The 229,062-nt window shown below is 71.3% G+C and carries 190 protein-coding genes and 1 pseudogene (2 of these 191 running past the window's edge); 83 read left to right on the forward strand and 108 right to left on the reverse strand.

Going from position 1 to position 229,062, the window contains the following annotated elements:
- The 3 genes from ACESMR_RS04865 to ACESMR_RS04875 form a co-directional block, all read right to left on the reverse strand.
- Positions 1–3,755: the 5' portion of a GAF domain-containing protein gene (locus ACESMR_RS04865; RefSeq protein ID WP_373045553.1), read on the reverse strand. It extends 1,792 nt beyond the left edge of the window; 3,755 of the gene's 5,547 nt are visible here — the first part of the coding sequence; its start codon is at positions 3,753–3,755; its stop codon lies off the left edge, out of view.
- A 4-nt stretch (positions 3,756–3,759) separates the two neighbouring features.
- Complete coding sequence (locus tag ACESMR_RS04870) at positions 3,760–4,038, reverse strand: hypothetical protein (protein ID WP_373045554.1); 279 nt, start codon at positions 4,036–4,038, stop codon at positions 3,760–3,762.
- A 141-nt stretch (positions 4,039–4,179) separates the two neighbouring features.
- Positions 4,180–4,869: an outer membrane protein gene (locus ACESMR_RS04875; protein WP_373045555.1), complete on the reverse strand. Its 690-nt coding sequence runs from the start codon at positions 4,867–4,869 to the stop codon at positions 4,180–4,182.
- A gap of 180 nt (positions 4,870–5,049) precedes the next feature.
- Between ACESMR_RS04875 and ACESMR_RS04880 the strand changes: the two genes are divergently transcribed.
- Positions 5,050–6,714, forward strand: coding sequence for a sigma 54-interacting transcriptional regulator (locus tag ACESMR_RS04880; RefSeq protein WP_373045557.1), 1,665 nt, complete (start codon positions 5,050–5,052; stop codon positions 6,712–6,714).
- Positions 6,715–6,727: 13 nt separating this feature from the next.
- Here the strand turns inward: ACESMR_RS04880 and ACESMR_RS04885 are convergent, their stop codons facing one another.
- The 4 genes and pseudogenes from ACESMR_RS04885 to ACESMR_RS04900 form a co-directional block, all read right to left on the reverse strand.
- Entirely contained in the window at positions 6,728–7,327 is a 600-nt protein-coding gene (locus tag ACESMR_RS04885; RefSeq protein WP_373045558.1) for a hypothetical protein, read from the reverse strand.
- 204 nt (positions 7,328–7,531) lie between these two features.
- Positions 7,532–9,271: a proline--tRNA ligase gene (locus ACESMR_RS04890; RefSeq protein ID WP_373045560.1), complete on the reverse strand. Its 1,740-nt coding sequence runs from the start codon at positions 9,269–9,271 to the stop codon at positions 7,532–7,534.
- 217 nt (positions 9,272–9,488) lie between these two features.
- A pseudogene (ispG, locus tag ACESMR_RS04895) lies at positions 9,489–10,586 on the reverse strand (flavodoxin-dependent (E)-4-hydroxy-3-methylbut-2-enyl-diphosphate synthase); the annotation flags it as partial.
- A gap of 121 nt (positions 10,587–10,707) precedes the next feature.
- A complete protein-coding gene (locus ACESMR_RS04900) occupies positions 10,708–11,811 on the reverse strand; it encodes a thioredoxin domain-containing protein (protein ID WP_373045561.1) in 1,104 nt (367 codons plus the stop codon).
- Between the two features lie 207 nt (positions 11,812–12,018).
- Between ACESMR_RS04900 and ACESMR_RS04905 the strand changes: the two genes are divergently transcribed.
- From ACESMR_RS04905 to ACESMR_RS04915, 3 genes are read left to right on the forward strand one after another with little or no spacing between them, the layout of a single operon-like run.
- The gene (locus tag ACESMR_RS04905) at positions 12,019–13,233 is read left to right on the forward strand and encodes an anthranilate synthase component I family protein (protein WP_373045562.1); all 1,215 of its coding nucleotides are present in this window, start codon (positions 12,019–12,021) and stop codon (positions 13,231–13,233) included.
- 29 nt (positions 13,234–13,262) lie between these two features.
- Positions 13,263–14,261 (forward strand): tryptophan--tRNA ligase, encoded by a 999-nt coding sequence (gene trpS, locus ACESMR_RS04910; RefSeq protein ID WP_373045564.1) that lies wholly within the window; start codon positions 13,263–13,265, stop codon positions 14,259–14,261.
- A 16-nt stretch (positions 14,262–14,277) separates the two neighbouring features.
- Complete coding sequence (locus ACESMR_RS04915) at positions 14,278–14,847, forward strand: anthranilate synthase component II (protein ID WP_373045565.1); 570 nt, start codon at positions 14,278–14,280, stop codon at positions 14,845–14,847.
- 66 nt (positions 14,848–14,913) lie between these two features.
- Here ACESMR_RS04915 and ACESMR_RS04920 read toward each other — a convergent pair whose 3' ends face one another.
- The 3 genes from ACESMR_RS04920 to lpxC form a co-directional block, all read right to left on the reverse strand.
- Positions 14,914–16,230: a hypothetical protein gene (locus ACESMR_RS04920; RefSeq protein ID WP_373045567.1), complete on the reverse strand. Its 1,317-nt coding sequence runs from the start codon at positions 16,228–16,230 to the stop codon at positions 14,914–14,916.
- Positions 16,231–16,473: 243 nt separating this feature from the next.
- Entirely contained in the window at positions 16,474–17,310 is an 837-nt protein-coding gene (locus ACESMR_RS04925; protein ID WP_373045568.1) for a GNAT family N-acetyltransferase, read from the reverse strand.
- 71 nt (positions 17,311–17,381) lie between these two features.
- Positions 17,382–18,311 carry a UDP-3-O-acyl-N-acetylglucosamine deacetylase gene (gene lpxC / locus ACESMR_RS04930; RefSeq protein WP_373045569.1) on the reverse strand — a complete coding sequence of 310 codons (930 nt, stop codon included), beginning with the start codon at positions 18,309–18,311 and terminating at the stop codon, positions 17,382–17,384.
- A 430-nt stretch (positions 18,312–18,741) separates the two neighbouring features.
- Here lpxC and ACESMR_RS04935 point away from each other — a divergent pair, with 430 nt between their 5' ends.
- Entirely contained in the window at positions 18,742–19,482 is a 741-nt protein-coding gene (locus ACESMR_RS04935) for a rhomboid family intramembrane serine protease (protein ID WP_373045571.1), read from the forward strand.
- Positions 19,483–19,555: 73 nt separating this feature from the next.
- Here the strand turns inward: ACESMR_RS04935 and ruvB are convergent, their stop codons facing one another.
- The 13 genes from ruvB to ACESMR_RS05000 all read right to left on the reverse strand — a co-directional run bounded on the left by ruvB (position 19,556) and on the right by ACESMR_RS05000 (position 32,017).
- On the reverse strand, positions 19,556–20,581 hold the full coding sequence (gene ruvB / locus ACESMR_RS04940) for a Holliday junction branch migration DNA helicase RuvB (protein ID WP_373045572.1): 1,026 nt from the start codon (positions 20,579–20,581) through the stop codon (positions 19,556–19,558).
- A 24-nt stretch (positions 20,582–20,605) separates the two neighbouring features.
- Positions 20,606–21,205 (reverse strand): Holliday junction branch migration protein RuvA, encoded by a 600-nt coding sequence (gene ruvA, locus ACESMR_RS04945; RefSeq protein ID WP_373045573.1) that lies wholly within the window; start codon positions 21,203–21,205, stop codon positions 20,606–20,608.
- On the reverse strand, positions 21,202–21,834 hold the full coding sequence (gene ruvC / locus ACESMR_RS04950; RefSeq protein ID WP_373045576.1) for a crossover junction endodeoxyribonuclease RuvC: 633 nt from the start codon (positions 21,832–21,834) through the stop codon (positions 21,202–21,204). The genes ruvA and ruvC overlap by 4 nt, the downstream gene beginning before the upstream one ends.
- A 285-nt stretch (positions 21,835–22,119) precedes the next feature.
- Positions 22,120–23,079 carry a quinolinate synthase NadA gene (gene nadA, locus ACESMR_RS04955; RefSeq protein ID WP_373045577.1) on the reverse strand — a complete coding sequence of 320 codons (960 nt, stop codon included), beginning with the start codon at positions 23,077–23,079 and terminating at the stop codon, positions 22,120–22,122.
- Positions 23,080–23,234: 155 nt separating this feature from the next.
- Positions 23,235–23,936 (reverse strand): MXAN_2562 family outer membrane beta-barrel protein, encoded by a 702-nt coding sequence (locus ACESMR_RS04960; RefSeq protein ID WP_373045579.1) that lies wholly within the window; start codon positions 23,934–23,936, stop codon positions 23,235–23,237.
- Between the two features lie 6 nt (positions 23,937–23,942).
- Positions 23,943–24,980, reverse strand: coding sequence for a fibronectin type III domain-containing protein (locus ACESMR_RS04965; protein ID WP_373045580.1), 1,038 nt, complete (start codon positions 24,978–24,980; stop codon positions 23,943–23,945).
- 188 nt (positions 24,981–25,168) lie between these two features.
- Positions 25,169–26,182 (reverse strand): Asd/ArgC dimerization domain-containing protein, encoded by a 1,014-nt coding sequence (locus tag ACESMR_RS04970; RefSeq protein ID WP_373045581.1) that lies wholly within the window; start codon positions 26,180–26,182, stop codon positions 25,169–25,171.
- Positions 26,183–26,324: 142 nt separating this feature from the next.
- The gene (locus ACESMR_RS04975) at positions 26,325–26,504 is read right to left on the reverse strand and encodes a YdcH family protein (protein WP_373045582.1); all 180 of its coding nucleotides are present in this window, start codon (positions 26,502–26,504) and stop codon (positions 26,325–26,327) included.
- Positions 26,505–26,703: 199 nt separating this feature from the next.
- The gene (tsaB, locus tag ACESMR_RS04980) at positions 26,704–27,456 is read right to left on the reverse strand and encodes a tRNA (adenosine(37)-N6)-threonylcarbamoyltransferase complex dimerization subunit type 1 TsaB (RefSeq protein WP_373045584.1); all 753 of its coding nucleotides are present in this window, start codon (positions 27,454–27,456) and stop codon (positions 26,704–26,706) included.
- 45 nt (positions 27,457–27,501) lie between these two features.
- The gene (gene rseP, locus ACESMR_RS04985) at positions 27,502–29,142 is read right to left on the reverse strand and encodes an RIP metalloprotease RseP (RefSeq protein ID WP_373045585.1); all 1,641 of its coding nucleotides are present in this window, start codon (positions 29,140–29,142) and stop codon (positions 27,502–27,504) included.
- Positions 29,143–29,233: 91 nt separating this feature from the next.
- Positions 29,234–30,409, reverse strand: coding sequence for a 1-deoxy-D-xylulose-5-phosphate reductoisomerase (locus tag ACESMR_RS04990; RefSeq protein ID WP_373045586.1), 1,176 nt, complete (start codon positions 30,407–30,409; stop codon positions 29,234–29,236).
- Position 30,410: 1 nt separating this feature from the next.
- Positions 30,411–31,250 carry a phosphatidate cytidylyltransferase gene (locus ACESMR_RS04995; RefSeq protein ID WP_373045588.1) on the reverse strand — a complete coding sequence of 280 codons (840 nt, stop codon included), beginning with the start codon at positions 31,248–31,250 and terminating at the stop codon, positions 30,411–30,413.
- The gene (locus tag ACESMR_RS05000) at positions 31,247–32,017 is read right to left on the reverse strand and encodes an isoprenyl transferase (protein ID WP_373045589.1); all 771 of its coding nucleotides are present in this window, start codon (positions 32,015–32,017) and stop codon (positions 31,247–31,249) included. The genes ACESMR_RS04995 and ACESMR_RS05000 overlap by 4 nt, the downstream gene beginning before the upstream one ends.
- A 143-nt stretch (positions 32,018–32,160) precedes the next feature.
- On the opposite strand from ACESMR_RS05000, the gene ACESMR_RS05005 reads away from it, so the two are divergent.
- Positions 32,161–33,339 (forward strand): serine/threonine-protein kinase, encoded by a 1,179-nt coding sequence (locus tag ACESMR_RS05005; RefSeq protein WP_373045591.1) that lies wholly within the window; start codon positions 32,161–32,163, stop codon positions 33,337–33,339.
- Here ACESMR_RS05005 and ACESMR_RS05010 read toward each other — a convergent pair whose 3' ends face one another.
- A complete protein-coding gene (locus tag ACESMR_RS05010) occupies positions 33,340–33,633 on the reverse strand; it encodes a hypothetical protein (protein ID WP_373045592.1) in 294 nt (97 codons plus the stop codon). It abuts the gene before it with no gap.
- Between the two features lie 429 nt (positions 33,634–34,062).
- Here ACESMR_RS05010 and ACESMR_RS05015 point away from each other — a divergent pair, with 429 nt between their 5' ends.
- The 3 genes from ACESMR_RS05015 to ACESMR_RS05025 are packed head-to-tail and all read left to right on the forward strand — an operon-like array spanning position 34,063 to position 38,040.
- Complete coding sequence (locus ACESMR_RS05015) at positions 34,063–34,731, forward strand: hypothetical protein (RefSeq protein ID WP_373045594.1); 669 nt, start codon at positions 34,063–34,065, stop codon at positions 34,729–34,731.
- Positions 34,728–35,666 carry an ATP-binding protein gene (locus ACESMR_RS05020; protein ID WP_373045595.1) on the forward strand — a complete coding sequence of 313 codons (939 nt, stop codon included), beginning with the start codon at positions 34,728–34,730 and terminating at the stop codon, positions 35,664–35,666. The genes ACESMR_RS05015 and ACESMR_RS05020 overlap by 4 nt, the downstream gene beginning before the upstream one ends.
- A 34-nt stretch (positions 35,667–35,700) precedes the next feature.
- Positions 35,701–38,040: a CHASE domain-containing protein gene (locus ACESMR_RS05025; protein ID WP_373045596.1), complete on the forward strand. Its 2,340-nt coding sequence runs from the start codon at positions 35,701–35,703 to the stop codon at positions 38,038–38,040.
- On the opposite strand, the gene ACESMR_RS05030 is transcribed toward ACESMR_RS05025, so the two are convergent.
- Complete coding sequence (locus ACESMR_RS05030; protein WP_373045598.1) at positions 38,037–39,239, reverse strand: aspartate kinase; 1,203 nt, start codon at positions 39,237–39,239, stop codon at positions 38,037–38,039. The genes ACESMR_RS05025 and ACESMR_RS05030 overlap by 4 nt on opposite strands.
- Positions 39,240–39,508: 269 nt before the next feature.
- Here ACESMR_RS05030 and ACESMR_RS05035 point away from each other — a divergent pair, with 269 nt between their 5' ends.
- From ACESMR_RS05035 to ACESMR_RS05060, 6 genes are all read left to right on the forward strand, one after another.
- A complete protein-coding gene (locus ACESMR_RS05035) occupies positions 39,509–40,273 on the forward strand; it encodes an ABC transporter ATP-binding protein (protein ID WP_373045599.1) in 765 nt (254 codons plus the stop codon).
- 13 nt (positions 40,274–40,286) lie between these two features.
- Positions 40,287–41,081 carry an ABC transporter permease subunit gene (locus tag ACESMR_RS05040; RefSeq protein ID WP_373045600.1) on the forward strand — a complete coding sequence of 265 codons (795 nt, stop codon included), beginning with the start codon at positions 40,287–40,289 and terminating at the stop codon, positions 41,079–41,081.
- A 19-nt stretch (positions 41,082–41,100) separates the two neighbouring features.
- Positions 41,101–42,609, forward strand: coding sequence for a GldG family protein (locus tag ACESMR_RS05045; protein ID WP_373045602.1), 1,509 nt, complete (start codon positions 41,101–41,103; stop codon positions 42,607–42,609).
- A 2-nt stretch (positions 42,610–42,611) separates the two neighbouring features.
- Positions 42,612–43,961, forward strand: coding sequence for a DUF4340 domain-containing protein (locus ACESMR_RS05050; protein ID WP_373045603.1), 1,350 nt, complete (start codon positions 42,612–42,614; stop codon positions 43,959–43,961).
- 55 nt (positions 43,962–44,016) lie between these two features.
- Positions 44,017–44,298, forward strand: a complete 282-nt coding sequence (gene rpoZ, locus ACESMR_RS05055) for a DNA-directed RNA polymerase subunit omega (protein ID WP_373045605.1) — start codon at positions 44,017–44,019, stop codon at positions 44,296–44,298.
- 149 nt (positions 44,299–44,447) lie between these two features.
- Positions 44,448–45,323: a hypothetical protein gene (locus ACESMR_RS05060; protein WP_373045606.1), complete on the forward strand. Its 876-nt coding sequence runs from the start codon at positions 44,448–44,450 to the stop codon at positions 45,321–45,323.
- A 4-nt stretch (positions 45,324–45,327) separates the two neighbouring features.
- Here ACESMR_RS05060 and ACESMR_RS05065 read toward each other — a convergent pair whose 3' ends face one another.
- The 3 genes from ACESMR_RS05065 to ACESMR_RS05075 all read right to left on the reverse strand — a co-directional run bounded on the left by ACESMR_RS05065 (position 45,328) and on the right by ACESMR_RS05075 (position 47,107).
- Complete coding sequence (locus ACESMR_RS05065) at positions 45,328–45,738, reverse strand: thioesterase family protein (protein ID WP_373045608.1); 411 nt, start codon at positions 45,736–45,738, stop codon at positions 45,328–45,330.
- Between the two features lie 86 nt (positions 45,739–45,824).
- Positions 45,825–46,499 carry a hypothetical protein gene (locus tag ACESMR_RS05070; protein WP_373045609.1) on the reverse strand — a complete coding sequence of 225 codons (675 nt, stop codon included), beginning with the start codon at positions 46,497–46,499 and terminating at the stop codon, positions 45,825–45,827.
- The gene (locus ACESMR_RS05075) at positions 46,496–47,107 is read right to left on the reverse strand and encodes a hypothetical protein (RefSeq protein WP_373045611.1); all 612 of its coding nucleotides are present in this window, start codon (positions 47,105–47,107) and stop codon (positions 46,496–46,498) included. Before ACESMR_RS05075 ends, ACESMR_RS05070 begins: the two co-directional genes overlap by 4 nt.
- 361 nt (positions 47,108–47,468) lie before the next feature.
- Between ACESMR_RS05075 and groES the strand changes: the two genes are divergently transcribed.
- From groES to grxC, 3 genes are all read left to right on the forward strand, one after another.
- Complete coding sequence (groES, locus tag ACESMR_RS05080; protein WP_373045614.1) at positions 47,469–47,759, forward strand: co-chaperone GroES; 291 nt, start codon at positions 47,469–47,471, stop codon at positions 47,757–47,759.
- Between the two features lie 62 nt (positions 47,760–47,821).
- Positions 47,822–49,453 (forward strand): chaperonin GroEL, encoded by a 1,632-nt coding sequence (gene groL, locus ACESMR_RS05085; protein WP_373045615.1) that lies wholly within the window; start codon positions 47,822–47,824, stop codon positions 49,451–49,453.
- 203 nt (positions 49,454–49,656) lie between these two features.
- Positions 49,657–49,914, forward strand: coding sequence for a glutaredoxin 3 (grxC, locus tag ACESMR_RS05090; protein WP_373045617.1), 258 nt, complete (start codon positions 49,657–49,659; stop codon positions 49,912–49,914).
- Between the two features lie 34 nt (positions 49,915–49,948).
- On the opposite strand, the gene ACESMR_RS05095 is transcribed toward grxC, so the two are convergent.
- From ACESMR_RS05095 to ACESMR_RS05125, 7 genes are all read right to left on the reverse strand, one after another.
- Positions 49,949–51,349, reverse strand: coding sequence for a hypothetical protein (locus tag ACESMR_RS05095; protein WP_373045619.1), 1,401 nt, complete (start codon positions 51,347–51,349; stop codon positions 49,949–49,951).
- An 83-nt stretch (positions 51,350–51,432) separates the two neighbouring features.
- Entirely contained in the window at positions 51,433–51,834 is a 402-nt protein-coding gene (locus tag ACESMR_RS05100; RefSeq protein ID WP_373045621.1) for a hypothetical protein, read from the reverse strand.
- Between the two features lie 172 nt (positions 51,835–52,006).
- Positions 52,007–53,428 carry a hypothetical protein gene (locus ACESMR_RS05105; RefSeq protein WP_373045623.1) on the reverse strand — a complete coding sequence of 474 codons (1,422 nt, stop codon included), beginning with the start codon at positions 53,426–53,428 and terminating at the stop codon, positions 52,007–52,009.
- Positions 53,429–53,618: 190 nt separating this feature from the next.
- Complete coding sequence (locus ACESMR_RS05110; protein ID WP_373045625.1) at positions 53,619–54,878, reverse strand: hypothetical protein; 1,260 nt, start codon at positions 54,876–54,878, stop codon at positions 53,619–53,621.
- Between the two features lie 342 nt (positions 54,879–55,220).
- Positions 55,221–58,838, reverse strand: a complete 3,618-nt coding sequence (smc, locus tag ACESMR_RS05115; RefSeq protein ID WP_373045626.1) for a chromosome segregation protein SMC — start codon at positions 58,836–58,838, stop codon at positions 55,221–55,223.
- A gap of 301 nt (positions 58,839–59,139) precedes the next feature.
- The gene (locus ACESMR_RS05120) at positions 59,140–59,964 is read right to left on the reverse strand and encodes a tetratricopeptide repeat protein (protein WP_373045628.1); all 825 of its coding nucleotides are present in this window, start codon (positions 59,962–59,964) and stop codon (positions 59,140–59,142) included.
- A gap of 235 nt (positions 59,965–60,199) precedes the next feature.
- Positions 60,200–60,517, reverse strand: a complete 318-nt coding sequence (locus ACESMR_RS05125) for a hypothetical protein (protein WP_373045630.1) — start codon at positions 60,515–60,517, stop codon at positions 60,200–60,202.
- Positions 60,518–60,860: 343 nt separating this feature from the next.
- On the opposite strand from ACESMR_RS05125, the gene ACESMR_RS05130 reads away from it, so the two are divergent.
- The 3 genes from ACESMR_RS05130 to ACESMR_RS05140 all read left to right on the forward strand — a co-directional run bounded on the left by ACESMR_RS05130 (position 60,861) and on the right by ACESMR_RS05140 (position 63,645).
- Positions 60,861–61,115 (forward strand): hypothetical protein, encoded by a 255-nt coding sequence (locus ACESMR_RS05130; protein WP_373045632.1) that lies wholly within the window; start codon positions 60,861–60,863, stop codon positions 61,113–61,115.
- 110 nt (positions 61,116–61,225) lie between these two features.
- Positions 61,226–62,224 carry a sensor histidine kinase gene (locus ACESMR_RS05135; protein ID WP_373045634.1) on the forward strand — a complete coding sequence of 333 codons (999 nt, stop codon included), beginning with the start codon at positions 61,226–61,228 and terminating at the stop codon, positions 62,222–62,224.
- The gene (locus tag ACESMR_RS05140) at positions 62,224–63,645 is read left to right on the forward strand and encodes a sigma-54-dependent transcriptional regulator (RefSeq protein ID WP_373045636.1); all 1,422 of its coding nucleotides are present in this window, start codon (positions 62,224–62,226) and stop codon (positions 63,643–63,645) included. The genes ACESMR_RS05135 and ACESMR_RS05140 overlap by 1 nt, the downstream gene beginning before the upstream one ends.
- Before the next feature lie 154 nt (positions 63,646–63,799).
- On the opposite strand, the gene ACESMR_RS05145 is transcribed toward ACESMR_RS05140, so the two are convergent.
- From ACESMR_RS05145 to rho, 4 genes are all read right to left on the reverse strand, one after another.
- On the reverse strand, positions 63,800–64,531 hold the full coding sequence (locus tag ACESMR_RS05145; RefSeq protein WP_373045638.1) for a Crp/Fnr family transcriptional regulator: 732 nt from the start codon (positions 64,529–64,531) through the stop codon (positions 63,800–63,802).
- Between the two features lie 344 nt (positions 64,532–64,875).
- Positions 64,876–65,910, reverse strand: coding sequence for a DUF1385 domain-containing protein (locus tag ACESMR_RS05150; RefSeq protein WP_373045640.1), 1,035 nt, complete (start codon positions 65,908–65,910; stop codon positions 64,876–64,878).
- Between the two features lie 92 nt (positions 65,911–66,002).
- A complete protein-coding gene (rpmE, locus tag ACESMR_RS05155; protein WP_373045641.1) occupies positions 66,003–66,206 on the reverse strand; it encodes a 50S ribosomal protein L31 in 204 nt (67 codons plus the stop codon).
- A 153-nt stretch (positions 66,207–66,359) separates the two neighbouring features.
- The gene (rho, locus tag ACESMR_RS05160; RefSeq protein WP_373045643.1) at positions 66,360–68,267 is read right to left on the reverse strand and encodes a transcription termination factor Rho; all 1,908 of its coding nucleotides are present in this window, start codon (positions 68,265–68,267) and stop codon (positions 66,360–66,362) included.
- 297 nt (positions 68,268–68,564) lie between these two features.
- Here rho and ligA point away from each other — a divergent pair, with 297 nt between their 5' ends.
- Complete coding sequence (gene ligA / locus ACESMR_RS05165) at positions 68,565–70,640, forward strand: NAD-dependent DNA ligase LigA (protein ID WP_373045645.1); 2,076 nt, start codon at positions 68,565–68,567, stop codon at positions 70,638–70,640.
- A gap of 1 nt (position 70,641) precedes the next feature.
- Complete coding sequence (locus ACESMR_RS05170) at positions 70,642–70,914, forward strand: acylphosphatase (protein WP_373045647.1); 273 nt, start codon at positions 70,642–70,644, stop codon at positions 70,912–70,914.
- Positions 70,915–71,266: 352 nt separating this feature from the next.
- Here the strand turns inward: ACESMR_RS05170 and ACESMR_RS05175 are convergent, their stop codons facing one another.
- Positions 71,267–73,372 carry an ATP-binding protein gene (locus ACESMR_RS05175; protein ID WP_373045649.1) on the reverse strand — a complete coding sequence of 702 codons (2,106 nt, stop codon included), beginning with the start codon at positions 73,370–73,372 and terminating at the stop codon, positions 71,267–71,269.
- A gap of 131 nt (positions 73,373–73,503) precedes the next feature.
- On the opposite strand from ACESMR_RS05175, the gene ACESMR_RS05180 reads away from it, so the two are divergent.
- Both ACESMR_RS05180 and ACESMR_RS05185 read left to right on the forward strand, forming a co-directional pair.
- On the forward strand, positions 73,504–76,320 hold the full coding sequence (locus ACESMR_RS05180) for a TIGR03960 family B12-binding radical SAM protein (RefSeq protein ID WP_373045651.1): 2,817 nt from the start codon (positions 73,504–73,506) through the stop codon (positions 76,318–76,320).
- Between the two features lie 49 nt (positions 76,321–76,369).
- The gene (locus ACESMR_RS05185) at positions 76,370–78,316 is read left to right on the forward strand and encodes a PQQ-binding-like beta-propeller repeat protein (RefSeq protein ID WP_373045653.1); all 1,947 of its coding nucleotides are present in this window, start codon (positions 76,370–76,372) and stop codon (positions 78,314–78,316) included.
- 49 nt (positions 78,317–78,365) lie between these two features.
- On the opposite strand, the gene ACESMR_RS05190 is transcribed toward ACESMR_RS05185, so the two are convergent.
- Together ACESMR_RS05190 and ACESMR_RS05195 are read right to left on the reverse strand one after the other, a co-directional pair.
- A complete protein-coding gene (locus ACESMR_RS05190; protein WP_373045655.1) occupies positions 78,366–78,830 on the reverse strand; it encodes a redoxin domain-containing protein in 465 nt (154 codons plus the stop codon).
- 115 nt (positions 78,831–78,945) lie between these two features.
- Complete coding sequence (locus ACESMR_RS05195) at positions 78,946–79,233, reverse strand: hypothetical protein (RefSeq protein ID WP_373045657.1); 288 nt, start codon at positions 79,231–79,233, stop codon at positions 78,946–78,948.
- Positions 79,234–79,421: 188 nt separating this feature from the next.
- On the opposite strand from ACESMR_RS05195, the gene lnt reads away from it, so the two are divergent.
- Positions 79,422–80,996, forward strand: coding sequence for an apolipoprotein N-acyltransferase (gene lnt, locus ACESMR_RS05200; protein ID WP_373045658.1), 1,575 nt, complete (start codon positions 79,422–79,424; stop codon positions 80,994–80,996).
- A gap of 48 nt (positions 80,997–81,044) precedes the next feature.
- Positions 81,045–83,393 carry an ATP-binding protein gene (locus ACESMR_RS05205; protein ID WP_373045660.1) on the forward strand — a complete coding sequence of 783 codons (2,349 nt, stop codon included), beginning with the start codon at positions 81,045–81,047 and terminating at the stop codon, positions 83,391–83,393.
- Between the two features lie 6 nt (positions 83,394–83,399).
- Here ACESMR_RS05205 and ACESMR_RS05210 read toward each other — a convergent pair whose 3' ends face one another.
- Complete coding sequence (locus ACESMR_RS05210; protein ID WP_373045662.1) at positions 83,400–85,013, reverse strand: S1 RNA-binding domain-containing protein; 1,614 nt, start codon at positions 85,011–85,013, stop codon at positions 83,400–83,402.
- Positions 85,014–85,189: 176 nt separating this feature from the next.
- Here ACESMR_RS05210 and ACESMR_RS05215 point away from each other — a divergent pair, with 176 nt between their 5' ends.
- Positions 85,190–85,711 (forward strand): hypothetical protein, encoded by a 522-nt coding sequence (locus ACESMR_RS05215; RefSeq protein WP_373045664.1) that lies wholly within the window; start codon positions 85,190–85,192, stop codon positions 85,709–85,711.
- Between the two features lie 56 nt (positions 85,712–85,767).
- Here the strand turns inward: ACESMR_RS05215 and ACESMR_RS05220 are convergent, their stop codons facing one another.
- The gene (locus ACESMR_RS05220) at positions 85,768–86,358 is read right to left on the reverse strand and encodes a TetR/AcrR family transcriptional regulator (RefSeq protein ID WP_373045666.1); all 591 of its coding nucleotides are present in this window, start codon (positions 86,356–86,358) and stop codon (positions 85,768–85,770) included.
- A gap of 147 nt (positions 86,359–86,505) precedes the next feature.
- On the opposite strand from ACESMR_RS05220, the gene ACESMR_RS05225 reads away from it, so the two are divergent.
- Positions 86,506–87,057 (forward strand): NAD(P)H-dependent oxidoreductase, encoded by a 552-nt coding sequence (locus ACESMR_RS05225; protein ID WP_373045668.1) that lies wholly within the window; start codon positions 86,506–86,508, stop codon positions 87,055–87,057.
- A 112-nt stretch (positions 87,058–87,169) separates the two neighbouring features.
- On the opposite strand, the gene ACESMR_RS05230 is transcribed toward ACESMR_RS05225, so the two are convergent.
- Positions 87,170–88,210, reverse strand: coding sequence for an OmpA family protein (locus ACESMR_RS05230; RefSeq protein ID WP_373045669.1), 1,041 nt, complete (start codon positions 88,208–88,210; stop codon positions 87,170–87,172).
- A 154-nt stretch (positions 88,211–88,364) separates the two neighbouring features.
- Here ACESMR_RS05230 and ACESMR_RS05235 point away from each other — a divergent pair, with 154 nt between their 5' ends.
- Complete coding sequence (locus tag ACESMR_RS05235) at positions 88,365–89,486, forward strand: M23 family metallopeptidase (protein ID WP_373045671.1); 1,122 nt, start codon at positions 88,365–88,367, stop codon at positions 89,484–89,486.
- Positions 89,487–89,622: 136 nt separating this feature from the next.
- On the opposite strand, the gene ACESMR_RS05240 is transcribed toward ACESMR_RS05235, so the two are convergent.
- From ACESMR_RS05240 to ACESMR_RS05255, 4 genes are all read right to left on the reverse strand, one after another.
- Positions 89,623–90,357 carry an RNA recognition motif domain-containing protein gene (locus ACESMR_RS05240; RefSeq protein WP_373045673.1) on the reverse strand — a complete coding sequence of 245 codons (735 nt, stop codon included), beginning with the start codon at positions 90,355–90,357 and terminating at the stop codon, positions 89,623–89,625.
- Between the two features lie 222 nt (positions 90,358–90,579).
- The gene (locus ACESMR_RS05245) at positions 90,580–91,032 is read right to left on the reverse strand and encodes a hypothetical protein (RefSeq protein ID WP_373046414.1); all 453 of its coding nucleotides are present in this window, start codon (positions 91,030–91,032) and stop codon (positions 90,580–90,582) included.
- Positions 91,033–91,133: 101 nt separating this feature from the next.
- A complete protein-coding gene (speA, locus tag ACESMR_RS05250) occupies positions 91,134–93,053 on the reverse strand; it encodes a biosynthetic arginine decarboxylase (RefSeq protein WP_373045676.1) in 1,920 nt (639 codons plus the stop codon).
- A gap of 154 nt (positions 93,054–93,207) precedes the next feature.
- A complete protein-coding gene (locus tag ACESMR_RS05255) occupies positions 93,208–94,971 on the reverse strand; it encodes a monovalent cation:proton antiporter-2 (CPA2) family protein (RefSeq protein WP_373045678.1) in 1,764 nt (587 codons plus the stop codon).
- A gap of 145 nt (positions 94,972–95,116) precedes the next feature.
- Between ACESMR_RS05255 and ACESMR_RS05260 the strand changes: the two genes are divergently transcribed.
- Complete coding sequence (locus tag ACESMR_RS05260) at positions 95,117–96,271, forward strand: ATP-binding protein (RefSeq protein ID WP_373045681.1); 1,155 nt, start codon at positions 95,117–95,119, stop codon at positions 96,269–96,271.
- 26 nt (positions 96,272–96,297) lie between these two features.
- Here ACESMR_RS05260 and ACESMR_RS05265 read toward each other — a convergent pair whose 3' ends face one another.
- The 3 genes from ACESMR_RS05265 to ACESMR_RS05275 all read right to left on the reverse strand — a co-directional run bounded on the left by ACESMR_RS05265 (position 96,298) and on the right by ACESMR_RS05275 (position 99,960).
- Positions 96,298–97,866 carry a DUF4215 domain-containing protein gene (locus tag ACESMR_RS05265; protein ID WP_373045683.1) on the reverse strand — a complete coding sequence of 523 codons (1,569 nt, stop codon included), beginning with the start codon at positions 97,864–97,866 and terminating at the stop codon, positions 96,298–96,300.
- 532 nt (positions 97,867–98,398) lie between these two features.
- Positions 98,399–99,091, reverse strand: a complete 693-nt coding sequence (locus ACESMR_RS05270; RefSeq protein WP_373045685.1) for a hypothetical protein — start codon at positions 99,089–99,091, stop codon at positions 98,399–98,401.
- Positions 99,092–99,237: 146 nt separating this feature from the next.
- On the reverse strand, positions 99,238–99,960 hold the full coding sequence (locus ACESMR_RS05275) for a transposase (protein ID WP_373045686.1): 723 nt from the start codon (positions 99,958–99,960) through the stop codon (positions 99,238–99,240).
- A 189-nt stretch (positions 99,961–100,149) separates the two neighbouring features.
- Here ACESMR_RS05275 and ACESMR_RS05280 point away from each other — a divergent pair, with 189 nt between their 5' ends.
- Entirely contained in the window at positions 100,150–100,347 is a 198-nt protein-coding gene (locus ACESMR_RS05280) for a helix-turn-helix domain-containing protein (RefSeq protein WP_373045688.1), read from the forward strand.
- 51 nt (positions 100,348–100,398) lie between these two features.
- Here ACESMR_RS05280 and ACESMR_RS05285 read toward each other — a convergent pair whose 3' ends face one another.
- On the reverse strand, positions 100,399–103,158 hold the full coding sequence (locus tag ACESMR_RS05285; protein ID WP_373045690.1) for an Hsp70 family protein: 2,760 nt from the start codon (positions 103,156–103,158) through the stop codon (positions 100,399–100,401).
- A 150-nt stretch (positions 103,159–103,308) separates the two neighbouring features.
- Here ACESMR_RS05285 and ACESMR_RS05290 point away from each other — a divergent pair, with 150 nt between their 5' ends.
- The 4 genes from ACESMR_RS05290 (at position 103,309) to ACESMR_RS05305 (ending at position 109,253) form a co-directional block, all read left to right on the forward strand.
- Positions 103,309–104,079, forward strand: a complete 771-nt coding sequence (locus ACESMR_RS05290) for a metallophosphoesterase family protein (protein WP_373045692.1) — start codon at positions 103,309–103,311, stop codon at positions 104,077–104,079.
- A gap of 101 nt (positions 104,080–104,180) precedes the next feature.
- Positions 104,181–104,705 (forward strand): hypothetical protein, encoded by a 525-nt coding sequence (locus ACESMR_RS05295; RefSeq protein ID WP_373045694.1) that lies wholly within the window; start codon positions 104,181–104,183, stop codon positions 104,703–104,705.
- A gap of 38 nt (positions 104,706–104,743) precedes the next feature.
- Entirely contained in the window at positions 104,744–106,951 is a 2,208-nt protein-coding gene (locus ACESMR_RS05300; RefSeq protein ID WP_373045696.1) for a PQQ-dependent sugar dehydrogenase, read from the forward strand.
- A gap of 70 nt (positions 106,952–107,021) precedes the next feature.
- A complete protein-coding gene (locus ACESMR_RS05305; protein WP_373045698.1) occupies positions 107,022–109,253 on the forward strand; it encodes a PQQ-dependent sugar dehydrogenase in 2,232 nt (743 codons plus the stop codon).
- Here the strand turns inward: ACESMR_RS05305 and ACESMR_RS05310 are convergent.
- From ACESMR_RS05310 to ACESMR_RS05325, 4 genes are all read right to left on the reverse strand, one after another.
- Positions 109,250–109,537 carry a UBP-type zinc finger domain-containing protein gene (locus tag ACESMR_RS05310; protein ID WP_373045700.1) on the reverse strand — a complete coding sequence of 96 codons (288 nt, stop codon included), beginning with the start codon at positions 109,535–109,537 and terminating at the stop codon, positions 109,250–109,252. The two genes, ACESMR_RS05305 and ACESMR_RS05310, sit on opposite strands and share 4 nt — an antisense overlap.
- Before the next feature lie 45 nt (positions 109,538–109,582).
- Positions 109,583–111,385: an Hsp70 family protein gene (locus ACESMR_RS05315; RefSeq protein WP_373045702.1), complete on the reverse strand. Its 1,803-nt coding sequence runs from the start codon at positions 111,383–111,385 to the stop codon at positions 109,583–109,585.
- 3 nt (positions 111,386–111,388) lie between these two features.
- A complete protein-coding gene (locus ACESMR_RS05320) occupies positions 111,389–111,964 on the reverse strand; it encodes a DUF2760 domain-containing protein (RefSeq protein WP_373045704.1) in 576 nt (191 codons plus the stop codon).
- Positions 111,965–112,185: 221 nt separating this feature from the next.
- Complete coding sequence (locus ACESMR_RS05325) at positions 112,186–112,677, reverse strand: hypothetical protein (RefSeq protein ID WP_373045705.1); 492 nt, start codon at positions 112,675–112,677, stop codon at positions 112,186–112,188.
- A 159-nt stretch (positions 112,678–112,836) separates the two neighbouring features.
- Between ACESMR_RS05325 and ACESMR_RS05330 the strand changes: the two genes are divergently transcribed.
- The 3 genes from ACESMR_RS05330 (at position 112,837) to ACESMR_RS05340 (ending at position 118,014) form a co-directional block, all read left to right on the forward strand.
- Entirely contained in the window at positions 112,837–114,609 is a 1,773-nt protein-coding gene (locus ACESMR_RS05330; protein ID WP_373045707.1) for a calcium-binding EGF-like domain-containing protein, read from the forward strand.
- A gap of 65 nt (positions 114,610–114,674) precedes the next feature.
- Positions 114,675–116,861, forward strand: a complete 2,187-nt coding sequence (locus ACESMR_RS05335; RefSeq protein WP_373045709.1) for a hypothetical protein — start codon at positions 114,675–114,677, stop codon at positions 116,859–116,861.
- Positions 116,862–117,021: 160 nt separating this feature from the next.
- A complete protein-coding gene (locus tag ACESMR_RS05340) occupies positions 117,022–118,014 on the forward strand; it encodes an SDR family oxidoreductase (protein ID WP_373045711.1) in 993 nt (330 codons plus the stop codon).
- Here the strand turns inward: ACESMR_RS05340 and ACESMR_RS05345 are convergent.
- Complete coding sequence (locus tag ACESMR_RS05345) at positions 118,011–120,083, reverse strand: heavy metal translocating P-type ATPase (RefSeq protein ID WP_373045713.1); 2,073 nt, start codon at positions 120,081–120,083, stop codon at positions 118,011–118,013. The genes ACESMR_RS05340 and ACESMR_RS05345 overlap by 4 nt on opposite strands.
- A 170-nt stretch (positions 120,084–120,253) precedes the next feature.
- On the opposite strand from ACESMR_RS05345, the gene ACESMR_RS05350 reads away from it, so the two are divergent.
- From ACESMR_RS05350 to ACESMR_RS05360, 3 genes are read left to right on the forward strand one after another with little or no spacing between them, the layout of a single operon-like run.
- Positions 120,254–120,568: a hypothetical protein gene (locus ACESMR_RS05350; protein WP_373045715.1), complete on the forward strand. Its 315-nt coding sequence runs from the start codon at positions 120,254–120,256 to the stop codon at positions 120,566–120,568.
- Positions 120,565–122,019 (forward strand): TolC family protein, encoded by a 1,455-nt coding sequence (locus ACESMR_RS05355; protein ID WP_373045718.1) that lies wholly within the window; start codon positions 120,565–120,567, stop codon positions 122,017–122,019. The genes ACESMR_RS05350 and ACESMR_RS05355 overlap by 4 nt, the downstream gene beginning before the upstream one ends.
- Positions 122,016–123,461 carry a multicopper oxidase family protein gene (locus ACESMR_RS05360; RefSeq protein ID WP_373045720.1) on the forward strand — a complete coding sequence of 482 codons (1,446 nt, stop codon included), beginning with the start codon at positions 122,016–122,018 and terminating at the stop codon, positions 123,459–123,461. Before ACESMR_RS05355 ends, ACESMR_RS05360 begins: the two co-directional genes overlap by 4 nt.
- 10 nt (positions 123,462–123,471) lie before the next feature.
- Here the strand turns inward: ACESMR_RS05360 and ACESMR_RS05365 are convergent, their stop codons facing one another.
- From ACESMR_RS05365 to ACESMR_RS05390, 6 genes are read right to left on the reverse strand one after another with little or no spacing between them, the layout of a single operon-like run.
- A complete protein-coding gene (locus tag ACESMR_RS05365; RefSeq protein ID WP_373045722.1) occupies positions 123,472–124,548 on the reverse strand; it encodes a DMT family transporter in 1,077 nt (358 codons plus the stop codon).
- Positions 124,549–124,555: 7 nt separating this feature from the next.
- Positions 124,556–127,708 (reverse strand): efflux RND transporter permease subunit, encoded by a 3,153-nt coding sequence (locus tag ACESMR_RS05370; protein ID WP_373045723.1) that lies wholly within the window; start codon positions 127,706–127,708, stop codon positions 124,556–124,558.
- 13 nt (positions 127,709–127,721) lie between these two features.
- Positions 127,722–129,323 (reverse strand): efflux RND transporter periplasmic adaptor subunit, encoded by a 1,602-nt coding sequence (locus tag ACESMR_RS05375; RefSeq protein ID WP_373045725.1) that lies wholly within the window; start codon positions 129,321–129,323, stop codon positions 127,722–127,724.
- A complete protein-coding gene (locus tag ACESMR_RS05380) occupies positions 129,323–130,600 on the reverse strand; it encodes a TolC family protein (protein WP_373045727.1) in 1,278 nt (425 codons plus the stop codon). The genes ACESMR_RS05375 and ACESMR_RS05380 overlap by 1 nt, the downstream gene beginning before the upstream one ends.
- Before the next feature lie 8 nt (positions 130,601–130,608).
- Positions 130,609–131,586, reverse strand: coding sequence for a M56 family metallopeptidase (locus ACESMR_RS05385; RefSeq protein ID WP_373045729.1), 978 nt, complete (start codon positions 131,584–131,586; stop codon positions 130,609–130,611).
- Positions 131,583–131,978 (reverse strand): BlaI/MecI/CopY family transcriptional regulator, encoded by a 396-nt coding sequence (locus ACESMR_RS05390; RefSeq protein ID WP_373045731.1) that lies wholly within the window; start codon positions 131,976–131,978, stop codon positions 131,583–131,585. The genes ACESMR_RS05385 and ACESMR_RS05390 overlap by 4 nt, the downstream gene beginning before the upstream one ends.
- Before the next feature lie 72 nt (positions 131,979–132,050).
- Between ACESMR_RS05390 and ACESMR_RS05395 the strand changes: the two genes are divergently transcribed.
- Both ACESMR_RS05395 and ACESMR_RS05400 read left to right on the forward strand, forming a co-directional pair.
- Positions 132,051–133,529, forward strand: a complete 1,479-nt coding sequence (locus ACESMR_RS05395; protein WP_373045733.1) for a vitamin K epoxide reductase family protein — start codon at positions 132,051–132,053, stop codon at positions 133,527–133,529.
- A gap of 29 nt (positions 133,530–133,558) precedes the next feature.
- Entirely contained in the window at positions 133,559–135,847 is a 2,289-nt protein-coding gene (locus ACESMR_RS05400) for a di-heme oxidoredictase family protein (RefSeq protein ID WP_373045735.1), read from the forward strand.
- A 90-nt stretch (positions 135,848–135,937) separates the two neighbouring features.
- Here the strand turns inward: ACESMR_RS05400 and ACESMR_RS05405 are convergent, their stop codons facing one another.
- Positions 135,938–136,210, reverse strand: a complete 273-nt coding sequence (locus ACESMR_RS05405; RefSeq protein ID WP_373045737.1) for an SHOCT domain-containing protein — start codon at positions 136,208–136,210, stop codon at positions 135,938–135,940.
- 114 nt (positions 136,211–136,324) lie between these two features.
- The gene (locus tag ACESMR_RS05410; protein WP_373045739.1) at positions 136,325–136,783 is read right to left on the reverse strand and encodes a hypothetical protein; all 459 of its coding nucleotides are present in this window, start codon (positions 136,781–136,783) and stop codon (positions 136,325–136,327) included.
- Positions 136,784–136,991: 208 nt separating this feature from the next.
- Here ACESMR_RS05410 and ACESMR_RS05415 point away from each other — a divergent pair, with 208 nt between their 5' ends.
- Positions 136,992–138,431, forward strand: a complete 1,440-nt coding sequence (locus ACESMR_RS05415; protein WP_373045741.1) for a multicopper oxidase family protein — start codon at positions 136,992–136,994, stop codon at positions 138,429–138,431.
- A gap of 70 nt (positions 138,432–138,501) precedes the next feature.
- On the opposite strand, the gene ACESMR_RS05420 is transcribed toward ACESMR_RS05415, so the two are convergent.
- From ACESMR_RS05420 to ACESMR_RS05440, 5 genes are all read right to left on the reverse strand, one after another.
- Positions 138,502–138,894 carry a cupredoxin domain-containing protein gene (locus ACESMR_RS05420; protein ID WP_373045743.1) on the reverse strand — a complete coding sequence of 131 codons (393 nt, stop codon included), beginning with the start codon at positions 138,892–138,894 and terminating at the stop codon, positions 138,502–138,504.
- A 14-nt stretch (positions 138,895–138,908) separates the two neighbouring features.
- Positions 138,909–142,442, reverse strand: coding sequence for an efflux RND transporter permease subunit (locus ACESMR_RS05425; protein ID WP_373045745.1), 3,534 nt, complete (start codon positions 142,440–142,442; stop codon positions 138,909–138,911).
- 4 nt (positions 142,443–142,446) lie between these two features.
- Entirely contained in the window at positions 142,447–144,123 is a 1,677-nt protein-coding gene (locus ACESMR_RS05430) for an efflux RND transporter periplasmic adaptor subunit (protein WP_373045747.1), read from the reverse strand.
- The gene (locus ACESMR_RS05435; RefSeq protein ID WP_373045749.1) at positions 144,116–145,432 is read right to left on the reverse strand and encodes a TolC family protein; all 1,317 of its coding nucleotides are present in this window, start codon (positions 145,430–145,432) and stop codon (positions 144,116–144,118) included. The genes ACESMR_RS05430 and ACESMR_RS05435 overlap by 8 nt, the downstream gene beginning before the upstream one ends.
- A 110-nt stretch (positions 145,433–145,542) precedes the next feature.
- Entirely contained in the window at positions 145,543–145,914 is a 372-nt protein-coding gene (locus tag ACESMR_RS05440; RefSeq protein WP_373045750.1) for a hypothetical protein, read from the reverse strand.
- Between the two features lie 139 nt (positions 145,915–146,053).
- Here ACESMR_RS05440 and ACESMR_RS05445 point away from each other — a divergent pair, with 139 nt between their 5' ends.
- Both ACESMR_RS05445 and ACESMR_RS05450 read left to right on the forward strand, forming a co-directional pair.
- Complete coding sequence (locus ACESMR_RS05445; RefSeq protein ID WP_373045752.1) at positions 146,054–146,257, forward strand: hypothetical protein; 204 nt, start codon at positions 146,054–146,056, stop codon at positions 146,255–146,257.
- Positions 146,258–146,320: 63 nt separating this feature from the next.
- A complete protein-coding gene (locus ACESMR_RS05450; RefSeq protein ID WP_373045754.1) occupies positions 146,321–146,734 on the forward strand; it encodes a cupredoxin domain-containing protein in 414 nt (137 codons plus the stop codon).
- 13 nt (positions 146,735–146,747) lie between these two features.
- On the opposite strand, the gene ACESMR_RS05455 is transcribed toward ACESMR_RS05450, so the two are convergent.
- Positions 146,748–147,647 carry a hypothetical protein gene (locus ACESMR_RS05455; RefSeq protein WP_373045756.1) on the reverse strand — a complete coding sequence of 300 codons (900 nt, stop codon included), beginning with the start codon at positions 147,645–147,647 and terminating at the stop codon, positions 146,748–146,750.
- 42 nt (positions 147,648–147,689) lie between these two features.
- A complete protein-coding gene (locus ACESMR_RS05460) occupies positions 147,690–150,233 on the reverse strand; it encodes a heavy metal translocating P-type ATPase (protein ID WP_373045758.1) in 2,544 nt (847 codons plus the stop codon).
- A gap of 274 nt (positions 150,234–150,507) precedes the next feature.
- Between ACESMR_RS05460 and ACESMR_RS05465 the strand changes: the two genes are divergently transcribed.
- The 4 genes from ACESMR_RS05465 to ACESMR_RS05480 all read left to right on the forward strand — a co-directional run bounded on the left by ACESMR_RS05465 (position 150,508) and on the right by ACESMR_RS05480 (position 156,292).
- A complete protein-coding gene (locus ACESMR_RS05465; protein ID WP_373045760.1) occupies positions 150,508–151,476 on the forward strand; it encodes an acyl-CoA desaturase in 969 nt (322 codons plus the stop codon).
- 403 nt (positions 151,477–151,879) lie between these two features.
- On the forward strand, positions 151,880–153,334 hold the full coding sequence (locus ACESMR_RS05470; protein WP_373045762.1) for a hypothetical protein: 1,455 nt from the start codon (positions 151,880–151,882) through the stop codon (positions 153,332–153,334).
- 62 nt (positions 153,335–153,396) lie between these two features.
- Positions 153,397–154,305 (forward strand): TIGR01777 family oxidoreductase, encoded by a 909-nt coding sequence (locus ACESMR_RS05475; RefSeq protein ID WP_373045765.1) that lies wholly within the window; start codon positions 153,397–153,399, stop codon positions 154,303–154,305.
- A 40-nt stretch (positions 154,306–154,345) separates the two neighbouring features.
- The gene (locus tag ACESMR_RS05480) at positions 154,346–156,292 is read left to right on the forward strand and encodes a hypothetical protein (RefSeq protein ID WP_373045768.1); all 1,947 of its coding nucleotides are present in this window, start codon (positions 154,346–154,348) and stop codon (positions 156,290–156,292) included.
- Between the two features lies 1 nt (position 156,293).
- On the opposite strand, the gene ACESMR_RS05485 is transcribed toward ACESMR_RS05480, so the two are convergent.
- Together ACESMR_RS05485 and ACESMR_RS05490 are read right to left on the reverse strand one after the other, a co-directional pair.
- On the reverse strand, positions 156,294–156,932 hold the full coding sequence (locus ACESMR_RS05485; RefSeq protein ID WP_373045770.1) for an O-methyltransferase: 639 nt from the start codon (positions 156,930–156,932) through the stop codon (positions 156,294–156,296).
- Positions 156,932–158,338, reverse strand: coding sequence for a M20/M25/M40 family metallo-hydrolase (locus ACESMR_RS05490; RefSeq protein ID WP_373045772.1), 1,407 nt, complete (start codon positions 158,336–158,338; stop codon positions 156,932–156,934). The genes ACESMR_RS05485 and ACESMR_RS05490 overlap by 1 nt, the downstream gene beginning before the upstream one ends.
- Before the next feature lie 351 nt (positions 158,339–158,689).
- Here ACESMR_RS05490 and ACESMR_RS05495 point away from each other — a divergent pair, with 351 nt between their 5' ends.
- Complete coding sequence (locus ACESMR_RS05495; RefSeq protein ID WP_373045774.1) at positions 158,690–159,061, forward strand: HU family DNA-binding protein; 372 nt, start codon at positions 158,690–158,692, stop codon at positions 159,059–159,061.
- Positions 159,062–159,157: 96 nt separating this feature from the next.
- Here the strand turns inward: ACESMR_RS05495 and ACESMR_RS05500 are convergent, their stop codons facing one another.
- A complete protein-coding gene (locus ACESMR_RS05500; protein ID WP_373045775.1) occupies positions 159,158–159,814 on the reverse strand; it encodes a potassium channel family protein in 657 nt (218 codons plus the stop codon).
- A gap of 17 nt (positions 159,815–159,831) precedes the next feature.
- Positions 159,832–161,241, reverse strand: coding sequence for a TrkH family potassium uptake protein (locus ACESMR_RS05505; RefSeq protein WP_373045777.1), 1,410 nt, complete (start codon positions 161,239–161,241; stop codon positions 159,832–159,834).
- Positions 161,242–161,382: 141 nt separating this feature from the next.
- Between ACESMR_RS05505 and treY the strand changes: the two genes are divergently transcribed.
- The 6 genes from treY (at position 161,383) to ACESMR_RS05535 (ending at position 169,334) form a co-directional block, all read left to right on the forward strand.
- Positions 161,383–164,418, forward strand: a complete 3,036-nt coding sequence (gene treY / locus ACESMR_RS05510) for a malto-oligosyltrehalose synthase (protein ID WP_373045778.1) — start codon at positions 161,383–161,385, stop codon at positions 164,416–164,418.
- A gap of 83 nt (positions 164,419–164,501) precedes the next feature.
- Positions 164,502–165,281, forward strand: coding sequence for a GGDEF domain-containing protein (locus tag ACESMR_RS05515; protein WP_373045779.1), 780 nt, complete (start codon positions 164,502–164,504; stop codon positions 165,279–165,281).
- A 128-nt stretch (positions 165,282–165,409) separates the two neighbouring features.
- Positions 165,410–166,972, forward strand: a complete 1,563-nt coding sequence (locus ACESMR_RS05520) for a 4-alpha-glucanotransferase (RefSeq protein ID WP_373045780.1) — start codon at positions 165,410–165,412, stop codon at positions 166,970–166,972.
- A 68-nt stretch (positions 166,973–167,040) separates the two neighbouring features.
- Positions 167,041–167,469 carry a hypothetical protein gene (locus ACESMR_RS05525; RefSeq protein ID WP_373045781.1) on the forward strand — a complete coding sequence of 143 codons (429 nt, stop codon included), beginning with the start codon at positions 167,041–167,043 and terminating at the stop codon, positions 167,467–167,469.
- 60 nt (positions 167,470–167,529) lie between these two features.
- On the forward strand, positions 167,530–168,945 hold the full coding sequence (locus tag ACESMR_RS05530; RefSeq protein WP_373045783.1) for an MATE family efflux transporter: 1,416 nt from the start codon (positions 167,530–167,532) through the stop codon (positions 168,943–168,945).
- A 113-nt stretch (positions 168,946–169,058) separates the two neighbouring features.
- The gene (locus tag ACESMR_RS05535) at positions 169,059–169,334 is read left to right on the forward strand and encodes a hypothetical protein (RefSeq protein ID WP_373045784.1); all 276 of its coding nucleotides are present in this window, start codon (positions 169,059–169,061) and stop codon (positions 169,332–169,334) included.
- 44 nt (positions 169,335–169,378) lie between these two features.
- On the opposite strand, the gene acnA is transcribed toward ACESMR_RS05535, so the two are convergent.
- The gene (gene acnA / locus ACESMR_RS05540) at positions 169,379–172,036 is read right to left on the reverse strand and encodes an aconitate hydratase AcnA (RefSeq protein WP_373045786.1); all 2,658 of its coding nucleotides are present in this window, start codon (positions 172,034–172,036) and stop codon (positions 169,379–169,381) included.
- Between the two features lie 205 nt (positions 172,037–172,241).
- Here acnA and ACESMR_RS05545 point away from each other — a divergent pair, with 205 nt between their 5' ends.
- The 3 genes from ACESMR_RS05545 to ACESMR_RS05555 all read left to right on the forward strand — a co-directional run bounded on the left by ACESMR_RS05545 (position 172,242) and on the right by ACESMR_RS05555 (position 175,958).
- The gene (locus tag ACESMR_RS05545; RefSeq protein WP_373045787.1) at positions 172,242–173,012 is read left to right on the forward strand and encodes a hypothetical protein; all 771 of its coding nucleotides are present in this window, start codon (positions 172,242–172,244) and stop codon (positions 173,010–173,012) included.
- Positions 173,013–173,268: 256 nt separating this feature from the next.
- Complete coding sequence (locus tag ACESMR_RS05550; RefSeq protein WP_373045788.1) at positions 173,269–174,600, forward strand: hypothetical protein; 1,332 nt, start codon at positions 173,269–173,271, stop codon at positions 174,598–174,600.
- Positions 174,597–175,958, forward strand: coding sequence for a cation:proton antiporter (locus tag ACESMR_RS05555; protein ID WP_373045790.1), 1,362 nt, complete (start codon positions 174,597–174,599; stop codon positions 175,956–175,958). The genes ACESMR_RS05550 and ACESMR_RS05555 overlap by 4 nt, the downstream gene beginning before the upstream one ends.
- Here ACESMR_RS05555 and ACESMR_RS05560 read toward each other — a convergent pair.
- Entirely contained in the window at positions 175,882–176,418 is a 537-nt protein-coding gene (locus ACESMR_RS05560) for a hypothetical protein (RefSeq protein ID WP_373045791.1), read from the reverse strand. The genes ACESMR_RS05555 and ACESMR_RS05560 overlap by 77 nt on opposite strands.
- 1,383 nt (positions 176,419–177,801) lie before the next feature.
- On the opposite strand from ACESMR_RS05560, the gene ACESMR_RS05565 reads away from it, so the two are divergent.
- Positions 177,802–178,377 carry a TetR/AcrR family transcriptional regulator gene (locus ACESMR_RS05565; protein WP_373045793.1) on the forward strand — a complete coding sequence of 192 codons (576 nt, stop codon included), beginning with the start codon at positions 177,802–177,804 and terminating at the stop codon, positions 178,375–178,377.
- Here the strand turns inward: ACESMR_RS05565 and ACESMR_RS05570 are convergent, their stop codons facing one another.
- Together ACESMR_RS05570 and ACESMR_RS05575 are read right to left on the reverse strand one after the other, a co-directional pair.
- Positions 178,378–178,869, reverse strand: a complete 492-nt coding sequence (locus ACESMR_RS05570) for a dihydrofolate reductase (RefSeq protein ID WP_373045794.1) — start codon at positions 178,867–178,869, stop codon at positions 178,378–178,380.
- On the reverse strand, positions 178,866–179,660 hold the full coding sequence (locus tag ACESMR_RS05575; RefSeq protein ID WP_373045796.1) for a thymidylate synthase: 795 nt from the start codon (positions 179,658–179,660) through the stop codon (positions 178,866–178,868). Before ACESMR_RS05575 ends, ACESMR_RS05570 begins: the two co-directional genes overlap by 4 nt.
- Before the next feature lie 121 nt (positions 179,661–179,781).
- Between ACESMR_RS05575 and rnk the strand changes: the two genes are divergently transcribed.
- A complete protein-coding gene (gene rnk, locus ACESMR_RS05580) occupies positions 179,782–180,192 on the forward strand; it encodes a nucleoside diphosphate kinase regulator (RefSeq protein ID WP_373045797.1) in 411 nt (136 codons plus the stop codon).
- Here the strand turns inward: rnk and ACESMR_RS05585 are convergent, their stop codons facing one another.
- The 7 genes from ACESMR_RS05585 to ACESMR_RS05615 form a co-directional block, all read right to left on the reverse strand.
- Positions 180,193–180,402, reverse strand: coding sequence for a hypothetical protein (locus ACESMR_RS05585; protein ID WP_373045798.1), 210 nt, complete (start codon positions 180,400–180,402; stop codon positions 180,193–180,195).
- Between the two features lie 76 nt (positions 180,403–180,478).
- Positions 180,479–182,725: an aconitate hydratase gene (locus tag ACESMR_RS05590; RefSeq protein ID WP_373045800.1), complete on the reverse strand. Its 2,247-nt coding sequence runs from the start codon at positions 182,723–182,725 to the stop codon at positions 180,479–180,481.
- A 44-nt stretch (positions 182,726–182,769) separates the two neighbouring features.
- Positions 182,770–184,281, reverse strand: coding sequence for an MBL fold metallo-hydrolase (locus ACESMR_RS05595; RefSeq protein WP_373045801.1), 1,512 nt, complete (start codon positions 184,279–184,281; stop codon positions 182,770–182,772).
- A 40-nt stretch (positions 184,282–184,321) separates the two neighbouring features.
- Positions 184,322–184,678, reverse strand: a complete 357-nt coding sequence (locus ACESMR_RS05600; RefSeq protein ID WP_373045803.1) for a hypothetical protein — start codon at positions 184,676–184,678, stop codon at positions 184,322–184,324.
- A gap of 45 nt (positions 184,679–184,723) precedes the next feature.
- Complete coding sequence (locus ACESMR_RS05605; protein WP_373045804.1) at positions 184,724–185,107, reverse strand: GNAT family N-acetyltransferase; 384 nt, start codon at positions 185,105–185,107, stop codon at positions 184,724–184,726.
- On the reverse strand, positions 185,070–186,203 hold the full coding sequence (locus ACESMR_RS05610) for an ATP-grasp domain-containing protein (RefSeq protein ID WP_373045806.1): 1,134 nt from the start codon (positions 186,201–186,203) through the stop codon (positions 185,070–185,072). Before ACESMR_RS05610 ends, ACESMR_RS05605 begins: the two co-directional genes overlap by 38 nt.
- A gap of 59 nt (positions 186,204–186,262) precedes the next feature.
- Complete coding sequence (locus tag ACESMR_RS05615; protein ID WP_373045807.1) at positions 186,263–187,090, reverse strand: NAD-dependent epimerase/dehydratase family protein; 828 nt, start codon at positions 187,088–187,090, stop codon at positions 186,263–186,265.
- A gap of 52 nt (positions 187,091–187,142) precedes the next feature.
- Here ACESMR_RS05615 and ACESMR_RS05620 point away from each other — a divergent pair, with 52 nt between their 5' ends.
- From ACESMR_RS05620 to ACESMR_RS05630, 3 genes are all read left to right on the forward strand, one after another.
- Positions 187,143–188,432 (forward strand): HD domain-containing protein, encoded by a 1,290-nt coding sequence (locus tag ACESMR_RS05620; RefSeq protein ID WP_373045808.1) that lies wholly within the window; start codon positions 187,143–187,145, stop codon positions 188,430–188,432.
- Between the two features lie 66 nt (positions 188,433–188,498).
- The gene (locus tag ACESMR_RS05625; RefSeq protein ID WP_373045809.1) at positions 188,499–189,260 is read left to right on the forward strand and encodes an alpha/beta fold hydrolase; all 762 of its coding nucleotides are present in this window, start codon (positions 188,499–188,501) and stop codon (positions 189,258–189,260) included.
- Between the two features lie 16 nt (positions 189,261–189,276).
- A complete protein-coding gene (locus ACESMR_RS05630) occupies positions 189,277–190,011 on the forward strand; it encodes an alpha/beta fold hydrolase (protein ID WP_373045811.1) in 735 nt (244 codons plus the stop codon).
- Here ACESMR_RS05630 and nhaA read toward each other — a convergent pair.
- Positions 190,008–191,366: a Na+/H+ antiporter NhaA gene (gene nhaA, locus ACESMR_RS05635; RefSeq protein WP_373045812.1), complete on the reverse strand. Its 1,359-nt coding sequence runs from the start codon at positions 191,364–191,366 to the stop codon at positions 190,008–190,010. The genes ACESMR_RS05630 and nhaA overlap by 4 nt on opposite strands.
- A gap of 48 nt (positions 191,367–191,414) precedes the next feature.
- Positions 191,415–192,554 (reverse strand): cysteine desulfurase family protein, encoded by a 1,140-nt coding sequence (locus tag ACESMR_RS05640; RefSeq protein ID WP_373045813.1) that lies wholly within the window; start codon positions 192,552–192,554, stop codon positions 191,415–191,417.
- A gap of 101 nt (positions 192,555–192,655) precedes the next feature.
- On the opposite strand from ACESMR_RS05640, the gene ACESMR_RS05645 reads away from it, so the two are divergent.
- From ACESMR_RS05645 to ACESMR_RS05695, 11 genes are all read left to right on the forward strand, one after another.
- A complete protein-coding gene (locus ACESMR_RS05645) occupies positions 192,656–193,048 on the forward strand; it encodes a c-type cytochrome (RefSeq protein WP_373045815.1) in 393 nt (130 codons plus the stop codon).
- 238 nt (positions 193,049–193,286) lie between these two features.
- The gene (locus ACESMR_RS05650) at positions 193,287–194,159 is read left to right on the forward strand and encodes a DNA-methyltransferase (RefSeq protein WP_373045816.1); all 873 of its coding nucleotides are present in this window, start codon (positions 193,287–193,289) and stop codon (positions 194,157–194,159) included.
- A 73-nt stretch (positions 194,160–194,232) separates the two neighbouring features.
- Positions 194,233–194,805, forward strand: a complete 573-nt coding sequence (locus ACESMR_RS05655) for a cob(I)yrinic acid a,c-diamide adenosyltransferase (protein WP_373045817.1) — start codon at positions 194,233–194,235, stop codon at positions 194,803–194,805.
- A 25-nt stretch (positions 194,806–194,830) separates the two neighbouring features.
- Positions 194,831–195,916 carry a tRNA epoxyqueuosine(34) reductase QueG gene (queG, locus tag ACESMR_RS05660; protein ID WP_373045819.1) on the forward strand — a complete coding sequence of 362 codons (1,086 nt, stop codon included), beginning with the start codon at positions 194,831–194,833 and terminating at the stop codon, positions 195,914–195,916.
- A 181-nt stretch (positions 195,917–196,097) separates the two neighbouring features.
- Complete coding sequence (locus tag ACESMR_RS05665) at positions 196,098–196,664, forward strand: hypothetical protein (RefSeq protein WP_373045820.1); 567 nt, start codon at positions 196,098–196,100, stop codon at positions 196,662–196,664.
- A 142-nt stretch (positions 196,665–196,806) separates the two neighbouring features.
- Positions 196,807–197,241, forward strand: a complete 435-nt coding sequence (locus ACESMR_RS05670; protein WP_373045821.1) for a hypothetical protein — start codon at positions 196,807–196,809, stop codon at positions 197,239–197,241.
- A 70-nt stretch (positions 197,242–197,311) separates the two neighbouring features.
- The gene (gene plsX / locus ACESMR_RS05675; RefSeq protein ID WP_373045823.1) at positions 197,312–198,355 is read left to right on the forward strand and encodes a phosphate acyltransferase PlsX; all 1,044 of its coding nucleotides are present in this window, start codon (positions 197,312–197,314) and stop codon (positions 198,353–198,355) included.
- Positions 198,356–198,358: 3 nt separating this feature from the next.
- Complete coding sequence (locus ACESMR_RS05680) at positions 198,359–199,408, forward strand: hypothetical protein (protein ID WP_373045824.1); 1,050 nt, start codon at positions 198,359–198,361, stop codon at positions 199,406–199,408.
- A gap of 136 nt (positions 199,409–199,544) precedes the next feature.
- Positions 199,545–200,336: a hypothetical protein gene (locus tag ACESMR_RS05685; RefSeq protein WP_373045826.1), complete on the forward strand. Its 792-nt coding sequence runs from the start codon at positions 199,545–199,547 to the stop codon at positions 200,334–200,336.
- A 119-nt stretch (positions 200,337–200,455) separates the two neighbouring features.
- Positions 200,456–202,351, forward strand: a complete 1,896-nt coding sequence (locus ACESMR_RS05690; protein WP_373045827.1) for an ABC-F family ATP-binding cassette domain-containing protein — start codon at positions 200,456–200,458, stop codon at positions 202,349–202,351.
- An 87-nt stretch (positions 202,352–202,438) separates the two neighbouring features.
- Entirely contained in the window at positions 202,439–203,344 is a 906-nt protein-coding gene (locus ACESMR_RS05695) for a DMT family transporter (RefSeq protein ID WP_373045829.1), read from the forward strand.
- Here the strand turns inward: ACESMR_RS05695 and ACESMR_RS05700 are convergent.
- Positions 203,341–206,436 carry a transglutaminaseTgpA domain-containing protein gene (locus tag ACESMR_RS05700; RefSeq protein ID WP_373045830.1) on the reverse strand — a complete coding sequence of 1,032 codons (3,096 nt, stop codon included), beginning with the start codon at positions 206,434–206,436 and terminating at the stop codon, positions 203,341–203,343. The genes ACESMR_RS05695 and ACESMR_RS05700 overlap by 4 nt on opposite strands.
- 3 nt (positions 206,437–206,439) lie before the next feature.
- Positions 206,440–207,429, reverse strand: coding sequence for an AAA family ATPase (locus ACESMR_RS05705; protein WP_373045832.1), 990 nt, complete (start codon positions 207,427–207,429; stop codon positions 206,440–206,442).
- A gap of 130 nt (positions 207,430–207,559) precedes the next feature.
- On the opposite strand from ACESMR_RS05705, the gene ACESMR_RS05710 reads away from it, so the two are divergent.
- The gene (locus tag ACESMR_RS05710) at positions 207,560–208,510 is read left to right on the forward strand and encodes a magnesium transporter CorA family protein (RefSeq protein ID WP_373045834.1); all 951 of its coding nucleotides are present in this window, start codon (positions 207,560–207,562) and stop codon (positions 208,508–208,510) included.
- Between the two features lie 75 nt (positions 208,511–208,585).
- Here ACESMR_RS05710 and ACESMR_RS05715 read toward each other — a convergent pair whose 3' ends face one another.
- The 3 genes from ACESMR_RS05715 to ACESMR_RS05725 all read right to left on the reverse strand — a co-directional run bounded on the left by ACESMR_RS05715 (position 208,586) and on the right by ACESMR_RS05725 (position 213,609).
- Positions 208,586–211,633, reverse strand: coding sequence for a choice-of-anchor D domain-containing protein (locus ACESMR_RS05715; protein WP_373045836.1), 3,048 nt, complete (start codon positions 211,631–211,633; stop codon positions 208,586–208,588).
- A 134-nt stretch (positions 211,634–211,767) separates the two neighbouring features.
- Positions 211,768–212,667, reverse strand: coding sequence for a DMT family transporter (locus ACESMR_RS05720; protein ID WP_373045838.1), 900 nt, complete (start codon positions 212,665–212,667; stop codon positions 211,768–211,770).
- Between the two features lie 66 nt (positions 212,668–212,733).
- On the reverse strand, positions 212,734–213,609 hold the full coding sequence (locus ACESMR_RS05725; RefSeq protein ID WP_373045840.1) for a polyprenyl synthetase family protein: 876 nt from the start codon (positions 213,607–213,609) through the stop codon (positions 212,734–212,736).
- A 152-nt stretch (positions 213,610–213,761) separates the two neighbouring features.
- Between ACESMR_RS05725 and crtD the strand changes: the two genes are divergently transcribed.
- From crtD to ACESMR_RS05740, 3 genes are read left to right on the forward strand one after another with little or no spacing between them, the layout of a single operon-like run.
- Positions 213,762–215,267 (forward strand): 1-hydroxycarotenoid 3,4-desaturase CrtD, encoded by a 1,506-nt coding sequence (crtD, locus tag ACESMR_RS05730; protein ID WP_373045842.1) that lies wholly within the window; start codon positions 213,762–213,764, stop codon positions 215,265–215,267.
- Complete coding sequence (locus ACESMR_RS05735; protein WP_373045844.1) at positions 215,264–216,118, forward strand: hypothetical protein; 855 nt, start codon at positions 215,264–215,266, stop codon at positions 216,116–216,118. Before crtD ends, ACESMR_RS05735 begins: the two co-directional genes overlap by 4 nt.
- The gene (locus tag ACESMR_RS05740; RefSeq protein WP_373045846.1) at positions 216,115–217,239 is read left to right on the forward strand and encodes a glycosyltransferase; all 1,125 of its coding nucleotides are present in this window, start codon (positions 216,115–216,117) and stop codon (positions 217,237–217,239) included. The genes ACESMR_RS05735 and ACESMR_RS05740 overlap by 4 nt, the downstream gene beginning before the upstream one ends.
- Here ACESMR_RS05740 and ACESMR_RS05745 read toward each other — a convergent pair.
- From ACESMR_RS05745 to ACESMR_RS05785, 9 genes are all read right to left on the reverse strand, one after another.
- Positions 217,214–217,951 (reverse strand): lysophospholipid acyltransferase family protein, encoded by a 738-nt coding sequence (locus ACESMR_RS05745; RefSeq protein ID WP_373045848.1) that lies wholly within the window; start codon positions 217,949–217,951, stop codon positions 217,214–217,216. The genes ACESMR_RS05740 and ACESMR_RS05745 overlap by 26 nt on opposite strands.
- A complete protein-coding gene (locus ACESMR_RS05750; RefSeq protein WP_373045850.1) occupies positions 217,948–219,402 on the reverse strand; it encodes an NAD(P)/FAD-dependent oxidoreductase in 1,455 nt (484 codons plus the stop codon). The genes ACESMR_RS05745 and ACESMR_RS05750 overlap by 4 nt, the downstream gene beginning before the upstream one ends.
- A 58-nt stretch (positions 219,403–219,460) precedes the next feature.
- Entirely contained in the window at positions 219,461–220,195 is a 735-nt protein-coding gene (locus ACESMR_RS05755; protein WP_373045852.1) for an SIMPL domain-containing protein, read from the reverse strand.
- A gap of 105 nt (positions 220,196–220,300) precedes the next feature.
- Positions 220,301–220,744, reverse strand: coding sequence for an ester cyclase (locus ACESMR_RS05760; protein WP_373045854.1), 444 nt, complete (start codon positions 220,742–220,744; stop codon positions 220,301–220,303).
- 77 nt (positions 220,745–220,821) lie between these two features.
- Entirely contained in the window at positions 220,822–221,424 is a 603-nt protein-coding gene (locus ACESMR_RS05765) for a DUF3365 domain-containing protein (RefSeq protein ID WP_373045856.1), read from the reverse strand.
- A gap of 72 nt (positions 221,425–221,496) precedes the next feature.
- A complete protein-coding gene (locus ACESMR_RS05770) occupies positions 221,497–221,697 on the reverse strand; it encodes a cold-shock protein (RefSeq protein ID WP_373045857.1) in 201 nt (66 codons plus the stop codon).
- 100 nt (positions 221,698–221,797) lie between these two features.
- A complete protein-coding gene (locus ACESMR_RS05775) occupies positions 221,798–221,920 on the reverse strand; it encodes a hypothetical protein (RefSeq protein WP_373045859.1) in 123 nt (40 codons plus the stop codon).
- Positions 221,921–221,996: 76 nt separating this feature from the next.
- On the reverse strand, positions 221,997–222,935 hold the full coding sequence (locus ACESMR_RS05780; RefSeq protein WP_373045861.1) for a phytoene/squalene synthase family protein: 939 nt from the start codon (positions 222,933–222,935) through the stop codon (positions 221,997–221,999).
- Entirely contained in the window at positions 222,925–224,427 is a 1,503-nt protein-coding gene (locus ACESMR_RS05785; RefSeq protein ID WP_373045863.1) for a phytoene desaturase, read from the reverse strand. Before ACESMR_RS05785 ends, ACESMR_RS05780 begins: the two co-directional genes overlap by 11 nt.
- Before the next feature lie 72 nt (positions 224,428–224,499).
- Here ACESMR_RS05785 and ACESMR_RS05790 point away from each other — a divergent pair, with 72 nt between their 5' ends.
- Together ACESMR_RS05790 and ACESMR_RS05795 are read left to right on the forward strand one after the other, a co-directional pair.
- Complete coding sequence (locus ACESMR_RS05790; protein ID WP_373045865.1) at positions 224,500–225,420, forward strand: MerR family transcriptional regulator; 921 nt, start codon at positions 224,500–224,502, stop codon at positions 225,418–225,420.
- A complete protein-coding gene (locus tag ACESMR_RS05795) occupies positions 225,417–226,184 on the forward strand; it encodes a hypothetical protein (protein ID WP_373045867.1) in 768 nt (255 codons plus the stop codon). Before ACESMR_RS05790 ends, ACESMR_RS05795 begins: the two co-directional genes overlap by 4 nt.
- A gap of 12 nt (positions 226,185–226,196) precedes the next feature.
- Here the strand turns inward: ACESMR_RS05795 and ACESMR_RS05800 are convergent, their stop codons facing one another.
- From ACESMR_RS05800 to ACESMR_RS05815, 4 genes are all read right to left on the reverse strand, one after another.
- The gene (locus tag ACESMR_RS05800) at positions 226,197–226,625 is read right to left on the reverse strand and encodes a hypothetical protein (RefSeq protein ID WP_373045869.1); all 429 of its coding nucleotides are present in this window, start codon (positions 226,623–226,625) and stop codon (positions 226,197–226,199) included.
- 106 nt (positions 226,626–226,731) lie between these two features.
- On the reverse strand, positions 226,732–227,199 hold the full coding sequence (locus ACESMR_RS05805; RefSeq protein ID WP_373045871.1) for a DUF962 domain-containing protein: 468 nt from the start codon (positions 227,197–227,199) through the stop codon (positions 226,732–226,734).
- Between the two features lie 55 nt (positions 227,200–227,254).
- Positions 227,255–228,421: a deoxyhypusine synthase family protein gene (locus tag ACESMR_RS05810; RefSeq protein WP_373045873.1), complete on the reverse strand. Its 1,167-nt coding sequence runs from the start codon at positions 228,419–228,421 to the stop codon at positions 227,255–227,257.
- A 118-nt stretch (positions 228,422–228,539) separates the two neighbouring features.
- Positions 228,540–229,062, reverse strand: the 3' portion of a protein-coding gene (locus ACESMR_RS05815) for a Uma2 family endonuclease (RefSeq protein ID WP_373045874.1). 47 nt of this gene lie beyond the right edge of the window; the window shows 523 of its 570 coding nt (coding positions 48–570); its start codon lies off the right edge, out of view — the gene reads right to left on this strand; it ends in the stop codon at positions 228,540–228,542.

Here is a 229,062-nt window from a genome sequence, read left to right on the forward strand (position 1 = left end):
GGCGCCAGCCCGAACTCCTTCTCCAGCGCCCTCACCTTGCCCGTGGCACCCCACCGCCCCCAGCTCTCGCGGGCCTCGGCGAGATAGGGCGCGGCGAGGCGCCGTCTCCCCATCGTGAAGTAGTGCCGCCCGGCCCATTCGCTCGCCAGCGCCGCATCCTGCACCAGCCCGGCGGCACGCGCCGCGTCGATCGCCTCGTCGTAGCACGCGGCCGCGTCGTCGTTGCGCCCCTCGACACGAGCGATCTCCGCATCGAGCAGCAGCCGGCGCGGCCGGTAATTGTCCGGCGCGCCCTCCTCCCATTCCCGCATCCGCTCCCGCGCGGCGCTCGCCTGCGGCGGAACCGCGCCCCGTGCATCCGCGAGCTCGGTGAGCGCGTCCATGAACGTCCCCTCGGAGTAGGGGCCGATCGCCTGCAGCAGCGGAAGCATGCGCCGCATCGGTGCCAGCAGGCGTTTCGCCTCCTCGTGGTTGCGGAAGACCACTGCGCCCCAGAGCCGAAGCACGAGGGCGTGCGCCTCGATCGAGGGCCCCAGCGCCGCCACCGCCGCCGCCTCCGCTGCCTCTTCGTCGCCGCTGCTCCCCGGCTCGCGGGCGAGCCCCTGCAGTTCGCGGATCAGCCAGCGGTAGTGGAGCTGGAAGGTCGCGATCCCGGGGAAGCCGAGGCGGTTGCAGAACGAGACGCCCTCGTCGATCTCCGCGAGGATCCGCTCGAGCTCCATGCCGCTGAGGAAGTTGTACATCGACGACGCCATCCAGGTGAGCGTCGCTTCGCGCAGGTCGCCGCACTCGATGGCGAGCCGCCGCACCTGGCGCAGGCTGGAGAGGGTCACGGCGTAGGGCGCCTCCCAGGGGAGCAGGTCGGCGCACTCGAGGTAGCGGGCCGCCACCTCCGGCACGCGGTTGCTGGACCGCTCGCCGATCCGGACCGCCAGCCGCGCGAAGCCGCCCATCGCCGCCGCGTCGACGCCGAAGAGATAGAAGGGGTAGCACGCGATCCCGACCACAGCGGAGGGGGAGAATCCGCGCTCCAGGCATTGCTCGACGGTGACGGCGGAGAGGTAGCAGAGCAGGTCGTGGTCGAAGAACCACGCCGGCGCGAACATCTCCGACATCATGTCGAGGAAGGCCTGATCCCTGGGGTCCTCCACGAACGGTTCCGAGGCCAGCGACTCCGGCTGGCGGCCGGCGAGCAGGCGGTCGATGCGCTGGCGCGCGGCGTCCGTCGCGGCCCGCAGGTCGGCGGGGATCTCCAGCCCGAAGAGATGCGAGAGGGCGTTCCTGCCGATGGCGAGGGACTCGGCGTGGCGCCCCGCGGCGAAGGTCGCCCGGATGCGCAGCGCGTGGAGCCCGGCGCGCTCCTCCACCGCCGTGGCGTACTGCAGGCCCTCGTCGACCAGCGCGAGGCAGCGTTCCAGATTCCCGCTCAGGAACGCGGCGTCGGCGGCGTCGCGGCGCAGCGCGAATTGGAAGACCTGCGGTGCCGAGGGGCCGATCAGCTCCAGGGCGGTCTGCAGGTAGGCGAAGGCAGCGCCGTAGGCAGTCGCCGCCCGGGCGCGCGCGCCTGCGCGCTGGTTGAGCAGGGCCCGTTCGAACCGCGCCTCCCGGCTCTCCGTCGGCTCGGCGCCGAGGTTCAGCTGATCCACCGCCCGGAAGAAGGCCTCCTCTCCGCCGGTCTCGAGGAGCAGCCGCCCGATGAGCCGGTGGATCCGCCGGCGCTCCGCCTCGGACATCGACTCGTAGGCCGCCTGCTCGATCCGGTCGTGGGCGAAGACCACGTTCTCGGCGCCTTCGCGGAGCAGGAGGCCCTCCCCCACCAGCTCGTGCAGCCGCTCGTCCACCTGCATGGGTGAGAGCGCCAGGGATCGCTCGAGCACGAAGCGGGGCGTCCGCGTGCCGGCACAGGCGGCGACCCGCAGCACCTCGCGGGTGGGCACGGGCAGGTCGCGGATCGCGCCAGCCATGAGCGCCGCCACGTTCTGGGTGATCCCCACGCCCTCGATCCGCCGCAGGTCCCACGTCCACCGGGCAGCGCCCTCGTTCCAGACGAGGAGGCCCTCCTTCTGGAGGGAGCGGAGGAGCTGGCGGAGGAAGAAGGGATTGCCGCTGGTCTTCGCGGTGAGAAGCCGCGCCAGGCCCCGCACGCGCTCCCGATCGCTGTGCAGCGCGTCGGCGAGGAGCGAGACCACCGACCCCTCCTCGAGGGGGAAGAGCTCGCACCGTTGGATCGAGACGCCGAGGTTCCCGACCGCAGCCAGCATCCGCTCGAGCGCCGGGCTCGCCTCCCGGGGCCGGAGCCCGCCGACGAGCAGGACATGCTTGATCCCGGGCTCGGTCGCCAGGGTCTGGAGGGCGAGGAGCGAGGCGTCGTCCGCCCATTGGAGATCGTCGAGGAAGAGGACGAGCGGGTGTTCTTCCGACACGGAGCTGCGCACGAGGATGGAGATCTCCCGGTGCAGCAGGAACTGGGCCTCGACCGGTCCGAGATCCACACGCTTCGGCTCGATGCCGAGCTCCGCCAGCTCGGGCACCAGCTCCACCAGCAGCGCATCCGTCTCCCGCAGGGCGGCGACGACCCGCTCCCGCTCCGCATCGCTCGCAGCCGAGAGGGATCGCACCAGGTCGCGCAGCGCCTTGGCCACCGAGGCGTGGGGCGCCGTCGACGCGCGCAGCAGCGCCTTTCCGGAAACGAAGCGCCCGCCGCGGCGGAGGACCACGTCGGCGAGGGAGTCGACGAGGCTGGTCTTGCCCACACCCGGCTCGCCCTCCACCAGCACGAAGCGGCTGCCGTCCCTGGTCGCCTCGTCGAAGGCCCGCTCCAGGAAGGCACGCTCTGCCTCGCGTCCGTAGAGTAGGTGCGGCAGGGGAAGCCTGTAGGCGAGATCACCGCGTCCCAGCTCGAAGGGCTCGACCGTGCCGGTGGCCGTCCAGCGCTGTGCCGCCTCCCGAAGATCCTGCAGCAGCGCCTCCGCGCTCTGGTAGCGCTGCTCCGGCGCCTTCTCGAGCAGCTTCTGGACGATGGCAGCGAGACCCGGCGGAACGTTCGGGTTGGCCACCGACGCGAGGGCGGGAACCTGCGCGAGGTGCGCGTGCGCGAGCTCCAGGGGGTCTGCCGAGCGGAAGGGCGGCGAGCCGGTGAGCATGGCGTAGAACGTCGCCCCCAGCGCGTAGAGGTCGGTGCGGCCGTCGAGCGGACGGTGCATGTGGCCGGTCTGCTCGGGGGCGGCCCAGGTGAGATCGAGCTCCGCGCTCGCGGAGGGCAGCTCCCCGAAGCGCGAGGCATCCGAGAAATGGACGAGCGTGGGACGCAGCTCGGGGCCGAGCCGGATCCGCCCGGGCGTGATCGCCCCGTGGACGATCCGCCGGGCGTGGATGCGCGCGGCGGTCTCGGCGAGGGCGGAGGCGAGGGCGAGAAAATCCCCGGTCTGCAGCGGGCCCGCATCGATCCGCTGCTGCAGGCTCTCCGGTCCCGCATCTTCGAGGATCAGGCTGGTCGCCCCGGCCGCCTCTTCCGTGCCGAGGAGGCGCACGACGCCCGGTACGTCGAGAAGCCGGAGCATCTCCTCCTCTCGACCGAGGAGCGCCTGGCCTTCTGCATCGATGGGGCGCTTCACGACCACACGGGTGCCATTGCGCACGGTGGACCGCACGACGAAGCGCCTGCAGCGATGCAGTTCGGCGAATTCGGAAGGAGCCCCCATCTGTGCAGCCAACATGCGCACGCCGGTGGGGACCTCGCCAGGCCGCGTCGGCATCGCTTCAAACCCGCCAGGGGTCGACCACCTCCACCAGCGGCGGGTGCTCCGCGAAGGCGATGCCGCATTCCACGTCGCCGGTGTCGGCCTCGACGCCTGCGGCGGCAGCGTCGCGGAGGGCCTCGTCGATGGCGATGCGGTCTTCTCGAGCGCTCGGTCGGTAGAAGCAGGCGAGCAGGTCCGAGGAGCGCTGCCATTCGCGGCGCTGCAGCTCCTCGTAGAAGCGATCCGCCAACGGCTCGGGGACGTCGCCAAGGGCGACGTGAAGCAGCACGTAGCGCATGTCGTTCTCCCGGGCGCCTCAAGTGGCGCCGCCCACCGGGCCGGTGCCGTGCGCGGGAGCTCTGGTGCAGCCGGTGGTGGGTCCAGCCTCCACCTGCATCAGTTTCCGATCAACGCTGCCCACCCGAGCAGCCCCGTTCAGTCAGAAGCCCCGGATCCGGAGCCCGGCGAAGATCGGGAGCCAGGCGGTGTCGGTGTCGCGCTCGCGCCCTTGCGCGTCGCGGACGGTGTCGCCGAAGGCGTAGCGGTAGCGCGCCTCGGCGAAGATCTCGATCGCCGGATCGAGGCGGAAGCGGGCGCCGCCGCCGACGTTGAAGCCGAAGTTCCAGTCGCTCGCCGAGGCGACCTCCTCGGTGGCGGGAGCCGCCTGCGGCACGCAGAGCAGGAAGGTCGGTTGGCAGAAGGGCAGGAGCGTCACCTGCCCGGTGGTCTCCGAGAGCGTGGCCCGGCGGTAGACCAGGCTCGGCCCGCCGATCGCGTAGAGGCCGAAGAGCTGCTCCCGGAAGAAGTCGTAGCTGGCGTCGAGATCGAGGGTATGGGCCGAGTAGAGCCCGTCGATCCCCTCCACGCCGATCTCCTCCTCGCCGATCGACCAGCCGCTGTACTGGTACTCGAGGCGGGCCGCGAACGCCGGCGACAGGTACCAGCCGAAGCCGAGCTGGAGGCCGCCGCCGAGCGGGAGCACGTCCGCCGCGTCGCCGAGGGGCACGGAGATGCCACCGCCGAGGACGGTGACGAAGGGGCCCGGCTCCCGCTCGAGCTGCGCTGCTGCAGGCGCCGGCGCAAAGGCAGCCAGCGTGAGGATCGCCACCAGGAGGCTCTTGGTTCGCATCGTCTCCCCCGGGCACCAAGGTGGCCGCTGCCGCAGCGCCCGGCGCCGCTCGCTTTCCCGCCCGGGGCGACCCGACCGTTCAGCGCCGTGCACTCGCCAGGTTCCAGGAGGCTGCCCCGGTTGAGCAGCTCTCACGGGGCGTTCTACCCTCCTCCACACCAACGGCATCCGGGGGACCTCATGGCCGAGCTGGTCTTCTTCCGCAGGGGCGAGGAGCTGATGCGCGTGCTCCTCGATCGCGACGTCACCGTGCTGGGGCGCGGCGGCGGCGCCGACGTGGTGGTGCCCCACCCCGAGGTCTCCCGCAGACAGGCGCAGGTGGAGCGCCGCGGCGCAGGCTTCTTCGTCCGCGATCTCTCCGGCCGCGGCACCGCGGTCGGCGGCACGCTCTGCACGGAGGCGGAGCTCCACGAGGGCGAGGAGATCGGCTTCGGCGAGTTCCGCGCGGTCTTCGTCGCCGCCGACGGGGAGCGCGGCGAGTGGGAGACGCGGGCGCAGCGGGAGTTCACCGAGCGGGCGCCCGCGCTGCCGAGGGAGAACGTGGCGCTCACCCTGCGGGTGCGTTCCGGTGGCCAGGAGGCGGTGCTGCCCCTCGAGCCGGAGATGACCGTGGGCAAGGCGCCGGGCTGCTCGATCGTCCTTCCCGACGCCTTCGCCTCCGGCGTGCACTGCCGGATCCTCCGCCGCGGTGCGGGCGTGCTCGTCACCGATCTCGACTCGACCAACGGCACCTGGGTGAACGGGCTGCGGGTCGGCTCCGCGGAGGTAGGTCCCGGCGCGTGGGTGCGGATCGGCGAATCGGAGATCGGCCTCGAGCTCGCGCGGGAGGACGGCGCCCGCGCCTTCCAGGGGATCCTCTCCCACGCGAGCTGCATGCGGGAGGTCTTCGACCTGATCGAGCGGGTCGCGCCCTCGCTGGCGCCGGTGGCGATCTTCGGCGAGACCGGGACCGGCAAGGAGCTCGTCGCCCGCGCCATCCACGAGCAGAGCGAGCGGAGCCGCGGCCCCTTCATCCCGGTCAACTGCGCGGCGATCTCGCGCGAGCTGGTGGAGAGCGAGCTCTTCGGCCACGAGAAGGGCGCCTTCACCGGCGCCACCGCCGCACGCAAGGGCGCCTTCGAGGAGGCCTCCGGCGGCACCATCTTCCTCGACGAGATCGGCGAGCTCTCCGCGGATCTGCAGGCGAAGCTGCTGCGCACCCTGGAGCTCGGGGAGATCAAGCGGGTCGGCTCCTCCAAGCCCTTCCGCGTCGACACCCGGGTGGTCTGCGCCACCCACCGCGACCTGCGCGCGATGGTGAAGAAGGGCACCTTCCGCGAGGACCTCTACTACCGCCTCTGCGTGATCCGGATCGAGCTGCCCCCCTTGCGCAGCCGCAGGGGCGACGTGCGGCTGCTGGCCGAGCACTTCGCGAAGAGCCACGCGCCCCGGGGCTTCCGCCCGCAGTTCGCCGGCGACGCATGGACGCGCCTCGACGCCCACGCCTGGCCGGGCAACGTCCGCGAGCTCAAGAACGTGATCGCCCGGGCGATGCTGCTCCGCCGCGGCCCCACCCTCACCGCCCGCGACTTCGTCTTCGACACCGGCGGCGAGTCGGTGGTCCGCGAGGAGATGGGCCCGCGGGGCGGCGGGGAGGACGACGCCGTGCTGCTGCCCGGCAAGACGTTGCAGCAGATCGAGATGGAGGTGACCTACAAGGCGCTGCGCCGAAACGGCGGCAACCGCCGTGCGGCGGCCCGCGAGCTCGGCCTCGCCCGCTCGACGATGCAGAAGCGTGCCGCCGAGCTCGGCTTCCCCCCGCCCTCGACCGGCGACGAGTCCTCCGACGACGAAGCGACGCCCTGATCCACCGCGCCGGTCAGCGGACCAGCTGCGCCGCGCCCATCGCGTAGGGGCGGAGCGAGTTCATGATCGACTCGACGTCGCCGACCACGCTCTCCGGCGCGCTCGAGGGCCAGGTGGCGAGGAGCACGAAGAGCCGCCCGTCGCTGGCGTCGAGGATCCCCACCTTGCCGAAGACCTCCTCGCCGAGGGCGAAGGAGAAGCCCGAGGAGCTGCCGTCGCCGGAGAGGGCGGGCACGGTGGTGGTGAAGCCGGGCTTGCTGCGCAGCCCCACCGCGAGGCGCTCGGCGAATTCCTGGGGCGGCGCAACGTTGGGCGTCACCTGCACCACCACCTGCGAGCCGGTCGCCGGGTGGAGGACGACCACCGGAACGAGGATCCCCTCCGGGGCCTCGTGGCCCGGGGCGAATTGCCACGCGTTGCCGCCGGGCCTCGCGATCTCGAAGCCCGACTGCGCGTCGACGAAGCGCTCCAGCGCACCGGAGGTACGGGCCTCGCCGCCCTCCTCCAGCGCGGCGCGCCCGGAAGCCAGGTCGGCGGGCCCTTCCGCCCGCTGGCTGACGCAACCCGCCAGGAGGACCGCTGCTGCCACCACCACCGTCCGCACCACGCCCATTCGCCGCCTCCCCGGGCAACCGCCCGCTCCCGGGAAAGCTCTGCACGGAAGCGGCCGCCCCGCAATCAGGCGCAGCGGCCCGCACGGGCCGGTGGGAAGCGGGCCCACCAACAGCGGAAGGGCTTTTCCCAGCGCAGGAACGGCGAACGCCGCGCGCCCGTGGGGGCTGGCGGCGTCCGCGCAAGGGCCAGGGCCCCGGGTCGATCAGCTGCGGGGCTCGACCGCCACCGGCATCAGCTCACGGATGGTCGCCTCGAGCTTCGCCATCACCTCGTCGAGGCCGACCAGCTCCACCTCGCCGCCCTTGCGGAGCTTCCACTCCACCTTGCCCTCGGCGAGGCCCTTCTTGCCTACCGCGATGCGGATGGGCAGTCCGATGAGGTCGGCGTCCTTGAACTTCACGCCGGGCCGCTCGTCGCGATCGTCGTAGAGGACCTCGATCCCGGCGGCGAGGCATTTGGCGTAGATCTCCTCGCAGGCCTTCTGCACCTCGTGATCGCCCATCTGGAGGCCGACCAGCTCCAGCTGGTAGGGCGCGATCGACATCGGCCAGACGATGCCGTTGTCGTCGTGGTGGAGCTCGATCGCCGCCGCCATCACGCGCTCGACGCCGATGCCGTAGGATCCCATCACGATCGGCACCTGCTTGCCCTCGGCGTTGAGCACCGTGGCGCCCATCGACTCCGAGTATTTGGTGCCGAGCTTGAAGATGTGGCCCACCTCGAGCCCCTTCCAGACCGCGAGGTCCGCCTCGCACTGCGGGCAGCCCTCGCCGCTCTGCACCGTGCGCAGGTCGACGATCGCGGCGTGGGCGAGGTCGCGCTTCACGTCGACGCCGCGGAGATGGAAGCCGTCCTCGTTGGCGCCGGTCACCATGTCGCGGCGCTCCGCCAGCGCGCGGTCGACGAAGACCGGCGCCTTGTCCTTCGTGCCCACCCCGCCCAGCGAGCCCGGCCGCGCGCCGAGGAGCGCCACGATCTCCTCGGGATGGGCGGGACGGACCTCCTGCGCCCGGGTCGCGGTCTGGAGCTTCGCCTCGTTGAGCTCGTCGTCGCCGCGGACGATGGCGATCACCGGCTTGTCGTCGGCGACGTAGACCAGCGTCTTGAGCTGGCGCTTCGCCTCCACGTGGTAGGGCGGCTGCTCGAGATCCTCGATCGTCTTCACCCCGGGGGTGGCGAACTTCTCGGCCTGGGGCAGTCCCTCGCCGTCGGCCAGCACCGCCACCCGGCTCTCCGCCTTCTCCACGTTGGCGGCGTACTCGCAGCTGCGGCAGTAGGCGATGTTGTCCTCGCCGGCATCCGTCTGGACCATGAACTCGGTCGACTTGCTGCCGCCCATCGCGCCGGAGTGCGCGTCCACCGCGGCGAACGCGAGGCCGCAGCGCGAGTAGATCCGGTAGTAGGCCCGGCGCTGGTTCTCGAAGGCGACGTCGAGGCCCGCCTCGTCCACGTCGAAGGAGTAGGCGTCCTTCATCGTGAACTGGCGCACCCGGAGGAGGCCGCTCTTGGGGCGGGGCTCGTCGCGGAATTTGGTCTGGATCTGGTACCAGACCTGGGGCAGCTCGCGGTACGAGCGGATCTCCGACCGCGCGATCACGGTGAAGATCTCCTCGTGGGTCATGCCGAGGCAGTAGTCGCCGCCCTTGCGATCCTTGAGCCGGAACATGTTCTGGCCCATCACCTCCCAGCGCCCCGACTCCTCCCAGATCTCGCGGGGGTGGAGCGCCGGCAGGAAGAACTCCTGCGCGCCGACCCCGTCCATCTCCTCGCGCACGATCCGCTCGACCTTCTTGAGCGAGCGCTGCGCCATCGGCAGGTAGGAGTAGATGCCCGCGCCCAGCTGCCGGACGAGACCGGCGCGGAGGAGCAGCTTGTGCGACGCGACCTGCGCGTCGGCGGGAACTTCCTTCAGGGTGGGGATGAAGGCTTTGGAATAGCGCATCGCTTGGAGCTCGTCCGGCGCCGCTGGCCGCCGGATCAAAAGCGGGCGTTGACCCGCTGTGTTTCGAAGAAAAGAATCAGGCGCGGGGATCGAAACCGGCCTTGCCGGGCAGCACCCACGACGGTCGGCTCTCGGGAAGCTTCGGCGGCGGCGGGTTCACCCGGAATTGCAGCGTGGGCTTCGCCTGCGTCTCGGCGATCACGGGCAGCTTCCCGCCCCGCTCCGCCACGAAGCTCCGCACCTCGTCGACGAGAGCGGCCTCGAGCTGATCGGCGGCGAAGCGCTTCACGATCTTGCCCTTCTTGAAGAGCAGGCCGACGTTGTTGTGCCCGTAGGCCACACCGATGTCCGCCTCGCGGGCCTCGCCGGGACCGTTCACCTCGCAGCCCATCACCGCCACGTGCACCTCTTCCTGCACGCCGGCCAGCGCCTTCTCGATCCGGTTGGTGGCCGAGATCATGTCAACCGAGCAGCGGCCGCAGGTTGGGCAGGAGACCAGCGTCATCCCGCCCTGCCGCAGGCCCAGCCCCTTGAGCAGGTGGATGCCGACCTTCACCTCTTCCACCGGATCGGCGGTGAGGGAGACGCGCAGGGTGTCGCCGATCCCCTCGGCGAGCAGGATGCCGATGCCCGCGGAGCTCTTCACCGCGCCCTGGAGCAGCGTGCCCGCCTCGGTGACGCCGAGGTGGAGCGGGTAGTCGAAGGTCTGCGCGGCGAGGCGGTAGGCCCGCACCATCGTCGGCACGTCGGAGGCCTTGAGCGACACCTTGATGTCGAAGAAGTCCTCCTCCTCGAGCATGCGGATGTGGCTCACCGCGGAGGCCACCATCGCCTCCGGCGTGGGGGCGCCGAACTTCGCGAGGAGCTCCTTCTCGAGGGAGCCGCCGTTGACGCCGATGCGGATCGGGACGTTCGCCGCCCTCGCCGCCCGTGCCACCTCGCGCACCCGCTTCTGGCCGCCGATGTTGCCGGGGTTCAGGCGGATGCCCGCCATGCCGGCGTCGATGGCCTTCAGCGCCAGGTGATAGTTGAAATGGATGTCCGCGATGAGCGGGATGGTGACGCCCTCGACGATGGTCGCGAGGTTGTCCGCCGCCTCGTCGTCGGGGACCGCGAGCCGGACGATGTCGACCCCTGCCGCCTGCAGCTCCCGGCACTGGGCGATGGTCGCCTCCGCGTCCCGGGTGTCGGTGGTGGCCATCGACTGCACGGAGATCGGCGCATCGCCGCCGACGTGGAGGTTGCCCAGCCGGATCTTCCGGCTCTGCCGCCGTGCAGAGAGGGGCTTGCTGCTTTCGCTGCCCACACCGCTCATCGCTCTCGCTCCTCCAGCCCGCGGCGCTGCTGCCCCAAAGCTGGCCGATCGAAAAAGGGGCCGGCGCGTGGAAGGCGCCGGCCCCGTGTTTCTAGCGCATGCGGTCAGCGCATGCAGGCAATTACTTGCTGGCGGTGGCGCCCAGGCCCAGCTCGCTGTCGATCACCTTCTTGAACTCCTCGAAGGGGAGCGCACCCGAAAGCGGGGTGCCGTTCACGAAGAAGGCGGGGGTGCCCTGGACACCGGCCTCCTCGCCGGCCTCCATGTTCTTCTTCACCGTCTCGGCGTGCTTGTCCGAGTCGAGGCAGGCGTCGAACTTCGCCTGGTCGATGCCGGCGATGGTGCCCGCGTGCTTCTTGAGGTCGGTGACCTCGAGGGCCTTCTGGTTGGCGAAGAGCACGTCGTGCATCTCCCAGAACTTGCCCTGCTCCTCGGCGCAGTGCGCAGCCTCGGAGGCCTTCGGCGCCTTGGCGTGGAAGGGCAGCGGGTAGTCGCGGAAGACGAACTTCACCTTGCCGTCGTACTCCTTCATCACCTGCTCGATGGTGGGGTTCACCCGCGAGCAGAAGGGGCACTCGAAGTCGGAGAAGGCGACGATCGTGACGGGGGCGTTCTCAGGGCCCTTGCTGGGACCGGTGGCGGCGACCTCGACCTTCGGCTGGACGGGCTCGGGGAGGTTGATCTCCACCTTCGCCGCAGCCTTGAGCTGGTCGAAGTAGGCGATCATCACCTTCCGCTGCTGATCGCCGGTGAGGTACTGCGCGATGCGGTCCTTCACCTGCTCGTAGGGAGGCAGCGGCTGGCCGCTGGCGCTCTGCTGGTCGTAGAAGGCCTTGATCTCCGCCTCGGTCGGCGGGGTGATCTTGCTCTCGACCTCGGCCTTGAGCAGCTCCTCCTCGGTGACGCCCTTCTTCTTCGCCTCGGCCTCGACCAGCTTCTTGGCGACCATGGCCTCGAGGCCCGCCTGCCGCATCTTGTGCTTCTGGTCGCGCATCTCCTGCTCCATCGAGCGGAGCTTGCCGGTCATCGGCTTGTCGAGGTCGGCGAGGGTGATCTTCTCGCCGTTGACCGTGGCCACGACCGTGGAGGGATCCTCGGCGCCTGCGGTCGCGCTCTTGGCGACGGCGGCGGCGTTGGTGGCGGGCGCCGCAGCATTGTTGCTGCAGGCGGCGGTGGAAACGGCCGCAACCACCAGCGCGGCGAGGGTCGTGAACTTGCGAGTCATCTCTTCTCCAAGCGGGCGAGGGAGCGCCCGAAGTCGGTGCATCGTGCGGTTGGAACCACAGTGCGTCAAGGGAAATGCCGGTAGCTCGAGCGTCGGATCTCCAAGGGATTTTTCCCATTCCAGGAGGGCGGCGAGACGCTTTTCGAGCCGTGTCGAGACATCGGCGAAACAAGGGAGAGAGCAGTTGGGGTAGGGTCGGAAATTCCCATGGAGACCGCGCTTCGCCTTCTCACCGCCCTCCCCCGCAAGCCAGGCCGCTTCCTCCTCGCCCCGGCGCTCGCCGGCGGCAGCTGGCTGGTCGGGCACGGCACGCCGCTCGCGCTGGAACCCGGCGCGGGGCTCGAGGCGCTCCCGCACCTGCTCGAGCCGGGGCCGAAGGGCACGGTGGTCCTTCTCGGCTACGAACTGGGTCGCTCGCTCCTCCGGCGCCCCGGCAGGGCCCGGGAGGATCGCGGGCTTCCCCGGGCGGTGGCGATCCGGGTGGAGGAGGCGGTGGCGATCGACCCGGCCACCGGTCGGATCGAGGGCGACGCCGCTCTCGCCGGGCTGCGGGGCCCCCTGCCGACCCACCCAGCGCAGCGCTGCAGCGTCGAGGTCTCGCTCGATCGCAGGGCCCACGCCGCTGCGGTGGGACGGGTCCACGAGCTCATCCGCGCCGGCGAGACCTACCAGACCAACCTCACGGTGCGCTTCTCCGCCCCGTGGTCCACGGGCCCGGAGGCGCTGCTGCCGGCGCTGCTCACCACGGGGCCGCAGGCGTGCACCGCCTACCTCGATCTGCCGGGCGGGGCTTCGGTGGTGAGCGCCTCGCCGGAGCTGCTTCTGCGCTACGACGCCGCAACGAGGCTGGCGAGCAGCGAGCCGATCAAGGGGACGAGGCCCCGGGGCGAAGGTGCCGAAGCGGACGAGGCCCTCGCAGCGGCGCTCGCAGCCGATCCGAAGGAACGGGCGGAGCACGTGATGATCGTGGACCTGGTCCGCAACGATCTCGGCCGGGTCGCCGAGGTGGGCAGCGTGCACGTCCCCGCCCTCTTCCGGGTCGACCGCCTCCCCACCGTGCACCACCTGGTGAGCGAGATCGCCGCGCGCCTTGCGCCGGCCCGCACCCTGCCGGAGCTGGTGGCCAGCCTCTTTCCCGCAGGCTCGATCACCGGGGCGCCGAAGCTGCGCACCATGGAGATCATCGACGAGCTCGAGCCGGTGGCCCGCGGGCCCTATTGCGGATCGATCGGGCTCGTCCGCCCCGACGGCAGCTGCGCCCTCTCGGTGGCGATTCGCACCGCCGTACTCCAGGACGGCAGGGTCGACTACGGCGCCGGCGGCGGGATCACCATCGACGCAGCCGCCACCCGCGAATGGGACGAGCTGGTGCTGAAGGCCCGGCCCTTCCTTTCCGCGGTGGGCGCCGCCGCGCCGTGTTAGAAGGGCAGACCGACCTGCCGAGGAAGACCATGGAGAAGAAAGAGACCCTGGCGAAGACCCGCGTACTCTCGGGCATCCAGCCCTCGGGCAAGCTGCACATCGGCAACTACTTCGGTGCGATCCAGCAGCACATCGCGCTGCAGCACGAGTTCCCGGGTGAAGCCTTCTACTTCATCGCCAACTACCACGCGCTGACCACGCTGCAGGGTGTGCCGGACGAGGTGCGGGCCCACACGCTCGACGCGGCGCTGGATTACCTGGCGCTGGGCCTCGATCCGAAGAAGGCCACCTTCTACCGGCAGAGCGACGTTCCCGAGGTGACCGAGCTCACCTGGTTCCTCGCCACGGTGACGCCGGTCTCGCTGCTGGAGAAGGGCGTCTCCTACAAGGACAAAATCGCCAAGGGGATCGCGGCGAACGCGGGCCTGCTCACCTACCCCGTGCTCATGGCGGCGGACATCCTCATCGCCCACGCCACCCTGGTGCCGGTGGGCGAGGACCAGATCCAGCACATCGAGTTCACCCGGGACATGGCCGGCTTCTTCAACAACACCTACGGCGCCGGCATCCTCACCCTGCCCGCTGCGCGCTTCGCGCAGGGCCGCAAGGTGCCTGGCACCGACGGCCAGAAGATGTCGAAGAGCTACGGCAACACCATCGGCATCTTCGAGGAGGGCGCGTCCCTCAAGAAGAAGGTGATGGGGATCAAGACGAGCTCGGTGCCCATGGGTGAGCCGCTCGATCCGGAGACGGACACGGTCTTCGCGCTCTACAAGCTGGTCGCCTCGCCAGGGGAGATCGCCGACATGGAGCAGAAGTACCGCACGGGCGCCGTCGGCTTCGGCCACGCAAAGAAGGAGCTCCTCGGCAAGCTCGAGGAGCACTTCGCCCCGGCCCGGGCGCGGCGCAAGGAACTCGAGCAGAACCTCGACCAGGTGGAGGCGATCCTCCGCGAGGGCGCGGAGCGCACCCGCGCCGAGGCCCGCAAGACCCTCGACACCTGCCGCCGCGCGGTGGGGATGGCCTGATCCCCCCGGGAGTCGTGTGCTGCTGCTCCTCGACAACCGCGACTCCTTCACCTTCAACCTGGCGCAGTATTTCGCGCAGCTCGGCGCCGCCGTGCAGGTGGTGCCGAGCGACGCGATCACGGTGGCGGAGATCGCGGCGCTCCGTCCCGCGCGGCTCGTGATCGCGCCGGGGCCCGGTGCGCCCGCCGGCGCCGGCATCTCCCTCGAGGCGATCGCCGCCTTCTCCGGCAGGCTGCCGCTGCTCGGCGTCTGCCTCGGCCACCAGGCGATCGCCGAGGCGTTCGGCGGCGCGGTGGTGCGCGGGGCGGAGCCGGTGCACGGCAAGCCGGCGGTGATCGAGCACGAGGGCACCGGGCTCTTCGAGGGCCTGGCAGCGCGGACGGTCGTGGGGCGCTACCACTCGCTGGTGGTGGAGGAGCGCACCCTGCCTGGCTGCCTGCGGATCACGGCACGTGCGACGGACGATCGCTCGGTGCAGGCGATCGCCCACGTGGCGCACCCGACCTGCGGCGTGCAATTCCACCCGGAGTCGGTGCTCACCGCCGAGGGGATGGCGCTGCTGCGGAACTTCCTCGCCCTCCGTTGAAATGGGCGGGAGGCGCCGCCCCCCGGCAGCGCCTCCCGCTCGTCTACCGCTCGGTCGCCGAAGGGATCAGCCGCTGGCGGCGGAGACGGCGTTGATCAACGTGATGTCCGAGTTGCCCACGCCGACCGTCACGCCGATGCCATCCGGGTAGATGCAGGTCGTTCCCGACGGGAGATCGCTGCAGTCCTCGACCACCGTGTAATCGCCCGGCGGGAGGTTGAAGTTCTGGGGGCTGCCCTCCATGAGCTCGAAGGGCCCCTCCACCACCATGTCGTTCTCGTCGAGGATCCGCACGCTCACCGGGGTCGAGTTGGTGACGGCGTTGCAGCTGGCGGGATCGTAGCCACCGCCGGTGGTCGCCGCGCAGTACTCCTTGCGCACGGTGAGGGTGCCGTACTCCACGATGTTGATCAGGGTGAAGTCGGTGTTCGCACCGGCTGCCACCGTGAGCTCGATCGGCTGTGGGTAGAAGCAGCTGACTCCAGCGGGCAACCCGGCGCACTCCTCCTCGACCGTGTAGTCACCTGCGGCGAGCGGCAGCTCGAGCGGCGTTCCCTCGACCACGTCGCTTTGGTGGACGATGACGCCGCCCGCGTCGCGCACGATCACCTCGACCGGCTCGCTGCTGGAGATGGCGGCGCAGTCGTAGGGCGGGGTCTCACCCGGTGCCGGCAGGCAATACTCCTTGCGCAGCGTGAGCAGGCCCAGCTCCACCGGCGCGGTCTCGATCAGGTTGCGGATGGTGACGTAGGTCTTCTCGCCCTCCTCCACCACGGCCTCGATCGGGAACTCGTCGAGGCAGCTCACGCCGGGCGGAAGCGCCTCACAATCCTCCCAGATGAGGAAGTCGCCGGCGGGCACACACTCGGCGAAGGGGTCGCCTTCGCTGATGAAGCCGTCGAAGATGTCGCGCTTCTTCGGCGCGATCTTCTTGATGACGATGTGCACCTCCTCCTCGCTGTCGATCGCCTCGCAATCGTAGGGAGGCGTCTGCCCCGGCGCCGGGACGCAGAACTCCTTCTTCACGATCAGCGCGCCCTTGCCCTCCGGACAGATCTCGCAGTTCTTCTCCTTGTCGTGTCCGCCGGTTCCCCCGGTACCGCCATTGCCGGCCATGCCGCCGGCAAAGCCTCCGTTTCCGGCGATGCCGCCGGTGCCACCGTAGCCGCCCTTGCCGCCCGTGCCGCCGTTTCCGGCCATGCCGCCGGCGAAGCCGCCGTTGCCGGCGATGCCGCCCGTGCCGCCGGTGCCGCCGTGCCCGGCCCAGCCGCCTTCCTTCAGCGGTTCGCTCTCGACGTCGGCCTCCGGGCCACCGCAGGCGGTCCCGGTGCCGACCAGCAGCAGCGCCGCGAGCGCCACCAACCCCGCATTCCTCTTCAACATGCAGATCCCTCCCATGCGACGGCACCGGTCCCCCCGAGCACCGACACCGGGGGGAGAGAGCAAGCGGCGGGCCCGTGGTCGCGTTGCCGGCGGGCAGGCGCCAGCGCTCGTCTGCGCCGGCGCGCGCCCTCTCGGGAGGTATGCGGCTCGTTCACACGTGGGCAGGAATCGTTCGGTTCGTGCACATCGCGAGCATCACCCGGCACCGGGTCACCCGAAACGCCGCAGCGAAGCGGGCCAGGCCTACGCCGTCGTCGTCGCCAGGAAGGCCAGCTTCCAGTCGACGTCCGCCCGGAAGCCCATCGCCTCGTAGAGCCGGATCGCCGGGGTGTTCTCCCTGCCGGTGAAGAGCGCGGCGCCGTCGCTCGCCCTCCCCTCGCGGCGCGCCCGCTCGAGCACCGCCGAGACGCAGGCGCCGGCGAGACCACGCCGCCGCGCTTCGGGCACGCAATAGGTGGCGCCCACGTGGAGGTAGCGGCCGGTGGCCGCAGCCTCGGTGCTCATCGCGAGGATCCGCCCGCCCTCCTGCACCGTCTGCACGCTACCGGCCGCGACCTGCCGCTCCGCCGTGGCGCGGATCGTCGGCTCGTCGGTGGGCATCCCGGCTTCGCGGTGGAGCGCCCCGATGAGCGCGGCGACGTCCGCCTCCTGGCCCGGGCGCGCAGGCGCCGCATGGACGGCGTTCCGCCCCCGGTGGTCGCCCCAACGCAGCACGAAGAGCCGCTCCTCGACGATGTGCCGCAGCTGCGCGGCGACGAAAGGCAGGGCGCGATCGACGGCCTCCGCTGGTCCCAGCACCACCCGCGGCAGCACGGGCCCCTCGAGGAGCGCTGGGAGGATGGCTGCCTCGTTTCCGCCGCAAGCCGGTAGCAAAGCGCCGGGCCCGCGGAAGGAAGCGGCGAGCCCCACGAGCCGTCCGCCCTCGAAGGCACCGACCCAGCCGCCCTGCATCGGCCCGCCGCGATCGTCGATGCCGTGCTGCAGCGCATTGCCCACGAGGAAGAGCGCCCGTGGCTCGATGGGCGCCAGGTAGCGATCGATCGCCGGACGATCGGCATCGTTCAGCCTGCGGATCTCCATTTCGTCCCCCTTTAACGGCGAAAGGCCCGCTTTGCGCGGGCCCTCGCATCAACCACCTGCGCTTCTCGCGATCAGGCGACCTGCTCGAGCCCGCCATAGGCCGGGATGCGGATGTCGAGGCGCTCGAGCTCCTTCTTCTCACCCACCTCCACGATCTCGTGGCAGGTCGGATCGGAGAGCACCTTCGTCACCAGCTTGTGGTTGAGGTTGTGCCCCGACTTGTGAGCCACGAGGTGGCCGATCACCGGCATGCCGAAGAGCGAGACGTCGCCGATCGAGTCGAGGATCTTGTGGCGCACGAACTCGTCCGGGAAGCGGAGGCCGTCGGGGTTCAAGATCGAGAAGTCGTCGACCACCACCGCGTTCTCCAGCGAGCCGCCACGGGCGAGGCCCATCTTCTTCAGCATCTCCACCTCCCGGTAGAAGCCGAAGGTGCGGGCCCTGCAGATCTCCCGGAGGAAGAAACGATCGCTGAAGTCCATCCGGTACTGCTGCTTCGAGATCAGCGGGTGGTCGAAGTCGATGGTGAAGCTCACCGAGAACTGCGGCGCCGGCAGGAACTTCGCTTCCTTGCCGTCCTCGACGATGGAGACCGGCTTGCGGATCACGAGGAAGCGCTTGTGCTCGCGCTGCACCGCGATGCCCGCCTCCTGGATCAGGTAGACGAAGGGCGCCGCCGAGCCGTCCATGATCGGGACCTCGGGACCGTCGACCTCGACGCGGCAGTTGTCGATGCCGAGGCCGGCCAGCGCCGCCATCAGGTGCTCAATGGTGCCGATCTTGACGTTGCCCCTGCCGATGGTCGTGGCCAGCGTGGTGTCGGTCACGAAGTCGTGCCGCGCGGGGATCTCGACCGGATGCTCGAGGTCGGTGCGCACGAAGACGATGCCGGAGTTGGCAGGTGCCGGGCAGAGCGACAGCGTGATCCGGGCGCCGGAGTGGACGCCCACGCCGGTGCAGCTCACCTTCGACTGGAGCGTGCGCTGGTTCAGCTGGTTCATCGAGAAGTCTCCGAGGAAGGCGGCTGCTGCCTCTTCCAGCCCCGGGGGGCTTTGGCGCTGCGAGCGAAGGCAATTTTCATGCCCCCTTTCGCACGCCCCGCCCAGCCGGGCTGCAAAGGGCTGTTTTCGTTGAGAATCGACCATGCGTCCCTGGCCCAGCCCTGCCCCGTTGCGCGCCGACTTGCCGCATCGCGGCGCAAAAACCGGGACATCGCTGTCAGGGTGCGAACGTCGATTCCGCAGCCGCTCCTTCGTGCCACCGCGGCGGAAGAAGGGTTCCGCGACCGCTCCGGCCTCACAAGCCGGAGGAAAAGGTTGAAATCCGGGGCGAAAACGGTCGATGTGATCCGCCGAATCCGCATTTGACGCGGCGGGTTATAGCATACGAACGTCGACTGGCAAGCTGCCGGCCGGCCCGGGCGAGGCGACCGTGTTCCCTTTGAAGGACGACATCCCCACCCACCACAAGCCGGTGATCACCACCCTGCTGATCGCGGCGAACGTGCTGGTCTATCTCTTCCAGCACGCCGGCTTCCCCTCGTTCGAGGCGTCGGTCTTCTCCCTCGGCGTCACGCCCCGGGAGGTGACCACCGGCGTCGACAGCTGGCCGCCCAGCCTGGCGCCGCCGCTGGCGACCATCTTCACCAGCATGTTCGCCCACGGCGGCCTCTTCCACATCGGCGGCAACATGCTGTTTTTGTGGATCTTCGGGAACAACGTCGAGGACGACATGGGCCCGGTGAAGTTTTTGGCCTTCTATCTGCTCTGCGGCGTTGCCGCCGCCGGCGCGCAGATCGTGCTCGAACCCGCCTCGCAGATCCCGATGGTCGGAGCGTCCGGCGCCATTGCCGGGGTCCTCGGCGCGTACCTGCTCCTCTACCCCCACGCCCGGGTGCTGGCGCTGGTGCCGATCTTCTTCTTCATCCAGCTGATCTGGGTGCCGGCGGTGATCTTCCTGGTGCTCTGGTTCGTCTTCCAGCTCTTCGGCGGCTTCATGGCGGCGGGCAGCGAGGGAGGCGGCGTGGCGTTCTGGGCCCACGTCGGCGGCTTCGTGATGGGGCTGCTGCTGGTACGGCCCTTCGCCGGCAGGATCTGGCGCACCGACGAGGAGGGCGCCTGGCGCGGGCTCAATCCCCGCTCGCGGGCCCCCTGGCGGCGGCAGCGCCGTTAGCGCCGAAGCCCTCGCGCGCGATCGAAAACCCCGACACCGGTGTCATGGGGGCCGGCAAGCCCCGAATGGCCGGTCAGAAGAGCCCGCCCTGCGAGCCTGCCGGGGCGGTGCGGCCGAAGTGCTCCCAGGCCTTGCGGCTGGCGACGCGGCCCCTGGGCGTGCGCATCAGGAAGCCCTCCTGGAGGAGGAAGGGCTCGTAGACGTCCTCGATGGTGTCCGACTCCTCGCCCACCGAGGCGGCGAGGGTCTCGAGGCCCACCGGGCCGCCGCCGAAGCGATCCATGATCGCGAGGAGCAGTCGGCGATCCATCGCGTCGAAGCCCGCCTCGTCGATCTCGAGGCGGCGCAGGGCGCGGTCCGCGCCGGCCTTGTCGATGGTGCGCTTGCCCGCCTCCTGCACGAAGTCGCGGACCCGGCGCAGGAGCCGGTTGGCGATGCGCGGGGTGCCGCGGGAGCGGCGGGCGATCTCGCCTGCGCCCTCGTCGTCGATGGGCACGCCGAGGATCCCTGCGGCGCGGGCGACGATCGCGGCGAGCTCTTCCTGCGGGTAGAAGTCGAGGCGCTCGAGGATCGGGAAGCGATCCCGCAGCGGGCTGGCGAGGAGCCCGGTGCGCGTGGTCGCGCCCACCAGGGTGAAGCGCGGCAGATCGATCCGCAGCGCCCTGGCGGCGGGCCCCGAGTCGATCACGATGTCGAAGCGGAAATCCTCCATCGCCGGGTAGAGGCTCTCCTCCACGGCCGGGTTGAGCCGGTGGATCTCGTCGATGAAGAGCACGTCGTTGGGCTGGAGGTTGGTGAGGATGCCGGCGAGATCGCCCTTCTTCTGCAGCGCGGGCCCGTTGGTGTAGTGCATCTGGACGCCCAGCTCCTGGGCGATCACGTGGGCGAGCGAGGTCTTGCCGAGGCCGGGAGGACCGGAGAAGAGGCAGTGGTCGAGGGCCTCGCCGCGGCGCCGCGCCGCCGAGACGTAGATCTCGAGCTTGTCGACCACGCGGCGCTGCCCCACGTACTCGGCGAAGTTCCTCGGGCGGAGCGAGGTCTCTGCGTCGACCTCGGGCTCGTCGGCGATGGGATCCAGCTCGGCGTTGCGACGGCTCATGGGCTCTCTCTACCACGCGTGCCGCTAGCGGGCTCGCAGCGCTTCCTTCACCAGATCCTCGAGGCTGCCGTCGGGGGCGCGGTCGCGGGCGAGGGCGGCGAGGCGCTCGGCCTCGCCCGGCTTGTAGCCCAGGGCGGCCAGGGCCTGGAGGAGCTCGTCGGTGGGCTGGAGCGGCGCCTTCGCGGCGCTCTTCGGCAGCTCCGCCACCGGCGCTGCGCCCGCGTAGGGAGCGAGCCTGTCGCGCAGATCGACGACGAGCCGCTCGGCGGTCTTCTTGCCGACGCCGGGGAGCTTCTTGAGTCGCGCCATGTCGCCGCGGACGATGGCGCCGGCGATCTCCTCGGGCAGGCCGCCGGAGAGGATGTTCATCGCCAGCCGCGGCCCCACGCCGGGCACGCGGTTGAGCTCGTGGAAGAGCGTCTCCTCCAGCTCCGAGGCGAAGCCGAAGAGCTCGAGGGCGTCCTCGCGGACGTTGGTGTGGATGCGGAGCACGACCCTCGTGCCGACCGGCAGGTGCGCGGCGGTGGCCTCGGAGCAATGCACGAGGTAGCCCACGCCGTTCACGTCGAGGATGACGCTCTCGAGGCTCTTCCTGTCGACCGTGCCCTTCAGCTGCGCAATCACCGCCGCCCTCCGCTCCGACCCGCCACTGCGGGCGCGATCTTCACGCCCGCGGGGAAGCCCCCAGCCGCCACCTTGCGACCGCGAACCCGGTTGCCCGGCGCCGCCACCACCGCCGGCAGCGCCTCGATCCGCTTCGCCGTACCCGCAGCAGCAGCAGGCGTCCTTCCCCGGTTGATGTGGCAGATGGCCGCAGCGATCGCGTCGCACGCGTGCTCGTCGCCCGGCACCTCGCCTGCGCCGAGCAGCATCGCCACCATCCGCGCCACCTGCTCCTTCTGCGCCCTGCCGCTGCCGGTCACCGCCCGCTTGATCTCGCTGGCGGCGTATTCGTGGACCTCGACCGACGCAGCGGCAGCCGCCACCAGCGCCGCCCCCCGCGCCTGCCCGAGCACCAGCGCCGAGCGCGCGTTGACCGCGTGGTAGACCTCTTCCACCGAGCAGGCCAGCGGCGCCGTCCGCAGGATCACCCGCCCCAGCTCCGCATGGATCGCCGCGAGCCGCGCCGCCAGCGGCAACCCGTCCCCCGGCGAGACCGTCCCGCACACCACGAGCCGCAGCCGGGTGCCGGACGCCTCCACCACACCGTACCCGGTGTGCCTGCTGCCAGGATCGATGCCGAGGACACGCACGGCCGGCAAGCTACACCAGGCGCCCGCCTGCCCGCCAACTACCCCACCCCAACCACTGAGGAATTCCCCGAGCCCACCACGACCTGCTCTGCCACCAGCCGCCACGACGTTGGTGTCCAGCCGCCACGTAGCGGGCGAGCCGATCGAGGCGCCGCGCCGCCGGTGCGCGCGATCCGCGGGAAGTCGGGGGGGACCCGTCCCGCAGGGACGGGGGGCCTGTTTCCCGCGGGAGCGCGACGCCGGCGAAATGCGCGGCGCCGTCCCGGCCACCCCGTCCCGAGCGGCTTACGCCGCCCGAGGCTTCGACAGCTCCAGCATCCGCAGCATCGGCTTCAGCGCCGCCACCCGCAGCTCCTCCGGCACGTCGACCTGCGGCGCGAGATCCCGCAGCGCGTTCCGCACCTTCTCGAGCGTGTTGCGCTTCATGTGCGGGCACTCGTTGCAGGCGCCGGTGGTCGGGCAGGAGCCGTGGATCGGCGCCTCGAGGAGCTGCTTCTCCGGCGCCGCCTTCTGCATCTCGTGGAAGATCCCCGGCTCCGTGGCGACGATGAAGCGCTGCCGCTCCGACTCCTTCACCCGCTTGAGCAGCGCGGCCGTCGAGCCGACGTAGTCCGCGTGGCGGAGCACCGACTCCTCGCACTCGGGATGGGCGAGCACCTCGGCGTCCGACTCGAGCACCTTGAGGTGCACCAGCTTCCGCTCCGAGAACTGCTCGTGGACGATGCACGAGCCGTCCCAGAGGATCATCTTCCGGCCGAGCTTCTCGTTGAGGTATCGGCCGAGGTTCCGGTCGGGGGCGAAGATGATCTCCTCGTCCGGCCCGAACGAACCGACGATCTTCTCCGCGTTGGACGAGGTGACGATCACGTCGGAGAGCGCCTTCATCCCGGCGGTGCAGTTGATGTAGGTGACCACCTTGGCGTTCGGGTGGAACTTCGCCTTCCACGCGGCGAATTGGTCGGGCGGACAGGCGTCGGCGAGGGAGCAGCCCGCCTCGAGGTCCGGCACCACCACCGTCTTGGAGGGGTTCAGGATCTTGGCGGTCTCCGCCATGAAGTGCACGCCGGCGAAGAGGATGACGTCGGCGGTGGTCCCCTGTGCGGCCTGCGCCAGCTGCAGCGAATCGCCGGTGAAGTCGGCGACGTCCTGGATGTCGGACTCCTGGTAGTAGTGCGCCAGGATCACCGCGTTCCGCTCCTTCTTGAGCTGGGCGATCTCTTCGAACAGGTCGGGGCCGAGAGCCATCTTCTTCCCTCCTGGAGTGGGCTCGCAGGGGTGTAACACCCGGGAGCGCGAACCGCATGCGCAGAAAATCCCGCCTGCCCCGCTGCTCGAACGACGAGCGCCGGGCCGCCACGAAGGCAGACCCGGCGCCGGCAGAGCGAGCGAGCTCGCCCGGTTCAGAAATCGAGGGCGAGGCCGCCGGAGAACATGCCGTCGTCGGAGAGATCGAAGCCGTCGCTGCCGAAGCCGTCGGCCTGCCAGGCGGTCCAATCGACGAAGAGGTAGCTGTTGTTGACGCCGACGTTGCGATCGAAGTCGCGGGCGAGGCGCCTGTCGAAGTAGTCGAGGAGGATCTGCAGGCCGCCGCCATAGGAGAAGCCGGGTCGCGCGCCGCTCTCCCCACCCGTCCACCAGAACCAGGAGCCGACGCCTGCCTTCGCGTAGGGAACGAGGGGCACCGCCCAGTCGAGGGCGAGCTTGTCGAAGCGGTAGGCGGCGTAGGCCTGGAGCGGCACCACGGTGAAGGAGGTGTCGTCCTCGGAGCGCTGCCCCGCCTGCGGCCCCTCGGCGAAGAAGCCCTCGCCGTAGAACTGCACGAAGCCCACGCTCACGCCGATTCCCAGCGTGCCGAAATCCTTGAACGCGTAGCGCTCGAGGCCGAGCTGGGTGAGCAGGCGCTGGCTGTCGTCGAAGACCTGGGCGAAGGGCTCCGCGGCGAGGCCCGCCTCGTCGTCGATCGACGGGTAATAGCCGCCGAACTGGAGGTGGAGCATCCAGTCGCGCGGGCTCTCGGGGCCGCGGTCGCTCTGGGCCGCGGCGCCTGCTGCAGGCGCGAGGAGCGCGAGGAGGGCTGCGAGTCGGAAGAAGTTGGCGTTCATGGAGAGCTACCGCCTGCCGATCCGGCGCCGGGCCAGGAAGTATCCGGAGAGGAGAAGACCGAGTGCAGCGGGCCCCGCGGCGCTGCTGCAGCCGCCGTCCTCGGCGCCGCCTGCGTTCTTGTAGAGGTCGAAGAAATCGTCCACCGCCTGCGGCGTGCCGGTGAGGACGTTGGAGGTCTCCGACGGGTTGCCGCTGTCGTCGACCGCCCGCACCGCCACCTCGTAGGTAACGCCGTTGCGCAGGCCTTCGAGGGAGTAGCTGCGCCGTGCGCCGGAGATGTCGCTCCGGATCGAGGTGTCGGAGGCCGCGCAGAGATCGAAGCTGCCGCCGGTGCCACCCGTGCCTCCGGTACCACCTGTGCCACCGGCTCCACCTGCGCCGCCCGCACCACCTGCGCCACCTGCACCACCTGCACCACCTGCACCACCTGCGCCGCCGGCACCACCGGCTCCACCTGCGCCGCCGGGCGCCACCTGGCCCTGCTCGAGCGCACCGGTGCCGGCGTCCGTAGCCACCCGGTAGCAGATGTCCCAGCTGTCGGGCGAGTCGTCGTCATCCGCCGGATCGAAGTCGAGGTGCAGCCGCTTGTCGCCGGGCGTGACCTCCTCCAACCGCGGCGCGTCCGGCCCGGTGGTGTCGAGATCGAAGCGCGCGCTGTCTTCCACGTCGTCCCGCGACTCGTTGTCCCAGACCGCGCAGACGAAGACCCGCTGATCGGTGGTGAGGCTCTCGCAGGTGCCGCTGGTACCCCCCTCGAGAATGTCCCCGGCGCTCACCGTCACCTGGTAGGTCCCAGCGGTCGCCGACGTCCGGAGGTCTGCGCCGAGCTCCTCGATGTCGCTGCAGCCGGAGTCGGCGGCAACGCCCACCGTCCAGCGGCTGCTGTTCTCGAGACCGGTCACCGGCCGGCCGTTGCTGGTGGCCGCCACCGAGATCCGGACGTTGGCGTCGCAGCGATCGAGGCCGACGCTGGAAGGGCTGAGCGTGACCTCGAGGCTGGTCACGACCGGGGTGAGCTGGGCGCCGGCGAGGCCAGGCGCCACCAGCGTTGCAAGAGCTAGAAACGAGCGAGAAAACCGCATGGGGCGGGACCCTAGCAAGTTTCGGGCCCGGTCGAAAGAATCGAAACAGGCCGTTTTTCCCGGCCAACGGCCGCATCCCGTGACAACCGGGGCAGCAGGGATCGGGCGCCTCGTGCCAATTTGTCAGCGAGCACTGCCGACCGGCCGCCTCAGATCCGGTCCGCCTCCCGGAGCAGCTCCACCACCCGGACCATGGGCACGACCGTGCCCCAGCGGAGGTTGTCGGCGACGCTGAGGAGGGAGAGCCCTGCAGGGGTCTCCCGGATCCGGCCCACGTGCAGCGCCTCGTCCCCCACCGCCAGCGTCGGCATCGGGTAGATGCCCTCCCCCGGCTCGTCGAGGAGCTTCACCGACTCGCTTCCCGCGAGCGCCTCGCGGGCAGCGGCAGCAGCGAGGGGGCGCTCGGTGGCGATGGTCACGAACTGGCTGGTGCCGTAGAAGACCGGCACCAGCGCGCACGTGAGCGAGAGCGGCGGCACCTCGCGGCCGAGGAGCTTGCCCAGCTCCAGGGCGATGCGGCGCTCGCGCGTGGTCTCGCCGCCCGACTCGAAGCCGCCGAGCTGCGGGATGAGGTTGAAGGCGACGCGCTGCGGAAAGATCGCGCGCTCCGGCTCCCTGCCGCTGAGAAGCGAGACGGTCTGCATGGAGAGCTCCTCCATGCCCGGGACGCCGAAGTTGGAGACGGCCTCGAGGGAAACGACCTCGAGGCGCTGGACGCCGGCCTTCGCCTCGAGGGGGAGCAGGACCGCTGCGAGCTGCGCAGCGGAGGCGGAAGCGAGGGCGATCACCGCCCCCTTGATCGCCTCGATCTCCTCCAGCTCCTCGTCGTTGATCCCGGGAAAGATCACCCTCGCGTCGCCGCTGCGACCCGAGGCGTCGATGCGCACCGCGCCCGCCTTCGACGCAGCCTCGAGCATCTCGGCGGGCACCTCGACGTTGGGCGGCACGAAGACCACGTCGACGCCGGCGAAGCTCTCGCGCTTGAGCTCCTCCACCTGGAGGCTCTCGTCCTCGTACTCCACCGTCTCGCCGACCTCCTCCTCCAGTCCGAGGAGACGGATCGAGGCGATCGGCAGCGACCGCTCGTGCAGCACCGGGACGAGTTCCCGGCCCACGATCGTGGTCGGTCCGAGGATGGCGACGGTGAGGGGACGAGCGGACATGGGGACCTCCGGTGCGCGCCGGGGCAGCGCGAAAAGGGCGCGGAACCTAGCAACCGCCGTGCGCGCCGTCGACCGAAACGAATCCGCCCCCTGGCCGTTGGCGCAGGGGGCGGTGGTTGACAAGCTGATCTGTCGTGTCGGCTCAGGCCTGGGCCATCTCCGAGAACTTTCGCAGCTCGTCCTTGGTCTTCAGCTTGGAGAGCTTCAGCCGTTTGACTTCGGCCGCCTCCGCTGGTGTGAGGTAGTGCCTCTTCTCGTAGGAGCGCAGCTGGTTCTCGAAATCTGCGTGTCGCTGCAGCAGAGCGCTGATCTTCGCGCTCACGTCGACGACTCGAGACGGCCTCTGCATGGCACCTCCGTTGTCGACCGGCGGCAAAATCCCGTTGGGGGGAGAGGGGACCCGGGGCAGCTCCGCCGGCGACCGTTTAGCTCGTCTGCCCAAAAGCAATCGTACGGCGGTCGGGTGAGGTGCTGTCAAACCGTGGACGTGCCCCCCAGCGGGCATGCCCCTGGAGGGTGGGTCAGACCCGCTTCTTGGGCTGGGTGAGGCCGAGCTCCGCCTCGCTCGGGCGCAGGTAGTGGGGCTCGAGGGCGAAGACCGCCTCCTTCGCGTAGGGGGCGAGACGGGGCGCTGCGAGCTCCCCCACCTCCGGCGCCGGCGGGGTCTCGGGGAGCCCCGCCACCGGCGGGTGCCGGTTGGCGGCGGTCGCCTCGTCGAAGAGGGTCCGGTAGGCGAAGTAGCCTTCGCCGAGGAGGACCACCGGCCCCTCGAGGGCACGCAGCCGCTCGGCCACCGCAGCAGGCGGCGCCACCACCTCGGCGGGGCCGTCGCCCCCGGGCTCCACGCCCCCGGCAGCAGGCCGGTAGAAGCCCGCGTAGACCTCCTGCTTGCGGGCGTCGAGGAGCGGCACCACCGCCTTCGCGCCGGGCACGAGGCGCGCTGCAGCCAGCGCCATCGCCTCGAGCGAGGAGGCGCCTGCGAGCGGAACGGAGGCGGCCCAGGCCAGCCCCTTCGCGGTGGCCAGCGCGATCCGCAGGCCGGTGAAGGCGCCGGGGCCGAGGCCGACGCAGATCCCGTCGAGGTCGGCGAGCTCGGAGCCCGCCTCGCGGAGCGCGTCGTCCACCAGGATCGGCAGCAGCTTCGAGTGGTTGATCCCCGGCGGCTCCTCCCTGCGGGCGAGGACCTGCGCGGGACCTGCGCCGTCCAGGCGGATCACCGCCAGCGAGAGGGTGAGCGTCGAGGTGTCGAGAGCGAGCAGCGTGCGATCCGCCAAGGCCATTTCCTCGCCGGGAGAGCGACGGCCCCGGCGAGGCGGACCTTAACCCGAGAAGAAGTAGCGGACCACGTCGTTCTTCAAGGCGAAGACCATCAGCGTGAGCAGCATCGCGAGGCCCACGGCGTTGGTGATCTCGCGGGCGCGCAGCGAGAGCGGCTTGCGGCGGACCGCTTCGACGCCGGCCTGCACGATGTGGCCGCCGTCGAGCACCGGCACCGGGAAGAGGTTCACCAGACCGAGGTTGATCGAGATCATCGCCATGGTGTGGAGGAAGACCTCCCAGCCCTGCTCCGCCGCCTGCGTGGTGATGTCGTAGATCTGCAGCGGGCCGCCGACGTTCTTGAAGGCGATCTCGCCGGTCACGATCATCCCGATGCCGAGCGTGATCTTGCGGGCCACCTCCCACGACGACTCGAAGGCCATGGCGAAGGCCTGCAGCGGCCGGAAGGGAACCTCGACCAGCGGCGCCGGCAGCGCGGGCAGGCCGCCGTAGGCACCGAAGGTGTAGACGGTGATCGGCCGATCCCGGAGCTCGTCGTTCTCGGTGCGGGCCTGCTGCGCCACCGTGGCGGTGCGCTTCTCGCCGCCGCTGGTGAAGGCCAGGGTGAAGGGCTGGTCGTTCTTCTCCCGCTGCACCTTCTCCACGTCGTCCCAGCTCACCAGCTTGCTGCCGTCGATGGCCAGGAGCCTGTCGCCCCGGCGCAGCCCCGCCTGCGCCGCAGGGGTGCCAGGGGCGATGCGGGTCACGTAGAGCTCCGCCGACTCGACGCCGAGGGGCTCGCCGGCAGCGGGTTCGACGGTGACGCGGAGCGTCTCGGGGACGGAGAAGTCGATGGGGCCGAAGGGAACGGCGCCATCGCGGAGCGCCACCACCTCGAAGGGCGCGCCTTCCGCAGCCTGCGCCTCGAAGGCGGCGAGCGCCTCCTCCACCGAGCCGACGCTCGCGCCGTCGACGGAGACGATCCGGTCGAGGGAGCGGAGGCCCGCCTCGAAGAGCGCGCCGCCATCCCGCTGCAGGCCGATCACCGGCGCCGCCGGGTTGGGCGCCACGCCGATCTTGCCTACCGTCACCGTCTCGATCGGATCGGACTCGGTGTAGGGGGCCGGGGTGATCGCGAGGCTCTGCCGCTGCCCCGCCCGCTCGATCACCAGCTGGAGCTCGCGCCCCGCTGCGGGATCGACGTGGCGGCGCAGGTCGGTGAAGGCGTAGATCCGCTCCCCCTCCACCTCGACGATGCGATCGCCCGGGCGCAGCCCCGCCTCGGCGGCGGGCATCCCCGGCACCACCTGGCCGACGTGGGGCGCGATCGACTCGCTCTGCAGGGCGAAGACGGCGAAATAGGCGGCGAGCGGGAAGACGAGGTTCATCGCCGGGCCGGCAAAGGCGATCGCCGCCCGCTTCCAGGGCTTCTGCTCGAGGAAGCCGCGGCCCCGGTCCTCGGCGGAGAGATCCTCCGAGGGATCGTCCCCCGCCATCTTCACGTAGCCGCCGAGCGGCAGGAGCGAGAGGCGGTACTCGGTCTCGCCCCGACGGAAGCCGAGGATCTTCGGGCCGAAGCCGAGCGAGAATTTGAGGACCTTGACCCCGAAGAATTTGGCCGTGAGGAAGTGGCCGAGCTCGTGGATGAAGATCAGGCCCCCGAGCAGGACGACGACGGCGAGGATCTGGACGGGAAGGCTCATGCGACCTCCGAGCGGTGGCGGGGGCTACGCATGGACGGCCCGCAGGTGGGATTCGATGCGCCGACGGCTTCGCTCATACCTGTAGAAAACCCTAACGACCGATTCCCTTCCCGGCCAGCCACCGCTCGGCGAGTCGCTTGCCCTCGTCGGACGCGTCGACCGCGTCCTCGACCGAGGAGACCTGCCGAACCTCGTGTTTTTCCAGCGCCTCGGCGATGGCTGCGGCGATCTGCGGGAAGGTGCAGCGGCCGGCGAGAAAAGCGGCCACCGCCGCCTCGTCGGCGCCGGAGGCGACCGCGGGCGCGGTGCCGCCGGCACGGAGCGCCGCGTAGCAGAGCTCGAAGGCCGGGAAGCGCACCGGGTCGGGATCCTCGAAGCGCAGGTTCGCGCGGGCGGAGAGGTCGAGCCGCGGGAGCTCGAGGGGCAGCCGGGCGCCGGGCCAGGAGAGGGCGAAGGCGATGGGGCCGCGCATGTCGGGGGTTCCGAGCTGCGCCACCACCGAGCCGTCGACGTACTCGACCATGGAGTGCACCACCGACTCGGGGTGGACCACGATGGCGATCCGCTCCGGGGGCAGATCGAAGAGCCAGCGGGCCTCGATCACCTCCAGGCCCTTGTTCACCAGGGTGGCGGAGTCGATGGTGATCTTGTCCCCCATCGACCAGTTGGGATGCTTGAGCGCCTGCGCCGGCGTGCAGCTGGCGATCTGCTCCGCGCTCCAGGTCCGGAAGGGCCCGCCGCTCGCGGTGAGCACGAGGCGGTGGACGTCGTCGCGGTGGTGGCCGACGAGGCACTGGAAGATCGCCGAGTGCTCGCTGTCCACCGGGAGGATCGGCGCGCCGGTCTGCCGGGCCTTGCCCATCAGGTATTCGCCGGCGAGGACCATCGACTCCTTGTTGGCGAGGCCCACGGTCTTGCCTGCGTCCACCGCCGCTGCGGTGGGGCGCATCCCGGCGCTGCCGGCGATCGCTGCGAGGACGTAGTCGATCTCGGAGAGCGAAGCGACCGCGCAGCAGCCCGCCTCGCCCACCAGGATCTCGGGGCAGTCGGCCCCGAGGGCGTCGGCGACCGCACGGGCGGTGGCGTCGTCGGCGACGGCGACCACCCGCGGGCGGAAGGCGCGGATCTGCTCCACCAGCAGCCCCGCCTGCCTGCCCGCTGCGAGCGCGACCACCTCGAAGCGCTCGGGGAAACGCCCGATCACGTCGAGGGCGCTGGTGCCGATGGAACCGGTGGAACCGAGGAGGGTCAGCTTGCGGCGGCTCATCTCACACCAGTCCGTGGACCATGAAGGCGTAGGCGTAGACCCAGGGCGCGTTGAAGAGCAGCGCGTCGACGCGGTCGTAGAGGCCACCGTGCCCCGGCATGATCTTCCCCGAATCCTTCACGCCGTGGGCGCGCTTGAGCATCGACTCCGACAGATCGCCCACCGGGCCGAGAAGGCCGGCAACGCCGCCGAGGACGAGGCAGTCCACCGGCGTGAACGCCGGCCACAACAACCAGCGGATGGCGAAACAGCCCAGGATCGACGCAGCCATCCCGCCGGCGAATCCCTCCCACGTCTTGGCCGGGGAGACCATCGGGTAGAGCTTGTGCCTGCCGAGGAAGCGGCCGGCGAAGTAGGCGCCCGTATCGTTGCCCCAGGTGACCACCAGCGCCACGAGGATCCAGGCGAGAGCGGCGGTGCCGGGGAAGGAGCGCATCGCCACGATGGCGGCGAGGCAGAGGCCGGCGTAGGTCGGCGCCATCGCCGCGAAGGCGGCGAGGGGTGCGGCCTTCTTGAGGTCGCGCTCCGGCGGCAGCAGGGTGAGGAGCGCCAGGGTGAGGAGCGGCGCGAGCGCCACCACCCCGAGCGCCCCGGGCCAGCGGCTCTGCAGATCGCCCGCGAACCAAGCGAACGAGGCGGCAGCTGCCATGGAGACGAGGGCGGCGGGGTGGCCGAGGCGCAGGCCGGCGATGCCGAGGATCTCGCTCGCCACGATGGCGGAGGCGATGGCCACCAGAGCGATGGTGGCGACGCCGCCCAGCCAGAGGAGCCAGAGCACCAGCGGCAGCAGCACCACCGCGGAGGCGATCCGCAGGAAGAGGTTGCGGTTCTTGTCGTTCATCGGCGGCCCTTCCCGCGCAGTTGGGCGGAGGTCTTGCCGAAGCGACGCTCCCTGCCGCGGTACTCGAGGAGCGCCTCGAGGAAGGCCTCTTCGCGGAAATCGGGCCAGAGATGGTCGCTGACGACGATCTCGGCGTAGGCGATTTGCCAGAGGAGGAAGTTGGAGACGCGCATCTCGCCGCTGGTGCGGATGCAGAGGTCGAGTTCGGGCAGGCCCGCGGTCCAGAGCCGGGAGGCCACCGCCTTCTCGTCGATCTTGTCGGGCTTGATCCGCCCTGCCACCGCGTCGGCGGCGAGCTCCTTTGCGGCGCGGACGATCTCCTCGCGGCCGCCGTAGCTCAAGGCCAGGGAGAGCACCATCCCGTCGCAGCGGGCGGTGGCGGACTTCGCCTCCTCGATGGCGTCGCGCACCGGCCCTGGAAGCCGCTGGATCTCGCCGATGGTGCTGAAGCGGATCCCGTTCTCCACCATGGTCCGCCGCTCGGAGACCAGGTATTCGCGCAGCAGCTCCATCAGCCCGGTCACCTCCGAGGGCGGACGAAGCCAGTTCTGGGAGGAGAAGGCGTAGAGCGTCAGCGCCTGCACGCCGACTTCGCGGGCGAGGGTCGTCACCGCGCGGACCGAGGCAGAGCCCTCGCGGTGCCCCTCGAGGCGAGGCTTTCCACGCAGCTCGGCCCAGCGGCCGTTGCCGTCCATGATGATGCCCACGTGGGCGGGCACCGGGCCGGAAGCCACGAGGCCGCGAAGCTCTTCTTCTCTTTCGGTCACGCGGCGCGGCAAGCTAGCGAGCAGCCCCCGCCCGGTCAACCGCGCTCTGCCGCGGCCGGGTCGTTCACCCGCTGCGACCGTTTCGCTCACTTCTGAACGCTCTCTTTGACGCCCCACACGCAGCGCGCGTAGACTTCCCTACCGTGCCTCCCCACGTCGTCGGTCCCTACCGCATCGAAAACACGCTAGGCAGAGGCGGCATCGGCACGGTCTTCCGGGCGCGCGACGTGCGCACCAACGAGGACGTGGCCCTCAAGCTCCTCTCCTCCGGTCCCGCCCTCGATCCAATCGCCGCCCGCCGGATGGTGCGCGAGTTCGAGGCGCTGGCGGAGCTCGCCCATCCCAACGTGGTCCGGGTCTTCGACGCCGGCGTCTTCCAGGGCTACCCCTATCTCGTGATGGAGCTGGTCGAGGGGCTCGATCTCCGCAGCTACCTCTCGATCGATCTCCGGGAGCCGCGGCCCTCGCTCTTCACCCGCGACGACCCCTCGGCGGTGGCCTGGGATCAGCAGATCGACGAGCCCGCGCCAAGGCCGTCCGGCGGCAAGCTCTTCACCCTCGACGAGATGCTCGGCGAGCCGGATACCGGCACCTTCGCCCTCGAATACCCCCGGGGCAAACAGGCGCTGGAGACCTGGGCCCGCGAGAAGGAGGAGCCGGATACCGACGACTCCTGGAGCGAGAGCCGCAGCTGGAGCGGCGACGAGCGGGGCGGCCAGGCCGACTGGGTCCTCGAGGGGATCCCGGTCTTCGAGGACGTCGAGGAGCCGGCGCGGCAGCTCGACCAGGCGACGCCGCTCACCCGTGCCCTCAACCGGCCCGAGCGCGTGGCGCGGCTCAAGGATGCGGTGGTGCAGATCTGCGAGGCGTTGGGCTACATCCACAGCCACGGCCTCGTGCACCGCGATCTCAAGCCCGGCAACATCCTCGTCGACGACGATCGGCGGGTGCGGCTGATGGACTTCGGCCTCGCCAAATTCCTCGCCGAGGACAACACCGTCACCGCCACCGGCAAGGTGGTGGGCACCTACCGCTACATGGCGCCGGAGCAGGCGCTGGGCGAGCCGGTGGACGGCAGGAGCGATCTCTACGCGCTGGGCGTGGTGATCTACGAGCTCCTGGCTGGCAGGCCGCCCTTCGACGGCCGCACGCCGCTCGAGCTCTGGCAGCAGCTCCTCGATCGGGAGCCGGCCTCGCTCTTCGCGATCAACCCGCACGTCGACGAGGATCTCGCGCGGCTCGCCCACAAGCTGCTGCGCAAGGATCCCGACGAGCGCTACCAGACCGCGGAGGAGATCGTCGATCTCCTCCTTGCCGGCTGATCAGAAGGCGCCGCCGAGGGAGAAGCGCGCGGTGGGCAGCACGCCGCTGTAGCCGCGGAGCTTCGTCTTCTCCACGCCCGCCTCCTCCCACTCGAAGGTGAGCTCGCGCTTGTTGTAGTCGGCGCCGGCGCCGATGGAGATCTGGAAGACGTCGCCGATGATCGCGGTGTAGCCGAGCTGCCCACCCACCGCCCAACCCGGCGACTCGGCGACGATTCCCTGGAAGGTGCCGCGGATCTGGTGCCACTCGAAGCCTGGCGAGATCCAGAAGCCCTCGGGCGCCGCGCCGGCCATGAAGAGGCGTGCGCCGGCGCCGGCGCCGAGCGAACGGAGTTCACGCCCTCCCAGCCGAGCAACTCGCCGAAGAAGCCGAGGTCGGCGAAGTTGTAGGACCAGTAGGTCGGCGCGACGAAGAGGGAGATGCCGTCGCCGAAGGCCCGCTCGTATTCGAGGCGCCAGATCCCGAGCGCGAGCGCCGAGGCGCTCAAGGAGATCGTGTTGCGCGGCGGCTCCGCAGGCGTTGTAGCCGTTGCAGGCGCCTGGGCGGCGGCGGTGCCTGCTGTGGCAGAAAGGACGAGGACGGCGACGAGGCGGCGCAGGTGCATGGTGTCTCCCCCGGGTTGCGCGTGGCGCGCAGCATGCCCGATGACGGCGCCGGCCCGCCAGCCATTCACCGCCGCGATGGGATTCCGACCGGGCCGCCGAAGTGTTAGTGGGAGGGCCGTGAGCTCCGCAGCCGACAACGCCCGCTACATCGAGACGGTGCAGTCCCTCTACCTGCAGCTGCGGGGCGGCGGGCTGGTCCTCGCGCCGATCGATACCGACCGGATCCGGTCCTGGCGCGACGGCGGCGTCCCCCTCGACCTGGCCCTGCAGGGCGTCCGCGCCGCCCACAAGGCCTGGGCCAGCGGTGGCAGCAGGATGCGCCCCTTCGCGCTGCGCAGCGCCGAGCGCTACGTGGCGGAGCTCGCCGCGGGCTGGGAGCGGAAGGGCGGCGCCCACGCCGCTGCGCCGCAGCAGGCAGCGCCGCCGCGGGCGCGGGCGGCAGGCGGTCCCCTGCCCCGCTGCATCGCCGGCATCGAGGCCCGCCTGCACGGCGGCGGCCCCGCAGCACGGGCAGCCTACGCCGCCGCACTCGCCATCCTCGCGCCGCGGGCCGCTGCGACCGCGGGCCTCGATGCCGTCCTCCACGCAGCCGACGAGGCGCAGGCGCTCGCCTATCTGCACGCCCTCCCGCGCCCCGCGCAGCGCGCCGTCGCCACCGCCTGCCGCGCCGAGGCGGGAGCGAGAGCGGGCGTGCCTCGGCGCAGCTATCGTGCGATGCTCCGCGCCCTTCTCTGCGACGCCGCCCGCGCACACGGCAACCTCCTTCGTCCCTCCGACCTGACATGAGCGAGAGCAACGACTTCAAGAACATGAAGGCGCCGATCGGCGACCTGATCCGCCAGGTCGAGCAGCAGCTTGCCTCCCGGGGTGGACCGGTGCCGGAGCGCTCCCGCGAGGGTGGCTGCAGCCGCTGCGGCGGCAGGGGCTTCGTCCTCGGACGAGAGGGCAGCGCCGCCGTGGCGCAGCTCTGCGGCTGCGACGTGCGCTGCGCCGCCTGCGGCGGCAAGGGCTTCCTCCTCGAGATGCGGGGGGGCTACCAATTCCACAGCCGGTGCGAGTGCCAGACCCTCGCCCAGCGGGTCGCCGCCTACAACGCCGCGCAGATCCCCGCCCGTTTCTCCGACAAGGGCTTCGAGCGCTACTACGTCGAGGGGAGCTCCGGCGAGCCGGTGCGCGAGCTGATGAAGGCCAAGCGGGATCTGATGCAATTTGCCGATACCGCCAGGCCCGGCCACACCACGCTGGGGATCGGTCTCCTCGGGGGACCCGGCAGGGGAAAGACCCACCTCCTCGCAGCGACCCTCTCCCGGCTCACCCTCGGCCGGGGGGTTCAGTGCCGCTACATCGAGATCTCCTTTCTCTTCGCCGACCTCAAGGCAGCGATCTCCGACCCCCGGGCCCGGGCCACCGTGGACAAGATCGAGGAGCTGGCAGCGGTGGACGTCCTCGCCATCGACGAGCTTGGGAAGGGTCGGGGCAGTACCTTCGAGGAGGAGGTTCTCGACGAGCTGATCGGCCGGCGGTACAACAACGGCAGGCTCACCCTCTTCGCGACCAACTACCCCCGCGAGGAGCAGGAGCCCACCCGGGACGGAAAGCAGGAGCTCTGGCACCAATCGCTCCGCACCCGCGTCGGGGAGCGGGTCTACTCCCGCCTCCACGAGATGGTGGCCTTCATCGAGTTCTCGCGCGCGACGCCGGACCGCCGGATCCCAGGCTGAGTCGAGCGCCGGTACGAACCGGGGTTTCGAGGGAATGCGGCACGTGGCGGAGCAGCGCAGCAGCGGCACCGGTGGTCGACGGGGAAGATGGCTGGCGGCAGCCGTGCTCGTGGTGGGGCTCCTGCTCAGCGCCGTGGCCACGCGCTACGTGCAGCGCAACGTCGAGCAGGCGGCGCAGGTCCGGCTCACCTACCAGGCGGACGAGGCGGTGCAGCTCCTCGCCAAGCGGATGGAGGCCTACGTGGCGACCATCCGCAGCGCCGCGGCGCTCTTCGCCGCGAGCGAGACGGTGACCCGCGGCGAGTTCCGGCACTTCGTCGATGCCCTCGACCTCCGCACCACCTATCCCGGCATCCAGGGGCTCGGCTTCACCCGCGTGGTGAGAGGGCCGCGGGGCGCCGATCCGCGGCTCGAGGGCTATCTCGTCCACGAGCCGCCCAGCCACTCCGCGATCGTGATGATCGAGCCCATCGGCCCGCGGAACCTGCAGGCCCTGGGCTACGACATGTTCGCCGAGCCGACGCGGCGCGCGGCGATGGAGCGCGCCCGGGACAGTGGCCAGCCCGCGGCGAGCGGCAGGGTCGAGCTGGTGCAGGAGATCACGCCGGAGCGGCAGGCGGGCTTCCTGATCTACGTGCCCGTCTACGAGACCCGGCAGCTTCCGCCCACGGTGGAAGGCAGGCGGGCGGCGCTGATCGGTTGGGTCTACAGCCCCTTCCGTACCGGCGACCTCCTCCGCGGCGTCTACGGTCCCTCCCTCGACTTCGAGATCTCCATCTACGGGGGGAGCGACGTCGACGACGGCAGGCTCCTCTACGCTTCCGCCGACGCTGCGCTGCTCGAGACGGACGCGGTGGCGGTGCGGCAGCTGCAGGTCGCGGGCGAGACCTGGACCATCGTGCTCGGCAGGGCCGGCGGGCTGGTGCGCGGCAGCGAGGCGCTCCTGCCGCCCCTCGTCCTCGTGGCGTCGGCGCTGGTGACCCTCCTCCTCTTCGGGATCACCTGGAGCCTCGTCCAGGGACGGGAGGCGGCGGAGGAAGCCTCGGCGCGGCTCCTCGCCAGCGAAGCGGAGCGAAGCCGCCTCCTCGATGCGGAGCGGGTCGCCCGCGTGGAGACGGAGCAGGCCCGCCAGCGGGCCGCCTTCCTGGCGGACGCCAGCGCGCTCCTCGCCTCGAGCCTCTCCGCGCCCGACATGCTCGAGAAGCTCGCCCGGCGGGCGGTCCCCTTCCTCGGCGACGGCTGCGCCATCGACCTCGAGAACGAGCAAGGCGAGCTGACACGCGAGGTGGTGGTCTACCGGGATCCCGCCCTCGAGGAGTGGATCCGCGAGGCCTACCGGGGGGAGGCGCTGACGGCGACCTTCGCGCCGATCATCCACGGGGTCGCGGCGACCGGCAAGCCGGCCATTCTCGCCGAGGTACCCGACACCGTCCCGGCACGGTTGCCGCCGCAGTTGCGGGAGATGGGCAGGAAGCTCCTCGGCTCCTTCGTGGTCGTGCCCCTCACCTCGCGCGAGGGGATCCTCGGCACCATCTCCTTCTCCGCGGAGCAGCCGGGCCGCTTCGGTCCTGCCGAGCAGGAGCTCGCGATCGATCTGGGCAGGCGCGTGGCGCTCGCCATCGACAACACCCGTCTCTTCGCCAACGCGCAGGAGGCGATCCGCGTCCGCGACGACTTCCTCTCGATCGCCTCCCACGAGCTCCGCACGCCGCTCACCGCGCTGCAGGCGCATCTGCAGGGCCTGCTGCGCTCGCTGCAGCGCGAGCTGCCGCCGCCCGCCACTGTCGAGACGAAGATCGAGACGGCACTGCGACAGACCCGGCGTCTCGGCAAGCTGGTGAACGAGCTGCTCGACGTCTCCCGGATCACCGCGGGCAAGCTCCACCTCGAGCGCGAACCCTTCGATCTGGCGGAGCTGGCGACCGAGCTCGCGGAGCGGTTCCGCGAGGAGGCGCAGCGCGCGGGCTCGGAGCTGGTGGTGCGGGCGGAGCACGGCGCCACCGGCAGGTGGGATCGGAACCGGATCGAGCAGGTGCTCACCAACCTGCTCTCCAACGCGATCAAATACGGGGCCGGTGAACCGGTGGAGCTCGACGTGAAGAACACCGGTGCCACGGTCTGCGTCAGCGTCTACGACCGCGGCATCGGCATCTCGCCCGAGGCGCAGCTGCGGATCTTCGGCCGCTTCGAGCGGGCCTCGTCCGAGCGCCACTACGGTGGGCTCGGCCTCGGCCTCTACATCACCCGGGAGATCGTGGCGGCCCACGGCGGCCAGATCCTGGTCAAGAGCGCGCCCGGCGAGGGCGCCCGCTTCCTCGTGGTCCTGCCCCGGGAGGCGCCCGATCGGCACGACGCCGAGGCGTCGCCTGCTTAGACCGTGATCAGCTCCGCGTGGAGGCGGCGGACCGCCTCCGCGAGGTGCCGCTCCTCGACGAGCACGCTGATCCGGAAGCTCGAGGTCGAGAGGGCGAGGACCTCGATCTGCGCAGCGGCGAGGGCCGCCAGGGCACGCCGGACGTTTGCGAACGTGGCGTTGATCCCCGAGCCGATCGCCGAGACCGCGCCGATCCCCTCGCGCACCTGCACCTCGCCGCCGAAACGCACGGCCAGGTCCTGCTTCAACGCGCCGAAGTCGTGGAGGTTCTCGAGAGAGAGGAGCAGCGAGGTGGCGCCGGTCCCGGCGCTGGAGGCCCGCTCGAAGAGGAGCTGCTTGCCCCCTGCAGCCCTGGCGTCGAGGTGCTCGAGCAGCTCGGCGAGGGCGGTGCTGCTCTCCGGCTTCGCGTCGAGGAGCGCCAGCTCCTTCTCGGAGGTGACGCCGACCACGCGGCCCGGCGCCCCCGGGGCGAGCTTGCGGACCACCGTCTCGCCGCTGCCCCCGAAGGTGGAGCGGGCGAAGATGGCGATCCCCTTGTCCTTGGCGAATTCCACCGCCTGCGCGTTCAGGACCTTCGCGCCGGCCTCCGCCAGCTCCTGCATCTCCTCGTAGGAGACCTCCGAGAGCCGCCTGCTCTCCGGGACCACCCGCGGGTCGGCGCTGTAGACGCCCTCCACGTCGCTGTAGATCTCGCAGGCCTCGGCGCCGAGCGCCGCAGCGAGGGCCACCGCGGTGGTGTCGGAGCCCCCGCGTCCCAGGGTGGTGACCTCCTTCTTGTAGGAGACGCCCTGGTAGCCGGCGACGATCACCACCTTGCCGCGCTCGAGCTCGTCCTGCACGCGGTAGGGGCGCACCTCGACGATCCGGGCGTTGGCGTGGCTGTCGTTGGTGATGATCCCCGACTGGGATCCGGTGAAGCTCACCGCCGGGACGTTGCGGGCGTTCAGGGCCATCGAGAGGAGGGCCATCGAGATCCGCTCGCCTGCGGTGAGGAGCATGTCGAGCTCGCGCCGCGCGGGGCTCTCGCAGACCTGCCGCGCCAGGGCCAACAGCTCGTCGGTGGTGTCGCCCATCGCCGAGACCACCACCACCACCTGCTTGCCGGCGGCCTGGGTGGCGGCGACGCGATCGGCCACCTTCCGGATCTTCTCGACGTCGGCGACCGACGAACCGCCGTATTTCTGCACCACGATGGACAAGGCGAACCTCCGCTTCCCACCCTCCTTCCTACGGAAGGTCGAGGCAAAGCAACAAGAGCGGTGAGGCCGGGCCCTGCCCTTCCCCTGCCGGGCGGGCTAGCCGTTGACAGCTTCCGCTCCTGCCTTAGGTTGCCCGCCCCCGCCGGCGCTTTCCGCGCAAAACCCAGTGTTTTGGGCGTTTCTCCGGTGGGAATGGCCCGACGGGCGCTCGTGTTGCGAAGCCCGTCGATGCCCGGGGTGCGCCCCGGGCGACCTACAGGAGAACGCCCATGATCGAGGTTTCGCATTTGTCGAAGCGCTATCGCGATCTGGTGGCCATCGAGGACCTCTCCTTCACCGTGGAGAAGGGCGAGATCCTCGGCTTCCTCGGCCCGAACGGCGCGGGGAAGAGCACCACGATGCGCATTCTCACCGGCTTCCAGCCGGCGACCTCCGGCACGGCCCGGGTGGCAGGGTACGACGTCTTCGAGCAGCCGCTCGAGGTGAAGCGGCGGGTCGGCTACCTCCCCGAGATCCCCCCGGTCTACGGCGACATGACCGTCGCCGCCTACCTGAAGTTCGTCGCCGAGCTCAAGGGTGTGCCCCGCAAGGCCCGGGCCGCCGAGGTGGAGCGGGTGGCCGACGCGGCGCGGGTGGCCCACGTGATGGACCGCCTCATCGACAACGTCTCCAAGGGCTACAAGCAGCGGGTCGGGATCGCGCAGGCCCTCCTCGGATCCCCGGACGTGCTCGTCCTCGACGAGCCGACGGTCGGCCTCGACCCCTCGCAGATCCTGGAGGTCCGCGATCTGATCCGCGGCCTCGCCGGACGGCACACGGTGATCCTCTCGACGCACATCCTCCAGGAGGTGGTGGCCACCTGCGACAGGGTGCTGATCATCGCCAGGGGCAAGCGCGTCGCCCACGAGCGCCTCGCCGATCTGCAGGCGAAGCACCCGGGCAAGAGCCTCGACGAGATCTTCCTCGACCTCACCTCCGACACGCGGATCGCTCCGCCTGCTGCAGTCCCTGCAGCCGGTGAGCGCGCGGCCTGAAGGAGAACGAACGATGCGCAGCACGATCGCGATCGCTCGCAAGGAGCTCCACATCTACTTCACCACGCCGATCGCCTACGTCGTCTTCTTCGCGACGTCCTTCATCGGCGCCTTCTTCTTCCTCTCCCTCACCGCCGAGTACCAGCGGCGCTCGATGCAGTTCATGCAGTTCCAGGCGCCGCAGATGCTGGAGCGGATGAACCTCACCGACATGGTGGCCTCCCCCCTCGTCCTCAACATGGGCGTGATCCTCATCTTCGTGGTGCCCTTCCTCACCATGCGGCTCCTCGCCGAGGAGCGGCGCCAGAAGACGATGGAGCTGCTGATGACCGCGCCGATCCGCTCCGGCGAGATCGTCCTCGGCAAATACCTCGCGGCGCTCTGCGTGCTCCTCGTCGTGGTGGCGATCACCGCCGTCTTCCCGGCGCTCCTCGCCAGTTGGGGCACGGGCAGCGGCGGCGGCAGCGCGGTGGAATGGCAGACGGTGGGGGCGGCGCTCGCAGGGCTCTTCCTCTGCGGCGCCGGCTTCGTCGCCGTCGGCCTCTTCGTCTCGGCCCTCACCGAGTCGCAGGTGGTTGCGGCCCTGATCACCTTCCTCGTCCTCCTGCTCACCTGGGTGGTGGGCTGGAAGGCGGCGGAGGCGGAAGGCGTGTGGCAGGAGATGATCGCGCACCTCTCCTCGGTGCAGCACCTCGTCTCCTTCGCCCGCGGGGTCGTCGCCGTGGAGGACCTCGTCTACTTCCTGTCCCTCGCCGTGATCGGCCTCTACCTCACCCACCGCGCCGTCGAGGCGCGCCGCTGGGCCTGAAGCCGCGGGGAGATCGAACATGAAGAATCTGCGTTTCCTCTCTCGATTGGCACTCGGTTTCGGTATCGCCCTGCTCGTCTCGGCGCTGGCGAGCACGATCCTCGTCGGCGGCGGCGCAGCCTCGGTGCAGGGGGCCCTCGGCCTCGCGGGCCTCGCCTTCTACTTCGCCACCAACAAGGGCGCCTTCGGACGCACCTTCGCCGGCAGGGCCACCTTCTACTACGCCACCACCTCCGTGACCGCGCTCCTGCTCGTGGGCGCGGTGGTCGCAGCCAACTACGTGGCGGTGAAGAAGGAGGTCCGCTGGGATCTCACCAGGGGCGGCATCTTCACCCTGGCGGAGGACACGGTAAGGACCCTGGAGGGCCTGCGCGAGGAGGTGCAGGTCACCGCCTTCTTCGGCCCAGCGGATCCCGCCCACGCCGAGGTGAAGGAGCTGCTCGATCGCTACCAGGCGAAGAGCAGCAAGCTGGTGGTGGACTACGTCGATCCCTATGCGTCGCCGGAGCGCGTGCAGGAGAAGGGGATCCGCGAGGGCGGGCCGCGGGTGATCTTCGCCAGCGGCGGGAACGAAGCCCGCGCCGGCGAGATCAGCGAGGGGTCCTTCACCAACGCGCTCGTCAAGGTGCTGCGCCGGGGCGAGAAGAAGCTCTACGTCACCACCGGGCACGGCGAGCGCGATACCGCCGACCAGGGGCAGCGGGGCTACGGGCGGGTCGCCTCCGCGCTCGCCGACGAGGGGCTGCGGATCGAGAAGCTGCAGCTCACCACCGGCGAGGTGCCGGAGGATGCGGCGGCGGTGCTGATCCTCGGCCCGGAGAAGCGCTTCTTCGAGCCCGAGGTGGAGTCGCTGCGCCGCTACCTGGAGACGGGCGGCCGGCTCCTCGTTGCGCTGGAGCCAGGCTTCTCCGATCCGGCCCTCGAGAAGCTCCTCGGCGACCACGGCTTCGTCTTCGACCAGGGGCTGGTGGTGGATCCCCTCTCCCGGCTGATGGGCGGCGGCGCCGCGATCCCGGTGGTGCAGACCTACGCCGACCACGAGGTGATCCGCGAGTTTGCCCTGGCGACCCTCTTCCCCACCGCCCGCTCGATCGCAGCCAGCGGCGATGCCGCGCCCCGCCCCACGGTGATCGCGCTCTCCAATCCCTCCGCCTGGGCCGAGAGCAACCTCGACGATCCCCAGGCCCGCTACGACGAGGGGGAGAAGCGCGGGCAGCTAGGCCTCGCTGCTGCGGTGTCGAGGCCCGCCGGCGAGACGGAGGCCAGGATCTTCGCTGTCGGCGACGTGGACTTCGCCTCCAACCAATACGAGGGCGGCGGCGGCAACAGCGACTTCTTCCTCAACGCCGTCAACTGGCTCGCCTCCCGGGAGGCGCGGATCACCATCCGCCCGAAGAGCCGCGAAGCATCGCGGCTGGTGCTCACCGAGGCCGACGCCCGCTTCTTGAACCTCTTCTCCCTCAACGTGTTGCCGATGCTGATCCTCGGAGCGGGGCTCTCGGTCTGGCTGGTGCGGAGGTCGAAGTAGCCATGACGCAGAAGACGAGGATGCTCGCCACGATGGCGGCTGCGGTCGCGGTCGCAGCAGGCGCCGGCGCCTTCGCCTTTTTCGGCGTCTTCGAGGCCGGGCAGGCGGAGGCCGCGCGCAAGGAGGCGGACGAGAAGCTGCTCGGCTTCGAGGAGGCGCAGATCCGCAGGCTCGAACTCCGGGCGAAGGGCGAGACCACCGTGCTCGAGAAGCGCGACGGCTCGTGGCGCCTCGTGCAGCCGGTCGACGCAGCGGCGGATGGCGACGCGGTGGAGTCGCTGCTCCGCCAGCTCGCCGCGGCGCGCCGGTCGAAGACGGTGGACGGCACCGATCCGGCGCGCTTCGGCCTCGCCGATCCAGCGGTGGTGGTGAGGGCGTTCGGCGCTGGCGAGGCGAAGGCGGAGGTGGCCCTGGGCGCAACCAACACCTTCGACGGATCGCTCTTCGTGCGCGACGCCGCCGGCAGGATCGCCACCACCGCCGCCACGCTGCGGGGCGCGCTCGAGAAGGTCGCCTTCGATCTGCGGGAGAAGCGGCTCGCCCGCTTCGGGACGGAGGCGGTGGACGAGATCCGGGCGGAGGGTGAGCGGGACTTCGTCCTCGCCCGCAGCGACGAAGGCTGGCGCCTCCTGGCGCCGGTGCAGGAGGCGGCGGACCGCGAGACGACCGAGGGGATCCTGCGGGCGCTGCAGGATCTCCGGGCCACCGCCTTCGCCGCGGAAAAGCCCGAGGCACTGGGACCCTGGGGCCTCGAGACGCCGGCGCTCACGGTGCGGCTCCAGCGGGGAAGCGAGCCCCCGGTCGTGGTCGCCTTCGGCCGCGTCGAGGGCAAGGTCTACGCTCGCGCCGGCGCGGGCCCCGTCGCCGAGGTGGCTGCGTCCATTCTCGACCGGGTGGGCAAGACGGTGGAGGAGCTCCGCGACAAGCGCGTCCTCGCCTTCGAGACGGAGCGGGTGCGGCGGGTCCGCCTCGAAGGCGAGGGCGGCGCGGCCGAGGTGGAGAGGCGTGGCGAGGATTGGTTCCTCGTGGCGCCGAAGGAGGCGAAGGCGAGGGGCTGGAAGATGAGCTCGATCGTCTCGTCGCTCTGGGGCCTGCGGGCCGAGGCCTTCGTCCCCGGCAGCGAGGCGGCGGAGCGGGGCCTGGAGAAGCCCCGCCGGCAGGTCACGCTGCTCGACGAGCAGGGGAAGGAGCTCGCCTCCCTCCATGTTGGCAGGGAGGAAGGCGCCTTCCTCTGGGTTCGGGCCTCGGGCCAGGAGCGGATCGCGAAGGTGAAGGGGCCCCGGCTCTCGAGCCTGCCTGCCTCCTCCGCCGAGCTGGAGGAAGCGGCGCCGGAAACGGCGAAAGCCCAATGAAGCATTGACGGGCGCTGGGCTCTTGCGTAGATCCCACCGATTCGGAGGAGATGGAATGGCTCGCGTTACCATCGAAGATTGTCTGCCCCTGGTGGAAAACCGCTTTGCGCTGGTGATCCTGGCGACCAAGCGGACGCGCCAGCTCATGGCCGGCGCCAGGCCGCTCCTCGAGCAGGGCAAGAACAAGCCCGCGGTGCTCTCGCTCCGCGAGGTGGCCACCGGCAAGGTGAAGTTCGACCGCGAGGTCCGGGACGCGCTGCTCGGCAAGTTCGACGAGGAGGTCGGTCCCACGATCCTCCGCGCGATCCCCGCGCCGTCGGCCACCGGCCGCCCGTAGTCGCTCCCGCTTCTGCCGGGATTCGAGAGGCGCCCTTCCCGCACGGGATGGCGCCTCTCGTCGTTCCTGCGTCCTGCAGCGGACGGGAGCCCGTGCGCCGGGCTTGGCAGGAGGGGCGCCCCTGCTTAGTGGGGTGGGAGGAGGTGGCTTTGGTCCCGTTCGAACTCTTGCCCGGTGGTGCGGAACGCTGCTCCGTCGGTGGCTGCACCTACGTCGTCACCCGGCTTCGTCCCGGCGCCCTGCTCGTCTCCGTCCATGGCGACGATCGCGGGGCTGCGGGGGACTGGATCTTCGAGCGGCTCGGAGCGGAGGCGCGCCGCTTCGCGCGGCCGCTCCGCCTCTTCGTCGATCTGCGGGAGGCCCGTGGTGCCGCGCCGCTGGTGCAGGAGAGCTGGACGGCGTTCTTCCGGGAGAGGCGGTCGCTCCTCGAGCGCGTGACGCTCCTCACGGCAGAGCCGTGGACGAAGCTGGTGGTGGCGATCGCGCGGCACCTCGCCGGCGCGGAGGGCTGGATCGATTCCAGCAACGACCCCGCCGCGTTCTCGGAGGCGATCGGGGGCCGGCAGCCGGCCCTGCAGCTGGAGGCGAAGGCGTTGCCCCTCTCGCTCGAGCGCGCCGCTGGCGCCGTGGAGATCGCCGGCGCCGGCGCCTCCTTCCGGATCGAGCGCCTCGCGCCCGGCGTCCTCGGCGTGCGCGTCGCCGGCGCCGATGCCGGCGAGCTGCCCTGCCTCGTCTTCGATGCAGTCGAGGAGATGGCGGGCGCCGGCCGCTACGCCCTCTTCATCGACGCCAGCGCCGCCACCGAGGTGCACCCGCCCGCCCGCGAGCTGTGGACCGCCTGGCTGACTGCGCAGCGGCAGCGGCTGGACGCGGTCCACTCGCTGGTGCGCCACCGCTACCTGCAGCTCACCGTCGGCACCGTGCACGAGCTCTCGCGGACCGGCGATCGGATGCAGGTTCACGCGGATCCCGCCAGCTTCGAGAGGGCGCGGGCATCGCGGGTTGCCGCGCGCGTACGACCGTGACGCGCTACTGCGACCTGCGCCTGGTGCTCGCCATGAAGCGCTCGACGTCGACGATGGCGCGCCGGTGGAAGCCGCTGCCGATCTCGCCGACGTCGTCCTCCGCCCGGATCTCGAAGGTGTAGAGCTTGCCGTCCATCCCGGTGAAGCGGGCGTGGGCGGTGATCTCGCGGCCGGGGAGCGTCGGCGCGGTGTGCTGCACCTGCAGGCCGGCGCCCACCGAGCTCTCCCCCGGCTCGAGCACCTGCTGCAGCACCCGGGCAGCGGCGAGCTCCATCAGGCCGATCATCGTCGGCGTCGAGAGCACCGCCAGGAAGAGGTCCCCCGGCTCCGACGCCAGGGCGCTGGCCAGGTCCGCCTCCTCGACCCGCTTCGTCGCGGTCGCGCTCGCGTTCATCTCCAGCACACGCCTCTCCACGAACGACCTCCCTCGCCTGCGGGGAGTGTAGCAGCGGCAGTGGAGGTGGAGCGACCGCCGGGCGACGGGGCCCGGCGGTCGCGAGGTCAGTGGAGCGCCCGGTTGAGGCGGCTGTATTTCTCGCCGGCGCCGAGACGGTAGCTGCGACGCAGCTCCGCCAGCAGCGGCTCCACCCGCCCCTGCTCCACGTAGCGCAAGAGCTCCCGGCAATAGCCGCGGGCGAGGCGGTTCGCGGTGCGGTAGCGCTCCAGCTCCTCGGGACCCAGGTGCGGCAGGTAGCTCACGTCGCCGAAGAGCCGGTCGAGGAGCGCGGGCACCTCGTGGCGCTGGCCCCGGCGCCAGAGGAAGAGCGCCGCCAGTGCGAATTTGTCGATCTCCGCCTGCACCTCCAGCTCGAGGAGGGAGACCGGCCGCAACACCTCCGCCCTGCTCGTCAGGTAGACGAAATGCGAGACGCCCTCGATCGCGAGGCAGAGCGTGGGGAAGTGCTTCGTGAAGAGGGCGCCGAGGTTCCGGCCGGCGGTGCGCAGCGCCTCGAGGACCCGGGGCGCGAGGTAGACCGCCACCGAGAGCTCGCCCCGCTCCTCGACGACGAGGACCTCCTCCTCCGCCTTCGGCGCCTTGAGGCCCATCTGCTCGAGGCCGGAGCGGGAGACTACGAAGTCCTCCACCCGGTGCCCGGTCTCCACCGCCTGCACGTGCTGGAGCTCGTGCTGGAGCCAGCCGAGGGCGCGCACCGCCGTATCGCCCGGGGCCGTCACTGCACCTCCCGGAGTTGCCTCCCCAGCGGCGGGATCACCCCCTCTTGCGCGAGGAGCCGCGCGGTCCGCGCCGAGCCGGTCTTGAGGAAGCGCTCGTAAAGCCGGAGCACGCCCTGCTGGCTGGTCATCGCCACCCGCTCCGAGACGTCGTTGAGCAGGTCGACGATCGCTCCGAACTTCTCGGCCAGCTCCTCGTAGAGGCCCGCATTCGGCTGCGGGTCGAGGAGCCGCGCCAGGCTCGAGTAGGCCAGGTGCCCCATGGACATGTAGTAGCGCGCGTCCACGAGCCGCGGCTCGAGGCTGTCGGAAAAGAAGCCGGTGACCCAGAGGCTGGTGTCGCCGATCTTCCGCAGGGCCGCGGCCCGCTCCTCCCGCTGCGCCTCGAGGGCCCTGGCGAGGACGAGCGCCAGCGGTTCCTGCTGCAGGGAGCCGTCCTCCTCCCGCACGAAGAGCCGCTTCGGGTCCGCGAACTCGGAGAGAAGGTTGACCAGGTAGAACTCGGTCAAATCGTCCACCTGGACACGCTGGCGCTCCCGGGCTTCGCCGAGGAGCTCCTTGAAATACTCCCGGATGCTCGTCCCGGTCAGGATCTCCGCCTGGTCGGCCATGTCGTCGCCACCTCCTGGACGGGCTTTGGCTGCGGCCCGCCTCCGAAAAAGGTAGCAACCGGCCGCACCGCCGGACAACCAAACCCCCTGTCCTTCCGGGCACTTGCGCTGGCACTCCCGCGCCGCGAGTGCCAGTTTCGCGGCCTTTCCGCTCGCTGGCGCTCGCCGGGCGCGAGTGCCAGCGTGGCAAGCGAAATCGACCGATTTTCCGGGGGATACGTCCTTCGCAAAACCTTGCCCGAGGTGCCCTTGACGCCAAAAAGACCTGCGTTATATCTGCGCCACGAATTGGCACTCGCCCGGCGAGAGTGCCAAGCGCAGATCTCGCCGGGCAGCAATCACGAAGCAGGAGGAAACTCTCATGAAGATTCGGCCGCTGCAGGACCGCCTCATCGTCAAGCGCCTCAAGGAAGAGGAGAAGACCAAGGGCGGGATCATCATCCCCGAGACCGCCAAGGAGAAGCCCCTCGAGGCCGAGGTCATCGCCGTGGGCAACGGCAAGGTCCTCGAGGACGGCAAGGTCCGTCCCCTCGACGTGAAGGCCGGCGATCGCGTCCTCTTCAGCAAGTACGCGGGCACCGAGATCAAGATCGAGGGCGAGGAGTTCCTGATGCTGCGCGAGGACGACGTCCTCGGCGTCATCGAGAAGTAACTCCCAGAGATTCCAACAGGTGGCCGCCGTTTCGCGCGGCCGCCCACCGAGGTTTTCAGAACATGGCCAAGGAAATCATTTTCGACGTGCGCGCCCGTGAGGCGATCCTCCGCGGCGTCAACACCCTCGCCGACGCAGTGAAGGTCACCCTGGGGCCCAAGGGCCGCAACGTGGTGATCGAGAAGTCGTTCGGCTCCCCGACGATCACCAAGGACGGCGTCACCGTCGCCAAGGAGATCGAGCTCGAGAACAAGTTCGAGAACATGGGCGCCCAGATGGTGAAGGAGGTCGCCTCGAAGACCTCCGACGTCGCCGGCGACGGCACCACCACCGCCACCGTTCTCGCCCAGGCGATCTACCGCGAGGGCTCCAAGCTCGTCGCCGCGGGCCACAACCCGATGGCGATCAAGCGCGGCATCGACAAGGCGGTCGAGGCCATCGTGGCCGAGCTCCGCAACATGTCGAAGCCGACCAACAGCCAGAAGGAGATCGCGCAGGTCGGCACCATCTCCGCCAACGGCGACACCACCATCGGCAAGATCATCGCCGAGGCGATGGAGAAGGTCGGCAAGGAAGGCGTGATCACGGTCGAGGAGGCGAAGGGCCTCGAGACCAACCTCGACGTCGTCGAGGGCATGCAGTTCGATCGCGGCTACCTCTCGCCCTACTTCGTCACCGATCCGGAGCGCATGGAGGTCGTCCTCGACGATCCCTTCATCCTCATCCACGAGAAGAAGATCTCGTCGATGAAGGACCTGCTCCCGGTGCTCGAGCAGATCGCCCGCGCCGGCAAGCCCCTCCTCATCATCGCCGAGGAGGTCGAGGGCGAGGCGCTCGCGACCCTCGTGGTCAACAAGCTCCGCGGCACCCTGAACGTCGCCGCCGTGAAGGCCCCGGGCTTCGGCGACCGCCGCAAGGCCATGCTCGAGGACATCGCCACGCTCACCGGCGGCACCATGATCGCCGAGGACCTCGGCATCAAGCTCGACACGCTGACCCTCAAGGATCTCGGCCGCGCCAAGCGCGTCTCGATCGACAAGGACAACACCACCATCGTCGACGGCGCCGGTGAGAAGTCCAAGATCGAGGCCCGCGTGAAGCAGATCCGCGTGCAGATCGAGGAGACCTCCTCCGACTACGACCGCGAGAAGCTCCAGGAGCGCCTCGCCAAGCTGGTCGGCGGCGTCGCCGTGATCAACGTCGGTGCTTCGACCGAGACCGAGATGAAGGAGAAGAAGGCTCGCGTCGAGGACGCGCTCCACGCCACCCGCGCTGCGGTCGAGGAGGGCATCGTCCCCGGCGGCGGCGTCGCTCTCGTCCGCGCCCTCAAGGTGCTCGCGAACGTCCAGGTCGCCGGCGAGGAGAAGTTCGGCATCGACATCGTGCGCCGCGCCGCCGAGGAGCCGCTCCGCCAGATCGCCGGCAACGGCGGCCTCGAGGGCTCGGTCGTGGTGAACAAGGTCAAGGAGTCGACCGGCGCGATGGGCTTCAACGCCGCCACCGGTGAGTACGAGGACCTCGTCGCCGCAGGCGTCATCGACCCGACCAAGGTGACCCGCACCGCGCTGCAGAACGCTGCTTCGGTTGCTTCGCTCATGCTGACCACCGAGGCGATGGTCGCGGAGAAGCCGAAGGAGAAGGAAGACCACATGCACGGCGGCGGGATGCCCGGCGGCATGCCCGGCATGATGTAATCCGCTCCTCCGGGTAGCGATCTGGCAGGGCCCCGTTCACTCCGGTGGACGGGGCCCTGCCGTTCCTGCCCGGAAAGCGCAACCCGGCGGCCGCCTGCACATCCGAGGGAGCGAGCGAGCCGGTCCGCTGCAGCATCGTGGCGCCGGTCCCTACCCTTATCGCCAAGGCGGCGCGATCGACCGCAGCAGAGGAGAAGCGACGGATGAAGCCGGTGAAAGTCTACACCACCACCTACTGCGGCTATTGCGACAGGGCCAAGAGCCTGCTGCGCCGCAAGGGCGTCGCGTACGAGGAGATCGACGTGACGGGCAACGACGAGATGCGGATGGATCTGGTGAAGCGGAGCGGCGGCATGCGCACCGTGCCGCAGATCTGGGTCGGCGAGACCCATGTCGGCGGCTTCGACGATCTCTCCGAGCTCGACCGCTCGGGCGAGCTCGACCGGATGCTGCAGGCCTGAGCGCCTACGGGGCGGCCAGCGTGTGGCTGCGCATTCAGCCGCCGCCCAGCAGGGCGCAGAGCGCCGGATCGGATGGCGCGGGGGCAGGGGCGGCGTGGTTCACGTCCCCCGCCACCGGCCCCAGCTCCACCGCCCAGATCCCGTCGGGCGGCGCTTCGCAGGACCAGCTGCGGTCGGCGTCCCGGAAGAGGACCAGTCGGTAGCGCTCCCCTTCGGCGAGGAGCCCCTCGAAACGAACCTCGACCCTGCCGCCCTCGACGTCGAACCAGCCATATTCGAGCAGCCAGGTCGCGGTGCCGTCGACCAGCACCGCGAGGAGGCTCTCGCCCTCCCAGGCCGCGGGCAGGTCGGCGACGTAGGTCAGATCGTGGTTCCAGCCCGGGAAGAGCTGGCAGCGGGCGAAGGTGGCGTCGTCCGGTTCGAGCTCGACGGTCACGTGGCCCGCGAACTCGCCGAGGCTGGCGAGCCCACCGCTCTCCGCGGGGCTGCAGCGACCGTCGCCGTCTTCGTCCACGAACCACGCCACGTCGTAGGTCGAGCCCTGCCAGAGCGCGCGCGGGAAGGCCGCCTCGAAGCGCCCGCCGGCGATGGGAAGCGGCTCGATCCCCACGCTGTAGGCGGCACCCCGGTAGTGCTCCACCACGGAGACGACGGCGCTGCGCCCCTCCGCTTCGTCGAAGCCGCTGCCCCGCACCTGCAGGTCGGCGGGGATGCCGTCGAAAGCGCCGCAGGCGATGGGATTGCGATGTTCGGAGGGACGTACGGTGAGCGTGACGTCCGATGCTACGGCGTCCACGACGAAGCGCCAGGCCGGGTCGCCGGCGTCGGGGTTGCAGAGCCCGTCGGCGCTGGCGTCGACGAAGACGTCCACGACGTAGCGCTCGCCCTGGAGGAGCATCCCGCGCAGCTCGAGGCGGAAATCGACCGCGCTCCGCTCGCCGAGGGTCCAGCCGCCGCCGTCGATCGGGCCGCGACGGTCCTCGCTCACCACCACCCAGATCGCCCTGCCCTCCCACCGGTCGAGGTCCGCGCCCTCGAGGACGAGGTCGTGGCGCGGCAGCGAGCATTCGGCCTCGCAGGAGAAGAGCACCTCCTCGCAGGCGACCGGCTCGAGGCAGGCGGCGCACGTGTCGATCACCTCGGCGGGCCAGCGCTCGTCGGCGATGCAGGTCTGGGTGCAGGCGGCTTCGGACTCGACGAAGCCGCAGGCCAGGTAGCCGTCGCAGAGCCGTTCGCAGGCGGCGCGGCGTGCCACGTCCTCACCGCCACCGCCACCGCTGCCGCCAGGCCCGCTGCCGCCCATTCCGCCTGGACCGACGGCGCCGCCGCCCCCGGTGCCGCCAGCACCGGCAGCTCCGTCGCCAACCGGCGCGCCCGTCCCGGCGCTGCAGGCGGCGAGGAGCGAGGCGAGCACCAGCCACACGATCCCGTGCATCGCTCTCCCTTTGGCGAAGGATCCGGTGGGCCATTCTACGGCAGGCCCCGCCGGATGGGCGAATGGGCCCGCTCGGGGCCCGTTCAGAAGGCAGCGGAGAGGAGGGAGGCCATCACCTCCGCGACCACCCGGGGCGCGAGGACGAGCGGCGCGCCGAGCAGGGCCGCCGCCACCACCACCGGCTTCCACGGCTCGTCGGAGCGGCGCTGCGCCAACGTGTGGATCACGGAGAGCGCCAGGGTGAGCGTGCAGCCGAAGTAGAGCGCCAGCCACGGCGCGACCCCCTGCAGCCAGACCGCGCCGGAGACCGTCACCGCCGCGAGCCCGTTGACCAGGTCGCGGCCGTTGGAGGCCCACCAGGCCTGCCCCTCCTCCGCGCGGAGGCGGAAGGCGAGTTTCTGCAGATAGATGAAGAGCGCCAACGCCGCCGCGTAGGCGAGGTCGCCCAGTACCGCCGGATAGCTGGGGGGCCGGTAGGGTTCCATGTGGCCCCTCCGATCTACCCCAGCCCAGCTGCAGCCGCCATGCAGCATCCGCGAAACCAGCCGGCGCCGAAACGCCACGAGCCCCCGCGCAAGGCAGGGGCTCGTGGTCGGTCACGTTCGCGGCGGCCGGTCGAAGTGGGTCTCGCCGCCGCGGCGCGCCCCGCGGACCGGATCAGAAGCCGGAAACATGGGGCTGTGCCGAGCAGGCGTCTGCGTCGAAGGTCGCGCGGTAGCTCACCTCGGCGGTGGCGGCGCTGCTCGAGGCCGAGACGTCGTGCCACCACATCGCGTCACCGCCGCCGCAGGTGCCGTCACCATCCACGTCCACCCAGAGCGAGAGCCGGTAGGCGACGCCCTCGGCGAGGCTGCGCTCCAGCGGAAGGGTGAATCCGCCGTCCGCCACCACGGCGTCGCCGAAGGACGCCGTCGCGCCGGTCTCCGCCTCGACGAGGACGATGGCCATCCGCTCGCCCTCGTAGCCGCCGAAACCGCTGCCCACCACGGTGAGGTCCTGGCCCACGCCGAAGAAGAGGCCGCAATCCGGTGCGCCGGCTGCGTCGGCGGTCAGCTCGATCCGCTCGTGGGCGGTGAAGGGCGCCTCGAGGCTCGAGCTGCCGCCGAGGTCGGCCGCCGTGCTGCAGCGGCCGTCGCCGTCCACGTCGATGAACCAGCCGATGCGGTAATCGGTCATGTCGCTGTAGAGCTGCCCGTCGAAGACGGCCGCGAAGGAGCCGTCGGCGACGAGGCCTTCCATCTGCGCGGCGAGCTCGTTGCCGTTCCAGTCGGCGCGGAGCACGAAGACCACCGCCCTGCCCTCGTGGTCGCCGAAGCCGCTACCCAGCACCACCGCGTCCCGGGCCCAGTCGCCGAAGGAAGCGCAGGCCTCTGGCGCCGCTGCAGCGTCGGGTTCGAGGACCAGCTCGGCTGCGCCGGTCGGCGCTTCGACGTCGATCCGCCAGGTGCGATCCGCATCGCCGCAGCTGCCGTCCAGATCGGTGTCGAGGAAGGCGTCGAGGCGGAAGGGCCGCCCTTCGGCGAGCACCTGCTGCAGCTCGATCCGCGCCGTCTCGCCGCCCTTCACCAGGGTCGAGCTCTGCTGCCACACGCTGCCGGTGATCACGTCGATGGCCGAGACCACCAGCTCGCCGACAACGCCCGTGCCCTCGCCCTCGAAGGTCACGGTTGCGTCGTACATCTCGGGGGAGCAGGCGTCGCTGCAGCCGCCGAGGATGACGTCGCAGGTCGCCGCCTCGAGGCAGGCGACGCAGCCGACCAGCTGCTCCTGATCGAGGGTGTTGGCGACGCAGTAGTCGACGCACTCCTGCACGGCCTCGGTCGGCAGGAAGCCGCATGCCGCCAGGGGCTGGCAGGTGCCGAGGCAGAGCTGCTCCAGGTCGACCTCGCCCCCGCCCGTGCCTCCGGTGCCGCCGGAGCCGCCGGCGCCTCCCGTGCCACCAGCTCCCGCGCTGCCGCCCTCGTCGTCCGTCCCGCTGCCGCCGCAGCCTGCCGCCACCAGCGCCAGCACAACCGCGGCTGCCACGCCCCAACCCCTGCCCATCCACCGTCCTGCCTGCGGCCCGATCGTCGTCGCCATCGTCGTTCTCCCGGGGGCCGCATCCAGCGGCCCGCCACGTTCGCACCGGCCGCTCTCTCCGGCGGCCTCGAATCCTTGGACACGCGGCGTTCGAAATCGGGCAACGGCTGGCGCGTGGGAGCGGGCACGAAAAAGCCCGCGCCACGGTTTGCCGGGGCGCGGGCTGCGATTGTCGGTCGAGCCTCGGCGCTTACATGCCCCAGTAGGCGTTCATCTCGGAGCAGGCCGCGGCGTCGTGGCCCTGGTGCAGGCCGAGGTCGACGGTCGTCGCGCCGGCGACTTCCACCGCCTCGGAGAAGCCCGAGGGGTCGCCGTTGTCGCACCAGAGGCTATCGTCGGCGTCGATGAACCAGGCGACCTGGACCGAGCTGCCGAGGCTGCCGGCGCTCGCGAAGGTGACCGAGAAGCCGTCGCCGGCGATGCTGCCGTACTCGACGTCGGTGAGCGTCGCGCTGGCGACGTCGTAGAGGAAGGCCTCGAAGTACATGCCCGCAAAGGCGGAGAGGCCGGTGGCGTTCGCGGTCACGTCGAAGCCCATGCCCGGGAACCAGGCGCAGATCGGATCGGTGGGCTCCGCTGCAGGCGAGAGGAAAACCGAGGCGTCGGCCCCAACGTAGTCGACCACGTCCGCGATCCCGCCGACGTCTGTGGGCGCGGTGGCGCAGGCGCCGTCCACGTCACCATCGATCAGCCAGGCGACCTGGTAGCTCGCGCCGGCGATGATCGCATCCGCGAGGGGGACCTCGAAGGCGCCGCCCGTCACGGTCGCCTCGGTGATGCCGAGGACGCGCGTCTCCTCGCGGAAGGTCTCGACGACGCTGAGGAGGACGATCTCGCCCTCGTAGCTTTCGAAGCCCGCACCGGTGATGGTCAGGCCGCCCGGCATCCACCAGAAATCGCCGCAGGCGGCGAGGTCGGCGGTCTCGTTCGCGCGATCGACGGTCACGTGGCCGGTGACCCCGGGGATCACGAAGCTGGCTGCGTGATCGCCGTCGTCGCAGATGCCGTTGGCGTTCACGTCGACGAAGTAGGAGAAGCCGTAGTTCGCGTCGAGCTCGAGGATACCGGCGAGGAGGAGATCGAGGGTGACGGCCTCGACGGGCTCGACGTTGCCGGCGATGGCGACGCCCTCTGCGTCCTCGAGGACCCAGGCGAGGTCGGCGCCGACCCAGCTCTCGGGGGCAGAACCGGTGAGGCGGAGGTTCAGCGGCAGTCCGGCGAAGGCCTGGCAGCCACGGGCGTCGCTCGGATCGCCGGCGGAGAGCGTGATGGTCACGTCGCCGGTCACGCCGGTGATCTCCCGGATCCCGGTGTGGTCGGTCCCGGCGCAGACGCCGTTGGTGTCGGCGTCGATGAAGTAGTGGAAGGAGAAGTTGCCGCCCTCGAAGAGCGCGCCCTCGAGCGTCTTCGAAAAGTCGGTGGATCCGCCCTCACCGACCTGGAAGACCACGTAGTCGACGAACTGGCCCCGCTCGTCGAAGAGGACGAGCCACGCATCGTTTCCGGCGGTGAAGCCGGTCCCCGCGACGGTGAGGTCGAAGCTGGGCGGGGTGCAGGCCTCGAAGCACGCCTCGGGGTAGTCGAGGTCGGCGCAGGCAAGGGTGCCGAGGCACGTGCCGCAATACGACCTTGCGCATGCTGCACTCCGAGGGCGACAAGCACGTACCAGACACGCCTCGAGCCGCTCTCCTTCTTGGGGTAGGCGGCGCTTATAGCTCGTGTGGCGTACGGAAGTCCAAGCGGTGGCGCAGGCCGGCAGCGCCCGGCGTCGATACCGCGCGGCGCTACGCCGTCAGGCGGCGCCCTCGGCCTGCGCCTCGTCCTCGCCACCGCCGCCTTCTTCGTCGCGGCGCGAGAGCTTCACGCTCACGGTCTTGGAGACGCCGGGCTCCTCCATGGTCACGCCGTAGAGCGTGTCGGCGATCTCCATCGTCCGCTTGTTGTGCGTGATGAGGATGAACTGCGAGGTCTTGCTCATCTCCTTGACCATGTCGTTGTAGCGACCGACGTTGGCTTCGTCGAGCGGCGCATCGACTTCGTCGAGGAGGCAGAAGGGCGTCGGCTTGATCAGGAAGATGGCGAAGATGAGCGAGACGGCGGTGAGCGCCTTCTCGCCGCCGGACATCAGGTTCACGTTCTGCATCTTCTTGCCAGGCGGCTGGGCGAAGATCTCGACGCCGGGCTCGGCGCCGGGACGCGTCTCGTCGCGGACCAGCTCGAGGTGCGCGTTGCCGCCGGCGAAGAGCCGCGGGAAGACCTGCTGGAACTTCTCGTTGATGATCCGGAAGGTGTCGTCGAAGCGCTCGCGTGAGGTCGCGTCGATCTTGGCGATCGCCTGCCGGAGCTTGGTGAGGCTCTGCTCGAGATCCACCTGCTGCTTCGAGAGGAACTCGTAGCGCTCCTGCAGCTCTGCGTGCTCCTCCACCGCGGTGAGGTTCACCTCGCCCATGCGGTCGGCCTGCTCGCGCAGCTGCACCAGCCGCTCGTCCGATCCCTCGGGCGGCTGCGGCCTGGCGTGGAAATCGTGGATCTGCTCGGCCAGCACGAGGTTGTGCCGCTCCTGGATCGCCTCGACCAGGTGGTTGAGCTCGATCGCGAGCTCGCGATCCTGCATCGCCGCCTGGGAGGAGGTGGAGACCAGCTCGTCCAGGCGCTTGCGCTCGCCCTTGAGGGCCTGCTCCTGCTCGGCTACCGCCGCGGCCTTCGCCGCGTGGGCCTCGCGGGCCTGCTGCAACTCCGCCTTCGCCTGCGCCAGCTCGTCACCCATCGAGTGGATGCCGAGGCTCGCCTCGTCCACCTTGGCGGCGAGCTCCTCGAGGCGCTGCTCGCCCTCCGCAATCTGCGCCCGGGCTCGCTCCTGCCGCCCCTCCATCTCGGTGCGCTCGCGGGCCACGCGGGCCAGGGTGCGATCGATCGCCTCGCGCCGCTCCTTCTCCGCCGCGGCGGCGATCTGCAGCCGGGTGAGCTCGCCGGAGAGGTGGTGGACCTGATCGCGCACCGCCGCCACTTCTGCCTGGAGCTGGGCGATCCGCTCCTCGCGCCGCGCCCGCTCGGCCTCCGCCTGCGCCGCTGCGCCCCGGGCCGCTTCCGCCTCCGCATCGAGGAGGCCGAGCTGGTGCTGCATCTCCTCGCGCTCGCGGAGCACCTGCTCGCCACGGGCCCGGATCCGGGCCAGCTCCTCGGTGATCCGCCCGAGATCCTTCTCGGCGTGGAGGAGGTTGAGCTCCTCGGCGTGCTTGTTCTTCTCGAGCGCCTTGAGCGACTGGTCGAGCTCGTCCGCGCGGCGGGCGAGCTTCTTGTGCCGCTCCGCTGCCACCGCGACCCGCGTCTCGAGCGAGCGCACCACCTCGGTGAGCTCGGCCACCTCGCGGCGCTTCTGGAGCAGGCCCGCGCCTGCCCCGTCCGCCTCGCCACCGGTGACGCCGCCGGTGGGCGCGATCACCTCGCCCGCCTCGGTGACCAGGGTGTGGCCGGTGGCCTTCGCCCAGATCTCCAGCGCCGCATCGAGGCTCGAGACCACGAGCACGTCGCCGAGAAGCGCATGGGCCAGCGCCTGGTGCTCGGGGGCGAAGCCCACCACGTCGACCGCCCGGGCGAGGACGCTCGGATGCTCGAGGGTGGCGAGCGGCTTGCCCGCACGGAGCCCCAGCGGGAGGAAGGTGCTCCTTCCCTCGCGGGTGTCGGCGAGGAAGCGCGCCAGCTCGACGGCCTTGTCGTGGTTCTCGACCACGATCGACTGGAGCCGCTCGCCCAGCACCGCTTCGACGGCCCGCTCGTATTCGGCAGGGCTGGAGAGGAGATCGCTGACGAGGCCGACGACGCCCTCGGGCCGCTGCCCCTCCTCCTCGACGCCGTGGGTCATCACCGCCCGGACGCCGCGGTCGTATCCCTCGTAGGAGCGCTGGATCTCCACCAGCGAGTGGAGGCGCGAGCGCTTGTCGCCGAGCTCCTCGCGGAGCGCCACCAGCTCTGCCTCCGCGTGGACCAGCTCCGCGCGGATCTGCTCGTGGAGCTCCGCCTCCTCGCCCCGCCGCGTGTCGAGCTCGAGCTTGAGCTGCCGCGTGGCACCGGCTCGATCCGCCAGCTGGTTGCGGGCCTTGTCGAGGCTCTCGACCTCGTGCTCCAGGCCGTCGGCCTCGCCCTGCAGCCGGGCGATCCGGTCGACGAGATCGCCCCGTCGCCTGTCGATGGTGAGCAGGTCGCCCTTCATCGCCGCAGCGTGGGAGAGCACCTCCATCGCCTGGCCGCGCTCGCCCTCGAGGCGCTGCACCGCTTCGCGCTCCGCGTTGCGGGCGGCCTCGAGCTCGTCGTGCAGCGCCTGCACCCGCTCGGTGTCCGCGCCGCCCTTGCCCTGGAGCTCCTCGGCGAGGCGCTTCGCGTCCTCGGCCTCCTGGCCCAGCGCCTCGGCGCGCTTCTCGAGCTGGCGGATCTCCTCCTCGAGCTCCCGCTGCCGCGCGAGGACCTGCTCCTTCTCGCGCTGGTAGAAATCGAGGTTGGTCTGGTTGAGCGCGGTGCCCTGCGAGAGCGCCGCCACCCGCTCGCTCCGCGCCTCGAGATCGGCGCTCTCCGCAGCGAGGCTGTCGCGGGCCTCGGCGATCGCCTCCTCGAGGTCCTCCACCCGCGAGGCGAGGTTGCGCTGCTCGTCCTTGAGGCCACCGGCCTGGGCCACGGCGACCTTGCGCATCGCCTGGAGCTCGAGCCAGCGCAGCGAGGCGAGGTGGAGCTCGATCTCGCGGATCTCCGCCTTGACCGCCTTGTACTTCTCGGCCTTGCGCGCCTGGCGGTTGAGCACCTCGAGGCGCTTGCCGAGCTCGCCGAGGATGTCCGAGAGCCGGAGCAGGTTCTGCTCCGTGTGCTCCATCTTCCGCTCGGCTGCCTTGCGGCGCGCCTTGTATTTGGTGATGCCCGCTGCCTCTTCGATGAGCGAGCGCCGGTCTTCGGGCTTGGCCGAGACGATGAGGCCGATGCGCCCCTGCTCGATGATCGAATAGGCGCGGGTACCGACGCCGGTGCCGAGGAAGAGCTCGATGATGTCGAGGAGGCGGCACGTCGCCTTGTTGATCAGGTACTCGCTCTCGCCGTTGCGGAAGAGGCGGCGGGTGACCGTGATCTCGCTGAAATCCTTGTAGGCCGCAGGGACGTCGCCGCGATCGTTCCAGAAGGTGATCGAGACCTCGGCCATGCCCAGCGGCGCGTGTTTCTCCGAGCCGTTGAAGATCACGTCTTCCATGGCCCGGCCGCGCAGGTGTTTGGCCGACTGCTCGCCCATCACCCAGCGGATCGAGTCGACGACGTTCGACTTGCCGCAGCCGTTCGGGCCCACGATCCCCGTCACGCCGTCGTCGAATTGGAAGACGGTGCGGGCCATGAAGCTCTTGAAGCCGCAGATGTCGAGGCGCTTGATGCGCATCCGGTCTCCCCGCGTTCGACTGGGCGCGCGCCGACCGGTCATGACCAGACACGTATGGTCACGCCTTGTCGCGTCGCATGCCGGGATCTAACCCAAGGGAACGAGCGATCGCAAGCCGGGACGGTCACACGTCGGGCGATCGCAGCCACGCTATCGGTTGCTAGCGCACCCCGGAAGGGCGTTTTGTGGACGGCCCTGTGGAAAACCCGTGGAGCGATCGAGCTCGAGCGCCGGACACACGACCGCCCGGCGGCACCGCGTCCGCGGGGGGACGCTGCCTACCGGGCGGTGGTGGAAAGGTTCAGCTGCCCTGGACGACCGACTCGTAGCCCGGCGTCGCCTTCAGGCTGTCGAACATCGGATCGGCGGCGAGCCAGGCGCGGACCTTTTCGGGATCCTGGCGCATCGCCTGCCCGAGGAAGCGCAGCGACTCCTCCGCCCTTCCCCAGAGCGCGTAGAGCGCCGCCGAGTTGTACTGGAGGAGGAGGTCGTCCGGCGCCAGCTCCCGCGCCCTGGCGTAGGCCTTCTCCGCCTCGGCGTAGAAGCCCTTCTGCGCAAAGCAGATGCCGAGGTCGAGATGCGCCTCGAAGTTGTCCGCCTCGAGGCGGACCACTTCCTTGAGCTGCTGGATCGCCGTGCGGTAGTCGCCCTCGTCCATGAGGAGCGCTGCCAGCTCGTGGCGCGCGAAGGCGTCCTGGGTGTTGAGATCGATCGCCCGGTGGAAGGCCCGCATCGCCTCCTCCACCTGCCCCATGTCCGCGTAGGTGAGGCCGAGGTTGAGGTGGGCGTCCGGGTACTCCGGATCGAGGTCGATCGCCTCCTTGTACTCCTCGATCGCCATCTCGCCACCATGGGTGGCGAGGAAGCAGGCGAGGTTGTAGTGGGCGGTCGGCGCGTCGGGCTCGAGGCGGATCGCGGTGAGGTACTCCTCGAGCGCCTCCCGGAAGAGCTTCTTCTCGGTGAGGACGGTCGCGAGGTTGTCGTGGGCGTGCGCCGACTCGGGGTCGAGCTCGATGGCCTTGCGGAACTCGCGCATCGCCTCGTCGAGCATGCCGTGATCGGCCAGCTCGATGCCGCGTGCGTTGTGCTCGTCCGACAGGGCGATGTGGTCCTTGTCCCGCTTCAAAACGACGCCTCCACCTCGGACGTGCAGCAAAGACCCAAGATTTGAGGGATTTCTTCTACAGACCGAGGTGCGGGGGGTCAAGCGCGACGGCAGGGGCGGCCCGAAACGCGGCGCGCGCAAGCTGCCGGAATGACGGCCATTCTACCTCCCCCCGGGGCGTGGCGCCAACGGCAGGGGCGCCGGCCGTTCCGGCCCGGCGCCCCGCCCCTTCCACCGGCTGCTGCCGGCGACGTTCCTACTTCTGCGCGGTGGTCGGCTCGGCGGCCTTCTCCGCGGGGGCGGCAGCTGCCTCGGGGGCGGTGCCGCCACCGGTGGTGCCCTCGGGCTTGGCTGCAGCACCGCCAGCACCCTGGGCAGCGCCGGCAGCTGCGCCGCCGGCGCCACCGGCGCCAGCCTCGGGGGCTGCAGCGGGAGCGGGAGCGGGGGCCGGGGCAGCCGGCGCAGCAGGAGCCGCGGGCTCTGCAGGCCTGGCAGGCTCCTCGACCGGGGTCTCCTGCTGGCAACCGACGAGGGCGAGGGCGGCAACTGCGACGACGAGGAGGATCTTCTTCATGGGCTTCTCCGGAGATTTCAACGGGGGAGGAACGCAACCGCCCGGCGGATCAGCGGCCGGGCACCGCCGCACGCTTGCGCTTCCGAGCCCCCGAAGGGCCCGCTGGGGCGTGCGATGCGGCGCACGATACCCAGTTGCCGACGGATGGCAAGTGCCCGTTTTTCTTTGCGTTCCGACAACCGCCACCCTTGCAGCTGCAACCACGGCGGTCGGCGGGAGGGCTGCCGCTCCCGAGGTTAGCATCTTTTGCATCCTCCCGTTGACCGATGGTCGCTCGCGCAGCGGCCCGGCCATCCTCCACCTACCTGAGAGAGCCGCCGGGAACGGCGCGCGGAGGTGGAGCATGGAAGCGATGCGGAAGCTGCTGCGGGACGAGAAGGGACAGGGACTCACCGAGTACATCGTGATCGTGGCGCTGGTGGCGGTGGCCGCGATCGGCGTCGTCACCCTCTACGGCGACAACGTCCGCAAGATCTTCGGAACGGCGGTCGACGCCCTGGCCGGCAATTCGGTGGGCGACACCGGGGCGAAGGAGAAGGGGCGGACGGCCAGCGAGCGCACCCTGCGCGACTTCGCCGAACACGCCGGGAGGCGCTGACCGATCGGTGGGACCATCGCCCGGTTGCCCGCCTTCTTCCCGTGCCGCAGGGCGTTCATCCGTCGACGCAACCTCCCGCATCCTCTAGAGTCGAGGGCTTCGGAGGTGTTTTGGCGAACCGGCTCGGCAACGTGGCGATGCGGAAGGCAGCGCCCTCCCCTCTTGCCGTCGCGGCGGTGGCGGCGGCGCGTCCACTCGCAGGCCTCACCCAGGCGGCAACCCTCGCCTGGGACGAGGAATGGGTCGTCCGGGGCGCCGCCGGCGCCTGCCCGGCGGTCTTCGGGAAGACGGCGAACGAGCTCCGGGGCCGCCCGCTCGGCGAGTTCTTCGAGCGCCCGGAGAGCCTCGCCGACGCCATCCACTTCGGCACCGCCCGCCCGGTGAAGCTGCACGGCGGCATCCTGGTCCGCCTCGAGGCCGGCCCCTGTCCCGGCGGCGCCGTCGGGATCATCCGCCGCCAGACCGGCGACGAGCTCGACCTCACCCGCCTCGTCTCCGCCCTCGGCCACGAGATGCGCAACGCCTTCGCCTCCGTGCTGCTCGCGGTGCAATCGCTCACCCGCAACGGCGAGGTCGCCAGCGAGCGTGGCCGCCGCCGCCTCGTGGTGGCGGAGCGGGAGCTGCGGCGGATCGAATGCGTCCTCCGCGGTCTGCAGGAGGTGGGCAGGGCCCCGGTGGGCAGGCCGATCGACGCCTCGCCCGAGCGGCTGGTGGCGGATGCCTTCACCTCCCTGGGCCCGGAGCCCGGCGGCCCCCGGGTCGAGCTGGTCGCCCCAGAAGCGGAGGGTGAACCGGCCTTCCTCGATCCGGCGCGGGTGCGCCTCGCCCTCGAAGAAATGATCCGCCACGGAATTCGCGCGGTTGCGAGCGGGGGCCGGGTGGAGGTATCCGTCGAGCGCCGCCCGGGCGAATTGGCCCTGGTGGTCACCGCCACCGGGCCGGACGCGGTCCAGCCGAGCAGCGGTGTCGAGGTCGAGGGGGGCAAGACCCTGGGCCTCGCCGTTGCCGAGGGCGTCGCCAGGGCCCACGGCGGTCATCTGGAATCGGAAGGCGTGGAGGGCGGCTGCCGCCTCACCCTGGTGCTCCCCCAGCGAGCGGCGCGCAACTGATGGACAGCCTCCTCGTCATCGACGACAACGCCTCGCTCTGCGAGATGCTCAAGCTGCAGCTCGAGGAGTCCGAGGGCGATCGCCCCGGCTTCCAGGTGGAGACTGCGGGGAGCGCTGCGGAAGCCCGGGCGCGCCTCGCGGCGATCCAGCCCGCCTTCGTTCTCTGCGACATGCGCCTGCCCGATGGCGACGGCGTCGATCTCCTCCCCGAGCTCAAGGTCCTCGCCGGCGACGCGCCGATCGTGATCATGACCGCCCACGCGGACATGGAGACCACGATCCGCGCGATGAAGCTCGGCGCCTTCGACTACCTGCAGAAGCCCTTCGACCAGGACGAGGTCGAGCTGGTGGTGCTGCGGGCCCTCGATCTCCGCCGGCAGTCGCGCCGGGCGGCGGTGCTCGCCGTGGACACCGCGGCGCCGCAGCGGGTCGACGACATCGTCGCCGAGAGCCCGCAGATGAAGAGCATCGTGAAGCAGATCGGGAAGATCGCCGCTTCGCGGGCCTCTGTGCTGATCCAGGGGGAGAGCGGCACGGGCAAGGAGCTCATCGCCCGGGTGATCCACACCTATTCGTCGGACGTGCCGCGCCCCTTCGTCGGCATCAACTGCTCGGCGATCGTCGACACCCTCCTCGAGAGCGAGCTCTTCGGCCACGAGAAGGGCGCCTTCACCGGCGCGGCCCAGACGAAATACGGCAAATTCGAGTTGGCGGAGGACGGCACCATCTTCCTCGACGAGATCGCGGAGATGTCCCTTCCCCTGCAGGCCAAGCTCCTCCGCGTCCTCCAGGAGCGCGAGTTCGAGCGGGTCGGCGGGGTGAAGCGCCTGCCCCTGCGCGCCCGCATCGTCGCAGCCACCAACCGCGATCTCGCGGCGGAGGTTCGGGCGGAGCGTTTCCGCGAGGATCTCTACCAGCGCCTCAAGGTGGTCACCCTCGAGCTGCCCGCGCTCCGGGAAAGGCCTGCCGACATCCCGGTGCTGGTGCAGCGCCTGCTCGGCAGGATCGGCGACCGGCTCGGCAAGCGCGTCACCCGCGTGCCGGCGGAGCTCCTGGGCCACCTGCAGGCGCTGCCCTGGCACGGCAACGTGCGCGAGCTCGAGAACACCCTCACCCGCGCGGTGGTGCTCGCTCCCGGCGAGGTCCTGGTCCCCGAGCTCTTTCCCGCCATTCCAGCGGAGCCGCCGGTCCGCTCGGTGGTCCGCGAAGAATCGCCGCAGCAGCTCCTCTCCCTGGCGGAGGCGGAGCGACGCGCGATCCTCGCGGCGATCGCCCATACCGGCGGGCACAAGGGCCGCACCTGCGAAATCCTGCAGATCAGCCGGCCGACCCTCGAGCGCAAGCTGCAGAAATACGGGCTCGAGGTAGGCGAGGCCTCCCGCCCCACCCCGCCGGCCCGGCCCACCCGCAGCGCGGGCTGAGCGAGACGAGTTCCGCACGAAAAGCGAGAGCCCTCGCGATCCGCTGCGATGCGGATCGGAGGGCTCTCGCTCGTTGTCGACCCACCCGGCTGCCGCGGGGCAAGCGGACGACGCGGCGCGCAGCGCGCGCTGGTCCCGCCCCGGGAAAATGCGACTACTTCTCGCGGCCGGCGAGCTTGCGCAGCGCCTTGGTGTCCTTGAGGCAGAGGACGCGGCCGACGTTGCCCAGGTGGCCGTCGCGCTTCATCTCGTTGATCAGCGTCGAGACGAAGGAGCGGGAGGCGCCGACCAGATCGGCGAGGTCCTGCTGGGTGATGCCCTTGAGATCGTATTCGCCGCCGTGGGGGCAGCGCTCGCCGTGCGACTCCGCCAGCGAGAGGAGCGTCTCGGCGAGGCGGGCCGGAACCTCCTTGAAGGTGAGGCCGAGGACCCGGCGGCGCATGTGGCGCATGCGCTCGTTGAGGGCACGGATCACGTCGATGGCGAGGTGCGGCCTGCTCTCGAGGAGCTGCTGGAAGGAGCGGCTGTCGATGCTCCACACCTCGGCCTCGCCGGAGGCGACGGAGAGGTCCTCCACCTGCGCGCCCTCGGGGCGGAGGAGCTCGCCGAAGAGGTCGCCGGGCCGGAGGATGGCCAGCACCGAGCGCGAAGCGCCCTTGCCCACGCGGATGAGGCGGACCCTGCCGCTGCGGAGGAGGTAGACCTTGTCGGCCGGATCGCCGGGCCGGTAGATGACCGAGTTGTTCGGGTAGGTCTCGGCCTTGAAGTAGCCACGGTAATCGACCGTCTCCGGGGTCTGCGACGACAGCCCCACGGCGCGGTTGGTGCTGGGCATCGTGTTGACGGCCGAGACGTGGGTCGCTGCGGGGTGCATGGCCTTCTGCATGATCGGCGTCCTCCGGGATTGGCTTCACCGGGTCCGGCTTCGGGCCGGACGGGCGGAAACGAGTAGGCGTTGGATGGCTCGCCTACCTTCCAAGTCCCGTGCCAGCGCTATCGCCCAAGCGTCGGACGCCGAACCAAAGGGTTTTCCTCGTGTTTCACGCAGGACGGCGAGGCCCCCTGCGGTCGGTTGGAGGGCTGCCCCACGGAACGTTCAAACGTCTCGTGGTGGATTGAACGAAACGTTCAATCGCCGAAACGGCAGCTCACCGTGCCCGGGGAGCAGGAACACGAAGGCCGCCGCGGTGCGTCGTGCACCGGACGGCGGCCCTCTGCTGCCCAGACGTCTCAAGGAACGGCGATGGCGCCGTCGTAGTCCCGGTAGAGGGTGACGCCCCGTTCGTTCAGGCGTCCCTCCTCGTAGGCGATGCAGCGCTTCATCGCGAGGACCGCGATCTCCAGCTGATCCCGCGAGGGCTCCTTGGTGGTGATCCGCTGCATCCAAAGGCCCGGGGCGGTGAGGGCCCGGAGGAGGAGGTTCTTCGGGTAGCGGGCCGAGAGGCGCTGGAGCTCGAAGGAGGCGCCGGCGATCGGGAACATCAACGGCAGCTTCACGCCCAGCATCGCGAGGTTGTTGAGGAAGTCGTTCTCGATGGCGCGGGGGACGAGGGGGAAGATCGCCGAGTAGATGGCGATCGACACGCCGACCACGAGGAGAAGGAAGCTGGTGCCGCAGCGGGGGTGGAGCGTCGTCTGCCGGGCCGCATCCTCCACGTCGAAGGCAGCGGGCTGCGTCTCGTAGGCCCAGATCGTCTTGTGCTCGGCGCCGTGGTACTGGAACACCCGCCGGATGTCGGGCATCCGCGAGATCAGCGCCAGGTAGCCCACGAAGATCACCAGCTGGAACATCCCGTCGATGACGTGGAAGGCGTAGCTGGTGGTGTCGATCGGGTGGCCGGCGAGCTGCCCGAGCCCCCAGGTCAGGAAGTGCGGAAGCCCGGTGAAGAGGGCGAGCCCGAGCACGAGCGAGAGCGCCAGGGTGCCGGCCATCGCCAGCTGCGAGGGCTTCTCCACCGGCTTGCCCTTCTCCTCCTCGGGGGCTGCGTGCTCCGCCGAGAAGTTGAGGGCGGCAAAACCGTTCCAGAGGCTCTCGATCAGCACCACCGCGCCCCGCAGGAGCGGCAGGCGGAAGAGCCGGTAGCGGGTGAAGACGTTGTCCCAGGGCTCCGCCCGCACGGCGATCTCGCCGTCGGGGCGCCGCACCGCCACCACGAAGGAGCCGGGCGAACGCATCATCACGCCCTCGAGAACCGCCTGCCCGCCGATGTAGGGCCTCGCCGCCTCGGCGAGGAAGAGGGGCATGAGCCGCCTGATCCGCTTCACGTCGACTCCGAGAGGGCCTCGCGGCCCGCAAAACAGAAAAGGCGCACTTGCGCGCGCCCCTTCTTCGTACCGTCGGTGAAAGGCTTCGCGCCCTACGCCTTCCGGCCGTACTTGTTGCGGAAGCGCTCGACGCGGCCCTGCGTGTCGATGAGCTTCTGGGTGCCCGTGTAGAACGGGTGGCAGGCGGCGCAGACTTCGACCTGGAACGAGCCGGCGGTGGACCGGGTCTCGTAGTTGGCGCCACAGGCGCACGTGATGGTCGCCTGCTCGTACTTGGGGTGGATGCCTTCCTTCATGGCTCACTCCGAACACCCACGCTTGCACCGCGCACCATGCGCAGTGGACCGGTGGGAAAAGTCGCCGTCTTATGCCCGACGACAGGTAGTGCGTCAAACCGTTCGGGGGCGGGAAATCATCCCCGCCCCCGAAGCCCTCGCCAGCCCGGGCGGTCAGCGGGCCATCGAGTCGAGGAATTCCTTGTTCGACGTGGTGCCGCGCACCTTCGAAAGCAGGAACTCCATCGAGTCGATCGGGGAGAGCGGGTGGAGGAGCTGCCGGAGGACCCAGACCCGGTTCAGGGTCATCTGGTCCATGAGGAGCTCTTCCTTGCGGGTGCCCGACTTGTTGATGTCGAGGGTCGGGAAGATCCGCTTCTCCATCAGCTTGCGGTCGAGGACGATCTCCGAGTTGCCGGTGCCCTTGAACTCCTCGAAGATCACCTCGTCCATGCGCGATCCGGTGTCGACGAGCGCGGTGCCGATGATCGTGAGCGAGCCGCCCTCCTCGATGTTGCGGGCCGCGCCGAAGAAGCGCTTGGGCTTGTGGAGGGCGTTGGAGTCCACGCCACCGGAGAGGATCTTGCCGGAGGGCGGCACCACCGCGTTGTAGGCGCGGGCCAGGCGCGTGATCGAGTCGAGGAGGATCACCACGTCCTTGCCGTTCTCGGCGAGGCGCTTGGCCTTCTCGATCACCATCTCGGCCACCGCCACGTGGCGGGTCGCCGGCTCGTCGAAGGTCGAGCTGATCACCTCGCCCTTCACCGTCCGCTCCATGTCGGTCACTTCCTCGGGCCGCTCGTCGATGAGCAGCACGATGAGGTGCACGTCGGCGTGGTTCGAGGTGATCGCGTGGGCGATGTTCTGCAGCAGCACCGTCTTGCCGGCGCGGGGCGGCGCCACGATGAGGCAGCGCTGGCCCTTACCGATCGGCACGAGCAGGTCGATGATCCGCGTGGTCACCTCGGCCTGCTCGTGCTCGAGGTGGAGCTTCTCGTTCGGATAGAGCGGCGTGAGGTTGTCGAAGAGGACCTTCTGCGCGTTCTCCTCGGGCGCCGCGTAGTTGATCGACTCGACCTTGAGCAGCGCGAAGTAGCGCTCGCCTTCCTTGGGCTGGCGCACCTGGCCGCTGATCGTGTCGCCGGTCCGCAGGTTGAAGCGGCGGATCTGCGAGGGCGACACGTAGATGTCGTCGGGACCGGGCAGGTAGGAAAAATCGGGCGAGCGGAGGAAGCCGAAGCCGTCGGGCAGCACCTCGAGGGTGCCCTCGCCGTAGACGCGGCCCCGCTTGACCGCCTGCGCCTGGAGGATCTCGAAGATGAGGTCCTGCTTGCGCATGCCGCCCGGCGCCTCGACGCCGAGGTCCTGCGCCATGCGCGCGAGCTGCGCCGTCTTGAGGCGCTTGAGCTCGGTGAGGTTGATCACCACCTCGTCGCCGGTGAGCTCCTCGGCAGCCTCGGCAGCTGCTGCCTCGTCCTCCTCGATGTCGTAGACGACCTGGGGACGTTCGCCGCGCTCCCCGCGCCTGCCGCGCTCGCCGCGGCGTCCCCGCCGCTCGGGGACCCCCACCGCGGTGGAGGTCGGCGCGGGGATCACGGGCTTCGGTCCGCGCTGCTGCCGTGCCTCGCGACGCTCGGGACGCTGCTCGGCCCGCGCCGCGCCGGCCTGCGCCTCGCGGCGCTCCGCCGACACGGGCTCGGCAACGACGAGCGGCTCGATTTCCGCGGGAGCGGGAGCGGGCGCCGGAGCGGGAGCCGCGGCCCCAGGGACAGGTGCCGGCGTCGCCTCCACGGTCTCCGCCGCGATCGGCGCAGGCGCTTCTGCAGCAGGCCCGGCAGCGACGGGTGCGGCCTCCGCCGCCGCAGCGGCTGCAGCCGGCTTGCGGGTGCGGCGGGGCTTCGCCGGGGCCTGGACCTCTGCGGTGGTCTCTGCGGCGGCGGCCTCGCCCTCGACGACGGCGGGCGCCGCTGCAGGGGCAGCGGCACGGCGGCGGGAGGTGGTGGTCGCAGCCTCATCCTTCGCAGCGGCGGCCCTGCGGGCCCGCGGCGCACGTGCGGGAGCTTCGGAGGAACGATCGGTCACTGTTTCGTCTCGTCGGTCTGCGTTTCGTCGTGCAGTCGGAATGGGAAGAACCGGGTGGCCCGCGACGTCGAGGGCGGGATGGGCAGGATCCCCGACGGTGCCCCTTCCGCATGGCGGAGCGAGGCGTACGTGCCATATCGGCCGTGGCAGCAATCACGTTTTCCCGCGCTCGAAGCAGCGGGGGGGAGCGGTTTGCGCGCTATGGGGGGATGAAACAAGGCGGAAGCTATAGTCGCGTCCGATCGCTGTCAAGGACGGTGGTGCGAACGGGATCTTCGTGGTGTAGGTTCCGCCCGCATGGCCGCAAAGAGCAGCAGCCCCGAGGTCAGCCGGCGAGTGGAGGAGCTCCGGGAGGAGATCCGCGACCACGATCACCGGTACTACGTTCTCGACCAGCCGATCATTTCCGACGCGGCCTACGACAAGCTCTCCCGCGAGCTGCAGGAGCTGGAAGCGGCGCATCCCGAGCTGCGCACCCCCGACTCGCCGACGCAGCGGGTGGGCGGCGCGCCGGCGCCCGGCTTCGCGAAGGTGGTCCACCGCAGGCCGATGCTCTCCCTGGCCAACGTCTTCGACGAGGGCGAGCTGGAAGATTTCGACGCGGGGCTGCGGCGGCGCCTCGACCTCGGTGAGGGGCAGCCGATCCGCTACACCTGCGAGCCGAAATTCGACGGCCTCGCCGTAGAGCTGATCTACGAGGAGGGGCGCTTCGTCCAGGGCTCGACCCGCGGCGACGGGGAGGTCGGGGAGGACGTGACCGGCAACCTGCGTACGATCCGCTCCGTTCCGCTCCGCCTCCACGGCACCGCCCCCGCCCGCCTCGAGGTCCGGGGCGAGGTGGTGATGTTCAAGAGGGACTTCGCGGCGCTCAACCGGCGGCAGGAGGAGGCGGGGGAGAAGGTCTTCGCCAACCCGCGCAACGCCGCGGCCGGATCGCTGCGCCAGCTCGATCCGAAGATCACCGCGAGCCGGCCGCTCACCTTCTTCGCCTACGAGGTGGGCGAGAGCACCGAGGCCTTCGCGTGCCACGAGGAGAAGCTCCGCCGCCTCGCAGCGCTCGGCTTCAAGGAGAGCGGCGCCTGGCGCATCGCCTCCGGCGTCGAGGAGCTGAAGAGCTACTGGAAGTCGATCCTCGAGCAGCGCCACGAGCTGCCCTACGAGGTCGACGGCGTGGTGGTGAAGGTCGACGACGAAGATCTCCGGGCGCGCCTGGGCCAGGTCTCGAAGAGCCCGCGCTGGGCAGTCGCCTACAAATTTCCCCCGGAGGAGGAGACCACCCGCGTCGAGAAGATCGACGTGCAGGTGGGACGCACGGGGGTCCTCACGCCGGTGGCGCACCTCGTCCCGGTCCGCGTCGGCGGCGTGATGGTGGCGCGCGCCACGCTGCACAACGAGGACGAGCTCCGGCGCAAGGACGTGCGCGTCGGCGATCGCGTGGTCGTGCGCCGGGCGGGCGACGTGATCCCCGAGGTGGTCAAGGTCGTCGTCGAGGTGCGGACCGGGCGGGAGGAGCCGTTCGAGTTCCCGAAGACCTGCCCCGCCTGCGGCGCCGAGGTGACGCGGGAGGTCCTCGAAGAGGACGAATCCGGCAAGTCGGTGAAGCTCGCTGCGGCCTGGCGCTGCACCAACAGCGCGTGCCCCGCCCAGCTGAAGGAAAGGCTGCGCCACTTCGTCTCGCGACGCGCGATGGACATCGAGGGGCTCGGCAACGAGCTGGTGGAGCAGCTCGTCGAGAAGGGCCACGTCCGCGACTTCGCCGACATCTACCGCCTCGGCGCGGAGGATTGGTCCAACCTCGACCGGGTGGTCGGTGAGGAGACCTACAAGATCGGGCCGAAGGTCGGGCAGAAGCTGGCCGACGGCGTCGAGCGCAGCAAGCACGTTCCCCTGCGGCGCTTCTACAACGCGCTCGGCATTCGCGGCGTCAACGAGGCGTTTGCCGCGGTCCTCGCGAAGCGCTACCCCGCCGTCGACGCGCTGGTGCGCGCGGACAAGGCGGAGCTCGAGCTCCTGCCCGGTGTCGGGCCCACGCGCGCCTCCTGGATCCGGCAGTTCTTCGATCGCGAGGAGAACCGGGAGGTGATCCGCCACCTCCTCGAGGTCGGCGTCGAGCCGCAGCCCGAGGCGGCGGTGCAGACCGGCGGCGCCTTCGCCGGCAAGACGGTGGTGCTCACCGGCACCCTCGCCGCCTTTAGCCGCGATCAGGCCAAGGCGGAGATCGAGCGGCGCGGCGGCAAGGTCTCGGGCTCGGTGTCGAAGAAGACCGACCTCGTCGTCGCCGGAGCGGACGCGGGCTCCAAGCGCAAGAAGGCGCAGGAGCTCGGTGTCGCCGTCGTCGACGAGGCGGGATTCGTGGAGATGCTCGGAGGCTGAGATGGTGCGCGTCGAGCTCAAGATCATCGGCAGGGTGCAGGGCGTCTTCTACCGGGCCAGCGCGCAGCGGGCAGCGGAGGAGCGCGGCCTCCTCGGATGGGTGCGCAACACCGGCGACGGGGCGGTGGAAGCGGTGGTCGAGGGCCCCAGGCCGCAGGTCGAGGACTTCGTCGCCTGGTGCAGGCAGGGCCCTGTCGGCGCACGGGTCGACGAGGTGGAGGCCAACTGGTCTCCCGCCCGGGCGGAGTTCTCGGACTTCCGCGTCCGGCGCTGACGACTCGGCTCCCTCGCCGCGGAGCGACATCGCCGTCGCCGGCCTGCCCGGCCCCACGGAGCGGGCCGGGCCGGAGGCGGTTTCGGCTTCAGCTGCAGCAGCACGAGCGCGCCGCCCGCTCGCCGCACTTGCAGGCGGGGGCGCAGCTGCACGAGGGCACGCAGGTGCAGGAAGCGGTCTTCGAGGCGCCAGCGTTGCAGTTGCAGGGGTTGCAGGTGCAGGGGGAGCAGTTGCAGTCCATGTCGTTCTCCGGGGGCGGGGTTCCTCGGGGCGGCTGATTCCGTCCCCTCTGCCCTTGCCTCGCTCGGGAAGACGCTCCACGGCGTCGCGCCTTACACGCGACCAGCCCCGCTCAATGCAGCTGGCGTGCGCCCCGTGCCTCCTTCTCCGTCTGGAACGCCGCCGCATGGAGCACCGGCAGGGAGACGTGGAAGGTGGCGCCCCTGCCCTCGGCGCTCTCGGCCCAGATCCTGCCCCCATGCCGCTCCACGATGTCGCGCACGATGTAGAGCCCGAGGCCGAGCCCGCCGTAGGAGGCAGACGACGCGTTCCTCGCCCGGAAGAAGCGCTCGAAGAGCTGCTCGAGCTGCTCCGCTGGGATGCCGATGCCGTGGTCGCTCACGGTGAGGTGGGCCTGCGTCCCTTCGTTCCGGATGGCGACGACCACCTCGCCGCTGCTGTATTTGAGCGCGTTGTCGACCAGGTTGGAGACCACCTGCTCGAGGCGGTTGGGATCACCCTGCACCAGCACCTCCCCCGCGGCCTCGAAGCGGATCCGCCCGGAATCCCGCGGCGCGGTGGCGGCCACGGCGTTCTCGGCGATCCGGGTGAGAGAGATGGGCCGCTGCTGCATCTCCATCGTGCCCGCCTGGATCCGGGTCACGTCGAGCAGATCGTTGATCAGCCAGGCGAGGCGCCCGAGGCTTGCCTGGGCCCGTTCGATGGCGGCTTCGTCCACCGGCAGGCCGGCGCGCACCCGGCGCTGGAGCATCTGCAGGCGCGTGGCAAGGGGCGTGAGCGGCGTCTTCAGCTCATGCGAGGCGACGGAGAGGAATTCGTCCCGGACCCGTACCGCCTCCTGCGCGTCGCGGTAGAGGCGCTCCGATTCGCCGAGGAGCCGGTCCCTCTCGCACTCGAGGGCGAGGCGGCTGCCCAGCGCCTCGACCGCTTGCGTCTCGGAGGGGTCGAAATAGCGGCGGGCGGTCGTCGCCTCCACCGCGAGGACGCCAGCGGGGTTGAAGCTCGAGGTGCCCACGGGCAGGCGCAGCCAACAGGAGGCCCCCTCGCAGCGCTGCTCCAGCCCTTCGGGCGGGCCCGCTCCTGCGAGCTCGGCGAGGCGCAGCCCCGTGGGAGGCGCCATGCCCTCGCGCTGCGCGAAGGCCTCCGGGACGAAGGGGCGCTCGCTGCGCCAGAAGATCGCCGTGGGGCCCAGCGTGTGCACCGAGCGCCGCAGCGCCCGCTCCACCCGGTCCTGCAGCGGGGAAATCGAGGCGAGGATCGTGCCGGCGTCGACCAGCATCCGCTGCAGGCTCTCCGCCCGCCGGCGCTCCGCGGTCATCGCGGCGAGGAGCAGCGCGGTGATGGTGGCCAGCGCGAAGAGGGCCTGCACCAGCACCACCCGCACATACTCCTGCACGGTGTAGAGTTCGGCGAAGGGCCCGTACCCGCGGGCGGTGAGGATCACCGCCAGCAGGGAGATTGCCGCAGCGCCCCACGCTGCGCCGCTGGGGCCGAAGCGGATCGCCGCCCAGGCGAGGACGGGAAAGGCTGCGAGCCCCAGGGCGACGAAGCGGGCCACCACGTCTGCGAGCATGAACCCCTGCGCGGTGAGCACGACGAGGCTCGAGCCGAGGAGGATCGCCTCCGCCAGCCGGGACGGCGGCGCCCGCAGGATCCGCGGTCGGGCGGCGAGGAGCAGCGCCGCGAGGCTCGCCGTTCCGAGGGCGGCGCTGCCCCACCAGGCGAGGGAGAAGCTCAGGATCGAAGCGGGAGGCTCACCTGCCAGCAGCGTCGTCACGAGCGCGAGCGCCGTCCCCGCCATCGGCCCTGCGAGCGTGCCGTAGAGGCCGAGCAGGTAGACCTCGCGCGCCCGCAGGAGCGGCAGCCCGCGGGTGGGCATCGCCCGCCGGATCAGGGTCGCGCCCACCAGGGGTTCCACCACGTCGGCGACAGACCAGCCCACGACGATCGCCGGGTCGACGCCCCTGGAGCCGAGGAGGAGCGCGTCCGCGACGAAGACCGCGAGGAGCAGCAGCGGCCAGCGCTCCCGCTTCCGCGAGACCAGCACGGCGAGCGAGAGACCGCTGGGCAACCACGAGCCCGCCAGGTTGAGCTCCGGCGCATAGGTCAGGCGGTAGCTCGCCAGGCCGAGCACCAGGTAGGCGAGACAGACGAACGCCGCTTCGGCGAGGGCTCTGCCGGTGAGGTATCGCGGGATGCTGCCGACTCGGTTGCGCAAGGGCATCTTCCTGCCTCGACGCTAATCACCGCACGCCCCGACGGCCCCGCGTCCGACCACGCACGAGGGAAGCGAATCGGGCGGCGGCGTGCTACATCCGTCGCTCCCCCACCGCGGAGGCGAGGACCACGATGAAGGATTTCCGCCCGGTCGACGCCGACCACCTGATCCTGCAGGCGCAGAAGCCCACGCGCTACGTGGGCGGCGAGGTGAACGCGATCCAGAAGGACCTCCGCGCAGCCGAGGTCACCTGGGCGCTCGCCTTCCCGGACGTCTACGAGGTGGGTATGAGCAACCTCGGCTTCCGGGTGCTCTACCACGTGCTCAACCGCCGCCCCGAGACCGCCGCCGAGCGCACGTTCATGCCCTGGACCGACATGGCGGGGATGATGCGGAAGGCGGGTATGCCGCTCTTCACCCTGGAGAGCCGGGCCCCGGTCCGCGACTTCGACATCGTCGGGATCACCCTGCAATTCGAGCTCTGCTACACCACCGTGCTCGGCCTGCTCGATCTCGCCGGCATCCCCCTGCTCGCGAAGGACCGCCGTCGCGACGACCCGCTCGTGATCGGCGGCGGTCCCTGCGCCTACTCGCCGGAGCCGGTCGCCCCCTTCTTCGATCTCTTCGTGGTGGGCGAAGCGGAGGAGGTGGTCCACGAGATCAACGACCTCTTCCTCGCCTGGAAGCGCGAGGGTGGCAGCCGCGAGGAGCTTCTCTGGGAGCTCGCCGAGATCCGCGGCGTCTACGTCCCCTCGCTCTTCGACTACGACTTCGAGCACGGCGGTCCGATCCGCGCGATCCGGCCCCGCAAGCCGGGCTACACGAAGGCGACGCGGCGGGTCGTCCCCGACCTCAACACCGCGCCCTTCTACGAGAAGCCGGTGCTCCCCTTCATGCAGACGATCCACGATCGCCTGCCGATCGAGATCCAGCGCGGCTGCACCCGCGGCTGCCGCTTCTGCCAGGTGGGCATGCTCACCCGCCCCACCCGCCAGCGCGATCCCAAGGAGGTGCTGCGCCTGGCGAAGCGCGGCCTCGAGACCACCGGCTACGAGGAGGTGAGCTTCCTCTCCCTCTCCGCCGGCGACTACCAATGCCTGAACGGCATGCTCGAGGATTTCTTCGAGGAGTTCGCCCCCGACAAGATTTCGGTGGGCATCCCCTCGCTGCGCACCGAGACGATGAACGAGCGCCTCGCCCAGCAGATCCGGCGGGTGCGCAAGGGCGGCTTCACCGTGGCGCCCGAGGCGGCGAGCGAGCGGATGCGCCGCGTGATCAACAAGGGGAACGAGGAGTCCGATCTCCTCCACGCGGTGGAGACGATCTTCGGCGCCGGCTGGGACCTGGTGAAGTTCTACTTCATGATCGGCCTGCCCACCGAGCGGGACGAGGACGTGCTCGCCATCGGCGAGGTGGCCCACAAGGCGCTGCGCATGGGGCGCAAGCACACCAACCGCGCCACGATCCACGTCGGCGTCTCCACCTTCGTCCCCAAGCCCTTCACCCCCTTCCAGTGGGAGCCACATCTCACGGTCTCCGAGACGCGGCGCAAGCAGCGCCTGCTCCGCGAGGCGTTCGGCCCCAGCCGCAGCATCGACTTCAAATATCCCGACGCGGAGGGCTCGGAGATCGAGGCCTTCCTCTGCCTCGGCGATCGCCGCGTCGCCACCGCGATCCTCGCCGCCTACCGCATGGGCCAGGTCCTCGACGGCTGGGGCGAGTTCTTCTCCCACGAGCGCTGGCGCAAGGCGGCGTACGAGATGGAGAAGGAGTGGGGCGTGGGACTCGACTTCTTCGCCCACCGCGAGCGCGGCCGCGACGAGATCCTCCCCTGGGACACCATCGACTGCGAGGTGACCAAACCCTACCTCTGGCGCGAGCGCGAGCGCAGCCACGACGCCGCGGAGATCGAGGTGCCGGATTGCGCCATCGTTCCCTGCCACGTCTGCGGCGCCTGCGACTACGAGGTGGTGAAGAACCGGGTCTACGATCCGCGCGATTACCTCCACGAGGACGGCACGCCCTACGAGCTGGGGCCGCTGCAGCTCTCCGAGAACGCGCGCCGCGCAGCCGAGAAGGACCGCGGCACCCGCGTGGTGCAGGCGGTGGCGCAGGGCGCTGTCGCGCTCCCGATCCTCGCCGAGGAGCAGCCCGGACCCGCCACCGCTGCGGCGCAGCGGCTGGTGGCGAAGGTGGGCAAGATGGAAGAGCGCCTCGCGGCGCTGGAGGCGGCGCCGCAGGAGAAGAAGGCGCCGGAGGTCCACGCGCCGCAGCATTGGTACCGGCTGCGCTACGCCAAGACCGGCCGCGCCATCGCGCTCTCGCACCTCGAGACGAGCTACGCCGTCTCGCGGGCGCTGCGCCGGGCGCAGCTGCCGATCTCCTTCTCCGAGGGCTTCAACCCGAGGCCGCGCCTCTCCTTCGGCCCCGCGCTGCCGGTGGGCGTGGAGAGCGAGGCGGAGTACCTCGACCTCGCCCTCTCCGAGCCGCTCCTGCCCGCAGAGCTGGAGGAGCGCCTCGGCGCCCAGCTCCCCGCCGGCTTCCGCCTCGTCGAGGTCGGGGAGATCCCCCGGAACGCGACGGCGCTGCAGGCCGCCATCGAGGCGTTCGAATACCGCGTCGCCTTCCCGGCGGGCTTCGCCTGTGATCTGCCCGCAGCAGTGGCGGCCTTCGCCGCGAACGGCGCCACCATCTCCCGCGAGCGCCCCGCCTCGAAGAGCAAGGGGACGCGGCGCGGCGCCCGGCATGCGCACGCGCAGGTGAAGGAGGTCGACCTCAAGGCGATCGTCGGCGACCTCGTCGTCGACGGCGCGCGGGAGGTGACCTTCCGGGTCCGCAACGATCCGGGTGGCAGCGCCAGGCCCACCGAGGTGATCGCCGCGGTCTTCGGCGGCGGCTCGGTGCCGGAGGGCGTGCGGATCCGCAAGGAGTCGGTGCGCTTCGGCTGATCGGGCGCCCCGCGTTGTCGCGGCAGGTTCGCTCTCGTAGGCTGGGCCGATGCACATCCGGGCGACGCTTCCCCTGCTGGCCCTCCTCGTCCTCGCCTGCAGCGAGGAGCGGCTCTCGCACGTGCACGCGGGCCTCGACCTGCCCGATGCAATTCACTTCGATCGGGCCTTCGTCGGCCACGAGGCGACGGCGCCGATCGCGATCGCCAACCGCGGCCTCGCCCGCGAGTTCCTCGGCCTCGCGGTCGATCCACCCTTCGCGCTGTCGACCTCCGCCGTGGAGGTGGCGGCAGGCGCCGAAGCATCGCCGCTGGTGCGCCTGCTGCCGGAGCGGGTGGGCAGGCACGAGGCGACGCTCACGCTCTCGGTGCGAGGGGACGAGGTCCACATCCCCGTGACCGCGGAGGTGGCGGAGGCGCCGGCCTGCCCTGCAGCCACCGACTGCAGCAGCTGGCGTTTCGATCCGGCGGTCGGCGCTTGTGTCGAGGAGGCGGTTCCGGACGACACGCCCTGTGACGGCGGCGCCTGCCTCGAGGCGGCGCGCTGCAGGGCCGGCTCCTGTGTCGGCCTGCCCGCCTGCGACGACGGCGATCCCTGCACGGCGGACCTCTGCAGCGCCGAGGCGGGATGCAGCCACGTACCCGACGCGAGTTGCTGCGAGCAGCCGGATCACCCCTGCCTCGAGGCCTTCCTCGAGGAGGGCGTCTGCGGCGTGCGGGCGCGCCCCGAGGGAGCGCCTTGCGACGGCGCCTGCGGCACGGGCACCTGCGACGGCGGCGTCTGCAACGGCGGCGGCGACGGCGTGCTCACCGCCGCCTGGTCGTACGAGCCCGCAGGCCACATGAGCTTCTTCGGCCACGCGGACGAGGCGGGCCATCTCTATCTCCTCGAAGGGGAGGACGATCGCGCCTGGTACACGGCCAGGACGCTGGTGTCGCTGGATCGCGAGGGCCGGGAGCGCTTCCGTCTGGCGGCAGGGGCGAGCCGGGAGATCGCCCTCCTCGGCGCGCGCCTCTTCACCGTGATCGACGGCGAGCTGGTCGCCCGCTCCACCGCCACCGCCGCCCGCCTCTGGAGCGTCTCGCTTCCCGCCGTGCTGCCCGGCGCCCACGTGGAGGACGGCGCGACGGTTCGACTCCTCGCTGCCGACGGCAGGCTGCGGGTGGTGACGTGGTGGAGCGGCTCGAGCTGCGCGGGGCCCGGCCACGTGGCGGCGTTCGATCCCGCCACCGGGGCGCGGAGCTGGTCGCACCGCGAGGAGGCGATCCTCGCCGCCTCGCTCCTCGGCTCGGCGGGCGAGGTCCACTTCCAGCGGGACCACAGCGAGGACGACGGGTGCACCGTCGACTTTCGCTTCCATCGGATCGACGCGTCCGGCAGGGCGGAAGGCCCGTCGGGTGGGGCGGGCAACTTCTATCCAGAGGCGGTGGCGGGCGATCACCTCTTCGCCGCCACCCACGGCGAGAGCCGCTGGATGGGAATCGCCGGGGACGGCCCGGCGCTGCCCATCGCCGGCAGGCATCCGTTCTGCGACGCCGAGGTCCGGCTGCCGCCTCTCGTCCGCGGCCCCCTCGCCTTCGGCTTCGGCGTGGAGGAGCCGGTGGTGGTTGGCCACTGGCAGGCGCCCTTCCTCTACAGCTTCGATCCCGCCACCGGGATCGAACGCTGGCGGCTGCAGCCGCCGATGAGCGTGCGGACGACGCCGCTGCTCACCGACCGCGGCACCGCGCTGCTCGTCGGTCACGACCAGCAGGCCGATGGACACCTGGTCGAATACGACGGAACCGGCGCGTCGGTGGCGCGCTGTGCGATCACGGCGCCGCCGCGGGGCGGGGCCGCGGTGCTGCTCGACGGTCTGCTCGTCGTGGGCGATTGCGGTGGCGGCCTGCAGGCCTGGTCCCTGCCGGGCAGGCGCATCGCCCCCGACGGCTGGGTCACCACCTGGGGCGATCAGCAGCGCTCGCGGCTGCAGTACGCACCGGTGCGCGAGCGCTGATCGGGAAGGGCGCGGGCCCCCTTGCAGCGGGCCCAGGCGGGACGTTCGGCTACGCCGTCTGCTGCGCGGCGCCGAGGAGGCGGTCGATGGTCTGCTGCACGCCGGGCAGCACCTTCTCGCCCGACATGTAGCAGCGCAGCTGCCCCTCCTGATCGAAGACGTAGTACGCGGGCACGTACTCGTTCTGGAAGGCATCGGTGACGCCGTGCATGTTGTCGACGGCGGTGGGGTGCCGGATCGCGTACTCCTCGATCGCCTTCTTCACCGCAGCCACGTCCGTGTCCGCCTCCTGCCGCGGCATGTGGATGGAGACGAAGCGGACGCCCTGCCCCTCGTACTTCTGCTTCCACTCGTTGATGGTGGGCAGGTGCGGCTTGCAGATGCCGCAGCTCACCGCCCAGAAGTGGACCAGCGTGACGTGGCCCTTGAGCGAATCGGCGGAGATGGGATCCCCGTGCAGCCACTCGGTGGCGCCGGTGAGGTCGGGCATCGGGGTACGCAGCTTCAGCGCCATGGATTCGCACTCCTTCGTCGGCTGGTGTGGTTTCTCGGCACCTAGGATGCCGCTCCTCCCGGCAGCGTTGCAGGGAAAAACGGCCCAACCTGGGCAGCTGGCGCAGGCTCGTCCATCACCCCAGCGGGACGCGGACGAGGAAGAAGGCGCGATCGCTGGAAAGCCTCACCTCGACCTGGCGGTTGGCCAGGGTGCGGGCGACGTCCTCCAGGGTCTCGCCCGGAAGTAGGCCGATCAGCTGCTCGCGCAGCTCCGAGCCGCTCTGCCGGATTTCGAGGCGGGGCACGGCGGACCGCTCCTCGCCGGTCGGCGGGCCGTCGAGCTTGCGATCGAGCGCCTGTCGCGCGAGCGCAGTCGACTGCTCCGGCGAGCCCGCCGAGGCGGTGGTCGCAAGGCACGTCACCGCCAGAACCAACAGCCCTCGAACAAAGGGCACCTGGATGACCTCCTTCCACCCCTGCCGGATAGGATGGGAACGGCAGCACGTTTCCCGCAACCCGCCGCCGTCCGGGCAGGCCGGGACGCCCTCGCGTGTTGCGTCACACGACGCCCGTTGACCGTCCGACGGCGTCCTCCCTATGGTCGCCCCCCGTGAACCCTCTGCGCAACCCGATTCCCTGGATTCTGGCCACGCTCTCCGGCGTGCTCTACTTCGTCGGTTTCGTCGGCTTCGACCAGTGGTACCTGGCGTGGGTGAGCCTCGTGCCGCTGCTCCTCGCCCTGCGTGGTGCGCAGGCGTGGAAGCAGGCCCTCGCCCTCTCGTGGTGGATGGGGTTCGTCACGCACCTGGGCGGCTACTTCTGGGTCGTCCACCTCTTGCAGAGCTTCGCCCACCTGCCCCTGCCCCTGGCCTTCCTCGGCTACCTGCTCCTCTCCATCGGCCAGGGCGCGATCTTCGGGGCGGTCGGCCTGCTCGCCTGGGGCATCTCGCGCCGCGCCGGCCTCTCCCTCGGGATCACCGTGGCCCCCGCCCTGGTGGCGGTGGAGCTCACCTTCCCGCTCCTCTTCCCCTCCTACTTCGCCAACTCGCAAACCTGGGTGCCGCTGGTGACGCAGGTCGCCGATCTCGGCGGCGTGCTCCTCGTCTCCTTCGTCCTCGCGCTGGCGAACGGGGCGATCTACGAGCTGGTGCTGGCGGCGCTGGAGCGGCGGCGTCCGCGCCCCGCCCTTCCCGCCACGGCGGCCGTGGTCCTCGCCGCCACCCTCGTCTACGGCACCGTGCGCATCGGCCAGATCGAAGCCCTCGACGAGGCGGCGCCGAAGCTCAAGACCGCGATCGTGCAGGCCAACGTCGGCGCTGCGAGCAAACACGAGCGCGCTGGCGAGGGGATCCGCCGCTACCAGCGGATGACCGAGGAGGCGATGCGGATCCCCGGCATCGGCCTCGTGGTCTGGCCGGAGAGCGGCCTGAACCGCGCCGTCACCCCGCAGGTGAAGAACCTCGAGGGCTGGGTGGCCCGCCAGGTCTCCGCGCCGATGATCGTCGGCGCGCTGCGCGCGGAGTTCGAGGGGCGCCGCAAGATCTGGAACGCCGCGCTCGCGGTGGACGAGGGCGGCGAGATCCTCGCCAGCTACGACAAGATCCAGCTCCTCGCCTTCGGCGAATACGTGCCCGGCGACTCGATCTTCCCGCAGGTCTACGATCTGCTCCCCTACACCAGCCGCTTCGAGCGCGGGCAGAGCCGGGCGCCGCTGCCGGTGGGCGACTACGCCCTCTCGACGGACATCTGCTACGAGGACATCCTCCCGTCCTTCATCCGCTCGCTCATGGGGCCGATCGACGAGGCCGGGACCCGTCCCCACGCGATGGTGAACATCACCAACGACTCCTGGTACGGGCCGCACGAGCCGCCGATCCACCTGGCGCTGGCGACGTTCCGTTCCATCGAGCACCGGCGCTGGCTGATCCGCTCCACCGCCACCGGCATCAGCGCCTTCGTCGACGCCGCCGGCAGGCCGGTGCGGACGAGCGGCTTCGAAACCGAGGAGCTCCTCGTCCACGAGGTTCCGATGATCACCGGCGGGCCCACGCTCTACGGCAGGTTCGGCGATTGGCCGGGCTGGTTCGCGTTGGCCGCCTGCGCCGTCGGCCTCTTCCGTCGGCGGCGGGGCGAGACCGCGGGGCAGCAGCAGGCGCAGGGTCGGGGGCGTGCGGAAGCTGCTTGACTGCAGCCCGCGCAATCCCCATCTCGGAGGGCCAGCGAGGAGCCCCCTTTGCGGAATGGGAACGAGTTTCAGCCCCGTTTCGGACTGCGCCTCCTGGCGGGAGCCGGCCTCGGCCTGATCGGGCTGGCGTTGAACGCCTTCCCGATCGAGCTGCTCCCCGGGGTGCATCTCCTACCCGGCCTGCTGGCGGTGCCGCTGGCGGCGATCCTGCTCGGCCCCGCAGCCGGCCTCGTCGCCGGGCTCCTCGCCACCGCCTCCACCGTCCTCCTCTGGGGCCATCCCTGGGGCATGATCGGCTTCGGCCTCGAGGGCCTCGTCCTCGGCTGGCTCTCCCGCCGCATGGTCCCGGTGGTCGCCGACCTGCTCTGGTGGCTGGTCGGAATCGGCTACCTCTACGTCACCTACGCGCTGATCATCGGCGTCTCGCCCTCGCAGGCGGCGGTGGTGGTGGTGAAGCAGGTGCTCAACTCGCTCCTCGCCGTCCTCGCGGTGCAGGGGCTCCTCCTGCTTCCGACGATCCGCAGGCGCGTACGTGATCTCCTGCCCCCCTCCCTGCGCAACGCCGGGTTCAGCACGGGCTTCGCCACCGCCCTCGCCTTCGCCGCAGGGCTGCCCCTGCTGCTCCTCGCGGCGCAGGAGGGGCGGGATCGCTACCTCCAGGAGTTCCGGGAGCTCGCGCTCCGCAACCGCGCGGATGCGCGGGTGGCGGCGGTCGCCGTGGAGAAGGGGGTGGAGGCGGCGCTTCGCGGCCTCACCGTCCTCGCCGATGAGCTCGCGGACGAGGCGCGGCAGGACGGCGGCGCCCTCGCCGACCGGGCCCGGCTCCAGCGACGCCTCGAAGCGCTGGTCGCCCATTCACCCGAGGTGCTGAACGCCCACGTCGGCGACGCAGCAGGCTTCATCGTTGCCTTCGAGCCCCCGGTCGACGCGGACGGTCGTGTCCTCGCAGGCCGTGATTTCTCCGACCAGCCGGAGGTGCGCGAGATCCTCGCGGGTGGCGGATCGGTGGTGACCGGCATCTTCGCCAGCAGGCTCGGAGGCGGGCTGCCGGTGGTGGTGATCGCCACGCCGATCGAGGTGGACGGAGCCGTGCGCGGCTACGTCTCCGGGGCGGTCTCCTTCCACGAGGTGCTGGAGCGCGCCTCCGTCGCCCTGGCGCCGTCCCAGCGGCTGCGGCTGGTGGACGAGGACGGCGCCAGCGTCGTGCGCCGGGGCCCTGGCGACTACCTGCTCGAATCGCTGGTGGACAGGCCCCTGCGCACGGCGGTGCAGATCGCGCTGCGTACGGGCGGGATGGGCGCCTTCGTGGGCGAGGCGGGCGAAGTCGCCCTGACCCGGGCCGAGCAGACGCTGCAGCTCGGCGCCGCTGCGGTGGAGCGCTTCGGCTGGACGGTGGTGGTGAGCCAGCCGCAATCGGCGGTGGCCTCGCGGATCCAGCGCGCCTATCTCGGCCTGCTCGCCCTCGTCGGCTTCGCGATCCTGCTCGTCGTCCTCGCGGCGGTCGCCTTCATTCCGCTGCTCGTGGGGCCGGTGCGCAGCATCTCGGCCACCGCCGCGCGGCTCGCCCGCGGCGAGCGCGACGCGCGGGTCGGCAGCACCATCGTGGACGCCCCCCGGGAGATCCACCAGCTCGGCGCCGATTTCGACCGGATGGCGGACGAGCTCTCCCGGCAGCTCGAAGCGGTGGAGGCGGCGAGCCGCGCGAAGGACGAGTTCCTCTCGATCGCCTCCCACGAGCTCAAGACGCCGATGACCGCCCTCAAGACGCAGGTGCAGCTCCTGCGGCGGCGCCTGCCCGCCGAGCAGCAGGAGCGGCTGGAGAAGCTCGATCGCCAGGTCGATCGCCTCACCCGCCTGGTGAACCAGCTCCTCGACGCGTCGCGGGTCGGCGTGGAGGAGCTCGCGCTCCAGCCGGCGCCCTGCGATCTCGCCGAGATCGCGCGGCGGGTGGCGGTGGGGCTGGTGAGCGAGGCCGCCGGCTTCGAGCTGCGCCTCACCCTCGAGCCCGCGGTCGGGCGCTGGGACGAGCTCCGCATCGAGCAGGTCGTCTACAACCTCGTGGCCAACGCGGTGAAATACAGCCCCGGCGGCGGCCTGATCGAGGTGCGCGTGCGCCCGACCGAGGCGGGCGGCGCGCGGCTCGAGGTAGCGGACCGCGGCATGGGCCTGGCAGCTGGAGCGGAGCCGCTCTTCGAGCGCTTCAGCCGCGGGGTCGAGGGGACGAACCTCGCCGGCCTCGGCGTGGGGCTCTACGTGGCGCGGGAGATCGTCCTCCGCCACGGCGGCACCATCGGGCTCGCGGCGCGGGAGGGTGGCGGGGCGGTGGCGACGGTCCGGCTGCCAGCCACCATCCCCGGTGACGCGGCCCGGGGCGAGATGCACCCCGGGCTCTCGTAGCAGGCGCTACTTGCCGAGCTTGCCCTTGAGCAGATCGCCCAGGGTGCCCAGGCCCTTGCCCTGCGGCTGCTTCTGGGTCTGCATCCAGGCCTTGGCCTCGGCGCGCTCCTCTGCCTCCTCGGCGCCGCGCTTGGAGAGGCGGACCTTGCCGTCGTCGCGCACGTCGGAGACCGCCGCTCGGAAGGTGCTGCCCACCGGGGCGGCGCGGCGCAGGTCGGTGCCGCGGGGCACGCCGAGCTCCGCAGCGGGGACGAGGCCGCGGCCGCTGCCCCACGAGACGAAGACGCCGAAGCTCTCGATCCGGTCGACGGTGACGTCGAGCACGGTGCCCACCGAGGGCACCGCCGGCGCCGCGCCTGCGGGCGCGGGGGCCTCACCAGCCTCGGCGCTCACCGGCTTGGGCGCGGTGCGGCCGAGGACCTGGGCGCCGCCCGCCTGCGGTGCCGGCGCCGCGGCGGCCTCGGGAGCGCGCTGGCGGCGCACCGCCATGCCCTCCTTCGCCTCCGCTGCAGGGGCCTCCTCGCCGCCGCCGAGGATCTCGCCGAGCTCCTCGGGCGAGACGAAGGAGAGCGAGATCCGGCGCGCGTCCCGGTCGATGGCGTCCACCGAAACGGCGATCTCGTCGCCGACCGAGACCATCTCCGACGGGTGGCCCACGCGCTTGCCGAAGGCGCTCACGTGGAGCAGGCCCTCGACGCCCGGCACGATCTCCACGAAGGCGCCGAAGGGCTGCAGGCGCATCACCCTGCCCTGGACGATCGTCCCCTCGGGCAGCTCGTCCACCGTGTTGAAGAAGGGATCCTCGGTGACGGTCCGCATCGAGAGCGCGATCCGCTCCTTGCCGTCCTTGACCTCGATCCGCAGCACCTCCACCTCGACCTCCTGGCCGGGGTGGACCACGTCCTGCGGGCGCTGCCTGCCCCACGCCAGCTCGCTGGCGGGGACGAGACCCTCGACGCCGCCGAAGTCGACGAAGGCGCCGAACTCGCGGACGTTGGTGACCATGCCCTGGAAGCGGGCGCCGGGCTCGAGGCGCTTGCGCGTCTCCTCCGCCCTCGCCGCCTGCTCCTCCTCGAGCAGCGCGCGGCGGGAGAGGACAACGTCGCGGCCGCCCCGCCACTCGGTGATCCGGAAGCGGTGCTTCTGGCCGATCATCGTGGCGGGATCCTCGATCCGCCGCACGTCCATCTGGCCCAGCGGGCAGAAGCAGCGCACGCCCGCCACCTCGACCACGTAGCCGCCCTTGTTCACCGCGGTGATCGCGCCTTCGACGGGAACGCCGGTCTGCGCGGCGTCCTCGAGGGCCGCCTTGGCGGCGACGCCCTTGCCCATCGACATGGCGAGCTCCGCCACGCGGTTCTGCACGGCGACGACGTAGGCCTCGATCTTGTCTCCCGGCTTGACGTCGGGCTTCTCGCCGGGGGCCGCGAGCTCGGAGAGCTCGATCATCCCGTCCACGCCGCCGCCGAGGTCGAGGTAGACGCGGTTGGCGCCGACCTGCACCACCGTGCCGGTGACGCGCTCGCCCGGCTGCACGCGCTTGGGCTTCTGGCGGATGCTCTGCTCGAACAGCTCCGCAAACGACTCTTCGCCTTCGCCCTCGAAAGTCTCGTCGGCCACCTGGATGCTCCTTGCTCGATCGTCCGCCATGCGGCAAAGGCGCCGCATAACACGGCCCGTCCGTGGTTGCCACGCCCGCAGCCATGCGGGCAGCCCCTCCCCTCCGGGTCGGCGCCCTTGCGGCTGCCCGGGGGGGAGCCCCATCGTGGTGAAGTATGGCTTCCCACCGGCCACCCTTGCTCGATCGCCTGGAGTTCGGGCGCACCGCCGCCATCGGCGGGGCGCTGGCGGGGCTGGTCGGCGGCGTCGCCACCGTGCTCCTGCTCCTGCCCAGGGCGGTCCTCCTCGGCCTGCCGGCGGAGGCGGGCCTGGTGGCGCGGGCGGCGCTGGTCGGCTCGCGGGAGCCGCTCGCCGGGCTGCTGCTCCACCTGGGCGCAGCCACGCTGGTCGGCGGCTTCTTCGGCTGGCGCAGCGGCGTCCGCTCCGGCCTCGAGCTCTCCCTGCGGGGCCTGCTCCTCGCCGTGGGCCTCTGGCTCCTCGGCTGGCTCGTGCTGCCACTGGCCGCGCCGGAGCTCTGGCGGGGTCCGATGGCGCCCTCGGTCGTCGAATACCTGCTCTTCGGCGCGCTCCTCGGCCTCCAGTCCCGGCTCTGCAGGCGGATGCTGCAGCGGCAGTGGCGCGCGGCCGCCGTGCAGGCCCGCCGGCGCGCCGGGCCTGCAGCCCCGGGGCCCGAGCACCGCCCCTCGCACGCCGGTTGACGAGCTTCAGGGGCTGGACGGCGGCGTTGCTCGGCAGGCGATCCACCTGCTCCGAGCTATCCAGGGCGACGGCGCGTGGCGCCATCGGCGCATCGTGCAACCATCGACACGATGATTTCGTAGAGCTCGTCCTTCGCCTGTTCGGCCGTGATCTCCCCGGTCGCCGCTGCATGGGACAGAGCCTCAGCCGCGCCAAGCATGGCCCGAAGGGCGGCTGGGGCGAGGGCGTCGTTCCCTGCGAATGGGGCGAGCGCGATCCGGCATTTCTCCAGGAAGGCTGCCTGCGATTCGCATTTGAGCTTTTCCAGCTCCGGTGTGCTGGCCAGCGCCGCGATGACGTCCGGAATCTCGCGGCCCTGCACCAGGACGCAATCGACGTACGCCGCCGCAATCGCGGCAGCCCTGCTCGCCAGGGTGGCTTCGCCCGTCTGCAGCGTGGCGTCCATGGCTGCGGTCTGGCGCGCATCGAATTCCGCATAGAGGGCCGCCAACAGCGCAGGGCGCGTACCGAAATGGTCGTAGACCACCGGCTTTGCGACCCCCGAGCGTTCGGCGAGCCGCCCCAGCGTCAAGGCCTCCGTCCCCTCGTCGCGGACCAGTTGCCATGCGGTATCGAGCAGCTGGCGATAGCGCTCCGGCCGTGACAAGCGGCGCCGCGGGGCCGCGCTCTCATTTGGGCTTGACATGCCAATATACCGACCGTAGCCTACTTAAAGTATATACGAAATGTATATACGTCCAGTAGGTTCCCTCGTGGCCTTCTTCTTTCATCCCATCCAGCAACGGACGATCCGATGCATGCGTTGATCGTTGTCGCTCATCCCAATCCCGCGTCGTTCACCCACAGCGTAGCCGCACGGGTCGGCGAAGGCATCGCCGTGGCCGATCCCGATCACAGCTTCGAGATCGCCGATCTTGCAGCAGAAGCGTTCGATCCGAGATTCACCCGCGCCGACCACGCCGTTCACGACAGGGTAGGGCCGCCTCCCGAGGATGTCGTGCGCGAGCAAGCGCGAATCGATCGGGCTGATGCGCTGGTGCTGGTCTATCCGGTCTATTGGTGGTCGATGCCGGGCCTGCTCAAGGGGTGGATCGATCGCGTCTTCGCCAACCGCTGGGCGTACGACTACAGCCCTGCAACCGGTTTGGTAAAGAAACTTCAGCGCCTCGAAGTCCACCTCGTCGGCATCGGGGGCAGCGACGAACGAACGTATGTGCGACACGGCTATTCCGCCGCGATGAAGACGCAGATCGAGCACGGCATCTTCGATTATTGCGGGGCGCGGGTCGTGAGCTCCCGGCTGCTGCTTCACACGCAACCGCAGGACCCGGCTTCGCATCTGTAAGCGGCGCGAGCCATTGGCAGCAATCTCTTCCGTGCATCCCAGGCGACGGGGACGGGCGACGAGGTAGAAGCCGCGGGTGTGCAAATCGGATCCCGCGCACCCGACACCCGGATCAGAGCTTCGTCCACTTCACCTGCGAAGGCGGATTCACCGTGACGATGTACTCGGCGCGCCGGTTGCGCGGCTCGTCGGTCTCGTCGGGCGTGTCGACCGCCAGCGCCCCCTCGCCTGCGCCTGCGTACCAGATCGGCAGCGACAGCCCCTGCTTGCGGAAGTAGCCGGCGATCGCCCGGGCGCGGTTGAACGAGAGGGTGCGGTTGGAGGCCTCGTCGCCCACCGTGTCGGTGTGGCCGACGACGTAGAGGCCGATTTTCTGGTTCCCGAGCTTGAGCGCCTGCTGGTAGCGCCGCAGCACCTTGCGGATCTCCACCTGCGCCGCGTCGAGCTTCTTCGCCTCCGCCGCGGCGATCTCCCACCTGCCGCTGGCGAAGATCACGTCCTCGTGGGGAATGTCGATCTGCCAGGGGAAGAGCTCCACGGTCGGCGAGAAGAAGCCGTCGGCGTCGTGGCAGGTGAGCTGGATCCGCAGCACGGTGTCGTCCTCGCCGTGGGTGGGCCAGGAGAGCTCGAGGGGCGTGCCCGGCGCCTCGCCGGCGAAGCGTACCCAGCCGTGGCGCTGCGGCTTGCCGTCGAAGACGACGTCGTATTCGCATTTGCTGGCGTTGCCCGTGAAGGTGAAGCCCAGCTTCCCGGTCTTCAGGTCGAGGCGGCGCTCGTCCACCTCGACCCGCACGCCGTCGGAGACGAAGACCTCGAAGGCGAGCGGCATCTCGCCGCCGGTGCCGTCGATGAACTCGACCGCGAGCTTCCCCTCGTAGCGGTGGGTGCCCACCGGCGCGTCGAAGAGGAGCTCCTTCTTCGAGCCCGGCGGGATCCTGCCGGCGGAGAGCTGCAGCGGCTTGCCGTCGGCGCCGGTGAGGGTCGCCTTCGCGGAGACGATCGCCTTGTTGGCGTAGAGCACGAGGCCGGGGCGGGTCTGGCCATGGAGCGCCTTGCCGATCAGCTCCACGGAGACGTCGTCTGCCGCTGCGGGGCGCGGGGCGACGAGGGCTGCTGCAGCGAGACCGAGGGCACCGAAAACGCGGGTGTGCATGGCCGATCGGTGCCACCAAGCGGCATGGGGCGCAAGTCCCTCGGCGACCGGGGGCTGCCGGTTCTCCACCGGCCGAGCGAGCCACCGGCCCTCGCTTCGTTGCAGGGCGGGGAAAGGGAAGGCATCCTCCGCCACCATCGGAGGAGCCTCACCCGTGCCCATCTCGGACGACCTGCTCAACCCGCGGCGCAAGAACCCGCTCACCCTGCCCCTTCTCGTCATCGCCCTGCTCGCCCTCGCTGGCGGCGCCTTCGTGCTCGGCCGCTTCTCCGCCGGGCCCGCCGATCCTGCAGCCGTCGCGGAAGGCGCAGGCGGTGGTGCAGGTGGCGGCGCCGCCGGCGCCCCCGGCGTCGCCGCGGTGGTGGAGCCGCCACCGCCCCTCGTTCCCACCGAGGTGGCGATGGGCGACGTCCTCCCCGGCACCGACGGCCTGCGCCGGATCTCCGTCGAGATCCACGGCTCCCTCACCCAGAGCATCAACCAGGTGATCGGCGCCGACGTCGGCGATCCCCTGGCGCTGGTCTCGAGCCGCCTCCTCGTCTGGTGGCTCAGCCCAAGCCGCGACCTCCGCCCCGGCGACCAGCTCGAGGTGCTCTACTCGCTGCCCGCGGGCGAGGAGCCGATGGTCCACGCGCTGCGGTTCAAGGCCGGCAAGCTCGGCAACGTGGAGAAGCGCGCCTACCGCTTCCAGCCCGAGGGCAGCCCCTTCGCCCGCTACTTCGACGAGGCGGGCCGCGAGATCGAGGAGCGCCTCGAGAACGGCCCCATCGACGAATACGAGCAGATCACCTCGCTGCTCAAGGACGGCCGCGGCCACAAGGGCGTCGACTTCAAGGCGCCGGTGGGCACCGCCGTGAAGATGCCGTGGGACGGCACGGTGGTCCGCAAGAACTGGAACTACCGCTACAACGGCGGCTCCCTCGAGGTCCGCGACGGCAAGGGTCGGAGCGTGATCTTCCTCCACCTCGACTCGGTGGAGAAGTCGCTCAAGGCCGGCAGCCGCGTCCGCAAGGGCCAGGTGGTGGCCAAGGCCGGCAACACCGGCCGCTCCACCGCGCCGCACCTCCACTACCAGGTGATGGCCGGCAAGAAGGTGCTCGATCCCTTCGACCTCCACGACACCTACCGGGTCTCGCTGCCCGCGGGCGCGAAGGCCGCCTTCGACGCGACGGTCGCCGAGCTGGACGACGTGCTGGCAGGCAGGCCGCTGGTGGCCACCACGCCGGCGCCGACGCCTGCAGCGGGGAACGTGATCCCGGCCAGGGCGCAGCAGTAACCGACCACGCGCCGGCGGCACGAAGGCGGGCCCGGTGCCCGCCTTCGTCGTTCCTGAGCCTGTCTGGCGACGGCCACGAGAAAGGGCGGGCCCCGTACGGAACCCGCCCTTCCATCGGCTCGTCATCGGGAGCCGGCTACCACTCCGGGCCGCCGAAATCGTCCCCGCCACGACGCCGACCACCCCGGCGATCACGACCGCGCTTGCCGCGGTCGCCGCGCTCCCGGTAGTCGACGTCCTCGGGGGCCGTGTACCCCTCCGGCGGCGGCTCGGACCAATCCTGCGGCGGTGCAGCGGCGTAGTCCGGCTCGGGCATCGGGGGCTCGGGCGGGAAACCACCGCCGTATCCACCGCCGTACCCGCCACCACCGAAGCCGCCGCGGTCACGGCCGTAGCCGCCACCGAAGCCGCCGCGATCCGGGCCGCCGAAGCCACCCGGGCCACCGGGGCCTCGCGGGCCGGGGCCGCCAGGTCCGCGCGGGCCCGCGCCGGGCCCCCGAGGACCGCCGCCGAAACCACCGGGACCCCCTGGGCCACGGGGACCGCCGAAGCCCGGCCGATCGGGCCTGGGACCGCGGGGCGGACCACCGAAGCCGGGGCCACCGCCGCCGGGTCTCGGCGCCCGTTCCAGCGCTTCCTTCACCGCCAGCCCGCGACCGCCGTACATCCGGCCGTTGACCGCGGCGATCGCCTCTTCCGCCTCCGAATCGGAGCCGAGCTCCACGAAGGCGAAGCCGCGCGAGCGACCCGTCTCCCGATCGGTGACGATGTGGACGTCCGTAACCGTTCTGCCGCCCTCGGCGAACACCGCCCGAATGTCTTCGGCGGTAGCGGAGAACGGCAGATTCCCGCAATAGAGCCTCTTGCCCATGCAGCACAGGCGCCGGCTTTGCCCCGGCGCTTCCTCGATCAGTCGCACCCGTTTGCTCTTCCGCGCCGCTTCCAGGCTCTCCAAGGCCCAGGAACCACGGCGTGGTTTCATGCAACGGGCTACATGCGACAGATGAACGCTAGCTAGGACCGGGACCTACGTCAACGCAGACGCCCGTCCACCGGAGGCGGCGGACGGGCCTCGGCGTGGAGGGCGCTACCTTCAGTGCAGGTGGGTGGCGCCGGTGGTGCGGCCCTCGGGAACCACGAGGTACTCGAGGCGGGCGAGGCGGACGTCGTCCACGAGCTGGCCGCGCTCGGGAATGTCGAGGCCCTCCTCCTTCCACTGCGGGACGAAGAGGATCGGACGGGCCTGGCCGTCGTAGCCGAGCTGCACCAGGAGATCCTTCTCGAAGGTGCGGCAATTCTTGTCGCAGCAGGTGAAGGACTCCTCCACCCGGTAGAGCCCCTCGGCGAGCAGTGGCTTCAAGCCCTGCGCCGCCTCGGGGTTCGGCAGGGTCACGCCCTGCTCGGAGAAGGTGGCCCGGTTCTTCTTCCAGCCGGTGGGCGTATAGATGCCGGGGCCGGGATTGCCGTGGTTGTGGAAGTAGACCAGCCGTCCGGCGGGGACGGGACCGATCGGCGCGGTGGTGCGGTACAGGCCGCAGAGAGGCATTTCCAAGCTCGTTGCTCCTGGAGGGCACGCTTTGGCCCCATGAAGAAGGGCCGCCCTCGCGGGCAGCCCTCCTGAACGTCCCCAAGTCTAGCGGACGACGGTCAGTCGCGCTCCAGATAGGTGTAGCCGGCGAGACCTTCCTCGTACGAACGGAGCAGGTAGCGCGACTCCTCGAGGGTGAGCTTGCCGGTGCGGAGCGCGAGCTCGGTGGACCTGCGCAGCTTCGCCACGAGGTCCTCCTTGCTGTAGCTCACGTACTTGAGGACCTCGGTCACGGTGTCGCCGGGCTCCACGTGATCGATCACGTAGCCGCTCTCGCCCAAGGAGACCTGCACGTCGTTGGTGTCGCCGAAGAGGTTGTGGAGGTCGCCCAGGATCTCCTGGTAGGCGCCGACCAGGAAGATGCCGATGTGGTAGTCCTCGCCGTTCACCCCGTGGAGCTCGAGCACGTCCTTCACGTCGCGGCGATCGATGAAGTGCTCGATCTTGCCGTCGGAGTCACAGGTGATGTCCGCGAGGACGGCGCGGCGGGTCGGCTCCTCGTTCAGGCGGTGGATCGGCATCACCGGGAAGAGGTGATCGATCGCCCACGAGTCGGGGAGCGACTGGAAGACGGAGAAGTTGCAGAAGTAGGTGTCCGAGAGGGTCTTCTCGAGGTGCTCGAGCTCCTCGGGCACGTCGTCGAGCTCCTTCGCCAGCCGCTGGATCTTGTGGCAGAGGCTCCAGTAGATGTTCTCGGCGAGCACGCGCTGATCGAGGGGCAGGTGGCCCAGCGAGAAGAGCTGCAGGCTCTCCTCCTTGAAGTCCACCGCGTCGTGGTAGGCCTCGAGGAGGTTCTTGCGGGTCACTTCCTTGAAGGTCGCGTGGAGGTTCTTCACCACCGGCGACGTCTCCTCGGGGAGCGACTCGGGCACCGGCTTGTTCTCGAACTCCAGGGTGCCGAGCACGTCGACCACGAGCACCGCGTGGTGCGCGACGATGGCGCGGCCGGACTCGGAGACGATGCTCGGCGCCGGGACACCCTCCGCCTCGCAGACCTCCTTGAGCGAGTAGACGATGTCGTTGGCGTACTCCTGCATCGTGTAGTTCATCGACGAGGAGAAGTTGGTCTGCGAGCCATCGTAGTCGACGCCGAGGCCGCCGCCCACGTCGAAGTACTTGAGCTCGGCGCCCGCCTTGGCCAGCTCCACGTAGAAGCGGCCCGCCTCGCGGAGCGCGTTCTTGAAGGAGCGGATCGCGCTGATCTGCGAGCCGAGGTGGAAGTGGAGGAGCTCGAAGCAGTCGAGCAGGCCCCGCTCCCGCATGAAGGCCATCGCCTCGAGGATCTCCGAGGAGGAGAGGCCGAATTTGGAGCGATCGCCGCCGGAGGCTTCCCAGCGGCCCGAGCCACGGGAGGAGAGCTTCACCCGGATGCCGATCCGCGGGCGCACCCCGAGCTTCTTCGAGACCGCGGCGATGAGCGGCAGCTCGGAGAGCTTCTCGACCACGAGGATCACCTTGCGGTCGAGCTTCGAGGCGAGGAGCGCCGACTCGACGTACTCCTCGTCCTTGTAGCCATTGCAGATGATCAGCGCCTCGGGGTTGTCGAGGAGCGCCATCACCGCGAGCAGCTCGGGCTTGGAGCCGGCCTCGAGGCCGTAGTGGTAGGGGCGGCCGGCGCGGAGGATCTCGGCGACGACGCTCGAGATCTGGTTCACCTTGATCGGATAGACGCCGCGGTAGCTGCCCGCGTAGCCGTACTCCGTGATGGCGCGGCCGAAAGCCTCGTTCAGCTCGACCACGCGCTTGCGGAGGATGTCGGTGAAGCGGATGAGCAGCGGCAGGCCGATGCCCCGCTTCTTCACCTCGTCCACGAGATCCTTGAGGTCGGCGGAGGGACCGTTCGGACCGTCGGGATGCACCGCGACGTGGCCCTTTTCGTTCACGCCGAAGTAGGGATTGCCCCAGGTGCGGATCTCGTAGGTCTCGGCGGAGTCGGCAAGGGTCCACTTGCGGGGAGCGGCGTTGGTCAACGGAGGCAACTCCTGTGCACTGTGTCGTCCGTAGGGAAACAGCGCGCGCAGATACGATCAAACGGCGGGGAGATCAATCGACTGCGTGAAACAGCCGCTACCACTGGGCATTTCCCCCGAGCCCGCGGCCCTGCAAAGCCCCCGCCGGAAGGCCCTCCGGACGTCAGCCTGCGTCCCGGTCCTGCTCGAAGAGCCGTTCGAGCTGCGCCGCTGCCCGCTTGGCGCTGGCGACCAGCGCCTCGGGGTTGCCCCGGAGCCCGTACTGCTCCTCGAGGAGCTGCTCGTCGTGGGTCCGGAAGCGGCGCACCGCCTCCCGCGCCTCCGGGCAGCCGAAGCCCACCGTCTCCAGCGTGGCCTGCGCCGCCTCGAGGCTCGAGGCGTAGGTCTCGCGGACCACGTGCTCCACCCCCAGGGCCATCAGGGCCATGGCGTGGTCGCGGTTCCGCGCCCGGGCCACGATCGGCAAGCGCGGGAAGTGGCGGCGCACCACCTCCGCGGTCCGCATCGAGGCCTCCGGATCGTCGATGGCGAGCACGAAGGCCAGCGCCTTCTCGGCGCCTGCGGCCCGGAGCAGGTCCACCCGCGAGGCGTCGCCGTAGTGGATGCGGTTGCCGTAGCGCCGCACGAAGTCGATCTGCGCCGGGCTCGCCTCCAGCGCGGTGAAGTGGACCCGGCGGGTCCGCAGGACGCGGGAGACGATCTGCCCGAAGCGGCCGTAGCCCGCGATGATCACCGCCCCCGGCTCCTCGATGGTGTCGAAGGGCCGGCCGTCGCCCCTGTCCCGGCGGAGCGCCAGCCACTTGTCGCGGAGGGCGAAGAGGAGGGGCGTGGTGACCATCGATCCGGTGACCACCACCACGAGCAGCTGCGCCAGCGAAGGCTCGAAGACCCCGGAGACCGTGGCGAGGGCGAAGATCACGAAGGCGAACTCGCCCCCCTGCGAGAGCGCCATGGCGAAGGCGACGCAGGTGGGGCGATCGCGTTCGGTCAGGAGGCGGCCGAGCACGAAGACGACGCCGAGCTTCAGGGCGACGAGGCCGAGAACGAGGCCGAGCACCAGGAGCGGCCGCTCGATCGCCAGGGCGAGGTTGGCGCTCATCCCCACGGCGATGAAGAAGAGGCCGAGGAAGAGGCCCTTGAAGGGCTCGATGTTCGCCTCGAGCTCGTGCCGGTATTCGGAGTGGGCGAGGAGCACGCCGGCGAGGAAGGCGCCGAGGGCGGCGGAGAGCCCCACGGCCTGCATGAGGAGCGCGGTCCCGATCACCACGAGGAGCGCCGTGGCGGTGGAGATCTCGCGGCTCCTCGTCGAGGCGACGATGCGGAAGATCGGCCCGAGGAGCCAGCGCCCCGCGATCACGACCAGGGCCAGCGCGCCCAGGATGAGGGCGAGGCGGAGCAGCACCGGTTGGCCGCCCTCGCTGCGCGCCGTGCCGAGGAGCGGCACCAGCGCCAGCATCGGGATCGCGGCGAGGTCCTGGAAGAGGAGCACGCCGAAGGCGGCGCGGCCGTGGCCGGTGGCCAGCTCGTTCCGCTCGCCGAGGAGCTGGAGCACGAAGGCGGTGGAGGAGAGCGAGAGGCCCAGGCCCGCCACCACCGCCACCCACGGGGCGAGGCCGAAGGTCCAGGCGATGGCGGCGACGAGCGCCGCGGTGATCCCGACCTGCGCCGCGCCGATGCCGAAGACGAGGCGGCGCATCTGCCACAGGCGCGCGGGCTCGAGCTCGAGGCCGATGAGGAAGAGGAGGAGCACCACGCCGAACTCGGCGAAGTGGAGGGTCTCCTCGACCTCCTGGACGAGGCCGAGGCCGGCTGGACCGATCAGGGCGCCTGCGGCCAGGTAGCCGAGAACGGTGCCGAGGCCGATCCGCTTGAAGATCGGCACCGCGATCACCGCTGCGGCGAGGAAGAGGGCGGACGTGGTCAGCATGGCGCGCTCCGGGAGGCGCCGACCTATACCCTCCCGCGGCCCGGGCAGACCACAACGGGCAGCCCGGACCGCAGTGCGTGGTCCGGGCGCGAGGCAGTGAGCAACCATCCCGGGCAGGCGTTGACGAGGAGCAAGGGGGGCTCGCGTGGACGCATCCTTTTCCGGGTTGGACGTGGGGGCGGTGTGCCCGGACGTCGAGGCCGAGGCGCGGTCTCCGGGTGTTGCGGACGAGGACGCGGCCGATCTGCTGCGGCAGGCGCGGGAGACGGAAGCGATCCTCGAGACGATCGTGCGCGACGCGCCGATCGGCATCGCTTTCCTCGACCGTGAGCTCCGCTACCGCGTGGTCAACGAGGCGCTGGCGTCGATCAACGGCCTCCCGGCGCAGGAGCACCTCGGGCGATCGCTGCGCGAGGTGCTGCCCGAGATCCCGACCGAGCCGATCGAACGCCTCGCCCGGCAGGTGATGGCGTCGGGGAAGCCGCTCGTGGGTCTGGAGGTGGAGGGCGCGACGCCGGCAGCCCCGCGGCAGCGCCGCCACTGGGTGGAGCATTGGTACCCGGCGCGGGTCGGCGACGAGGTGATCGGGATCGCGGCGCTGGTGCAGGACGTCACCGAGCAGCGCCGGAGCGAGCGGGCGCGCTCGATGCTGCTCGGCGTGCTGGGCCACGATCTGCGCAATCCCCGCGGCGCGATCCGGATCTCCGCCGCCCTCCTCGCGAGCAGGACGGACGACCCCACGCAGATCGCCAGGGCAGCGGGGCGGATCGAGGCAGCTGCCCTGCGCATGGACGCGATGATCTCCGATCTGATCGACTTCGCGCGCGGCAACCTCGGCGGCGCGGCCATCCCCCTCACCCGCCGGCAGGCCGATCCTGCGGCGATCGCGGCGGTGATGGTGGAGGAGCACGCGCTTCTCGCCGGCGGCGAGCCCGTGCAGCTCACCTGCAGCGGCGACGCGACCGGCGCCTGGGACGAGACGCGCCTCTGCCAGCTGATCGGCAACCTGCTCAGCAACGCGCACCGCCACGGGGCGCCGCCCTACTCGCTCGCCGTGCACGCCGGTGAGGCGAGCGTCTCTATCGAGATGACGAACGGCGGCAAGCCGATTCCGGCAGAGGAGCAGCCGCACCTCTTCGAGCCCTTCCGCCAGGGAGCGCAGGCGCAGGGGCGCGAGGGCCTGGGCCTCGGGCTCTACATCGTCTCGGAGATCGTCCGCGCCCACGGCGGCACCATCGCGGTGCGCTCGGACGAGAACGCGACCTGCTTCTCGATCGCGCTGCCCCGGCGCCCTGCCTAACGGCGGCGCCTGCGGGGCTTCCGCTTTCACGGCGACGGCTGGGGGTAGAGCGGCACGTCGCCGGCATTGGTTGGAGGCTCGCCGAGGCTTACGTCCTGGCCATATCCGAGGACGTATTGGTAGTCCCCACCTCCCCAGCAGCGAACGCCGCCGTGCTCGAGCAGGGCACAAGTATGGTCGAAACCGGCGATGAGCTGGACGGCTTTGCCGCCGATGTCGACGTCCGGCGGTGGCATTTCTCCGGGCTCGTCGCCGAGGGCGAACGAGCTACCTTCCGGATCGGTTCGGTCAAACATGTCGCCGTAGCCCAGCTGGCCTTCCGCCAGTCTGCCCCAGCAGCGAACCTTCCCGGTGGCGAGCAGCGCGCAGGTATGGCTACGACCGACGGCGACCTGCACCGCCGGCTCGCCAAGTTCGACTGGTCCTGCGTCCGCCGGTGTCTCGTCGTCGCCGATGGTCTCGACACTGCCAGATCCAAGCCGGCCGTCTGCACCGTTACCCCAGCAATACACCGAACCGTTCTCGAGTACCGCGCAAGCGTGCTCGTAGGCCAGACTGAGCTGCAGGGCGGCACCACCGAGGTTCACGTCGTCTGCATCCTCCACTGCGACAGGAGCAATGCTGCCGTACCCGGGGTATCCGGTTGTCGTCGAGGTCCAGCATTTGACGTTGCCCGCTTCGAACAGCGCGCAGCCATGGAAATCCCCGATAGCGAGCTGACGGACCACGCCGAATTGGCCGAGAACTTCCAGTCGGTGGTTGCGGCTGGGAGGCGGTGTTCCCCAGCAGTGGACCTCCCTGTCATCCAGCAGGACGCAACTCTGCCATGGGCTGGCGAAGATCGCCGTGGCGGCGCCGTTGCCAAGCGGGAGTTCGGGCGGCGGCATCTCACCGGGTTCGTCGCCGACGGTTGTATCCGTTGAGCCAGGCCCGAGTTGCCCCCGGTGGTTCCGTCCCCAGCAGCGGACGCTGCCCGTCTCCAACAACACGCACGCATGGCGGCCTCCCATGGCTAGTTGGACCGCCCGGCCTCCGGTATCGACGTCACCGAAGGCGCCGGCAGGCTCATCGTCGCCCAGAATCTCCTCGAGGCCGTAGCCGAGCTCGCCGAATCCGTTCGATCCCCAGCAACGCACGTTGCCCGCGTCGAACAGGGCACAATTGTTGCCGAGCCCAGAAGCCAGCTGAACCACATCGGGGAAGCTGCAATCGGCGTCGCAGCCATCGTCATCGGCCGCGTTTCCATCGTCGCAGGATTCACCGGGGTCGACCACACCGTCGCCGCATTGCGGCAGCGTGCAGTCGCTTCGGCACGCCCCGGTTTCCGCATCGGAGTTGCGTTCTCCGTCGTCGCACGCCTCCGCGCCGGTCTGTACCGTGCCATCGCCACACCGGGCTAGCCTGCAGTGGACGCAAGCGTCGGCATCATCCTCGTTGCCGTCGTCGCACTCCTCCACGCTTGCGGAAACGACTCCGTCTCCGCAGACGCCCTCGCAGGAACCGCCGCTGCAATCGACATCCGGGTCGTCGCTGCAGCCAGCGAGCTGCAGCGACAGCACGGCAAGAGCGAAGATCCGCTTGGCCGTCGACCTCATCCCTCTTGCCTGGGCACGGGAGCGACGTCGATGCCGTCGGTCACGAAGAAGGCATCCGACCTGCCCATGCGGAGCGTCGGAACGGCAACCGGACCCGTCTCAGCAGAGAACTCGAACGGTGCGCGCCAGCTGCCGACTGCTCGCAGAGAGCTTTTCGTCATCACTCACCCCTGGAGCAGACATTCCGCACAGTTAGTTACTGAAAGGCGCGGCGGTTGGTCAACCGCGACCCCTCGCCTGGCCAACTAGCGTTGGGCAATGGGTTCGAGCGACACGTGGTTCCATCGCGGGGCACGAGCACGCGCCCGGCCGCGGCACATTCGAGAGGAAGCGGCGGCGTCTCGACGCAGAGCGCGGCAGTGATTGAGGCGGAAAAGGCCTTCGGCTCGAAGCCCGCGAGCTAGATGCTCTCAAACAGGCGGTACACCACGCAGGCTGCTTCGGAGTTGCCGGCTTACGTGCCCGGGCACGGCGCAAGGAGTTGCCGGCCGAGTACGGACTGGCGCGCCGGTTCGTGTCGCCGCCGTGCCGCTCAGCGGCGGCGCTTGCGGGGCTCTGCCGCCTTCACCGGCCAGGTGCCGGCGAGGAGCGCCTCGCAGGTCGTGCCCTCGGGAACCGGGGCGTAGGCGAAGGTCCCCTCCACCGCGTCGCGGGTATCGGAGGCCATCATCTTGAGGCAGGCGCCCTCGGCGTCGAGGGTCTTCTGGTCGGAGATGGCGCGGGTCTCACCGACGAGGCCGCCCCGCTCCTCCCTGCCCCGGAGCTTCGTCCTGCTGTCGGAGGTGACGAAGAGCTTGCCGGAGCAGAGCGGTGCGTCGACCTCCATCGTCGCGCCGGGCTTGCCGTCGCCGTCCGCGTCCTCGGCCTTCCAGCCGGAGAGGAAATCGGCGTACCAGCGATCCCCCTTCTTCTGGAGGGCGAAGCTGGCGGGCGGCAGCTTCGGCTCCGCGCCGGGGAGGAAGGAGACCTTCACCCCGGCTGCTGGCGCGATCGCGACCCTGCAGGCGCGCTGGACGAGCTTGAGCGTGCCGTCGGCGGCGCGCTCCACCTCGGCGAGGACGAAGGAGTCGGTGCGCGTCTCCACGTCGCCGAGCACGGGCACGTCCCGGGCCCCGACCACCACCTGGTGGCCTGCCCAGAGCTCGCGCTTCGGCGCCTCCTCCGCGGCGGCTGCGAGGGGCGCTGCGAGGGAGAGGGCAAGAGCGACGGTGCGGCGGAGCTTCACGAGGCGGGACCTTTCTGCACGGCGATCGGTGATCGGTAGCACGCTCTGCCGGGATCCGGAACGGCCGGCGCGCGAGGCGCATGCCCGCTCGCTGGTGCATCGGACGACCGCTTCGCATCTCGCCTCGCCACCGGCGCGCTGCCAGGTCACGCGGGGAAGGCGAACGCAGGCACCGTCTTCTTCGGGCGTGCCCGGCGCCAGCCCTTCTCGAGCAACCAGCTCGCCGGCGTGGCCACAGGTGGGCTGCCGTCGTCGAAGGTCCGCCACCAGGCCGTCTCGTCGCCGATCTGCTCGTGCGAGACCGCGAAGCGATCCACGTAGCGCGAGACGGGCCGCCCCTGCCGCTCGGCGTGGATGTGCGTGTTGCCGAGCACGTAGTCGATGGCGTTCCGCGCTTCCGTGGGCGAACCGAGGGCGTGCGCGTGGAAGCGATCGGCAAAGACCTTCCCCGCGCGGCCCATCAGCCGGTTGAGCCCCTTCGCGATTCGCACCCCGAGCCCCTGCATCGCGCTCGAGAGCGCCGGCGTACCGTTCGCCTCGACGATGAGGTGCAGGTGGTTCCCCTGCACCGAAACGTGCGTGATTCGTGCGCCGAAGCGCTCCACCGCAGGCCGGAAGGCGCGGAGGAGCACGCGGAAGCTCCGCTTCGACTGCATGCTCCAGACGTGATCGAGCACCCGCCAGGTGACAAGCACCGGGTGGTCCTCGCCGAGTACGGGGCGACGGCGGTGCTTCACCTGCGGCCGTGGGGCGACGCGCTTGCGGCCCGCACCCGTGCGCTTCCCGCCGTGCGTGACCCGCTCCTGCAGCGGCAGGTCCTGCTGGCCCTTCTTCCGGCTCCGCCGCCTCTTCTGCTGCACGCGCGCCATCACCGCCCCCTCGGTTGACTGGGCATAGATTCTCACAGCGGGCGATCTGCGAACAGACCCCGGCTGGGTCAGCAAAGGTCCAGACCGGATAGATTCGTTACGAAGTAGCCCATCGACATGCGTGACACTTCAATTCTCTAGCCCAACGACATCCGTGACACTTGCCGGATGCCTTGGAACGAGACTGACGTGAGCAAGGAACGCATGAAGTTCGTGCTGGAATGGGAGCGCCGCTGGGACGAAGGCGAAGGCCGCGTGAACATGGCGGAGCTCTGCCGGGTCTTCGGGATCAGCAGACCGACGGGATGCCGCTGGGTCGAGCGCTATCGCCGGGTCCAGACTCGTGTCGAATCGACCGTCGAAAGTCCGTGCGCGGCTGGCGCGTGACGAACGGTTGCGTTCGCTCCGCCTTCGGCTCCGCTGAAGCGCTTGTTTCACTCAGCCCAGGCGCAGGCCTGCGGGCAGCGTGTCGCCGAAGACGCGCATCTCGTCGGCCATGGAGAGCTCGACCTGCTCGCGGACCATGCGGACCCAGCCTTCCGGTGCGTTGGCGCTCTCGAGGCGCTGCGCCACCCGCTCCCGCAGCTCCTCCGGGAGATCGCGCCCACGGTCGCCGGTGACCCGGGCGATCTGGGCGGCGGCGAAGGAGGCGCCGTCGGTCTTCTTCCAGTCGAGCTTGCTGAGGAGCTCGATCCACGCGCCCGCGACGTCGGGCGGCACCACGTCGTGGGCCGAGCCGGCGAAGGGCTGCCTGGCGCCGAGGCGGCCCAGCGGCCACCACGACTTGTTGGTCCCCTCGAGGCGGTGGAGCACCCAGCGGCCGACCTCGACCTTCTCGGTGGCAGGGATGCGCTCGAGGGAGGCGGCGAGGCGCAGCATCTCGTCGAAGCCCTCGGCCTTCGGCCCCTTGGGCTTCGGGGGGAAACGTCCCTCTGGCGGCTTGAGCCACGGCCGCACGAAGTCGAGGATCTGCCTCTGCTGCCCGGCGGTGAGGCCGCCGACCACACGCCGCCAGAGGATCCACCACTCGGACCAATTCTGCTTCTCGGTGGTGTACTGCACGTGCTGCTGCCAGACCTTCCAGAGCTCGCCGACCCGCCACTCGTCCAGCGGCGCGCCGAAACCGGGCCGGAGGCAGAAGCCCGCGAGCTGGAACCAGACCCGCTCGTGATCGGCGGTGCGCCTGCGCTTCTGCGCGCCGCCCCAGACGATTCCCCAGAGCTCGCGGTTGACCGCGCTCGACCACTCGTTGCGGTCGCCGATGATCTTCTCGAGGTTGCGCCAGAGGCTCTTGATCTCCCGCGCCTCCACCGGCTGCGCCTTCTTGCCGTAGCAGAGCTCGACGGCGCCCTTCGCCTCCTCGAAGCGCTTCGGCAGCTGATCGATCGGCGCCACCGCAGCGCCGCCGCCGGCCTCCTCGCCGCGGAGCGAGAATTCGAGGCGCCAGCGCCTGTCGGCCTCGCCGCGGAGCGAGAGCTCCAGCGTGCCGATCTCGGTGAGCGCCGAGCCGAGGCGCACCGGCACGGTGACCACCTGCCCGGCCTTCGGCGCCGGCGCGTCGGCGTCGGCGCGGATCACCGAGTGGAGCGGCGGCAGGGGCTCGAGCTCGTCGTCGATCCGCACGATCTCCCCGACGGTGTCGTGGCGATCGCCGATGTACGAATAGAGCGGGAAGGTCACCGGTCTGCCGATCACCAGCTGGAAGGTGCGGCCGGGCACCTCCGCCTCGGTGCCCTCCTCCATTCCCCGCTGCACCACGCAGATCGCCTGCTTCGCGCCGCCCTCTCCCTCGACGCCGACGTACCAGGCGCGGGGCGAGCCGCCGCTGATCTTCACGCCGAAGCCGCGCCGCACGAGGCCGTAGTAGGCGGCGCCGCGGGCCACGGCGAGATCGAGGGAGGCGTGGGTGAAGAGCGGCACCGCATCGCCGAACCAGCCGGCGAGGACCTGGCCGAGGCGCGCGGTGATCGCCGGCGCGTTGAAGACGCCGCCGTTGAGCAGGAGCGCATCGGGGCGCGGCAGCCCCTCGTGGATGGTGACGCCGGTCTCCGCTGCCGCCTGGACGTGGCGGCGGAGGAAGCCGTTGATGTGGCGGGAGATCCCCGGGTCGCTGGCGTAGGGCAGACCGAGCTCGGTGAGACCGGCGCGCCCTTTGCGCTGCGGCGTCTCGTCGATCCGGGTGAGCGGCAGGAAGCCGTCGAGGAGGATGCCTTCCGCTTCGTCGCGCGGAAGCTTGTGGGTGAGCGCGCCGCCGATGAGCTTCGTCCCCCGCCCCACCGCCGCGACGCCGTATTCCGGCGGCGCCGAAGGGGCGAGGAGCGCCTCCTTGGCGAGGCGCGAGGCCTGCACCAGCGCCGACCACTGCGCCGCGTCGAGCTTCGCGCCGAGGGCGGACTCCACGTGGCGGGCCAGGGTGACGTCCATGTTGTCACCGCCGAGCATCAGGTGCTCGCCGACGGCGATCCGCTCGATCTTCGGCGGCCCGCTCCCCTGCGGCGTGAGCTTGACCAGGGTGAGGTCGGTGGTGCCGCCGCCGACGTCCACCACCAGCGCGAGCCGCGCCTGCCCCACCGCTGCGGCGAGGGCCTCCTCGTTCTGCTGGAGGAAATCGTAGAACGCCGCCTGCGGCTCCTCGAGCAGACGCAGGCGCTCGAACCCCGCCTCCCGCGCCGCCTGCACCGTGAGCTCCCGGGCCACCTCGTCGAACGAGGCCGGAACGGTGAGCACCACCTCCTGCAGCGCGAGCGGCGCCTCGGGGTGGGCGGCGTCCCAGGCCTCGCGGACGTGGGCGAGGATCCGGGCGGAGGCGGTGACCGGCGCGATCTTCGCGACGCCCTCCGGCGCGCCCCACGGCAGGATCGCCGCGGTGCGGTCGACGCCGGCGTGGGAGAGCCACGATTTGGCGGAGGCGACGAGACGTCCGGGGACCTTCGCCCCCAGCCGCCGCGCCAATTCGCCGACGACGAAGGGGGGCTCTTCGCCCCAGGGGAGACGGGTGCCTCCTGCTGGCAGCTCCCCTTCCGCCGGCAGGTAGACCGCGGACGGGAGGAGATCGAAGGGCGCCGCCTCGCCGGGGGCGACGAGCTGCGGCACCCGGAAGAGCTGGATCTGCACCTTGCCCACCGGGCTGAAGGCCACCGCCGAGTTGGTGGTGCCCAGGTCGATGCCGACCACGTACCGGGGCTTCGCCGCTGCCATCGCCGCTCCTCCAGACAAGGGGCGAAAAGGCATGCCCCGTCAGAGGCGTCGAATGCAACGGTTTTGCACCGCCGACGTGCACCTCCCTGCCCCGATGCATAAATCCCGGCGGTGAAGGGGTTTCGGTTGGCGGGTTGGTTGGGGATCGGGTTGGCGCTCGCGGGGTGCGACGCGTTTCGCGTCCATCCCTATGCGGTACCGCAGGACGACGCCCACCGGGACCGCACCGAGAAGAACCTGCGGCGCCTCGCGGCGATCGAACCGGGCGAGACCTTCGTCTTCGCGGTTCTCGGCGACTCGCAGCGCTGGCAGGACGAGGTTCCGCCGGCGGTGAAGAGTGTCAATGCCGACCCGTCGGTGGCGTTCGCCATCCACGTCGGCGACATCACCGAGTTCGGCCTCGCCCGCGAATACGTCTGGCAAAACGAGTACCACGACGAGCTCGACGTGCCCCTGCTCACCGTGGTCGGCAACCACGACCTGCTCGGCAACGGCGGCACGATCTACGACTCGGTCTTCGGGCCGCGGAACTACACCTTCCTCTTCGGCCGCACGAAGTTCGTGATGCTCGACACCAACGGCCGCGAGTACGGCTTCAACGGCTCGGTGCCCGACATCGCGTGGCTGGAGCGGGAGCTCCTGCCCGATCCCACCTGGGACGAGGCGATCGTCGTCGGGCACGTGCCGCCGGACAACGGCGACTTCGATCGCCAGCTCGAGGAGCCCTACTACGCGGCGCTCTACCGCTGGGGCAACGTCGTCCTCTCGCTGCACGGCCACGTGCACAGCTATCGCGAAGAGTTCCTCGACGACGGGAACATCCTGCTCGTCACCGCCGACAAGATGGAGGCGCGGACGTGGACCCGGATCACCGTCGGCCCCGACGGGATCGGCGTGATCGCGGAGGAGGTGCCGTTCTGAACCGCCTCCTCGCCACGGCGCTGCTGCTCTTCGCGCCCGCGCTTGCCGGTGCGCAGGAAGGGGAGGCTTCCGCGGCGGCGTCGGAGCCCGAGGCCGGGGACGTGGAGGAGCCCGGGCCCTGGTGGGCGCCGGCCCATCTGCAGCTGCAATACGCCGGCAACATCGGCTGGCTCTCCGCAGGGCCGGGCTGGGCGTGGTGGCAGCAGCGGCTCCAGTTCTCGCTCCTCCTCGGCTACGTGCCCGAGTTCGTGGGTGGACCGATCACCGGTGCCGCGGCGAAGCTCACCGTCGCCCCCTTCGAGATCGACGCCGGCAACGAGATCTTCGTCCGCCCGCTCCGGATCGGCAGCCTCGGCCACTACACCTTCGGCGACGACTACTTCTTCAAGCAGCCCGCGGACAAATACCCGCCGAGCTACTACGACTACAGCACCGCCTTCCGCATCGCCGCCTTCGTGGGGGCGAGCGTCGGCACCACCCACGACGTCGGCTTCCTCGAGCGGATCGAGCTCTACGGCGAGCTGGGCACCACCGACCTCGAGTTCTTCCTCCACGTCGACAACCCCGACACCCGGCCGCTCTTCGACGCCTTCCACCTCGCCCTGGGCACGCTGCTCTGGTGGTGAAGCTCTGCTAGGCTCCCGGCCTCTGCGGGGGTTGAGCGATGCGGCAGTGGTGGCTCTGGTTGGTTCTGGCGTGGGTCGGTTGCGGCGCCTGCGCGAAGGAGCCGGCGCACGTCGCGGCGCCCGGTGGGAGCGGCGGCACAGGTGGATCGGGCGGTGGCGGCGGCGGTTGCTTCGAAGAGCCGGACGGCACGCCCGCGGCCCACGGCCTCGACAGCAGGCCCGCGAACCCCACCTGCATCGCGCCGGCGCGGCCCCGGAGCGAGGCGGCGGTGGCGCTCGAGCGCGCCTTTCCCGCGCTGCAGTTCACGAGGCCGGTCGGCCTCCTCCAGCCGCCGGGCGATCGCTCCTGGTTCTGGGTGGTGGAGCAGAACGGCCGCGTCCTCCGCTTCGCCAACGAGGAGGGGGCAGCGAGCGCCGAGCCGGTGATCGATCTGCAGGAGCGGATCGACGCCCGCCCGATGGAGGGCGGCCTCCTCGGCCTCGCCTTCCATCCGCGCTTCGAGAGCAACGGGCAGGTCTACCTCTCCTTCACCGACCAGGGGCCGAGCGGGCTGCGCTCGGTGATCGCGCGCTACGTCTCTGCAGACGGTGGCGCCACCCTCGATCCCGCCTCGGAGTCGATCGTCCTCACCGTCAATCAGCCCTACGCCAACCACAACGGCGGCCACGTCGCCTTCGGCCCCGACGGCATGCTCTACATCGGCTTCGGCGACGGCGGCAGCGGGGGGGATCCGCTGGGGAGCGGGCAGGATCTGCGGTCGCGCCTCGGCAAGATCCTCCGGATCGACGTCGACGCCGGCGCGCCCTTCGCCGTCCCCGACGACAACCCCTGGGCAGGCGGCGGGGGCGACCCGACGATCTGGGCCCATGGCCTGCGCAACCCCTGGCGCTTCTCCTTCGACCGGGCCACCGGCGATCTCTGGGCGGGGGACGTGGGGCAGAACGCCTGGGAGGAGGTCGACCGGATCGTCCGCGGCGGAAACTACGGCTGGAACGTGCGCGAGGGCGCCCACTGCTACGACGCGGTCACCTGCGAGACGGCGGAGCTGATCGATCCGGTGGCGGAATACGACCACGGACAGGGCCAGTCGATCACCGGCGGCTTCGTCTACCGGGGCGCGGCGATCCCGGCGCTCGCCGGCGTCTACCTCTACGGCGATTTCTCCTCCGGCAGGCTCTGGGGCCTCTTCTCGGACGACGAGGGCGCAGCGGCGCCCCGGGTGCTGATCGAGAGCACCGGCCTCGCCATCTCCTCCTTCGCCGAAGATGCGGAAGGCGCGCTCTACCTCCTCGATTGGATCGGCGGCGGGATCCACCGCATCGTCCCCGCCGGCGCCACGGCTCCCGACGCCTTCCCGGCGAAGCTCTCGGAGACGGGCTGCTTCGACCCGGCAGATCCCACCGTGCCGGTAGAGGCGCTCCTGCCCTACGACGTGATCGCGCCGCTCTGGTCGGACGGAGCGGAGAAGAAGCGCTGGTTCGCCATCCCCGACGGCACGTCCATCGGCCTCCTGCCCGATGGCGACTTCGACTTTCCCCCGGGCTCGGTGCTGGTGAAGGAGTTCCGGCTGGGCTGCGAGCGGGTGGAGACGCGGCTCTTCGTACGCCACGAGGACGGCGGCTGGGCCGGCTACAGCTATGCGTGGAACGAGGCGCAGACCGACGCGGAGCTCCTGCCCGCCGGTGCGTTGCGGACCTGGGGCGAGCGGAGCTGGGAGCACCCGAGCCGCGCCGACTGCATGCGCTGCCACACCGCCGCGGCAGGCTGGGTGCTGGGTGTGGAGCAGGCGCAGCTCGATCGCGAGACCCGCTGGCCCGGGGGCAGGCGGGCCAACGTCCTCGCCACCCTCGAGCGTCTCGGCCTGCTGCAGGGAACGGCCGAGGTGGTGCCGGCCCTCGTCGATCCCCACGGCGATGCGCCGATGGCGGATCGGGCGCGGAGCTACCTCCACGGAAATTGTTCGGGATGCCACCGTCCGGGCGGCGGCGGCCAGGGCGTGCTCGATCTGCGCATGGGCACGCCGTTCGCGGAAGCGGGCCTCTGCAACGTGCCACCGCAGGAGGGAGAGCTGGGCCTCGCCGATCCCCGTCTCGTGGCGCCGGGCGCACCGGAGCGTTCGATCGTCGCAGTGCGCATGGAGCGCCTCGGCGCCGGACGGATGCCGCCCGTCGGCTCCGGCGTCGTCGACGAAGCGGGCCTCGCGCTGGTGGAGGATTGGATCCGGGGCCTGCCGTCGTGTCCCTGACGCCGCGCCCGTCTGAGCGGTTCCAAGGCCCCGCCAGATGCGTAGGCTCCCTTCGCACCTGGGAGGTCGCATGGGGGTAGGACGTTGGCTCGCGCTCGCAACGCTGGTCGTCGCATTTGCATGCACGGAGGGGCCCTCGCACGCAGGCCAGACCGGCGGATCCGCCAGCACCGGCGGTAGCGGCAGCGGTGGCACCGGAGGCAGCGGCGGCATCGGAGGGAGCGGCGGCGGCACCGCAGGCACCGATTGCGCCGACGAGCCGGCGGGAACCCCTGCGCCCTTCGGCCTCGACAAGCGGCCCGCCAATCCCACCTGCCTCGCCCCGCCCCGCCCGCAGGCAGCCGCTGCTGCGGTGCAGCTGCGCCGCGTCTTCCCGGCGCTCCGCTTCGATCAGCCCCTGCTCCTCCTCCAGGCGCCTGGGGACGGCAGCCACTGGTACGTCGTGGAGAAGGAGGGACGCGTCTTCCGCTTCGAGGCGCGGGAGGACGTGCAGGACGCGGAGATTTTCGTCGACCTGCGGGGCCGCGTCTCGGCGGGCGCCAAGGAGGCCGGCCTCCTCGGCATGGCCTTCCATCCCGACTGGCCGGGGACGCCGGAGGTCTTCTTCTCCTACACCTCGAGCAGCGGCGGCTTCCACTCGGTGCTCTCGCGCTTCCGCACCACGAGCGGCGGCACCAGCGTCGACGCGGGCAGCGAGGAGCTCGTCCTCGCGGTGGACCAGCCGCGCGACTACCACAACGGCGGGCACATCGTCTTCGGGCCGGACCGGATGCTCTATTTCGGCCTCGGCGACGGCGGCCTCGGCAACAACAGCCGCGACGATCGGCTGCTGCTCGCCAGGCTGCTCCGTCTCGACGTGATCGGCGGCAGGCCCTACGCCATCCCCGCCGACAACCCCTTCGTCGGTGGGCCGCTGCGGCCCGAGGTCTGGGCGAGCGGCTTCCGCAATCCGTGGCGCTTCTCCTTCGATCGGGAGACGGGAGCGCTGTGGCTCGGCGACGTGGGCCAGGAGATGCGCGAGGAGATCAACCGGGTCGAGCGGGGCAAGCACTACGGCTGGAACGTGCTCGAAGGGACGACCTGCCACAAGGAGTCGAATTGCGATCCCAGCCCCTACGTGCCGCCGGTGATCGAATACGACCGGCGGCAGGGGCAGTCGGTCACCGGCGGCTTCGTCTACCGCGGCAGCGCGCTGCCGGCGCTGCAGGGCTGCTACCTCTACGGCGACTTCGTCACCGGGAGGGTCTGGTGCCTCTTCCCCGGCGACACCGATCCCGAGCTGCTGATCGAGAGCGGCCTCTACCTCGCCACCTTCGGTGAGAGCGCGGACGGCGAGATCTACACGGTCGATCACTTCGGAGGCGGTCTCTACCGTCTCGACACCATCGACGGCGCTGCGGGCCGCTTTCCGGGCAGGCTCTCCGAGACCGGCTGCGTCGACCCCGCCAACCCGCGGGCTCCCCTCCCCGGACTTGTTCCCTACGGCGTGAACGTCCCCCTCTGGTCCGACGGCACCCACAAGGATCGGTGGATGGCAATCCCCGACGGCACCGTGATCACGGTGGCCGAGAACGGGCATTGGGAGTTCCCGATCGGCACCGTGCTGGTGAAGAACTTCCGCTTCGGCTGCAGGCTGGTCGAGACCCGCCTCTTCGTCCGCCACGACGATGGTGGCTGGGCCGGCTACACCTACGAGTGGAACGAGGAACAGACCGACGCCTTCCTGCTGGCCGACTACAAGGAGGTGCAGGTCGGCGAGCATGCCTGGGCGTTCCCGAGCCGGGCGCAGTGCATGCAGTGCCACAGCGCCGCTGCGGGTCGTAGCCTCGGGCCGGAAACCGGGCAGCTCGATCGCGAGGTCGTCTGGCCCAACGGCAGGCGCTCCAACTTCATCGACACCGTGGTGCAGGTGGGCCTCGTCGACGCGATGCCCGATCGCAGCGCCGGCCCGTACGCTGACCCCGACGGCAGCGCCCACGTAGAAGCCCGGGCGAAGAGCTACCTTCACGCCAACTGCTCGAGCTGCCACCGGCCCGGCAGCACCGGCCAGGGCGCCGCCGATTACCGCTACTCCACGCCGCTCGCGGAGATGGGGATCTGCGACGTGGAGCCGGAAGGCGGCGACTTCAACGTGCGGGGCGCCAGGCTCCTCGTCCCCGGCTCGCCGGAGCAGTCGGTCATCCCCCTGCGCATGCGGGCACTCGATTCGACCCGCATGCCGCAGGTGGGCACCAAGATCGTCCACGAGGCGGGCGTGGCTGCGGTGGAGGATTGGATCCGCTGGCTGGACGCCTGCCCCTAACGCGACTCCTCGAGCGGCACCTGCGGGAGCAGGAAAATCTCGTCGAGGTAGCAATAGGACCACTGGTCGTGGGGCTCGATCGACTGCACCAGGGGATGCCCCGTCTCCAGGAAATGGCGCATCGCGTGCCGGTTCTCCGAGCTGTTGCAGCAGCCCACGTAGCCGCAGGTCAGGCAGAGGCGCAGATGCACCCAGGCGCCGCCAGACGCCACGCAGCCGCCGCATTCCCGGCTCGCCGGGCGCGCTGCCTGCACCTCGAGCAGGTGGGTACAAATCGTCTCCATCCGGGGAAAATGGAGACATCCCCGTGGGACCGCAATCCCACGGAGCTATTCGGCGCGCACGTTGTACTCGAGCTTCCAGCGCTTGCCGCTGGCGGGATCCACCGCAGCGAGTTCGAGGGTGCCCACCTCCGTGTAGCGGGCGTGGAGCTGCACGCCGACCACCTGTCCCGCAGGTCCCTCGAGGGTGGTCTCGATCGGCGAGAGCTCCTCGAGCTCCGCCGGATCGACCCGGGTGGCGACGGGATCGTCGCGGCGCGCGGAGGAGGCGTAGAACTGGAAGAGCGCCGGCTCGCCCACCACGAGGCCGAGGACGTCGGGGAGCGTGGTCTCGCTCCCCTCCTCCATGCCGAAGGGGGCGACGCATACCGCGTCGATGCGCGGCGACACGCCGGGCACGGCGAGCTCCGCCCGCTCGATCCCCACGTAATAGGAGCGCGCGGTGCCGCCGCGGATGCGCACGCCGCGCCCGGTGCGAACGCGGCCGTAGTAAGCGGCGCCCCTGGCGACGGCGAGGTCGGGATCGGCGCCCTCGAGCACCTCGAGGCCGGCGCCGCCCTCCGCCTTCACCCAGGCGTCGAGGACCTCGACGATCCGATCGCGGAGGACGGGCGCCTTGGTCACGCCGCCGTTGAAGAGCACGGCGGTGGGGTGGAGGAAGCTCTTGCCCTCCGCGTGCACCGCGGCGGGGAGGGCCGCTGCCGCGCCGATCTGGCGCCCGAGGAAGGCGGCGAGGTGCCGCGTCACCGCGGGATCGCTGGCGTAGGGAAGGCCCAGGGTGGTGAGGCCCATGCGCCGCGGGGCCTGCGGGCGTGCGCTCGCCTCCACCACCGGGAAGAAGCCGTCCACCAGGGTGCGGGTCAGCTCGTCGCGGGTGAGCTCGGTGCGGATCGAACCGCCGATGAGCTTCGAGCCGCGGCCCGGCACCACCACGGGGAAGGCGCTCTTCGCGGGATCGGCGAAGAGCTCCTCCTTGGCGACGCGGCAGCCGTAGGTGAGCGCGCGCATCTGCCAGTCGTCGAGCCTCTTCCCCTCCGCCTCGAGGCGCGTCCGCACCGCGTAGGCGAGGGCGAGATCCATGTTGTCGCCGCCGAGGAGGATGTGATCCCCCACCGCGACGCGCTGCAGGTGGAGCGATCCCGCCTCCTCGCCGACGGCGATGAGCGAGAGGTCGGTGGTGCCGCCGCCGATGTCGACACAGAGGATGAGATCGCCGACCTGCACCTGCTTGCGCCAGCCCTCGCCGCTGGCGGCGAGCCAGGCGTAGAGCGCCGCCTGCGGCTCCTCGAGGAGGGTGAGCCGCTCGCCGATCCCCGCCTCGTGCGCCGCCTCGGCGGTGAGCTCCCGTGCCACCGCGTCGAAGGAGGCGGGCACGGTGATCACCAGCTCCTGCTCCTCGAAGGGCGCGTCGGGGTGCGCCGCGTTCCAGGCCTCGCGGAGGTGGCGCAGGTAGCGCGAGGAGGCCTCCACCGGCGAGACCTTCGGCACGTCCTCCGTCGACGCCCACGGCAGGATCGCCGCGCGGCGGTCGACGCCAGCATAGGAGAGCCAGCTCTTCGCCGAGGAGACGAGGCGGCTGGGGACGCTGGCGCCCTGCTCCCGGGCGAAGGCGCCAACGGCATAGGACCGCGCGGGATCCCAGGGCAGCGCCAGCGATCCGGGCGGCAACTCCACCTCGCCGGGCAGGTAGAGGAACGAGGGGAGCAGCTCCCGCTCGCCGAACTCGCCGGCGTGCACCACCTGCGGGATGGGCTGCACCGCAAGCGTGGCTGCGGCCTCCTCGTCCAGCGGGATCGCGGCGAGCGCCGAGTTGGTGGTGCCGAGATCGATGCCGAGGGCGTAACGCGCCATGGATTAGAGCTCCACCTCTGCAGGTGCGATCACGTGGACGTCCTGGCCCTCCGGCGGCGGGGGCAGCTTCACCTGGGTGGCGCGCCAGCCTGGGTGGGCCAGCGTGCCGCGGAAGGGCGGCTTGCCGCTGACGTTGCCGGTGAGGCGGATCGCGCCGGGGTCGAAGCCCTCGGGGACCACGATTGGGCTGCCTTCCGCCTCGGTGCGGACGGGGGCCAGGGTGAAGTATTGGTGCACGGCCTTGCGGCAGCCCTCGTGGACGATGCGCGCGGCGGCGCCGACCTGGTCGTCGGTGGCTGCGGCGACGTCCTCCTGGAGGAAGTCGACGAAGCGGCCGTCGCGCTGGAGCACGGCGAGGAGGTGGAGCGCCTGGGCGACGTCGGGCTCCTTCGGCGCCGCCGGGGCTACGGGCGCGGGCTTCTTCTCCTCGGGCGGCGGCGCGGCGGGCAGCGCCGTGGGCGCTTCGCCGGTGAGGGCCTGCTCGACCCTCCACGCGGCGGCGGCGTCGAAGAGGACCTTGAACGGCAGCCAGAAGAACATCCAGAGGCGGGTCATGAACCCGAGCTGTCCAGCTTCCATGGCGCTCCCGCGCGAAGAGGCCGCAGCGGGCCCCAGGCGATGATGGCGAGGCGCCGGGAAAGGTGTGGTGGGGACGCCTCGAAGGTCCCGCTTCCTACCGCTCCGCCGCCCCGAAGGCCAGCGAAAGGACTGCCTGTTCGCCGCCGTACAAGCGAAGCGGCGGACGCTCTCGAGGAGCGCCGCCGCTTCCGGGGTCCCGCCCCCTTCCAGCTCTCCGCGGATCAGCCGCCCTGCGGGGCGGGCGCAGGCTGGCTGCCCTCCGCCTTCTGCTTCCCCTTCATCATCGGACAGCCCTGCTCCATCCGCTGGGCCAGAAGCTCCGCTGCGTCGCGGACCTGGTCGCGCGCCTGCTGGTCGCCCTGGGGCGCATCGATCCGGATGACCGCGCCGCGGTCGGTCTCCTCCACCTGCACCGTGGCGCCGGCCTGGCCGAGGTCCATCACCGGGCAGCCGCCCATCGCGGCGCCGGGGCATGCGGCTGTGCCGTCGCCCTGGTGCATCGGGCAGTCGGCCGGGCATCCATCCGCTGCAGCGCCCTTCCCCGCCATCTTCCCCGCCATCTGCGCGTGGCCCGGGCAGGCGGCGGCGCCGTCGCCATTCTGCTCCACCTGCGCCGGCTGCTGCGTGGTGGGCTCGTCCTGCGCCGCTGCAGGCCCTGCCACTGCCAGGCCCACGACCATCGCCCCGATCATGCCCCAGAGATTCCTCCGCATGCTCCCTCTCCTCCACGTCCTTGGGTGTTGCGGGGAATGTGGGGTGCGACGGCAGCGGTGTGCAGCGACCCGGCGGACCGTCGTGGGACGGGCGAGCGGAGGGTTGCGCTCGATCACTTCACGTGGTGTGGTCAGGTCCATCGACCAGGGGAAGATGTGATGCGGCGGCTTGGAGGGCTCGTTCTGCTGGTGGCCGTGGCGGCGTGCGGCGACACGATGGGCGAGGCTGCGCCCGGCGGCAATGCGGGGCACGGCGGCAATGCGGGCTACGGCGGCAGCGGCGGCCATGCGGGCGATCCCTGCGCCACCGTCGACTGCGGGCCCCACGGCACCTGCAACGATGGCACCTGCAGCTGCGACGAGGGCTGGGCCGGCGCCCACTGCGGCGATTGCGCCCCCCACGACCTGGCGCACGAAGGCAGCTGCGTCCCCGGCTGCGCCCTCCACGGCTGCGACGCCCACGAGATCTGCGACGAAGCGACGGGCCTCCCGGCGTGCAGCTGCGCCCCGGGTTTCGCCGATCACGGCGAAGGCTGCACCTGGGTGGGCCTCGTCCACGACGGCGAGTTCACCGATCCCGCCGCCTGGCACGTTGCCGGCGGCGCCACCGTCGATCCCGCCGGCGGTCGCGAAGGCCATGCAGGCGAGGCGCGGGTCGCCGGCGCGGATCTCTGCGGCGCCTGGTCGATCGGGCAGCCCTTCACGCTGCCGCCGATCGACGCGAGCGGTCCCCTCCTCCTCCGCTACGCCAGCCGCACCACACTGCAGACGGTCGACGGCCCGGTGCCCGCCTCCGCCACCGCCCGCATCACCGTCGGCGAGGAGACGCTGCTCGGCCCCTGGCCGCATTGCGGCTGGACCGAGCACGCGGTCTGCCTGGGCGAGAGCGCCCACGCCGCCGGCGGCCTCACCTTCGCCAGTGGCAGGCCAGGCGGGAATTGCAGCGACGAGACGCTGCAGATCGACAGCGTCTCGATCGAGCCGGCGCCGCACCTCTGCCCCGGCCCCGGCACCGTGCGGGACGGCTCCTTCGACGACCCCGGCGCCTGGCTGCCCACCGGCCCCGCCGCCGTCGCCGGCGGCACCGCGAGCCTCATGCCTGGCTGCGACGGCTTCGCCTCGGTGGAGGGAAGCCTCTCCGCTCCCGTCGCCCCCGCGTCCCTCGAGCTCACCTTTACCGGCAGCGCCGGCGCGCTGCTCGGCGTCGAGCTCGACGGCTTTGCGGCAGGTACCGTACGCGGCACCGGCAGCGCCGCCACCGCCCGGATCTGCCTGCCGGCGTGGGCGGCGGGCCACGTCGTCTCCCTCGACCTGCAACTCGCCGATCGCGCGGATTGCACCGCCCCGCAGACGTTCTCGATCGAGTCGGCGGCGGTGATCCCCGACGCCACCTGCGCCCGCCGCTCCCTCGAAACCTTCGAAGACGAGGCAGGCTGGCTCCTCGTCGCGGAGCGCGGCGGGTCCCTCGCCCGCACCACCGATCCCCAGCGCGTCCGCACGGGCAGCGAGGCCCTCGCCTTCGACGCGTCGGCAGGCTGCGGCACGGGCGTCGCGCGCGCCACCGCGACCATCCCCACCATGCACGGAGGCGCGGGCCCCGCGCTGCGCTACTGGTACCGGACCGACGGCGCCGTAGCCCTGGGCGGCCCCGGCCGGCTCCCCTGGGAGGCCGGCGTCTGGGCCGAGCAGGTCACCTGCCTCGACGCGCACCACGCAGGCGAGCTGGTCGACGTCGCCATCTCCTTCCACACCACCGCCGGCCACTGCGACGCCCTCGCCTCGCCGGCGCAGGCGAGCCTCGACGACGTCGAGGTCACCCTCGATCCCCGCTGCGACGGCACGCCCGACATCGGCGAGCAGGGCCAGCCGGGCACCGGCGGCGGCGGCACCTCGCAGCTCATCTGCATGGACCCCCAGCGTCCGCCGCTCTGAAAGGCGGGCACCTCGATCCCGCCACGCTGGCCGTGGTAGGGGAGAATCCTCTCCTGGGGGTTTCGATGCGCATCCACGTGGGGCTTCTGCTCGCGGTGTCCGTGTTCCTTGCTACCGCCTGTGCAGGCGACGAGACGGCCACCGGCGACGAGATGGCGAGCTGCGCGCTCGAATGTGGCGCCAACGGCACCTGCGCCCTCCTCGACGGCGCGCCGGTCTGCCATTGCGACGAAGGCTTCGCCGGCGCCAGTTGCGAGCGCTGCGCGGCGGGCCACGTCGGGGAAGGCTGCGCGCCCTGCCCGGCGGGAACGGTGGCGCGCGACGGCGCCTGCGTCGCGCTCTGCATCGGTGACTCGCTCGACTGCGGCGCCGCCGGCGTCTGCGTCGACGACGTGGCGGGCCCCGCCTGCATCTGCGACGAGGGCCACGAGGGCGAGCGCTGCGAGGGCTGCGCGGACGGCTGGGACGACGCGGACGGCGAGGGCAGGTGCGAACGCGTCTGCCCCGAGGGATACGCCGGCGAAGCGTGCGACCTCTGCGCCGCAGGCCACCAGGACAACGACGGGGACGGCACCTGCACGCCAGGCTGCGGAGCGGCAGCCCTCCCCTGCGGCCCCGGCGGTATCTGTGTCGACGGGAGCGGCACTGCCACCTGTCGCTGTGACGAGGGCCACGCCGGCTCGACCTGCAAGGAATGCGAAGCAGGCTGGCAGGACAACGACGGTGACGGGCGCTGCCTCCCCGATTGCACCACCACCGCCGTCGCCTGCGGCGCACACGCGGTCTGCACCGACGCGGAGGGCGTCGCCACCTGCGTCTGCGGCGTCGGCTACCTGCCGACGCCGGAGGGCTGCACCTGGGCCGGCGGCCCCGTCGACGGCGGCTTCCTGGAGGAGGGCACCTGGACCGCGAGCGGCGCTGCCAGCGTGGATACCGCGGCGGTCGGGGCCGAGACCCGCGGCGCAGCCACTCTCGATCTCCGCGATTGCGACGTCTCCGGCAGGATCTCGCAGGTCTTCCCGATGCCGCACCCCGAGCAGGCGGAGCCCCTGGCCCTAGTCGCCGCCGCCAGGCAGGAGGGCAGCTCCTTCGGCCTCGCCAACACCATCGATGTCGCCGTGGGGGGCCTGCGGCAGACCTTCGTCGGCTGGCTCTCCACCGGCTTCGCCGACGCCTCCCTCTGCCTCGGCGAACGTGCCTTCGGCGGCGACGTCGAGCTCGCCCTGCTCGCGCCCGCCCTTTGCTCCGATCGCGGCCAGCTTCTCGTGGACGACGTGCGGATCGAGCCCGCCTCGTACCGCTGCCCCGCGTTCGCCACGGTGCTGAACGGCTCCTTCGACGGCGGCCACCACGGTTGGCTCCTGCAACCCAGCCCGTCCGGCACCGCTCGCATCGGTTTCGGAGAGGCAGGGGATCCCGGCGCCTCCGCCTTCCTCGACGCGAGCAGCCGCTGCTCCAACACCAGGCTCACCGGCAAGGTCTCGGTGCCCCTCGCCACGCGAGTCGCCCATCCGGCCCTCGAGGTCCACTACCTGGGCGGCAACGGCGCCCGCGCCGCCGTCAGCCTCGGCCGGTACGCCGCCGGTACCCTCGAGGGGACCGGAACCGAGCGCATCGCGCGGATCTGCCTCCCGCCGGGACGCGACGGCATCGTGGACGACCTCGTCTTCGTTCTCGACGGTGGCACGGGTGCCTGCGACGGCGTGGCGATCGGCGAAAACTGGGTCGCCATCCGCTCGCTCGCCGTGGTGGACGAGCCCGATTGCACCGTGAGCGACGGCCTGCTCGACGGTGGCCTCGAAGTGAGCGCCCCGGACCTCTCCGGCAGCCCGGGCTGGCGCTTCGCCGTGGCCCCCAGCGGCCACGCCGCTCGCATCCACGGCGCGGCCACGGCCCACAGCGGCAACGGCGCGCTCCGCTTCGCGGCGGGTGTCGGCTGCGGTGCCACCGAGGTGTCGACGACGGGCATCCTGCCAGCCGCCGAGGCTGGCGCCGGCCCCGCGGTGCGCTTCTGGTACCGGACGGAGGCCTTCGCTTCCTCGTCCTTCCAGATGGACGGTGTCGACTACGCCGCCAGCGAGACCTGGACCGAGGTCACGCACTGCCTCCGGCAGCGACCGGTCGCCGGCGAGGCCTACGAGCTCCGCTTCCGGCACTGGGCCGGGGGCACGTGCAGCGCCGCCAACTCCTCCGCCGTCTGGCTCGACGACGTCCGCCTCGTCAACGCCGCCGCCTGCGCGCCGGCACCGTAGGCGGGGATCGCCGCCTGCACGCCAGGCGAGCCGGCAGGCGCCCGCCTCCTGCGATCCGCCGCCGCCGTGTCGAAGCTTGGATCGAGCCGGCGCGCGCTGCGCGCGCTGCGCGAGCAGCCAGCTGCCCAGCGGGCGGCTGCGCCGGCACGGGAGGCGCGGGATGGGCAGGCACAAGCCGGAGATCGTGGTGGTGACGGGGGCGTCCGCCGGCGTGGGCCGCGCGGTGGTACGCCAATTCGCCAGGCGGGGGGCCTGGGTAGGTCTCGTCGCCCGCGGCATCGACGGCCTCGAGGGTGCGAAGCGCGACGTCGAGGCGCTGGGCGGCAAGGCGCTGGTCCTCCCCTGCGACGTCGCCGACGCCAGGGCGGTGGAGCAGGCTGCCGACGAGGTCGAGCGCGAATTCGGCCCCATCGACATCTGGGTGAACAACGCGATGACCTCGGTCTTCTCGCCCTTCATGGAGATGGAGCCCGGCGAGTTCGCCCGGGTGATCGAGGTCACCCTCCTCGGCTACGTGCACGGCACCCGCGCCGCCCTGCGGCACATGATCCCGCGCAACCGCGGCCACATCGTGCAGGTGAGCTCGGCTTTGGGCTTCCGCAGCATCCCGCTCCAGTCGGCCTACTGCACCGCCAAGCACGGCATCCTCGGCTTCACCGAGTCGGTCCGCACCGAGCTCCTCCACGACGGCGTCGACGTGACGCTGACCATGGTCCACCTCCCGGCGGTGGACACCCCGCAATTCGGCTGGGTGAAGACCCGGCTGCCGCGCCGGGCGCAGCCGGTGCCGCCGATCTTCGATCCGGACGTGATCGCCCGGGCGATCTACCGCGCTGCACACATGCGGCGGCGCGACGTCACCGTGGGCTTCTCCGCCCTCAAGGCGATCTTCGGCGACAAATTGGCGCCGCGCTTCGCCGATCACGTGGCGGCACGGACCGGCTGGGACGGGCAGATGACCGATCAGCCCGATCCGAAGGACCGCCCCTTCAACCTCTGGAAGCCCGTGCCCGGCGACCACGGCGCCCGCGGCTCCTTCGGCCAGCGCGCGAAGAAGCACAGCCCGCTGACCTGGCTCAACCTCAACCGCCACTGGCTCGTGGGCGGCCTGGCGCTCCTGGGCGCCGGCGGCCTCGCCGCCCGCAGGCTCTAGATCGGATGCCGACGGAGCAGCTGCGCGTTGGCGGCGACGATCACGGTGCTCGCCGACATGAGCACCGCGCCGACGGCGGGGTGGAGCACGATCCCCTGCCCCGCCAGCACGCCTGCGGCGAGCGGGATGGCGACGATGTTGTAGCCGGCGGCCCACCAGAGGTTCTGCACCATCTTCCGGTAGGTCGCCCGGCTCAAGGTGACGATGCGGGGCACGTCGCGCGGATCGCTGCGCACCAGCACCACGTCGCCTGCCTCCACCGCCACGTCGGTCCCGGCGCCGATGGCGATCCCCACGTCGGCGGTGAGGAGCGCGGGCGCGTCGTTCACGCCGTCGCCCACCATCGCCACGCGCTTGCCCTGCGCCTTCAGCTCCCGGATCTTCTCCACCTTCTGCTCGGGGAGGACCTCGGCGTAGACCCGGTCGATGCCGAGCTCTGCCGCCACCGCGTCGGCGACGGCCCTGGCGTCGCCGGTGAGCATCACCACTTCGATCCCCGCGTCGTGCAGGCTGCGCACCGCCTCCCGCGACTCCTCGCGGATCGCGTCGGCGATGGCGAGGACGGCGAGGGCCCGCCCCTCTTCGATGAGATGGATCGCCGCCTGGCCCCGCCGCGCCGCTTCGTCCGCCGCCTGCCGCAGCGACGGATCCTCGACGACGCCGAGCTTGCGCAAGAGCGCCGGTCCGCCCACGAAGAGGCGCCGACCCTCCACCGTCGCCTGCACGCCGTGGCCGGGGGTCGCAGCGAACGCGGTGGCAGCGGGCAGCGTGATGCCCCGCTCCTCCGCCGTCTGGACCACGCCGCGGGCGACGCTGTGCTCGGAGTCGCGCTCCACCGCAGCGGCGAGGCGCAGCGCCTCGTCTTCGCTGGTGCCGGCGACCGCGTGGATCGCGACCACGCGGAACTCGCCCCGCGTCAGCGTGCCGGTCTTGTCGAAGACCACGGCGTCGAGGAGCCGCGCCTCCTCGAGGCCGCGCCTGTCGCGGACGAGCAGGCCGCCCCGCGCCGCGAGCATCGTCGAGATCGCCACCACCAGCGGCACCGCGAGACCGAGGGCGTGGGGGCAGGCGATCACCAGCACCGTGACCAGTCGCTCCACGGCGAAGGCGCCGGTGGCGCCGAGGAGCAGCCAGACCACGAGCGTGAGGGCGCCGGACCCGATCGCGACGAGGGTGAGGAAGAAGGCGGCGCGATCCGCGAGGGCCTGCGCCCGGGAGCGGGAGGACTGGGCCTGCTCCACCAGGCGCATGATCCCGGAGAGGGCGGTCTTCTCGCCGGTACCGGTGACCTCGACCCGCAGCGAGCCGGCACCGTTCACCGTCCCCGCGATCACCCGGTCGCCGGCCTCCTTGTCCACGGGCTTCGACTCGCCGGTGATCATCGCCTCGTTCACGGAGCTGGTTCCCTCGCGCACCACGCCGTCTGCGGGCACGCTCGCCCCCGGCCGCACCAGCACCCGGTCGCCCTCGTGCAGCGCGTCGATCGCGACCTCCTCCTCCCTGCCGTCGACGAGGCGTGTGGCGGTCTGGGGGAGGAGCTTCGCCAGCTCGCGCACCGCGCCGCTCGCCTGGGAGATCGAGCGCATCTCGATCCAGTGGCCGAGGAGCATGATCGTCACCAGCGTGGCGAGCTCCCACCACAGCTCCATGCCGGGAAAGCCCAGGGTGACGGCGAGGCTGAAGCCGAAGGCCACCGTGATGGCGAGGGAGATGAGCGTCATCATCCCCGGCAGCCTGGCGCGCAACTCGCGGGCGGCCCCCTGAAGGAAGACCCAGCCGCCGTAGAAGAAGACGGCGGTGCCGAAGATGGCCGGGATCCAGCGGCTGCCCGGAAAGATCGGGGCGCGGTAGCCGAACCACCCCTGCAGCATCTCGGTCCAGATCAGCGTGGGGATGGTGAGCAGCAGCGATACCCAGAAGCGGCGGCGGAACATGGCGACGCTGTGGCCCGCGTGTTTGTCGGGGGCGTGGCCCTCGTGCCCTCCGTCCCCTCCCGGCACCTCCGGGTGCGTCGGGTAGCCGGGCTCCACCGCGTCGTGTGCCGTACCGTGGCCGTGCTCGGGGCCCATCACCAACCTCCCGCGCCGGCAACGAGCCGCCGCCTCTCGCGCCTCGGGTGGGGACGGGAGGGGGCGGCGTCCACCCCCGCGGGGTGGAACGAGGGCTCCCCGGATGGGCGGGGTTGCGAGTCCAGCGATCGGCCCCACTATCCGCCCGTCCCCGTGAGGAAGGAGAAAGGATGCGGACCCGCCTCCTCGCCCTGCTCTGCCTGCCCGCAGCTGCAGGCTGCGCCGGCACGCCGGAGCCGCGGCCCGCGGCGATCGATCCTGCCAATCCGGAGGCACCGGAAGCGCCGCCGGTGGAGCCGCTCGAGGCCTTCCGCAGCGGCCCCGCCACCCTCGACCAGCCGCTTCTGCCGGCGGCGCAGGAAGAGGCGCCCCCTGCAGGCCACGAGGGCCACGGCGCGCAGGAAGAGGCCCCGCCAGAAGGCCACGAGGGCCACGGCGCGCAGGAAGAGCCCCAGCCCGACGAACACCGGCACGAAACGCCATGAAGCGCCTCCTCCTCCTCCTCCTCGCCACCACCGGCTGCGCGACCTTCTCGCCCGAGCGCGGACACGATCAGGTGGAAGCCCTCGTGCAGGAGCGCACCGGCCTGCAGACGGGCTGGGGCGAGGGCGAGCCCGGCGCCGAGGACATCGCTGATCGCGTGGAGAAGCTCCTCGCCGAGGGGCTCACCAGGCAGCGCGCCATCGAGATCGCCCTCGTCAACAACCCCGAGATCCAGGCGACGTACGCGGGCCTCGGCGTCTCCCAGGCCGATCTCGTCGACGCAGGCCGCATCTCCAACCCCGTGATCGAGGGGAGCGTCGGCTTCCCGATCACGGAGAGCGAGAGCGATCGGATCGAATACGAGGCCTCGATCGTCCAGAACTTCCTCGACCTCTTCGTGCTGCCCCTGCGGCAGCGGGTGGCGAAGGAGCAGTTCATCGCCGACACGGTGCAGGTCGCCCACGAGACCCTCGGCCTCGCTGCCGAGGTGAGCCGCGCCTTCAGCCGCTACCAGGCCGCCGATCGCATGGTGGAGCTGCAGCGGCTGGTGATGCAGGCGGCCCTCGGCGCCGCCGCGGAGATGGAGGCCCGCTTCCGGGCGGGCAACGTCACCCAGCTCGATCTCGACATCGAACGCGCCGCCTACGAGCAGGCGCGCGCGGAGCTCGCCCGCGCCGAGCTCGAGCGGATCGAGGCCCGCGAGGAGCTGAACCGCCACCTCGGGCTCTGGGGGCAGCGGACGGCGTGGACGCTGGCAGAGCCGCTCCCCGAGATGCTCCCCGAGGAGCCGCTGCCGGAGAAGCTCGAGTCGCTCGCGATCCGGCAGCGCCTCGACGTCGACGCCGCCCGCAAGCAGTACCTCCTGCTCGAGAACGCGGTCGGCGTGGCGAAGTCGAGCCGCTACTTCGGCTTCATCGAGATCGGCGTGCACATCCACCAGGATCCCGACGGCCCGCGGCTCTTCGGGCCGACGCTGGCGCTCGAGCTCCCGATCTTCAACCAGCGGCAGGGCACCATCGCACGCCTCGAGAGCCAGCAGCGACAGGCGGCGCGCAGGCTCGACGCGCTCTCGGTCGGAGCCCGCGCCGCGGTCCGCACCTCGGCGGCGCGGCTGCAGGGCCTGCGGCAGATCGTCGATCACCAGCGCAAGCTGCTCCTGCCGCTGCGCGAGCGGATCGTCGAGGGAATGCAGCTCCAGTACAACGCGATGGCGATCGGCATGGCGGAGGTGATGGAGGCGCGGCGGGAGCAGATCGAGGCCTACCGCGCGTACGTCGAGACGGTGCGCGACTACTGGATCGAGCGCGCGGAGCTGGAGCGGCTGGTGGGCGGCAGCCTGCGCCCGCCGCCGCGGGACGGCCCCGCACCGCAGCGGCTCGAAGAGCTGCCCGCGGGCGAAAGACCCGACGCGGCGGGAGAGGAAGAGCACCACCAGCACGAGGCCACGCCATGAGCCGGACGCAGCCCCCCGCCCCCCTGCCACCCGACGAGACGCCGCAGGATCCCGAGCGGCGCCGCCTCCTCGGCACCGGCCTGGGTGTCGCAGGCGCCCTGCTCCTCGGGGCACGGGAGAGCGCCGCGCAGGCAGCCGAGCCGACGGAGAACGTGCCCGGCGCCCGGGCGCCGCGGCAGGGCTCCGCGGCCGCCACCGCCAGCGGCACCGCCAGCCAGCGCTGGATGCGCCCGGGCGTGCCGGGGCGCGACTACCTGCCGGTAGAGGTGCCCAACGGCAGCAAGCTGCCCTGGAAGATCGTCGGCGGCGTGAAGGTCTTCCACATGGTGGCAGAGCCCGTGGAGCACGAGTTCGCACCGGGCCTGCAGGCGACGTGCTGGGGCTACAACGGCAAGGTGCACGGGCCCACGATCGAAGTGGTCGAGGGCGATCGCGTGCGCATCTACGTGACCAACCGCCTGCCCGCGGCGACCACCGTGCACTGGCACGGGATCCTCCTCCCCAACGGCATGGACGGCGTGGGCGGCCTCAACCAGCGGGCGATCCCGCCTGGCGAGACCTTCAAATACGAATTCACCATCCGCCAGTGGGGCACCAACCTCTACCACTCCCACCACGACGAGATGACGCAGATCGGGATGGGGCTCACCGGCCTCTTCCTCTCGCATCCGCGTCGGCCCAGCGGCCCGCGCGTCGACCGCGACTTCGCCATCCTGCTGCACGAGTGGAGCGTGGAGATCGGCACGGCGCGGCCCAATCCGAACGAGATGACCGAGTTCAACGTCCTCACCATGAACGCACGGGCCTTCCCCGGCACCGAGCCGCTGGTGGTGCGCACGGGGCAGCGGGTGCGGATCCGCCTGGGAAATCTGAGCCCGCAGAACCACCACCCGATCCACCTGCACGGCTACCAATTCCGGATCACCCAGACCGACGGCGGGCCGATCCAGCCGTCCGCGCAGATACCGGAGACCACGGTGCTGGTGCCGGTCGGCAGCACGCGCACCATCGAGTTCGTCGCCGACGAGCCCGGCGACTGGGCGCTCCACTGCCACATGACCCACCACATGATGAACCAGATGGGCCACGACGCGCCGAACATGGTGGGCGTGGACACCCGCGGCCTCGCCCGCCTCGTGCAGCCCCTCCTCCCGGGCTACATGCCGATGGGCCAGGTGGGCATGGCCGGCATGGAGAAACACATGGAGCAGATGCCCGTGCCGCCCAACAGCATCCCGATGAAGGGGCTCCAGGGAAAATACGACTACATCACCATGGGCGGCATGTTCACGGTGCTCAAGGTCCGCGACGGCATCCGCACCTACGAGGATCCCGGCTGGTACGACGTGCCGGCGGGCACCCTCGCCGATCGCGCCGATCCGGCGGAGCTCGAGCGCGACGGCATCGATCCGGCTGCACCGCAGGCGCCCGCCGCGGGCTGACGGCGCACGATCAGCGCCGGAGCGGTCCGTGCCGGTGCCGGTGGTGCAGGTCGGAGAGGTGCGGGTGGTCGTGGGTGATGGGCACGTGGCGGTGCTCGTGGCTGTGCGGCTCGTTCACCGGGCCCTCGTGGTGGTGGCGGTGATGCTCGTCGTGCACGTGGAGGTGCTCGTGCACCAGCGCCTCGTGGGTATGCACGTGCGCATGCCGCGCCCGCAGCAGGGTCCACACGCCGAGGGCCATCGCCGCCCCGCCGGCCCAGTCGGCAGGTGCGAGCCGATCGCCGAGCAGAACCACCGATGCCAGCGCGCCGAGGAAGGGGGCGGTGGCGAAATAGGCGGCCTCCCGCGCAGCGCCGAGGATCCGCAGCGCACGCAGATCGAGCACGATGCTGAGGCCGTAGCCTGCCGACCCGAGCAGGAGGGCGACGAAGGTCGTCTCCGCCGGTGGCAGGCGCTGGCCGAGCGCCAGGGCGATCGCGAGCATGCAGCCGCCGGCGCCGAGGGTCTTCACCACCACCACCGCGACGGGATCCCTTAGCGAGAGCCGCTGGGTGAGGTTGTTGTCGGTGGCCCAGGCCAGGCAGGCGCCGGACAGCGCGGCGACTCCGATCCAGTCGCCGCGGAGCTCACCGGGCCGGATGGCGAGGAGGAGCGCGCCCCCCACGATCGCCGCTGCGCCCACGAGCTCCCGGCGCCCGAGGTGCTCCCGAAAGACGAGGAGCGCCATGACGATGGTGAAGGGGGCCTCGAGGTTGAGGAGGAGCGACGTGCCCAGCGCCGACAATCGCTCCAGCCCGGTGAGCATCAGCACGGGGCCCACGATCCCGCCGGTGAGCACGACGCCGAGCAGCAGGGGCACGTCCGAGCGCCGGAGGGCGGCCTCCTTCGAGCCATGCAACGCCAGGATGCGCCGGGCTCCACCGAAGACGAGCAGGCCGATGCCGCCGCCCAGGTAGAGCAGCGCCGCCAGCACCAGCGGGCCGGTCTCCTCGAGCAGGGGCTTGGAGAGCGGCGCGGTCAGGCCGAAGAGCGCCGCGGCGCCGAGCCCCATCGCTGCACCGGTCCAGGGTTTCTCGGAAGGACGCACGGGCACCTCACAGGGCGGGCAGCGGCTCGTTCGCGCCGGCAGCCGCAGCTTCGCCCTTCCTGCCGTGGAGGAGGAAGAGCGCCGGCACGACCACCATGTTGAGCGCCGTGGAGGAGAGCAGGCCGCCCAGGATCACCACGCCCATCGGCGCCTGGATCTCATTGCCCGGATCGCCTGCGGCGAGCACGAGGGGGACGAGCGCCAGGCCGGCGGAGAGTGCGGTCATCAGCACCGGCGCGAGCCGCTCCATCGACCCCTGGCGGATCGCCTCGCGCAGCCCCTTGCCCTCCTCGCGCACCAGGTATTCGTAGTGGCTCACCATGAGGATGCCGTTGCGGGTGGCGATGCCGAAGAGCGTGATGAAGCCGACCAGCGAGGCGATGCTCACCACGCCGGACGTGAGCGCTACCGCCAGCACGCCGCCGATCAGCGCGAGCGGCAGGTTGATCAGGGTGAGCAGCGCGTTGCGCACGGTGCCGAGTGCCACCACGAGGAGGAGGAAGATCCCGACGATGACCAGCACGGTGAGGATCCCGATGGTCCGGGCCGCCTCGGCGGCGCTCTCGAACTGGCCGCCGTATTCGATCCAGTAGCCCTCGGAGAGCTCGACCTCCGCGCCGATCCGCGCCCGCAGATCGTCGACCACCGCGCCGAGGTCCCTGCCCGCGACGTTGGCCTGCACCACCATCTTCCGCTGCGCACCCTCGCGGGTGATGGCGTTCGGCCCCTCCTCGCGCACGATGGTGGCGAGCTGCGCGAGGGGCACGCGTGGCCCTGCAGGCGTGTCGACGAGCGTGGCGCCGATCGCCCGTGCATCCTCCCGGGAGGCGTCGTCGAGGCGGAGCACCACGTCCACCGTGCGCTGCCCCTCGAGGATCGCTCCCACCGTCTGCCCGGTGAAGGCCACTTCGACCTGCTCCGCCAGCGCGCCGGTGGTGAGACCGTAGCGCGCGGCCGCTGCCCGATCCGCCCGGATGGCGAGCTGCGGGATGTCGCTCTGCTGCTCGATCGCCACGTCGACGGCGCCCGGCGTCTTCTCGGCGACCTGCCGCACCTGCTCGGCGAGCTGCCGCAGCCTGTCGAGGTCGTCGCCGAAGAGCTTGAGGGCGATGTTCGACCGGCTCCCCGAGAGCATGTGGTCGATGCGGTGGGAGAGCGGCTGGCCGATGGTGATCACCGCGCCCGGGATCTGCGCGAGCGCGCGCCGCATCGCAGCGAGGAGCTCCTCCCTGCTCCGCCCGCCCTCCATCGCGAGCCGGACGTCGATCTCCGAGGCGTTGACGTCCTGCGCGTGTTCGTCCAGCTCCGCTCTGCCGGTGCGCCTGGCGGTGGAGACCACCTCCGGGAAGGCGAGCAGCGCCTCCTCGATCCTGCGTCCGAGCCGATCGGAGGCCTCGAGCGAGGTCCCGGGGAGCGTCACCACGCTCAAGGTGAGCGATCCCTCGTTGAATTCCGGCAGGAAGGATCTACCGAGGAAGGGAACGACCACCAGCGTGGCGGCGAGGAGGAGCGCGGCGCCGCCGAGCACCGCCTTCGGCCGCTCGAGGGCGACGCCGAGCGCCGGCTCGTAGGTGCGTTTGAGCCACGCGATCGTCCGGCTCTCCTCGGAGCCCAGGGAGCGGGCCCGGGGCAGGAGCCAGGCGCAGAGCGCCGGCGTGAGCGTCATGGCCACCAGCAGCGAGGCGGCGATGGCCACGATGTAGGCGAGCCCCAGCGGCGCCAGCATCCGACCCTCGAGGCCGGAGAGGAAGAAGAGCGGAACGAAGACCAGCACGATGATCAGCGTGGCGAAGACGATCGAGGTCCGGACCTCCACCGAGGCGGCGTAGATCACCGCGAAGGGCGACCGCTGCCGTTCCGGCGGAAGGGCCCGGTTCTCCCGGAGCCTGCGGAAGACGTTCTCGACGTCGATGATCGCGTCGTCGACGAGCGAGCCGATGGCGATGGTGAGGCCGCCGATCGTCATCGTGTTGAGCGTCACGCCCAGCCCAGCGAGGACCAGCACCGCCACCACCAGCGAGATGGGGATGGCGAGGAGCGAGATCACCGTGGCCCGCAGGTTGGCCAGGAAGACGAGCAGGATCACCGCCACCAGGATGGCGCCGTCGCGCAGCGCCGCCTCGACGTTGCCGACGGCGGCCGAGATGAAGTCCGACTGCCGGAAGATCTTCCGATCGATGCGCAGCCCCGCCGGCAGGGTGGACTGGATCTCGTCCAGCGCCGTGTCGATCCGCTCGGTGAGCTCGAGGGTATTGGCGTCGGGCTGCTTGAGCACCGCGAGGATCACCGCGGGCCTGCCGCTGGCGGCGCCCTCGCCGCGCTTGATCTTCGGCCCGATGCGCACGTCGGCGAGCTGCCGGACCGTCACCGGCTGGCCGCCACGGACCGCGACCACCGTGTCGCCGAGGTCGTCGAGCCCGTCGGCGCGGCCCACCGCGCGCAACAGGTATTCCTGGCTGCCCTCGACGTAGAAGCCGCCGGAGGCGTTCTGGTTGGTGGTGCGGAGCGCCGCCGCCACCTCGTCCACGCCGACGTCGAGGGCCTGGAGCGCCTCCGGCCGGAGCAGCACCTGGTATTGCTTCACCCCGCCGCCGATGGGCACCACCTGCGAGACGCCGGGCACCGAGAGGAGCCGCTTGCGCACCAGCCAGTCCGCTGCGGTCCGGGCCTCGATCAGCTGCGCCTCGCGCCCCGTCTCGCCTGGTGCCAGCACGCCCTCCTCCCAGGCCATCGAGAGGAAGAGGATCTCGCCCATCACCGAGGAGATCGGCGCCATCGTCGGCGGATCCACATCGGGCGGCAGCTGCGCTCCCACCAGCTGCAGCTTCTCGTTCACGATCTGGCGGGCGAGGTAGATGTCGGTGCCCCAGTCGAACTCCACCCAGACGATCGAGATGCCGACCGCAGAGGTCGAGCGGACCCGGCGCACGCTGGTGGCGCCGTTCACCGCGGTCTCCACCGGGAAGGTGACGAGGCTCTCCACCTCCTCGGGCGCGAGGCCGTGGGCCTCGGTGAGCACGGTGACGGTGGGCGCGGTGAGATCGGGGAAGACGTCCACCGGCATCTGCTGCGTCACCCGGGCGCCGACGAGGAGCAGGAGCGCCGAGGCGGCGATGACGAGGAGCCGGTTGTCGATGGCCCAGCGGATGAGGCGGTTCATCGTGCGTCGGTCCTTAGTGCTGGTGGCCGTGCTCGGGGATGGCGCCCGAGGCGTTGGCGAGCTTGAGTTCGTAGGCGCCGCGGCTGACCACGCGCTCGCCCTCCCGCAAACCGGCGCGGACCTCGACCCAGCCTCCGTCGCGGGCGCCGAGCTCCACCTTCCGCTCGAAGAAGGACTCGCCGCCCTCCATCACGTAGACCGTGGGCCTGCCGCGGTCGTCGACCACCGCCGCAGCAGGGATGGCGAGGACTTCGCTGCCCTCGCCGGTGAGGAGCCGAACCTTCGCGAACATGCCCGGCTTGAGCATGCCCCCGGGGTTGGGGAGCTCGAAGATCACCGGCACGGTGCGGGTGGCGGGATCGACCACCGCGCCGACGGCGACCCGCGTGCCTTCCGTCTCGTCCACCACGAAGTCGCGGCCGATCCCGGCGACGGTGAAGGTCGCCCCCGGACTCTGCTGGACGCGGGGCGCGTCGCTCTCGAAGACCCGCGCCTCGAGCCAGAGCCGATCGGTGTCCACCACCGAGACCAGCAGCTGACCCGGCTCGACGATCGCGCCGGGCATCACGTCGGCGAAGGAGACCACGCCGTCGAGCGGCGCCCGCAGCTCGAAGGAAGCGCTCCCGCCTCCACGCCCGCCGCCGCCCTGTGCGCTCCGGTAGAGCGAGAGCTGCCGCTCCGCCGCCTGGAGCCGCGCCCGTGCGACGTTCTCCGCCACCCGGGCTGCGTCCAGCTGCTTCTCGGGGATCGCCTGCACCGCGAGGAGCTCCTCGGCACGGCGCACCTCCCGCTCGGCGAGCCCCAGCTCGGCCCGGGCCTGTGCCGCCGCCAGATCGAGGCCGGCGCGATCGCGGCCGCCGGTCTCGATGGGGACGATGGAGAAGAGCCGATCGCCCCGGCGCACCCGCATGCCGAGATGGGGCACCGATGCCGGCACCACCACCCGCCCCGCCACCGGCGCCGCGAGCTCCGCGGCCTTGCCGGCCACGGGCCGCAGCTCGCCGTTGGCGCGGATGCCGTCGCGCAGCAGCCGCTGCTCCACCGGCGCCGTGGCGAAGGTGGTCTTCCACTGCTGCTCCTTGAGGTAGGGCACCGTGCTTTCTCCCGTCGCCTCCGGGGGCGCAGCGGCGATGGCGGCGCCGGCGCTCGCGTGGACGGTCACGCTGCCGGCGGGGACGCTGCCCGTGACCTGCGGCCCTTGCAGCTCGAGGGTGAGGGTGGCGGCCCCCGGCTTGCCGGGCGTCACCACCGGCTTGAAGATCCCGTCGCGGAGCAGCTCCTCGGCGACGAAGCGCTCCTCCGAGCCGTCGGCGTAGCGCAGCGTCGCGATCACCCTTCCCTTCGTCACCGCGACGAAGCCCTCGGGGTTCCGGGCGTCGGTGAAGTGGGCGACGAGGGCCGACGGCTGCCCGACGACGAGGGCGGGATACTCCATGAAGAGCTCGAGGCCGTCGGCGTAGGTGGTGACGACCACGGCGGGCCGCTCGTCCTCCGCCTCGTGGCCGTGGCCGTGATCGTGTGCGTCCTCCTCGTGGGCGTGCCCGTGTCCCTCCTCGTGGGAGGACGAGCAGGCAGCGAGGAAACCGCAGGCGGCGAGAAGCAAGAGGTGGCGCATCACGGGGCTCCTGCAGCGGCGTCGAAGGCACCGGCGAGGAAGAGAAGATCCGTCTGGGCGATCCGGGCAGCGAGGGCGAGGTCGAGGAAGGCGAGCTCTGCCTCCCTGCGGGTGCGCTCTGCATCGACGAGGGTAACGATGTCCGCGCCACCGGCGCGGTAGGCGGCCGTCGCGCTCACCTGGAGTTCCCTCGCGGGATCGAGCATCCCGTCCCGCGCGCCCTGCACGCGCGCCGCCCGGCTCGCCGCGGTCTCGATCGCTGCGGCGAGGGCCGAGCGCGCAGCGTGGAGCAGCGCTGCACGCCGCGCCTCCGCCTGCCGGCGCCGCACCTCGGCGAGGGCGCGCGTTCCCTGCCGGCGCTCGAAGAAGGGAAGCGGAACTGAGAGACCGACCACGTAGCCGGTCTCCACCTCGGCGCTGCCCAGATCCTGCACCTTCGCCCCGCCGGTGATCGTGGGGTCGGGAATCCACGAGCGTCCCGCAGCTGCAGCCAGCGCCTCGGCGGCTTCCGCCTCGAGGCGCAGCGCCCGCAGGTCGGCGCGCCGCGCCTCCAGCGCCGCGAGCAGCTCGTCCCGATCCGCGGGCACGGCCTCGGGCGCCAGCGTGGCGTCGAGCACGGGGAGCTTCCGGCCCGGCGGCAGCAGGCGCTCGGCCTCCGACGTCGCTGCTGCCAGCCGGACCCGGGCCTCACCGAGCGCGTTCTCCACCGTGGCGCGCTCGACGCCCATGCGCAGGCTGTCGTAGCCGGCGGCGTCGCCAGCAGCGGCGCGGGCCGCCAGCATCCGCTCCAGCTCGCGAACCTCCTGCAGCGACCGCTCGAAGACCGCCACCCGCTGCCGCGCCTCGACGACGCGGAAGTACGCGACGGTTGCGCGCCGCCGCAGCGCGGCCCTGGCGCGCTCGTAGCGGGCCTGCGCCGCCTGCACCTCGCCGTCGGCTGCGTCGCGCTCGAGTCCGAGGCGTCCGGAGAGGACGAGGGGGATCGAGGCGATGAAGAAGTCCTCGCTCTCGTCGGTGCCGTCACCGAACGACTCGCGCGTCCACTCGATCGACGGGTTGGGCCAGCGGCCCGCGCCCGCTCGCTCGGCAGCGGCGGCCTCGATCTCCAGCGCGGCGATCCGGGCGTCGAGGCCCTGCTCGAGCACCTGCCGGACGAAGTCGTCCGCTGCCAGCGTCCGTTGCTGGGCGAGGGCGGGTGTCGCCGCCAGCAGGAGCACGAAGCAGCTACTACGAACGGTCGTAGCAAAGAGCGAGAGCATACGGGTACCGCGCTGCATGGGCGTACTCAGGAGAGGTGGGCGAAGAGCGTCTCCACCGCGTGGTGGATCGCGTCGTCGAAAGCCAGCGCCACCGCGGCGCCGGCGAGGAGCACGGAGCAACCGAGCGCGAGGGAGAGCGGCGTGCGCGTGCGGGGCGGCACGTCGAGGAGCGCGCGGACGCGGCGCTCGAGGGCCGAGCCGCCGAAGGCGAGGGCGAGGTGCTGCACGTCGCGCTGCAGCTTCGCCACCTGCACGAGCGCGCTGGCGACCAGGGCTCCATCCCCCACCTCTGCCGCCGCGTGGAGATCGCAGGCCTCCTCCGCCGCGTCGCGGTGGGCACGGGCGAGGGTGCGGGCGACGAAGGGGAGCGCGAAGAGCCCCGCTCCGGCGAGCAGCAGGCGGCTGAGCGGATCCCGACGGCGCAGATGCGCCCGCTCGTGCGCCAGCGCGCCCTCGAGAGCGCCGGGATCGAGGCGGCCAGCGAGGGAGGCGGAGAGGAAGATGCGCCGGCGGAGGATGCCGGCTGCATGGCAGAGCCCCGGCGCCCCGGGGAGGAGGAGCAGGGTCGAGCCGTGTGCGTCCGTCCTCGCCTCGCCGAGTCCCTCGAGCAGGCGCAGGCGCCGCGTCGCCGCCCGTTCGCCGGCGAGGAAGGTGCCGAGGCGCCAGGCGAACGCAGCGAGGGCCGCGGCACCGGCAACGGCGAGTCCCGGTCGTAGACCGGCGAAGTGGATCAGGCAGAGGTGGAGGTGGTGGGCGTGGTCGACGCAGTGGTCCGGCCCGCCGAAGAGCGCCCGGAGCGGCGGCGCGATCGCCGCGAGGAGGACGGCGAGGGTCGCGGTGGCGGGAAGCGTGCCGAGGAGGAAGGCGAGATCCGCGCGGACGAAGGGCGAGCGCACCCGGGCTCCGAGCGACCACCACGCCAGGCCCGCTGCGAGCGACACGAGCGTGCCGGTCAGCGCGGCGAGCGCCGCGAGCTCGAGGAGGAAGGCGAGCGCCGCCGTCATCGCCCGGCCCTCCGCCTGCGCTCGATCAGCTCGGTGAGCTTGTCGAGGAGCGCCTCGTCTTCCCGCGCGGCGGCGTCGACGAAGGCGGCGAGCGCCGTCTCGCCGTGGGAGGCGAGGATCTCGAGCGCGGTCTGGTCGGCGAGCGCCCGCTCGTACGCGGCGCGGCTCATCACCGGCGTGTAGCGCCAGGCCAGCCCGTCCTTCTCCCGGGCGAGCAGGCCCTTGTGGTGGAGGCGGTCGAGGGTGGTCATGATCGTGGTGTAGGCCCGCGCATCGTCGCCCTGGAGGCGATCACACACGGTGCGTGCGGTGGCGGGGAAGAGCCGCCACACGATCTCCATCACCCGGGCTTCGAGGGAGCCGAGCGGCTCGAGGCGCCTGCGTTCGTGCACCGGGCAGTCGTAGCACGGGCACCTACTACCGTCAATCGTAGGAGACCATCAACTTGCTGGTGAGGAGGCGGCATGAGCAGCGAGCAGGAGCACGGCGGCATGGCGCGCCGCGGCGTCACCCGCCCGATGCACGGGGGCGGCGGTCACGAGATGACGAAGGAGGATCGCTGCGATCAGCTGCGCCAGCACCACGCGCGCACCCAGTGGGTCTACTGGTCGATCATCCTCGCCGGCGTCTGGACCCTCTTCGCGCCGGTGACCCTCGGCTACGGCGCCGAGATCGCCGAGCCGAGCGGCGGCAGGAGCATCTGGCTCTCCGACGCAGCCCGGATCACCGCCATGCAGGTGAGCGACGTGGCGAGCGGCCTGCTGCTCATCTTCTTCGGCTGGCGATCGCTGCAGCCGGACCGGCCCTACAGCCTCTGGGCCGCCTGCTTCGTCGGCGTCTGGCTCACCTTCGCGCCGCTGGTCTTCTGGGCGCCGAGCGCTGCCGCCTACCTCAACGCCACCGTCGTCGGCGCCGCGGTGATCGCGCTCACCATCCTCGTCCCCGGCATGCCGAACATGCCGATGTACATGAAGATGGGCCCCAACCAGCCGCCGGGCTGGACCTACAACCCGTCGAGCTGGCCGCAGCGCGCGATCCTGATCGCGCTCGCCTTCGTCGGCTGGCTCGTCTCCCGCTACCTCGCCGCCTACCAGCTCGGCTACATCGAGACCGTCTGGGATCCCTTCTTCGGCGACGGGACCCGGCAGGTCCTCGACTCGAAGATGTCCCACTCGCTGCCCGTCTCCGACGCGGGCCTGGGCGCCCTCGCCTTCACCTTCGAGTTCCTGATGGGCTGGATGGGCAGCCAGGCGAGGTGGCGGACGATGCCGTGGATGGTGGGCTTCTTCGGGATCCTCGTCATCCCCCTGGGCCTCGTCCACATCTTCCTCGTGATCTCGCAGCCGGTGGTGGTGGGGAGCTGGTGCACCTTCTGCCTCCTCGCCGCGGCGCTGATGCTGCCGATGATCGGCCTCTCCGCCGACGAGGTGGTGGCGATGCTCCAGCACCTGCGCGGCGCGAAGCGGCGCGGCGAGTCCCGGTGGAGGGTCTTCTGGCTCGGCGGCGCGCCGGAAGGATCGCAGCCCGACGAGCGGACGCCCGAGGTGCCCGAGCTGCCGCGCAAGCCGGGGCTCCTCGCCCGCGCCTCGGTCTGGGGCATGACCCTGCCCTGGACGCTGGTGCTCTCGGTGGCCATCGGCATCTTCCTGATGGCGGTGCCCGGCACCTTCGACGTGGGCAAGCCCGCTGCGAGCGTCTTCCACCTCGGCGGCGCGCTGGTGGTCACCACCGCGGTAATCGCGATGGCCGAGGTGGTGCGGCCGCTGCGCTTCCTCGACGCGCTGCTGGGCCTGGTCATCGCCATCGGTCCGCTGATCCTCGACGGTGCCGGCGGCACGGCGCGGCTCATCGGCATCGTCGCCGGCCTCGCGCTCGTCGTGCTCGCCGTGCCACGGGGCCAGGTCCGCGACCGCTACGCGAGCTGGGACAAGGTGATCGTGTAAGGTAGGGATTCTCGACCAGGGAGTCCCCGATGTACCGCAAGCTCCTGCCCCTCGCCCTCATCGCTGCAGGCTGTTCCGCCGCGGAACACGAGCCCGAGGCACCACCGCTCTCCCGCGAGATCTTCGCGCCGCTCGGATCGCCGCTGCCCTTCGCCACCCCCGCGCAGCGCGCCGATTTCGAGCGGGGGCGCGAGCTCGCGGAACGAATCTTCACGGAGGCTGACGGCCTCGGCCCGCGCTTCAACACCGTCACGTGCGCGGGCTGCCACGAGAAGCCCGTGGTGGGCGGGACCTCGGGGCGCTTCCGCAACATCTACCTCACCGGCAGCACCACCCCCGACGGCCGCTTCCTGCCCAGCCCCGGCGGCGGCGTCGCCCACGGTTACGGCCTCGGCGAGGCCGGCGTGCGTCCGCGCATCCCTGCCGAGATGGACGTGAGCGGCCAGCGCAACGCCCTGCCCTTCTTCGGCGCGGGGCTCATCGCCGAGATCCCGGACGCGGCGCTGCTGGCACTCGAGGATCCCGACGACGCGGACGGCGACGGGATCAGCGGCCGCGTCAACCGCGAGCGGGGCCAGGTGGCCCGCTTCGGCAGGAAGGCGCAGACCACCTTCCTCGAGGGCTTCGTCCGCGGCCCGCTCAACAACCACATCGGGATCACCACCAACCGCCTCACCGACGCGGAGCGGCGCCGGCTCCCCTTCCCGCCGCCCGTTCGCAACGCAGCGACTGCTGCGGGTCTGCAGTCCGTACAGCAGGGCCAGGTGGCGCCGAAGGACAACCCGATCGTCGACGCGGACCTCGTGCCCGATCCGGAGCTCGGCGCCGAGGATCTCTTTGCCCTGGTGAGCTTCACCATGCTGCTGGCGCCGCCGCCCCCCGACGCGCCGACCCCGCAGACGAGCGAAGGGGCAGCGCACTTCGAGGCGATCGGCTGCGCCGCCTGCCACGTGCCTTCCCTCGAGGGGCCGCGCGGTCCGATCCCGCTCTACTCCGATCTCCTGCTCCACGACATGGGCCCGGAGATGTCCGACGGTATCGAGATGTGGGACGCGACCCCATCGGAGTTCCGCACCCAGCCGCTGTGGGGCGTCGCCGCTGCGGCGCCCTACCTCCACGACGGCCGCGCCGACACGCTGGAGGAAGCGATCGCCTGGCACGGGGGCGAGGCCGCCGCTTCCCGGCAGCGCTACGACGCGCTGCAGCCGGCGGAGCGGGCGGCGATCCTCGCCTTCCTCGGATCGCTCGGCGGCGCAGCGGAGCGAACGGAGGGGATGTTGCCGCAGCAGGCCCCCATTCCCGAGGTGGGGGCGCCCGGCGGGCCGCTGCGCCCCCTCGACGACGCGGAGCGGGACCTCTGGCTCGAAGGCCGGCAGCTCTTCGACAGGGACGCGGCGCTGGCGGAAGGGCTCGGCTCGCCCCACTTCAACGGCGACAGCTGCCGCTCCTGCCACGATCGTCCGGTGATCGGCGGCGGCGGCAAGCTCGACGTCACCGTCGTCCGTGCCGGCAAATGGGTGAGCGACACCTTCTTCGCGCCCTTCCCCGGCAGCACGATCCTGCCCCGGGTCTCGCCGCCCTGGTTGCCGCGGGTGGAGGCGAACTACACCGACGTCGAGCGGCGCAAGTCGCCCTCGTCGCTGGGGCTCGGGCTGGTCGAGGGGATCGCGGAGGCAGCGATCCTGGCGAACGCCGACCCCGACGACGCGGACGGCGACGGCATCCGCGGCAGGGCCTCGCGCCTGGCGGACGGGCGACTCGGCCGCTTCGGCTGGAAGGCCGACGTGCCGTCGCTGGCGGAGTTCGTGCGCGACGCCTTCAGCAACGAGCTCGGCTTCTCGCTGGCGGCAGCAGAGGGGCTCACCTTCGGCAGCGCCACCGACGAGGACGGCGTCGCCGATCCCGAGATCGCCACAGGTCCCCAGGAGGCGATGACCTTCTTCCTGCGGCAGCTCGCCCCGCTGGCGCCGACGGCCTCGGAGCCGGAGGGCGCCTCGATCTTCGCCGCGATCGGCTGCGACGGCTGCCACGTTCCCGAGCTCGACGGCGTGCCGCTCTACAGCGACCTGCTCCTCCACGACGTGGCGCCAGCCGAATACCGCGGGATCCCCACCGCCACCACCGGCGGCCGCGAGTTCCGCACGCCGCCGCTGTGGGGCGTGTCGCGCACCGGCCCGTGGATGCACGACGCCGGCGCGCCGACCCTCGAGGAAGCGATCTACCGGCACAGCGGCACGGCGCTCGCGTCCCGTCGCGCCTTCTCCGATCTACAGCCCGCCGAGCAGGCGGCGCTGCTCCGCTTCCTCGAGGCGCTCTGAAAGCGGGCGCCGTCTACCGGCTCCCGCCGGCAGGCGGCGCGTCCCGGTCCTCTCCCGCCGGTGCAGCGAATGCAGCGGGACGCCTCCGGTTCAGACACGCCGCAACTCGTCGCGCATCTCCCGGTACTGTTCGCGATCGATCTCGCCCCGAGCGTAGCGCTGCTCGAGGATCTCCACGGCGCTCTCCCGCCGCTCGCGCGGCGGGGCGCTCGGTGGCTGCGGCGGACGATTCGCGAGGCGGATCGCCGCCCAGACAACGACCGCTACGACCGCCAGCCCGAGGAGCCACCAGAAGACCATCCAGCCCCCGCCCATGTGATCGCCCCACATGTGATCCCCCCAATGCTGCCAGCCGCCCTGCATGGTGCACCTCGCGATCCTGGAGGATGTGCACCAACGCGCGGGTCGTGAACCTGGCGAAAGGGGGCGCAAAGGCTGCGCGCGGGCTGGACCGGCGCGCAGCCGCTGCATGCAGGCCTACCGATGCATCCCGCGCCCACCGCAATGCATGCCGCCCATACGCTCGTGCATCGGGCCAAGATGCGCTTGCAGCGTCTCATGGTAGCCGTCGCACAGCGCGCGCACCTCTTCGAGATCGGCAGTGCCCTCCACCGCGGCGTGGTGGCGCTCCACCTCGGCTCGTGTCTCGGTCATCCCCATTCCGGCCCCGGCCATGTGGTGACCGGCGCCGTCCTCGCAGCCTCGGAGCCCCGCCTCGAGCTCGTCGACCGCATCGAGCATCCGCCCGTGGTGGCGCTCGTGCTCTGCCGTCATCGCGTCGCGATCGGCAGCGCCTGCAACCGCCTCGTGATGGCGGGCCGCCTCCTCCTCCATGGACGCGAGCGCAGAGAGCGCAGCCTCGTTCGAAGCGTCCTCGTCCGTGCCGCATCCGGCGCCGAGCACCAGAAGCGCGGCGAGCCATGCCTTGCCGTTCATCGTGCACCTCCCGGCTCATCGAGCATGCATCACCAGCGCCACGGCCCTTGCCGGGCAGCTGGCCGGTTCGCGCACCACGATGGAACGGAGCGATAAAGGCAGGCGCGTTTCGATGACAGCGCCCCTCCCCTCCGCGAGAATGCAGGCAGCACCTGCGGCGCGGGTCTGCGTCGCCAGCAGGTCGAGCCACCTCCCCAGGAGAGAGTCCATGCGATCCATCAGCCTCATGTCCCTTGCGCTCGCCGCGCTGCTCGCAGGCTGCGGCGGCGACGACGGAAACACGAACGACGAGCCGCCCCTGCCCGATACGAGCGGTGCGCCCGCGGGCTGGGCCGACGAGGTCCCGCTCGCCATCCTGGAGGACATCGATCCCGCAGCCGACTTTGTCGAAGTGGCGCTCGAGGCGAAGGTCGCGACCGTGGAGTACCGGCCGGGTGTCGCCACCGAGGTCTGGACCTACAACGGGACGGTGCCCGGCCCGATGCTCCGCGCGAAGGTCGGCGACACCGTGGTGGTCCACTTCACCAACCATCTCCCCGAGGCGACGACCATCCACTGGCACGGCCTGCGGGTCCCCGCGGAGATGGACGGCGCCGGGCACATGACCACGGCGATCGAGCCGGGCGCGAGCTTCGACTACCGCTTCGTGGTGCCGGACGCCGGCCTCTTCTGGTTCCACCCCCACGTTCGCTCGGACGTGCAGGTGGAGAAGGGGCTCTACGGCACGGTGCTGGTGGAGGATCCGGCGCAGCCGGACCTCGGCGACACGGTAACCCTCGTCTTGGACGACGTGGCGCTCCGTGCAGACGGCAGCCTCGCGCCCCCGGGCTCGGGTGGCCACATGGAGGAGATGATCGGGCGGCAGGGCAACACGCTCCTCGTCAACGGCAGGATCGCCCCGACGCTCCTCGCCCGTGCCGGCCGCCCCCAGCATTGGCGCCTCGTCAACACGGCCAACGCCCGCTACTTCCACCTCGAGATCCCCGGCCACCGGATCGTCCGGGTCGGCGGCGACGCAGGCCTCGTTCCCGCACCGGTGGAGAGCGACTCGCTCCTCCTCGTCCCCGGCGAGCGCGCCGAGATCGTTGTCACGCCGGTGGGCGAGCCGGGGGATCGCATCGTCGTCCGCAACCTGCCCTACGAGCGCGGCCACGGCACCGGACTGGAGGATCCGGCCGAGCTCTTCGCGGTGGAGATCGCGGACCTGCCGGCGGAGCAGACGCCGCAGCTCCCGTCGATCCTCGGCACGGTGGAGCCGATCGTCGTGGACGGCAGCGAGCCGGTGCAGACGGTGGCGCTCAGTGAGGTGATGAACCACACCCAGATGATCTTCCGGATCAACGGACAGGCGTGGCCCGACGTCGAGCCGCTCACCGCCACGGTGGGAGAGACGCAGGTCTGGGAGGTGACCAACGAGACCAACATGGATCACCCCTTCCACCTGCATGGCTTCTTCTTCCAGGTGCAGGAGGTGAACGGCGCCGCTCCCGCGCTGCGGGAGTGGAAGGACTCGGTCAACGTGCCGGCGGAGGGGACCCTGCGCTTTGCCGTGCGCTACGACGACCGCCCGGGCGGCTGGATGTTCCACTGCCACATCCTCGAGCACGCGGAGCTGGGGATGATGGGCGAGCTGCAGCTGGTGCGCTGAACCCAGGACGTCGAAGGGGCGGCCCCGCGCTGCGGTGGCCGCCCCTTCGCTCTTCAGCGCTGCGCTGCTCTCACTCGACGACGAGCACGCCGGCGATCATCTGCCCCATGCCGCAGCCGTACTTCACCTCGCCCGACTTCGTCGGGGTGAAGGTCACCTCCACCGGCTGGTTCAGCGGCAGCTCCTTCTCGATGTCGTAGGCCGGGATCATGATCTCCTTCGCGCAGGTCTTGTCGGTCTTGCGCGTGATCACCAGCGTCACCGGCTCGCCCTTCTTCACCTTCACCGGCGTCGGGCCGAAGCCCTCCTCGGTGACGCTGAGCTCGACCCGGTTGCCCTGCGCCGCCTGTGCAACCGTCGTCGCAGCCGCGGGCTTGGCGTGTTTCCCGCAGGCGAGGGCCTCCGCGGCGGGGAGCACCACCGCAGCGGCGAAGAGGGCAGCAACCATCGTCTTTGCGATCATCTCGTCTCTCCTTTTCACGCAGCTTCCTGCAGGGCGGCCTGCTCGGCCTGCCGTTTCTCGTGCTTCAATTCCCAGAGCCGCCAGTAGGTGTAGACCACCGGGATGATCTCCAGGGTGAGGAAGATCGAGGTCACCAGCCCCCCGACCATCGGCGCGGCGATCCGCTTCATCACGTCCGCGCCTGCGCCGTCGCTCCACAGGAGCGGCACCAGGCCGATCGAGGTGGTGGCCACCGTCATCAGCTTGGGCCGCACCCGCATCACCGTGCCCTCCATGTGGGCCCAGATGATGTCGTTGAGATCCCGGATCTTCCCCGCCGCCTTGCGCTTCTCGTAGGCGCGGTCGAGGTAGACGATCATCACGATGCCCGTCTCCGCTGCGAGACCCACCAGCGCGATCATCCCCACATAGACGGCGGTGGAGAGGCGGTAGTCGAGGAGCCAGAGCAGCCAGATGCTGCCCACCATGGCGAAGGGCACCGAGAGCAGCACGATCATCGTCTCGATGATGTTCCGGAAGTGCAGGTAGAGCAGCACCACGATGAGCAGGAGCGTGAGGGGCAGGATGATCTGCATCTTCTCCGCCATCCGCTCCAGCAGCTCGTACTGGCCGGTCCACTTGAGGAAGGTGCCCGCGGGCAGCTCCAGCGTCCCGTCCACCTGCGCCTGTGCCACCGCCTCCTTCGCCCGGTTCACGAAGCCGCCGATGTCGGTCTTCGCGGTGTCGATGTCGACGAAGACGTAGCCCGCGAGCATTCCATTCTCGTCGCGGATCATCGGCGGGCCGTTGACCACCTTCACCTCGGCGAGCTGGCCCAGCGGCACGTGCACGAGCCCCGCGTCGGTGACGCCCTGGATCTCGGTGCTCGTCGGCGCGGGCAGGCTGCCGACCGAACCCACGTCGAGCATCTGGGGCACGCCGAGGGACGGGCCGTGGAGCTTGCCGGGGGCGCCGACGCCCAGCGGCGCAGCGGCGTTCATCGGCGCCGCCCCGCCGCCGGACGATCCGCCGCCCATGCCGCCGCCCATCTCCGCGGAGGCATAGGCCCTGTCGCTGGCGAGCAGGGGGAAGAGGCTCCCCTGCATGCCCATCCCGCCACCGGCGCCGCCCGCCTTCACCGGCACCAGCACCTCGCGGAGCCGCTCCGGATCGTCGCGCAGATCCCGCGGGTAGCGCACGTTCACGCTGAAGCGGGCCCGCCCCTCCACCGTGGTGGTGATCGACTCGCCGCCGATCGCCATCTCCACCACGTCGTGGATGTCGTCCACCGCGAGGCCGTAGCGCGCCAGCGCGTCTCGGTCGGGGACGATGTCGATGTAGTAGCCGCCCAGGCTCCGCTCGTAGAAGGCGCTCCTCGTCCCCGGCACCTGGGCCAGCACCTGCTCGAGGGAGGTGCCCACCCGCTCGATCTCCGCCAGGTCGTGGCCGAAGACCTTCACGCCGATGGGCGTGCGCACGCCGGTGGTGAGCATGTCGATGCGGGTCTTGATCGGCATGGTGAGGGCGTTGGTCCACCCGGGCAGCCCCAACGCGTCGTTCATCGCCGTGACCAGCTCCTGGGTGGTCCGCTGCCGCTCGTCCGGCCAGACCAGGTCGAAGGCAGGCGCGAGGAAGGAAGGCGCCCACGAGCTCCACCAGCGCTCCACCGGGACCGCAGGCCACGCTTCGGGAGGCTTGAGCTTCACCACCGTCTCGACCATCGAGAGCGGCGCCGGATCGGTGGCGGTCTCCGCCCTGCCCGCCTTGCCGAAGACCCGCTCCACCTCGGGGAAGCCCATGAGGATCCGGTCCTGCTGCTGCAGCGCCACCTTGGCCTCCTCGATGGAGACGCCGTTGAAGGTGGTGGGCATGTAGAGCACGTCGCCCTCGTCGAGCGACGGCATGAACTCCGAGCCCAGCCGCGGCACCAGGGGAATGGTGGCGATCACCGCCGCCACGCCGATGGCGATGGTGGTCTTGGGGTTGCGCAGCGCCACGAAGACGAAGGGCTTGTAGATCCCGATGAGGAAGCGGCTCACCGGGTGGTCCTGCTCCTTGTGGATGCGGCCGCGAATGAGCAGCACCATCAGCGCCGGCGCCAGCGTCACCGCGAGGACCGCGGAGAAGAACATGGCGAAGGTCTTGGTGAAGGCCAGCGGCTTGAAGAGCCGCCCCGGCTGCCCCTCCAGCGCGAAGACCGGGAGGAAGGAGACGGTCACCACCAGCAGCGAGAAGAAGATCGCGGGGCCGACCTCCTTCGCCGCCTCGATGATCACCCGGGTGCGCTCCTCCCTCGTGCGGGGCCGAGCCTTCTCCAGCTTCTTGTGGGCGTTCTCCACCAGCACGATGGTGGCGTCGACCATGGCGCCGATGGCGATGGCGATGCCGCCGAGGCTCATGATGTTGGAGGTGATCCCCATCAGCTTCATCGGGATGAAGGCGATGGCCACCGAGATCGGCAGCACGATGATCGGCACCAGCGCGCTGCGGAAGTGGAGCAGGAAGGCGAAGAGCACCAGCCCCACCACGATCCCCTCTTCGAGGAGCGTGTGCTTGAGCGTGTCGACGGCCCGGCCGATGAGATCGGAGCGGTCGTAGGTGACCACGTACTCCACGCCCTTCGGGAAGGAGGGCTTCAGCTCCTCGAGCCGCGTCTTCACCCGCTCGATCACCTGGAGGGCGTTCTCGCCGTGGCGCATCACCACGATGGCGCCCACCGCCTCGCCCTCGCCGTCGAGCTCCGCCACGCCGCGGCGGATGTCGCCGCCGAAGGCCACGGAGGCCACGTCGCGGACCAGCACCGGCGTGCCGCCGGGGGTGGCCTTCACCGTCACCTTCTCGATGTCGGCGAGGTTCTCCACGTAGCCACGGCCGCGGACGAAATATTCGCGCCCGCTCATCTCGAGCACGCGCCCGCCCACGTCGCGGTTGGAGCGGCGGATCGCCTGCGCCACGTCGGAGAGGGTGATCCCGTAGGCCCGCAGCCGGTTGGGATCGACGGTGACCTGGTATTGCTTCTCGTAGCCGCCCACCGAGGCCACCTCGGCGACGCCGGGGACCGCGGTGAGGGCGTATTTGAGCGTATAGTCCTGGAAGGTGCGCAGATCGGCGAGGTCGGTGCTGCCGGTGCGGTCCACCAGCGCGTATTGGAAGACCCAGCCCACCCCGGTGGCGTCGGGGCCCAGCTGCGGCTCCACCCCCTCGGGCAGCTGCCCCCGCAGGCTCGAGAGGTATTCGAGCACGCGGCTCCGCGCCCAGTAGATGTCGGTCCCCTCGTCGAAGAGCACGTAGACGAAGCTCATCCCGAACATCGAGTAGCCGCGTACGTCGGTGACGTGGGGCGCGGAGAGCAGCGTCGAGGTGATCGGATAGGTGACCTGGTCCTCGATGAGCGAGGGGCTCCGGCCCATCCACTCCGTGTAGACGATCACCTGGGGATCGGAGAGATCGGGGATCGCGTCGAGGGGCGCGGTCTTGATCGCGAACCAGCTTCCCGCCAGGGCGAAGAGCGTGCCCAGCGCCACCAGGAATTTGTTGCGCGCGGAGAATTCGATCAGGCGCTCGATCATGGCTTCAGTGCCCTCCGTGACCGGCGCCGGCCTCGGAGCCGCCCGCCATGCCGGAGAGCGCCGCCCGCAGGCGGCTCTCCGAGTCGATGAAGAAGCCCGCGCTGGTCACCACCTCCTCGCCGGCTTCGAGGCCGTGGACGAGGAGGTGATCGCCGGAGCGGCCGCGGATGTGGACCTCCCGGGGTTCGAAGCGCCCGCCGCCCCTCGCCACCAGGGTGTAGACGTGATCGCCGCTCTCGATCACCGCGTCCCGCGGCACCACCAGCCCGTCGCGGCCTGCGGCGTCGACGCGCACGTCGCCGAACATGCCGGGCCGCAGGTCGATCTCCGCGTTCGCGATCTCGAGGCGCACCTTCATCGTGCGCGTCGCCGGATCGACGGTGGGGTAGACGAAGGTGACCTTGCCGACGAAGCGATCCCCCGGCAGCGCCGACGAGGCGAAGGAGGCGGAGGAGCCGACCTTCACCCTGGCGAGATCCTGCTCGTAGACGTCGGCGAGGACCCAGACCTTCGACAGGTCCGCCACCTCGAAGAGGATGGTGCCCGGGGAGACGTAGCTGCCGGCCACCGCGCCCTTGTGGAGGACGTGGCCGTTGGCGGGCGCCCGCAGGGTGAGGGAGCGCTGCGGCTTGCCCGCCTTGCGGATCGCCTGCAGATCGGCGGCGGCGATGCCGAGGAGCTCGAGGCGCTGCTGCGCCGGCCGCACCAGATCCCCGCCCCACTGCAGCGCGTTCAGGTACTCGACCTGCGCCTGGTAGAGCTCGGGGCTGTAGATCTTCGCCAGCGGCTGCCCCTTCTTCACCCGGGCGCCGGTCTCCTCCACGAGGAGCTCCTCGATCCAGCCGGCGTAGCGGGTCTGCACCACGTTGCGCTTGCGCTCGTCGGCAGCCACCACGCCCACGGTGCGCACCTGCCCCTCGAGGCTGCCGCGCTCCACCTTCGCGGTGCGCACGCCGATCCGGGCGAGCCGCTCGGCGGGGATGGTCACCGGCACCAGGCCGGGCACGCCCTTCTTCTCCACCGGCGCCTCGCCGGCGGCCGCCACCGCTGGGACCACCTCGCCCTTCCCGCTGCCTGCGGTGGGCTCCGCGCCTTCCTGGCGCTCGAGGTACATCCCGCACTTCGGGCACTTCCCCGGGCCCTCCTTCACGATCTCCGGGTGCATCGGGCAGCTGTAGATCGCGGGCCCGCCGGCTGCCTTCGCCGGCGCCTCCTCCGGCACCTGCACCAGCTTCATCCCGCACTCGTCGCAGCGGCCGGGCTCGTCGGAGACGACGCCGTCCTCGGGCATGGGGCAGACCCACTGGCCGGGTTTGGCGCCGAGCTTCTCCGCCACCGCGCGGATGGCGTCGTCGCCCTCGTGATCGTGGCCCGCGTGGGCGTCTGCAGCGCCGTGGTCGCCGACCGGCACCAGATCCATGCCGCAGATCGGGCACTCGCCGGGCCCGTCGGAGACGACGGTGGGATGCATCGGGCAGTGGTACTGCTCGGAGGCGTGGGCCTCGCTGCCGACGAGGCCACTGGCCATCGCCAGGGTGTAGCCGGCGCCGAGGAGCGCCACCGCCAGCATCAGCCAGCGCACGAGGGATGCGGCGCGCACGCCGGGAGGTGCCTCCTCCTCGCCCTCCATCATCGGCTCGTCGTCGTGCAGGTCGGGGATCTTGATCTCGTTCTCAGCCACGGTCCACCTCGGGGGCGGCAAGCGATTCGTCGAAAAGGGAGACGCCGGTCGCGCGAGCGAGCCGCGCCAACTGCCGCACGTAGTTGGCGCGGGCGCGCAGGGCCTCGAGCTGCTGGGCCTGCAGCTGGACCTGGGCGTCCAGGAGGGTGAGGAAATCCACGGAGCCGGCCTGGTAGGAGCCGATCGCCGACTGCACGTTCCGCTCGGCCCTGGGCACGATCTCCTCGTCGTAGAGCCGGATCAGATCCCGCTGCCGCTTCGCCGCGGCCCAGGCGGTGCGCGCCTCGCCGAGGAGCGTGTCGGCCCGCGATTCACGCTGCAGCAGCGCCGAGCGCGCCTCGGAACGCGAGGCCGCAGCGAGCCGGTTCTCCTTCGAGCCAGCGAAGACCGGGATCTGGAACATCACCTCGGCGCCGACCATGTCGGGCATGTCGGTGCGGAAGCCCCACATCACGCCGACCTCGGGATCGGGCCAGCGGTCCCGCAGCGCGAGGCGGGCCTCGATCTCGCTCCGCTCGGCCTGCTCGCCGAGGGCCCGCAGCTCCGGGTGCGCCTCGATCCGCGCGTAGAGCGGCGCGGGATCGGCGGGGAGCGCCGGGAGCGGCGGCGCCGCCGGCGAGCCCTCGAACGACGCGAGGGGCCGGTGCAGCAGGGTGGCCAACGCCGCCCTGGCGGCGGTTTCCATCTCCTCGAGTTCGAGGAGCGGATCGGTGATCCGCGCCAGCTCCACGTCGGCCCGGAGCAGATCGGACTGGCTGCCGCCGCCTGCGGCATACCGCCCGCGGGCGATGACCCGGAAGCGCTCGAGGGCCTGCTGCTGCTCCTCGACCAGCCGCACCGACGAGGTGGAGAGCCAGAGGTTCGCGTAGGCGTCGGTGGTCGCCTGCCGGAGAAGGAGCGCCTGGCTCGCCTTCTCCGCCTCGGCGAGCTTCGCGTTCTGCTCCACCGCCTCCCGCCGCAACTCCCGCTTGCCGAACCAGGGGAACTGCTGGCGGAGCATGACCTCCTTCATCGTCATCATGTCGTCGGTGAAGGAGAAGGTGTCGACGGGGAGGTTGCGGATCGCGAAGCCCAGCATCGGGTGGGGCAGCGAGCCGGCGGCGATGGCGCGATCGAGCGCGGCGGCACGCTGCGCGTCGAGGGCGACGAGGTCGGGGTTGCGCTCCACCACCGCCGCGAGCAGCGGCTCGAGGGCGAGCGTCGGGGCATTCTCTTCTGCTGGCGCCTGCGCGCGAGAGACAGGCAGGGCGTCCGGCGCACCGGCGATGGCGGCAGCCACCAGCACGGGCACGAAAATCGAGGAAAACACGCGGGTCACTCCCGGTCCGCGCACGGGCGCGAACCATCGGATCGGCAAACCACCCGGCAGGCGATGCGCGAACGCATCACCCTCGGGCGCTCCACGCGGACCGGGACGACTCAGCGAATCAGAACGATGGTCTGGAGCCCCAGCAGCGGGGGCGAGGTGCCGGCGGGCACGGGCTCGGGCCTGGCGGGAAGCGCCGCGGGCTCGGCGAAGATCACCTGCTGCCAGGCGGCGGCGAGGGCCGGGCCGGGAAGCGACGCCTGCTGCTGGTGGAGGTCGAAGGCCGGCGCAGGCAGGGCGTCCCTGCAGCAGCCGTCGGCGCTCTTCAGCACCGGGCCGTCCGTGCCCTCGTCGCCGGGGCAGCAACATGAGGTGGTGAGGGTGCCGGTCATCGCGCAGAACACCTGGGCAGCAGCCATCCCCGCGTGCAGGAGCACGCCGAGGGCGGCGATCACGGCCAGGAGGTGGTGGTTGCGTACGATCACGGCTCTTTCCGGTGTAGGCTCAACATCGTCGCTTGTCAAACAGGCGGGTGCGAATCGATGGAACCGACGGCCCGCGGGGAAGTTCCGCCGAACCGCCCGGCGCCTGGCCTGGCTCCAAGGGAGAGGAAAGGAGGCAGACATGCAGAAGATCCTCTCCCTGCCCTTCGGCCGCATGGGAATCGGCGCCCTGATCGGCGGGTTGTCGGCCCTCGGTTATGGCCTGGCCATGCGCACGCTCGGCGGCACCTGCACCTTCGCGTGCGACCCGCTGGTCGGCGGGCCCCTGGGCGCCGCCATCGGCGCAGTGGCGCTCCTCGCCCTGCGCGACGACAATTTCGACTGAAGGTTGCGCGGCGCCCGACCCACCGGTTAGAGCGTCCTCGCACTCCACCGGAGGATGGTTTCGATGCAGATCCGTTTCCTTGCAGCCCTTGCCGCCCTGCCCCTCGCCATCGCCTGCAGCGAGGGCGGCGGCCACGCCGACCACGCGGAGAAGAAGGCCGCGCCTGCTGCGGAGGCGAAGCCCGCCGTGGCCCGCCCCGCCGCCGACGGCACCATCGAGGTCCACGCGACCCGCGACGGCTTCGAGCCCTCGAAGATCGAGGTCGAGGGCGGCAAGCCGGTGAACCTCGTCTTCGTGCGCGAGATCGAGAAGACCTGCATGACCGGCGTGGTCTTTCCCGACCTGAAGATCGAGAAGGATCTGCCCGTGGGCGAGAAGGTCACCGTCACCGTGACCCCCGAGGCCGGCGGCACCATCCACTTCCAGTGCCCGATGGGCATGGGCAAGAGCACCGTGGTCGGCCTGCCGAAGGCCTGAAGATCCGCGCGCTTCAGCTGCAGGCGGCGCGTACCGCCTGCAGCCGCGCGAGGATGAGGGCCCCATCGGCACCGGCCTCGAGCGCCTCGTCCAGGCCGTCGTCGCGGCCGCGCAGCAGCTGCAGCTGCCGGCGGAAGCCGATCGTTCCGATCACCAGCGGCCGCGCCTCCAGCTCCCGCGCCAGCCGCGCCGCGAGCCGCCCGTCGTGCTCCCGGAGCTCGGCGCGCCGGTTCACCTCGAGCAGCACCTCGGCGAACGCCGCCACGTCCCTGCAGATCCCCGCGCCGTCCGCCCCTCGCGCCGCACCGTCGATTCTCGCGAGGAACGACTCCACCTGGATCCGGTCGGCGATCCGGAGGCGCCTGCGTCCCCTGCCGTCTCGCATCCGCTCGAGCCACGTCCGCACCCGGGCGAGCTGCTCCCGCAGGCTCTCGCCACCTTCGACCACCGCGCGCATCTCCCCGCGGAAGGCGACGAAGACCGCGCGGATCGCCAACGCCCGGCGCTGCTCGAGGAGCGCCACGCCGTAGAGCGCCGCTTCGATGCCGCCCTGCTCCACCAGCGCCCGGTCGAGACCCAGCAGCGCCCCCAACGCACTCTGCCGCGCGGCGCCGAGGCGGGCGAGCTCCTGCGGGAGCGGCGCTGCAGCAGCGAGCTCCTCGAGGAGCCCGGCGAGGCGCCGCAGCTCCCACCCCGCCACCGCGGCCACGTCCGACAGGGGGCCGCCTTCGGCGTGGGCGAGGGCGGCGCGCACCTTTTCGATCGGCTGCCGGAGTTCTTCCGCCGCAGCGGCGAGCGCGTCCGGATCGAGGGCCTCGGGCTGCAGCCGTGACGCCACCAGGGCGGCGGAGAGGACGAGCAGCTGGAGTTCCTCCAGCGCGGGCCCCCCCGGGCCTGTGTGGACGACGTGCATGCGCGCGCATGGTGCCAGCGAGCGGGCAGGCAGGCAATCGAGTCAGGAGATCGACGCCCGCCGGAGCCGCAGCGAGTTGAGGACCACGCTCACGCTGGAGAAGGCCATCGCCGCTGCGGCGAGCATCGGCCCGCCGAAGGCGGCGAGGAGGCCGAAGGCCGCCACCGGGATCCCCGCGGTGTTGTAGGCGAAGGCCCAGAAGAGATTCTGGCGGATCGTGCCCATGGTGCGGCGCGAGAGGCGGATCGCGTCCGCCACCCCGGCGAGATCGCCGCGCATCAGCGTGATCTGCGCCGTCTCCATCGCCACGTCGGTGCCGGTGCCGATGGCGATCCCCACGTCGGCGGCGGCGAGGGCCGGCGCGTCGTTGACGCCGTCGCCGACCATCGCCACCACCCGTCCCGCCTCCCGCAGCCGCCGCACCTCGGTGCTCTTGTCGGCGGGGCCCACCTCGGCGCGGACCCGCTCCGGCGGCAGCCCCACCTCCGCGGCTATCGACCTGGCGGTGCGGGCGTTGTCGCCGGTGAGGAGCCAGACCTCGAGCCCCAGCGCCTGCAACTCCGCGATCGCCTTCCGGCTGCCGGGCTTCACCGGGTCGGCGATGCCGAGGGCGCCGGCGAAGTTGCCGTCCACCGCTGCGAAGACCACGGTGCGGCCCCGCTCCTCGAGGGAGGCGGCCATGGGCTCCACCGCCTCGGGCAGCGCCACGCCGCTGGCGGCGAGGAGCTTGCGGCTCCCGACCAGCACCTGCCGCCCCTCGATCCGCGCTGCGACGCCGCCGCCGGTGATCGATTCGAAGTCGGCCACCTCGGGGATCGGGATCGATCGCGCCTGCGCCGCGGCGACGATCGCGTCGGCGAGGGGGTGCTCGCTGCGCCGCTCCGCTCCCGCCACCAGCCGGAGGAGTTCATCGTCGGCGAGGGGCGAGAGCAGGATCTCGGTGAGGGCGGGCGCTCCATTCGTCACCGTGCCGGTCTTGTCGAGGACCACGGTGTCGACGGCGTGGGCCCGCTCGAGGGAGGCGGCGTCCTTGATCAGCACGCCGAGCTCGGCGGCCCTGCCCGTGCCGACCACGATCGCGGTGGGCGTGGCGAGGCCCAGCGCGCAGGGGCAGGCGATCACCACCACCGCCACCGCGGGAAGGAGCGCCGCTGCAGCGTCGCCGGTGACGAGCCACCAGGCGAGGAACGTGAGCGTGGCGATGGCGAGGACGATCGGCACGAAGATCCCGGAGATCCGATCGGCGAGCCGCTGGATCGGCGCCTTCGAGCCTTGCGCCTCGCCGACCAGCCGGACGATCTGCGCGAGCACGGTGCCCTCGCCCACCGCGGTGGCCTCGAATACGAGGGCGCCGGCGCGGTTCACCGTGCCGCCGACCACCACGTCGCCGGGGCCGCGGGAGACGGGAAGGCTCTCGCCGGTGATCATCGATTCGTCGATTTGCGATCGGCCCTCGGCCACCCTGCCATCGACGGGGATCCGCTCGCCGGGCCGCACCACCACCCGGTCGCCGACGCGGACGTCGTCCAGCGCCACCTCCGCCTCGGCGCCACCCCGGATCACCCGTGCCGTGCGGGGCCGCAGGCCCATCAAGGCGTGGAGCGCAGCGCCGGCGCGCCCCTTGGCCCGGGCCTCGAGCCAGCGGCCGAGGAGGATCAGGGTGACGATCATCGCCGCCACCTCGAAGTAGAGGTGGACGCCATGCGCCGCGTGGGGGCCGAGGAGCATGCCGATCGAGAAGGCCCAGGCGGCAAACGACCCCACGGCGATCAGCGTGTCCATGTTCGCCGAGAGGTGGCGGGCCTTGCGGATCGCCACCACGAAGAAGCCGAGGCCCGGCCCGAAGAGGACGAGGGTGGCGAGCGCCGCCTGGATCCAGCCGCCGCCGGGCAGATCGGGGAAGGCCATCGCCAGGATCGAGACGGGGAGGCCGAGGGCCGCGGCGAAGAGGAAGCGCCGGAAGGCGGCGCGGGCCTCCTCGTGGCGCGGGAGCGCCTCGGGGCTGGACGCGGGTTTTGCCAGGTAGCCCGCGCCGAGGACCGCCTGCTCCACTGCCTGCGGACGCGCCGTGCCCGAGACCGTGGCCTTGTTGGTGGCGATGTTGACCGCGACGCCGCTCACGCCCGGCACCTTCGCGATCGCCTTCTCCACCGAGACGGCGCAGGAGGCGCAGGTCATCCCCTCGATGTCGAAGAGCGCCGCGGGTCCGGGCCCCGGGGGCGGCACCGCCGGCGACTCGTCCGCGGGCTCGTCGAGGTAGGGGGCGGGGTCGGCGAGGAAGCGGTCGTGACACGCCCGGGAGCAGAAGAAATGGCTCTTCCTTCCCACCTTGGCCCGGGCCGCTGCGTGGGCCTTCTCCACCGTCGTCCCGCAGACCGGGTCCACCGCCGTCCAGTATTGCAGCGGATCGGCCTCGAAGCGCTCCTTGCACCGCACGTTGCAGAAGGGGACGAGCACGCCCTCGAAGGTGGTGCTGCCGCCCTTCGGGGTCTCGAGGGAGGGGGTCATGTCGCAGACGGGATCGATTCCCGTGCCTGGCGGGACGGGGGCGGTGACGGCGGTCGGCTTCTCGGCTGCGGGCTGCATCGTGGGTACTCCGAACGAGCCATTCTCGTAGGTTCCGGCGCACCGCATCGCAAGCGCCTTCACCAGCCGGCGGGCAGGCGGGGGCTGCCTCGGTGCCGTTGCCGTGCCCACCCTTATCCCGCCCGGCGCCGGGGACTTTCGTTCCAAAGACCCCGGTTGCCCCCCGGATCTGCGGTTTTTTCCTACCGGATCCGGCCGTGACACGCGCGTGACCTGTGGGGGCGATGCTGTCGGACGAACGAGCCCCACGGGCCGCACAGGAGCGAGAAAGACAGTGACCGAGGCCTACCTCAACGGACCGGACGAGCGGATCAATCGCACCAGGTCGATTCCCTTCTTCCTCATCCACTTCCTCGCGCTCGGCGCGTTCTTCGTGGACTTCGGCTGGACCGAGATCGCGCTCTGCATCGGCATGTACTACGTGCGGATGTTCTTCGTCACCGCGGGGTACCACCGGTACTTCTCGCACCGGTCCTACAAGATGGGCCGGGTGATGCAGTTCCTGATGGCGCTCGGCGGCACCACCGCCACGCAGAAGGGCGTGCTCTGGTGGGCGGGTCACCACCGCCACCACCACAAGTACTCGGACATGCCCGAGGACATCCACTCGCCCAAGCGCGGCTTCTGGTGGAGCCAGGTGGGCTGGATCCTCTGCGACAAATACGAGGAGACGCCCTACGACAACATCAAGGACTTCGCGAAGTACCCGGAGCTCCGCTGGCTCAACCGCTGGCACCTGGTGCCCCCCGTCGTCCTCGCCGTCGCCCTCTTCCTCATCGGCGGCGTGAGCTGGCTCTTCTGGGGCTTCTTCCTCAGCACCGTGATCCTGTGGCACGGCACCTTCACCATCAACTCGATCATGCACGTCTGGGGTCGCCGCCGGTACGTCACCACCGACACCAGCCGCAACTCGATGCTGCTGGCGCTGATCACCTGCGGTGAGGGCTGGCACAACAACCACCACTACTACCAGTCGACGGCCAACCAGGGCTTCTTCTGGTGGGAGATCGACTTCAGCTACTACATCCTCAAGGCGATGAGCTGGGTCGGCCTCACCTGGGATCTGCGCAAGCCCAGCGAGGCGGTGCTCAAGCGCAACCTCCTCGCCGACGGGCACCACGACGTGGGCATGCTCGGGCCCCTCACGGACAAGGTCGCCGGCATCCCCGCCCGCGCCCGTGCTGCGGCAGGCAAGCTGGTCGAGGGTGCCTCGGGCACCACCGCGGTCCCCACCGCCGACTGATCCGGCGCCGCGACGAAAAGGACCGAAGGCCGCCCGCTCCCCCTGGGAGCGAGGCGGCCTTCGCCATTTTCCGGCCTTGCAGCGTGCACGGCTTTCGCAAGTGGCCCAAGCGGAGGGGCTCCCGATCGAGCCCCTGCGATGGCTAGCTTCGTCCCCAGGGCCCTCCGGGGGGAGGGATGGGGAGCTCGGACGGCGCAGCCTTTCGCGCCGAGGGGCAGCCTGCACGCTCGTTGACGAGGGCACGGCACCTTGTGTGCCGCGGGTCGGTTTGCGCGCCCTCCCGTGTTACAGCAAGGATTCGGTTTTGTGGCAGTCGTGTGACAAGGCAGTGGAGGGACGGCAGGACGTGGCGGATCGCGCGGAGGTAAGGCTCGGAATTCACGACACTTCCCGGTTGGAGTGGGTGGCGGAGCTGCCCCTACCCCAGCAGGGGGAGGAAGCGATCGAGCTGGAGCTCTGCGCGGAAGTCCCCGATCACATCTGGACCGAGCACGACCACTGGGAGCGGCTGCAGCTCCTGGCACGCCTTTCCAGCCCCAGCGACGAGGGGTATGCAGGCGACGCCCCCACCACCGTGGACGAGGTGCGGCGGGCGACCCTCGCTGCGGTGCACCGCTTCAAGGACGCCAGGGATCGGATCGAGCGCGAGGTCTTCCTCGCCGCCTCCCTCTTCTCCACCGCGGCCCGGGCCAGCCTCGCCGACGAGATCCGCACCGGTGCCGAGGGCGCCCTTGGCGAGCTCGAGCGGGAGCGCACCGAGCTCGCCGCTGGCAGCGGGAGCGATGCCGGCGAGTTGGTCCGCGAGCGGATCCTCGCCGCCGAGTTCCTCTCCAACCACGCCCTCGAGTTCATCTCCAAGGTGCAGCGGGCGGTGGACGAGCAGCTCTGCGGCCCCCGCTCGCGGCACCGCGCCGAATATGCGGAGGCAGCAGCGCAATTGCGGCCCTTCCTCGCCGAACGACTCGCGCAGGAGCTGGCGTACCGCAGCGAGCGGGGCTTCCTCCAGCCGGACGACAGCGATCCCTGGCAGCTCGAGCGCTACGTCGCCAGGGCGAGCCTGCTCAAGAAGCACTTCCAGGAGGTGCTCTTCCTCCAGCTCGAGACCGAGCGATCGGAGCAGCGCTTCCGCAACTGGTTCGGCGTGGTCGCAGCTTCGCTCGCCGCGCTCTGGGCCTTTCCCCTGGGCTTCCTCCTCACCGGCGGCAGCGGCGTCACCGGCCTCGGCCTCGGGGTGAGCTCCACCATCGCGCTGCTGGTCCTGAGCTACGCGGTCAAGGATCGGATCAAGGAGAGCGTGCGCAGCTGGCTCTCCTCCCGCGTCGAGGCAGGTTATGCGGGCAGGATCACCAGCCTCACCGCACCGGCGCGGCTCCTCGGCACCCCGCTGCGCCTGATGCGGGTCCGCGAATCCTTCTTCGCCACCAGGGAGCAGCGTCCGGATCCGCTCAACCCCGACCTCGGCCCCACCAGGCCGGTGGTGCGGTTGCGCTACCTCCTCCGCGGCACGGTGGAGAGCGACGCGCGCCTGGCGTGGCACGGCCACGAGCGGGCGAAGCTCGTCTTCCGCTACGATCTTTCGCCCCTCTTCACCCGCCTCGACGATCCGATCAAGCAGGTGCCGGTCCTCGCCGAGGGCGGCAGGATGCTGCGCTTCGCCGAGGCGGCGCGCTGCTACCGGATGCCGGTGCGCCTCAGCCTGCGCCACCGCGGCATGGTGCAGGAGCAGAGCGGCGTCCTCGTCACCCACAAGCTCGGCCTCGAGCGGATCGAGCGGCCGGTGGTGCCCGCCGGCAACGACGCGATCCCCGCCGGCCCCGGCCCCCTCGCCTCGATCCCGTGGGGGTTGCGCCGCCGCTGAAAAGGCCGCGCGCCCCTCGTCGCATCGCTATCCTCGCAGCGCAGGCCTTCGAGGAGGGAGAGATGCCCCGCACCATCGCCGTCACCGGCGGCACCGGACTCATCGGCAGGAAGGTGATCGACGCGCTCCTCGCCCGCGGGGACGCGGTGGTGGCCCTGGTGCGGGCGGCGCCGCGGATCGAGCTGCCTCGCGACGTGGAGCAGCGGGAGTGGTCGGCGCGAGGCGGCCCCGCCGATCTGGGCGACTGCGACGGCGTGATCCACCTCGCCGGTGCGCCGGTGGCAGGGGGCCGATGGACCGCGGCGCGGAAGCAGCTGATCGAGGCGAGCCGGGTCGAGGGGACGCGGTCGGTGGTCGAGGGGATCCGCGCTGCCGGCGGGAGCGTGCAGGTCCTCGTCTCCGCCTCCGGCATCGACTACCACGGCAACACCGGCGACAAGGTGATCGACGAGGGTGATCCCCCGGGCAACGGCTTCCTCGCCGACGTGAGCGTGGGCTGGGAGGAGGAGGCGATGCGGGCGAAGGCGCTCGGCGCCCGGGTCGTCACCCTGCGCACGGGCATGGTCCTCGCCCGGGAGAGCGGCGCGCTGCCGAAGCTCCTCACGCCGTTCCGGCTCGGCGCCGGCGGGCCGATGGGCGGCGGGGATCAGTACTGGCCCTGGATCCACGTCGCCGACGAGGTGGGGCTCGTGCTCCACGCGCTCGACGACGACAGGGTCGAAGGACCGATGCTCTGCGTCGCGCCGGAGCCCCTGCGGCAGCGGGATTTCGCGAAGGTGCTGGGCAAGGCGCTCCACCGGCCCGCGATCGCGCCGGCGCCTCGCTTCGCGCTGCGGATCGCGGTGGGCGAGATGGCCGACGCGCTGCTCGCGAGCCACAACGCGAGGCCGAAGGTGGCCCTCGAAACGGGGTACTGCTTCCAATTTCCCACCCTCGACCAGGCGCTGGCGGATCTGCTGCGCAAGCGCTGAGGTGTTGCCCTTCGGGCCATCGAGCACCACCTCGATCGCCATGCGTTGGTCGATCCCGGCGGTGGTGGTCTTCTTCCTGGGCTGTGCGGACGAGCGGCCTGCCGCAGTGCCTGCAGCGGCCGCGGATCGCTGCGAGGGCGCGCTGTGCGGCACCCTTCCGGTGCCGTCGTTCGAGCGCCCTACCCAGCCCGCACCGATCGGGCTCCCGGGCCAGGAGCGGCGGCTCGTCACCGAGGACGGCCTCTCGATCGTCGCCCTCGGCCCGGAGGAGCGCTGGGTGCTCCTGCGCCGGGAGAACGAGATCTTCTGGGTGGGGCTCCCGGAAGGGCCGGCGCTCCGGCTCACCGCGCGGCTCCGTGACCTCCGCTCGGATGCGGAGGCGGTCCGCTGGACCGCCGATGGCGCGCACCTCTTCCTCCTCGAGTCCGAAGAGGGGCCGCGGCTCGACCCGCCCCACCTCGTCCACTGGGATCTCGAGGCGCTGGCGCGCCGCGACCTCGGGACGAGCGGCGCCTGGTCCTTCGCGGTAGGCGTCGACGGCAGGGTGCTGGCGTGGGTGGGCCGATCGATCGTGCACTACGACCCGCGGACCGGCGAGAAGGTCCCCCTGGCTGCGGGGCCCGGATCGTTCTGGGGAAGCGACGTTCCCTGGCGGGAGGCGGGCGGGACCTTCGCCTTCTTCGCGGAGGTGGAAGGCGATCGCAGCGGCGAGCTGGTGGTCTGGCGCGAAGGGCGCGGCACCCTGCGGCTCGGCCCCACCGCCCGCTTCGCCCCGGCCCTCTCGGCGGACGGAAGCGCCATCGCCTGGATCGAGCCCGACGAGTCCCGCGGCTGGGCGATGGATCTCGAGACCGGCGTGCGTCGCGAGCTCCAGCGCCCCGCCATCGCGCCGGGCTGGCCGATGGCCGCCGCCTTCTCGCCGGACGGCAGCCACCTCGCCTGGATCGAGGATACGAGCGAGTACACCTTCGACGGCAGGCTCCACCTCCTCGAGCTTGCCACCGGAAGCGACGAGCCGATCGCCGAGGCCTCCGACGGCGCCCGCTGGTCAGCTGCAGGCGACGCGTTCGTCTACGGCGCCGATCGCGGCGGCTGCGGCTTCAGCCACAGCTCCTACGTCTGCGGCGACTGGTACCTCCACCGACTCGGCGCGGGCCCGACCCACCTCGGCTTCGGCGGCGACGCGCGGGTGGCCTTCACCACGGACGGCGCGCGCTTCGCCCTGCTCCACGACGCCGCTCCCGGCTACCGGACCAACACCGACGAGGGGACGCTCGCGCTCTGGGAGACGGCGACGGCACGGCGGCTCGCCGATCTCGGCGGGGCGATCGTCTCGCGGCTCGACGCGATCAACTTCACGCCGGCGGGTGAGGCCCCGGTGCTCGGCGACGACGGCCGCTTCCTCCTACTCGACGCGAAGCTCGCCTCCGCCCGGCGCCTCGGCGGCGGCGCGATGTGGAGCGGCGCCGAGTGGATCGGCCTCGCCGAGCGGATGGCGCTGCCGGACGGCAGCGGCTGGATCTTCCTCGACGACGCCCCCGGCTGGCGCGGCGGCAGGGTGAACCGCTGGGATCGGCGCACCCTCGCCCTGCAGACGCTCGCGGCGCACGGGCCGCTGCCTGCGCTCTCGCCGGACGGAAGCCACCTCCTCGTCCACGACCGTGCGCCTTCGGTCTGGGATTGGGAGGGGATCACGGACGAGGAGCGGGCGCGGATCGACCTGGTCGCAGTGGCGGACGGCGCGGTGCGCACGCTCCATGCCGACGTCGACGCGGAAGGCCGCTTCAGCAGCGATGGCCGCTGGGTGGTGGTCTCGGGCAAGCGAGGCGACGAGCCGCAGCCGCTGGTGCTCCACCGGGTCGGCGGGAACCGGACGCTGCAGCTCGGCGCTGCGGCGGGCGAGGCCCGCGCCGGCACCGGCCACGTGGTCTGGGTGATCGAGCAGGGGGAGGACGCAGGCCTCTACGTCTCCCCCCTGCCCCCGTAGGCTACTTCTTCCGGATCAGGTGCATCCCGTCGCGCACGGTGAGGAGCACGTGCTCCACCCGATCGTCGCGGTTCGCCCGCTCGTTGAAGGCGACGATCCCGCGGGTGGCGTCGTCCTTCGGCTCGAGCACGTTGCCGCTCCACAGCGCGTTGTCGCCGACGAGCAGGCCGCCGTGCTTCAGGAGCCGCATCGCCTCCTCGTAGTAGGCGGGATAGGAGACCTTGTCCGCGTCGACGAACATGAGGTCGAACGACGCCTCGGGCAGGTGGCGCAGGGTCTCCACCGCGGGGCCCATGCGGATCTTGATCTTCCGCCCGTGCTCGCTGCGCTCGAAGAAGGTGCGCGCGATCGCCGCGTGCTCCTCGCTGATCTCGCAGGTGACGAGCTCGCCGTCCTCCGGCAGCGCCGAGGCCATGCAGAGGGCGGAGAAGCCGGTGAAGGTGCCGACCTCCACCACCCGCTTCGCCCCGGTGAGCTGCACCAGCATCCGCAGGAAGTTGCCCTCGATCGGCCCGACCATCATCTGCGGCAGCGTGGTCCGGGCCCGGGTCTCCGCGGCGAGCTCCGCGAAGAGCGGCGGCAGCGGGCTCGAATGATCGATCGCGTACTGCTCGATCGCTTCGTCGACGAGGGTGAGCATCAGGCCTCCTGCTTCCGCAGGGCGGAAGCGATCTCTTCGTAGAGGTGGATCGCCGACTTGATCGACTTGTCGAAGTCGGAGAGCGAGAGGCTCTCGTTCTCGGAGTGGGCGTTGGTGTAGGGGTCCTCGACGCCGATCAGCAGCGCGGGCACGCCGCCCAGCTCCCGGGCGAAGGGCTCGACGAAGGGGATCGAGCCACCGCAGCCGATGGCGACCGCCTCGCGGCCGTAGCCCTTCTCCAGCGCGCGGAACGCCGCGCCGAAGGCCGGGTGCTCGGTGCTGGTGTACCAGGGCCCCGCCGCCGCCTCCGGGGTGATCTCCACCTGCACGCCCCAGGGGGCCGCGTCCTTGAGCGCCTTCACCAGCGCCGCCTGCACCTCGTGGGCGTCGAGGTCGGGCACGATGCGGATGCCCACCCGCGCCCAGGCGCTCTCCACCAGGATGTTGCGGGCGTCGGCGCGGGAGGAGGCCTGCATCGCGTTGACCGAGAGCGAGGGCCTGCGCCAGTTGGCCTCGCAGGGGTGGCAGTTGCCCAGCAGCTGCACGCCCTCGCGCAGCCCCGCCTGCTGCGCGTACTCCCGGGGCGAGAGGGGCAGACGCTCGATGTGGAGGCGTTCCTCGGCGCTCATCGGCTTCACCTTCTCCCGGATCCCGGGGATGGCGATGTCGCCGTTTTCGTCGACGAGGCTGGCCAGCATCTTGGAGAGCGCCATCGCCGCGTCGGGCACGGGGCCGCCCCACATGCCGGAGTGGAGGGCGCTCTTGAGCGCGTGGACCTCCACGTCCACCGCCACCAGGCCGCGGAGCGCGGTGGTGATCGAGGGGACGCCGGTGTCGAAGTTGGCGGTGTCGGTGAGGATGATGGCGTCCGCCGAGAGGAGCTCCTTGTGTCCCCGGAGGAAGGCGGCGAGGTGGCCGGAGCCGATCTCCTCCTCCCCCTCCACGAGGATCTTCACGTTCACCGGCAGCTCACCCGTCCCCCGCAGCCAGGCGTCGACCGCAGCGGTGTGGACGATGATGCCGGCCTTGTCGTCGGCGGTGCCGCGGCCGTAGAGGCGTCCGTCGCGCTCGGTCGGCTCGAAGGGCGGCGAGATCCATTTCGCCAGCTCGCCTGCGGGCTGCACGTCGTGGTGGGCGTAGAGGAGCACGGTGGGCAGCGAGGCGTCGACGCGGATCTCGCCGTAGACGTAGGGGTGGGCCCCGTCCACTTCGAGGAGCCGAACGCCGGAAAAGCCCCGCTTTTTCAGCACTTCGGCGGTGGCCTCGGCGCTGCGCCGCACCTCCGCCGGATCGAAGCCGTCGAAGGAGATGCTGGGGATCCGGGCCAGCGCCTTGAGCTCCTCGAGGTGCTCGGCCTTCTTGCTCTCGTAGTGGGACAGGGCCTTGGCGACGCGGTCGCTCGTCATCACGTTCTCCCGTGCCTCGCCCGGCTCGTGCGTGTTTGTCGCACCGGCCGATGGGCGATGCGACGAGGGCGAGTCGCCGGGATTTCTAGCGCCTCCGAACGCATCGGGTAAAGCGCCACAGCGCTGCGGCGTCGCACCGCTGTCACGCTTTTCCCTCTTCCGGGCGGAAAGCTTTTTGCGCTACAACGCAAGGCAGTCCATCCTTTCCGACGTGCTGGGCACGAGGAAAACGCGGCGTTTCACGAGGGTCGCCGGCGACCGCACCAACAAAATCCCGACACCTGGTCCGGTTCGCGCCGGACGAGACACGAGCGACGAAGCGCGGAAATCGCGCAGTTCCGAGGAGTGAGAATGGCCACGAAGGCTGCTGCAGCTGAGAAGAAGGCGCCTGCAACCGGCGCCAGCCTGTCCACCGCGAAGCTCGTCCAGTCGATCGTCGACAAGGCGGGCAAGAAGAAGATCGAGCTCTCGAAGAAGCAGGTCACCCAGACCCTCGACATGCTCCTCGAGACCGTCGCGGAAGAGGTCCGCAAGGGCAACAAGGTGTCGCTGAAGAACTTCGGTGTCTTCCGCCGCCACACCAAGCCGGCTCGCCCGAAGCGCAAGGGCCGCAACCCCGCCACCGGCGAGGAGATCACCATCCCGGCGAAGAAGGCCGAGAACGTGATCAAGTTCCGCCCGGCCAAGACCTGGAAGGAGGCCGTGAAGGCCGCCCGCAAGTAGGCGGCGCCTTCCGGCTTCGATACCGGTCGAAGTGGAACGGGCCTCGCTCCGAGCTGGAGCGGGGCCCGTTTCGTTCCTCTCTGCGGCGCCCGTCGGCTACCGCAGCCGGGCGAGCTTCTCCAGCGACTGCGGATTGCCGGCGACGAGGAGCGCGTCCGACTGGGTCAGCGCCCGGCCCGGATCCGGCACGGGCATGAAGGCGTCCCGGAGCACGTCGTGCACTGCCACCACCTGCACCCGGTAGCGCTGCGGCAGCTCGAGCTCGCGCAGGTTCCTGCCCAGCCACTCCTCCGGCACCGGCATCTCCTGGAGGCTCAGGTCGCCGCCGAGCTGCACGTATTGCAGCAGCTTGCCGGAGGTGACGCGGGAGGCGAGGCCCAGCGCCGACTCGCGCTCCGGGAAGATGCTCTCGGTGGCGCCGAGGGAGTCGGCGATGCGGGCGTGGTCGTCCGAGCGGACCTTGACGAAGATCTCCTTCACGCCGATGTCGCGGAGCGCGAGCAGCGCGAGGATGCTCGCGGCGAGGTTCTCGCCGGTGGAGATCACCGCAGCGTCCGAGGCCCTGGCGCCGGCCTCCTCCAGCACCGCGCGCTTGGTGGCGTCCCCGACCACCGCCCTGCCGACGTGGGGCCCGAGGGCGTCGACCACGTCCGGGCGCGCGTCGATCGCGACCACGTCGTGGCCGATCTCGTGGAGCCGCCTGGCGAGGATGTTTCCGAAATTGCCGAGACCGATGACGATGAAGCGTTTCACGGGTCACTCCCCGGCCTTTAGCCGATGATGACGTCCTCGCGGGCGGGCCGCACGTCGCGCAGGGTGGAGCGGGCCTTGATCGAGAGCGCTGCGAAGAAGGCCAGGGGCCCCACGCGTCCCACGAACATCAGCACGATCACGGTGAACTTGCCCATGGCGCTCAGGTAGGGCGTCACGTCCATGGAGAGCCCTACCGTACAGAAGGCACTCACCGCCTCGAAGAAGAGCGGGAGGAAGGCGGCCCGTGCCTCCTCGAGCCCCACGCCGCGGGTCTCGGTGAAGCTCAGCCAGAAGATGGCGGCGGTCATCACCCCGAAGGCGATGAGCGCCAGCGAGACGGTGCGCTCCACCGTGCCGTCGGGGATCGAGCGGTGGTGGATAACGGCGTTGCGCCTGCCACGCATCCGCTGGATCGCCAGGGCCAGCAGCACCGCCATCGCGGTGGTCTTGATCCCCCCGGCGGTGGAACCGGGGGAGCCGCCGACCACCATGAGGAGGATGGTGAGGTAGGCGCTCTCGTTGCCGAGGCCGGCGTAGGGAATGGAGTTGAAGCCGGCGGTGCGGGGCGTCACCGACATGAACCAGGCGTTGACCACCTTGTCGACGAAGCCCAGCGGCCGGAGCACGCCGTTCCACTCGAAGAGGCCGAAGAGCGCGAAGCCCAGGAGCAGGAGCGCCACCGTGACCGAGACCGCTGCGAAGGTATGGGTGGAGAGGCGCCGCGTTCCTTTGAGCCCGCCCGACCGCCACCAGCGCAGCAGCTCCTCCGTCGAGAGGAAGCCGACGCCGCCGATGACGACCAGGACCGAGATGAAGATCAGCACCGCCGGATCGTCCGCGAAGCCGACGAGGCTGTCGGAGTAGAGGGAGAAGCCCGCGTTGCAGAAGGCGCTGATCGAGTGGAAGATCGCCGGCCAGATCGCGTCGACCACGCCCATCGTCCGGGCGAAGGCGAGCCAGAGCGCGAAGGCGCCCACCGCCTCGATGGCGAAGGTGAAGCGCATGACCGCGCCGAGGAGGCTGCGGAGATCGCGCTTGCCGAGGAGCTCCACCGGCGGGCCGGCGATCATCTCGCTTCGGAGCGAGAGCCGTCTGCCGAGGATGCCGATGATCAGGCTGGTGAGGGTGACGAGGCCGATGCCGCCCAGCTGGATGAAGATCAGGAGCCAGAGCTGGCCCCAGAAGGTGAAGTAGGTGGCGGTATCCACCACCGCGAGGCCGGTGACGCAGGCGGCGCTCGTGATCATGAAGAGCGCGTCGAGGAAGTCGAGCTCCGGCCCCGTGTAGAGGTTGGGAAGGAGCATCAGCCCCGTCGTGCCGATCGCGATCAGCAGCGCGAAGCTCGCGACGAAGAGCCCCGGGGCGGAGATGTTCCGCCACCCGCGGGCGACCCAACGCAGTGGGTTGATGGCACGAAGTCGGTCCAAGCTGCGGCGGGAGAATGGCCGCGATGACGCGCCGAGGCAAGATGGAACGCACCGGCCCTTGTGACGAGCAGCCAACGTGCGGCCCTCGTGCGGGCGGCTTTTCTCTTGCCGCTTGGGACCGCCGCTTGCAGGTTGGCCGTCGTGAAACGGCCCGATTCCCAGCTCGAAGAAGTGGTGGCGCAGATCCTCGAGCAGGCGAAGTTGCGCCTGCGCGAGCCGCGCCTTCCCGCCGCGACCTACCGGCTCCAGCTCAACGCCGAATTTCCCTTCGAGGAGGCGGCGAAGGTCGTCCCCTACCTGCACGACCTCGGCATCTCCGACCTCTACGCCTCCCCCTGGCTCCGGGCCTCGCCCGGATCACCCCACGGCTACGACGTGGTGGCCCACGACGAGATCAACCCCGAGCTCGGCGGCCAGGAAGGCCTCGATCGCCTCGTCACCGCGCTCTCCGAGCACGGCATGGGCCACCTGCTCGACTTCGTCCCCAACCACATGGGCATCGGTCCGACGAACGCGATGTGGCAGGACGTGCTGGAGAACGGCCCCTCCTCCCACTACGCGCGCTTCTTCGACATCGACTGGCGCCCAGCGAAGGACGAGCTCGAGAACAAGGTGCTCCTGCCGGTCCTCGGCGATCAGTACGGCGCCGTCCTCGAGGCGGGCGATCTCAAGCTCGAGTTCAACCAGGGCACCTTCTGGGTCCGCTATTACGAGCACCTCTTTCCGATCAACCCGCGGCAATACTCGATGGTGCTCCGGCACCGCCTCCACGAGCTGCAGGAGGTCCTCGAGGAGGAGGATCTCCGCCTCGAGGAGCTCCTCTCGATCTGCACCGCCTGCGACAACCTGCCGCCGCGCACCGAGACCGACCCTCGCAAGATCGCCGAGCGGCGCCGCGAGAAGGAAGTGATCAAGCGGCGCCTCGACAGCCTCTGCGAGTCGTCACCGGAGATCCGTGCCTTCGTCGAGCAGAACGTCCGGGACTTCAACGGCAGGCCCGGCGATCCCCGCTCGTTCGACCTCCTCGACAGGCTCCTCGACGCGCAGGCCTACCGCCTCGCCCACTGGCGCGTCGCCGGCGAGGAGATCAACTACCGGCGCTTCTTCGACATCAACGAGCTGGCGGCGATCCGGATGGAGGATCCGCAGGTCTTCCGCGAGGCCCACGCCGTGGTGCTCGAGATGTTGGCGCACGGGAAGCTCCACGGCCTGCGCATCGATCACCCCGACGGCCTCTTCGAGCCCCGCGAATATTTCCGCCGCCTGCAGGAGGAGTATTTCCTCGGCGTCTGCAGGAACGTGCTCGCGGAGATGGAGACCGAGTTCGCCTTCGATCAGCTCGAGCCCTCGCTCCGGGTGGCCTACACCAGGGAGGCGCGTGGCCCGGCGACCCCGCTCTACCGGCCCCTCTTCGTGGTGGCGGAGAAGATCCTCGGGCATGGCGAGGTGCTCCCCGAGAGCTGGGCGGTGGCGGGAACCACCGGCTACGACTTCCTCAACTGGCTCAACGGGATCTTCGTCGACCGCTCCAACCAGCGGGTCATCGACGACGTCTACACGAAGTTCACCGGCCTCCGCTTCGACTTCGAGGAGCTCGTCTACCAGAAGAAGAAGCTGATCATGAGCACCTCGATGGCGAGCGAGGTGAACATGCTCGCCTACCAGCTCAACCGGATCAGCGAGATGAACCGGCGCTCCCGGGACTTCACCCTGAACTCGCTCCGCGCCGCGCTGATCGAGTTCGTCGCCTGCTTTCCGATCTACCGCACCTACGTCGACGGCAGCGGCGCCGACGACCGCGACCGCCGCTACATCGAGCAGGCGATCGCCCGGGCGAAGCGGCGCGCCCCGGTGACCAACGTCTCGATCTTCGACTTCCTCCGGGACATCCTCCTCGTCCGCCACGGCGCCCACCTCGGCGAGGAGGAGCGGCGGCTGCAGCTGGGCTTCGCGATGAAGATGCAGCAGTTCACCGGTCCGGTCATGGCGAAGGGGATGGAGGACACGACCTTCTACGTCTACAACCGGCTGGTCTCGCTCAACGAGGTGGGCGGCGAGCCCGTCCACTTCGGGAACTCGGTCGCCGACTTCCACGCCCGCAACAGCGAGCGGCTCGCCACGGCGCGGGGCTCGCTCCTCACCACCTCGACCCACGACACCAAGCGCGGCGAGGACGTGCGCACCCGCATCGACGTGCTCTCCGAGCTGCCCGAGGAGTGGAAGGCGCTGCTCGGCAGGCTGGCCAGGGCCGCCCGCAAGCACCGGGTCCAGGTGGCGGAGGATCGCGTCGCGCCCGATCGCAACGAGGAGATCCTCCTCTACCAGACGCTGATCGGTGCCTGGCCCTTCGAGGAGCTCGAGGGCGACGCCCTCGCGACCTTCATCGACCGGATCGAGGCCTACGTCCTCAAGGCGGCGAAGGAGGCCAAGGTCAACACCAGCTGGATCAACCCAGACGCCACCTGGGACGAGGCGCTCGCCACCTTCGTGCGCTCGGTGCTCCGCGACCCTGCGTTCCGCGCCGAGCTCCTGCCCTTCCAGCGGCGGGTGGCCGAGGCGGGGATCTACAACTCGCTGGCGCAGGTGGTGCTCAAGATGGCATCGCCCGGCGCGGCGGACGTCTACCAGGGATGCGAGAGCTGGAATTTCTCCCTGGTCGATCCGGACAACCGGCGGCCGGTCGATTTCGCCGGTCTCGCACAGAGCCTGCGGATGCTGCGGGATCGGAGCGAGCGCTCCGCCGAGGAGCGGCTCGATCTGGTGCGGGAGCTCTGGGCGAGCCGCCACGACGGCAGGATCAAGCAATACGTCACCTGGCGGAGCCTGCGGCTGCGCCGGTCGCAGTCGGACCTCTTCCTCCACGGCGAGTACGTACCGGTCGAATGTGCCGGGCCCCGGGGCGGCAATGCGGTGGCCCTCTCCCGCAGGCGCGGCTTCAGCCAGGTGATCGCGGTGAGCACCCGGCTGGTGGCGCGGATGCTCGACGAGGCGGTAGCAGGCCAGAAGCCCTTCGACGGTACCTACCTGCTCCTGCCCAGCGGCTCCGGCGGTGTGGCCTGGACGGACGTCTTCACCGGCTCGATTCACCGACCGGTGATGCACCGGGGCCAGCCGACCCTGCCCCTGGCGTCGCTCCTCGCCGAGCTGCCGGTGGCGCTTCTCCACCCGGCGCCCTGACGGAAGGTGACCGGGCCCCTCGCGGCCCGGCCCCCCCGATGACCACCCCCCGGATGCGTGTTAGAACCCGCATGGAGGGGCAGATGCCGGCTCGGATCCCACGTGGGCAGCAGGTCCTCGTCGCGACCGCGGTCCTGGTTGCGACCGCCACGCTCGGCGCGTCCCTCGTCGATCCCCCGTGGCTCCGGCTCGCTCTCGTCCTCGCGCTCGGCGTGACCAACGTGGCGGTGGCGATCGCCGTGGTGCGGGCGCAACGCGCGATGCTCCTCGAGCTCGCCCGGGAGCGCGTCTCCGAGGCGGCGCTCCGGCGCAGCAACGAGGAGCTCACCTTCCAGACGCTCCACGACCCGCTCACCGGCCTCTACAACCGGCGCTGGCTCGCCGAAGCCCTGCCCCGCGAGATCCACCGCGCCGAGCGGCGGCAGCTGCCCCTGGCGGCGCTGCTCGTCGACCTCGACCACTTCAAGCAGTTCAACGACACCTTCGGCCACCAGGCTGGCGACGAGGCGCTCCGGCAGGTGGGCCAGCTGCTGCAGCGGCACGTCCGGGCGGAGGACGTCGCCTGCCGCTACGGCGGCGAGGAATTCCTCCTCCTGCTCCCGGAGGCCGACGCAGCGGTGGCGTTGCGCCGCGCCGAGGAACTCCGGGCCGCTGCAGCGTCCCAGCCGATCCGAACCGGCAGCGGGGAGCTGCCGCCGCTTCCGCTCTCGGTGGGCGTGGCGATCCTGCAGGAGGCGGGCGGCACCGGCGACGCCCTGCTCGCCGCAGCGGACGCGGCGCTCTACGAGGCGAAGCGGCAGGGGCGCAACCGCGTGGTCCTCGCCGGAAGCGGGAGCACCGCCTCCGTGCCCGCGAGCCGCTGAGCCTGCCGGCCCGTTTCGGGGCCCAACCTTCGCGTGGTGGACACCCCCGCCGCCGGGCTGGCGCGAAGTCCCTGCGCTTCGGTTGCGACGCGCCTATCTTGGGCCTCTTTTCCGGGGAGGAATCAGACGTGACTCTGCCCAAGGGCCGCAGCGCCGGCATCCTGGTACCGCTCTTCTCGTTGCGCAGCGACCGCGGCTGGGGCGTCGGCGAATTCACCGACGTGGCGGGGATCGCGCCCTGGCTCGAGGCGGCGAAGATGCCGGTGCTGATGATGCTCCCGCTGGTGGAAGCGGCCCTCGGGCAGGACAGCCCCTACGCTGCGCTCTCGGCCTTCGCCCTCGATCCGATCTACGTCAGCCTCGACCAGATCCCCGATTTCCAGGAGATCGGCGGCGAGGGCGCGCTCTCCCCGGAGGAACACCGGGAGCTCGAGGCGGTGCGGGCCCGGGAGACGGTGGATTACGGGACGGTGCGGCGGCTCAAGAACGCCTGGCTCCACCGCTCCTTCCGGCGCTTCCACGAGAGCGGCGCCGCTGCCCGGGGTGAGCGGGCCGCCGATCTGCAGCGCTTCCGCGAGGAGCAGCGCCACTGGCTCCCGGACTACACCCTCTTCCGCGCCCTCAAGGAAGCCCACCACCTCGACTGGTGGAAGGGCTGGGGCGAGGAGCTGCGCACCAGGCAGCCCCACGCCCTCGACGCAGCCCGGCGCCAGCACGCCGACGCGATCGATTTCTTCGAGTACGTGCAGTGGATCGCCTACCGGCAGCTGGCGGCGGCGCGGCAGGAGGCACGCCGCCACGGCGTGGCGCTGGCCGGCGACCTGCCCTTCATGGTGGCCGAGGACAGCGCCGACGTCTGGGGCCGACAGGACGAGTTCGACCTCGACGCCACGGTCGGCGTGCCCCCCGACGCCTTCTCCGCCGAGGGCCAGGACTGGGGCCTGCCCGTCTACCGCTGGGACGTCCTCGCCTCCCGCGACTACGACTGGCTGCGGATGCGCGGCGCCCGCTCGGCGCAGCTCTTCGACCTCGTCCGGATCGATCACGTGGTGGGCTTCTACCGGACCTACGCCAGGCCCCGGAACAGGAGCGAGCCCTACTTCGCCCCGCCGGACGAACCCTCGCAGCGGCGCCAGGGTGAGGAGGTGATGAACGCCTTCCGCTCCGCCGGCGTCGATCTCTGCGCCGAGGATCTGGGCACGGTGCCGCCCTTCGTCCGCGAGTCGCTCACGCGAATCGGCGTTCCCGGCTACCGGGTACTCCGCTGGGAGAAGGACGACGCGGTCTTCCGCGATCCGGATCACTGGCCGGCGCTCTCGCTGGCGACCACCGGCACCCACGACACCGAGCCCGTCGCCGTGTGGTGGGACGACCTGCCGGAGCACGAGCGCCGCGCGGCGCGGGCCCTCCCTGCGCTGCGTCACCTCACCGACGAGCAGTCGAACCACTTTTCCCCGCACGTCCACCAGGCGATCCTCGAGGCGGTCTACCGCAGTGGCTCGGACCTGCTGGTGCTGCCGGTACAGGACGTCTTCGGCGTGCGGGAGCGGATCAACCTGCCGGGGACGGTCGGCCCGGAGAACTGGTCCTACCGGCTGCCCTGGAGCATCACCCAGCTCCACGGCGATCCCTTCGTGCGGGAGCGGACCCGGGTGATGGCCGAGCTGGCCGAGCGCTTCGGCCGCGGCTAGGCGAGCAGGCCTCGCAGCAGGCAGGTTCCCATCGTGGAGGGAGGTCGCCAACCAGCGAGGTCCTCTCCGTGAACCTGCCCATGCTCCAGCTCCGCAACCGCGACGGCTCGCCCTTCTCCTGGCCCGAGCTCTGGCAGCGGCGCAACGTCCTCGTCCTCGTCGCCCACGGCTCGTGCGCTTCGTGCCGCAGGGTCCTCGCCGATTGGGAGGAGCAGGCGGACGTCCTCGCCGCGGAGAACACGACCCCGATCGCCATCTTCGAGGAGGATCCGGGGGAGACCCCGCCCGGCGTGCGGGTACTCGTCGATCCCCAGCGCCGCTTCGCCAGCCAGCTCGGCATTCCGTCGGGGACGGTGCTCGCAGCCGACCGCTTCTTCGAGGTGCTCGAGCAGGAGGACGTCCACGCCATGGGCGCCGACGAGGCGGCGTCGGACTCGATCGAATGGGTCCGTCTCGCGGAGCGGCAGTGCCCCGAGTGCGGCGTCGGCACCTGGTAGGCGCCACGCCCCGGGCGAATCGGAAGCAGGCCGGTCGCTTTGCGGTTATCTTGCCGCGCGATGTACCAGCCGTCCTCCCCCTGGCTCTCCGAGCTCCGCCAGCTTCTCCGCCTCGCCGCCCCCCTCGCTGCTGCCCACGCCGGCAATCAGCTGATGGGGCTCGTCGACACCGCCATCGTCGGCAGGCTCGGCGCCGTGGAGCTCGGCGCCGTGGGCCTCGCCAACAGCCTCTTCTTCCCGCTCACCGTTCTCGGCATGGGGGCGATGATGGGGCTCGATCCCCTCGTCTCCCAGGCCCTCGGCGCCGGGGATGCGGTCCGGGCGCGGAAGCTCCTCTGGCAGGGCGTGTGGATGGCCGTGCTGGTGGGGCTCGTCCTCTCCGTGCCCATCGGCCTCGCCCCCTCCCTGCTCGTCCCCTTCGGGATCGAGCCTGCGGTCGCTGCCAAGGCGAGCAGCTACCTCTACGTGCGGCTCATCGGCCTGGTGCCGGCGCTCCTCTTCGTGGGCGTGCGCTCCTACCTGCAATCGATCGGCAGCACCCGTCCGATGCTGATCGCGGTGGTGGCTGCCAACATCTTCAACGTCGCCGCCACCCTGTTCCTCGTCTACGGCGGCGGGAGCCTGCCGGCATGGGCGGGCCCCTTGCGCCACTTCCCCGCCCTCGGGGTCGAGGGGGCGGCGCTGGCCACGACCCTCTGCACCCTCCTCCAGGTCGGGATCGTCGCCGCCGCGGTGCGGGCCGCCGCGGTCCCCGGTTTCGAGCGCGGCGACAGGCGTTTCGATCCGATCGAGTTCCGGCGGGGGCTCAAGGTCGGCGCCCCCATCGGCCTGCAATTGGGCGCCGAGGTCGGCGTCTTCGCGCTGGTGGGGCTGCTGGTCGGCAAGCTCGGCACCCACGAGCTCGCCGCACACCAGATCTCCCTCACCCTCGCCAGCTTCACCTTCACCGTGGCCATGGGCGTCGGCGCCGCAGCGTCGGTCCGGGTCGGCAGGGCGATCGGCGCCGGCGACACGCCGGCGGCACGGCTCGCCGGCATCGTCGGCCTCGCCGGCGGCGGCGGGATGATGACCCTGGGGGCGCTGCTCTTCGTGCTGATCCCGGCGCCCCTGGCGGCGCTCCTCACCGACGAGCCCGAGGTGATCGGGATGGCGGTGCCGCTCCTCCTGGTGGCGGCGGTCTTCCAGATCTCGGACGGTCTGCAGGCGGTTGGCGCCGGCGTGCTGCGGGGCGCAGGCGACACGCGCTTCCCCTTCGTCGCCAACGTGGTCGGCCACTATGCCGTCGGCCTTCCGGTGGGAATCGCCCTCGGGATGTGGTTCGGCTTCGGCGTGGGCGGCCTCTGGTGGGGCCTTTGCACCGGCCTCACCGCCGTGGCCTCTACCCTCACCGTCCGCTTCCTCCGGCTCTCCTCCCGGCCGATCCGGCCCCTGGCAGCTTCTGCAGCGGTGGCGGCGGAGCCGGCAGCTGGCGCCTGAGAGCAGGGTGGCGCCCGGCTCCTCGGGGCGCCCCACCAGCCCCATTCGGGCATGGGCCGAATCGAGCCAGCGCACCGAGATTTTCCGCAGGTCTTGGCGGGAGGTGGACGGTGATGCGTTGGGCGATCCTGCTGGCTGCTGCCGCGGCGCTTTTGCCCGCGGCTGCGGTCGCTGCGGAGGACGAGGCGGAGGAGACGGTGATCCGCGAGGACGACAAGGTCGTCTACGAGAAGAACACCCGGGTCAACTTCAACGACGGCCAGGTGGACGGCGAGCTGATCCGGCCGGAGGGCGACGTCGTGCGGGCGCAGCGCAAGGCCCGGTTCCAGTCGATGATCCAGCAGCGGCGCGACTTCAACAAGGAGTTGCGCGAGAGCATCGACGAGTAGCCCGCGCCGGGCCTCGAGCGGCCCGGCGCGTATCGCGCGGCCGATCAGGAGGCGGCGAGCTGGCGGAGCACGAAGTTGAGGATGCCGCCGTGGCGGTAGTAATCGACTTCGTTCGGCGTATCGAGGCGCGCGGTGACGCCGAAGCGCTTCTCGCCGCCCTCGCCCTTCGCCACCACCTCCAGCCGCTTGCCCGGTGAGAGCCCCTCGGCGATGCCGGCGATGGAGAAGGTCTCCCTGCCGGTGAGGCCGATGCGCTGCGCGTCCTCGCCGCCGTCGAACTGGAGCGGCAGCACGCCCATGCCGATGAGGTTCGAGCGGTGGATGCGCTCGAAGCTCTTCGCGATCACCGCCTTCACGCCGAGGAGCAGCGTGCCCTTCGCCGCCCAGTCGCGGGAGGAGCCGGTGCCGTACTCCGCGCCGGCGAGGACGACCAGCGGCACACCCTCCTGCTGGTAGCGCATCGAGGCGTCGTAGATCGACATCTCCTCGTTCGAGGGCATGTGCATGGTGACGCCGCCCTCCGTCCCCGGCACCAACTGGTTGCGGAGGCGGATGTTGGCGAAGGTGCCGCGCATCATCACTTCGTGGTTGCCGCGCCGGGCGCCGTACGAGTTGAAGTCCCGCGGCTGCACGCCCTGCTCGGTGAGGTAGCGCGCCGCGGGACTCTTCATCGAGATCGAGCCTGCCGGCGAGATGTGGTCGGTGGTGATCGAATCACCGAGTAGCGCCAGTACCCGCGCGTCGCGGACGTCCTGCAGGTCCGCCGGCTCCTTCGCGATGTTCTCGAAGAAGGGCGGGCTCCGCACGTAGGTCGAGTCGGGCTCCCAGGCGAAGGTGCTGCCGGTGGGGTTCTCCAGCGCGCGCCAGCGCTCGTCTCCCTCGAAGACCGCGCCGTATTGGGTGGCGAAATGCTCGGGCTTCACCGCAGTACGGATCGCCGCGCGGACCTCCTCCTGGGTGGGCCAGATGTCCGCGAGGTAGACCGCCTCGCCGTTCGCGTCGCAGCCGAGGGGCTCGTTGTTCGGGTCGATGTCCATGGTGCCGGCCAGCGCGTAGGCGACCACCAGCGGCGGCGAGGCCAGGTAGTTCATCCGCACGTGGGCGTTGATCCGGCCCTCGAAGTTGCGGTTGCCGGAGAGCACCGCGGCGACGGCGAGATCGCCCTTCTGCACCGCGTCGGCGATCTGCGGCGGCAGCGGCCCCGAGTTGCCGATGCAGGTGCTGCAGCCGTAGCCGGTGAGGTGGAAACCGAGCGCCTCGAGGTAGGGCGTGAGCCCCGCTTCCGCGAGGTAGTCGGTCACCGTCTTCGAGCCGGGCGCCAGCGAGGTCTTCACCCAGGGCCTGGTCTGGAGCCCGCGCTCCACCGCCTTCTTCGCGAGGAGGCCGGCGCCCAGCATCACCGCCGGGTTGGAGGTGTTGGTGCAGGAGGTGATCGAGGCGATCACCACCGAGCCGTTCTTGAGCTCGTACTGGATCGGCCCCTGCTGCACGGGGACCGCGCGCTCGAGAGCATCCTCGCCCTGCACCATCTCGCCGAGGGACTGCCGGAACGCGCCCTTCGCGTCGCGGAGGTTGATCCGATCCTGCGGCCGCTTCGGGCCGGCGAGGGAGGGCTCCACGTTGGCGAGATCGAGCTCCAGCGTGTCGGTGAACTCGGGCTCCGGCGCGTCCTTCGTATGGAAGAGTTTGTTCTCCCTGCAGTAGGCCTCGACGCGGTCGACCAACTCCTTGGAGCGGTTGGAGAAGCGCAGGTAGGCCAGCGTCTCCTCGTCCACCGGGAAGAAGCCGATGGTGGCGCCGTATTCCGGCGCCATGTTGGCGATGGTGGCGCGGTCGGGAAGCGCCAGCGAGGAGATGCCGGGGCCGTAGAACTCGACGAACTTCCCCACCACGCCCTTCTTGCGGAGCATCTGGGTCACGGTGAGGACGAGGTCGGTAGCGGTGGCGCCGGCGGGGAGGCTGCCGGTGAGCTTGAAGCCGACGACGTGGGGCACGAGCATCGAGAGCGGCTGCCCGAGCATCGCCGCCTCCGCCTCGATTCCGCCCACGCCCCAGCCCACCACGCCGAGGCCGTTGATCATCGTGGTGTGCGAGTCGGTGCCAACCAGCGTGTCGGGGAAGGCCATCCCGTCCTGCTCGAAGACGACGCTCGCCAGGTATTCGAGGTTCACCTGGTGGCAGATGCCGGTCTCGGGCGGCACCACGCTGAAGTTCCGGAAGGCCTGCTGGCCCCAGCGGAGGAAGGCGTAGCGCTCCCGGTTCCGCTCGTATTCCATCGCCGCGTTGAAGGGGAAGGCGTGGCTCGAGGCGAAGCGGTCGGTGACCACCGAATGATCGATGACGAGGTCCGCCTTGTTGAGCGGGTTGATCCGCTGGGGGTCGCCGCCCATCCGCGTGATCGCCTCGCGCATCGCCGCGAGATCCACCACCGCGGGAACGCCGGTGAAGTCCTGGAGCAGGACGCGGGCCGGGTGGAAGGCGATCTCCTTCTCGGGCCGGGCCTTCGGATCCCAGTGGAGGACCGCCTCGATCTGGTCCCGGGTCACCACCCTGCCGTCCTCGTGGCGGAGCAGGTTCTCGAGCAGCACGCGCATCGAGAAGGGGAGCCGCTCGACCCCCTGCAGCTTGCCTATCCGGTGCATCTGGTAGCGCTTGCCCCCGACGTCGAGATCACCCCTGGTGCCGAAGCTGTCCGCTGCCATGGTCTCTCCTCACGTGCTGCGCGGTTGCGCGCAAGAGAGCGACCGTAAGGGCGGGATCGGGGCGGCGCAACCCGATGGAGGACCGAATCGTCGGCGGTCCAACGGGCTGCCGCCGGCCCCCGGGAGCCGTGCCGCCCTGCAGCAGAGAAGCCTTTCGCTCCCGCTCCTTTTCGGTAGGATGGCCGGCCGCTCTGGAGGTTCTACCGTGATTCCCAACGTTCCCGCTCCCTGGCCCCGCCCGCGTTACATCTCCGCGGGACCGGCACGCATCGCCTACCTGGTGCTGCTGCCGGACGCGGTGGAGCTGGCCCAGAAGAATCATCCGCTCTTCGCCGACTTCGGCATCGAGTCGAAGTACCGGGGCGACGATCCGTCCTGGTTCGAGGGCTGGGTCAATCCGCGCAGCGCCTTCGGCTCGCTGCTGATGCGCACGCCCGGCCTCGACATGGTCGCCCTCACCCAGTGCAAGGCGGCGATGATCCTCACCGGCGAGGTGGCCGATCCGAAGGACCTCGGCCACCTGCAGCGGGCCTTCCTCGTCCTCAAGCTCCTCGCACAGAAGGCCGGCGCCGTCGCTGCCTGCGACGTCGAGTCGATGATGTGGTGGACGAAGGCGGCGCTCGAGGAGCTCCCGGACGAGTGGGAGTTCGACGTCGCGGACCACATGCGCGTGGTCTTCGAGTCGCAGGAGCGCGAGCCCGGCGCGGGCCACCTCTGCCACACCCTCGGCCTCGCCAAGTTCGGGCGCCCGGATCTGGCCATCGGCGGTGTCGCCCCCGAGCACGCGGAGGCTGCGGGCGACATGCTCGAGAACCTCGCCACCGCGCTGGCGGAAGGTGACAATTTCGAGGGCGGCGACATCGTGGAGCCCGAGGGCTTCCCGCCGCTCCGCTGCGAAGAGCTGCCGGACGACACCGGCTCCGAGGACACCACCTTCGGGAACCGCTCCATCTGGCTCGTCCCCGAGGAAGGCTAGTCTGCTGCCGCCGACTGCGAGCATCCGCCTGCTGGCGGCGTGGCTCGGCGTTCTCCTCCTTGCTGCGCAGCCCGCAGGCGCACAGCCCGCCGACGAGGCGCCTCCACCCGAGGAGGCGGCGCCGCGCGAGGAGGCGCCGGCGCCGGTCGTTCCCTACCTGCCCGGCGGGGAGATCGTCGTTCCCTACGAGAGCGGCTTCGGCCCCACGCCGGTGGAGGCCGCGCCGCGCCGTTCCGGCCGCGAGCTGCCGGAGGGCGTGGCCGCCAGGCAGGGCGCACCCGAAGTCCCCGTCGGGGAGCAGGCGCCGCCCTCTGCGGCGCCGGTGATGCAACTCGAGGAGCTTCCCGCCCGCCGCCCCGGCGTGGTGATCAAGATCCTCCTCGGCCTCGTCTTCCTCCTCGCCCTCGCCTATCTCGCCGGGCAGCGGCGGGTGCAGGCTTTGGAGCAGCGCCTCGGCATCGCGCAGCTCGTCACCGCGGGCTTTCCCTTCGTCGCGCTGGGGCTCATCGCCCGTACCCCGACGGTCGGGATCCTCACCGACGCCATCCTGGTGGAGCTCAGCCCGCTGCTCCATCTCGGGCTGGGCTGGATCGGGATCAGCATCGGCTTCCGCTTCGACGCGCGGCTCCTCGACTCGCTGCCGCAGGGGACCGCGCCCAAGGTCGCCTTCTCCACCGGCATCCCCTTCCTCACCGTCGTCGCTGCGGCAGGGCTGCTGCTCCTCGGCGAGGCAGGCTGGTCCTTTTCGTTCCGGGATCCGATCTTCCTCCGCGACGCGATGATCCTCGGCAGCGCCGGCGCGATCACCGCCCGTGCAGCCGCCCGGATCATCAGCGGCGGCGGCCCCCACGAGCCCCTCGTCCTCCAGATCATCCGGCTGGAGGAGCTCGCCGGCCTCGCGGGCATCACCCTCGTCGCCGCCTACTTCCGGCCGCAGGACGAGGAGGTGAGCTGGCGACTCCCCGGCACCGCCTGGATCTTCATCACCCTGGGGCTGGGCGCTGCGGTGGGCCTGGTAGCCTACGCCATCCTCCGCCGCAAGGCGACGCAGGCCGAATCGCAGGTCCTCCTCCTCGGTACCGTCGCGTTCGCGGCGGGGCTCGCCAGCAACCTGCTCCTCTCCCCGCTGGCGGTCTGCTTCGTCGCCGGCGTGCTCCTCGTCAACTTCCCCGGCGACTACAAGGCGCGGGTGACGACGACGCTCGCGCAGCTGGAGCGCCCGATCTACCTGCTCTTCCTCGTGATCGTGGGCGCGATCTGGAACGTGGGGGATTGGCGCGGCTGGGCGCTGATGATCGTCTTCCTCTTCGCCCGCTTCTTCGGCAAGTGGATCGGCGTGCGTCTCGGCTGGAGCCAGGGAGAGCTCTCGCTCTCGCCCAACGAGCGGCTCGTCCTCGCCGCGGCGCCGATGGGGCAGCTCTCCATCGCCATCGTGGTGAGCGCCCTGCTCCTCTACCCGCAGGGAACGGTTCCGCTCATCGTCACCGCGGTGCTCGGCGCCGCCATCGTCACCGAGGTGGCGGTGCAGCTCATCGTCCGGCAGCTGCGGAGCGCTCTCGGCCCGGGCACCGGGGAGGGCAGCGCATGAGCATCCTGCTCATCCTCGTCCTCGCGGGACTGATGTCCGCCGCCCGCTCCTTCGACGTGAGCGGCCTGCCCCACTCCGTCTCGGCGGGCCTCGCCTTCGGCTACGTGCTCCTCACCGCCTTCTTCGCCGGCAAGCTCTTCCAGCGGGTGAAGCTGCCGCGGCTGACCGGCTACATCATGGCGGGCATCCTGGTGGGTCCGAGCGTGCTCGGCCTGCTCACGCCGGTCATGGTGCAGCAGCTCCGCATCGTGAACGGCGTGGCCATCGCCCTCATCGCGCTGACCGCCGGCAACGAGCTCGACCTGCGCACCTTCCGTCCGCTCTTCCGATCGATCGGCTGGATCACCGGTGTGGCGGTGGTCGGAACGGCGCTGCTGCTCGCGGTCGCGGTCTACGCGAGCCGCGGGCTGCTGCCGTTCGCGGCGCTGATGAACCTCGAGGAGAGCATCGCCATCGCTCTCGTCCTCGGGACGGTGATGGCGGCGCAATCGCCGGCGGTGGTGGTGGCGCTGCGGGACGAGATGGAGGCCGACGGCCCGATGAGCCGCACCGTCCTCGGCGTGGTGGTGATCGCCGACCTGGTCGTCATCCTGCTCTTCGCGATCACCTCGTCGGTGGCGAAGTCGATCTTCGGCGCGCCGGGTGACGTGGTCGACACGATGGCCAAGCTCGCCTGGGAGATTTTCGGCTCCCTGGGGAGCGGCATCCTCGCGGGCATGCTGATCGCCACCTACCTGCGCAAGGTCCCGCGGGGCGGCGCGCTCTTCGTGCTCACCGTCGCCTTCGTGGTCGCCGAGGTCGGCGAGCGGATCCATTTCGACCCGCTCCTCGTGGCGCTGGCCGCGGGCATGTTCATCCGCAACGCCTCGTCCGCAGGGCCGCGGCTGCACCACGTCATCGATCTCTCGGCGCTGCCCGTCTATGTGATTTTCTTTGCAGGGGCTGGCGCCAACCTGCCCCTGGACATCCTGCTGGTGGTCGGCCTGCCCGCGGCGCTCTACGTCGGCGTGCGTGCGGCGGGCCTGCTCACCGGCGCCCGCATCGGCGCCCGCCTGAGCGGCGCGCCGGTGGCGGTGCGACGGTGGGCGGGCTTCGGCCTGCTGCCGCAGTCCGGTCTCGCCCTCGCCCTCGCCCTGCTCTTCTCCAGCACCTTCCCCGAGTTCGGCCGCGAGGCCTCCGCCCTGGTTCTCGGGGTAGTGGCCTTGAACGAGCTCACCGGCCCGATCCTCTTCCGCCTCGCCCTGGTGCGCAGCGGCGAGGCGGGCGCGAAGCGGGAGACGGTCACGCAGCCCGAGGATGCGGAGGCTGCTGGCGGCGCTGCGCCGCCATCGTTTCCGCAAGCGCCGCGTGGTCCCTGAAGAACCACCAGCACTGGATCGCAGCGGGGATGACGCCGACGCCCGCCCAGCTCAGCAACGAGGCCGCGACCCAGCAGGCCCGCTGGGCGTCGCTTTCGTGGAGCTGCGGTAGATCGAGCCCGTGCTGCTCGAGGATCGTCCGGCGCAGCGCGAGCACCTCGTTGAGGGCAAAGAGCCCGGCGAGCACGCTGCCCAGCAGGAAGAAGATGCCGACGTACCACCGCAGCGTGAGCACGCCCAGGAGGTGGGCGCCAAGGTAGCTCCCGAGGAACACCTGCACCTGCGACGCCCGCCCCGCCAGCGCCTGGTATTGCATCGCAACCCGATAGAATTTGTAGAGGGGGTAGAGCCCCAGCGTGCAGAGCCCCAGCACCAGCACGAGCTGCGGGTCGATCCGCTCCAGCTTCGTGTCGCCACCTGCCCTGCCGAGAATCGAAGAGAAGTCCACCGTCACGTTCATCGCCCGCTCCTTACGCGCCGCCTGGCGCAGCGCCCGAGGTACGAGCCGACTCTACGAGTTGCCCCGACCGCCCCGGCATCCGCCACCCGACCGATGCCCACCGGCGCCGCGGCCCGCGGCTCGCGCCCTCCTCCGCCCTACCCCGTGAAGGAGCACCTTCTCCCCACGGCACAGGAGGTGGGGTTGCACGCCGTTCAGCTGCTCGCCCCTCGCAAGGTCGACGGCCCCCGTCGCCCGACGCCCCCAACGCCGTTCTGCTCCCTCCAGAGGTTGAACGGCGTTCCGCAGCTTCCGGCGCAAGAACGCCGCCCAACTTCCGCTTGCGATGAGCGGCGGCCTCTCCGTCGTACTTTTCGTCGCGGGGTTCCGCCTGCGCATTGCGACGCGAGTGAGGCCGGTACCGCGTGGAGTCCGATGCGGATTCCGAACGCGGGTCGCCGCGAACGCGGGTCGCCGCGAACGCGGGTCGCGCACGCGAAGGTGGATATCGGTGCCGAGCCTGGCCCGATTCCGGCGCAAAATCCGACGCGGATTGCGATACCAATTTTGACGCGGATTCCAACTCGGCTTGCAACGTAGGTCCCGTCCGCAGCCTCGGTCGATAGGGACGCAGCCCCGGGCGCAATTCCGGCGCGGCCATCAGGTCAGGTCCCGTCGCGACTTACGTGGCCTCCATCGCAGGATCCGTCGCTGGATCCGTCGCAGGATCCGTCGCTGGATCCGTCGCTGGATCCGTCGCGGCCTGCGTCGCAGGATCGATGTGGACGTCGTGAATCCCTCGCGCCTACGTCGACGGGTTCGTCGGCGGCTTCGTCGCGGCCTTCATCGCGGGTTCCGTCACGCGCTCCGTCGCGGCTTCCGTCACGAGCGCCGTCGCGGGTTCCGTCTCGCGCTCCGTCGCGGGTTCCGTCACGCACTCCGTCGCGGGTTCCGTCACGAGCGCTGCCGCGTTCTGCCTCGAGCTTTCCTTCGTGGGTTCCGCCGCAGGGCCCGCCGCGAGTGCGGCTTCGCCGACCGCCGTGCCGCGGCTGCAGGGCGTTGCCGGTCCGCTGCAGGCGCGCGACGAGAGCGGCGCTCGTCGCGTGAACGGTGTTCGAAGGCGCGGGATTGCTGCACACCGTAGGAGGCGCCCTGCCGGCGCTGCACGCGAATCGGGCGGGCGGGACGACTGAACGCCGTACAACCCCTCCCCCCGTGGCGCTGCGGCAGGGCGCTCCTGTCCGGGGTAGGCCGCTACCGGCACACCTGCACGCAGGGAACCGCCTCCGTGCCGACGCCCCGGCCGTCCGATGGCGACGGGCAACACAGCTGCACCGCAGGCCGCGTCGCGGCCCAATGTCGGAGGCGGCTGCTACGTTCCCTCGTCCCAGGGGAGGGCTGCCGATGGCACGTGGAGTCGGGAAGGTGAAGAACGCATACGAGGAGATGATGAAGGAGGGCCGCAGGCTGCTGCGGGTGGGCGGTCCGGCGGCGGTGTCGCTTCGCAACATCGCCAGGGGGCTCGGCTGCTCGGCAGGGGTTTTCTACAACTACATCTGCAACGTGGAGGACGTCAGGCAGCACGTGGCACGGGAGGTATTGGGGGAGCTCCGCGCCAGCCTACGGGTCGCCGCCCGGCCGGGCGCCGGCGCCTTCCGGCTCGTGGCACAGGCCCGGGCCTATCGTTCGTTCTGGCGGATGGAGCCGGGCTCGTTCGCGTTCACGTTCCGCCACGACAGCCCCTATCCCGTGGCGAAGCAGGAGGAACTCGTCGGGTGGTTCTGGCCGGACCTGGCCCGGCTGGGAACGGAGCAGGAGGGCGTCGCCTGGTACACGCGGGTGCACGGGCTCATGCACCTCGAGATCAGCCGGGTCCTCGAGCCTGCGATGGCGGAGGCGCTGTGGCAGGACCTCTGCGGGGGCCTCGCGGCGGCAGCGCGACACCAGGCGCCCGAACCGGGAGCGCCGCAAGCGGCGTGATCAGCGGCGGCGGATCCAGGTCTCGAAGGTGAAGGCCCAGGGGTGCTTATCGTCCGGGGTCATGCCCTCGCTCGCGTCGAGCTGCCACGCGGACTCGTCGAAGGTGAAGAAGGCGTCGCCCTCCACCTCGGCGTGGACGCGGGTGAGCTCGAGTTCGTCGCAGCGCGGGAGCGCCTCGGCGAAGAGCTGCGCGCCGCCGATGATCATCACCTCTTCGGCGCCGGCCACCTCTGGTAGCGAGAGCGCCTCGTCGAGCGAATGGGCGACGACGGCGCCCTCGGCGGACCAGTCCGCCTGCTTGGTCAACACGACGTTCAGGCGCCCCGGTAGCGGCTTGCCGATCGCCTCCCAGGTCTTCCTGCCCATCACCACCGGTCGGCCCATGGTGCGGAGCTTGAAGTGCTTCAGGTCGGCGGGCAGGTGCCAGGGCATCTGGCCACCCTTGCCGATCACGCCGTTCTCGGCGGCGGCGACGATCGCGGTCAGCTTCATACGGCCACCGGTGCCTTGATCGCGGGATGGGACTGGTAGCCCTCGAGCCGGATGTGCTCGAAGCGGAAGTCGTCGATGGAGCGCACCGAAGGATCGAGCTGCAGCGTGGGCAGCGGCAGCGGCTCCCGCCGCAGCTGCTCGTCCACCTGTTCGAGGTGGTTCAGGTAGATGTGCGCGTCGCCGAAGGTGTGGACGAAGTCGCCCACCTCCAGATCGCAGACCTGCGCCACCATGTGGGTGAGCAGCGCGTAGGAGGCGATGTTGAAGGGCACGCCGAGGAAGAGGTCGGCGCTGCGCTGGTAGAGCTGGCAGCTCAGCCGCCCGTCGGCCACGTAGAATTGGAAGAGCACGTGGCAGGGCTCGAGGGCCATCTTCGGCAGATCGGCCACGTTCCAGGCGCTGACGAGGAGCCGCCGCGAGCTGGGCCGGACCTTGATCTCCTCGATCACCTTCGCCAGCTGATCGACGTGGCCGCCGTCGGCGGTAGGCCATGAGCGCCACTGCACGCCGTAGACCGGGCCAAGGTCGCCGTTCTCCTTCGCCCACTCGTCCCAGATGCCGATGCCGTGCTCCTGCAGCCAGCGCGCGTTTCCCTCGCCGCGCAGGAACCAGAGGAGCTCCCCGACCACGCCCTTCCAGAAGAGCTTCTTGGTGGTCACCGCCGGGAAGCCCTGCCGCAGGTCGAAGCGCAGCTGGTGCCCGAAGATGCTCAAGGTGCCGGTGCCGGTGCGATCGCCCCGCTGCACGCCGGCCTCGCGCACGTGGCGCAGGAGCTCGAGATAGGACCTCATGGGCCGAGCGTCATATCATCAGGCGGGAAGAAACGGGAGCGCCCGGCGGTTCGAACGATCTACGCCTTCCGCTCGGCGCGGCGTAACACCGGCATGGTGCCGGCAGACGGAGAACGACCCCATGGAACGCAGCATCGTCGTCACCCAGCAGGATCTCGGACGGCTCCACGCGCTCATCGAGGGTGTCGCCGCCGAACGCAATCTGGCAGCTGCAGAGGCCCTCGAGGCGGAGCTCGCCAGGGCGCAGGTCGTCGCGCCGGAGGAGATCCCTGCCGACGTGGTGACGATGAACTCGCGCGTGCGCTTCGTGGACGAGACCAACGGCAGCGAGCGGGAGGCGACGCTCGTCTACCCGCAGGATGCCTCCGCGGCCGAGGGGCGCATCTCGATCCTCGCGCCCATCGGCGCGGCGCTGATCGGCCTGCGTGCCGGCGACTCGATCGACTGGCCGATGCCGAACGGCAGGTCCAAGCGGCTGCGCATCGTCGAGGTGCTCTGGCAGCCCGAGGCCGCCGGCCAGTTCGATCTCTGATCAACGCTCCGAGAGCGCCTCGCGGAGGGCGAGCGCCATGCGCCGCACGGCGTAGCCCTCCCAGTCTTCGAGCGGATCGATCCCGGGACCGAAGACCTCGAGCACGTTGTCCAGATACTCGCGGGCAGCGTCGGGCTTCTCCCCGCCGCCCGCCTCGCCGAGCCGGAACGCGCCGCTCACCAGGTTCTGCCAGCGATCGATCCGTTCCATCGCAGCCCCCACCTGCACGAAGGGCCTCCGCCCGCGACCAGCGGACGGAGGCCCTTTTCGCGCTACGCGACCGCGATCAGTTGCCGCGGAGGATGTTGAGCGCGGAGCCCGCCTTGAACCAGGCGATCTGCTCGGCGTTGCAGGTGTGCTTCAGCTCGATCGACTCGGTGGAGCCGTCGGCATGGTGGAGCACCGCCACCACCGGCTTGCCCGGGGCGATGGCGAAGACGTCCTGCAGCGAGACCCTGTCGCCCTCGCGAACCTTCTCGTAATCCGCAGCGTCCTTGAAGGTGAGCGGCAGCACGCCCTGCTTCTTCAGGTTGGTCTCGTGGATGCGGGCGAAGGAGCGGACGATGATCGCGCCGGCGCCGAGGAAGCGCGGGCTCATCGCCGCGTGCTCGCGGGAGCTGCCCTCGCCGTAGTTCTCATCACCGACGACGACCCACTTGAGGCCACGGGCCTTGTAGTCGCGGGCGACGGCGGGGACCGCGCCGACCTCGCCGGAGAAGGCGTTCTTCGCCACGCCGGCGTCGCCGGAGAAGGCGTTGATCGCGCCGGTCAGCATGTTGTCGCTGATCCGGTCGAGGTGGCCGCGGAAGCGCAGCCACGGGCCTGCGGGCGAGATGTGATCGGTGGTGGTCTTGCCCTTCGTCTTCACGAGGAGCGGCATCTCGGCGTACTCGTCGGCCTTCGGCGCAGCGAAGGCGGCGAGGAGCTGGAGGCGCTCGCTGGTGGGCGAGACCGCCACCTCGACGGAGGCGCCGTCGGCGGCGGGGGCCTGGTAGCCGCCGAACGCCTTGACGAAGCCCTGTGCCGGCAGGTCCGGCGCCTTGGCGGGGGCCTGCAGCTTGACGCCGTCGATCTCGTCGCTCATCGGATCGAAGTCGAGGCGGCCGGCGAGGCCGAACGCCAGCACGATCTCGGGCGAGGCGATGAAGGCGAAGGTCTCGGGGTTCGAGTCGTTGCGGGCCCGGAAGTTCCGGTTGAACGAGGTGATGATCGAGTTCTTCGTGCCCTTCTGGATGTCCTCGCGCTTCCACTGGCCGATGCAGGGACCACACGAGTTGGAGAGCACCACGCCGCCCATGCCCTCGAACGCCGCCATCTGGCCGTCGCGCTTGATCGTCTCGAAGATCTGGTCGGAGCCCGGCGAGATCCAGAGCTTCGCCTTCGCCTTCACGCCGGCGTCGGCAGCCTGCTTCGCCAGGTCGGCGGCGCGGGTGAGATCCTCGTAGGAGGAGTTGGTGCACGAGCCGATGAGCGCCGAGGTGAGGTTGAGCGGGTAGCCCTCCTCCATCGCCGCCTTCTTCAGCTCGGAGACGGGCCTGGCGAGGTCGGGGGTGTGGGGCCCGACCACGTGGGGCTCGAGGGTCGAGAGGTCGATCTCGATCACCTGGTCGTAGAACTTCTCGGGGTTCGCCTCGACTTCGGCGTCCGCCGCGAGCAGATCGGCGTACTCGTTGGCCACGTCGGCGATCGCCGCACGCTCGGTGCCGCGCAGGTAGCGCTCCATCGCCGCGTCGTAGGGGAAGACCGAGGTGGTCGCGCCGAGCTCGGCGCCCATGTTGGTGATCGTGGCCTTGCCGGTGCACGACAGCGCCCTGGCGCCGGGGCCGAAGTACTCGACGATCCGGTTGGTGCCGCCCTTGACGGTGAGGATGCCGAGGAGCTTGAGGATCACGTCCTTCGGCGCCGCCCAGCCGTTCAGCTCGCCAACGAGCTTCACGCCGATGAGCTTCGGCTGGAGGACCTCCCAGGAGAAGCCCGCCATCACGTCCACCGCGTCGGCGCCGCCCACGCCCACCGCCGCCATGCCGAGACCGCCGGCGTTGGGGGTGTGCGAGTCGGTGCCGACCATCAGGCCACCCGGGAACGCGTAGTTCTCGAGGACCACCTGGTGGATGATGCCGGAGCTCGGCTTCCAGAAGCCGATGCCGTACTTCGCCGAGACGCTGGAGAGGAAGTCGTAGACCTCCTTGTTCTCGATCGAGGCGGCGTTGGTGTCGTTGAGCGCGCCGGTCCGGGCCTGGATCAGGTGATCGCAGTGCACGGTGGAGGGGACGGCGACCTCCGGCTTGCCCGCCTGCATGAACTGCAGCAGCGCCATCTGCGCGGTGGCGTCCTGCATGGCCACGCGATCCGGGCGGAGCTGCAGGTAGGCCTTGCCGGCCTCGAGCTCCTGGCCCTTCGGATCGTCGAGGTGGCCGAAGAGGATCTTCTCGGCGAGGGTCAGCGGCCGGTTCAGGCGGGCACGGACGGTCGCGAGGTTCTTGCGCGTGCGCTCGTAGACGCCACGCACCATCTCGGGAGTGCTCTCGATCACGGGCATTTGCTGTGTTTCCTTTCGCGCTGCTGCAGTCTCAAGGGCTAAAGAGCCGTCCAGCCCCGGTCGGTCCGGCGCGCCTGGCCCCGCTTCTCCAGCTCGATCAGCGAGGCGAGCGCGCTCCGTTCCGCGACCGGGTGGAGGAACGCCGGCGTGTCCGAATAGACCCTTTCCACGATGTCGGCAAGGGCGCTCGCGCCCTGCGCCACCGCGCCCCGGATCTGCTCCATGCGGCTCTCCCGATGCCCGAGGTACGCGGCGAGTTTCGCCGGGCCGTCCGGGATGGGGAAGCCGTGGGCCGGGTAGAGGACGCCGGCCTGCAGCTCGAGCAGACGGCGCAACGAGGCGAGGTAGCGGCCCATGTCGCCCTCGGGCGGATCGATCACGATGGTGGAGCCGCCCGCCACCATGTCGCCGGCGAAGAGCGCCCCCGTCCGCTCCTCCAGGAAGCAGAGGTGGCCGTCCGCGTGCCCCTCGGTGAGGATCGCCCGCAGCCGCATCGAGAGCGGCCCGCAGAGCTCGATCACGTCGCCGTCGGCGAGGCGCCCCTCGACCCCGGGCACCCGGGCGGCGGTCTCGGCGCTGCCCCAGACCGGAATCCCGAGGCGCCTGCCGATCTCCACCGCGGCGCCGACGTGGTCGCCGTGGTGGTGGGTCACCAGCACGTACTTCGGCTTGCGCCCCTCGGCGATCAGCTCCCGCAGGTGGCGCTCCAGCAGCGCCTGCTCCTCCGCCCAGGGCGAACCCGGGTCGATGAGGGCCAGTTCCCCGGTCCCCGCCACCCAGCAATTGGTGTGCTGCGCCGGCGGCAGGGTCGGCGTGCGCAGGGGCAGCAGGAGGATCCCCCGCTGGAACTCGATCCGCTCCACCACGTGGTCGGCGCCGCAGAAGGGCGGCGTCCGCAGCCTGGGCAGCGCCGCCTCCGGCGCGAAGCCCGCCAGCGTGGCGAGGGCATGGTGGTTGGGCGGGTGGAGCAGCGCCGTCCCCGCCTCCCAGCGGGCGAGCGCCTCGTGCGGCCGGATCCAACCGCCGTCGGAGAGCTCCCCGGGGATCACCTCCGCCGTCTGGCCCGCCGGTACGTAGGCCAGATAGAAGCGGGCGTCGAAACGCACCGGCGAGAAGGGCGGCGTCAGCCACCTGCCTGCTGGGAAGAGCGCCCTGCCGTCGAGGACGAGCCCCTCGCTTGCGAGCAGCGCCGCGAAGGACGCGCCGCCGAGGAGCTCGCGGCGCAGCTCATCGAGCCTGCCGGCCCCGAGCCGCTCCGCACCGCGGGCGAGGAGCACGCCGGTCTCCTCGAAGGTCTCGCGCAGCGCGCAGACCTGCAGGGCCACCTCGTCCGCCGGGCAGTTCTCGATCGGCACCGCCGCGTCGCCCTTGTCGACCTTGCCGCCGGGAAAGGCGTAGAAGCCGCCGGAGAAGGTGAGCTTCTCGCCGCGCCGGACCCAGAAGACCTCCCGGTCCGGGCCCTCCTGCCGGCGCACCAGGATCACCGCCGCCGCGTCGCGGATCTTCGCTGGCGGCGGGGTGAATTCGAGCCCTTCGATCGCTTCGCTCATAGGCGGCGCAGGGTACCCAATGCCCCCGCACCGCCGAAAGTCAGAACTGGCCGCGCTTCTTGCCGCTGGGCGAGAGCCTGTCGTCGCGGTGGCCCATCCGGATCCGCTCCGCCTCCCGCTCCTCCCGCGGCAGCGCCGCACGCCGATCCGCCGGCAACACCGACTCCGCCTCGCCGTCCAGCGGCGGGCTCCGCATCGCGCCGGTGTGGGGCGGGCTCTTGTGGCTCACCGTACGGCCCTCGGGATAGCCCTCGCCGATGTTCCACCGGCTCTTCTTGGCAGCGTGGCTGCTCAGGACCTCCTTCGGCTGCACCCCGGGGTCGTCCGCCTTGATCGTCGCGGTGTGGCCCGCCGCCCTGGCGCGGCGGATGCGGTCGTCCGCACTCCTCTTCGGCATGTGTCGCACCTCCTCCCGATACCGTAGGCACCGGGCGGGGTCCGTTCAGCGCAGCCGCTTGTAGAGGGTGACCAGGTCGTCGCCCGCCTTGTAGAAATCCGGGAGCCTGCTCGCCTCGTGGTAGCGGTGGCGATCGTAGAAGGCCCGGGTCGCGGCGTATTCGCCCAGCGAAGAGGTCTCGATGCGGACCTGGCAGCCGCCGCGGCGGAGGACCTCCGCCTCCATGGCGACGACCAGGCGCGAGCCTGCCCCCTTGCCGCGGAAGGCGGGATCCGAGGCGATCCAGTAGAGGTCGAAGGTCGCCTCGGTCATCGGCGTGGGCCCGTAGAGCACGTAGCCCGCCAGCGCCCCGTCGACTTCCGCCACGAGCAATTTGTAATCGACGTGCTCGTCAGGTTCTGCGCCGACGGCCAGCTCGAGGAGCTCCACGGCGCACGCGACTTCCTCTGGCGTGAAGTTCTCGATGCGGCTGAGCAGCGCGACGAGTGGGCGCAGGTCGCTCCGCCTGCCAATGCGGATCTGCATGGGTCCTCTTCCTGGCGATCTCGGCGAGCCTGCCGATCAGGGCGTCGTAGGGCAGCCCCGCCGCTGCGGCGGCGCGGGCGTAGCCTGCATCGGGCGCCAGGGCGCAGTTGGCGTTGACGTCGATGACGTAGGGCGTGCCGTCGGCTGCGAGCCGCAGATCGATCCGGCCATAATCCCGGAGCTCCAGGGCGCGGAAGGCGGTGCGGGCCACCTGCTCCACCCGCTGCCTCGTCGCCTCGTCCTCCAGCTCGACCAGGCGCGGCGCGGTGCCCACGTCCTCCACCGAGCCGCTGGCCCACTTCGCCTCGTAGGTCACGATCCGCGGCCGGTCGGAGGGAAGCGCGGAGAAGTCGATCTCCGTCAGCGGCAGGAGCTCCGGCGGATCGTTGCCGAGCAGGGCCACGTAGATCTCGCGCCCCTCGACGTACTGCTCGACCACCACTTCCTGGCGGTGGGTCTCGAGCACGAAGGCGACCTGCTGCTGCAGCTCCTCGTGGTTGTGCACCACGCTCCGCCGCGAGATGCCGACCGACGCATCCTCGCGGGCGGGCTTCACCATCAGCGGGAAGGGCAGCCCGAGCTGCGCCGCCTCCTCGAGCCGGCGGATCACCGCACCTGCAGGGACCGGCACACCTGCCGCAGCGAGGATCTCCTTGGCCTTGTGCTTGTGGAGCGCCAGGGCGATCGCCACCGCTGGCGAGCCCGTGTAGGGCACGCCGAGCGTGTCGAGGATCGCGGGTACCGCCAGCTCGCCCCGCGCGTCACCAGCCAGCGACTCGCAGAGGTTGAAGACGAGATCCGGCGGATCCTCGGCGAGGCGGGCGACGAAGCGGAAGGCATGCCCGAAGACCGGCAGCAGGTTCGCTTCGGCCCCGTGGGCGGAGAGGGCCGCGGCCACCGCTTCGGCAACGCCCTCGACCTCGGCCCGGGCAGCGAAGCCGGGGTCGTCTTGGGGCGCTTGGTGGTCGAAGTCGCGGTTGTACAGGACGGTGATCTTCATCGATGCGCCGCAGTGTGCACGAGCGAAATGCCTGCCTCAACTGCTGCTGCAGCAAGCATTCAGGTCGCTGCTGCCGCAGCCGGGATCCCCTCGCGGAAGGTGGGGAAGGCAGGCTCCACGCCGAGGCGCCGGAAGATGGCCCGTCCATCCACCCGCCGATCGGAGCGCAGGGTCTCGTGGAGCGATGCGGGCGGCGCGGAGGGCGGCATGGGCAGACCGAAGCGTGCGGCACAGAAGGCGGCCACCTCGCGGGCCCGGGCAGGCTCGAGGTCCGCCACCGGGAAGGCGCCGACCTCGTCGCTGCGCAGCGCCGCCACCGCCACGGCCGCGAGATCGTCCACGTGGATCCGGGAGACGAAATTGGAGCCATCGCCAGCGAGGCGGTAGCGCCCGCTGGCGATGGAGAGGTGGACGCCCCGCCCGGGCCCGTAGATCGCCGCGGGCCGGAGCACCATCCAGGACCAGGGCCCCCGCGCCACCGCCCGCTCCGCTTCCACCCGCAGCCTGGTGCGCGCGCTCGCCGGCGCCACTTCCGTCTTCTCGTCCACCACCGCCTGCCCGCCGTAGACCCCGGTGGTGGAGAGGTAGACCACCCGCGCCGGCAGCTCCCCCAGGGCCTCGAGGAGCGCCGGGGTCGGATCGAAGGGCCCCGCCTCCCCTTCGAGGACCGGCACCGAGTGGAGGACCCGAAGCCCCCGGGGCAGGTCGGAAGCGAGGGCCCAGAGGCTCCCGGGGTCCGCCACGTCGAGCCGGTGGATCCTTGCCCCCGGCAGCGCGGCGAGCCGCGCGGGATCGCGGGTGGTGACGTGGACCGTCTCCCCTGCCGCGAGGAGGCGGGCCGCCACCCGCTGCCCGGTGAAGCCGGCGCCGAGAACGAGAAAAGCCATCGCCCGAGCATACGCCATTGAACCGGGGACCGAGGCCTGCCACTTTGCCCCGGTGACGCAGATCCGCGATCCCATCCACGGTTCGATCGCCATCGACGAGCGCGAAAGGGCGGTGGTCGACTCGCCCTTCTTCCAGCGCCTGCGCTCGGTGCGGCAGCTCGGTTTCGCGGATCTCGCCTTCCCCGGCGCCAGCCACACCCGCTACGCCCACGCCCTGGGCGCCGCCCACCTCTCGGGCAAGATCTTCGACGCGATCTGCGCGCGGCTGCCGGCGCTCCCCGAGGCGGAGCGCCCGCGCCTGCGGTCGGCGCTCCGCGTGGCGGTGCTCCTCCACGACCTCGGCCACGCCCCCTTCTCCCACGCGTCCGAGTCGATCATGCCGCAGCGGGCGCGGCTCGCCCTGCCGCTCTGGGCCACGGGTGGCAGCAGCGCCGGCCAGGCGAACCACGAGGACTTCACGCTGAAGCTCCTCCTCGACTCGGAGCTCACCGACCTGCTCCGGGCCGCCTACCGCCCCCTCGACCTGCCGCCGGAGGCAATCGGCTCCCTCGTCGCCGGCGTACCGGGCCCAGGCGGTCCCTACTTCACCGTGCGCGGGATCGACTACGGCCCGCTCCTGCGGCAGGTGGTCTCGAGCGAGCTCGACGCGGATCGGATGGACTACCTCCTCCGCGACTCCTTCTACACCGGCGTCAACTACGGCAACTACGACCTCGACTGGCTCGTGGGGCATCTGGGCGCCCACGTCCACGACGGCGTCGCCGAGCTGGCGGTGGGGAATCGGGCGATCTTCGCGTTCGAGGATTTCCTCCTCTCGCGCTACCACATGTTCCTCTCGGTCTATTACCACCGCACGCCCATCTGCTTCGACCGGATGCTGCGGCTCTACTACCGGGAGGCCCCCGGCGAGTTCGAGATCCCCTCGGCCCCCGCCGCCTACCTGCGCTGCGACGACGTGCAGCTGCTCACGGTCCTGCGGGCCTCGAAGAACCGCTGGGCCCAGCGGATCGCCAACCGGCATCCCTTCCGGCTGCTGATCGAGGCCAATCCCTACGACACCGGCTACGACCTGGTGGAGATCGTCGGCCGCCTCGAGCGCGCGGGGATCGAGCACTTCGCCACCGAGTCGCTGGGCATGGTTTCGAAATATTTCGGCGAGTCGGGAGCCACCAGCACGATCTGGGTCCACGTCCCCGACCAGCGCCGTTTCGTGCCGCTGGAGGAGTACACCCCGCTCTTCCGCCGCTACGAGCGGGAGGTCCGGATCGCGCGGATCTACGTCGACCCGGCGCTGCAGCGGGAGGCGCGGGAGCTCGCCGGCCTGCCGCTCGAGCCCGTGTGATCCGGGTGGCATCCCACCGACATGGGTAGTCGTCTTGATCTGCTGTCTGATCCCTGAAGGAACCCGATGAAGAAGGTGCTCCGCCCCCGGGTGCTCGCGCTCCACGGCTCCGCCGCGACCGCGGCGCTCTACCGGGACGTGTCGACGACGGCCCACGAGCTCGATCTGGTTGCGCCCGACCTCGTGGCACTCACCCTCGCGGTGGGCGGCAGGCTGGGGTCCCTGCTCCGGGCCCTCGCGGGGATCGTCCCGGAGGGGCCGGTGCTCCTCACCGGCTGTGGGGTGGGCGCGAACATCGCTCTCGAGCTGGCGGCGCAGCTGGGCGACCGTGTGCGTGGTGTGTTGCTCACGAGCCCCCTGCCGCTCCGCCCCGACGCCGTCTACCGGGAGCGAACCCGGCAGTTCGCCAGGCTCCTGGCGGCGGAGATGGGGGTGGACGAGGTCCTCGCCTGGACGCCGATCATGGTCCACCGGGACGGCCTCCGGGGCAGGCGGGCGGCGCAGCAGGCGGAGGCGATGCTGCGGATCGCTGCCACCGTGAGCTGCGCGCCGCTGGTGCAGCTGGGCGCGGATTTTCCCGACGGCAATCTGGCGCTGAAGCGCCTCGTCGCCCCGGTCCGCGCCCTCTTCGCTGCCGAATGCATCAATCCCTTCCTCGGGGAAACGCTGATCGCCGACTGGACGAAGGCCCTCGGCCCCGGCGCGGTGGAGCTCATCGCCCAGACCCGCCACTGGCTTCCGATCGAGGCGCCGGAGAAGATCGTCGCGGAGCTGCGCGCCTTCGCCGCCGCACCGCCGCGGATCGACGCTGCCCCGAAATCCACCTGAGCCCAGGGAGCGACAGATGCCAGCAACCATCGTCGCACTGCACGCCGCAGCGGTAACACCGGCCATGTGGGACGAGGTCCGGCAGGCGGCCCCCGACCTAGAGTTCCTGGCGCCGGACCTGATCGCCCTCACCGAGCGCGGAGACGGCACCCTCGCCCACCTCGTGCAGGATCTGGCGGCGCAGCTGCCCGAAGGCCCGCTGGTCCTGCTCGGCGCCTCGATCGGCGCCCACATCGCCCTCGAGCTCGCCGCCGTCCTCGGCGATCGGGTGCGCGGTACGGTGATGGTGGCGCCGGGCCCCCCGACCCTCGACGCGGAGTTCCTCGAGAGGGCACGGGGCCTGGAGCGCATCGTCCGGCACGCGTGGAGCCCCGCTGTCGGCAAGAGCCTGATCCCGCTCCTCGTCTACCCCTTCGGCCCCGACTACGCGACCATCGCCGCGCGGGTGGAGCGGATGCTCGCCCTCGCCGCGGAGCGCTCCGCCACCCTCCTCGGCATGTCGCCGGCGCTCCACCGCGCAGCGGAGCTGCTGCCCCTGGTCTCGGGGCCGGTGCGCGTCCTCATCGCCGGGGCGAACAGCAATCCGGTGGTCGGCGTCGGCCTCGCGGAGGCCTGGCGGGGCGTGCTCGGATCGGCGGTCGAGAAGATCCCCGACGCCTCCGAATTCCTGCCGATGGAGAAGCCGGACGCCGTGGTCGACGCCATCCGGGCGCTCCTCGAGGAGCGCCCGGCAGCGCGGCTCCGCAGCTAGGGCGAGGTCTGGAGCGAGGCGGGCGCCGACGTCTCCGCTGCCACCACCGGCTTCGCGGAGCGGAGCACCAGCAGCCCCGCGAGCCCGGCGATCACCGAGGCGGCCAGGATCCCGACCTTCGCCTCCGTGTGGTAGATCGAGCCGACCTCGAAGCCCAGCCCCGCCACGAAGAGTGACATCGTGAAGCCGATGCCCGCGAGCAGGCCGGCGCCGACGAGGTGGCGCATGGTCACCCCGGCGGGCAGCTTCGCCCAGCCCATCTTCACCGTGAGCACGCTGATGCCCACCACGCCGATCGGCTTGCCGAGGGTGAGGCCGAGGATCACGCCGAGGGAGACCGGCTCGAGCAGCAGCGCCGGCGACGCGCCGAGGAGCACCACGCCGGCGTTGGCCAGGGCGAAGATCGGCACGATCGCGTAGGCGACGTAGGGGTGGAGCGCGTGCTCCAGGTTGGAGAGGGGCGACTCGGCGTCGTCGAAGCGCTTCTCCAACGCGCGCAGCGACGCCTCCACGGTCTCCTTCGGCGCGGTCTTGTTGCTGGCGACGCCGAGGAGCTGCTTCGCGTCGGCGAGGATGCTGGCCAGGCTGAACTGCGAGGTGGCCGGCACACAGAAGCCCACGATCACGCCGGCGATGGTGGCGTGGATGCCGCTCTTCAGGATCGCCACCCAGAGCGGGATGCCGGCGAAGAGGTAGAGCGCGGGGCGGCGGATGCCGAAGCGGTTCATCACCACCAGCACCGCGATGAAGACGGCGGCCCAGAGGAGCGCGGTGGTCTTCAGCGCCCCCGAGTAGAAGATGGCGATGACGAGGATCGCGCCCAGGTCGTCGATGATCGCCAGCGCGGTGAGGAAGACCACGAGGCTGTTGGGCACGCGGTTGCCGAGCAGGCGCATCACGCCGATGGCGAAGGCGATGTCGGTGGCCATCGGCACGCCCCAGCCCGAGGCGGCGGGGCCTTCGTGGGCGACGGCGTAGTAGATCAGCGCCGGCACGACCATGCCGCCGACCGCGGCGAGGGCCGGGAGGATCGCCTTCTGGGCGGTGTTGAGCTCACCGACCAGCAGCTCGCGTTTGATCTCGAGGCCGACGAGGAGGAAGAAGACCGCCATCAGCAGATCGTTGATCCAGAGGATCAGCGGCTTCTGTAGCGCGGCGCCCTCGAGCCCGAGGGTGAAGGGCCGCTCCCAGAGGGCGACGTAGCTGGCGCTCGCCTCCGAATTCGCCCAGATCAGCGCGATCACGGAGGCGATGATGAGCAGGGTGCCCCCGAGGGCTTCCACGCGGACGAAGGCTTCGAAGGGCTGCAGGATCTTGAGCAGCGCGGCGATGCTGCGGGGTCGCTTGTTGGCCATAGGTGCCCTCTTCTAGTCGAGGGCCCTTTCTCTGCCAACGAAAGTCGGTCAACAACCGGCGGACAGGCGGGCGGCTGCAGCGACGAGTGCCGCCGCTGCCCGATCGACGTCGGCCTCGGTGGTGCCGCGTCCGAGCGAGAGCCGGATCGCGCCGAGGGCCTCTTCCGCAGCGAGCCCCATCGCGGTGAGGACCGCGGACGGCTGCTCCTCGCCTGCGTGGCAGGCGCTGCCGGTGGTGGCGGCGATGGCCGGCACCGCGTCGAGGAGCGCCCCGCCCCGGGCCCCCGGGAAGCGGCCGTTGGTGGTGTTGGGGAGCCGCTCGCTTCCGGCGCCGTGGACGACGAAGCCCCCGGTGGCGAGGTGCATCTCCAGCCTGTCGCGCAGCGCGCGCTGCCGCGCCGCCTCCCGCTCGAGGTCGTCGGCGGCGAGGGCGCAGGCTGCGCCCAGGGCGGCGATGCTGCTCACGTTCGCGGTGCCGGGGCGCAGACCACCCTCGTGCCCTGCCCCCACCACGAGCGGCGCGATCCTGGTGCCCCGCCGCACGTAGAGGGCCCCGACGCCCTTGGGGGCGTAGAGCTTGTGGCCCGCGAGCGAGAGCAGGTCGGCGCCCAGCGCCTCCACCGAGACCGGGATCTTCCCCACCGCCTGCGCCGCGTCGACGTGGACCACCGCGCCCTTCTCCCTGGCGGCTGCGGCGAGCCGGGCCACGGGCTGGATCACGCCGGTCTCGTTCTGCGCCAGGATGAGCGAGACGATCGCCGGGCCCTGCAGCGCGCCGATCGCCTCGAGCCCCGCCGCCTCGTCGACGGTGCCGGCGGCGGTGGTGGGCAGCCGGATCCAGGTGGCCCCCTGCCGCTGCAGCACCTTCGCCGGCTCCACCGTCGCCGGATGCTCCACCGCGCTGGTGAGGAGGGTGAGCCAGGGCACGCCGGCGAGGAGCGCCGTGCCCCGGAGCGCGAGGTTGCTCGACTCGGTGGCGCCGCCGGTGAAGACGATCTCGTCGGGGGCGGCCCCGAGGAGGGAGGCCACCTGCCCCCGCGCCACCTCGACGAAGGCCTTCGCCCGCCTGCCGTACGCGTGGGGCGCACCGGGGTTGCCGAAGCCCTCGTCCAGCGCGAGCAGCAGGGCGTCGCGGACCCGGGGCAGCACCGGGGTGGAGGCGTTGTGGTCGAAGTAGAGCGTATTCATGCAGTTAAGCCTTTGTTGCCCCGGAGAATGCATTGGCGGGCGGCTTCGTCCTATCCTCCGACTGCAGCGGCGGCGCCGACCGCCAAGGAGGTAAGGAATCCATGGTTCGTCGTATCCCCTCGATCCTCGCAGCGGCGCTCCTCGCGTCGCCCCTGGCAGCAGGCGCAGCCGACAAGGCCGCCGCTAGCGACGTCGAGCAGGTCTACCTGAAGAAGTGCAAGAACTGCCACGGCGCCGACGGCAAGGCCGAGACCAAGATGGGCAAGAAGCACGAGATCGACTCGTTCGCCGACGCCGCCTGGCAGGGCCGCCACGCGGACGACGAGATCCGCGACGCCATCACCAACGGCGTGCCCGATACGAAGATGAAGGCCTACAAGGGCAAGCTCACCCCGGAGCAGATCGACGCGCTGGTCGGTTACGTCCGCGGCTTCCACCCCGACAAGGCGGCGCAGCCCGCCAAGGCCGCAACGCCCGCGCCCGTGGCGAAGTAGCAGCCCCCGCAGACCTGGCGCCCGGCGCTGCCCTCGTGGCCGCCGGGCGTCTCTCGTTCCTGCGGGCGGCTGGCGCCAGCCCACAGCTAGATCACAGGAGGGGCCTGATCGGGCGATCAGGGATCGGGCCAAAGGCTGCACCAGAACCCGACCCTCCGTCGCGTTTTCCACAGGCAGCTATGATCCGCGGATCATGCCTGCCTTGCCTTCGGGGATCCCGGGGCGCAAGAGTTGGCGCATGCGCGCCGACCCGATCTCCCTCTTCCCCGCCTCCGCTGGCCACGACGACCTCTACCGGGTCGTGAAGGGCGACAGCATCGACCTTCTCGCCCGCCTGCCGGACGAGAGCGTCGACCTCGTCTTCGCGGATCCGCCGTACCACCTCTCCAACGGCGGCTTCACCTGCAAGGGCGGCAAGCGGGCCAGCGTGAACAAGGGCGGCTGGGACGCGTCCCGGGGGCTGGCCACCGACCACGAGTTCCAGCTCGCCTGGCTCCGCGAGGCGCAGCGCGCCCTGAAGCCCACCGGGACCCTGTGGGTCTCCGGCACGCAGCACGTGATCTTCTCGATCGGCTTCGCGCTCCAGGAGCTGGGCTACCACCTGCTCAACACGGTGACCTGGTACAAACCCAACGCAGCGCCGAACCTCGCCTGCCGCTTCTTCACCCACTCCACCGAGCTGGTGATCTGGGCCGCCCCGCAGCGCAGCAAGAAGCTCCTCCACACCTTCAACTACCGGCAGATGAAGGCGGAGAACGGCGGCAAGCAGATGCGCGACGTCTGGAACCTGGACTACCAGGTGCCGGAGCCCGACGGCGAGCAGGTGGTCTGGAGCCTGCCCACCCCGGCGAAGCGGGAGAAGGTGCTGGGCAGCCACCCGACCCAGAAGCCGCTCTCGCTCCTCGACCGCATCGTGCGCTGCTCCACCGAGCCCGGCGCGCTGGTGGTCGATCCCTTCAGCGGCTCCGGCACCACCGGCGTGGCAGCGGTCGCTGCGGGCCGGCGCTACATCGGCTTCGAGCGCGAGAAGGAGTACGTCGAGCTCTCGCGCCTGCGGATCCACGCCGCGGCCCAGACGGCAGCGCCGCGCGACGCGGTCGGCGCGGCGTAGCAACTCGCTCGAACGAATCGCTGCGGCGGCGGGGCGTCGCGGCTATGCTCCCGGCCCTCGGGAGGAAAGCAACGTGACGTTCCGCATCTATACGAAGACCGGCGACAAGGGTGAGACGGGCCTCTTCGGCGGCGGCCGCGTGCGCAAGGACGATCTGCGCGTCGAGGCCTACGGCGAGGTCGACGAGCTCAACGCCTGCCTCGGCGCGGCGGAGAGCGCCATCACCGACGCACAGGTGAAGGCCTGGATCCGGCGGATCCAGGACGAGCTCTTCGTCCTCGGCGCCGAGCTCGCCACCCCGGACGCCGAAGCGATGCGGAAGATGTTCGTGCCGGTGGACCAGGGCGAGATCGCGGCGATGGAGACGATCATCGACGAGATCGACGCCGAGGTGGAGCCGCTCAAGAACTTCATCCTCCCCGGCGGCCACCCGGGCGCCGCCCACCTCCACCTCGCCCGCACCGTGTGCAGGCGGGCGGAGCGGCGGCTCGTCACCTTCGCCGGCCACACCCAGGTCCGCGAGCAGGTGATCGTCTATCTGAACCGGCTCTCCGATCTGCTCTTCATGCTCGCCCGGCTGGTGAACCACCGGGCCGGGATCGAGGAGCCGAAGTGGAGCGCGCCGCGGCGGCAGGAAACGCGCTGACCTCCCCGCCGGTTGCCCCTGCATCGTGACACTGACACCGGAAGAACGCGGCGCGCTGGTGCGCCGGCTCGGCGCCGAGGCCGGCGTCGATCGCGTGGGCATCGCGCCGGCGCGGGCCCTCGATCCCGCGCCCTTCGAGCGCTTCTTCGCCGAGGGGCTCCACGCCGACATGGAGTGGATGCGGGACGAGCGGCGCACCGATCCGCGCCTGCTCCTTCCCGGCGCGGAGGCGGTGGCGGTCTTCGCCCTCTCCTATTTCGACGCCGCGCAGCCCGGTGGCCGCGTGGCGCGCTATGCCCGCGGCACCGACTACCACTCGATCCTGCGCCGCAAGCTGCGGAAGATCCGCAAGGCGCTCCACGCCGCCGATCCGGGCCTCGGCACCTACGGCTCGGTCGATTGGGGCCCGATCGCGGAGAAGCCGTGGGCGCAGGAAGCGGGGATCGGCTGGATCGGCAAGAACGGCACGCTGATCACGCGTACCCATGGCTCCTGGGTGCTCCTGGGCTCCCTCGTCCTCGACAGGCCCTGCGATCCCTACGACGAGCCCCACGCCAACTTCTGCGGCGCCTGCTCCGCGTGCATGCCGTCGTGTCCGACGAAGGCCTTCCCCCGTCCCTACGTTGTCGACGCAGGGCGCTGCCTCTCCTACCAGACCATCGAGAACCGCGGCCCGGTGCCCGACGATCGGAAGAGCGACTGGCTCTTCGGCTGCGACCTCTGCCAGGAGGTCTGCCCCTGGAACGAGCGCTTCGCCCAGCAGACCCGGGAGAAGGGCTTCGCCCCGCGGGAGCGCGGCCTCTGGGACGTTCCGCTGGAGCGCCTCGTCGCCATGGAGCACGGGGAGTGGGAGGAGCGGGCCCGGGGCACGGCGCTGGCGCGGCCCAAGCATTTCGGCACCGTGCGCAACGCGCTCATCGCCGCAGGGACGAGCGGCGACAGCTCGATGCTGGCGACCTGCGCCGCGCGCCTCGCCGATCCGGACGAGGGTGTGCGCGACGCTGCGGCGTGGGCGGTGCGGCGCCTCGGCGGCGATCCCGCGGTGCTGCTGCGCGAGGTGGAGCAGCTGCCCCCCTGCGGCGCCGGCCTCTCCCGCGACGGCGACGAATAGCCCGGGCCGGGGCGAAAGGACGACACGCGTGTCGTGGTTTCCTGCGCCGAAGTCGCCCGAAAGCGCTCCTGGAGGCCGTTTCGTGGACTTGCTCCGGGAATTGCAGTAGAGCCACACGGTCCCCGCGATGAGCGGAACTGCTGGGCGGCACCGCTGCGGGCCGCCGCCTGAGGAGCACTGCATGCGCAACATCTCCAAGTACGCTGTCCTGGCGCTTTCGATCTTCGCCCTTGCTGCCACCGCCTGCGGCGGTGACGACGACGACGACGACGACAACAACGGCGGCGCCGGCGGCGTCGGCGGAACCGGCGGCGCTGGTGGCACGGGCGGTACCGGTGGCACGGGCGGCACCGGCGGTACCGGTGGCACGGGTGGTACCGGTGGCACCGGTGGCAGCGTCGGCACCGCCTGCGAGTCGGCTTGCGAGAACCTCGTCGGCTGTGCGTTCGAGACCGCCGCCGAGTGCGAGACCTCGTGCGCCTACAACGACGAGGCCACGCTGAACTGCCTGGCCACTGCCGAGTGCACCGACGCGGGCCTCGCCGCCTGCAACGCGACCCAGTGCGACGACATCTGCGAGCGCCTCTACGTCGACTGCGAGCTCGCCTTCCCCGACGGCGAGGGCGGCGCGATCCCGCAGGAGGGCTGCTCCACCATCTGCACGCTCTACTGGGACGGTGACATCCGCACCTGCCTCGACGAGGGCACCTCCTGCGAGCCGAACGACGTGAACGCCTGCCTCCAGTAAGCAGGCTTTCGAGTCCAAGAAGGCCTCGTCGCTCCGGCGGCGGGGCCTTTCTCGTTCTTCGGGGCTCCCATTTTGCGGGGCGTGCGTTCCCGCGCCGCCCGGGGCGCTGCTACGCTCCCCTCGTCCACCGGAGGGGAACGCCATGCACCAGCGCCTTGCAGCAGCCGTCTTCGTCCTCGCCCTCGTCGCCGCTGCCTGTGGCAACGACGAGAAGAACGATCGCCAGCCCCTCACCGGTGGAGGAAGCGGCGGTGCTGGCGGCACGGGTGGCAGCGGCGGTGCCGGCGGCTCGGGCGGCAGCGGTGGTGGCGGCGGAACCGAAGGCGCCCCCTGCAGCAGCGGCGGCGGCGAGGCCTGCGAGGCCTGCATCGAAGGCGCGCTCCTCGCCTGCGGCGGCCTCGGCGACGGCTGCGGCGAGGCCCTGATCGCCTTCGGCACCTGCGCAGCAGGCGCCGGCTGCGCAACCGCCGAGGGGATCGACTACCTCTGCGCCGCGCAGGCCTGCTTCGCCGAGACCACGGCCGCCGCCAGCTGCCTCGCCGAATGCGAGGAGGTCCAGGCCTGCCTCGGCCTGTAGTTCGTTTCGCTGCACAGGCGACGAGGTCGCCGCTTTCCGCCCCCGGTGGCAGCGGCTACGATGGCTCCCTATGCGGCCCGCCACGATCGCCCTCGACGCCATGGGAGGAGACTTCGCACCGGTGGAGGTGGTGCGGGGCGCTGCGCGCCTCTCGCTGGAGACCCAGCTCGATCTCCTCCTCGTCGGCGACGAACCGCAGATCTCCGCGTTGCTCTCGGACACCCACCACAACCCCGAGCGCATCGCCGTCTGGCACGCCCCCACCTGGATCGGCATGGGCGAGAAGCCCGCCGACGCCGTGGCGCAGAAGCCGGACGCCTCGATCTGCGTGGCGGCGAAGCTGGTGGCGGACGGCCACGCGGACGCGCTGGTCACCGCCGGCAACACCGGCGCCGCGGTGATCGCCTGCTCCCACGCCTTCCGTCTGCTCGCCGGCGTGCGCCGCGCCGCCCTCGCCGCCGTCTACCCCACCGCCAGCACGCGCGGCGAGAAGCAGGACCCCTTCTCGCTCATCCTCGACGTGGGCGCAGGCCTCGAGGCCACCGCCGACGACCTCGTCGCCTACGCGGTGATGGGCTCCGCCTACGCCCGCGTGATCAGCAAGAACCCGCGGCCCCGCGTCGCCCTGCTCTCCAACGGCACCGAGGCCGCCAAGGGATTGCCCGCCATCGTCGAGGCCCACGAGCGGCTGGAGCAGGTGCCGGGCATCGACTTCATCGGCAACATCGAGGGGATCGACATCCCCCTCGGCACCGCCGACGTGGTGGTCACCGGCGGCTTCGTGGGCAACGTCGTGCTCAAGATGCTGGAGGGCGTGGCGGAGACGGTGCTCGAGCTCGCCCGCTACGCCTACAAGGAGCGGCTCTCCTGGCGCATGGGGCTCACCATGCTGGGCGGCGGGATCAAGCAGCTGAAGGCGCTCACCGATTGGGAGCAATACGGCGGCGCGCCGATCCTCGGCTTCGACAAGCTGGTGATCAAGGCGCACGGCCGCTCGAAGGAACAGGCGATCTACAACGCGGGCAAGGTGGCGGCGAAGGCGGTGGCGGCGAAGGTCCCCGAGTCGATCGCAGGGCTGATGGTCGAGTCGCCGCTCCGCGCAGCGGGGGAATGACGGGTGGGCGAGATCCGACAGGTCTACCGGTGGGATCTCGACAAGACCTACCTGCGCACCGACTTCGACAGCTGGCGGGGGCTGCTCCGCGCCGCCTGGGAGAAGGCCGGCGCCAAGGTGAACGTCGCCGGCTCCGCGGCGCTGATGCGCGAGCTCAAGACGATTTCCGGATCGCGGATCTGCATCATCAGCGGCTCGCCCCGGCAGATGCGCAAGACCCTCGAGGAGAAGTTCCGCCTCGACCGGGTCAGCTTCGACGAGTTCACCCTGAAGCCCAACGTGGAGAACCTGCTCCGCGGCCGCTTCCGCGCCCTGCGCGATCAGGTGGGCTACAAACTCCCGACGCTGCTCGAGGGGCGCAAGCGCGTCCCCGCCACCGCGACCGAGACGCTCTTCGGTGACGACGCGGAGGCGGATGCCTTCGTCTACTCGCTCTACGCGGATCTCGTCGCCGGCCGGGTCTCGGTGGAGGAGCTCGGGGAGATCCTCCGGCTCTGCTCCGTCTACGACGTGGACGCGAAGCGCACCCTCGCGGTGGCGGCCGAGGTGGAGAAATCCGATCCGGTGGGCCGGATCTTCATCCACCTCGACGGCTACACGCCCCCTGCCCGCTTCGCCCATTACGGCTCGCGGGTCGTGCCCATCTACAACTACTTCCAGGCGGCGGTGCTCCTGATGATCGACGGGCACCTCGGGCCGCTGGCGGTGGTCCGGATCGCCGCCGAGCTCTCGCAGGGCTACGGCTACTCGCTCGTCTCCCTGGCCAACTCCTTCCAGGATCTGCTGCGGCGCGGCCTCGCGCGGCAGGAGGACGTGAGCGCCCTGCGCCTCGCCTTCGAGGCCCACGCCGCGGTGATCGACGCGCTCCGGCCTGCTGGCGACGTGGTCGAGTCCTTCCTCAAGCGGATCGCCGTGGTGGCTGGCGTGCAGGAGCGGGTGCCGCGGATGGTGCCGATCGACTACCTCGAGATCCTGCGCACCCACGGTCCGCCGACGAGCTGGCGCCACAAGCGCAAGCCCCGGGGCAAGCTGCCGGACGATCCCTTCGTCTGACAGAAGCAGGCGGGCAGGCAGGGAAGGATTTTTCCCAGCCCCCGGACGAGCGGCGCCCCTGCGCCTGCTCGTGGGGCGTGCGTTCCTTCCCCCGACCGCAAGCGATCACCACCGTTCATGGCAAGAAGGAGGCACCATGCGTGCAACGATCACCTTCGGCCTGGTGGCGGCGGTGGCGCTCCCCGCAGCGGCGGCGGAGGCGAAGGGCAAGGACGGCAGCTCGGGTGTGATCAGCGGCGAGTGGGGCTACGTGGAGATCCTCCCCGAGGCGCCGCCTGCAGGGACGACCATCCAGCTGCGCGAGGGCTGGATCCGGGTGGAGTCGGCACCCGACGACGAGGAGCCGGGCTCCGGCTCGTTCGGCGTGGTCACCTCCGAAGCGATGGGGCTCACGCCGACGCAGGCCCCCGGCGTCCGCACCGAGCCGCAGCCCGGCCTCCGGGCGGGCCCCGGCTACCCGCAATACGAGGAGCCCCGGCGCGACTACCGCCGGCGCCGCCAGCAGCAGGCGCCGACCGAAGGCGGCGGCGCGCCGGATCCCGGCGCCTGCTACGAGGAGCGCGAGTCCTACGTGAAGGAGCTCTTCCGCATCGCCGGCATCGAGGACGTCGAGCATCCGCTGGCGCTGATCGAGGGCCTGAACAACACGCCGGGGCTCTCGCCCTGGGTGCGCTTCAACCTCTTCGGCCTGCCCTACGGCGGCCCCGGCCCCTGGACCGGCGTCACCTGGATCGAGCCGCTGCGCCCCCTGGCCTGGGACGACGGCGTGCAGTACGCCGCCCGCGAGCTCTCCGAATGCATGCGCCTGCAGCTCGGCTTCGACGATCGCCTCGTCGATCCCGACATCGAGCGGCAGGAGCAGCTCGAGCAGCAGGGCCGGGTGGAGCCGCAGCGGCAGGAGCCGCCCCGCCGGCGCGGCACACTCTGAGTTTCTGGCGAGCTGGCGGGCGCCTGCTTCCCGCGCCCCCGCCGGCTCGCCCGAACCAGCCCCGCCGTCCCCGACGATTGCGGTAAGGTGCGCGCCCCTTCCGCTGTTGGGACGGTCGCATGTCGCTGCTCCATCTCGAAGACGCCACCCTCTCCTTCGCCGGCGAGCCGGTCCTCGCCGGCATCTCCCTGCGCATCGACGAGCGCACGCGCCTGGGCCTCGTGGGCCGCAACGGCGCGGGCAAGTCGACGCTCTTGCGCATCCTCGGCGGCGAGCTCGCCCCGGACAAAGGCAGGATCCAGCGCCGGCGCGACCTCTCCGTGGGCTGGCTCAAGCAGATCGACGAGAACCAGGCGGGCACCGTGCTCGAGAGCGCCCTCGAGCCCTTCTCCGATCTCCAGGCCCTCGAGGCGGAGCTCCGCAGCCTGGAGCCGAAGCTGGCGGACGGCGACCCCGCCCTCCTCGAGCACTACGGCCACCTCCACGAGCAGTGGGAGCGGCGCGGCGCCTACGTGGCGGAGGCCCAGGCGAAGAAGATCCTCTCGGGCCTCGGCTTCGCCCAGGACGCGTTCGAGAAGCCGGTGTGCGGCCTCTCCGGCGGCGAGCGCACGCGGCTGGGCCTCGCCAGGCTCCTCCTCGGGGCGCCGGACGTGCTCCTCCTCGACGAGCCCACCAACCACCTCGACCTCGGCGCCACCGAATTCCTCGAGGAGCTGCTGCGGGGCTACAAGGGCGCGGCGGTGGTGAGCTCCCACGACCGCTCCTTCCTCGACGCCACCGTCGATCGCGTGGGCGAGATCGCCCGCGCCCGCCTCACCCTCTACACCGGCAACTACTCCGCCTACCTGGAGCAGCGGGCGCAGGTGCGCGAGCAGCAGCAGGAGGCGCACGAGCGGCAGCAGGCGCTGATCGCCCGGACCGAGGAGTTCATCCGCCGCAACATCGCCGGCCAGGCGACGAAGCAGGCCCAGGCACGGCGCAAGATGCTGGAGAAGCTCGACCGGGTGGAGGCGGTGCAGACCGAGAAAGTGGCGCGGCTCCGCCTCGACGTCGCCGGCCAGTCGGAGCTCGAGGTCGCCGCAGCGGAGGATCTCGCCCTCGAGGCCGGCGGCAGGCGGCTCTTCGAAGGGGCCACCTTCACCATCCGCCGCGGCGAGCGGGTCGGCATCGTCGGCCCCAACGGCGTGGGCAAGAGCACCCTCCTCAAGGCGCTCCTCGGCAAGCTCCGCCCTGCGGCGGGCTTCGTCCGCCTCGGCGGCAAGGTGAGCGTGGGCTACCACGACCAGGAGCTCAGCGCGGTCGATCCCCGCAACTCCGTCCTCGAGGAGCTCCACCAGGCCCGCCGCGCCCTCCCCGACAGCGCGCTGCGCAGCCACGCGGGCCGCTTCCTCTTCTCCGGCGACGAGGCAGAGCGGCCCATCGGCACCTTCTCCGGCGGCGAGCGGGCCCGGGCGTGCCTGGCGAAGCTCACCCTCGCCGGCTTCAACCTCCTCGTCCTCGACGAGCCCACCAACCACCTCGACGCCGAGGCCCGCGAGGCGCTGGAGACCGCCCTCGACGACTACGCGGGCACGCTCGTCTGCGTCTCCCACGATCGCTGGTTCCTCGAGCGGACCTGCGAGCGGCTCCTCTGGCTCGACGCGCCAGGCGGCGGCCCCGCCCACCTCGAGGATTGGTCCGGCTCCTTCTTCGAGGTGAAGGAGCGCCGCGAGGCCATGGCCGCCGCGGCGCTGGCGCCCACGCCTGCAGCGGACGAGGCCCCGAGCGACGGCCGCAGCGAGCACGAGCGGCGCAAGGCCGAGGCGAACGCGAAGAAGGCGGCGGAGCGGCGGGCGAAGGGGATCGACGAGGAGCTGGCCAGGCTGGAGAAGCAGGTCGCCGGCTTCGAGGCACGGCTCCAGGATCCCAACCTCGCAGCGGACTACGTGCAGCTCGGCACGCTCCAGGCGGAGAAGGACGGACTCGAGGAGCGGATGCTCGCACTGATGGAGGAGCGCGAATCCCTGCCGCTCTGACCTTCGCCCCGCCGCAGACGGGACTGGACGTACCGGCCGTTCCCCTCTAATAGGTTGCGCGCTTTTCGGGGGCGGTCGGGAGTGCAGGTGGTGGAGCGCAAGGCGCTGGTACAGGTTGTTTTGGCTACGGCGCTGTGGGGCGCGGTCTTCTCGGTGGGCAAGCTGCTCTCGGCGGAGCTGCCGCCGATGGCGGTCACCTTCCTCCGCTACGGCATCGCCGCCCTGATCGTGCTGCCCCTCGCAGCCCCGGAGCTTCGCCGCCTCTCCCGCGAGGATCTGCCCGCCCTCGCTGCTGCAGGCGCCATGAGCAGCGTGATCTTCAACGGCTTCGTCTTCTCGGGCCTGCGCCTCGCTCCTGCAGGTGACGCGGCGCTGGCGCCGGCGGTCTCGCCGATCCTGGTGACGGTGGCGGGGGTCGTCCTCTTCGGCCAGCGCCCCTCGCCCCAGCGGATCCTCTGCCTCGCGGTGGCCACCACCGGCATCGCGCTGGTCTTCTCCGCCAACCTCGCCGGCGGCAGCGGCGACACCCGCATCTTCGGCGATCTGCTCCACCTCGGCGGCGCCGTCGCCTGGGCCTCCTACCTCGTGCTCGCCGGCAGGCTGGGCAAGCGCCACTCGGCGAAGGTCCTCACCTCGGCCACGGTGGTGGTGGGTGCAGGGGGCGCGCTGCCCCTGGCGATCCTCGAAGGCGGCCTGCCCGACGTGCTGGTGCTCTCCACCGCCGGCTGGTTCCAGGTGCTCTACATCGCCCTGCTCGGCAGCGTGGCTGCGTTCCTCCTCTGGTCCCGCGGCGTCGCCTCCCTCGGGCCCGAGCGCGCCTCGCTCTTCATGAACCTGGTGCCGCTCTTCGGCCTCGCCGGCTCGGTGCTGGTGCTGCGCGAGTCGCTCGGCCTGCTGCAGATCGCCGGCACCGCCCTGGTGATCGGCGGCGTCGCCGCAGCCACCCTGGTCGATCGCCGCCGCAGCAGGATGGAGCTGGCGGCGGCCCGTTAACGAAGCGCGCGGCGCAGGCTCGCTGCCCGCTCGCCGTCGAGGGGCCTGCCGCCGAAGCGGGTCCGCTCGTAGGCGTCCACCGCGGCCCGCACCGCGTTGGCGCGCTCGGGCGCCACCCGGGCCGCCGCCTCCGCCCACTCCGCTGCGGTGGCGCTCTCGGGCAATTTCACCCCGCGCCTGCGCAGGGAGCGCTTCACCTCGCGGAAGAGACGCACCGCCGCCTTGTGGTGCGGGGGCACCTTGCGGCCCGCCTCCTCGAGGAGGCGCCGGCGCAGCCGCAGGCCCAGCCAACCAGCAGCGCCGAGGCAAAGGGCAGCGCCGAGGAAGCGCACCGGCCGCGCCAGATCCCGGCCCGCCCCCTCCTGCCGCGAGAAGGCCTGCGCGATCGCCGAGGCGATCTGCACCTGGCTGCGGGTGTCGAAGTCGAGCACCCAATCGCTCCAGCGCACCCGCAACACGTCGACCCACTCGACCACCGACGCCCAGGTGCCGCCCAGCTCGCCGGGCCGCACCTCCGCCGGCGTGGCGTCGAAGCGGACCCAGCCGCTTCCCGGGAACCACGCCTCGGTCCACGCGTGGGCGTCGCCCTGCCGCACCAGCCAATAGTCGCCGCCCTCGACGAAGGAGGCGCCGTAATAGCCCGCTGCCACCCGGGCCGGCACGCCGTTGATCCGCAGCATCAGCGCCAGCGCCGAGGCGAAGAACTCGCAGTGGCCCGCCTTGCGCTCGAAGAGGAAGTGGGCGATCGGATCGGGCACCTCGCCGGGGAGCTCCCGGGTGTAGCGGTAGCCGCGCTCGAGGTGCTCGACCAGCGCCTCGGCGCTGCGCAGCGGATCGGCGTCGCCGCCCACCCGCAGCGCCAGCTCCCGCACCTTCGGATCGAGGCCCGCCGGGATCTCCAGGTAGCGCGCCACCTCCGGCGGCGGATACCGCCGCTCCCGTCCCTGGAGCTCGTCGGCCCGCGGGCGCGGCGCCGCCGCGATCCGGTAGCGCAGATTGCCGCCGCCCTCGCGGCGCACTTCGAGGGTGCCGCCTGGCGCCTCGAGCAGGATCGGCGGCGTCTCCCGGGGCTTGCGGGGAAAGCGCACCTCGAGGGGCTCTCCCGGGCTGGGGAGGCCGGGCTCGCCGCCGAGGACCTCCACCTCCGCCACCACCGCGCCCTGCTCCACCGGCGCGAAGCGGTAGATCCCGTCGGCAGCGGTGGGGATCGGGGTGCGGCCACCTGCGGGCCTGGTCCAGCCGCGGCCGTCCCAGCGATCGAAGACCATCGTGCGCCAGTAGAGCTCGGAGGCGGGCTCGCCCTCCGGGAAGCGCACGCGCAGCACCGGCGTGGGATCTTCCTTGAGCACACCGACGCCGCCGAGCTGGATCCGGTCGGAGCCGCCGCCCACCCGCTGCTCCATCGCCCGGCGGATCATGCCGGCGGAGACGCGGGGGAACATCACGAAGACCACCGCCGAGCCCGCGAGCACGGTGACCGAGAGGACCGCGAGGGCGCCGACGAGGTTGCCGCTCACGGTGCCGCGGCGCTTGCTCGCGTGCGGGCCGTCGACCTCCTCGGTCTCGCGGCGCAGGTGGGAGAGGCACAAGGCCACGGTGGCGGTGACGGCGAAGGCGGCGAAGGCGAGGCCGTAGGAGAGATCGCCGGTGAGGGCGGCGCCGCCTGCGAGCATGAGGAGCGCCGAGAGCAGCAGCAGCGCGTCGTCCGCGGGGCCGCGGCGGCCGAGGAGGCGCGAGGCAGCGAGCGCCACCGCGAAGGTCGGCGCCGCGACGATCACGTCGGCGGCGCCGCTCACCACCTGGAAGGCGAGGACGAGGAGCGCGCCGAGGGCGACGACGTTGGAGGCGTTGCGAACCCCCTGCGCCGCGCCTTCGCGCAGGAGCAGGCCGAGGATCGCCGCCACCACGAAGCCGCCCACCGCCCAGACCGGCAGCTCGCCGGAGATCGCCAGCGAGGCGAAGCCCGCCACCACCGCGGCGAGGAGCGCGGCGCGCTGCATGCCGTGCAGCGTGAGCTTGCCCCGGGAATCACCGGCGGGCCCCTCGTGCACCGGCACCACCTTCGCCTGCACCAGCGGCGCCGCCGTTGCGGCTGGGACCGGCACGGCGTGGGAGCTCTGGAAGGGCTTCGGCGCCGGCATGTCGGCGCGGGTCGGGTGGAGCGCGGCCACCGCGTCGCCGATGCGGCGCAGGTGGGAGGGGCCCGCGCCTGGCGGGAGCGCGCCGCCGTTCCAGGCGAGCCCCACCTCGCAGCCCGACTCGAGGAAGCGGCGGGCCAGCGAGAGGGCGGCCTCGGCGACGCCGTCCACGGCGCGGGAGGAGGAGAGGCCGCGGGTGTCGACGAGGAGGCTCACCCGCCGCCTGCGCTCGCGCTCCCGCTCGATCACCACCGGCCTGCCGGTGCGGGCGGTGGAGCGCCAGTGGATCTGCCGCGGGTCGTCGCCGCTCCGCCATTCGCGCAGGGCGTGGAAGTCGTGGCCGTTGCCCGGCAGCGGCTCCGGCCGCTCGCCCTCGCCGGTCAGCGGCCCGAGCTTCGCCGCAGGTGCGCGCACCGGCGCCGGGTGGATGGGCAGGAGCCCCGGCACCTCCTGCTCCCGGCTCTTCTCGAAGAGGCCGAAGGGGAAGCGGGTGGTGATCCGCACCGTGGCGAAGGCGCCCTCCCCGCGGCGCGGCACCACCGCCTCGTAGAGCGCGCGGGTTTCGCTGCGCGCGGGCACCCGCGCCACGAAGACGCGCACGCCTGCTGCGGGGCCCTGCAGCTCGGAGACCACGAGGGAGTAGGAGGCGAAGCGCCGCTTGTGGTTGCGGAGCACGAAGGCCGCGCGGAAGGGCTGGCCAGCCACCGCGTGCCGGGGGAGCTCGCGCGCCACCTCGATGCCGCGGAGCGCGGTTTCGGAGAGGAGCGCCGAGAGCAGCACCAGCGAGAGCTGGAGGCCGAGCACCAGGTAGAGCAGGTTGTTGCCGGTGTTGATCGCAGCGGCGCCCACCACCAGGGTGAAGCCGACGTAGAACCAGCCTTCGCGGGTGACGCGCTGCATGCGCATCATCCGCCACCAGAGCCTGGCGGTGGCCTGCAGGCGGCCCCACTCCACCGGCTACTCCGGCACCGCGGTCTCGGCGATTACCTCGGTGAGGAGGCGCTCCGCCTCGCCGCGATCGGCGTCCCAGGCGTCGCGGCCAGCGGGCTGCACGCGGTGGGCGAGGACGGGGAGCGCCAGCGCCTTCACGTCCTCCGGCAGCACGTAGTCGCGGCCGAGGATCACCGCCCGGGCCCGCGCCGCTGCTGCGAGGGCGAGGGCGCCGCGGGTGGAGACGCCCAGCGAGAAGCGGGCGCCGTCGCGGGTCGCCCCCACCAGCGCGAGCACGTAGTCGGCAACGGCGCCGTCGAGGCGGACCGCGTCCGCCGCCTGCTGGAGCCTGCGCACCTCCGACGCCCCTGCCACCGGCTCGAGGGTGGAGACCGGCTCGGCGCCGCGGCGGGAGAGGAGCAGCCCCCGCTCCACCTCGTGGGCGGGGTGGCCCAGGCCGAGGCGGAGCAGGAAACGATCGAGCTGCGACTCCGGCAGCGGGTAGGTGCCCTGCTGCTCCTGCGGGTTCAGGGTGGCGATCACGAGGAAGGGATCGGGCAGCTGCCGGGTGGTGCCCTCGAGGGAGACCTGCCGCTCCGCCATCGCCTCCAGCAGCGCCGACTGGGTCCGCGGCGGGGTGCGGTTGATCTCGTCGGCGACCACCACCGCGTGGAAGATCGGCCCGGGCCGGAAGGTGAAGGCGCCGCCCTGCGGATCCCAGGTGGAGACGCCGAGGATGTCGGCGGGGAGCAGATCGCTGGTGAACTGGATCCGGGCGAAGGGCAGGTCGAGGGACCGGGCCAGCGCGTGGGCCAGCGTCGATTTGCCCACGCCGGGGACGTCCTCGATGAGGAGGTGGCCCCTGGCGAGGAGGCCGGTGAGGCAGAGCTCGATGGCGGTGCGCTTTCCCAGCAGCGCACGCTCGACGTTGGCGATCACCCGGTTGCAGAGCGCCTTCGCCTCGGCGGGCGCCAGCGGTACGACGGGACGGAGGGGACGGGGCTCGGCGGAAGTCACGTTGCAGCCAGTATAGGCATGGCTCGCCCCGCGCGCGCTCCTTCGTGTGCGGCGCACAGAGGCGCACAGGAAGCCGACGCCTGGACGCGCCCCTTGACGCGCCCCTTCGCGCCGGCAGAGAACGCGTCCCGTGATCCGCGTCCTCACCCTCGACGAGCACGACCAGATCCTGGCCGGCGGCCCGGAGCTCGCCACCGCCGGCGGCACCCGGTGGATCGACATCCAGGACCAGACGCCGGAGGAGATCGCCTGGCTCGGCGCCACCTTCGGCTTCCACCCGTTGGCGCTGGAGGATTGCCTCCACCTCAACCAGCGGGCGAAGTTCGAGGACTACCCCAGCGCCGTCTTCCTCGTGATCCACACCCTCGCGGTGGGCGCGGGCCCCAGCGATCTCACCCTGCGGGAGCTCCACGCCTTCCTCACCGGCGAGGTGCTGGTCACGGTCCACGCCACGGCGCTGCCGGAGGTCGAGCGGGTCTGGGAGCGGGCGGCGGCAGACCCCGAGCTCCTCGCGCGCAAGCCGGACGTGCTGCTCTACCACCTCTGCGACGAGGTGGTGGACGCGCAGTTTCCGGTGATCGAGCAGCTCCGCGAGAGCATCGACGGACTCGAGGACGAGGTCCTCACCGGCAGGCACGAGCGCACGGTGCTCCAGCGGATCTTCGCCGCCCGCGAGGCGCTGGTGCAGCTGCGCCGCGCCCTCTCCCCGGAGCGCGACGTGCTGCTGCAGCTGAGCAAGGGCGCCGACAAGCGGGTCGCGGAGCGGACCAGCCTCTACTTCCGCGACGTGCACGATCACGCGCTCCGCCACGCAGAGGCGGTGGATCAGGCCCGCGAGGCGCTGAAGGACGTGCTGGCCGCCTACCACTCCGCTGCGGCGAACCGCACCTCGGAGATCGTGAAGCGCCTCACCCTCTTCTCCGCGATCTTCCTGCCGCTCACCTTCGTCACCGGCTTCTTCGGGATGAACTTCGCCCACCTGCCCTTCGGCAACGACGGCTTCCTCCTCGCGGCGCTGCTCTCGATGCTGGTGCTGCCGGCGGGGATGGTGGTCTGGTTCTGGCTCTCGCGCTGGATCTGATTGCGCCCCGAGGAACGGCAGCGGCGGGCCCCTCTTGCGAAGAGCCCGCCGCCGTGCCGCTCCTGCTCGCATGGATCAGGTCCCGCAGGCAGGCGTGTAGCTGATGTCGATGCTGCTGCCGGGCGCCGGGGCGGTGGTCTCGGTGAAGACCACGGAGTTGGTGGCGCCGTCGTAGGTCCAGCCGCTGTTCACGATCCGCCCGTCGACCCGCACCGTCACCGCGCCGGTCGGCGTCCCGGTGAGCGGGAAGCGGAGGCTGAAGCCGAAGGTCTCCTGCGCCAGGTTGACCAGCGAGCGGCCCCAGTCGGTGGTGCAGATCGACTCGGTGGTGCCGCCGGTGGCGGCGATCACCTGGCTGTAGCGGTCGCCGTTGCCCGAGGCGGTGCTGCAGCCGTTGCCGAGCACGCCGTGGACGGTGACCCGATCCGCGTTGGCGGCGCCCTTCAGGTTGCGGAAGAAGTTGACGTAGAAGCTCGGCTCCTTGTCGGAGTGGTCGTCCTCGTCGGTGACGATGATCACCGAGAGGCGCGCGTCGGGGCGGTAGAAGCCGAGGTTGCCGTCGTTGGAGAGCGAGGTGTTGGGCGCGTCGGCGTTGTCGACCAGCGGGGTGCTCACCGCGCGGTAGGCAGCCTCGAGACCCTCCTCCCACCAGTGGCAGACGCCGACCTGCACGTTCGCCTGGAAGACCGCCACCGCGTTGGGCGTGGTCGGGGTGAGGTAGCGCGCGCGCTCGTTGGTCGCCGGGAAGAGCCGGCCGCCCTCGCCGCCGTCGACGCCGCCGGGGCACGCGGCCCAGCCGCCGCCGGAGGGCGTGATGCCGGTGGTGGTCACGCCGATGTGGTAGTCGATGCCCTGCGCCACCGCGTAGTTGATGAAGTCGTCGAAGGCCTCGCCGACCGCCTGCTGCTCCTCCATCATCGAGCCCGAGTTGTCGATGACGAAGAGCACGTCCACCGAGGAGCGCTCCGCCTGCTGGAAGCTGTCGGTGCGCGTGTTGTTGCTGGTGCCGGAGCCGTAAACCGGAACGGTGATGTCGTAGACCGAGGTCGCGAAGAGCAACGGCGCGCCGTCGTGCCCCTCGTCGATCGGATCGTAGCGGACGTTGAAGGTCGCCGAGCCCCCGGCGGGGATGTTGAGCGGCAGGGTGGGCGCCGCCACCAGCTGCAGCTCGCCCGTCGCATAGGTCCCGGCACCCAGGGCGGCGGAGGTCACCTGCACGGTGGTGGTGCAGGTGTTGGTGAGGCGGATGCTGCGGCTCACCGCCGGGCAGGAGATTCGCTGCTGGCCGAAGTCGACGGCGCCGGGGGTGACGCTGAGGCAGCCGTTCACCGTCGAGCCGGTGATCGGGATGCTGCCCTGCGGGTTGACCGGATCCGAGACGTAGAAGCCGATCGCGCCGCCGAAGCTGCCGCTCTGGGTGGCGTCGAACTGGACCGGCACGGTGAGGGCTTCGCCGGGGAGCACGGTGGCGACGCCGACGGCGCCGCCGGGCTGGGTGAAGACGCTGTCGGTGCCGGGGGCGAGCGCCACCGAGGAGAAGACGCATTCCTCCGTGCCGGTGTTGCGGAGCGCCGCGGCGAGGGTCGCGGTGGCGCCGCGCTGCACCGCGCCGAAGCGGATCGAGGGCGGCTCGATCGCGTAGCTGCAGGGCGGCAGGTTCTTCGCCTCGCCGGTGAGCGGCACCTCGAAGGCGGGCGTGTCGCCGTCGTTGGTGCGGATGATCAGGTTGCCGTTCCAGGTGCCGACGTCCTGCGGGTGGAACTCCACCTCGATGATCGAGACGGCGCCGCCCGCAGCCTCGAGGACGGTGACGGTGGGCTGCCGCGCGGTGAAGCTCTCGGGCGCGTCGACCTCCACGCCGTCGATCTCGAGGGGGCCGCCCTCGCCGGTGCCGCCGTTGCGCACCGTGACCCAGGCCCTGGCGCGCATCCCGGCGCCGATGGTTCCGAAGTCGAGCGACGAGGGCTGCACGAGGATGTCGGCGCCGCCGCCGTTGCCGGTGAGGCAGATCTGCAGGCGCGGGTTGGTCGGATCGTCGGAGCGCACCTGGAGATCACCGGCGTAGGCGCCGTTCGCCGTCGGCGCGAAGGCGACGGTGAGCTGCGCCTGCTCCTGCGGCGCGAGGGTCTCGAGCGGGCCCTCGACCCCCTCCACCACGGTGCGGGTGATCCCGAAGACGCCGGAGGTGTCGAGGAGCCGGGGATCGTCGAAGGTCACCGTGCGGTTGCCGCCGTTGTAGACGGTGACCTCGCGGGTGGCGACGGTGCCGGGGCTCACCGATCCGAAGTGGATGCAGTTGGGCGTGGCGACGAGGTCGCTGGCGAAGCCCTCGCCGGTGAGCTCGACCACCTGCACCGGCTCCAGCGCACCGGGGATCTCGAGGAGCGCCCGCGCGCTGGCGGGTCCGAGGAAGGTGGCGGTGTAGCGGACCTCGACGAGCTGGCTCGCCCCCACCGGCACGACGGTGGGATCGGCCACCAGGTTCTCGCCGATGGTGAAGAGCGCCGCGTCCTCGCCCTCACGGCCGGCGACCCGCAGCTCGGCGTCCACGCGGCCTGCGTTCACGCAGGTGGCGCGCAGCACCTTGTCGGTGTTGAGGACGATGCGCCCGAAGTCGAGGGACTCGGTGCAGTCGACCCGGGGCCTCGCGCCCTCGCCTGCCAGGTCGATGGTGATCGAGCGCTGCTCCGCCGAGTCGGTGATGAAGACCACCTGCCCCGCGTAGGCCTGCTCGTCGCCGGGGAGGAAGCCGAAGCTGATCTCCCTGCTTCCCGCCACGGGGATCGGCTCGCTCGGAACGTCCGGGACGACGAAGGCGGAGGGCAGATCCCCGAGTGCCTCGATCCCGGTGATCCGCAGCGGCGCGTCGCCGTTGTTGCGCAGGACGATGGTCTTCGAGACCGTGCGTTCGACCGCCACCACGCCGAAGTTCAGCGGCGAGGGAGTCGCCTCCAGATCACCGGTGACGCTGCGGATCCTCCCGCTGTCGCAGCCCGAGAGCAGCAGCGCCGCCATCGCGAGAAACGCGGCGATCGCCACGCCGTATCCCAGCTTGCCCAGCTCCGTGTTCCGCACGTCGCGCGGCCCTCGGGCCACGTTCCGCCCCGGCACCTGCACGCCCATCTCCGGCCTCCTTCACACCCCGTACGCCCGACCAACCGCTCCGTCGCCGCCTGCCCAGGCAGGCAAGCGTTCGAAGCGCCGAATGGTGGAACGGTGGGAACGGAGAACGAGCGGAGCAACGGATTGCAAGCGGCCTAGCGGGGGCGTTTGGGTAGCGCCGCCCAGCCGATTGCACCCACTGCGAGGAGTGCACCCGTCGCCGCAGCGGGGGTGACGGCTTCGCCGAGGAGCGCAGCGCCGAGGCCGAAGGTGAAGATCGGCGTCAGCAGCTGGTAAATCGCTCCCTGGCCCGCGGTCACCAACCCGAATGCGTGGGTCATCATGAGTTGGGCGAAGAAACTGGACACGCCCACCACGAGCGCAAGCCCCCAGACGGCGGGCCCTGCCGCCTGCCAGCTCGGGATGGCGAAGGGGAGCGCGAGCAGCAGGCCGCCCACCGAGAAGGCAAAGAGGATCGTCGCGCTGTTGTCGTAGGCGCGGGCGGCGCGGATGGTGACCACGGCGAAGCCCGCGATCACCGAGGAGGCGATGGCGGCGAGCTCCCCCACCCCCACCTCGAGGCCCGACGGCGTGCGGAGGACGAGGAGCACGCCGGCGAAGGCGACGAGGCCACCTACGGCGAGCTTGCCGCTGGGGCGTTCTGCGAGGAGCCACCAGCCGAAGAGGTTGGTGAAGAGCGGGCTCGTGTACTGGAGGAGCGCTGCGGTGCCTGCGTCCCGCGCCCTGGCCAGCGCCACGAAGTAGAGGAGGACGGCGGCGCCGCCGAGGATGCCGCGCAGGCCGAGCAGCCTCCAATTCTTCGGGCGGATCGCGCCAGCGCCCGGGCCCCGCCACAGGAGGGTCCCCACCGCCATGATCGCGAAGCGGATCACCACCAGCTGCGGTGCGCTCATCTCGGGCGCGGCCTGCCGCGCGGCCACCGCCATCACCGCGAAGAGCGCCGAGGCGCCGATCATCAGGAGGCTGCCGAAGAGGACCGGGCGCTGCGCGAGGGTGGACAAGTAGGTGGGCGCTGGGGAGGTGGTGAGGCGCAAAGCGGGTACCGCCGGGAACGAGGCGGACCCGATGTAACGGGTGCGGCTCCCTCGTGCAACCGGGGCCTACGATCCGGAGACGGCGCGCCGTGCGGGCGGCGGGAGCACCCGCTCCACCGCCCCGCGGATCCAGGCGCGGATCGCCTCCCGGCCCTCGCACAGCGGCACCTGCGCCAGCGCCTCGTCGAGGAGGCTCCGGAGCAGGGAGGTGGCGCCGTCGAGGCCGTAGGCCTGCACCGCGGTGGGCCTGCGGTGGGCGGCATCCTGCCCCACCGGTTTGCCGAGGGCCGCAGCCGATCCGGTGGCGTCGCCGAGATCGTCGGCGACCTGGTAGGCCTGCCCGAGGCGCATCCCCACCTCGTACCAGACCTTGCCGTCGGCGCCTGCCGCCTGCGCCCCCGCTGCTGCCGCGGCGGCGAAGAGCGCCCCGGTCTTCGAGCGGTGGTAGGCGGCGAGATCCACCACCGGCTCTCCCTCCCACGCCTGGCCGGCGACGATTCCGTGGGGGGCGCCCACCCCGCGGGCCACCAGCTGGAGCAGCCCCGCCAGCCGGGCGGGTCTCCTCGCCCCTGCCCTTCCGAGCCAGGCGAAGGCGTGGACGATCAGCGCATCGCCTGCAAGCACGGCGAGCTCCTCGCCGAAAGCCTTGTGCACCGACGGCCTGCCCCGCCGAAAGGCTGCGTCGTCGAAGCAGGGCAGATCGTCGTGCACCAGCGAGGCGCAGTGGAGGAGCTCGATCGCGCAGGCGGCAGCGTCGGCGAGCAGTGGCTGATCGTCGCCGCAGGCAGCTGCGACCGCGAGGGTGAGTTGGGGACGGAGCCTCGCGCCTCCCGGAAAGACGGCGTGGCGCAGGGCCTCCGCCAGCAACGGGGGGCAGCCGGTCGCCGTGGCCTCCTGCAGGCAGGCCTCCAGGGCGGCCTCGATGCGGCGCGTCTCTTCCACCGTCCCTCCCTTTCTCGTTCCCCCAAAGGTTCGGGGGCACACGAAGGCTTTGTCAATGCTTCTCGAATACATTGCACAGTCCCTCGACAAGCTGCGCGACGGCCTGCTAAGCCTTCCCTGTGAGCGCGCCCCGCAATACGCCCCGGGTGGTGGTGATTGGTGGAGGAGTGGCCGGATTGGCCGCTGCGCTGGAGCTGGCGTGGGCGGGGCTCGAGGTGGTGCTCCTCGAAAAGGGAGCCGTTCCCGGCGGAAAACTCGCCGTGCACGCGGTGGGCGGAAAACCGATCGACGCGGGCCCCACCGTGCTGACCATGCGTTGGGTCTTCGACGAGCTCCTCGCCAGGGGCGGCACCTCCCTCGCCGATCACCTGCGGCTGGAGCCTTGCGAGATCCTCGCCCGCCACGCCTTTGCCGACGGCAGCCGCCTCGACCTCTTCGCCGATGCCGCCCGCACCGAGGCGGCGATCGGCGATCTCGCCGGGGCTGCCGAGGCGGCGGGGTACCGCGCGTTCCGCACCTACGCCCGCAGGATCTACGAGACGGTGGAGAAGCCCTTCCTCCGCTCCCAGCGTCCCGGCGTCACCGGGATGATGGGAACCGCGGGCCTTCGGCTCTACGGGCAGCTCAAGGCGATCGATCCGTGGCGGACGATGTGGAAGGCCCTCGGGGATCACTTCCGCGATCCACGGCTGCTGCAGCTCTTCGGGCGCTACGCCACCTATACCGGCTCCTCGCCCTTCCTCGCGCCGGCGACGCTCCACCTCGTCGCCCACGTCGAGGGCGAGGGGGTCTGGCGGGTCCCCGGCGGCATGTACCAGCTGGGCGAGCTCCTGACCGAGCTGGCCCGGCGCGCCGGCGTCCGGATCGCCTGCCAGGCCGACGTCGCCGCGATCACCACCAGCGCCGGCGCCGCCGACGGTGTGGTCCTGCACGGCGGCGAGCGTCTCGAAGCCGACGCGGTGATCTGCAACGCCGACGCTGCGGCGCTCGCAGCAGGCGCCTTCGGGGCGAACGTCGCACGCGGTGCGCGCGCCACCGAGCCACGGGAGCGCTCCCTCTCCGCGGTGGTGCTCCTGCAGGTGGCGAAGGCCCGCGGCTTTCCGCTGGTGCGCCACAACGTCTTCTTCGGCGGCGACAGCGAGCGGGAGTTCCGCCAGCTCTTCGCCGGCGCTAGCATCCCCGACGATCCGACCGTCTACGTCTGCGCCCAGGATCGCGGCGATGCGGAGGGAGCGGTCGACGGTGCCGAGCGGCTCCTCGTCCTCGTCAACGCACCGGCGGTGGGTGGATCCCTGGGGGAGCGGGAGATCGAGGCATGTCGGGAACGCGCGACGCAGGCACTGGCACGAGCGGGCCTGCGCCTCGAGGTGGAGGCGTCGGAGACGCTGGGGCCGGCGGATTGGGCGGCGCGTTTTCCGGCGACGGGCGGCGCGCTCTACGGCAGGGCTTCGCACGGATGGAATGCGGCGTTCCTGCGGCCGGGGGCCAGGACGCAGACGGCGGGGCTCTACCTGGCGGGCGGGAGCGTCCACCCGGGGGCGGGGGTCCCGATGGCGGCGCAGAGTGGCCGCCTCGCAGCGCAGGCCCTGCTCGAGGACCTCGCTTCGACCAGGCGCTTCCAGCCGGCGGCTATGCGTGGTGGTACGTCGACGGGGTGAGCGACGACGGGCGGCACGGCCTCACCGCCATCGCCTTCCTCGGCTGCGTCTTCTCGCCTTCCTATTTCGCCGCGCGGAAGGCGGGGGCGGCGGATCCGCTGCGCCATTGTGCGATCAACCTGGCGCTCTACGGCCCCGCCGCCACCTGGGTGATGACCGAGCGCGATCGCGGCATCGATCGCGGCGCCGCGCATCTCTGCCTCGGGAGCAGCAGCGTGCGCTGGGAGGGCGACGCGCTGGTGGTGGAGATCGACGAGCGGAGTTCGCCCTTCCCCGCCCCGCTGCCCCGGCGCGTCCGCGGCCGGATCCGGATCCGGCCCGCTGCGCCGGCGGGGCCCGCGGTGGAGCTGGCGCCGGGCCATCGCTGGTGGCCGGTGGCGCCGGTGGCGCGGATCGAGGTGGAGATGGAGGCGCCGCAGCTGCGCTGGAGCGGCGCCGGCTACCACGACACCAACCAGGGGGACGCTCCCCTCGACGTGGCCTTCCGCGGGTGGAGCTGGGGACGGACCAGCAGCACGAACGAAGCGGCGATCCACTACGACGTGGTTCGTGCCGATGGCGCCAGGCACGCGGTGGCGCTGCGCTGCGATCGGGACGGCGTGGCGCCAGCCGAGCCGGCGCCGTGGCAGCGGGTGCGCCGGTCCGCCTGGGGGATCGAGCGGCAGGTGCGCGGCGAAGCGCTGCGGCTCACGCAGACGATGGAGGACACCCCCTTCTACACACGCTCGCTGCTTTCCGGGCGCCTCGGCGGCGCGCCGGCGGTGACGGTGCACGAGGCGCTCTCCCTCGAGCGCTTCCGCAGCGGCTGGGTGCGCTTCCTGCTGCCCTTCCGGATGCGGCGGGAGCGATGAGCTTCGGGGTCGCAGCGGCGCTGCTCCTCGCTTTGGTGCCGGTGGTCGTGGGGGCGGTGGCCTGGGTGCGGGCGGCTGCGTTCTGGCGCAGGCCGCAGCGCCAGGCGGGACCGCCCGGGCACGTGCTCGTGGTGCGGCCGCTGGCAGGCGCCGACGCGCTGCTCTCCCCCGCGCACCCGCGCGCCACCTGCTGGTTCGCGGTGGCGGACCGCGACGACGCCGCCTTCCCTGCTGCCGAGGCGGCCTGCGCCGCGCTCCGTGCTGCAGGAAGCGACGCGGAGGTGGTGCTGACCGGCGGGGACCGGGGCCTTCCGAACCACAAGGCGGCGCAGCTCGCCTTCTGCCTCGAGCGCGCGGGGGATCGCTTCGACGTTCTCGTCTGCGCCGACGGCGACGTGGAGCTCGAGGCGCTGGAACCGCTGCTCGCGCCGCTGCGCTGGGGCGCTGCTGCGACCTGGGCGCCGCCGGTGGAGACGGGCGCCGCCGCCTCCTTCGGCGATCGCGCCTCGCATGCGCTCCTCGGCGGATCGCTCCACGCCTTTCCGCTGCTGGCGGGGATCGATCCGCGTGGCCTCGTGGGCAAGCTCTTCGCGGTGCGGGTGGAGCCGCTCCGCCGGATCGGCGGCTTCGAGGCGCTCGCCCGCTACCTCGGCGAGGATATGGAGCTGGCGCGGCGGCTCCTCGCAGTAGGCGAGCGGATCGAGGCGGTGCCGCTCCGGGCGCGCTCGCTGGTGGCGGGGCGATCGCTCGCGAGCGTGGCCGATCGCTACCACCGGTGGATGCTGGTGGTCCGCGGACAGCGGCCGCACCTCCTCGCCAGCTACCCGCTCCTCTTCGCGCCGCTGCCGGGGATCGTGCTCCTCGGCCTCGCTGCGGGAAGCGCCGAGGCGATCCTCCTCGGGGTCGCGGGCCGCTGGCTCACGGCGCTGGCTGCGCGCCACGTGGCCCACGGGAGCTTCGCGCCACTCGACGCAGCGGTGGACGCGATCCTCGCCGATGCGCTTCTTTTGGCAGCGCTGGTGCGGGCGCTGGTGAGCAGGCAGCTCGCCTGGCGCGGCCGCCGGCTCTCGCTCGCGCGTGACGGAACGCTGCAGGTCAGCCGCGAACCGCGCCCCTGGTGAAGAAGGCGAGCCAGCGCTCCGCGAGCTTCGCCAGCGGCTCGGCGCTCCCCTCGAGCAGCGTCTCCCAGCCCTCCACCGAGCCCGCCCGCAGATCGAGATCGATCCCGTCGAGCAGCTCCACCACCGCGCGCTCCTGCCTGCTGGCGAGCAGATCGACGGAAGGCAGGGGATCGATCGGCGCGCCCACGGCGATGCGCAGCTCCGGCTTCTCCGCCTCGCCGAATTCGTAGCGGAGGGCCACCGGCAGGGTTCGCACCTGGGCCAGCCGGGCCATCGCCGCGGCGCCGCTGGCGAAGCCCAGGGGCCGCTCGGAGATTGGCCGCTCCCGGCCCTGGGGGAAGACCCAGACCAGCCTGCCGGGTTCGCGGAGCAGCTTCGCCCCGTAGCGCAAGGCCGCCGCTGCGTCGCCGGGGCGGTCGAGGTCGGCGCCGAAGCCGCCGATCCGCGCGAAGAAGGGAAGCCGCCGCAGGTTCTTCGCGTCCATGAGCGCGTAGCCGTCGAGCTTCGTCGCCGCCTCGTTCAGCACCAGGGCGGCGAGCGGATCCCACCAGGCGGTGTGGTTCGAGACCGCGAGGAGCGAGCCCGCCGCTGCGGCCTCGCTGGCGTGGGCCGCTCCCTTCACCCGCACCGCGGAGAAGCTCCTGCGCATGCGGCCGCGGATCTGGCCGGCGAACCAGCGGGAGAAGGCCGCGCTCTTCGCTGCAGGGATCAACTCACGTTCCTTTCGGAGCGGCCGCCGGGGGCCAGGGCCCCAGCCATGCGCAGCCCCCAGCGGCCCACCGCGCCGGCGCCGAGCCGCGCGAAGACGTCCCGGTAGACCCGCGGCCTGCGCAGCGAGGTGCGGTGGAGGAAGCGCACGAAATCGCCCATCGCCATCTCGTCCCGCAGGAGCGCGGCGTAGGCTTCGGGCCCCATGCCGTGGAGCGTGCCGAAGGCGGTGTCGAGGAGCTCGTTGAGCGCCGCCGCCTGCGCCGGATCCTGTGGCGGCGAGGCGAGGAGGAGCGCCAGCGCCCCGGTGCCGCGGTGGATGGGCCTGTCGTCCACGATGCAGGCGAGGCGCTGCTGCGAGAAGTCGCCGTCCGCCAGCGCCGCGACGACGGCGTCGCGCACGGGTCCGAGCGAGCGCAGCGTCGCCCCGAAGCCGCAGAAGGTGAGGGGCGAATGGCGGGCGGCGGCGTCGCCCACGAGCGCGATGCGCGGCCCCGGCGGCGCAGGGGGCGGGGCGAGGCGCGACCAGCCGGGGATGAAGCCGAAGGTGGGGCGCACGAGCCGCGTGGCGCCGCGTTTGTAGCGGGGCAGCGTCTCGAAGAAACGCGCGTAGAGGCGCAGCAGCTCGCCGGAGCGGATGCTCGAGGCGAAGGCGTAGTGGAAGAGGTAGACGGTGGTCTCGCCGGGCCTGCCGGGGAAGGCCTCCCAGACGTGCTGCCGCCCGGCCTCCACGCCTTCGGTGCTGGCCAGGATCTCGCCGACCCGCGGATCGATCTGCCCGGCCCCGCTCCCCTCCTCGATGCCGGCGATCACCCCGCCCACCGTGGGGCAGGTGAGATCGGCGGTGGCGAAGGGGCTGCTCGCGCCGCGGCCGTCGAGGAGGATTCGGGCGGTGGCGTCTGCGCCGTTGCGGAAACGCAGGACGATCCCGCCCGGGCCTGCAGCGTGTGCCGCCAGCTCGTGCCCGTCGAAGAAGGCGACGCCGGCCTCCTCCGCCAGGCGCCGCGCCAGCTGCAGCAGCCCGCCTGCGTCCACCGCGTGATCGAGGACGCCCTCCACCGGCCAGCTGGCGCCGCCGTGCCACGCGCAGGTGCCGTGGTCGTAGCGCGCCACCACCAGCTCGTCGAGCGCCTCGGCGCGAAGGAGCCCTGTGTCCACCAGGGCCTGCAGCTCGGGGCCGCTCGCGTTCCACTCCCGGTGGGCGACGGCGGCGCGGCGCCGCTCGAAGACCGCCACCCGCAAGCCCGCCGCGGCGAGGAGCGGGGCGTGGAGGATCGAGAGGCCGCCGCCCACCAGCGCCACGTCGTAGTCGGGGCGCGCGGCTGCATCCGGTGGACGTGGTGCAGCCGCCTCCGGTGGGCTCGCCTCCCGGGTGCGGTCGAGATGGAGGAGGCGCTCGAGGAGCTCCTCGCCGCCTGCCTCCCGCACGATCGCCGCCGCCTGCTGCTCGTTCACCCGGCTCTCCTCGCGCTTCGTCCCCGGTGCATCCGATGCCCGGGGACGGCGCCGGTCGCTACTTCTGCCGGATCTCGTAGCGCACGGTCACCGAGGCGCGGACCGTGAGCTCGCCGGGCGAGACGGGCGTGTCGCCGCCCTTCATCGCCCGCGCCTCCATCATCATCGGCTGCGGCGGCTCGAACTGCAGGCCGCTCTCCCGGGCCTCGAGCAGCCGACCCATGCCGACGCCCAGGGACTCCGCCAGCGCCTGGCTCTTCTCCCGCGCCTTCTCGGAGGCGAGGCGCAGCGCCCGCAGGTAGTGGGGCTGGTCGTCGGCGAGCTCGAACTGGATCCCCTCCACCGTGTTGGCGCCGCCGCCGATCGCCGCGTCGATCACGTCGCCGACGCGCTCGCCGCCCTTGCCCTTCTGCAGCGGCAGCTCGACCCGCACCACGTTGGAGGCGCGGAAGCCCACCAGCCGCGGCCCCTCGTGCGGCCCCTGCGGGCGCTCGTTGTAGTCGTAGACCGGCTGGAGCTCGAGGCGCTCGGTGGAGATCCGCTCGGCGGGGATGCCGCGATCGCGCAGCGCCTTCGTCACCCGCTGCATCGCCTCGCTCACCCGCTGCTGCGCGCGGCGGGCCTCCTTGTCCTGGTGCTGCACACCGAAGCGGACCACCGCGCGATCCGGGGCGACGCGGACCTCGCCGGTCGCCTCCGCGCCGAGGAAGGGAAGCTGCGGCGGCAGCATCTGCTGCTGTGCAGCGGCGGGAAGGGCGAGGAGCAACAGACAAGAAACGATCAGGGCACGCATGAAGAACCTCCTGCAGTACCGGGACGGCGCACGTGGACAATTCTTCACGTGCCGGCGCCGGCTGGCCCGCAGTCTGCCCGATCGGATCGGCCCGGTCGCCGCCTTTTAGGCGGGGGGCGAGGGTCTGTCGAAGGGGAGGACCGCCTCCGTCCCGTGGGGCACGAGGCCGAGGAGCTCGCCGAAATGCGGCGTGTCCCAGGCGCTCCACTGCTCCACGAGGAGCCCGTCGCGGAAGCGGAGGAGCGAGAGGCCCGTCACCAGCATCGGCTCCCCGCGGACGATGCACTCGCCGCTCCAGCGCAGCGCGATGCGGTCGCCGGCCTCCACGAGCTCGTCCACGAAGAGCTGCATCTCGAGGGCGGAGGCGGTGGTGAGCAGGAGCTCGAAGCCGGTGCGGTCGAGGGTGCCGCGGAAGGGATCGTGGATCAGGCAGTCGGGGGCGCAGAGCTGGTCGAAGACCTCCGGGCGGCGCTCGTTCCAGATCGCGTCGAAGATCCGGCGGGCCCGCTCGGCGTTGGTTCCGGCGGCGTTCGTGTCGCGAGGGTCCATGTCGCTAAGCTGGGCACCACGTCGCCGCGAATCAGCGAGGCCCCTCCCGCCCTCCGGGGCGCACGACGGCGAGTGGCTCAGGGCCCGGTGCGGGAAGGCGCCACCTCGACCTGGAAGGCGCCCCGGAGCTCGCCGACGGCGAATCCCGTGGCGCGATCGGCCGGATAACGTTCCCGCAGGGCTTCCTGCACCGAGGGATCGATCGATTCGCCGTGGCAGAGCGTGCAGAGCGGCTGGGTGGCGATGGGACGAACCACGCCGATGCGGTCGCCGCCGAGATCGAAGACCGCAGGCTGCGCCGAGGCCGCAGGGCCGCCTGCATGGCGCGCGAGCCAGGGCTTCACCCACGGGCGCGGCGCGTTGGCGGGGTTGCGAAGCTTGTGGCTGGTGCGGCCGAGACGCACGCCGTGCGCCGCGGCGATCCGCGCGGTGAGCACCTGCGCCTCGGTGGAGCAGACCTCCACCGCGCTGGCGGGCCCCCCGCTGCCGATCGCTTCGGCGAGGCGCGCCCCGAGGGTCGACCCCAGCTCGCGGATCGCTGCATCCGCCCGGGCCAGCCTCTCGGCGAGGGCGGAATCGGTGGGATCGAGCTGCCGTGGCGGCGGCGCCTCCGGCGTGACGCCGGACGCGGCGGTGGAGCAGGCAGCGAGGAGAAGGGGGAGCAGCAGGGCGGTGCGCATCGGACCTCCGGTAGACCCAGCTGCGAGCCGGGCAAGGGCCTGTTGGATCGCCGCCGCCGCTGCGGCTCCGATTCAGACCCGCCGGACGTTGGCGGCCTGCAATCCCTTCGGCCCCTCGGTGACCTCGAACTCCACGCGCTCGCCCTCCGCCAGGGAGCGGAAGCCCTCGGTCTGGATCGCCGTGTGGTGCACGAAGACGTCCTCGCCGTCGTCCTGCGAGATGAAACCAAAGCCCTTGACGTCGTTGAACCACTTCACCGTGCCCTGCGCCATCTGTGCCCTCGCATCCTTCCGGGTTCACTCCCGGTCCCGACCGACAATGGGGCGTTGCCTGCTCCCCAGGCAAGCGCCGCCGCCCGTCGGGGGACGCTGATCAGGTCGCGACCAGGAGGGTGAGGACCGCGCAGCCGAGGGCGATCCAGAAACCCGGGCGAGCAGCGGTCGCCAGGTCGCGAAAGATGTAGAAGCTCTCCTCCAGACTCCGTGCCGACGCCATCCCACGCCCTCCTGCAACGCCTGGAGGGTGCGCACCGCCGCCTACACGGCCAAGCCCCCTGCAGCCCTGCAGGTGGTCAGCGGACGGCGTCGAGGAGGAAGCGCGCCGGCTCGAGCGGTGGCGCGTCGCAGGCGCGCCGGGGCCAGCAGAGGGCGAGGCAGGACCGGAGGAGCAGCGCGATCTTGCGGCGCCGCGGGACCACCGCCCGGCGCGAAACCGCGTCGCATCCCGCCGCGCGGATGCGCTCGCCGATGGCGGCGTAGACGAGGCGCGCCGCGCGGATCGCCGGCCTGCAGGAGGCAGGGAGCGCCGGGATCCCCCGGTCGGCGCTGGCGTAGAGGCGATCGGCCTCGGCGAGGAGGCGCTCCACCACACCGGCGAGCGCGGCGCCGTGGACCGGGGCGCGGAGGAAGGCGTCGGGATCGATCCCGGCCTCCCGCATCCAGGCGAGCGGCAGGTAGAGCCGCCCGGCACGGGCGTCCTCGCCCACGTCGCGGGCGATGTTGGTGAGCTGCATCGCCACGCCGAGATCGCAGGCCCTGGCGAGGACCGCGGGATCCCGCTCGCCCATGAGCAGGGTCATCGCCACGCCCACGGTGGAGGCGACCCGCACCGAGTAGGCGACGACGTCGTCGAGGGTCTCGTAGCGCCGCCCCGCCGCGTCCCAGGCGAAGCCCTCGAGGAGCGCGTCGAGGGGCGCGCGGGGGAGGCGGTGGCGGTGCACCACCGCTGCCAGCGCCCGCTCGACGGGATCGGGCGCAGGTGCTCCCGCGTAGACCCGGTCGAGGAGGTGATGCAGGCCGGCGAGGGCTTCGGCGCGGGCGGCGCCTGCGTCGTCGATGGCGTCGTCGGCGACGCGGCAGAAGGCGTAGAGCGCGGTGGCGGGAACGCGGACGTGCCGCGGCAGGATCCGCGACGCGGCGGCGAAGCTCTTCGAACCGGCCCGGAGGAGCGCGCCGCAGCGGGCGAGATCGGCGGGATCGAGCGCCGGCGCCGGCAGCGCCTCAGCGTGCATCCGGCACCACGCTGTCCAGCACCCGGGCCGAGGAGAGCACGCCGGGCATACCGGCGCCCGGGTGCGTCCCCGCGCCAACGAGGTAGAGCCCCTCGAGATCCTCGCTGCGGTTGTGGGGCCGGAAGAAGGCGCTCTGGGTGAGCACCGGCTCGAAGGAGAAGGCGGCGCCGCGGAAGGAGTTGAGCCGCGACTCGAAATCGAGGGGGGTGAGGAGGCGCGAGGTGGCGAGGGCGCCGGAGAGGCCGGGCATCACCGTGCGCTCGAGGTAGGCCTCGATCTTCTTGCGGTAGCGCTCCGCCTGCACGCTCCAGTCGACGCCGCTCTGCTGGTGGGGCACCGGCGAGAGCACGTAGAAGGCGTCGCAACCCGCAGGCGCCAGCGAGGGATCGGTGGCGGTGGGCCGGTGGAGGTAGAGGCTGAAGTCCTCGGCGAGGATCTTCCGCTCGAAGATGTCGGCGAGCAGCTCCCGGTAGCGCGGCCCGAGGAGGATGGTGTGGTGGGCCACGTTCTCGTATTTGCGCTTGGTGCCGAAGTACCAGACGAAGAGGCTCATCGAGTAGCGGGCGCGATCGATCCGCGCGTCGGTCCAGGTGCGCCGCGCTTCCGGCGGCACGAGATTGCGGTAGGTCCAGGCGGCGTCGGCGTTGGAGACCACCACGTCGGCGGCGAGCCGCTCTCCGTCCTCGAGCTCGACGCCGGTGACCCGCCTGCCCGCCACGGTGATCCGGCGCACCGGCGCGTTGCAGCGCACCGTTCCGCCCTGCCCTTCGATCAGCCCCACCAGGCCGCCGACGAGGGCGCCGGTTCCGCCCATCGGGAAGTGCACGCCCCACTTCCGCTCGAGGAAGGCGATCAGGCTGTAGATCGAGGTGGTGGAGAAGGGATTGCCGCCGACCAGCAGCGGATGGAAGCTGAAGACCTGCCGGAGCCGCTCGTCGCGGACGTGTTTGCTCACCAGGCCGTAGACGGTCCGGTAGCTCTCCAGCTTGATCATCTCGGGGACGATCCGGAGCATCGACGACCAGCTGCCGAAGGGCACGTGGGCGAGCTGCTCGAAGCCGACGCGGAAGATCGCCTCGCTGGTGCGGACGAAGCGCTCGTACCCCTCCACGTCGCCGGGGGAGAAGCGCTCCACCTCCCGGCGCATCGCCGCCGGATCGCCGGTGTAGTCGAAGTGGGATCCGTCGTCGAAGCGCACCCGGTAGAAGGGCGTCACCGGACGCATGTCGATCTCGTCGTCCATGCGTTTGCCGCAGAGCGACCAGAGTTCCTCGAAGAGGAAGGGGGCGGTGACCACCGTCGGTCCGGCGTCGAAGGTGAAGCCGTCCTGCCGGTGCACGTAGGCCCTGCCGCCCGGTGCGTCGAGCTTCTCGAGCACGGTGACGCGGTAGCCCCGTGCGCCGAGGCGCACCGCTGCGGCGAGACCGCCGAAGCCGCTTCCGATCACGATCGCCTGCCGCTCCACCCGTTCGCTCACCATGGGGGCGAGCATAACGTTGGCCGCAACCTTTGACAAACGATGTGCAGAGACCGTAGCTAGGCGTGAACCCGGGGGTATTTGCAGATGGCCACGTCTCCAGAGCTCGGCCGCTACCGGATCCAGGCAGTCGCCCAGATGACCGGCGTGCCGGCAGCGACGCTCCGCGCCTGGGAGCGGCGCTACGGGGTGCCCACCCCGGCGCGGACCGCCTCCGCCTACCGGCTCTACAGCGACAGGGACGTGGAGCTCGTCACCCGGATGCGGGATCTGCTCGCCGAGGGGATCGCCGCCGCCCAGGCGGCGGCGACGGTCCTCGCCCTGCCCCTCCCCGCCCCTGCGGCAGGTAGCGCCGATGCCTGGGAGCAGGCCGGCGCGGCGATCGTCGAGGCGACGCGGCGCTTCGACGTCGCCGCCCTAGAGGGGGCGGTGCGGCAGGCGCTGACGCTGGGTTCCGCGGCGACGATCTACGAGCGGGTCCTCGGGCCCACCCTGCGCGAGGTGGGGGACCTCTGGCACGCGGGGCTCCTCTCGGTGGCCCAGGAGCACCTCGCCACCCAGGTGCTGGAGAGCACGGTCCGCTCGATGCTCCGGCTGGTCCAGCCCCCGACACCTGCACGCGCCGTCGTTCTCGGCTGCATGGCGGAGGAGACCCACACCCTCGGCCTCTATGGGGCGGCCTTCCACTTCACCGGCTGGGGCTACCGCACCGTGATCCTGGGCGCCCGCACCCCGCCCGAGGCTGTCGCCGACGCGGTGGCGGGCATCGAGCCAGCGGCGGTGGGGCTCTCGATGGTGATGCCGCTCCCGCGGGCTGCCGCACGGCGGCTCCTCGCCGCGTACGGGGAAGCGTGCGGATCGATCCCCCTCCTGCTGGGCGGCAGGGCAGCACCCTCCTTAGCTTCTCTGGTCGAGGAGCTGGGCGGGCTCTGCGTCGGCGAGGATCTCGTCGGGGCACGGGGCCGCGTCGAAGCCCTCCTCGCCACGAGACAACGGAGGAAGGGATGAGATGGACGGCGGCGATTTGGCTCCTCGCGCTGGCCCCGACGGGGGCGCTGGCCAACGACGCGGAGGGGAGCCCGTCGCCGCCAGCCACCGCGGAAGTTCCGGTCGCCGAGCCCGCGGCGGTCGAGGAGTGGTGGGCGGGGCACCAGGTGGTCTTCGGCACCCGCAAGGTCCCGATCCTCGGCAGCCTCGACACCCGCACCGACAGCTTCCTGCTCGCCCGGGTGGTGCGCGAGGGGGACGAGCTCCTTCTCGAGCAGCGCTCCTGTCGCTTCGAGATCGCGAAGGTGGCGGGGGTGCGCGTCTCCTTCCGCGAGGGCGCCACCTTTCCCCCGGCGACGATCCGCTTCCAGCGCACGGGCGACCGCTTCGTCGCCCAGCCCTGGAGCACCACCTGGAGCGACGAGGACATCGACGGCGACGGCAGGCCCGGCGCCACGGTGGAGGTCGATGCGCCGATCTGCGGCGGCTCGCTCTTCGTCGGCGCCAGCAGCCGCTCGCTCGCTCGTGGCGAGGAGCGCGACGGCGCCCTCCGCGGCGAGGTGCGGGTCGAGGTGGCGCAGCAGATCCTCGGCACCTCCGGCAGCTGCCTCGAGATGATGGCGAGGGACAGCACCGAGCGGGTCAGCGGTAGCTTCGCCTACAAGCGGGTTCCGCCCGGGACCACCTGCGAGTCGCTGCTGCAGGCCGCGTGGCCGGTGCAGGCGGACGAACCTCGCCGCCGCGCGGCACCTGCACCCGAGCGGCGGCGGATCCATCTGCGCTGACGACCGGGCGGATCAGTCGGCGAAGGTCTCGAGCTCGGTGGCGTCTTCCTGCTGCGCTTCGAGGGTGTCGGTTCCGTCGCCCAGGGGATCCACCTCGCCGATGCGGTTCGAGTCACCGACGGTGCCGATGTCCTCGAGGGGATCGACCTCGCCGATGGGGTCGACGTCGAACGTACCGATGTCCTGATCCCGTTCCAGGTCGCCCACCCCGGTGTCGAACGCCGAATCGCCGAGGTTCGGCTGGCTGAGATCCTGGTTGCCCGGGCTGCCGAGGGGATCGACCGCCTGCCCGAAGGCATCGTTCCGTTCGTCGTCGTCGCCGATGGGATCGATCGGATTGAGGACCACGTCCTCCTGCGCCCGCTCCGCCGCGGAGCCCTCGACGCCCTGCTCTGCCACCTGGGCGGAGGCCGCCACGGGAAGCGCCAGGGCTACTGCCAACAAGATTCGTAGAGAACGCATGTCACTTACGCTGCGCAGCCGGTGGCCTTCGTGCAGCGGCCTGCCGAAAGCAGCGGAGCCGGCCCTGCGGGGACCGGCTCCGTCGTCAATCGGCGTTGGGAGCGGCGGCTCGCTCGGGCGGCCAGTCGCCGGTGAGCACCGCCACGAAGAAGAGCGGGCCCACCAGGGCCTGGAGCAGGTTGGTGAGGAAGGCAGGCTGCTTCTTCTCCCAGACCACGTGGCCTGCGAGCTGGACGAGCCAGCCCACCACCGCGATCCCCACCACCACCGGCCACGGGGTGATCCGGCCCAGGGGGAAGCAGAGCGCGAAGAGCACCGCCATGATCAGCGCCAGGCGCACGTGCAGGCGCAGGTACCAGGCGATGGCGAGCACGTAGCCGACCCAGGCGGCGGTGATGGTGACGCCTGCCACCTCCACCAGCGCGATCCAGTCGAGCATCGCGACGATGTGGAAGACGATCAGCGGGATCGCGATCTTGTGGGTCAACCGGTTGGTCGGGTGCCGGTGGCTGTCGGCGTAGTCCTCGAAGAGGCGCTGGAGCTTCTCGTTCATCGTCCCCTCCGAGCGTTCGGGGCCCGCCCACAGGCGCGCGGGCCCCACGGATGTTTCAGCGCTGGAACTCTTCGGGCGTCTCGTAGACCCCCTCGAGGAGCTGGTCGCGGCGGGCGGCCACGTCGGCGTCGAGTCGCTGCAGCGCCTCGGGAAGCCGGTCGTACATCCGCTTGTGCGCGCGGCGCTTGTCGCCGTGGAAGAGCGCGTGGGTCACCCACGGCAGCACCGACGTGACGTCGGTGCGGACGTAGGCGGAGTTGAACTCCACGCACTCCGCCGAGACCTTGCCCCAGGTGTGGCCCTCGCCAGCGGGGCAGGAGGAGAGCGCGCCGTTGTCCACCACCTCGACGCAGAACTGCACGTCGATGTCGAAGCCGCGGGCGTCGAGCTCGAGGATCTGGCCGAGGGTGGGCTCGCCCTGGAGCGTGTAGTTCTTGGGCACGCCGCCCCCGAGGATCCAGACCGCGGTGTCGCCCTCGTTCTGCGCCAGCCACTGCAGCGCCGCCATGGCGTAGACGTCGGCGTTGATGTCGAGGGCGAATTTGAACTTCTCGCCGAGGGCCGCCTTGAGGCGCACGGCGTTGAGGAAGATCGAGCCGTCCTGCGGCGCGCCGACGAAGATGGGCACGCCGAATTTGTAGGCGGTGGCCAGCAGCGAGTGCTGGTCGACGCCGACCTTCGACTCGAGCTCGTAGAGGTGCTTGCCGAGGAGGTGGTGGAACTCCGCGGTGGTCATCGTCCGCTGGAACTCGGGCATCGCCATCAGCCAGGCGAAGAGCCGGTCGGTGCGGAGCAGCACGTCCTCGGGGAAGGCGATGTCGTAGATGCGGATGATCCGCGCCTCGCGGAGCATGGTGTCGCCTGCGTCGGGGGCGATCTCCTTGAGCCGGAAGCCGAGGACGCGGTGGGCGTCGTGGTAGAGGTTCGCGCCCGTGGTGGTGAGCACGTCGATCATGCCGCGCTCGATCATCGGAACGATGCAGGAGCGGTGGAGCCCCGCCGGCGTCATCGCGCCGGACATGGTGCAGAAGACGAAGTTGCCGCTGTCGACGCTCTTCTGCATCAGCCTGGCGCCCTCGCGGACCTGGCGGCCGACGTAGGCGGGGAAGGCGCTGGCGAGCAGCTCGATCGGCGACTCGTTGCCGGTGATGGCGCGGGGGCGGACCTCGCGCGACTGCTCGAAGGCCTCGAGGACTTCCTGGGCGACGTTGTTCTCGGACATGGCGGACCTCTACCTGCGTGCGATGGGCTGCATGACGACCGCGCGGGATGCGGCCTGCCCAACCGGCGGCGGAACCTACACGTTCCCAACCGCACCTGTCTCCCCCTTCGCGTGCGGGTCAGGGCTGCGGCGGAGGGGGCGTCGGCAGCCAGAGGGCAGCGAGTTCGAGAGGAGCGGCGTCGAAGGGCGGTGCGTGCACCGCATCGTTCCCGGCAAGGACGTGCGCGACCTGCCAATGGCTGCCCGCGCGCCGGTAGACCTCGAGCATGCGCGCCAGCGGATCGACGAGCCAGACCCACTCCACCTCGGCGGCGGCATACGCGGGCAGCTTGGCGGCGCGGTCGACCCGAGTCGTCGAGGGCGAGAGGACTTCGCAGACCCAGTCCGGAGCCAGGGTGAACGCCGGCGTGTCCGGCACGACCGGCATCCGGCTCGTCCGCCATCCCGCCAGGTCGGGGATCAGGATGTCGTCGCCGAGGTGGAGCTCGGGCTCGATGTGGAACCACCAGCCCCCTGGCCCCCCGCGACTGCGCTGGAAGGGCCCGAAGAGCTCCCCGGTGAGAGCCGTGGCGGCGTGGCCGTGCGGCGAGGCAGGCCGGGGGCTGACCACCAGCTCGCCGCCGACGAACTCGCCGTAGAAC

This window comes from Vulgatibacter sp. (assembly GCF_041687135.1).
Taxonomy (GTDB): domain Bacteria; phylum Myxococcota; class Myxococcia; order Myxococcales; family Vulgatibacteraceae; genus JAWLCN01.

What these genes read in the sequence shown, in the direction of transcription:
- ACESMR_RS04870 (WP_373045554.1), bottom strand. Translation starts at nt 4,038, where the DNA reads ATGCGCTACGTGCTGCTTCACGTCGCCCTTGGCGACGTCCCCGAGCCG.
- ACESMR_RS04875 (WP_373045555.1), bottom strand. Translation starts at nt 4,869, where the DNA reads ATGCGAACCAAGAGCCTCCTGGTGGCGATCCTCACGCTGGCTGCCTTT.
- ACESMR_RS04880 (WP_373045557.1), top strand. Translation starts at nt 5,050, where the DNA reads ATGGCCGAGCTGGTCTTCTTCCGCAGGGGCGAGGAGCTGATGCGCGTG.
- ACESMR_RS04885 (WP_373045558.1), bottom strand. Translation starts at nt 7,327, where the DNA reads ATGGGCGTGGTGCGGACGGTGGTGGTGGCAGCAGCGGTCCTCCTGGCG.
- ACESMR_RS04890 (WP_373045560.1), bottom strand. Translation starts at nt 9,271, where the DNA reads ATGCGCTATTCCAAAGCCTTCATCCCCACCCTGAAGGAAGTTCCCGCC.
- ACESMR_RS04900 (WP_373045561.1), bottom strand. Translation starts at nt 11,811, where the DNA reads ATGACTCGCAAGTTCACGACCCTCGCCGCGCTGGTGGTTGCGGCCGTT.
- ACESMR_RS04905 (WP_373045562.1), top strand. Translation starts at nt 12,019, where the DNA reads ATGGAGACCGCGCTTCGCCTTCTCACCGCCCTCCCCCGCAAGCCAGGC.
- trpS (WP_373045564.1), top strand. Translation starts at nt 13,263, where the DNA reads ATGGAGAAGAAAGAGACCCTGGCGAAGACCCGCGTACTCTCGGGCATC.
- ACESMR_RS04920 (WP_373045567.1), bottom strand. Translation starts at nt 16,230, where the DNA reads ATGTTGAAGAGGAATGCGGGGTTGGTGGCGCTCGCGGCGCTGCTGCTG.
- ACESMR_RS04925 (WP_373045568.1), bottom strand. Translation starts at nt 17,310, where the DNA reads ATGGAGATCCGCAGGCTGAACGATGCCGATCGTCCGGCGATCGATCGC.
- lpxC (WP_373045569.1), bottom strand. Translation starts at nt 18,311, where the DNA reads ATGAACCAGCTGAACCAGCGCACGCTCCAGTCGAAGGTGAGCTGCACC.
- ruvB (WP_373045572.1), bottom strand. Translation starts at nt 20,581, where the DNA reads ATGAGCCGTCGCAACGCCGAGCTGGATCCCATCGCCGACGAGCCCGAG.
- nadA (WP_373045577.1), bottom strand. Translation starts at nt 23,079, where the DNA reads ATGGCTCTCGGCCCCGACCTGTTCGAAGAGATCGCCCAGCTCAAGAAG.
- ACESMR_RS04960 (WP_373045579.1), bottom strand. Translation starts at nt 23,936, where the DNA reads ATGAACGCCAACTTCTTCCGACTCGCAGCCCTCCTCGCGCTCCTCGCG.
- ACESMR_RS04970 (WP_373045581.1), bottom strand. Translation starts at nt 26,182, where the DNA reads ATGTCCGCTCGTCCCCTCACCGTCGCCATCCTCGGACCGACCACGATC.
- rseP (WP_373045585.1), bottom strand. Translation starts at nt 29,142, where the DNA reads ATGAGCCTTCCCGTCCAGATCCTCGCCGTCGTCGTCCTGCTCGGGGGC.
- ACESMR_RS04990 (WP_373045586.1), bottom strand. Translation starts at nt 30,409, where the DNA reads ATGAGCCGCCGCAAGCTGACCCTCCTCGGTTCCACCGGTTCCATCGGC.
- ACESMR_RS04995 (WP_373045588.1), bottom strand. Translation starts at nt 31,250, where the DNA reads ATGAACGACAAGAACCGCAACCTCTTCCTGCGGATCGCCTCCGCGGTG.
- ACESMR_RS05010 (WP_373045592.1), bottom strand. Translation starts at nt 33,633, where the DNA reads ATGGCCGGCGCGGCGCCCGAGGGCTTCTGGATCTCGCCAGGCTTCGAG.
- ACESMR_RS05020 (WP_373045595.1), top strand. Translation starts at nt 34,728, where the DNA reads ATGAGCGAGAGCAACGACTTCAAGAACATGAAGGCGCCGATCGGCGAC.
- ACESMR_RS05025 (WP_373045596.1), top strand. Translation starts at nt 35,701, where the DNA reads ATGCGGCACGTGGCGGAGCAGCGCAGCAGCGGCACCGGTGGTCGACGG.
- ACESMR_RS05035 (WP_373045599.1), top strand. Translation starts at nt 39,509, where the DNA reads ATGATCGAGGTTTCGCATTTGTCGAAGCGCTATCGCGATCTGGTGGCC.
- ACESMR_RS05040 (WP_373045600.1), top strand. Translation starts at nt 40,287, where the DNA reads ATGCGCAGCACGATCGCGATCGCTCGCAAGGAGCTCCACATCTACTTC.
- ACESMR_RS05045 (WP_373045602.1), top strand. Translation starts at nt 41,101, where the DNA reads ATGAAGAATCTGCGTTTCCTCTCTCGATTGGCACTCGGTTTCGGTATC.
- ACESMR_RS05050 (WP_373045603.1), top strand. Translation starts at nt 42,612, where the DNA reads ATGACGCAGAAGACGAGGATGCTCGCCACGATGGCGGCTGCGGTCGCG.
- rpoZ (WP_373045605.1), top strand. Translation starts at nt 44,017, where the DNA reads ATGGCTCGCGTTACCATCGAAGATTGTCTGCCCCTGGTGGAAAACCGC.
- ACESMR_RS05075 (WP_373045611.1), bottom strand. Translation starts at nt 47,107, where the DNA reads ATGGCCGACCAGGCGGAGATCCTGACCGGGACGAGCATCCGGGAGTAT.
- groES (WP_373045614.1), top strand. Translation starts at nt 47,469, where the DNA reads ATGAAGATTCGGCCGCTGCAGGACCGCCTCATCGTCAAGCGCCTCAAG.
- groL (WP_373045615.1), top strand. Translation starts at nt 47,822, where the DNA reads ATGGCCAAGGAAATCATTTTCGACGTGCGCGCCCGTGAGGCGATCCTC.
- grxC (WP_373045617.1), top strand. Translation starts at nt 49,657, where the DNA reads ATGAAGCCGGTGAAAGTCTACACCACCACCTACTGCGGCTATTGCGAC.
- ACESMR_RS05095 (WP_373045619.1), bottom strand. Translation starts at nt 51,349, where the DNA reads ATGCACGGGATCGTGTGGCTGGTGCTCGCCTCGCTCCTCGCCGCCTGC.
- ACESMR_RS05100 (WP_373045621.1), bottom strand. Translation starts at nt 51,834, where the DNA reads ATGGAACCCTACCGGCCCCCCAGCTATCCGGCGGTACTGGGCGACCTC.
- ACESMR_RS05105 (WP_373045623.1), bottom strand. Translation starts at nt 53,428, where the DNA reads ATGGCGACGACGATCGGGCCGCAGGCAGGACGGTGGATGGGCAGGGGT.
- smc (WP_373045626.1), bottom strand. Translation starts at nt 58,838, where the DNA reads ATGCGCATCAAGCGCCTCGACATCTGCGGCTTCAAGAGCTTCATGGCC.
- ACESMR_RS05125 (WP_373045630.1), bottom strand. Translation starts at nt 60,517, where the DNA reads ATGAAGAAGATCCTCCTCGTCGTCGCAGTTGCCGCCCTCGCCCTCGTC.
- ACESMR_RS05130 (WP_373045632.1), top strand. Translation starts at nt 60,861, where the DNA reads ATGGAAGCGATGCGGAAGCTGCTGCGGGACGAGAAGGGACAGGGACTC.
- ACESMR_RS05140 (WP_373045636.1), top strand. Translation starts at nt 62,224, where the DNA reads ATGGACAGCCTCCTCGTCATCGACGACAACGCCTCGCTCTGCGAGATG.
- ACESMR_RS05145 (WP_373045638.1), bottom strand. Translation starts at nt 64,531, where the DNA reads ATGCAGAAGGCCATGCACCCCGCAGCGACCCACGTCTCGGCCGTCAAC.
- rpmE (WP_373045641.1), bottom strand. Translation starts at nt 66,206, where the DNA reads ATGAAGGAAGGCATCCACCCCAAGTACGAGCAGGCGACCATCACGTGC.
- ligA (WP_373045645.1), top strand. Translation starts at nt 68,565, where the DNA reads ATGGCCGCAAAGAGCAGCAGCCCCGAGGTCAGCCGGCGAGTGGAGGAG.
- ACESMR_RS05170 (WP_373045647.1), top strand. Translation starts at nt 70,642, where the DNA reads ATGGTGCGCGTCGAGCTCAAGATCATCGGCAGGGTGCAGGGCGTCTTC.
- ACESMR_RS05180 (WP_373045651.1), top strand. Translation starts at nt 73,504, where the DNA reads ATGAAGGATTTCCGCCCGGTCGACGCCGACCACCTGATCCTGCAGGCG.
- ACESMR_RS05185 (WP_373045653.1), top strand. Translation starts at nt 76,370, where the DNA reads ATGCACATCCGGGCGACGCTTCCCCTGCTGGCCCTCCTCGTCCTCGCC.
- ACESMR_RS05190 (WP_373045655.1), bottom strand. Translation starts at nt 78,830, where the DNA reads ATGGCGCTGAAGCTGCGTACCCCGATGCCCGACCTCACCGGCGCCACC.
- ACESMR_RS05225 (WP_373045668.1), top strand. Translation starts at nt 86,506, where the DNA reads ATGCATGCGTTGATCGTTGTCGCTCATCCCAATCCCGCGTCGTTCACC.
- ACESMR_RS05230 (WP_373045669.1), bottom strand. Translation starts at nt 88,210, where the DNA reads ATGCACACCCGCGTTTTCGGTGCCCTCGGTCTCGCTGCAGCAGCCCTC.
- ACESMR_RS05240 (WP_373045673.1), bottom strand. Translation starts at nt 90,357, where the DNA reads ATGGGCAAGAGGCTCTATTGCGGGAATCTGCCGTTCTCCGCTACCGCC.
- ACESMR_RS05245 (WP_373046414.1), bottom strand. Translation starts at nt 91,032, where the DNA reads ATGCCTCTCTGCGGCCTGTACCGCACCACCGCGCCGATCGGTCCCGTC.
- ACESMR_RS05255 (WP_373045678.1), bottom strand. Translation starts at nt 94,971, where the DNA reads ATGCTGACCACGTCCGCCCTCTTCCTCGCCGCAGCGGTGATCGCGGTG.
- ACESMR_RS05265 (WP_373045683.1), bottom strand. Translation starts at nt 97,866, where the DNA reads ATGAGGTCGACGGCCAAGCGGATCTTCGCTCTTGCCGTGCTGTCGCTG.
- ACESMR_RS05275 (WP_373045686.1), bottom strand. Translation starts at nt 99,960, where the DNA reads ATGGCGCGCGTGCAGCAGAAGAGGCGGCGGAGCCGGAAGAAGGGCCAG.
- ACESMR_RS05285 (WP_373045690.1), bottom strand. Translation starts at nt 103,158, where the DNA reads ATGGCAGCGGCGAAGCCCCGGTACGTGGTCGGCATCGACCTGGGCACC.
- ACESMR_RS05300 (WP_373045696.1), top strand. Translation starts at nt 104,744, where the DNA reads ATGCGGCAGTGGTGGCTCTGGTTGGTTCTGGCGTGGGTCGGTTGCGGC.
- ACESMR_RS05305 (WP_373045698.1), top strand. Translation starts at nt 107,022, where the DNA reads ATGGGGGTAGGACGTTGGCTCGCGCTCGCAACGCTGGTCGTCGCATTT.
- ACESMR_RS05310 (WP_373045700.1), bottom strand. Translation starts at nt 109,537, where the DNA reads ATGGAGACGATTTGTACCCACCTGCTCGAGGTGCAGGCAGCGCGCCCG.
- ACESMR_RS05315 (WP_373045702.1), bottom strand. Translation starts at nt 111,385, where the DNA reads ATGGCGCGTTACGCCCTCGGCATCGATCTCGGCACCACCAACTCGGCG.
- ACESMR_RS05320 (WP_373045704.1), bottom strand. Translation starts at nt 111,964, where the DNA reads ATGGAAGCTGGACAGCTCGGGTTCATGACCCGCCTCTGGATGTTCTTC.
- ACESMR_RS05325 (WP_373045705.1), bottom strand. Translation starts at nt 112,677, where the DNA reads ATGCGGAGGAATCTCTGGGGCATGATCGGGGCGATGGTCGTGGGCCTG.
- ACESMR_RS05330 (WP_373045707.1), top strand. Translation starts at nt 112,837, where the DNA reads ATGCGGCGGCTTGGAGGGCTCGTTCTGCTGGTGGCCGTGGCGGCGTGC.
- ACESMR_RS05335 (WP_373045709.1), top strand. Translation starts at nt 114,675, where the DNA reads ATGCGCATCCACGTGGGGCTTCTGCTCGCGGTGTCCGTGTTCCTTGCT.
- ACESMR_RS05340 (WP_373045711.1), top strand. Translation starts at nt 117,022, where the DNA reads ATGGGCAGGCACAAGCCGGAGATCGTGGTGGTGACGGGGGCGTCCGCC.
- ACESMR_RS05345 (WP_373045713.1), bottom strand. Translation starts at nt 120,083, where the DNA reads ATGGGCCCCGAGCACGGCCACGGTACGGCACACGACGCGGTGGAGCCC.
- ACESMR_RS05350 (WP_373045715.1), top strand. Translation starts at nt 120,254, where the DNA reads ATGCGGACCCGCCTCCTCGCCCTGCTCTGCCTGCCCGCAGCTGCAGGC.
- ACESMR_RS05355 (WP_373045718.1), top strand. Translation starts at nt 120,565, where the DNA reads ATGAAGCGCCTCCTCCTCCTCCTCCTCGCCACCACCGGCTGCGCGACC.
- ACESMR_RS05360 (WP_373045720.1), top strand. Translation starts at nt 122,016, where the DNA reads ATGAGCCGGACGCAGCCCCCCGCCCCCCTGCCACCCGACGAGACGCCG.
- ACESMR_RS05370 (WP_373045723.1), bottom strand. Translation starts at nt 127,708, where the DNA reads ATGAACCGCCTCATCCGCTGGGCCATCGACAACCGGCTCCTCGTCATC.
- ACESMR_RS05375 (WP_373045725.1), bottom strand. Translation starts at nt 129,323, where the DNA reads ATGCGCCACCTCTTGCTTCTCGCCGCCTGCGGTTTCCTCGCTGCCTGC.
- ACESMR_RS05380 (WP_373045727.1), bottom strand. Translation starts at nt 130,600, where the DNA reads ATGCAGCGCGGTACCCGTATGCTCTCGCTCTTTGCTACGACCGTTCGT.
- ACESMR_RS05385 (WP_373045729.1), bottom strand. Translation starts at nt 131,586, where the DNA reads ATGACGGCGGCGCTCGCCTTCCTCCTCGAGCTCGCGGCGCTCGCCGCG.
- ACESMR_RS05395 (WP_373045733.1), top strand. Translation starts at nt 132,051, where the DNA reads ATGAGCAGCGAGCAGGAGCACGGCGGCATGGCGCGCCGCGGCGTCACC.
- ACESMR_RS05400 (WP_373045735.1), top strand. Translation starts at nt 133,559, where the DNA reads ATGTACCGCAAGCTCCTGCCCCTCGCCCTCATCGCTGCAGGCTGTTCC.
- ACESMR_RS05405 (WP_373045737.1), bottom strand. Translation starts at nt 136,210, where the DNA reads ATGCAGGGCGGCTGGCAGCATTGGGGGGATCACATGTGGGGCGATCAC.
- ACESMR_RS05410 (WP_373045739.1), bottom strand. Translation starts at nt 136,783, where the DNA reads ATGAACGGCAAGGCATGGCTCGCCGCGCTTCTGGTGCTCGGCGCCGGA.
- ACESMR_RS05415 (WP_373045741.1), top strand. Translation starts at nt 136,992, where the DNA reads ATGCGATCCATCAGCCTCATGTCCCTTGCGCTCGCCGCGCTGCTCGCA.
- ACESMR_RS05420 (WP_373045743.1), bottom strand. Translation starts at nt 138,894, where the DNA reads ATGATCGCAAAGACGATGGTTGCTGCCCTCTTCGCCGCTGCGGTGGTG.
- ACESMR_RS05425 (WP_373045745.1), bottom strand. Translation starts at nt 142,442, where the DNA reads ATGATCGAGCGCCTGATCGAATTCTCCGCGCGCAACAAATTCCTGGTG.
- ACESMR_RS05445 (WP_373045752.1), top strand. Translation starts at nt 146,054, where the DNA reads ATGCAGAAGATCCTCTCCCTGCCCTTCGGCCGCATGGGAATCGGCGCC.
- ACESMR_RS05450 (WP_373045754.1), top strand. Translation starts at nt 146,321, where the DNA reads ATGCAGATCCGTTTCCTTGCAGCCCTTGCCGCCCTGCCCCTCGCCATC.
- ACESMR_RS05455 (WP_373045756.1), bottom strand. Translation starts at nt 147,647, where the DNA reads ATGCACGTCGTCCACACAGGCCCGGGGGGGCCCGCGCTGGAGGAACTC.
- ACESMR_RS05460 (WP_373045758.1), bottom strand. Translation starts at nt 150,233, where the DNA reads ATGCAGCCCGCAGCCGAGAAGCCGACCGCCGTCACCGCCCCCGTCCCG.
- ACESMR_RS05475 (WP_373045765.1), top strand. Translation starts at nt 153,397, where the DNA reads ATGCCCCGCACCATCGCCGTCACCGGCGGCACCGGACTCATCGGCAGG.
- ACESMR_RS05480 (WP_373045768.1), top strand. Translation starts at nt 154,346, where the DNA reads ATGCGTTGGTCGATCCCGGCGGTGGTGGTCTTCTTCCTGGGCTGTGCG.
- ACESMR_RS05485 (WP_373045770.1), bottom strand. Translation starts at nt 156,932, where the DNA reads ATGCTCACCCTCGTCGACGAAGCGATCGAGCAGTACGCGATCGATCAT.
- ACESMR_RS05490 (WP_373045772.1), bottom strand. Translation starts at nt 158,338, where the DNA reads ATGACGAGCGACCGCGTCGCCAAGGCCCTGTCCCACTACGAGAGCAAG.
- ACESMR_RS05495 (WP_373045774.1), top strand. Translation starts at nt 158,690, where the DNA reads ATGGCCACGAAGGCTGCTGCAGCTGAGAAGAAGGCGCCTGCAACCGGC.
- ACESMR_RS05515 (WP_373045779.1), top strand. Translation starts at nt 164,502, where the DNA reads ATGCCGGCTCGGATCCCACGTGGGCAGCAGGTCCTCGTCGCGACCGCG.
- ACESMR_RS05530 (WP_373045783.1), top strand. Translation starts at nt 167,530, where the DNA reads ATGTACCAGCCGTCCTCCCCCTGGCTCTCCGAGCTCCGCCAGCTTCTC.
- ACESMR_RS05535 (WP_373045784.1), top strand. Translation starts at nt 169,059, where the DNA reads ATGCGTTGGGCGATCCTGCTGGCTGCTGCCGCGGCGCTTTTGCCCGCG.
- acnA (WP_373045786.1), bottom strand. Translation starts at nt 172,036, where the DNA reads ATGGCAGCGGACAGCTTCGGCACCAGGGGTGATCTCGACGTCGGGGGC.
- ACESMR_RS05555 (WP_373045790.1), top strand. Translation starts at nt 174,597, where the DNA reads ATGAGCATCCTGCTCATCCTCGTCCTCGCGGGACTGATGTCCGCCGCC.
- ACESMR_RS05560 (WP_373045791.1), bottom strand. Translation starts at nt 176,418, where the DNA reads ATGAACGTGACGGTGGACTTCTCTTCGATTCTCGGCAGGGCAGGTGGC.
- ACESMR_RS05565 (WP_373045793.1), top strand. Translation starts at nt 177,802, where the DNA reads ATGGCACGTGGAGTCGGGAAGGTGAAGAACGCATACGAGGAGATGATG.
- ACESMR_RS05570 (WP_373045794.1), bottom strand. Translation starts at nt 178,869, where the DNA reads ATGAAGCTGACCGCGATCGTCGCCGCCGCCGAGAACGGCGTGATCGGC.
- ACESMR_RS05575 (WP_373045796.1), bottom strand. Translation starts at nt 179,660, where the DNA reads ATGAGGTCCTATCTCGAGCTCCTGCGCCACGTGCGCGAGGCCGGCGTG.
- rnk (WP_373045797.1), top strand. Translation starts at nt 179,782, where the DNA reads ATGGAACGCAGCATCGTCGTCACCCAGCAGGATCTCGGACGGCTCCAC.
- ACESMR_RS05585 (WP_373045798.1), bottom strand. Translation starts at nt 180,402, where the DNA reads ATGGAACGGATCGATCGCTGGCAGAACCTGGTGAGCGGCGCGTTCCGG.
- ACESMR_RS05595 (WP_373045801.1), bottom strand. Translation starts at nt 184,281, where the DNA reads ATGAGCGAAGCGATCGAAGGGCTCGAATTCACCCCGCCGCCAGCGAAG.
- ACESMR_RS05600 (WP_373045803.1), bottom strand. Translation starts at nt 184,678, where the DNA reads ATGCCGAAGAGGAGTGCGGACGACCGCATCCGCCGCGCCAGGGCGGCG.
- ACESMR_RS05610 (WP_373045806.1), bottom strand. Translation starts at nt 186,203, where the DNA reads ATGAAGATCACCGTCCTGTACAACCGCGACTTCGACCACCAAGCGCCC.
- ACESMR_RS05615 (WP_373045807.1), bottom strand. Translation starts at nt 187,090, where the DNA reads ATGGCTTTTCTCGTTCTCGGCGCCGGCTTCACCGGGCAGCGGGTGGCG.
- ACESMR_RS05625 (WP_373045809.1), top strand. Translation starts at nt 188,499, where the DNA reads ATGAAGAAGGTGCTCCGCCCCCGGGTGCTCGCGCTCCACGGCTCCGCC.
- ACESMR_RS05630 (WP_373045811.1), top strand. Translation starts at nt 189,277, where the DNA reads ATGCCAGCAACCATCGTCGCACTGCACGCCGCAGCGGTAACACCGGCC.
- nhaA (WP_373045812.1), bottom strand. Translation starts at nt 191,366, where the DNA reads ATGGCCAACAAGCGACCCCGCAGCATCGCCGCGCTGCTCAAGATCCTG.
- ACESMR_RS05640 (WP_373045813.1), bottom strand. Translation starts at nt 192,554, where the DNA reads ATGAATACGCTCTACTTCGACCACAACGCCTCCACCCCGGTGCTGCCC.
- ACESMR_RS05645 (WP_373045815.1), top strand. Translation starts at nt 192,656, where the DNA reads ATGGTTCGTCGTATCCCCTCGATCCTCGCAGCGGCGCTCCTCGCGTCG.
- ACESMR_RS05650 (WP_373045816.1), top strand. Translation starts at nt 193,287, where the DNA reads ATGCGCGCCGACCCGATCTCCCTCTTCCCCGCCTCCGCTGGCCACGAC.
- ACESMR_RS05665 (WP_373045820.1), top strand. Translation starts at nt 196,098, where the DNA reads ATGCGCAACATCTCCAAGTACGCTGTCCTGGCGCTTTCGATCTTCGCC.
- ACESMR_RS05670 (WP_373045821.1), top strand. Translation starts at nt 196,807, where the DNA reads ATGCACCAGCGCCTTGCAGCAGCCGTCTTCGTCCTCGCCCTCGTCGCC.
- plsX (WP_373045823.1), top strand. Translation starts at nt 197,312, where the DNA reads ATGCGGCCCGCCACGATCGCCCTCGACGCCATGGGAGGAGACTTCGCA.
- ACESMR_RS05685 (WP_373045826.1), top strand. Translation starts at nt 199,545, where the DNA reads ATGCGTGCAACGATCACCTTCGGCCTGGTGGCGGCGGTGGCGCTCCCC.
- ACESMR_RS05690 (WP_373045827.1), top strand. Translation starts at nt 200,456, where the DNA reads ATGTCGCTGCTCCATCTCGAAGACGCCACCCTCTCCTTCGCCGGCGAG.
- ACESMR_RS05715 (WP_373045836.1), bottom strand. Translation starts at nt 211,633, where the DNA reads ATGGGCGTGCAGGTGCCGGGGCGGAACGTGGCCCGAGGGCCGCGCGAC.
- ACESMR_RS05740 (WP_373045846.1), top strand. Translation starts at nt 216,115, where the DNA reads ATGAGCTTCGGGGTCGCAGCGGCGCTGCTCCTCGCTTTGGTGCCGGTG.
- ACESMR_RS05755 (WP_373045852.1), bottom strand. Translation starts at nt 220,195, where the DNA reads ATGCGTGCCCTGATCGTTTCTTGTCTGTTGCTCCTCGCCCTTCCCGCC.
- ACESMR_RS05760 (WP_373045854.1), bottom strand. Translation starts at nt 220,744, where the DNA reads ATGGACCCTCGCGACACGAACGCCGCCGGAACCAACGCCGAGCGGGCC.
- ACESMR_RS05765 (WP_373045856.1), bottom strand. Translation starts at nt 221,424, where the DNA reads ATGCGCACCGCCCTGCTGCTCCCCCTTCTCCTCGCTGCCTGCTCCACC.
- ACESMR_RS05770 (WP_373045857.1), bottom strand. Translation starts at nt 221,697, where the DNA reads ATGGCGCAGGGCACGGTGAAGTGGTTCAACGACGTCAAGGGCTTTGGT.
- ACESMR_RS05775 (WP_373045859.1), bottom strand. Translation starts at nt 221,920, where the DNA reads ATGGCGTCGGCACGGAGTCTGGAGGAGAGCTTCTACATCTTTCGCGAC.
- ACESMR_RS05780 (WP_373045861.1), bottom strand. Translation starts at nt 222,935, where the DNA reads ATGCACGCTGAGGCGCTGCCGGCGCCGGCGCTCGATCCCGCCGATCTC.
- ACESMR_RS05785 (WP_373045863.1), bottom strand. Translation starts at nt 224,427, where the DNA reads ATGCTCGCCCCCATGGTGAGCGAACGGGTGGAGCGGCAGGCGATCGTG.
- ACESMR_RS05790 (WP_373045865.1), top strand. Translation starts at nt 224,500, where the DNA reads ATGGCCACGTCTCCAGAGCTCGGCCGCTACCGGATCCAGGCAGTCGCC.
- ACESMR_RS05795 (WP_373045867.1), top strand. Translation starts at nt 225,417, where the DNA reads ATGAGATGGACGGCGGCGATTTGGCTCCTCGCGCTGGCCCCGACGGGG.
- ACESMR_RS05805 (WP_373045871.1), bottom strand. Translation starts at nt 227,199, where the DNA reads ATGAACGAGAAGCTCCAGCGCCTCTTCGAGGACTACGCCGACAGCCAC.
- ACESMR_RS05810 (WP_373045873.1), bottom strand. Translation starts at nt 228,421, where the DNA reads ATGTCCGAGAACAACGTCGCCCAGGAAGTCCTCGAGGCCTTCGAGCAG.